The sequence below is a fragment of the Pseudarthrobacter sp. LMD1-1-1.1 genome (assembly GCF_040676255.1).
Classification (GTDB): domain Bacteria; phylum Actinomycetota; class Actinomycetes; order Actinomycetales; family Micrococcaceae; genus Arthrobacter.
Window position 1 is genome coordinate 107002 of sequence record NZ_JBEGHP010000025.1, and the last position, 219293, is coordinate 326294.

A 219293-nucleotide genomic window follows, 5' to 3' on the forward strand; every position below is an offset into this window, starting at 1 on the left:
CAGCAGGACTCGCTGATCGGCAACGTGTACCTGGGCAAGGTCCAGAACGTGCTGCCGTCCATGGAAGCCGCATTCGTGGACATCGGGCGTGGCCGCAACGCCGTCCTGTACGCGGGCGAGGTCAACTGGGAGGCCGTCAACCTGGAGGGCAAGCAGCGGCGCATCGAAAACGCGCTGAAGTCCGGTGACACCGTCCTGGTCCAGGTGACCAAGGACCCGGTGGGCCACAAGGGTGCCCGCCTCACCAGCCAGATCTCCCTGCCCGGCCGCTACCTGGTGTACGTACCCGGCGGTTCCATGACCGGCATCTCCCGCAAGCTGCCCGACGTCGAACGCAACCGGCTCAAGCGCATCCTCAAGGACCGCCTGCCGGAGCACGCCGGTGTGATTGTCCGTACCGCGGCCGAGGGCGCTTCCGAGGAAGAGCTGACGCACGACATCAACCGGCTTCGCGCCCAGTGGGAGGGCATCGAAAGCCAGTCCGCGTCCACCAAGATCCTGGCTCCCGAGCTGCTCTACGGCGAACCCGATCTGACCATCAAGGTGGTCCGCGACGTCTTCAACGAGGACTTCTCCAAGCTCATCGTTTCCGGTGAGGAAGCCTGGGACACCATCGAGGCCTACGTCACCTATGTGGCGCCGGACCTTGTGGGCCGCCTTGAGAAGTGGACCAAGGACCAGGACATCTTCGCCGCCTGGCGCATCGACGAGCAGATCCACAAGGCGCTTGAACGGAAGGTCTTCCTGCCCTCCGGCGGCTCCCTGGTGATCGACCGTACCGAGGCGATGACCGTGGTGGACGTCAACACGGGCAAGTTCACCGGCAGCGGCGGCAACCTTGAGGAGACCGTCACCAAGAACAACCTTGAGGCAGCCGAGGAAGTGGTGCGCCAGCTGAGGCTGCGCGATATCGGCGGCATCATCGTGATCGACTTCATCGACATGGTGCTCGAATCCAACCGCGACCTGGTCCTGCGCCGACTGGTGGAGTGCCTGGGCCGTGACCGGACCAAGCACCAGGTGGCCGAGGTCACCTCGCTTGGCCTGGTCCAGATGACCCGCAAGCGCATGGGCACCGGACTGCTGGAAGTCTTCGGCGAACAGTGCGAGGCCTGCGCCGGCCGTGGCGTTGTGACCCACGACGATCCCGTGGAGCACCGCCGCGCCAACATCGTTGCCGCCGAGCACCACGTCCAGCGCACCGACAACCGGCCCGAAGCCCGCGCGGAAGCCCGTCCGGAAGGGCAGCGGAACGACAATACCCAGCCCGGCGTGCGTACTGAACGCAAGCGGCGGCGCGGACGCGGCGGGCAGCAGCCCGAAGCGGCCCCGGCACCTGCCGTCCACGTGCACACGGTCCAGCCGGACCCGTCGGACGCCGAGCGGCACGCCAAGGCGGAGGCAACCAGGCTTGCCCTGGCGAACATTGCCGCTGCGGCCCACGCGGCCCACCTGCATGACGACGAGGTGGCGGCAGCCCGGCAGGTGCCTTCCGTGGAGCCTGCGCCGGCGCCCGTCGAGGAGAAGCACGACGCCGACGCCCCGGTACGTCCTGCAGCTGTCCTGACGTTCGGCGGCGAGGAAGTCCCGCTTCCGTTCGTGGAGCACGCTGAGGAACAGCATCCCCAGCCTGCCCTTACCCTGGACCGGCTCGCGGAAGCGTTCGCCCACCTCGGCCAGCCGGCGTCCCCTGTGGAGAACGCGCCTGCCAAGACCGCCGAAGCCGTGAAGGTGCCGGAAACTGTGGCGCCGGAACGGCAGCACGACGACGGGGGAGCGGAAGCGCGCTCCGCCGCAACGGAAGCTGCAGCCGGGAAGGACTACTCCGACCACACGCTGGAGCAGTCGCGGCAACGCAGGTCGCGGCGCCACCGTGCCGCCAGCCGTGCGCAGGGTGCCGCCAACGAGACCGCCGTCCAGCAGCACGAAAACGTCCAGGCGGCAGGCGCGGGCCATTCGCATGCAGCCAAGGCTCCTGAACCCGTGAAGCCCCAGCTGGCGCCGGCGGAACCGGGCAAGGCGCCTGAGGAGCCGATCATCCTCGGCGTGGGTGTGCCTGCCTCGGAGCTCTAGGTACAGGAGTTTCCGGTCAAACGGCCGGCCGCGCAGTAAGGAATCCCCGTCCTGCGGACGATTCCCCCGGGAAGTACCGGGGGAATCGTCCGTGTGGCGGGGATTTCTGCTGCCGGGAGGTTGTTTTTCCCTTGAACCGGGCGCTGTCATCCTTTTTCCTGATGCGGCCTACGGGCTAGGGTGGAAACCGACACGGGGTGCCGCGCAGAAGGCCGGCTGAGATCCAGACCCGTTGAACCTGTCCGGCTAGTACCGGCGAAGGGATGTCTCTTGTCTTCGACCCTTTCCGTGCCCCTGCCTGCTGCCTCCGGCGTTCCGACCGCGCTGCCCCTGGGCCGGGACGTCCCGCGGGTCCTCTCGATCGCGGGCTCCGACCCGTCCGGTGGCGCCGGCATCCAGGCCGACCTCAAAAGCATTGCTGCCCACGGCGGATATGGCATGGCTGCCATCACCGCCCTGACGGCACAGAATACCCGTGGCGTGCAGGCTGTCCACGTTCCTCCGGCCGCTTTCCTGGCCGAACAACTGGACGCGGTCAGCGACGATATTTCCATCGACGCGGTCAAGATCGGCATGCTGGGCGACGAGAGCGTCATCCGCACTGTCCGGCAATGGCTGGAGAAGGTCCGCCCCGCCGTCGTGGTCCTCGACCCGGTGATGGTGGCCACCAGTGGTGACCGGCTGCTGAAGGAATCCGCTGAGGCTGCCCTCCGCGAACTGCTGCCGCTGGCGCACCTCATCACTCCCAACCTCCCGGAGCTTGCCATGCTGGTGGGCGGGGAGCCTGCCGGGACCTGGACGGCGGCGCTGGACCAGGGGAGGCGCCTTGCCGATGCCACCGGGGCCACCGTGCTGGTCAAGGGTGGCCACCTCGCAGGTGCAGACTGCCCGGACGCGCTGGTCAACACGGCCGGCCTCATGTCGCAGGAAGTGGTGGAAGTGCACGGCAAACGAATTTCCACCCGCAACAGCCACGGCACCGGCTGCTCCCTGTCCTCCGCGATGGCCACCGTCCAGGCACGCCTTGGCGACTGGGAGGCTTCGCTCCTGACGGTCAAGCCATGGCTGGCCGGCGCCCTTGAGAACTCGGAGCAGCTCGAGGTGGGCCGGGGAAACGGCCCCGTGCACCATTTCCACCATGTGCGGCCGGCCCTCGCGGAAGGCGCCTTCGCTGCCCGGCTGTGGACGGAAGCGCAGCAGGACCTGACGGACATCTACGCCCTGGACTTCATCCGCGGCCTGGCCTCCGGAGACCTTGCCGAGAAGGACTTTGCCTACTACCTGGCGCAGGACGCCCTGTACCTGAACGGCTACTCCCGGGTCCTCGCCCGGGCGAGTGCCCTGGCCCCGTCCGAAGCGGAGCAGCTGTTCTGGGCGGGATCCTCGCAGCAGTGCCTGGAAGTGGAGTCGGAGCTGCACCGCTCATGGCTCAGCACCCGCCCTGCCCAGGGCGGACTTGGCCCCGTCACCAAGGCGTATGTTGACCACCTCACCGCAGCGTCGGCGTCGGGCAGTTACGCCGTCCTGGCCGCCGCAGTCCTGCCCTGTTTCTGGCTCTACGCCGAGGTCGGGGAAAAGCTGCACGCCCAGTTCCTTGCCTCGGGAGAGCCCGACGGCCACGCCTACGCGGCCTGGCTCCGGACCTACGCCGACGAGGGCTTCGCCGAAGCCACCCGGCGGGCCATCGCCATTGTGGACGCGGCGGGGCGGAAGGCCTCCGACCACGAACGGGCGGCGATGGTGACCGCGTTCAAGCAGTCCTGCCGCCTGGAAGTGGAATTCTTCGACGCGCCGAGGCTGCATTCCTGACCCCTTCGGGCAGCACCGCCGCTATTATGGAGGGGCATGGTTGCGGTGCAGCTTGTCGGGGTGTGGTTACTACCACAGCCGGGCCGCCGGAACCAGCCTCATTTGCGGCCGTAGATGGATTTAGCGTATTCTGGATCTTCGGTGCTTACGCCAACACTTGGGTTATGACCCCACGGCGTTGAGGCACAGCGAGAATCCTGGCTTTTCCGAGTCGGTTCCGCACGCAAATTTTGTAATAAACGTCGAGAGAAGTGAGTTCCCAAGTGGTGTACGCGATTGTCCGCGCAGGCGGCCGCCAAGAGAAGGTTTCCGTTGGAGACTTCGTTACCCTGAACCGCGTCGCCGGTGGAGCCGGCAGCACCATCGAGCTGCCCGCACTGCTCCTGGTTGATGGTGACAAGGTCACCTCCGCCGCCGCTGACCTGGCCAAGGTAACTGTTACGGCTGAAATCCTCCAGGACCTGCGTGGTCCTAAGATTGTCATCCAGAAGTTCAAGAACAAGACCGGCTACAAGAAGCGCCAGGGTCACCGCCAGGAACTGACCAAGGTCAAGATCACCGGCATCAAGTAACCACCGGTTACTGTTCAGGTATTTCAACAGATTCCCCAGAATTTAGAGGCAGGCATTTCAGATGGCACATAAAAAGGGCGCGAGCTCCACTCGCAACGGTCGCGATTCCAACGCTCAGTACCTCGGCGTCAAGCGCTTCGGCGGCCAGGTTGTTTCCGCAGGCGAGATCATCGTCCGCCAGCGTGGCACCCACTTCCACCCGGGCGCCGGCGTTGGCCGTGGCGGGGATGACACCCTGTTCGCACTGACCCCGGGCGCCGTTGAATTCGGCACCCGCCGCGGTCGTCGCGTGGTCAACATCGTTGCTGCTGCAGCTGCAGAGTAACAACCAGTTCTGAAGCGGTGGAGCGGGCCTGAGGGTCCGCTCCACTGTTCTTTTAACAGCATTACAATCGTTGTGGCGTCCTCGGGCGCCATATAAACAGCACCTGAGGAGATCCACGTGGCCAGCTTTGTAGACCGGGTAGTACTGCATGTATCCGGCGGAACCGGCGGCCATGGTTGCGTCTCCGTCCACCGCGAGAAGTTCAAGCCGCTCGGCGGGCCCGACGGCGGCAACGGCGGCAATGGCGGTGACGTGATCCTTCGCGTGGACCACCAGACCACCACCCTCCTCGATTACCACCACGCACCGCACCGGCACGCCAGCAACGGCGGTCCCGGCATGGGCGACTGGCGCGGCGGCAAGAACGGCGAGACGCTGGTCCTGCCCGTGCCGGACGGCACCGTGGTCAAGACCAAGGACGGCGAAGTCCTGGCAGACCTCGTTGGTGAAGGTACCGAATTCGTGGCAGCCGCCGGCGGCCTGGGTGGACTTGGCAACGCGGCCCTGTCCTCACAGAAGCGCCGCGCTCCCGGTTTCGCGTTGCTGGGCATCGAGGGCGACTCCCGGGACGTTGTCCTTGAACTGAAGTCCATTGCTGATATCGCGCTGGTGGGCTTCCCGTCCGCCGGCAAGTCCAGCCTCATCGCGGCCATGTCCGCTGCCCGGCCCAAGATCGCCGACTACCCGTTCACCACCCTGGTTCCCAACCTGGGCGTGGTGCAGGCCGGCGATGTGCGGTTCACCATTGCCGATGTTCCCGGCCTCATCGAAGGCGCCAGCGAAGGACGTGGCCTGGGCCACAACTTCCTGCGTCACGTTGAGCGCTGCGCGGCCCTGGTCCACGTCCTTGACTGCGGCACCCTGGAATCTGACCGTGACCCGCTCACGGACCTCGCCATCATCGAAGGTGAGCTGGAGAAGTACGCCGTCGACATGAGCTACGCGGGCCAGGACGGCGAAGTGGTTCCCCTGAACCACCGCCCGCGGCTGGTCGCGCTGAACAAGGTGGACCTGCCCGACGGCAAGGACATGGCCGAATTCGTGCGCCCTGAGCTCGAGTCGCGCGGCTACCGCGTCTTCGAAGTGTCCGCCACCAGCCACGAGGGCCTGCGCCAGCTCGGCTTCGCCATGGCGGAAATCGTCAAGGCCGCCCGCGACGCCATAGCGGCTGCCCCGCCCAAGGTGCAGCCTGCCGTGCTGCGCCCGCGCGCCGTCAATGAAGCCGGGTTCAAGATCCGGCGCGAGGAAAAGAACCTGGAGCCGCTGTTCCGCGTCCTGGGCGAAAAGCCCGAGCGCTGGGTCAAGCAGACCGACTTCACCAACGAAGAGGCCATCGGCTACCTGGCGGACCGGCTCGCCCGGCTCGGCGTGGAAACCGAACTGTTCAAGCAGGGCGCCAAGCCGGGTGACACGGTGGTTATCGGTGACGATGACGGCGTCGTCTTCGACTGGGAACCCACCATGATGGCAGGGGCTGAGCTGCTGGCCTCGCCGCGCGGCACCGACGTCCGGTTCGCCGATATCGGCGACCGCCCCACCCGCAGCCAGAAGCGCGAAGAGCAGCAGGAGCGCCGCGATGCCAAGGCTGCCGCCCGCGCCGAGCTTGAGGCGGAGCGCAAGGCCGGCATCTGGACCGAGTCCGTCAGTGGCCGCCGTGCCGCCCAACCCGTCAAGGAAAGCGGACTGGAAGCGGACGATGACCTCTAGGGGCATGACTGCAGTACCGGCCGGCCGTGCCGCGGACAGAAGCGCGCTGGCCGGCGCCCGCCGGATCGTGGTCAAGGTGGGCTCCTCTTCCCTGACCAGCATCAAGGGCGGCATCTCGGAGGAATCGCTGACTGCCCTGGCTGACGCGCTGGCAGCCAAGCGCAACGCAGGCGCCGAAATCATCCTGGTGTCCTCCGGTGCGATCGCTGCGGGGCTGGCTCCCCTCGGGCTGGCCAAGCGTCCCCGTGACCTGGCTACCCAGCAGGCCGCGGCCAGCGTGGGCCAGGGGCTCCTGATGGCGCGGTACACCCAGGCCTTCGGTGCACACGGCGTCACCGTGAGCCAGGTCCTGCTGACGGCCGAAGACCTGATGCGGCGCAGCCAGCACACCAATGCCCTCCGCGCCATGGACAGGCTGCTGAACCTCGGGGTGGTCCCCGTGGTCAATGAAAATGACACCGTGGCCACCCACGAGATCCGCTTTGGCGACAACGACCGGCTCGCAGCCCTGGTGGCGCACCTGGTGCGCGCCGATGCGCTCGTGCTGCTGTCCGACGTCGACTCCCTCTACGACGGTCCGCCCGCCCAGGGTGCCAAGCGCATCCCGCTGGTCACCGGCGCGCACGACCTCGAGGGCGTCTCCATCGGCAAAGCGGGCAAGGCCGGCGTGGGCACCGGGGGAATGATGACCAAAGTGGAAGCTGCCAGCATGGCGGCAGGATCGGGGATCCACGCCCTGGTGACCTCCACGCCCAATGCTGCCGCAGCCTTGAACGGCGAGGACGTGGGCACGTGGTTCTCCGTCAACGGCTCCCGCAAACCGGTCCGCCTCCTTTGGCTGGCACACGTTGCCTCGGTGCAGGGCCGGCTGGTTCTGGACGACGGTGCGGTCCGCGCCGTGCGGCACCACCGCACGTCCCTCCTGCCGGCGGGCATCTCCGCGGTGCACGGCGACTTTGAAGCGGGCGACGCCGTCGAGCTGGCCGGAGCCGACGGCACCGTCGTTGCGCGCGGGCTGGTGAATTACTCGTCGGAGGAACTGCCGCGGATGCTGGGGCGGTCCACGCACGAGCTGGGCGAGGCACTGGGCAGCGGCTATGACCGTGAAGTTGTTCATGTTGACGACCTGGTGCTGGTCTGAGCTGCCGCCTCGCCTAAACTTGGATCATGACTGAAGCCCTGATCCATACTGCTGAAAATTCCGGAACCACTGCTGCGCAGGCGCAGCCGGGTCCCTCAGCAGAACCGGCATCGGCTGAGGTGCCCGTTTCGGGTGCGGACGTGTCCGCCGCAGAAGTGGAGGCGGCTGTCCACGCCATCACCGACCGGTCCCGCCACGCCGCCCGCAGGATGGCCACCGCCAACCGGGCCTGGAAAGACCGCGCCCTCCGGGCCGTGGGCGCCGCCTTGCAGGAGAACGTCCCGGCCATTCTCGCCGCCAACGCGATGGACGTGCAGCGGGGCAAGGCCAACGGCACCTCCGCCGCCCTCCTGGACCGGCTTACCCTTACCGAAACGCGTGTAGCCGGGCTCGTGGCCGCCCTCGAGAACCTGGCCAACCTCCCGGACCCCGTGGGCAACGTGGTGCGCGGGCAGACGCTCCCCAACGGGCTGCGCCTCCGCCAGGTCAACGTTCCCATGGGCGTGGTGGCAGCCATCTACGAGGCACGGCCCAACGTCACCGTTGACATCGCAGGGCTGGCCCTCAAGAGCGGAAACGCCGTGATCCTCCGCGGCGGCAGCGCAGCAGAAGCCACCAACCAGGTGCTGGTCCGGATTCTGCGCGAAGCCCTGGAATCCGTTGGCCTGCCCGCTGACGCAGTCCAGACGGTGGACCAGTACGGCCGTGCGGGCGCCGCCGTCCTGATGAAGGCCCGGGGCAGGGTGGATGTCCTGATTCCCCGCGGCGGCCGGGACCTGATCCAGACCGTGGTCACCAACTCCGCCGTGCCGGTCATCGAAACGGGAGAGGGGAACGTCCACATCTTCATTGATGAGTCCGCCGACGAGAACATGGCCGTGGAGATCCTGCTCAACGCCAAAACGCAGCGGCCTAGTGTCTGCAATACCGTGGAGACACTGTTGGTCCACTCGGGCTCAACCGTCTTGCCCGCCGTCGCTGCAGCCCTGCGCAGCGCCGGTGTCCGGCTCCACGTGGACGGGCGCATCAGCGCCGCGCTGCCTCCCGCCATCGAAACCCAGCCGGCGACGGACGTGGACTGGGGAACCGAGTATATGGACCTGGACCTGGCTGTGGCCATGGTGGACAGCCTGGACGAAGCCGTCCAGCACATCCGGACCTGGTCCACCGGACACACGGAAGCGATCCTCACCAACAGCCTTGCCAACGCCGAGCGCTTCATCGCTGAGGTTGACTCCGCTGCCGTGATCGTCAACGCCTCCACCCGGTTTACCGACGGCGGGGAGCTGGGCCTGGGTGCCGAGGTGGGCATCTCCACGCAGAAGCTGCACGCCCGCGGCCCCATGGGCCTGACCGAGCTCACCACCACGAAGTGGATCGTCCAGGGCGAAGGCCAGGTCCGCGGGTAGCAACGCGGTAACATAGACCAGAACCCGGAAGGCAGTGGAAAGTTCCGCTGCCTCTAAATCCTTGAACAAAGGGAGAAAATGCTGCTCCAGCAGATTGCCACGTCCGTCGCCGCCGCCGGTGAATCAGGCCATGAGGAGCTTGCGCCGCTGTGGGCCGAGCCGTGGGTCTTTGGCGTATCCATGTTCGCCATCCTGGTCGTGCTGATGCTCATCGCCTGGTCCTACAACAACCTCGGCAACCGGCACGCCGCCACGGACGAGCACGCGGATCCGCACCGCCAGCACCCCAACAAGCACGATCGCGGGCAGGGCCACTAAGATTTCCCACAACCTGCAACGCAATGGGGCCCGGGGGAGGCTGCGGCTGGGCGTGATGGGCGGAACCTTCGATCCCATCCACCACGGCCACCTTGTGGCTGCCAGCGAAGTCGCGGCGGAGTTCGACCTCGACGAGGTGGTCTTCGTCCCCACCGGGCAACCATGGCAAAAGTCCCATAAACAGGTCAGCGAGCCCGAGCACCGGTATCTGATGACCGTCATCGCCACGGCGTCCAATCCGCGCTTCACCGTGAGCCGTGTCGATGTTGACCGCCCGGGTCCCACCTACACCATCGACACCCTCCGCGACCTGAGGGCCCAGCGCCCCGACGCCGACCTGTTCTTCATCACCGGCGCGGACGCCCTGGCGCAGATCCTGTCCTGGAAGGACATCGACGAACTGTGGTCGCTGGCGCACTTCGTAGGCGTCACCCGGCCCGGCCATGTCCTTGACGGCATGGGCCGTGACGATGTCAGCCTGCTCGAAGTGCCCGCCATGGCCATCTCGTCGACGGACTGCCGTGCCCGCGTGGCCGCGAACAACCCGGTCTGGTACCTGGTCCCGGACGGGGTAGTCCAGTACATCGCCAAGTACGGCCTGTATTCCGACGCACCCGCAGGCGCGGATGACCCAACTTCCGAAGCACGCGAACCAGCCAGTACTGAATGAGTTCTCAATGAGTCAGGAACAGCCCCCAATCCGCAGCCGCCGGGAACTCCGGAAGGCCAGGGACGCCCAACAGGCTGCCCTGCCGGCCACGGAGCAGCGCCCGCCTGCCGCGAACCGGCCGGCTGACAGCGCGCCCTCACGGGACGGCCAGGATCCGGCCGCCCGTCCCGGTCCCGCCGGGGGAGCCGCCCCTGCAGCGCGCCCGCAGGCAGCCCCGGACCCCACGGCTACGCAGCGCTCCTCCCAGATCCGGGCCCGCGACCGCGCCGCGCTGCGCACCATCAAGGAGCTTGAGGAAAAGGAAGGGCAGCTTGCTGCGGGCGGGCCGCCTACCCGGCGCCAGCTGCGGTTGCAGCAACTCAAAGAGCAGGCGCTGACTGCAGCCAATCCCATCGTTGCCCCCGCCGCTGCTCCGGCCCCGAAAGCCGCGGCTCCACGTGAAGGTGGCGCGGTGGGGAAGAAGACGGACGAGGTAAAGACTGCGCCAGGAACCGCCCCGGAGGGCATGACGGTGGAACAGGCCCTGGAGGCGCGCGCACTCATCGCCGCACAGGCCAGGAACCAGATCGCCAAGATGGAGCACATTGCCTCCCTGGATCCGGAAGTCGTGGATCCCGAAATCCTGGCGGAACAGATTGCGCTTGCCGAACGGGCCGCGGTTATGAACCGCCGCGCCATGGCGCGGCAGAAGCTTGCCGAACAGGCCGGCACCCCCACCGCCCCGGGCAGCCCCACCGCCCCCGGCAGCCCCGCTGCCCCGGGCAGGGATTCCGCACCCAAGGACAAGCCCGGTCCGTCCACCGCCAACAACCTGGCCATGGTGACGCCGTTGGAGTTCGTCCAGGTGCCCGGCGTCGAGCGGCCGGTCATGAAGCCGCCGGCCACCTCCCATGTCCCGGTCACCACCCGGCCCGGAACCAAGGTCCCCGGCGCCGGAAGACGGCGGCCTGCTCCCCGGCCCAAGGCACCCGCCCCGGACTCCGCGACCGGCCGCTCCCAAGTCATCGCGCGCGCCGAGGCAGCCGCCAAAGCCGCCAGCCGTCCCCAACCGGTATCGTCTCCGGAAGTCCAGTCGGAGGACCTCTTCGAGGACCTTCCCCGGGTTCCTGCCCGGTCCGCTTACGGACTGGATCCCCTGGATGCCGCCACCGCGGGCCTGAGCCGGGCCCGCCGAAACCGGATCCTCCAGTTCTGCATCCTCGCGTTCGGGATCCTGGCCCTCGTCGCCGGCATCATCCTGATCGTCAGCGGCATGTCCCGCTGACCCGCCGGCGGCATCAACACTTAACCCAAACAAGGAGTCCCGTGACTGCAACAGAATCGTCCATCGCCATAGCCCGTACGGCTGCCAAAGCTGCCGCGGACAAGATCGCCCAGGACATCGTCGCCATGGATGTGAGCGAACGCCTGGCCCTCGCTGATGTCTTCCTCATCGCCTCGGCGCCCAGCGAACGCCAGGTCAACGCCATCGTGGACGGCATCGAGGAAGAACTCGCCAAGCAGGACCTTCGCCCGGTCCGCCGCGAGGGCCGGTCCGGCGGCCGGTGGGTCCTGCTGGATTACGCCGACGTCGTGATCCATGTCCAGCACGAGGAAGACCGCGTCTTCTACGCCCTGGAACGCCTCTGGAAGGACTGCCCCGTGGTGGACCTGCAGCTCGGCGACGACTCCTCCGCCAAAGCCGCTGCGGTTTCCGACAGCGAGTAGCCTCCGCCCGGCAGTGAATATTCCCGATTTGGAATTTTCGGAATTGCTGTTCTAAGATATTTGAGTTGCTTCGGGGGAGACCCCGGGGAAAGCAGCACAGAGCAGCAACAATCCGGGGCTGTGGCGCAGCTGGTAGCGCACCTGCATGGCATGCAGGGGGTCAGGGGTTCGAGTCCCCTCAGCTCCACCGGTAAGTCCGCCGGAACCACTTTGGTTCCGGCGGACTTTTTTTGTGCCCACATTCCGGATGCCCGCATTGCACCTGCGCCCGGACTTTGCACCCCCGCGTTCCCCGGTGATTTGTCCACGAGCGGGTGCATTCAGGGCCTGGGCGGCGGCAGATGGCGGCCGATTGGCGTCCAGCGGAAAAGTGCATTACTCTGGTCAGGTTGCTCCGGGGAATTCGACGGAAAGCGGCAAGAGTACGGGGCTGTGGCGCAGCTGGTAGCGCACCTGCATGGCATGCAGGGGGTCAGGGGTTCGAGTCCCCTCAGCTCCACCGATACACCGGAAAAGGGAACCATCACCACGTGATGGTTCCCTTTTTTGTTGCCACCGGCAACCGATAGGGGGACTAACCCTTCCGGCGCAGGTCAAAGCGCGGTACAACTGTGATTGAGGGCACATCGTCCCGCCTCCGGACTGCTTTCATCCAAGGCGGCGGCCGCGGGACGGGCTGACGAGGAGGTCGCAGATGTCCCACGCAGACGGCTACAGGCCGGACGGCGAAGCCTTTCCCGGAGAATCCCGCCTGACGCGGGACACCGCCATCCGCGGACCGGCCAGGCCCGCTCCCTACATCGGCGCCGGCATCCTGCTGGCCGCCGCCATTCTCTTTCCCCTCATGCCGCAGCTCTACGCTTTTGATGCGCCACGGCTGGGCGGGATGCCGTTCTTCTACTGGTACCAGCTGCTGTGGGTGCCGGTCTCCGCGATCCTGACCGGCAGCGCGTATTGGCTGGTCACCAGGGAAGACCGACGACGGCGGGCCGAGGCCCGTGCAGGCGGCCCGCCCCAGGCAGGGGCTGCCTCCGCCGGGGCCGGCTTGGGAGGGGACCGGCCATGACCACCCGCGAGATCAACTGGACAGCCCTGATCATTGTGGTGCTGCTTTTCGTTATCGTGGCCGTGATGGGCTTCCTGGCCGCCAAGTGGCGCCGCAGCACGGACGTGGAAGGGCTGCACAGCCTGGATGAGTGGGGCCTGGGCGGGCGTGGCTTCGGCACCTGGATCACCTGGTTCCTGTTGGGCGGGGACCTCTACACCGCTTACACCTTTGTGGCAGTGCCGGCGGCAATGTGGGCCACCGGCGCAGTGAGCGGTTTCTTCGCCGTGCCGTACACGATCGTCCTGTATCCGATCATCTTCATCATCATGAGCCGGTTGTGGTCCGTCTCCCACCGCCATGGCTACGTGACCTCGGCGGACTTCGTGGGCGGCCGCTACGGCAGCCGCTGGCTGTCCCTGGCCGTCGCCGTCACCGGGATCGTGGCCACCATGCCCTACATCGCGCTGCAGCTGGTGGGCATCAAGGCGGTGCTGACCGTGCTCGGTTTGGGGAGCTCCGGCAACGTCCTGCTGACCGACCTGCCGCTGATCCTCGCCTTCGTGGTCCTGGCCGCATACACCTACACCTCGGGCCTGCGCGCCCCGGCGATGATCGCGGTCGTCAAGGACCTGCTGATCTACCTCGCCGTCATTGTGGCCGTCATCTACCTGCCCATCAAGTTCGGTGGCTGGGACACCATTTTTGGCGCAGCCCAGACCAAGCTCGGCGCGGTGAACCAGGCCACGGGCAAGCCGGCAGGGGTCTTTGTCCCGGGCGCGGCCAACTACTCCGCCTACTGGTCCCTGGCACTCGGCTCGGCCATGGCGCTGTTCATGTACCCGCACTCGGTGACGGCGGTGCTGGCCTCGAAGGCCCGCAACACCATCCGCCGCAACGCCGCCATCCTGCCGCTGTACTCGCTGATGCTCGGCTTCCTGGCACTGCTGGGTTTCGTGGCCATCAAGGCGGGTACCAAGCCGATCGACCTGGACGGATCAGTCAATCCGCAGCTGGTGGTTCCCCAGCTGTTCCTTGACCACTTCCCGGCCTGGTTTGCCGGGATCGCACTGGCCGCGATCGCCATCGGGGCCCTGGTGCCGGCAGCGATCATGTCCATTGCCGCGGCAAACATGTTCACCCGGAACATTTACCGCGACTTCATCCGGCCAGACGTCGATCCAAAGACCGAGGCGAAGGTGTCCAAGATTGTCTCCCTGGTGGTGAAGGTGGGCGCCCTGGTCTTCGTGATCGCCATGGACCAGTCGGCGGCCATCAACATGCAGCTGCTGGGCGGCATCTGGATCCTGCAGACCTTCCCCGCCGTGGTGGCCGGCCTCTACACCCGGTGGTTTGACCGCTGGGCCCTCCTGGTTGGCTGGGCGGTGGGCATCATCTTCGGAACCGTCTCCGCCTACAACGTGGTCAACCCGGTGACCAAGGCGCACTTTGGCGGGTCGGTGGCGCCGATCCCCGGCACCGACTTCAGCGTCTACATCGCGGTGTCGGCGTTCGCACTGAACCTGGTGGTTGCCGCCTTACTGACCCTGGTGATGCGGGCCCTCAAGGTCCGGACCGGCGAAGACCTCACCCGGCCCACGGACTACGCCGCCGACGAAACGGATCCTAAAGTGGTGCAGATCGAAAAGACCCAGCATTTCACCCAGCCTGGCGGACCTTCCCCGGTGGCCTAGCCGAACTGAGGCCTGACCCCGGGGTCATCGAGCCGCCCTCCTGCCGGGTTACGTCCCGGCAGGAGGGCGCTTTCGCCGCAGCGCTTTCGTCACAGCCAGGAAGTCCGGTGCAACGGCGGTTCCTCCCCTCCCGGCCGGCGGACCAGGACCTGGTTGACTCCGGTGAGTCCATTTTCGAATCCAATGGCGCTGGCTGCCATGTACAGCCGCCACACCCGTGCGCGCCCCTCCCCGGCCAGGCGTATCGCTTCCGCCCAGTTCTGCTCCAACCGCCTGACCCAGGCCCGGAGGGTCAGTGCGTAATGGGGCCGTAGCGCCTCAACGTCGAGGACTTCGAACCGGGCAGTTTCCAGGGCGGACACCATCTCGCCGAGGCTGATCATTTCACCGTCGGGGAACACGTAGCGGGGGATGAACGAGTCGGGATCGGGGGCGGTGGGGCCGGCGTTCCAGGAGATGGCGTGGTTCAGCAGCCGTCCACCGGGGCGCAGCAGCCCGAAGAGCGCGGCGGCGTACTCGGGGGTCTGGGCCCGTCCCACGTGCTCTGACATGCCGATGGAACTGATGGCGTCGTACGGCCCGTCCTGCACGTCGCGGTAATCCTGGACCCGGATTTCGATACTGCCCGTGAGGCCGGCGTCTGCTGCACGCTTACGCGCCAGCGTGGCCTGCTCCGTTGACAGCGTGACGCCCACCACCGTGGCGCCGTACCTGGCCGCAGCGTGGAGAGCGAAGCTGCCCCACCCGCATCCCACGTCGAGGACCCGCATTCCGGGCTGGAGGCCCAGCTTGCGGCAGACAAGGTCCAGCTTGGCCTCCTGCGCGGCGTCGAGGCCATCACTCAGGCCATCATCAGCCCCAGCCTCCGGTTCCAGACCCGACCCGGCAGCTGCTGCGCCCCCGGTGACAGGGCCGTCCGGCCACACAGCGCACGAGTAGACCATGGACGGTCCCAGCACCAGGGCGTAGAAGTCGTTGCCGACGTCGTAATGATGCGAGATGGCGGCCGAATCCCGGCCCCGGGAGTGCATCCGGCCCTTCTTCGCGACGCGCGCCTCCTCGGGTGGCGGAGCAGGGTTGGGTCCAATGGCGCCAAGCCGGGCTGCGGAGCGCAGCAGCAGCCAGAGCTCACCGGCGGACAGCGGGCGGAACGGACCGGGCTCCGCGAACTTGCCCGCCGAACTCAAGGCCGTAAAGGCTGCGAAGATGTCACCGGGGGCCTCGATGTCGCCTGCCACGTACGCCCGGCTCAGACCCAGCTGCCCCGGTGACCAGAGCATGCGCCGCAGTGCCTTGCGGGACTTGAACTCCAGCACCGGCGCGTCCGGCGGGCCGGCTTCCGAGCCGTCCCAGGCCCGCAACCGAAGGGGTATCTGTCCGGTCCCCAAAACCACTCGCAGGGCCTTTTCCAGCCGGGCGGCGTGCCCAGTGGTTCCGGTTCCCGCTGATGCTGCGTCAGTGTCCATGCGCCCACCCTACGGCCGGGCTGCCCTCCACGACTATCATGGGGGAGTGATTCCTGACCCAACCGATGTGGTGGTCATCGGGGCGGGCCAGGCAGGCCTGTCGGCCGCGTACCACCTGCAGCGCCGGGGGCTGGACTTTGCCGTGCTCGACGCCGAGGAAGGTCCCGGGGGCGCCTGGCGGCACCGCTGGAAGAGCCTGCGCATGGGCACCGTCAATGGGATCAGTGACCTGCCCGGCATCGCCAAACCCGACGTGGATCCTGCCGAACCCAGCTCCGAGTTCCTGACCCGCTATTTCGGGACCTATGAGGCCGAGGTGGGCCTTAACGTCCACCGCCCCGTCAAGGTCCGGGCCGTCAGGCGTGAAGACGGCGATCCGGCGGGGCGGCTGCGGATCGAAACGTCCGACGGCGACTGGAGCGCCAAAGCACTCATCAACGCCACGGGCACGTGGACCCGTCCGTTCTGGCCCATTTATCCGGGGCAGTCAACGTTCCGCGGCAGGCAGCTGCACGTGGCTGACTACGTCTCCGCGGAGGAGTTCCGCGGCCGGCATGTGATCGTGGTGGGCGGGGGCATCTCCGCCGTGGGTCTGCTGGAGGAGATATCACGCATCACCACCACCAGTTGGTTCACCCGCAGGGAACCGGTCTGGCGGGACGCTGGGTTTGATGCCAGGGCGGGCCACGACGCCGTGGCGCTCGTGGAGGAGCGGGTCCGCCAGGGGCTTCCGCCGCAAAGCGTTGTCTCGGTGACGGGCCTTATCTGGACGCCCGCCCTGCGCGCAGCCAGGGAGCGGGGCGCCCTGGACCGGCAGCCCATGTTCACCTCCATCGAACCCGGGGGTGTCCGCCGTGCCGACGGCAGCCTGCTGAAGGCCGACGTCATCCTCTGGGCCACCGGCTTCAGGGCCGAACTGGAACACCTGGCGCCGCTTCACCTGCGGGGGCCGGGCGGCGGGATCGCCATGGACGGAACCCAGGTGGCAGCCGAGCCGCGCGTCCACCTGGTGGGTTACGGCCCGTCGTCGTCCACCATTGGCGCCAACCGGGCGGGGCGCGCAGCAGTGGCTGCGATCCTGAAGCTGCCGGGCATTGCGGCGGCAGCGGAAACGGTAACGTTGGGGTGATGCCCCGGGTCCCGGGGCCGGCAAAAGCAACAGAAGGCGGCAGGACACCGGTGGCAGTAAACACCCTGGCGAACATCTTCGACGCACTGCGCCGGCGGCCCGATGTTGAGGCCCCCAACCTGCAGGCGTGGGACGCCACCGACAGGCTGCTGCTGGAGACCGCGGTGCAGCTTGGGCGGGCAGGCACTGCCGTGGCCGTCATCGGGGACCGCTACGGGGCGTTGACGCTCGGCGCCTCCGAACTGCTTGCCCCGGACTCGCTGCGCGTACACCAGGACCTGGTCACCGGGGAACGGGCGCTGCGGCTTAACGCTGCCGAACTGTCGGCCAGGCGCGAGGCTGCCGGGCTTCCGGCGGACAGCGCCGGGTCCGGTTTCGTGCAGCTGCCCCTGGGGCCCGAACTGCTGGCCGGAGCGGACACCGTCCTGCTGCAGCTCCCCAAGACACTGGCGGAGCTGGAGGAGATCGCTGCCGCCGTGGCCGGGCACGCCGCGCCGGATGTCCGCCTGCTGGCGGGTGGCCGGGTGAAGCACATGTCACTGGGCATGAACGCGGTCCTTGAACGGTACTTCGTTTCCGTGCAGCCCCAGCTCGCACGGCAAAAATCGCGGGTTCTCCTTGCTGCCGGCCCCAAAACCGCCACGGCCGCCCCGCGCTTTCCCGTGGTGGAGCACCTTGACGGGCTGGACCTGGACGTGGCCGCGCACGGCGCTGTTTTTGCCGGCGCCCGGCTGGACATCGGCACACGCTTCCTGCTGACGTTCCTGCCCGCCATGAAGCCGGCGCAGCACGCCGTCGACCTCGGCTGCGGCACCGGCATCCTCGCCGCGATGTATGCCAGGCAGTTCCCTTCCGCCGCCGTCACGGCAACGGACCAATCGGCGGCCGCCGTGCAGTCCGCGCTGGCCACCGCCCGCCTGAATGGACTTGCGGACCGGATCACGGTGCTGCAGGACGACGCGCTCAGCACCTTCCCTGACGGCTCGGTGGACGCCGTACTCCTGAACCCGCCGTTCCACGTTGGTGCCGGTGTGCACCCCGGTGCGGGGCTGAAAATGATCGAAGCGGCGGGACGGGTCCTGGCGCCCGGCGGCGAGCTGTGGACGGTCTACAACCGGCACCTGGCCTACCTCCCGGCCCTGGAGCGGCACGTAGGACCCACGGTGGTAGAGGGCCGGAACCCAAAGTTCACGGTCTCCCGCAGCACACGCAGCTCACGCTGAGCCAATCCCCGGCCTCACCGGCCAAAACATCCGCCGCGCCGCTGCCCGCGCATGTGGGCGCGGGCGCACGCTTGACGTACGATTCAAAGCATCACCACCGCCAGGTAGCCGAAGACGTTTAGGGGACACAGTGTCTGAGATCCGCCAATCCTCTCCGAGGCGCGGAACCAACTTGCCCAGGATGGGGGACTTCAACCTCACCGTCATCCTCGACGCAATCCGCAGGACGTCCGGGGGACTCAGCCGGGTGGAACTCGCCCAGATCGTCGGCCTGTCGCCCCAGACCATTTCGAACATTTCCCGCCGGCTGCTGGACCAGCACCTGATCGTCGAGGCAGGCAAGGAGGGCAGCGGCCCCGGCAAGCCGCGCACCATCCTCCGCCTCAACCCCGGTGGCATGTACGCCCTGGGGGTCCACCTGGACCCGGCCGTGACAACGTTCGTGGTGCTGGACCTCGTCGGAGCAGTGGTACGGCACTCACGGATCAAGACCCCCGGCGGAAACGATCCGGCCGCCGTCATTGCCACCATCGCCGCGGAGCTGGCCCAGCTCGTGGAGGATTCCGGCGTGGACCAGGGCCGCATCGCAGGACTCGGAGTGGCCGCTCCCGGCCCCATCGACCTGGACCACGGCACTGTGGTGGACCCGCCGCTTCTTCCCGGGTGGGACCGGGTGGAACTGCGGGACGCCCTGGCCAAGGCCACCGGCTACTCCGTGCTGGTGGACAAAGATGTGACCAGCGCTGCCGTGGCGGAAACGTGGGCCGGCGGCCCCAGCGGCGCCGGCAGTTTCGTGTTCATGTACATGGGTACCGGCATCGGCTGCGGGATCGTCCTCAACGATGAAGTGGTCCGGGGGACGTCCGGCAACGCCGGCGAAATCGGCCACATCATCGTGGACCCGGGCGGACCCCTTTGCGACTGCGGACAGCGCGGCTGCGTCAAATCCTCCGCCATTCCGCAGGTCCTGGTGGCGGAAGCGGTGGCCGCGGGAATCCTGGAGGGCGCGCAGGCCGGGAGCGCCGCCGAAATCCAGCAGAGCTTTTCCGAGCTGTGCGCCCGTGCGTACGCAGGGGACGAAGGTGCCGCCGCCATCCTGGACAAATCCGCCGTCCTGGTTGCCCGGGCGGTCTCGGTGGTCACCAACACCCTCGATGTTGAACGGGTGGTCTTCGGCGGCCCGTTCTGGACCTGCCTGTCGCAGCGCTATCTCGAACTGGTCCCGCCGCTGCTGGACGCCAACAGCGCCGCCCGCCTGATCCACCCCATCGAAGTTGTGGGCACCGGGGTGGGGGAGGACGTCGGCGCCATCGGCGCAGCCTCGCTGGTCCTTGAACATACGCTCGCGCCCCGCGCCCAACGGCTCCTGCTGGAAAGCTGACCGCGACATGTTTCGCCGGGCATCCAAGACATTATCCGTGGTGGCCGCCGCGGTCATGGTCCTCGCAGCGTGCACGCCTGCCGATCCGGCGGGCGGAAACAGGACCATCAAGGTGGCATACCAGAAGACAGACTCGTTCACCGCCCTGGACACCATGTTCCAGAACGCGAAGAAGGAGTTCGAAGCCGCAAACCAGGGCGTCACGATCGAACTGCAGCCCATCCAGGCCAATGACGACGACTACGGCACCAAGCTGGCCCTGGCGCTGCGGTCGCCCTCCACCGCCCCGGACGTCTTCTACGAGGACACGTTCAAGGTCCGCTCCGACGTGGACGCCGGCTACCTCCTGAACCTCGACAGCCGCCTGTCCGGGTGGGGGGACTGGAACACGTTTGACGCGGGCGCCAAGGAAGCAGGCAAAGCGGACGACGGCGGCACGTACGCGGTGCCGCTGGGCACCGACACGCGCGCCATCTGGTACAACAAGAAGGTTTTTGAGGCTGCCGGCATCGGCCTGCCGTGGCGTCCGTCCAGCTGGCAGGACATCCTGGACACCGCCAGGAAGATCAAAGCCTCCCAGCCGGATGTGATCCCCTTCAACATGTATGCCGGCAAGGGCACCGGTGAAGGAAGCGTGATGCAGGGTTTCTACGAGCTCCTGTACGGCACCGGCGCAAGCCTTTATGACCAGGATTCGAAAAAGTGGGTCGTTGGCTCGGCCGGCTTCAAGGATTCGCTGACCTTCCTCGAAACCCTCTATGGGGAAAAGCTCGCAGTGCCCCCGGCCCAGGCGCTGGACCCGAACATCTGGAAGAAGGTGTTCGGCGAATGGTTCCCCAAGGCAAAACTTGGCGCAACCGTGGAAGGCTCCTACGCGCCGTCGTTCTGGCAGGACGGCGGAAGCTATGCCTGGCCGGGCTACGGGCAGGACATGGCAGTGGCACCGTTCCCAACCCAGACCGGGGCCGCGCCCGGTGCAGTGAGCATGTCCGGAGGGTGGACGTTGGCCCTTGGCGCGGAAACCAAGCAGCCCGACCTCGCGTTCAATTTCCTGACCACCGCCCTGAACGCAAAGAACTCCCTGGCGTTCACGGTGGACAGCTCGCAGATCGCCGTCCGCACCGACGTCGCCGCCGACCCCGGCTACCAGTCGGCCAACCCGTTCGTGAAGGACGTGTCCAGCCTGGTCGCGGTCACCAAATACCGGCCCGCGACGTCCGACTATCCACGCATCTCCGCTGCCGTGCAGGAGGCCACCGAGGCCGTGATCACCGGCAGCAGGACGCCGGAGCAGGCGGCGGCGGATTATGACACGGCCGTGGCCGGCATTGTGGGCGGCGACAAAACCATCCGGAAGTAGCGGTGCCCGCCAGCCACCGCACACGGCAAGTGCTCCGCTACCTGCCGGTCCTGCCCGCCGTCGTGCTCCTGCTCGTGTTCCTCGCCGGCCCCGTGCTGTGGGCTTTCCACGCCTCGCTCACCAACGCCGGACTGACCGGCCGGCATGCCAGGAACCCCGAATGGGTGGGGCTGGACAACTACCAGCGGCTGCTGCAGGACCCGGTCCTTCCGCTTTCGCTGGCCCTGACCGTCCTGTTCGTCGCCGGTTCGGCGATCCTGGGCCAGAACGTACTGGGCCTCGCCCTTGCGGTCCTGATGCGGCGTGCACGGCCCGTGGTCTCCGCAACCGTTGGGACCGCCGTCGTGGCCGCCTGGGTCCTGCCGGAAATCGTGGCGGCGTTCGCGGCCTACGCCTTCTTCAGCCGCGACGGGACACTCAACCAACTCCTGGGCCGGCTGGGGGTGCCGGAAACCGACTGGCTCTATACGGTTCCCATGGCGGCCGTGATCCTGGCCAACGTGTGGCGCGGAACCGCCTTTTCCATGCTGGTGTACCGGTCCGCACTCAGCGGGGTCCCCGGCGAGCTGACGGAGGCCGCGCAGATGGACGGAGCCGGCGCCTGGCAGCGGCTGGCGTTCATCACACTGCCCGTGATCCGGGGCAGCATTGCCACCAACCTGATGCTGGTCACGCTGCAGACACTCGCCGTCTTCACCCTGATTTGGGTCATGACCGCCGGGGGCCCTGCCAACGGCAGCACCACGCTGCCCGTCATGGCCTACCAGGAAGCCTTCAAATTCGGCGACATCGGCTACGGCACTGCCGTCGCTACGGTCCCGATCCTCATCGGCGCCGTGTTCGGGGCAGCCTACCTCCGCCTCCTCAGGGAGCAGAGACCGTGACCGCCCGCAACGTACGTGCCCGCAGCACCTGGGCGGACGTGGCCCTGCTGCTGACCGGCGCCTGCTTCCTGCTGCCCCTGCTCTGGCTGGTCCTCGGTTCAGTGGACCCCTCCGCCGGACACGCGGTCAAGGTCCCCCAACAGCCCGGACTGGATAACTTCGCCGCCGTCCTCACTCCTGAACTGCTCTTCCGCCCGCTGTGGAACAGCCTCCTGCTGTCCGCGGGTACCGGGCTGGTGACGCTGGCGGCGGCCGTGCTTGCCGCCTACCCCCTGTCCCGCTACCGGTCACGCTTCACGACGCCCTTCATGTACGGCATCCTGTTCGGCACCTGCCTGCCCATCACGGCCATCATGGTGCCGGTCTACGGCCTGTTCGTGCAGCTCCGGCTGCTGGATTCCCTGCCGGCCACGGTGCTGTTCCTGGCCGCCACCAGCTTGCCCATGGCGATCTGGATGACCAGGAACTTCATGGACGCCGTACCGCTGGCGCTGGAGGAAGCAGCCTGGGTGGACGGCGCCTCCAGGCTGGCCGGGCTGCGTTCAATCGTGCTTCCCCTCATGGGCCCGGGCCTGGGCGTGGTGTTCATCTTCGTGTTCATCCAGGCCTGGGGAAACTTCTTCGTCCCGTTCGTGCTGCTGCTCTCCGGGGGAAGGCAGCCGGCAGCAGTATCGATCTTCAGCTTCTTCGGCCAGCACGGGGCAGTGGCGTACGGCCAGCTGGCCGCATTCTCAATCCTCTATTCGGTTCCGGTCCTGGCCCTTTACGCCATCGTGGCGCGCGGGACCGGCAACTCACTGGCCCTGTCGGGAGCTGTAAGAGGCTAATCGATGTCCTCGAGCACCACGCCGAACGGCAGGGTGTCGTCCAGGTGGGCCTGGTGGCCGTGATGGGTGTCCACCACGCGGACGCCGTGGAGTTTATCGGCAGCGGACTGCATCAGGACGGGCCTGACAGTGTCGATCACCATCTGGCTCTTGCCGGCGAGATATTCCTTGTAACTGGCTGGGAGCTCAATCATGGCAAAAGGATAGACCTGCCGGACCCGCATGGGGAGGGGTGCCCATTGCCGGACCCGGGCTGCCCGGCTTGGATAGGATGGCGGACGGGACACGGCCGGCCCGGACCCGCGCGCCCAAAACCGTCATCAGGGGGAAACCAGTGCTTTCGACCAGCGTGCCCGCAAGAATCCAGCCTGCGGAGCTGGCCAGGGCGCAGCAAGTGGCCGCCAACATCTCACGCAGTTTCGATGCGAAGGTTGTGGGGCAGTCCCGGCTGCGGGAATCGCTGCTGGTGGGCCTGCTGACCGGCGGCCACATCCTGCTGGAGAGCGTCCCGGGACTGGCCAAGACCACCGCCGCGCAGACCGTGGCCGACGCCGTCAGCGGTGAATTCCGCCGCATCCAGTGCACCCCGGACCTGCTGCCCAGCGACATCGTGGGAACCCAGATCTACGATGCCGCGAAGGGCAGCTTCCACACCCAGCTCGGCCCGGTCCACGCCAACATCGTGCTGCTGGATGAGATCAACCGCTCCAGCGCCAAGACCCAGAGCGCCATGCTGGAGGCGATGCAGGAACGCCAGACGTCCATCGGCGGCCAGGACTACCGGCTGCCCTCCCCGTTCCTGGTCCTGGCCACCCAGAACCCCATCGAGCAGGAGGGCACGTACCAGTTGCCTGAGGCGCAGATGGACCGCTTCATGCTCAAGGACGTCCTGGACTACCCCAGTCCTGCGGAAGAGGCCGAGATCATCCGCAGGATCGACGCCGGCGTCTACACCCCCGGACAGAAGCCCGCCGCAGCCGCCTCCCTGGATGCCGTCACCGAGATCCAGGAACTGGCCACCCGCATCTACATCGATCCGGCCGTCATCAACTACATCGTCGGACTGGTGTACGTGACCCGGAACGCGTCCCAGTACATCGACGCCAGGCTTGCCGGGTTCATCGAGTTCGGCGCCAGCCCCCGTGCCAGCATCGCCTTCAGCCGGGCAGCCCGTGCGGTGGCGCTGCTGAACGGCAGGGACCACGTCATCCCCGAGGACGTCAGGTCGCTGGCCCACAGGGTGCTGCGGCACCGGCTTATCCTGAACTTCGATGCGGTGGCCGAGCAGGTTCCCGTGGAATCGGTGATCGACGCCGTCGTGGCCGCCGTCCAGACTCCCTGACCCCGCATGGCCAGCCTCCTCCAGCGCGTGAAATCGAAGATGGCCATCTTCGCGCACCGCAAAGCCCGCGGCATGCTCGACGGCGAGTACGGCTCGGTGTTCAGGGGCCGCAGCCTGGACTTCGATGACCTGCGCGCCTACGTGCCCGGCGACGAGGTCCGCGATATCGACTGGAAAGCGTCGGCGCGCCACGGCTCACCCCTGATCCGGCGTTACGTGGCTGTCCGCCGCCAGACTGTCCTCCTCGTCACCGACACGGGGCGCAACATGGCCGCGGAGGCGCTGTCCGGGGAAGTGAAAAAGGACATCGCCGTGCTGTCCCTCGGCGTCCTGGGCTACCTGGCCCACCGGCACGGCGACCTGGTGGGGCTGGTGTGCGGTGACTCATCGGCCACCCGTTCATTCCCGGCAAAGAGCGGGGAGGCCCACCTGGAACGGCTGCTGCGGCACGTGGACTCCCGCACCGGCCTGGAAGCGGCAGCCAGCAGGATCCAGGACCAGCTCGACTACGTGGCGCGCAACATCAAGGGCCGCCACCTGCTCTTCGTCGTCGCTGACGAACTGGCCGCGGACGATGCCACCGGCCGGCTCCTGCGCCGGCTGCGCGCCCAGCACGAGATCCTCTGGCTGACGGTCAGGGACGCGGAACTGGCGCCCTCACCCGTGGCCGGGGCAAGCCCACACACCGGCGGGGACTCCTACAGCGTGGCCGATTCCTCCCTCCTGGCCTGGCAGCCGGCCACATCCGCGGCAGTGGCGGCCGCCTACGCCACAGCCGCCGAAGAACGCGGCGCGGGCCGTAAGGCCATGTTGCGCGCGGCCGGGATCACGGAGGGTGAAGTGGCCGGCAGCGGGGACGTCATCACCGGCCTGTTCGCCCTCCTGGAAAGGCACCGGCGTGCAGGCTGAGCCCGGCTTCTACGGCCCGTTGCAGTACAGCCCCGCCTGGATGTGGTGCGGCGCGGCACTCCTGGCCCTGGTGGCCGGGTGGTACGTCTTCGTGCTTGCCACCACCCGCCCGGCTGCCCGCTCCCAACCCGGCAGCGCCGGCTCCCGGTCCACCCTGACGGAACTGACTGCACTCAAGGCGGCGTACCTCGAGCGCATCCATGATGTGGACCGGGAAGCGGCGGCCGGAAACCTCGCCGAACGTGCCGCGCACCAGGAGATCAGCCTCCTGCTGCGCGGGTTTGTCCGGGACGCAACGGGTGTCGATGCCACCAGGATGACCCACCAGGACCTGGCCCGGCACCCCCTCCCGGCGGCCGCCGCTGTTATCGAAGCCCTTTACCCCGCCGAGTTCGGGCCCGGCCCGCTGCCATCTGTCACTGCGTCCGCGGCAAGGGCTTCCGAGGCGGTGCGGGCGTGGAACTGATCTTCTGGTGGCTGCTGCCGCCCGCCGCTGTTGCTGCCGGGGCTGCGGCATGGATCGCGTTGCGCAGGAACCGGCGCCCCAATGAACGACGACGGCCCGTGGCGCACGCCGACAGGCTCACGCGGCTCCCGGAATACCAGGCAGCCCTCAGGCGCCACCGCCGCCTGCTGGCCGCGGCCGGAACGGCCTGCGCGGTGCTGCTGGCCTCTGCGGCTGTTGCGGCAGCACGGCCGGCTGACGTGACCACCATCCGCCCGGAGCAGCACAACCGCGACATCATGCTGTGTCTGGATGCGTCCGGCTCCACGAGCAGTGCCGACGCCGCGGTAGTGGACGTCTTCGCCGGGCTGGCGAAAGACTTCGACGGCGAGCGGATCGGCCTGACCATTTTCGACAGCAGCGCCATCCAGGTCTTTCCGCTGACCGACGACTACGCCTACGCCCAGGAGCAGCTCCAGGGCGCCAAAGACGCCTTCAACGGCAGGCCCGGCAGTTCAGGATTCCTGGACGGCACCTGGAGCGGCAGGGGATCGTCACTGATTGGTGACGGCCTGGCATCCTGCCTCAACAGCTTCCCCGGCAGCACCGGCGGATCCTCCGCTGCTGCCGGGACCGCCGCAGGCGGGGACAGTACGCCCACGCGCTCGCGGTCGGTGGTGCTGGCCACGGACAACCTCCTTTCCGGCAAGCCGATCATGACCCTGGATCAGGCTGCACAGCTGGCCAAGGAGCGGTCCGTGCGCGTCTACGCCTTGAATCCGGGCGACCTGGACTACGGCGGCGGTTCCGACCAGCCCGGTGCCCAGCTGCGTGCTGCAGCGGAGTCCACCGGCGGTTCGTACTACGCCCTGGACAGTCCCGATGCTGTGCCGGGAATTGTCGCCGCCGTGGAGCAAACCGAAACGGCGGGAATCCAGGGGGCGCCACGCGCCGTGTTCTCGGAAGTTCCGGCCCTGCCGCTGGGTGTTGCGTTGTTGTCCGGGCTGGTCCTGTGCGCAATACTGTGGCGCCTGCAGCGGACACCGCTGCGCAGCAGGGCGTGGCTGCGGCGGGGGACCATTGTCCTGGTGCTCCTGGCAGCGGCCCTGCGGCCCAGCCTGCCCGGCGGCTCCGTGCAGGCTGCCACCGCCGACCTGAACGTGTTCTTCGTGGTGGACACCACCACCAGCATGGTGGCCGAGGACTATGGCAACGGGTTCCCGCGGCTGGACGGCGTCCGCAAGGACATCATGGCAATAGCCGAACGGCTGCCCGGCGCCCGTTTCTCCGTGATCACCTTCGACACCACGGCGCACGTCCGGATGCCGCTCAGCACCGACACGCTGGCGCTGGAGACCATCACGGACGTCATGGAACCCCAGGTGACCGCCTACGCCAGGGGCAGCAGCATCACCGCCGCCAGGCAGGTGCTCTCCGAGCGTCTGGCCGCTGCCCGGGACAGCCAGCCCGGGCGGCCCAGGCTGGTGTACTACCTGGGGGACGGCGAGCAAACCAGCGGCAAAGAGCCAGAGGCCATGAAGGTCGACGGCGGATTGGTGGCCGGGGGAGCGGTGCTGGGTTACGGGACGCCCGGCGGCGGACGGATGAAGGAGAACACCGGCCAGGCCTCCGACGGCGGGGGAACCGGGGGAGGGAACGTTCCGCGTTCGCCGGCGGAGTACGTGCAGGACACCCGGGCCGGCGGCGGAGGGGACGCACTGTCGGTCATCGACGAAGGCCGGCTGCGGACCATTGCCTCCCAGCTGGGCGTGCCCTACGTCCACCGTGCCGCCGGCGATCCGGCGGCCGCCATGCTGCAGCAGGCGCACCCCGGCAGGGCCGAACGGTCAGACCAGCACGGTTCGCTGGCCGCGGCCACTGAGCTTTATTGGATCTTCGCCGCCGGAGCCTTCCTGCTGGCCTTGCCGGAAGCGGTGGGCATCCTGCGGCAGCTTCGCGGGCTTCGGCCTTCTCGCGGCGAAAGGGGGGTACGGTGAACGCCACGGTCCGCAGGCGCCGGCTGCTGCTGTGGTCCGCCCTGCCGGCGCTCCTCATACTGTGCTTCGCCGCCAAGCTCCTCAGCCTGGGTATTCTCGCCCGTCAGGCCGCCGCCGGTTTCGAGGCCGGGAGCGCATCCACGGTGGGCACGGCGGCCGGCGGCCTCGGGATCGCCAACCTGGTGGAGCCGCACAAGGCGCCGTTCGCAGCGGGGGACGCTGCCGTGCTGGCAGGTGATGACGGGACCGCCAGAGCCCTGTTTGAACAGTCACTGCAGATGGTCCCGGCAGGCTCGGGCGACGAATGCCTGGTGCGGGTGAACCTGGTCCTGGTGATTGAACGCCTTGGTGACCAGCGCCTCCAGGTCGGCGACCCGGCGTCGGCCGTTCCCCTCTTCAAGCAGGCGCTGGACATTGGCGGGCAGGCGCCGGAAAGCTGCCGGTCCAACGACGCGGAGGACGGAGCGGGCAGCCGGTTGTCGGACGCTGAGGGGCGGCTGGAAGACAAACTGGGGGCTGCCGGACAAAAAGCGGCGCAGGACCCTCCGCAAGCCGGGGAGCCGTCTCCTGATCCATCCGGTGACACGCGGCAGAGCCAACTGGGCCAGCTTCAGGACAGTGCGCGGCAGGCCGAACGCGAGCGGAACAGCGGGCGCGAACGGGAGGAGTACCTGGACAGCAACGGCGGGACCGCGCCGGAGCGGCCCTGGTAGGAACGGCTGCCGGCGAAGAAAATTCTGTTGCCGGAAGAAACAACCTGTAAAACTGCGTCTTAATTCGGCGCCGACTTGTACCTCCTGAGCCGGCACCCCTAGAGTCTTATACAAGTTACCGCGGTAACGTGTCAGCGATCCTCCCTTCCGGAGGGTGTGGGTGCCCCCATGTGGGCCTGACATTTGCTCACGGACTACTTCATTCCAGGCGTAGCAGTCGCGGCTACGTCCTCGTGGAGTCCCTCCGTGTTCCCCAAACTCAAATTCATTGCCGGTTGTCCGCCTCCTCAGGCAGGCAGCCCCAATGGCCCAAAAGCCAAGGATGCAAATGTCACCACCAGGCCTTATTGACGCACATCCCCAACTATCCGAGACCGCCCCGGTGGCGCTCTCCTACGAGTTGTTCCCCCCGCGTTCGCCCGCGGCTGCGGAGACCCTCTGGACCACCATCCGTGAGCTGGAGACCACTGAGCCTGACTACGTCTCCGTGACGTACGGCGCCAGCGGATCAAACCGGGACACCGCCCTCGAGCTCATCAACCGGCTCCTGGTCGAAACCACGCTGCGGCCACTGGCCCACCTGACCTGCGTGGGCAACACCCCCCAGGAACTTGCTGCGGTCATTGGCGACCTGCTGGACATCGGGGTGCGTGGCATCCTCGCCCTGCGCGGCGACCTCCCCCAGGACGGCGCCCAGCCGGCGGCCGGGTCCCTGCGGTACGCCCAGAACCTGATCGACCTCATCCGCCGGGTGGAGCAGCGACGTTCGGCCTTGCTCTGTGCCGGGAAGATCGCTGTTGGCGTGGCCGCCTATCCCACCCGCCACCCGGAATCACCCAGCGAGGACCACGACGTCGAAGTGCTGCTCGCCAAGCAGCGTTCCGGCGCCGACTTCGCCATCACCCAGGTGTTCTTCGAAGCCGCACAGTACGAGAACCTGCTCACCCGTGCCCGCCGTGCCGGCGTGAGCATTCCCATCATCCCCGGCGTCATGCCGTTCACCAGCCTCCGCCGCCTTAACCGGCTGGGGGAACTGGCGGGAGTGGAACCGGCACCCAGGCTGATGGAACGCCTCGCGGCTGCGGACAACGACATTGATAGGCTCCACATCGGCGTAGACGCCACCGTCGACCTCGCCAATGCCGCCCTCGATGCCGGAGCTCCCGGTCTCCACCTCTACACCTTCAACGAGCACCAAAGCGCGCTGGAAGTCCTGGACAAGCTCGCCCTGCCACGCCACAACCGCAGCAGCCACGCCCGGGCTGCCGTTGCCCGGCCCCAGCTGGCCAGCTGAACGCCGGCCCGGCGCACCTCCATCGAGGCCGCCCGTTCCCGCATGGAGGTTGTCCACGACCTTGAGGCCACGCGGCTTTGGCCGCGGCGTCTACGACATCCACTCCCCGCGCGTTCCCGGCGAGCAGGAAGTCACTGAGCTGCTCAGCACCGCCGTCCGGCATGTACCGTCCCGCCAGCTCTGGGTCAACCCTGACTGCGGCCTGAAGACCCGCGGCCACGCCGAAACTGAGGAATCCCTGCGGAACCTGGTCAAGGCCACGCAAGCCGTCCGGGCAGGACTGCTGGAAACGGCACGCTGACCGAGACGGGCCGCACGCCGGCAGGTCACCCCATGTGGCCTGCCGGCGCCGCCTCTTTCATCCTCAGGGCGCTCACCAGCAGCCACACGGTCCATGCGAGGATCGCCACGATGCCCACCAAGGTGGGCAGCGTGTTCGCCGCGGAGAATCCCGAGGCCCCGATGATCCATCCCTGGACCAGATAGGCCAGACCAGACAGCGCCATGAGGTAGCCGATGATGCGGGAAACGTCGCGGGCCGCTGCGACAACAACACCCAGAAGCACCAGCGCGGTGCCCAGCAGGAAGTTCTGGTAGCTGCGCATTCCCCATTCCAGCCACCGGATGCCCTCTGCCGTGGCGAACCGTGCCGCTTTCTCCGGCTCGGGCGCGGCGGCCCAGGCATCCACCGCCTGCTTCAGTGCCACGCCGTCCACCGCCTGCAGGGCTGCATAGAGCGCCAGGGCGGCAGCTGCGGAGAGGACACCGAAGCGGGCAGTCCAGGACACGGCGTGCCGCTGGATGTCGACGGCGGGCCAGAGGGCAACCAGGCCGGCGCACACCAAGGCCATGCCTATGAACTGGCCCAGATGGACAGCGGTCCACACGCCGCTTTCGGCGTAGGCGGTGAATGAGGCAACGTGGTCGTTCGCGTCGTGGGATTCGGCGTGGAACACGCCGGCGATAATTGAAACGGCGACACCGGCGAGCAACAGTATGGCCGAAAGCCGCCAGGTCCGGGCTCTGGCATCCTTCATGGGTTCATGGTGGAACCGGGCCCGGGGAACGGCCAGTGCCAAAAGCCCCGTTCAGGACTCCCAGACGATTTCGTCGTCCACCACGCCGTCCTGGTCAGCGGATGCCACCAGGACCTCATCGGTGAAGTGCTCGCCGAGGGTGAAATCCAGGACGAAATAGCGTTCCGGCTGGCCCGGGTAGATGGCAACATGCCCGAGTTTCAGGGCTTTGAGGAACACCTCATTGGTGAGCTGGCTCCGGTCCTGGACGCCGAATACCTTGTGCAGCTGCTCGTCCTTGAGCGCGTTGCAGTGGAAGTGCAGGTATTCCTGTGGACTGGTGCCCTCCTGCTCCAGCTCCTCGGCGATCATTTCGCGGACCTCGTCCACCAGTTCGGGCAGGAAGCGGAGCCGGTATTCCACCTTGCGCAGTGCGGCTTCATCGAAGTGGTCGTGGGCGTTGATGTTCAGGTCGAGTTCCAGCGGATGGCCGCGCAGCTCATGTTTGGCGGCGAAGAGGTGATCCATGCCGTGGTTGAGCTCAATCTCCCCAAAGTGCTGGCTCGCTACCTTGTTCATATTCTCAACATAGACCCGAAGGGCAGACCATTCCAGCGTTCCGGGCTAATTCACCGCGGTGCGCATCCCCGCGAGCGTTTCGGCCAGCAGGTCAACGAAAAGCTGCACCCGGGCCGTTTTCCGGTCATTGATCAGCAGCGCAAAGACGTTCCGTGCCAGCCGGATTTCGGGGACGTCCAGCACCACCACGCCTGCGGGCTTGTTCCGCAGCGCCAGTTCCGGAACCAGGGCAGCGCCCAGGCCGGCAGCCGCCATCTCCAGGCTGGCATGGAAGTCATCGCTGTGCGCCACCACCCGCGGGTGCAGGTTGCAGCCGGCGAAGAGGCGCTCAATGACCATGGCGTCACTGGTGCCGGGATGGTGCATGATCCAGGGCATCTCGGAGAGGTGGTCGGCCGCGACCTTCGCATCGGCCCGGAAGCCCCAGCCGGCGGGAAGCACCACCCGGAAATCATCGTCGCCGATCCACTGCCGGTTGATCGTGTTGGGCCACGCGAAGCCGGTCTGGCCCACCTGGAACACCACGGCCAGGTCCAGGTCGCCTCCGGTGCGCAGCCCCTGGATGGTCTGGCCCGGTTCTGCGACGGATACCCGCAGGTCGATTCCCAGCTTCTTCCACGCGGGATTCTTGAGGATCCGCGGCAGGACGTACGTTGCCAGGCTGGGAAAGATCCCCAGCCGCAGTTCCTGGCTGCCGGTGTCCTGCGTCCGTGAGGCGGCGGCCATCAGTGCTTCGATGTCCGTGAGCACTTTGGCGGCGTGCCGTGTCATGACGACGGCGGCTTCCGTAGGGATCACGGCGCGCGCCGACCGCTGGAAGAGGGTGACTCCCGTTTCCCGCTCCAATGCTGACATCTGCTGCGAGACGGCGGAGGCCGTGTAGCCGAGTGTTGCGGCTGCCGCAGCGAACGATCCCAGCCGCGTGACCTCCAGTAAGGTCTTCAGGTGTACGGGGTTTACCACCAGTTCACAGTACTGCACCCATCCGCCGCCGCGACCGCGCCGAATAGCCGTCTGTATAACCAGCACAGCGGCAATGTTCAGCAGAGGAGCCTGAAGTGTCACTTGACCCAGCAGTAAGTGCAGGCGGCCGGCGGCGCGTAGCCGTGATCGGCAGCGGGGTGGCCGGATTGACCGCCGCCTACGTACTGAACAGGCAGGACGACGTCACCCTGTTTGAGGCCGATTCGCGGCTGGGCGGCCATGCCCACACCCACGACATGCCCCAGGCCGACGGAAGCGTCATCGGCGTGGACACCGGGTTCATCGTGCACAACGAACGGACCTATCCCACCCTGCTCCGGCTCTTCGCGGAACTTGGCGTCGAAACCCAGGACTCCGAGATGAGCATGTCCATCCGCTGCGACGGCTGCGGACTGGAATACGCCGGCGCCCGCGACGGCGCGCGCGGAATCATCGCCAAGCCCTCCAGCCTGCTGCGCGGCCGTTACCTGCTGATGCTGCTGGAGGTCACCCGCTTTTACCGGAAGGCGAGGGCACTGCTCAGGACGGCGCCGCCGTCGGCCGTCAGCGACGAAGTCGACGTGCCCGAACTGACGCTGGGGGAATTCCTGGCGCGGGAAAAGTTCAGCAGCTACTTCATTTCCCACTTCATGACCCCGGTGGTCAGCGCCGTCTGGTCCTGCGATCCCACCACCGCCCTGGCCTATCCGGCGCGGTACCTCTTCACGTTCCTTGGCCACCACGGCATGCTGGGCGTCAAGGGCTCGCCTCAGTGGCGCACCGTGACCGGCGGCTCGGCACGGTACGTCGAAAAGCTTGCCGCCACGCTCCCCGACGTGCGCCTCAACACTCCCGTGACCGCCATCCGGCGCCTGCCCGAGGGCGTGGAGCTGGCAACGGCCGGCGGGCTGGAAGGCTTTGACGCCGTCGTGATCGCCACCCATCCCGCCCAGGCACTCGGCTTCCTGGCCGACGCCACGCCGGAGGAAAAGGAGGCGCTCGCCGGCATGCCCTATTCCGTGAACCACACCGTGTTCCACCAGGACCCGGCGGTCCTGCCCGCGGCGGACAACGCCAAGGCGTCCTGGAACTACCGGCTCCCGGCCTGCGACGCCCGGCCGGACAAGGTGCTGGTGAGCTACGACCTCACCCGGCTGCAGCGGCTTGAGCCCGCGGACGGCCGCCCCTACCTGGTGAGCCTGGGCGAGTCGGAGCTGATCTCCGACGACGCCGTGCTGGAACGGATGGTGTACGAACACCCGCAGTACACTCCGGAATCCCTGAAAGCCCAGCAGGCCATCGCGGCGCTGGGCGACGGCAGGATCGCTTATGCCGGGGCGTACCTTGGCTGGGGCTTCCACGAGGACGGAGCCCTCTCCGGGGTACGCGCCGCGGAGAAGCTGGGCCGCACCTGGCCGGTGGCCCGGGCCGACGATTCCACGGACTCCACCGGCGAGGGGGAGCGGGAACTGCTGTCCGCAGAACCTGTATGACCATGGAGGCCTCGATCTACCGCACGTCCATTTCCCATGTGCGGCGCACCCCGTTGAAGAATGCTTTCACCTACCGGAGCTACAGCTGGTTCGTGGACGTCGACAACCTTCCCCGCCTGCCCGGGCTGCTCCGGCCACTCGCGGTGTTCCGCGCCGGAGACCACCTGGGCGATCCGGACGCGGACATCCGCTCCAACGTGGAGCGGTACCTGCGCACCCAGGGAATAGAGCCCGACGGCGGCGCTATCCACATGCTGACCAGTGCCAGGGTTTTTGGCTACGTCTTCAATCCGCTCACGCTGTTCTGGTGCTACCGCTCCACCGGGGAACTGCAGTGCGTGGTGGCCGAGGTCCACAACACCTATGGCGAGCGGCACTGCTATTTGCTGCACACCGATCCCGGCGGCCGCGGCTCGGTGCCGAAAGCCTTCTACGTTTCACCTTTCAACGACGTCGACGGGCAGTACCGGATGAAGCTCCCCGCGCCCGGGGACAGGCTTGCGTTGTCCATTGTGCTGGAGCGTGAAGGGCAGCGCCCCTTCGTGGCCACCATGGACGGCCGCCGCAGGCCAGCCACCAATTCCAACATCCTTGCGGCGGCTTTGACGGTGCCTGCCGCGCCGCTGCTGGTATCCGCCCTGATCCGGGTCCAGGGCATTAAACTCTGGGCAAGACGCCTGCCCGTCGTTGCCAGACCACATCACCCCTCACAGGAGGCAGTTCAATGACAATGACTGACGACAACGGAACTGCTTCAGCTTCCGTCCACAACAAGACCCACGGGCCGGCCGCCACCCACCCGCCCGCAGCCTGGACCGCCGGCGGGGTCCCCGCTGCGCCCGCCACCATCGATCCTGCCCTGTGGCCCGGTGTTGCCCAGCCGCCGTCGGGCCTCAAGGCCGATGTTGCAGGGAAGGCCGCGGGCCTGATGTTCAGGGGTGCAGTCAAGCGGCTTCCGCTGCGCGTTGAATACCCTGACGGTTCGGTCCTGGGGATGGGCGGACCGGACGCCCCCGTGATGACCATGCTGCGGCCCGCAGCATTCGAGGCGCGGATCGGCGACAACGGGCTGATCGGGCTGGGCGAATCCTTCATGGCCGGTGACTGGGAGGCATCCGACCTGGCCGCGGTGCTCGAAGTCTTCGCGGCCTCGGTGGACACGCTGATCCCCATGCCGCTGCAGAAGCTGCGCTCGCTGTACCTGCCGCGGACGCCGCGCCAGGAACGCAACGCCGAACAAAACACCCGCAGCAACATTTCGCGGCACTACGACCTGTCCAACGACCTGTTCTCCAACTTCCTGGACACCACCATGAGCTACTCGTCGGCGCTGTTTCCCGGCGGGGCCGGGCCGCTGTCCTCGGTGGCATGGGATTCCCTGGCGGAGGCCCAGCAGGCCAAGATCGACCGGCTGCTGGACAAGGCCGGCGTGGGCGAGGGTACCCGCTTGCTGGAAATCGGCACCGGCTGGGGTGAGCTTGCCCTGCGTGCCGCTGCCCGCGGCGCCACCGTCTACAGCGTCACGCTGTCCAGTGAGCAGCAGGCGCTGGCGCAGGAACGCATTGCGGAGGCCGGCTTCGCGGACCGCGTGACGGTGGCCCTGCAGGACTACCGCGCCGTGGAAGGGGAGTACGACGCCGTGGTGTCCGTCGAGATGATCGAGGCCGTGGGGTATGAGTACTGGCCCATTTATTTCCAGACGATCGACCGCGTCCTGGCCCCGGGTGGAAAGGTGGCCATCCAGGCGATCACCATGCCGCACGGGCGCATGCTGGCCACCCGCAACGCCTACACCTGGGTGCACAAGTACATCTTCCCCGGCGGCTTCCTGCCGTCCGTCCGGGCCATCGAGGGCGTGACGCAGCAGCACACCACCCTGCGGGTGCGGGAACGCATGGGCATGGGCGACCACTACGCCGCCACCCTGCGGCTGTGGGAGGAACGGTTCCTTGCCCGTTCCCGCGAGGTAGGGGAGCTGGGCTTCGACGCCGTGTTCCAGCGGATGTGGCTGTTCTACCTCTGCTACTCGCGCGCCGGGTTCCAGTCCGGATACCTGGATGTACAGCAGATTGTGCTGGACCGCCGGGAGGCACAGCTGTAGGTTTCACCGTGTGTACCCAGCGGGGACAGGAGGACGCATGAAACTGAAGACGCTCGCATGGACCACCGCGGCGACGGTGGCCACCGCCGCCGCGGGCGGTGTTGCGACGGACCCCCGGAGCAGTTGGTACCTGAAGCTGCGCAAGCCGGACTGGCAGCCGCCCGCGATTGCTTTTCCCGTGGTGTGGACGGCCCTGTATGCGGACCTTGCCGTGACGTCCGCCGCCGCACTCGACAATGCGGTGGAGCTGGACAGGGCTGCTGACACTCCGGGTCCGGTCAGGAAGGACCACAGCCGGGAACTGCGCGCCTACCGGGGTGCACTGGCCGCCAACCTGGTGCTCAACGCTTCATGGAGCTGGTTCTTCTGGCGCTCCCGCCGGCCGTGGCTGGCCGCTGCCGAGGCGGCGGTACTGGCGGCCAGCAGCGCAGACCTGGTGCGCAGGACGTACCGGCTGAACCGGGTTGCCGGAGCATCGCTGGCTCCGTATGCGGCATGGTGCGGCTTCGCCACTGTGTTGTCCACCGCCATCGCCCGGCTCAATCCAGCCAGGCCTTAGGCGGAAGGGCTGCCGGTTCAGCGTCCTTCGGGGGTGCTGCAGGTCCCAAGGGTCCCTGACCACTACATGTAGTGGTCAGGGACCTTTTTCCTTGTGGCCGGACGGCCGGGCGACACGCCGGGAATCACGACACGCGGACTGTGCATATGTGTTCAACCCCATCCACAGGGTGTGGACCCAGACCGCAAAAATCCCGGGATCCCGGGCATTTTTCCAGTCCCTGCCTGTGGATTAACGGTGCATTAAATGACATACTTGTAATACATCATCTTGGGGTTCCAAAGAGGCGTCTGCACTACATGTAGTATCTACATACAGCTGGACGGGGACACCGACCCAGCAGAAGAGTTCAACTAAGGGGACAGGGACAATGACCGTAACGGTTTACACGAAGCCTGCTTGTGTTCAGTGCAACGCCACTTACCGCGCGCTCGACAAGAAGGGCATCACCTACCAGAGCGTTGACATCTCCCAGGACGCCGAGGCACTCGAGCGCCTGAAGGCATTGGGCTACATGCAGGCTCCCGTTGTGGTCACCGACCAGGACCACTGGTCCGGCTTCCGCCCGGACAAGATCGAGGAACTCGCGCTGTCAGCCGTTTCCTCCGTGGCCTAGGAGCCACAGCTTTTCCTGCCGGCAACCATCAACCAGCTGAGGTGACTCCCATGGCAGCACCAACAGCACAGCGAAGCGCTTCGCAACACCACGCGGCTCAGCGCGTGGAGGTGTCCCCGCCGGCCACTTCGCACCACCAACCGGAGCAGGTCGTCACGGACAGCCCGCTCATCTACTTTTCCTCGGCATCCGAGAACACCAGCCGCTTCGTCGCGAAGCTTGGCCGGAAGGTGGCCCGGATCCCGTTGTATGCAAAGGACGCACCCCTCCTCGCCACCCGGCCGTTCGTGCTGGTTGTGCCAACCTACGGCGGCACCGGGGGAGAGGGGTCCGTTCCCAAGCAGGTCATCCGGTTCCTGAACAACCCGCAGAACAGGCAACTGCTCCGCGGCGTCATCGGCGCCGGCAACACAAACTTCGGGGAAAACTACTGCATGGCCGCGGACATCATTGCCTCCAAATGCCAGGTACCCCACCTTTATCGATTCGAACTTATGGGAACGCCGGAAGACGTCACCCGGGTCAACCAAGGATTGGACACGTTTTGGACACGACTGTCGCAGACACAGAAGTAACCAGGGCCCAGAAGCCTGAGATGCCCGCCGCCTACAAGGGCTTGGGTTACCACGAGCTGAACGCCATGCTGAACCTCTACGGCCCGAACGGCGAAATCCAGTTCGACGCCGACCGTGAGGCCGCCCACCAGTACTTCCTGCAGCACGTTAACAACAACACGGTGTTCTTCCACGACCTGGAAGAGAAACTCGACTACCTGGTGAAGAACCAGTACTACGAGCGCGAGACGCTGGACCAGTACACGATGAACTTCATCCGTGACCTGTTCAACCGTGCCTACAAGAAGAAGTTCCGCTTCGAGACCTTCCTGGGCGCCTTCAAGTTCTACACCTCCTACACGCTGAAGACGTTCGACGGCAAGCGCTTCCTGGAACGCTACGAAGACCGCGTCTGCATGGTGGCCCTGCACCTGGCGCGCGGCAACGAGCAGCTCGCCCTGCAGATGGTGGATGAGATCATCGACGGCCGCTTCCAGCCGGCCACCCCCACCTTCCTCAACGCAGGCAAGAAGCAGCGCGGCGAGCTGGTCTCCTGCTTCCTGCTCCGCATCGAAGACAACATGGAGTCGATCGGCCGCTCCATCAATTCCGCACTGCAGCTGTCCAAGCGCGGTGGCGGCGTGGCGTTCGCACTGACCAACATCCGCGAGGTGGGTGCGCCCATCAAGCAGATCGAGAACCAGTCCTCCGGCGTCATCCCCGTGATGAAGCTCCTCGAAGACAGCTTCTCCTACGCCAACCAGCTCGGTGCCCGCCAGGGTGCCGGCGCCGTGTACCTGCACGCGCACCACCCGGACATCTACCGCTTCCTGGACACCAAGCGCGAGAACGCGGACGAGAAGATCCGCATCAAGACCCTCTCGCTGGGCGTCGTCATCCCGGACATCACGTTCGAGCTGGCCAAGAAGGACGAGGACATGTACCTGTTCTCGCCCTACGACGTGGAGCGCGTCTACGGCATGCCCTTCTCCGACGTCTCGGTCACCGAGAAGTACTACGAGATGGTGGACGATTCCCGGATCAAGAAGACCAAGATCAAGGCGCGGGAGTTCTTCCAGACCCTCGCCGAGATCCAGTTCGAATCCGGCTACCCGTACATCATGTTCGAGGACACCGTGAACCGGGCCAACCCGATCGACGGCAAGATCATCATGTCCAACCTGTGCTCGGAAATCCTCCAGGTTTCCCAGCCCACCACGTACAACGATGACCTGTCCTACGACGAGACCGGCAAGGACATCTCCTGCAACCTGGGCTCGCTGAACATCGCCAAGACCATGGACTCGCCGGACTTCGGCCTGACCATCGAGACGGCCATCCGGTCCCTGTCCGCAGTGTCCGACATGTCCAACATCACCTCGGTGCCGTCCATCGCCAAGGGTAACGACCAGAGCCACGCCATTGGCCTGGGCCAGATGAACCTGCACGGCTACCTGGCCCGTGAGCGGGTCCACTACGGTTCCGAAGAGGGCCTGGACTTCACCAACATCTACTTCTACTCGGTGGTGTACCACGCCGTCCGCGCCTCCAACCTGCTGGCCATCGAAACCGGCCAGACGTTCGGCGGCTTCGAGAAGTCCAAGTACGCCTCCGGCGAGTTCTTCGACAAGTACACGGAGCAGGAGTGGGTGCCGCAGACCGCGAAGGTCCGCGAGCTCTTCAGGGACGTGCACATCCCCACGCAGGCGGACTGGCTGGCGCTGAAGGCCTCCGTCATGGAGCACGGCATCTACAACCAGAACCTGCAGGCTGTTCCGCCCACCGGTTCGATCTCCTACATCAACAACTCCACCTCCTCGATCCACCCGGTGGCGTCCAAGATCGAGATCCGCAAGGAAGGCAAGCTGGGCCGCGTTTACTACCCGGCACCGTACCTCACCAACGACAACCTGGAGTACTACCAGGACGCGTACGAAATCGGCTACGAGAAGGTCATCGACACCTACGCTGCCGCCACCCAGCACGTGGACCAGGGCCTGTCACTGACGCTGTTCTTCAAGGACACCGCCACCACGCGCGACATCAACAAGGCCCAGATCTACGCCTGGAAGAAGGGGATCAAGACCATCTACTACATCCGTCTCCGCCAGCTCGCGCTGGAAGGGACCGAGGTCGAGGGCTGCGTCTCCTGCATGCTGTAGCCCCGCTGGTCGAGCCTGGCGAGACCAAAGGTTGAGTACGACGGCGGGTGCCCGCCCGCCGTCGTAGGTAAGGTTTAAAAGCTATGAGGAGCCATGCTCGAACATGACTCCTCATATGTCCCGGAAAACGAGACGGCTCCAAAGTTGCACCTTGGACTGTTGAGTTTACATGAGTTTTGCACCGCCGCCAGGCGGTCCTCCTCCGGGGCGTAATTGCCTCGGAGGAGGTGATAATTATGGGTAGGACTGTAAACAGAAGCGCCGGTAGCGGCCGCTTCGTCAGTAATGCAGCAGCCGCTCGGTGGCCGTCGAAGACGACAACCGAGCGCGTAGGCAGCGGAACGTCTAATGCCAAGACCGTGAACCGGTCGGCGGCGTCGGGACAATTCGTCACCGATGCAGCGGCGAAGCGAAATCCTGGCGGGACGATAAGTCAGCGCGTGTAAGTGGGTTGGGGGCTGAGGCCTGCGGCCCGGCCCCCAACTCCAGGCCCAGGTGTACTGGTTCTGTCGGAAAATATAAGGCGAGGAAATGATGAGCGAAAAGGTCAAGCTGCTGAGCCACGTCGAGGCCATCAACTGGAACCGGATCCAGGACGACAAGGACGTGGATGTCTGGAACCGTCTGGTGAACAACTTCTGGCTGCCGGAGAAAGTGCCGCTGTCCAACGACGTCCAGTCGTGGAACACGCTGACCCCGGTCGAGCAGCAGCTCACCATGCGCGTGTTCACCGGGCTCACCCTGCTGGACACCATCCAGGGCACTGTGGGCGCCGTTTCCCTGATTCCGGATGCGCTGACCCCGCACGAAGAGGCCGTCTACACGAACATCGCGTTCATGGAGTCCGTCCACGCCAAGAGCTACTCCTCGATCTTCTCCACCCTCGCCTCCACCAAGGAGATCGACGAGGCGTTCCGCTGGTCCACCGAGAACGAGAACCTTCAGAAGAAGGCCCAGATCGTCATGGACTACTACCAGGGCGACGACCCCCTGAAGCGGAAGGTGGCCTCCACCCTGCTGGAGAGCTTCCTGTTCTACTCGGGCTTCTACCTGCCGATGTACTGGTCCTCGCGCGCCAAGCTCACGAACACGGCCGACCTGATCCGCCTGATCATCCGCGACGAAGCCGTGCACGGCTACTACATCGGCTACAAGTTCCAGCGCGCCCTGGAAACCGTGTCCGAGGAACGCCGCCAGGAAATCAAGGACTACACGTTCGAGCTGCTCTTCGAACTGTACGAGAACGAGGTCCAGTACACTCACGACCTGTACGACGGCGTGGGCCTGGCCGAGGACGTCAAGAAGTTCCTGCACTACAATGCCAACAAGGCCCTGATGAACCTGGGCTACGAGGCGATGTTCCCGGCATCCGTCACCGACGTGAACCCGGCCATCCTCTCGGCTCTGTCCCCGAACGCTGACGAGAACCACGACTTCTTCTCCGGCTCCGGCTCGTCCTACGTGATCGGCAAGGCCGTGAACACCGAAGACGAGGACTGGGACTTCTAACTGGTTATTTCGATACGCAGGCCGGCGGCACATTCTGTACTGTGACAGCCGGTTTCAATGGACCCCGCACGCTTTGCGCGGGGTCCATTGCGCTTCCCGGGCGGCACGAACCGACAGCACACGTTGAGCTCACCGCGCGGCGAGGTACGCAGCCAGGCAGTCCTCTCCGAGGGACCGCGGCAGGCGGAAGTAGTCCACTGTGCCTTTGCCCGCTGGCATCATTGAGTTGCTGCCTGGTTGAGCCAGGATGCCAGCGCGCGCCTGCGGCGGCGAAGGCAACTTCGGTGGCTCCCAGTCCTGGTGCTCACTCTTGTAATTGCGCCCGGAGGGCGAAACCCAGCCGGGCGGCACATTCTTTGACGCCGCCGTCGGCCGCCACCGGCTGGTGTGCCGCAACCGATGGTGCTTGGGACATGGCTGTCCCAGGTTGCTGATTCCAGTGGTCCCGCCCTGGTGCCAGGCGAGCAGATGATCTGCTTCGTTGTCCAAAGAACTGTTGTTGCAGCCGGGGAAGGGACACTTGCCGTCCCGCAAACGCAGCCACCGCCGCATGGCCTTGGTGAGCCGGTAGCTGGTGCGGCCTATTTCCAGCGGGGCGCCGTCCCGGGGATCCACAAGCACGCGGTAAAACGAAGCAGCTCCGTTGGCTACGAGATCCCGTGCCATGGCAGCCGGGATGGGGCCATAACCGTCCAGCATCGCTGGTTCGTCCGTGGCACCGAGGAGGGAAAATACCGGGACGGTGACCAGGACTTCGGCGCGGGGAACGGGGATGTCAGCAAGCCCCTTCGACGCGGTACCGGCGTCGTCAGTTCCCGCGGACCCGCCGCAGCAACCGGTGCAGCCGCTGCCCCCGCGGAGGGCCGTAGCGGCGAAAAGATCCGCGCGAAGTTGGGTGAGGGTGCGCTCCTCGTTGGGTCCCTGGAAGCCCCGGGCAATAGCGGTGTAGCGGTTCCAGATGGCCGTAGCCTTGTCTGCCGGCAGGTATGCGGACAAGCGTGCCATGCCGTCCTGCTCCGGAGCGAACTCGAGGCACCTCTCCGTCACGCTCTTTGCGTGCCGTATTTCGATGCTGTCCGGATGGTTGCGTTCGCGCCAGACCCGGGCCTTGCGCCGGAGGCGGTATGCGGGCATCTCCCCTGCGGGGCAACCGCGGGCAGCGTCCGGCGCGTCCGGGTCGAGGAAGTGGGCCTCCAACGCGGTCGCGGCGTCAGGGTTGAGGGTGGCGGCCTCCTCCACCATGACGCGGGCGTGCTGCCACGACATAGTTCCAGCCTTGAGTGCTTCCATAGTCCGGGGCAGCGAGGTCGTGAGCGCGTAGGACTGTGCCAGAAGTGCACCGGCGGCACGGTCGCCGATGGCCAGGAGGCAGCCTACCTCCGCGGCGATGGCCATTTCCTGCGCCTGCACCGGGATGTCCGGGGGAGCGATAGACCGCGCTGACTCCGCGAACGTGGCCACAGCCTCGGCCTTCAGTGCGGCGACACGGGCCTCGGTCCGAGCCAGTCCGGCCAGGATGTCCAGGCATTCGTCGGCGCCGGCGGCCAAGGGATCGTTGGCTGCGGGCGCTCCGCATGCGGCTTTGGCTACCTCGCCACGGACCACGGCAAGGGCGGCGTCGATCGCCTCAAATGCCTCTGCCACCGCGTCCCGTCCCATGTACTAATGATGAAGGGAGGGTCTGACAATTTGAGCGGGTAGTGGACTGCACCGGAAGTTTTCGCTACTACCCCCGGATAGTCGTTGCCCATAGGCTATGTGAGCAGATGAAAGGGGTGTCGCTCAGTAGCCCACGGCGTGTGGGTCCGTTCTGCTGCAAAGGCGACGCCGTTCAGCTACGGTCAGGAGCTGCGCTGCACTTCCACGACAGGGGACACATGAGCACAGTGGACATCAAAGGCAAGGCGACGCTGGAGTTGTCCGATGGAGTCCTTCGCTTGAGCTGGAAGCAGGGAACCTACGTAGGCATCGACGTGGCCAACGCCGCCCTCGCGGCCATCTCCTCCTTGGCCCAGGGCACCAGGTTGCCGATGCTGGTCGAAATCCACGGTGTGACCCACTCTGCGGCCGCTCGAAAAGTCTTTCCCGACGCAGCCAGCATTTCGCGTATGGCATTGCTGGGTTCCTCTCCCGTTGATCGCGTCATCGGCATGTTCCGCCTCCCCCTGGCACCGACGGGATTCCCGGTCAGGTATTTCACGTCTCGGGACAAGGCAATGGCGTGGCTGCTTGAAGACTCGGAGGAGGAAGCCACGGACGTGGACGACACTGACTGATCGCAGTTCCCATCCAGGCAACTCCCGCGGGGAACGCCTGCCGATCCGCAGCCATGGGCACGGGGCCGGCGGCGGATTGGGGGGGCTGCATCCGGTCTCGGGATGCTCCGGCCGCCGGCCCTGGCTCGATGTGCAGACCCTGCCCCAGCGGCAGGATCTTGACCTCAACGATAGGACCCGTCACTGAACGGCAACCCACGATGGGCACAAGGTTCGCTCAAGAGTGGCTCTGGCATTACCACTGGTTTTTGGATGACGGCGGTCAGATAGGATGCGAATTCCATCAACGATAGAAAGACCCCGTGAAGCAGAGTATTTTCGCCCGCGTTGCCCAGCTCGCCAAGGCCAACCTGAACACCCTCCTGGACTCAGCCGAAAACCCGCAGAAGATGTTGGACCAGATGATCCGGGATTACTCGGAGAACATCCGCGAAGCCGAGGCCGCCGCGGCGCAGACAATCGGCAACCTCCGGATGGCCGAAGACGACTACACCCGGGCAGTGAACGACGCGAACACCTGGGGCAGCAAGGCCGTAGCCGCCTCACGCAAGGCCGATGAGTTCCGTGCCGCCGGCAACAACGCGGACGCCGACAAGTTTGACGCCCTGGCCAGGCTCGCCCTCAGCCGGCAAATGACCGCCGAATCAATGGCCAAGTCCCAGGCGCCCACCTTGGCCGCGCAGAACCAGGCTGTCGACCAACTGAAGAACGGCCTGGACCTGATGCGGGCCAAGCTCCGGGAACTGACCGTAAAGCGCAACGAACTCGTTAACCGTGCCCGGGTCGCCGCCACCCAGTCCCAGGTCAACGACGCCCTCAAAGCCCTGGGCGGTGGAGACCCGACATCGGCGATCGGCCGTTACGAAGACAACGTCCGGCGCCAGGAAGCCACCGTCCGCGGCCAGCAGGAACTCGCATCCTCCTCCCTTGAGGCCCAGTTCGCATCACTGGAGGACCTCGGAGAGCAGACCGAAGTGGAAGCCCGGCTGGCGGCCCTCAAAGCGGGTGACCGGAAGGCCCCCGGCTCCCGGGATGGGTGAGGATGGAGCCGTAGCTGCTGGAAGATTCTGCCCCTAGGATGGCGCCATGAGGAAGTGGGGCGAGATGCATCCCGCGCTCCGTGCCGTTCTGGTTGGCGCACTCGCTTGTGCCGTCATTCTGGCAGCAGGACTTATCGCCGGGGGAAGCCCCGACGACGCCATCGCGAACGCCGTCTTCTACGCGCTGATGGTCGGTGGCGGCGTGTTCTTCCTGACGAAGCGGTTCCCGACCACGGCGGAGAAGCTTGATGAGCACGGCGACCTGGTCGTCTTCCTGCGATTCCCCGATTCATCGCCGGGCTCGTTGAGCAGCATCTGGCAGATGGGGATTGCCAGGCCGGGAGCCAGGCGGATCGATTTCCAGCCCATCGTCGACGACACGCTGATCCCCAGTGGCCGCAGCAAGGCTCTCACCGGGCTGGGGACATCAGGCGTTCCGGTGCGGAAAGTTAACCGTCACGACAATCAACAGGGCGTGCCGTTGGACTTCCGGATCCTCACCCTGGACTCAGACGGCGGCGTCATAGAAATCGCAGCCGGCCCGGCTAACCTCCAGAAACTCGAGCACGCCGTCGAGTCCGCGTCGCCGTAGCCTGTGGCTGGCAGATCGCCGGAATCATAGCTCAGGAGGAGTACAGGCATGCCCGTCGGCGTCGATCGGGTTTCCGCAGAGCGGGCAAAGGGGCCGCCCGGCGCCCACCACTTCACGTGTGCGCTTGGTGAAGGCGCGGGCTGTCCCTACTGGCATCCGCACCAACAGCATTTCGGGAGCCTCGGCCCCGTCCTCGCCAACGGACTCGTCGTCTGGATCAACATCGGCATCGGAGAGGGGATAGGCCTCAATCACCACCTGCGCCGTCGCTGGGTCCCAGCCCAGGCCCATGGCACCGGTCCGGAACTGCTCCTCAACAGCCTCAAGCGGATCGTTGTCGACCAGCTCAATGGGCGTGCCGGTGGGGACGCTGAACGGGTTCCCTTCGAGGGTGATGAGTTGGTCGAGAATTTCATCGATCTTCTCGGCGAGCAGGGCAGATTGCTGCTTCTCCATGGCGATGCTCACCAGCTGCGCCCCCGCGCGTACCTGCAAGTAGAACGTGCGCGCACCCGGAGCTCCGACGGTGCCGATGACGACCCGATCCGGCCAGGCAAACTCGTGAACAAGTGTAGGCATGTGAGTATTTTAGGGGAGATGGCGTGCGCGGCGGGTTTGCCCTGCCGCACGGGAGTTCACGGAGCGCGCAAGTGAGCCAGCACCAGCCCGATAGGTATGCTGACGGCGATCACCACCAGCAGGGCCCGGTATCCCCACGAAAACCAACCGGACGTTGGGCCCCGGCCCTGAACGGTCCGGAACATCAATGCCAGCGAAACAACCAGCAGCGCCCCGCCGGCATCAACAACCCACGGGTTGCCGGTCAATGTCCCGCCAATGACGGCCGCAGAGGCGCCGTTCCAGGCCACCAGCTCCGCAACTGCTTTCCACCCCACAAAGCGTTGCGGGGCCAGGAAGTACTGGGCAATGCCCAAAGCACCCTGTGCCACTCCTCCGACGAGCACCAGGTACGCAGCGGCCCACGACCCATGCTCAAGACGGAGCGGACCGGTGACTGCCGCAACCAACCCGCCCGCCACAACGCACAACAGCGCGACCGCGCCGAAAGCCACGGCCCCCTTCATAGTGCCTCCCGGCATCACACGTGACGAGTCGCTCATGCGCTCCAAGCTACTGCACTGCTTCAAAGGGCACGGCGCCGGCTACTCCATCAATGAATAGGTTGAGCCCGTGCGCGTGCGCTGCAAAAGGCCGAAGTCGACCAGGTAGCGGCGCAGCAGGACGACGTCGTCGGTATAGCTGAGCAGCCGCTCATTGACTTGCCGCTCCGTCAGCGTTTCGCCAGGTTCGACGATCTCGTTGGCGATCCTTGCCAGCAGGGCCCGCCGCTCGGCAACGTTCGCAGGGTATCGCTCGATCCGCCCCAGCCGCATGAACCTGTCCAGCCCAGTCCTCGGCTGCCGGCGCGGCTGCTGGGCCAGCAGGTCGCGGAAAATCGAGTCCACTGCCACCAGCCCACCCGATGCCTGCTGTTGCACCAGCCCCGACTCAGTCAGTGCTGCGAGCGCCCGCACCCGCCGCTGTTCCTTCACCCCAGGCAGGACGTCCTTGGCCGCCGCACCCAGCACAATCTGAGCGTAGGCAATCCTCGCATCGGCATTGCCCAGTGCTGCCAGCACCCGCCGCCAATGCGGGCCGTTCATTCCTGTGCCTCCCGCCACCTCGGTTTTCTCCTCTTCACGTACTCACACCCAGGCATTGGAGTGTGCCGCAAAATCCTAGCCCTGGTGCCGTGGTCCCGGGAAGCGGTGGTGAGGTGGATCTGTACCGATGCCCTGTCCGCAGGGTTCGCCCTGGCAGCACCGAAGGAGGCACCGGAGCGGGCATCCCGGAAGCGCGTTACGCGTCCCCGTCCTTGGCGTACAGGGCCAGGAGATCGCGGCTGAACTCGTGCGGGGATGTTTCGCACGGACTGTGCCCACCGCGGTACACCCCTATCCGCGCCCGGATTGCCTGGGCGAACAGCCGGTGCAGCCGGAGCGGCCACAGGTCATGTTCACCCACCGCCACGAACTTGGGAAGCGGCGCCTCCGCCAATGCGGCCCGAAGGTCCGGGACGTTCTGCATCAGGGTGTAGATATCGCGGACGGAGGCGCGGCGGGTGAAGCGGAAGCGGTAGTTGACGAACCGTTGCCGTCCCGGCGGTACATGGGCCACCCTGCCGCTCCGGATTCCCCAGATCAGCAGGGCAGCGCCGGCGCGACCGTTCACCCAGGTGCTGAACCGGCCAATACGGCTCACGCCCCGGAAGCTCTGGCCCGGTTCCGGCGGGCACCCCAGGAACGTGATGGACCGGAACAGTTCGGGCCGCTGCACGTAGGCAAGCTGGGCGATGATGCCCGCGAAGGAATAGGCCACGATGTGGGCCGGGGTGGTTGTGGTTTCCAGGACGGCCAGGAAGTCATCCACGAACAACCGGTAGTCGTAATGCTTCCGGGGCGGCACCAGGTTCTCGGGGCCGGCGCCGGCTGACTGGTATTGGCCCGCCAGGTCGTAGGTCAGCGCGTAGTAGCCGGCTTCGGTGAGGTCCGGCATCATGAGCGAGAAATCCTCTTTCGAGCCCGTGGCACCGGGTATTAGTACGACGGAGGGATCTTCCGGATTTCCCAAGGCCATGGCGGCCAGCTTTCCGCTGGGAACGTCGATCGTGAACTGCACGGCGCCCAGTGGCGGGACCGACCAATCGACGTCGCCCAACCCGGCATCCAGCAGTGCCGCTGCATCTACCTGGGCAGAACCGAACTCCTCGGGGTCAACCCCGTACTCTTTCCGGCCCGGCTCCGCCATGGTCCCAAGATAGTCCAGCAACGCTACATCTGGCCGCCCTCGAGGATCCGCCGCGCATCCTCCTGCGCCCGGAGTGCCACGTCCGTGACCACCTCACCCTTCACATGCCCGGCCGCGGAGATGATGCTCCGGAGTTCGGTTACGGTCAGGGGCGGACTGGTGCTGTGCGCCACGGCATGGCAGTTGTGGCAGAGCGGAACGAGGTCGGCAACGGGGTCAAGCTGATAAGGGCCGTCAAGCATGGATGGGGGAGCCAGGTGGTGGACGCCCATCACCCCCGTCCCCGCCCCGCTGTAGGCGGACTCGAAAGAGAAGCCGCAGGAGGCGCACGACGTGCCATGGAAGGCCAGGCAGGCCCGGCGCGCATCGGGGTCCCGCTCGTAGCGGCTCACCTGGATGGTGCTGACGGCCTCCGGCGGGAGGGTCCCGCCCGCCACCTCGGCAGGGTCCGCCGTGGATGGCCCGTGGTCCCGCCACAGCCGGCGCAGTACAGGCACGGACGACGGCGGCAGGGTCACCAGGGGCGGGCCCTTCACCCTGGCACGGAGGTCATTGGGAAGGGCCCCGCCCAGGATGCCGGGACGGATCTGCTCGCCGAGCGGCAGGAGTGAATCCAAAGCGAGCGCGAAGGACCAGCCATCGAGGACGGCATCCACACCGGCGGCAGCCTGATACGGCTCGGATGTCACGAACCCGTGGCCGATCAGGCCGCTCGCGGCGTCATTGCTGCCCTCCAGGAGGAGCCAGGCCTCGGTTCCCGGACTGACGTCAGGACGGAAGCCGGTGTGCCAGCGGTCCAGGAAGATTCCGGACCCGGATACCTGCGCGACGGCGGCACGGTAGTTCCAGCGGCGCAGTGTGTTGGCGTCGCAGCCGAGAATTACAGCAGCCACTGTCCACCAAACCCCGCCATGCGTCGTCGACCCCCACGCACTGAAGGCGGGTTAGATCGGTTCCTTGGCGAGTGCCTTGGTCTTTGCGGGCGTCTCGCGCCCCAGGCGTTCATCCAGGGTGACGCGCAGCCGTGCGGCGGCAACCTGGACACGGTGCTCGGCAGGGGAGGCCTTTTTCGTGGCGGGCTTGGCAGCGCTGTTCCGGGGAGCGTGGACAAACCGGTGTTCAGGCGACGTGGCGCTCATGGTCCAACCTCCTTGGTACTGTCTTCATCCGTCGTTCCATTCTCGCCTAAGTTGCCGCGGCCGTCCACGAACGCCGGTTCCTGCCCGGAGCCGGCGTCAGCCTCAGCCTCGTCGCCGTTGTCGTCGCCGTTTTCGTCTCCGGACACGCTCTTCCAAGCAATGTCGAACAGCTCGAGCTCCTCGTTGCGGGCCAGTTCGCTCCGGGCCAGGACTTCCAGCGTCGCCAGCCCCAGCGCCTTGGTCCCTTCATCGGGGTCGAGTGCCCGGTCCAGCGCCCACTGGGTCCGTCGCCACCACTCGGCCCGGCTGTCCGACTCGGTCTTCTGCTGAAGGGCGTTGGCGTCCGCCTCGCGCTTCTGCTCCAGCGCTGTTTTGTCGGCGGCCGTGCGCTGCTTCAGCGTGCGCCAGTTGATGTAAAAGGCCAGCAACGCGGCGATGAGGACTGCCAGGGGTCCGAGGCCGGCCAGGATGACCCACCAGTCCGCCGGGCCGGAATGGACCACGACATCCAACGGGCCGGGGGAGGGAACAGGGGTCACCCGACCAGCTTAGGCCGCACTGCGGCCGGCAGCCGGGTCGACACCCGCAGTCCGTTGCATCAGCCGCCGTGCCGTGAGACGAGGACAGGTCCGCGGGCGTGGTGCAAAACGGCGTGTGCGGTTGAACCGATGGTCTCCCTGAGGATGCCCCGGCCCTGGGACCCCACCACCACCATCCGCGCTTCCCCGGCGGCTTTGAGGATGGCGTGCGGGACCGACGTGTCCGCAAGTACTTCACCATCCACGCGCACGAGGGGCGCTTTGGCCGTTGCGCGGTTCAGTGCGGACGCCAGGACTTCCCGGGCTTCGGCGGCGTCCCGTCCTTCAGGCAGTTGATAGCCTGCGGGCTCGTGCCGGACGTGGACCACCTTGAGGGGTGCCTGCCATGCCGACGCCAGGGCGCATGCACCATCCAGTGCCGCCGGGGAACCCGAGGCATCGACGGCGGCGACGACCGGACCGTCCGGGTGGAGTTCCGGCCGGATCACGGCAACAGGGCAGGTGGCGGTGGCTGCCAGTTCCAGGCTCACGGAGCCCACCAGGAGGCCCAGGAAGCCGCCCAGGCCGCGGCTGCCCACCACGAGCATCCGTTCACCTGCGGAAATTTCGGCCAGAAGCTGCGCGGGCAATCCGTGCAGCAGGGTGCTCCTGACCTGAAGCCCGGGTACCTCCGCGGTGGCCACCGCCACGCCCTCCTCAAGGATGGACCTGGCCGACTGTTCCAGGCCGCTGCCCGACACGCCCGGGACCGGACCGAGGTGCCGGGTCAGCAGCGGCCACAGCGAACAGTGCACCACATGGAGGGAGGAGTCGGTGGCGTGTGCGCAGCGTGCCGCCCATCGGACGGCGGCGGCAGCCTCATCCGACCCGTCAAAGCCGGCCACAATGGACCCTGACTCCTGCGTCACGTCTCAGCGCTCCTGACCATCACGATCTTCACCGGCGGGACCTTCGGCCCTTTGGCGGGCCTGCTCGTTGGTTTCATCCTGATTCTAGGCAGTGGGGAGGGACATGGGCAGCATGGTGCGCCGGATCGTGTTGATGGTGCTCGCCCTGGCTGCCCTGCTGGTGGGGGCGGCCGCGCCAGCCACCGCTGTAGCGCCGGTGGCCGTCATTGTGGAGGACACGGCAGGGGTGCTCGACCAGAACACCCTGGTGCCCGCCGTCGAACGCATCCAGTTCTACGAGCCCACCCGCGTTGCCGTCTTCACCTACAACGGCAAGGCGGAGGACAACCTCAATGAAGAGGTCCTGAAATTTGCGCGGTCCAGGCATCCTGAGTGGATCAGCCCCGACGGCCAAAAATGGGCCGACGGACTGTTCATCTTCGCGCTCGACCCCGTGGGCCGGCATGTGGGAACGTACATGGGCGAGGACCGGAAGGTGTCGCTCGAGCAACGCAGTGACATCCAGGACGCCTCCAAGGAACTCTTCCGCGACGCCCAGTGGACGGACGGAACAGTGGCCGGCATCCGCCGCGGCGCAGAGCTCATCAACCAGCCCTGGTACCGCTCCGCGGCCTTTCTGGTCACCGCCTGGGTTACCGCGGGAACCGCGGCGCTGGGCGCAGCCGCATGGCTGATTGTCCGCGCCGTGACCAGGACCGGATGCCGAAAGCAGATAGAACGCGGGGACCGCAGCTACTCCAACGTGAGCACGGACCTGGACGTCACGGAACTGAATGCCGGAACCATACCCGAGTCATCCCGCTACGGCAGTCAGGTCCTGGAGAAACACCGCACGTTCCTTAGCCGCTATGCCACCGTTACGCAGCTTTCCAACCAGGTGCACGCACTGGGCAGGCGGGCCTTGAGCAGCCGGAAGAACCTCAAGCTTGCCCGGCAGTTCGCGGACAGCGCCGCCGAGCTGGATGCCCTGGATGACGTCATCGCGGACAGCAACGCCTTCCTGAACCGCGCCGACACTTGGCCAACGGCCTGGGACCGGCAGTTGGCCCCGTTCCGCAAGGACCTGGCCGGACTGGAGCAGCTCCTGGCCAAACGCCACGGGCAGGGGGACTCGGCAACGGCTGCCGCACTGCGGTCCTTCCGCGACGAAAGCCTGCGGGAGATCGAGCAGTGGACCGCCGAACTGGCCGACCGGCGGATTAGCCCGGAAGAGGCCCTGGACCGGCTCTATACGGCGCGTTCCCGGCTGTCCGAGCTGCTGGAGAACCATGCCGAAACGGTCATTCAGGGATTCGCCAGGAACGACCGCGAAGCACGCCTGATGCGCGAACAAATGGAGACGGCCCATGAGGGCACGGACCACCGCAGGCAGCGGACTTACGAACCGAGCATCCTTGGCACGGTGTACCCGTCCTACACGTTCTTCTCCGTGGCCACGTTCAACTCCGGCTTCAATACCGGGGTCAGCAGCGTCAATTCCGCCAGGGGCGGCGGCAGCACCACCGGTTATGGCAGCAGCGGTGGCAGCTTTTCCGGCTCCGGCAGCTCATCAGGCTTCTAGCGCAGCGGATACACAGCGCTGGCGGACACGCAGTAGTGGGGCCCGTCGTTGGACGTGCCCCCACTGCCTGAATGCCTGGCCTGACCGGCGGGTTCCGCCGTCGGCTCTCTACGGCCCGGATCTAGGCGGCGCCGAGGGAGTTGAGCCTGCGGGTCCCGCGGCGGACGGTGTAGCGCGGGTGCGGCGGGGTAGCGAGGAGAACGTTTGGCGGAGGTGGCGCTACGTCCTGGATCAGGCCGGTACCTGCACACTCCCGTACTTCCTCGATGGCGGCCGCCGCCGCATGCTTGTCCGTGAACTGTCCGGAAACCGCCAGCACATGTCCATCGGGCATCACAAGCCGGAACCGAATCTGTGAATCATCATCGACAAACAGTTCGAACGTACCTGCCATAAGCCTTGTTCTCCTCAATCGTCCTGCCTCCATTGGTGAGGCTGCATGCCATGCCGGCAACGGCACGGCAAAACCCAGGGCGCACTACCCCATCGTGGTGCGCCTTTCGACCTAAACCACCATCTCAGAGGCCACGCGCCGGCTTTTAGGGACCAAGGTCCCTGATCACAGGTGCCCCGGGAAGTCAGGCCGTCACCCGGGACAAACGGATCAAGGCAACTCCGGTGGCAATGAACCACGCCCACAACAAGATGCCGTACCCCCAATAGAAGCCTGGGACTGCGTGGCGAAGGACCTCGCTGGCCACCCCCAGGGCACCGGTGGCGATGCCCAGCCATGCCAGATATCGCGGGAAAGATGCCTTGCCGGGCGTAAGCATCGCCAGTCCCATCAGCAGGATCCCAAGGGCGGAGAGGACGCCAACGATGGCCGGGGTGTTGTTCTCGGCGATGATTGCTTCGGCGGCGGTGGCATAGGCCCTGCGTTCCTCCTCGGTCCCGGCGGCCACGAAGCGGTCGCTGAGATAGACCAGGTTGAGGGAGCCCCGGCTGCTGACCGGAACGGCAAGCAGCAGCGCCCACGGCAGTGCACCAAAGACCAGTGCTATCAAGGGCAGGCTTTTCCGGTAGGCCGAGAGGGCCACGTAGAGGGCTGCGAAAACAAGCACGGGGAAGATGTTGGGCAGGATCCACAGGATCTGCTCGGCCACATAGCTGGCCTTGTTCGACGCGATGAACTCAAGGGTGGCCGCTCCGCCGTAAACGGGCGGGGGAGTCATGAAATCAATCACCAGGGCAGTGATCAGCAGAAACACAAACAGGATCGACGACGCCCCCGCGACGAGGAAGAGGAGCTTCCAGCCCTGTCGGTGCCCAGCGTGGCCAGTGGCGGCGCTGGCGGGACCTGGCACTATCCCTCCACGGTTCCGGCGGATTCCGGTGCGACTAATCCGGGCCTCAGGCGACCGGCCAGACCACCCTGGTTTGCCAGGTGGCAGGATCCGGCTGCTGTTCCGGATCGGTCAAGTAGTACTCCCACATGGAGTCGGCGGGGGAGGCGCCGTCGGCTTCGATGCTCTTCCTGATCGCATCGTACGTGGTGCCCAGCGTGTCGTACGGGCCCGTGTGGATGGCTTCGAAGGCATCCGTATCGGGAAGCGTGCTGCTGGCCACCTCACCGGTGCCGTGGAAATTCCCGGCGACCGGGAACCCGGCTTCGACGTCCACCGTTTCGCCCGGCATGCCGTGATACAGCGCGAACGGCGGCCCGGCCGGGCTGGCGCCCTGCATCTGGACCGCGGCCATCACGGCACCGAAGGCCCGGCCAAAGAAACCGGTCAGTGCATCCATGGGAACACGTTCGCGGACCACGGCGACGGGTTGTTCGGTGATGTGGATCTTTTGCGGCTGCTGGCCATTCTCAGTCATGCCATCAGCCTTGCCATCCGCGCCGGGAAGTGACAGAGCCATAGGACCCTAGGGTGACGCCCCTGATCAGCCGGCTGCCTCGTACGCTTCAAGCATCCAGCCGCGGACCTCGGCATCGAGCTGCCTGCCGTCTGTGAGCTCCAGGTGGTGCATCCAGGTTCCGGGTGCCGGGTGGACGACCTGCTTGAAGCGCGGTGAGTCCAAGGCGCGGGGCAAGGCAAGGGACAGCACCAGTGGAACCGCGGATTTTACGTAGACCCCCGGCCGCCAGAGGTAGGCATACCCGCGGCGCCGGCGAAAAGAGACTTGGCTCTTGCTGACCCGGACCTCATGGGGACCCAGTTCCGCTGCCATCTGCTCCGCTGCCTGGTAAAGCGCCAGGGCCGCCGGGGCGCCGTCGAAAAACCGCTCCACCGTCCAGGGCACGGCATTCATGATGGGCTCCGGTTGTGCGTACGGATCAGGGCGCCTTCAACTCTCTCCCGGGACCCAGCGCCGGGGAAGTGCCAAAAGTCATGCCGCAGGGGTGGGCGGGGCCAAATGCCCTACCCCGGTTGACAGGATCAGGGTAGGTTCGCCTCTATGTGCGATGACCGTTTCCATCCCCTGCCGAAGTGTCGCGGATGAGGAAGCAGGCCGCCCCGCCTGCGGCAACCCGTGGGAGCGCCGGCAGCTTTGACGACGAGGGACCTGCCCGCTCGCCCGTCGAAAAGGCCAGGGGCTTCGTCCGGCGGTATCCCGTCGTCGCCCTCACCTGCCTGGTGCTCGCGGCCACCCTGGTGCTGCTGCCGTTCAACCTGGAACTCCAGGTCCGCGTGCTCGCGTCGGCCTACGCGGCCGTCATTGTGGTGGTACGGGCGGCCGGCATGGTCCGGTCGTTGCGGGAAGGACGTTGGGGGATCGACCTCCTGGCCCTGATGGCGATCGCCAGCACGGTAGTGGTGGGCGAGTATCTCGCCGCGCTGGTGGTCATCCTGATGCTCACGGGCGGCGAAGCGCTGGAAAACTTTGCCCAGGGACGGGCCGCGCGTGAACTGCGGTCCCTGCTGGACCGGGCCCCGCGTTTTGCCCACCGCGAGGGGTCGGGTGCCGTACTCGAGGAGACCCCGATCGGTGATGTGGCCCCGGGAGACGTCCTTGTGGTCCGGCCTTCCGAGCTGGTGCCCGTTGACGGTGAACTCCTGTCCGATTCAGCCAGCCTCGACGAATCATCGCTCACCGGCGAAAGCCTGCCCGTGGAACGCACCAGGGGGCAGGCACTGCTCAGCGGCGCGGTAAACGGAGTGGCCGCCATCCGCATGCGTGCATCGGCCAGCGCGGCCGACTCCCAATACAGCCGGATCATCGCCTTGGTCGAGGAAGCGTCCAACAGCCGCGCGCCGGTGGTCCGCCTGGCCGACCGCTATGCCGTTCCCTTCACCCTCCTGGCGCTGGCGATGGCCGGGACAGCCTGGTTCCTGTCCGGCGAGCCGCTCCGCTTCGCCCAGGTCCTGGTGGTGGCAACGCCCTGCCCGCTCCTCATTGCCGCCCCTGTGGCCTTTCTTGCCGGCACCAGCCAGGCCGCCCACAAAGGCATCATCATCAAGAACACGCGGACCCTCGAGCAACTTGCGAAGGCACAAACGGCGGTCTTCGACAAGACCGGAACGCTCACGTCAGGGCACCCCGTCCTGGACGACATCCAGCTGGTCCCGGGCTACGGCGAAGCCCTGGGGAGCCGAAGGATCCTGCAGCTGGCCGCCTCCGCTGAGCAGTACTCCTCGCACGTGCTGGCAGGCTCCGTGATTGAAGCCGCCAAGGCCGCCGGCCTTGGACTGCTGACGGTGCAACAGGCGACGGAGAGCGCCACCCACGGCGTGGACGCCGTTTGCGACGGGCAGCGGGTGGTGGTGGGGAAAGCAGGGCTGGTGCGGAGTTCATCAACCGGATTCCGGGAGGCAGCCGTGCGCAGCGGCCAGCTGGCTGTCCACGTGGCGGTGGACGGCCAGTACGCCGGCGCACTGATCATGAAGGACCCGTTGCGCCGCAACGCCGTGGACACCCTGGCCCGCCTGTACAGCCTGGGTGTCCGGAACACCATGCTCCTGACCGGTGATGCCCACGCCACGGCTGCGCACATCGCCGAGGAAGCGGGCATCGGCCGGGTCCAGGCCGAATGTCTTCCGGAGGACAAGGTCAACACGGTGGCCGGCATCCAGGAACGGCCCGTCCTGATGGTGGGCGACGGCGTCAACGATGCCCCCGTCCTGGCTGCGGCGGACGTGGGGATCGCCATGGGCGCCAAGGGGGCCACCGCCGCAAGTGAGTCCGCTGACGTGGTGGTCATGCTCGACGACGTCTCGAAAGTTGCGCAGGCCGTCGCCATTGGAAAGCGGACAGTGGCAGTGGCCCTGGTAAGCATCTGGACAGGAATCGGACTCAGCCTGGTACTGATGGCCATCGCCATGACGGGATACATTCCAGCCGTCGCCGGCGCCCTCCTGCAGGAGCTGGTGGATTTGGCAACCATCCTGAACGGCCTGCGGGCACTGCACGGTGCCGAGCCCAAGAGATAAGGCCAAACCTAAAAGACAACGCCGATCAGCGCGGCAGCATGCCCCCAGCGGTGCCGCCCGGCATGACCTTTGGCCCTTCCCACCGTAATTCCCAGCCGGGATCGTGGTGTCCATGAATGCAGAAACAGGGGCCAAGCCTGTCATTGTGGGTGTCGACGGTTCTGAATACTCCTCCGCTGCCCTTCGCTACGCGGGCATGCTGGCAGCCCGGCTCGGCACGAGGCTGGAAGTCATCTCATGCGTTGGGATGCCGGACTACCTGGTGATGTCGCGTCTTGAAGGGGCGGACCGGCAGTTCACCGCCAGGCTTGAGGATGCTGCAGGGCGCCTGGTCGAGGACGCCCTGGGCCGGGCCTTTACCGCGGAACGGCCGGAAAACATCGACGTCACCATCAAGTTCGAGCCGCCGGCAAAGGTGCTGGTGGAGGAGAGCCGGCGTGCGCAGATGCTGGTGGTTGGCAGGCACGGCGAGGGCGGACTGCTGAAATCGTCCATGGGCTCCGTCAGCAAGGCCTGCGCTGCCCACTCCAACTGCCCGGTGCTGCTGGTAGGGCAGGAGGCGGACGCTGTGTGAGGGCCGCGGAGGGCCTGAGCTCTGAACGGGCGGCGGAACTCCTGAGGCAGGCCGGCCCCAACCAGCTTCCGACGGAAAAACCGGTATCCCAGTGGCGGAAGCTCTGGGGGGAGATGACGCATTTCTTCGCCCTCATGCTCTGGTGCGCCGCCGGGCTGGCCTTTATTGCGGACATGCCCCAACTGGCGGTGGCGATTATCGTCGTCGTCATAGTCAATGGGGTGTTCGCCCACATCCAGCAGGAACGAGCCCAGCACGCCGCCGCAAAGCTGCGGGGACTGCTGCCCGCCGACGTGGTGGTCCGCCGGGACGGGAAAGCGCGCAAGGTCCACGCCAGTGAACTGGTGGTGGGGGATGTGGTGCTGCTGGCTGCCGGCGACCGTGTGCCGGCAGACATGGTCCTCCTGACCGCCTCGGCCTGCGCGGTGGACGAATCGATGCTGACCGGAGAAAGCGAGCCGGTACCGAAAGCCCCAGGCGGCCAGGCGTGGGGCGGCACCTTCCTGGTTAATGGCTACGGGGAGGCGACCGTTTCCGCGACTGGTGCCGGCACCAGGCTGGCAGGAATCGCCGCCCTCACCAGCGGAGCGGTTGCACCGCCCACACCGCTGTCCATGGAACTGCGGCGGATTGTCCGGGTGACGGCCGGCATGGCATTGGGCATCGCCGCTGTCTTCTTCCTGGCATCGCTGCTGGTGGGTTTCCAGTGGCGCGATTCGTTTCTGTTCTCCATTGGCGTTGCCGTAGCTCTGGTGCCGGAAGGACTCCTGCCCACCGTCACGCTGTCCCTGGCCATGGGCGCCCAACGCATGGCATCGCGCAAGGGACTGGTGCGCAACCTGGAGGCCGTGGAAACCCTGGGCTCGACCACTTTCATCTGCACCGACAAGACCGGGACCCTCACGCAGAACCGGATGAACGCCGTCGAGGTCTTCACACCGGAAGGGTCCATCCAGGTGACAGGCGAGGGGTATGCCCCGGAGGCGCAGATCGAGGGCCGGGGCGTGGAGAAGGCAGCCCAGGCTGCGCTCGCCGCCCGGACCGCCTCACAGGGCCGCGCTGAATTGCACGACGGGCAATGGCGTGCCCAGGGTGACCCGATGGAAGCGGCCATGGACGCCCTTGCCCGCAGGCTGACCGGTAGGGTGTCCGCTCCTGTACCGTCGCGGAGGCTGCCATTCGACCCGGTGCGGCGCAGGGAATCGGCAATCGTGGGTCCCGACCTGTACTGCAAAGGCGCCCCCGAAACCGTCCTTCCGGTGTGCGGATCCGTGCCCGGACCGGTCAAGGAACAGGTGGAGGTGATGGCGAGACGCGGCCTGCGGGTCATCGCGGTGGCCCGGCGGCGGCTTGGGGGAACCCCTGAAACATGGCACTCCGCGTCAGCAGCGGAGCTCGAAACGGGCATGGAACTCCTGGGCCTGATCGGGCTGCAGGACCCGCCGCGGCCGGACGTTGGGGACGTGATCCGCACCGCGCGGCAGGCAGGGCTGCGGGTAGCCATGATCACCGGCGACCATCCTGCCACCGCGGCGGCAATTGCCCGGCAGATCGGCCTGACCGGGACACCCGAATACGTTCTGGAAGGCGCAGACCTCCCGGACGACGACCAGGTGCTCGGAGCACTCCTGGACCGTGACGGAGTGGTGGTCAGCAGGGTCTCACCCGAGCAAAAGCTTCGCGTCGCCAAGGCCCTGCAGTCCCGCGGGCACGTGGTGGCCATGACCGGCGACGGCGTCAACGACGGCCCGGCACTGCGCGAAGCCGACATCGGGGTGGCCATGGGCCTGAGCGGAACCGACGTGGCCCGCGAAGCCGCGGACCTGGTCCTCCTCGATGACCACTTCGGCACCATTGTGGCCGCCATCGAACAAGGCCGGGCAACCTACGCCAACATCCACAGGTTCCTCACCTACCACCTCACCGACAACGTGGCCGAACTGACCCCCTTCGTCATCTGGGCGCTCTCCGGCGGCCACTTCCCGCTTGCCCTGGGCGTCCTTCAAATCCTTGCCCTGGACATCGGCACCGACCTCCTGCCTGCGCTGGCCCTGGGCGCTGAGCCGCCAGGCAGACGCGTGCTGGCCCGTCCGCCTGAACGCAGGCACCTGATGGACCGGCGCTTGATCATCCGGGTCTTCTGCATCCTGGGCCCGGTGGAAGCCGCCGTGGAAATGGCAGTGTTCTCAGCTGTCCTGGCCGGTGGCGGCTGGACCCGGGGGCAGGTACCTGCGGCGCCCCTGCTGATGGCCGCGTCCGGTGCCGCCTTCACCGCCGTCGTTCTGGGACAGCTCGCCAACGCCTTCGCGTGCCGGAGCGCTACGGTGCCCCCCTGGAAGCTGGGCTGGGGCACGAACAAGCTGCTGGTGTGGGCTGTGCTGGCTGAAGCGGCCATCCTTGCCGTGTGCCTGTACGTGCCTTCCCTCGCCGCATTGCTGGGCCAGGCCCCGCCACCCGCGGAAGGCCTCCTCCTTGCACTCCTCGCAGCCCCGGCGGTCCTGCTTGCGGACTGGAGCCATAAATCAGTCCGGGGGCGGCTGCGCCGCATCTAGGCGTTGCCGGCCGCCGCCGCCGGGACCAAAGCCTCTGACTGCCCCTGCTGCCCCGGGCAAGAATCAAGCCATGAGCGCCTCCGCAGAAACGTCCCTGGCCAACGTCAACGTGATGTGGATAGAAGACACCGGGATCGCGGACATCCCCTCGGTGGGAGGAAAGAACGCTTCCCTCGGGGAGCTCAGCCGGGCACTGAAGTCCGCCGGTGTCAGGGTTCCTGAAGGGTTCGCCACCACGGCCTCCGCCTACCGCGCGTTCCTCGCCGCCAACAACCTGGAACCCCGGATCCGGAAACACATCGAGGACCAGCGGGCCGGGCGGTCGACACTTCGCCAGGCCGGGGCGGCAATCCGCGAACTGTTCCTGCAGGCCACCTTCCCGGAGGACATCGCCGACGGCATCCAGGAACATTACCGGGCCCTGTGCCAACGCGCCGGACAGGCTGAGGCCGCTGTTGCGGTCCGCAGCAGCGCCACGGCCGAGGATCTGCCGGACGCCAGCTTCGCCGGCCAGCAGGAAACGTTCCTGAACGTGGCAGGGGAACGCGGCGTCCTGGAGGCATGCCGGCGCTGCTACGCCTCCCTGTTCACGGACCGGGCCATCAGCTACCGCGAAATGAAGGGCTATGACCACCTGGACGTTGCCCTGTCCGTGGGGGTCCAGCGGATGGTCCGCTCGGACCTCGGGGCGTCCGGGGTGATGTTCTCGATCGACACGGAATCTGGTTTTCCCGGCGTGGTGGTCATCAGCGCCGCCTGGGGGCTGGGGGAGACCGTGGTCCAGGGGACCATCAACCCGGACAAGTACCAGGTGTTCAAGCCGCTCCTGGCGGATCAGCGCTTCAGCCCGGTCATCGAGCGGGAACTGGGTGCAAAGGAACGCAAGATGGTTTACAGCCAGGGAGGGGATGCGCGGACCCGGACGGTCGAGACCACCGGGCGGGAACAGCGCTCGCTGGTGCTGGACGACCGGGAGATTGTCCTGCTGGCCCGCTGGGCGGTGGCGGTGGAGGACCACTACGGGCGTCCGATGGACATGGAATGGGCCAAGGACGGGATCACCGGCGAACTCTTCATGGTCCAGGCAAGGCCGGAAACGGTCCAGGCCCGCCGCAGCACCTCCACCTTCCGGACCTACCACCTGGACCGGGCCGGCCGGGTGCTGGTAACCGGTGCCGCGATCGGTGACTCCATTGCCCGCGGCCAGGCCTGCGTAGTCAGGGATGCGAAGGACATCGAATCCTTTGTGGACGGCTCAGTCCTGGTTACCCGCATGACTGACCCGGACTGGGTGCCCGTGATGAAGCGGGCCGCGGGGATCATCACCGACCATGGCGGCCCAACCAGCCACGCCGCGATCGTCAGCCGCGAACTGGGGGTACCCGCCGTCGTGGGGACGCGCAACGCCACCGAAGTACTTCCCGACGGCGCCCAGGTCACCTTGTCCTGCGCGGAAGGGGAGGAGGGCCACGTCTACGAGGGGCTGCTCGAATTTTCGGTGGAGGAAGTGGACATGCAGGCACTTCCCGCCACCCGCACGGCCGTGATGATCAACATCGCCAGCCCGGCTGCCGCGTTCAAATGGTGGCGCCTGCCCGCGGCCGGCGTGGGCCTGGCCCGGATGGAGTTCATCATCAACAACCTGATCCGGGTCCACCCCATGGCCCTGGTCCATCCGGAAAGGGTGGCGGACCCGGAAGAGGCGGCACTGATCCGGAAGCTCACCAGCGGCTACCAGGACCCCCAGGAGTACTTCATTGACGTCCTGGCCACGGGCATCGCCAAAATCGCCGCACCGTTCCATCCCAAGCCTGTGATTGTGCGGCTCAGCGACTTCAAGAGCAATGAGTACAGCCACCTGATCGGCGGCAGCGCGTTTGAGCGCCCGGAGGAAAACCCGATGCTGGGGTTCCGCGGGGCGTCCCGCTACTACAGCAGCCACTACCGGGAGGGGTTCGCCCTGGAGTGCAGGGCCATCAAACGGGTACGGGAACAGGCCGGGTTCAGCAACGTCATTGTCATGGTGCCCTTCTGCCGCACGGTGCGGGAAGCGGACCAGGTCATCCAGGCCATGGAAGAGCACGGTCTGGTGCGCGGCGTGGACGGGCTGCAGCTGTACATGATGTGCGAGATCCCTGCCAACGTGGTCCTGGCGGAGGAATTCGCCAAGCGCTTTGACGGCTTCTCCATCGGGTCCAACGACCTCACCCAGCTGGTGCTTGGCGTGGACCGCGACTCGGAGGAGCTTGCCGGACTGTTCGATGAGCGGGATCCGGCGGTGATGTCCATGATGGGCCAGGCGATCAGCAAGGCCCACGCCGCCGGCATCAAAATCGGCATCTGCGGGCAGGGGCCAAGCAACCATCCGGACCTGGCGGAGTTCCTGGTCAGCCAGGGGATCGATTCGGTGTCCCTGAACCCTGATACCTACGTAAAAACGTTGCCCGTCATTGCAGCGGCGGAGGCCGCCGCTGACAGGGTCCGGGCGGCTGGCCGGCCGTCGCCGTGAAAGTGCCCGGCTGAAAGTGCGAGGCTGAAGATGCCGGGCTGAGGTGCCTGGCACCTCAAGGGATGGTCCCCTCAGGGAGCCAGGCACCGGCGTCGTACCCTGGCTGTCCTCAACCCCTGCTGATGGGGATCTTCGACGCCGCGGCTGCCTGTCCCTGGTCCGGCATGGGCGCCCGGACTTCAAGGACGCCGTCCTTGTAGGAGGCGGTGACGTCACCCTGCTGGACGCCGCCGGGAAGGGGAATCCGCCGGACGAAGGACCCGTACCGGAACTCGGACCGGTAGCCGTCCTTGTCCTTTTGCTCCTTCTTCTCCTGCCGCTCCGCCTTGATGGACAGCACGCCGTCGGAAACCGTCACGTCGACGTCCTTTTCCGGATCGATGCCGGGCAGTTCAGCGCGCACCACGAGTGTGTTGCCGTCCACCATCTCCTCAACCCGGATGGCCGAAGAACCCACGTCGCCTTCGAAAAGCCTTTCGATGACATCCATCGGGGAACGGCGGCTTTCGAACCATTTCATCAGGTCAGTCATTGTTGCCTCCTGCTCATCTGGATACCGGACCATCGCGGTGCCCGGCATTTCCACCATCCGCTTCCCGGGATGCCGGTTCCAGAGTCAAAGGTCCCAGCCCCGGCCCATCGGCGGCGGCGGGCCGGCGGCGGGTCAGACGGCCGATGATTTCGATGGCCGCGCACCCTGCCGCGGCCACTGCAACCGCGGGCACCAGCAGCCCGGCTGGCGGCCAGTCCACGCGGAAGAACTCCTGCGTCAACGGCACGGTGAACAGCAGGACCAGGCCCGCGTACATCCCGGCGAGGATCAGGACCTTGGTCAGGTTGAGGGGACGGGATGCCATCACCAGGATCCACGCCGCCACCAGGCCCAGGGTCACGGTGGCCGCCGATTGCGCGGCTTCCTGGCTGTGGCCGCTCCAGATCTGGGCATAGCCGCTGACCGCGAGGACGCACAGGGCTCCGCAGATTCCTGCCGGTACGGCGAAGGCAAGCGAGCGCCGGAGGAATCCCGGTGCGTAACGCTGGCCGCCGGGCTGCAGGGCCAGGAAGAACGAAGGCAGGCCAATGGTCAGTCCGTCCAGCGCGGACAGTTGCCGGGGAAGGAACGGAAAGGCCAGCAACAGGATGCCGGTCACTATGGAGATGACCGTGGCGTAGACGGTCTTGCTCAGGAAGACCAGGGAGACACGCTCAATGTTGCTGATGGCCCGGCGCCCCTCATCCACCACCGCCGGCAGCCTTTCGAACCGCCCGTCCAGGAGCACAAGCCGGGCCACGGCTTTGGTCGCCGGGGAGGCCGAGTCCATGGCGATGCCCAGGTCCGCCTCCTTGAGGGCCAGGACGTCGTTCACCCCGTCCCCGGTCATGGCCACCGTGTGCCCCCGCCGTTTCAGGGCCTGGATCAGGTCCCGCTTCTGGGACGGCGTCACGCTTCCAAAGAGGTCGCAGGCTTCCACCGCCTCCTCCAGCTGGAGCCGGTCCCGGGGCAGTGTGCGGGCGTCATAGGCAGCACCGGAGCCAAAACCCACCGCACCTGCCAGGGCCGCCACTGTCCGGGGATCATCACCGGAGATGATCTTGACGGAAACCCCCTGGCGCCGGAAATAGTCGAGCGTCGCGGCGGCATCACGGCGGATGCTCTCGCGGAAGGTCAGGATCATGACGGGCACCAGGTCCGTGGGCAGGCCACTGTCCGCGGCGCCGGACGGCAAAGGCGCCGGAAGGTGGGCCAGGGCCAAAGTCCGGAGGCCGGTGGAGGCGAGGGCGGCGGCCTTGCCATGGGCCCGGGCGCTTCCGGCAGAACCGAGCACCGCATCCGGTGCTCCCAGGATCCAGGTGCCGGATGCGGCTGACTCCGGCCCGAACGTTGCCGAACTCCACTTCCGGGCTGACGAAAACGGAACGGAATCCTGCTCCTGCAGCGGTCGCTGGACGGGAAAGGCTGCCCCGATGGCAGCGGCGGTACTGCTGGCGTCCGCATTGGCGCCGAACCATTCCAGGGCTGCCCGCCAGCCGGCCGCCCGGGCTGTGCCGGCATCGTGGATGGCGTCGAACACGATGGAACCGGAGGACAACGTGCCTGTCTTATCGAGGCAGAGGACGTCCACCCTGGCCAGGACCTCCACCGCGGCAAGTTCCTGGATGAGGACCTTTTGGCGGGCCAGGCGCAGGCCGCCCACGGCAAACGCCACACTGGTCATCAGGAGCAGGCCCAGGGGAATCATGGCCATGATGCCTGCGATCGCCCCCACGGCGGCCGGTATCCACCGCCCCGACCCGAGCGCGCCAGCCCATCCGCCCTGGTCCTGCATCTGTGCGTTGGTGAGGAGCAGGGCCGTGGGCAGGAGCAACCAGGTGATGACGGTAAAGACTTTTTCCAGGCCCCTGCGGATCTCAGACGTGACCAGGGAAAACCGTCGTGCTTCGGCGGCCAGCCGGTAGGCGAACGTGTCCGGCCCTACCCGCAGCACCGTGGCCCGGCCGTTGCCTGCCAGGATCAGCGACCCGGACAGCAGCACCGCGCCGCCGGTTTTGGGGACGGGCTCCGACTCGCCGGTCAGCAGGGACTCGTCCACCTCAAGCGGGCTGTCGCCCAGAAGCAACAGGTCCGCCGCGACCTGGTCTCCGGCGTTGAGAACAACGAGGTCGTCCGGCACCAGATCTTCCGAGGAAATGCTTTCCCTGGTCCCGTTCCTGACCACCGTGCTCCGGGCAGCCTGCAGAATGGCCAGCTGGTCCAGCGACCGCTTGGCCCGGTACTCCTGGACGATGCCGATCAGCGAATTGCTGATGGCTGACAGGCCGAAGAGCGCATCACGCCACTGGCCAAGGAACAGGAGCAGGATGAAGCACCCGCCCACCACCCCGTTGAAGAGGGTGAACACGTTGGCCTGGACGATTTCACGGACGCTCCTGCTGGTTGCCGTGGGCACGCTGTTGATGCGGCCGGAAGCGGTCCGTTCGCGTACTTCGGCCGTGGAGAGCCCGTCCCGGGCATGGCGCAGGTCCATTCCCGGGACCGGCGTCCCGTTTTCCCCGGCGGGTGGCATGGTGCGGCCAGGCAGCAGGCCCGGTCAGCCGTTGTGCTTGTGCATGCGGGTGATCACGGTGGGGCACGGCGGCTGGGTCAGCACCGCGTGCGCCGTGGAACCCAGCACGAGTCTTTCGAAGCCGCCCTTTCCGCGGCTGCCCATGACCAGCAGCCGGGCGCCTGCGGCAGCCCGGAGCAGGGCGTCCGCCGGCTCCAGCACGGTTTCCATCACGGTGTGCACCACCAGGTCCGGATAGTCCTGCCGGAGTCCCGCCTCGGTTTCGGAGAGCACGATCTGCTCTTCCTCGACCACATGGGTGGCAAAGCTGCTCTGCGGGAGCCCGGCCGCGATCCACCGGTTGGGGCCGGTGAAAGCGTAGAGCACCGTCAGTTCCTCACCGAGCGCATCAGCTTCGGCGGCCGCGAACGCCACTGCCTGCGTTGACTCCCGCGACCCATCCACGCCAACCAGGATGCCGCGGCCCTCCGCCTGGCCCTCACCGATGACAGCAACGGGGCACTCAGCCGTGGCAGCCGCCTGCAGCGCGCGGTCCGTCAGCGCACCGCGGTTGTGCCCGCTGGTGCCCAGGACAAGCATGGAGGCGTTCCTGGAATAGTCACCCAGTGCCGCCCCCACTCCTCCTTCGAGGAGCTGGAGCGAAATCTGCAGGCCGGGTTCCGCGGCGACGGCTTTTTCGCCGGCCTCCTTCAGGAGGCCCAGGCCTGATTCACGCAGGACTTCGAGGTAGGGAAGCACTTCCGCCGCCATCCACCGGTCGTCCACAACGTTCACGACGGCGAGGGGACACTTGAGCCGGTTGGCCCGGGCTGCTGCCCACAACAGGGCGGCATTGGACGCCGCAGTGTCTGAGATGCCGACGGCGATTGGCTTGGCAGGTGCCATGGGAAACCATCCTTTGGGGGGGTTCTGGTGAGGGGTGTCAGGTCGGGCTGGGTGGCTAGTCTGCGGTGGGCTCCCGCGGCGGCCACCAATGGGTGGGAGCGGCGATCACGAACCTCCGGCCGGTGATCTCCTCCGGCGTGATCCGGATCAGGATATTTTTTCGACCCGGCTGCCAGGGGGACAGGCCCGCCTCCATGGCATCCCTGGTTTCCTCTTCATCGGACACCACCATGGCATGGCCCTTCAGGACGACGCTCCAGGCGATGGTGCCGTACTGGTTCATTCCGTCCGCCTCGACGGCGACCGCTTTCCGGTCCGTCAGGGAAGCAAGCTTTGTTCCTTCGCCGGTACGCATGAGCAACGTGCCGTTGGTGGGGACAAAATTCACCGGGTAGTTCTCCACGGTGCCGCCGTCGGTGAAGGCAATCCTGCAAAGGGACGTTGACCGGAGGTATCGCCAGCAATCGTGGACGCCGAGTTCCTTGATTTCCGGTTCTGCCGCTGCGCTGTTCATGGCCGTAGCCTAGGGCGGCCGGATCGCGAGGGATAGGGAAGAAGGTCCCGCACCCCGTATGCCCCCCATTACCAAGCTCACTGAGGGTATTTTCCCCCCGGCTCTCCTAGAATGGGAGGCGAAGCGTCTTCATGCCCAGGTGAAGGCGGCACTGGGGGCGGAGGCCGGCACTTCCGTTTCGTGCACTTAGACCGCGCCAAGGACCCGCAGCGCCGCAGGTTCATGCCGCAGGAGGTGGGACGTGAGCACTGAGCGGCCTTGGCACTCTCTAATGAGGGATCCGGTGGAAGACCTGCAGCGGGACTTCACCGTCCGGGGAGATGGCCTGCCGGACAACCAGGAGCGGATTAACGGCCTGTTGGCCGCGGTGGTGGCCCTCGCCGAGGACCTCAGCCTTGAAGCCGTCCTGGACCGCCTGGTGCGGTCCGCCTGCGCCCTGGTGGGCGCCAAGTATGGAGCCTTGGGTGTCATCGGCGAGGACCGCCGGTTGAGCCACTTCATCACTGTGGGCATCGACGAACAAGACATCCGTTCCATCGGCGAACTGCCCACGGGTAATGGCGTCCTGGGCCTGCTCATCCGTGACCCAAAGCCGTTGCGCCTACACGACCTCGGCCGGCATCCCATCACTTCAGGTTTTCCCCCGAACCACCCGCCCATGCGGACCTTCCTGGGCGTCCCCGTCCGCGTCCGGGATGAAGTGTTCGGAAACCTCTACCTGACCGAGAAACGGGGCGGGGAGGACTTCACCGTGGAGGATGAGGACCTTGCCGTTGCCCTGGCGGCCGCGGCCGGCGTGGCAATCCAGAATGCCCGCCTCTTTGAAAACAGCAGCCGCCGCCAGAAATGGCTGGAGGCAGGCATGGAGCTGAGCAGCCGCCTGATCATGACCTCGCAACCGGGGGACGCGGGCAGCCTGGACGCCGTTGCCGAGACGGCCTTGAAGGTGTCCGATTCGGCGCTTGCGGTGATTGCCGTGCCGGCGGGCGATGGTGCGCTGCGGTGCAGGGCCTGCCTTGGCGTGCAGGGCCTCCAGACAGGCCAGGAACTGATAGCCTCCGAGGCGGTCTCCGGCGTGATCCAGAACGGCGGGTCGTTCGTGGCACAGGACCCGCGGCAGGTTTTCGAAGACAAGATGGCAGAGAAGCTCGGCTCCGTCCTTGTGTTTTCGCTGGGGCACAGCGCCGGCGACAACGGGGTCCTCCTGCTGGCCCGCGCACATGGAGCGCCCGCATTCAACCAGGCTGAGGCGGAATCCAGTGCCATCTTCGGGAGCCGGATTGGGCTGGCGCTGGACCTGGCGCGGGTGAATGCCCTGCGTGAACAAAACCTCCTGTTCACCGACCGGGAGCGGATCGCCCGGGACCTCCACGACCTGGTGATCCAACGCTTGTTTGCTGCCGGACTCAGCATCCAGACCCTGCGCCGCTACACCCTGGACCCGGTGGCGCACGAACGGATTGCCGCCGTGACCACCGAACTCGATGACACCATCCGAAAGCTCAGGGACACCATCTACTCGCTCAGGACCGCGGATGAGGAACGCGAACCCCTGACGGGCCGTATCCTGCGCGTGGTCCGGGAAAGCTCACGCAGTTACGCCGTCACTCCCAAGGTCTCCTTGGACGGACCGGTCGATTCGATCGGGGAAGACGTGGCTGTCCATTTGTTGTCGGTGGCGTCAGAGGGCCTCAGTAACGCTTTGCGGCATTCCGGCGGAGACGAAATCCAGGTCTCGGTCGCCGTTGGCCAGGACCAGGTGGAGCTCCTCATCAGTGACAACGGCCACGGCTTCACCGAACCTGTCCAGGTAAGCGGCCTTGCAAACATGCGCAACCGCGCCGGGCAACTGAAGGGCAGCTGCGTCATCGAGAGTGTCCCCGGCGGGGGCACCTGCGTGAAATGGTCCGTGCCGCTGGCGTAAGTCCCGGCCAGGGTGCGGTTCAGGCAGAGTCCGTGGAGCTCTTGGTAACGTACACGGCGGCTTGTGTCCGGCGCTCGAAGCCCAGTTTGGCCAGGATGGACGACACGTAATTCTTGACGGTCTTCTCGGCCAGGAACAGGTCATCGCCGATCTGGCGGTTGGTCAACCCCTGGCCGATCAGGGCCAGCACCTTTTTCTCCTGCGCGCTCAGGCCGTCCAACCGGGGGTCGGTGGGCACCGTGGACAGCCCCGCAATGATCTGCTGTTCGACTCCCGGATCAAAAAGGGACTCGCCCGCAGCGGCCCGGCGGATACCCGCCAGGAGGTCATCACTCCTGATTTGCTTCAGGATGTACCCTGACGCGCCGGCCAGGACCGCCCCACGGAGGGCCTGTTCGTCGTCGTAGCTGGTGAGGATCAGGCAGCGCAGCCGGGGATCGAGTGAACGCACATCCCGGCAGACCTCGATCCCGGTGCCGTCCGGAAGCCGGCCGTCCAGTATGGCGATGTCAGGGTGCAGGGCGGGGATGCGCCGCGTGGCCTCGGCCGCCGATCCGCTCTCGCCGACCACAAGGAACCCTTCGCCTTCCAGCAGGTCCTTCAGCCCCTGCCGGACAAGTTCGTGGTCATCAAGGATGAACACGCGGACCTGCCCGGAAGATCCTGCCGCTTCATCAGCCCCAGTTTCATGCATCTGCACCGAACGCTCCCAAAATCTTCACCACCCCGTCCCGCCTGCGCGGGCCAGGCCCCGGAAGGGCCTGGGTCCCATTGTTCCCTGCCGGGCGTTGTGCCGGAAGGGACCAAAGTCCGCCGGGCACCCCATGTCGCTGCCGGTGCTGCGCATGGCACCATGGCACTGGTGCACCCGTGATGACCTTTGGCCCTGTTCGAGGCAGCGGTTCAGGGACACGCTGGGGTGGGACGGCGACAGGAGGCAACGTGGCAACAGCAGGGAACGGGGCAGCGGTGCCTGCTTCCGATCGGCCATCCGATCGGCGCCCCAGGATCATTGTGGGGGTGGACGGCTCCGAGGCATCCGTCGCCGCGCTCCGGGTGGCCAGCGCAATGGCGGAACCCATGTCCGCGCCGGTGGAGGCCTGGGCCTGCTGGGACGTTCCAGCCGGTTACGGCGTGTATTTGGCCGTAGGGATCGAGGGGTTCAAGTATGCCGCCCACCAGGTGCTGGAGCAGGCGCTGGCGGACGCTTTCGGGGAAGTGCCGGCATTTGTGCATCCACGCCTGGTGCGCGGCAAGCCCGGCCCCGCGCTGATCGACGCGAGCCGCAACGCCTCGCTGCTGATTGTCGGCAGGAGGGGGCATGGAAACTTCGTGCCCGGGTCCGTCAGTTCCGCGTGCGTGAGCCACGCGCACTGCCCTGTGCTGGTGGTGCACGCCCCGGAGGCTGGAGCCGGCGACAATGCTGCCCAGGCCCAGTCTGCTGTGCTGCCCTGACTGGTGCCTGGCGCTGCGGTGACCTGACGCCCACGGGCCCTGGCCCCGGGAGACGGGCCCTGGCTCCGGGAGCCGGCCCGCCGCCGTCGTCCGTGTGCCCGCGTGTCCGTGTGCCCGGTTGTCCTAGTGTCCGTGGTGGCCCTGCCCGTGGTGGTGGGCCGCACCTTCCCCCACCAGTTCGTGAAGTCCTTCGACCGCCTGGGCGAGTGACAGGCCAGGGGATGCGACGACGAAGGGCATCAGGAGCCGGTTCTCCTTGTCCAGGTGGAGGGCGAAGATCCGCTGGATGGCGCCGGCTGCCACCGCTGCAGCAACGCCATCGGCCGTCCTGAGTTCATCGACCAGGCCCACGATGACCTGATGCTCGGCCAGCATGCCGTCCACCAGCATGCCGTCCACCAGCAGCCGGGCCTCCGGCATGCCGTGCGGCCCACTGTAGAGGGGTCCTTCTTCTGCCAGCGCGTGCGGCACCAGCTCCTTGTCGCACCAGTCCAGCAGGGCGGCCTGCGTTTCCTGCCCGGCGCCGGGATCGCCCGCCTCCACGGCCTCCGTGAGCAGGCCCACCAGACCGTTCAGGTGCCACAGCATGTCGGCGTGGTGCGCCTCGACTGCCTGCAGCGCCTGGGCCTCGGCGGAGGCATCCTTTCCGTTCACCGCGTTCATTCGCTGTTGCCTTCCAGTTGGGTGACATGCCGGTTCGTGGTGCGCAGGGACCAGCGGAGGTCCTTGATTGCCCAATAGGCAGCCCCGTTCATCACCGCAAAACCTGCGATGCCCAGCAAGGGGACCCGGACCACCAGCCCAAGAAGCAGGAGGCAGGCGCCCACTGCGACAAGGACGAGCCCCCGCCGGAAGCGGGTACGGAGTGTCAGCGCAAAGGCATCCTTGTTGAGCAGGGCTGCCAGCTTGGGGTCTTCCGCTTCCAGACCGTGGCTGATCAGGTCGAGTTCGCGTTTTTCGAATTCAGAGAGCATCGCTGCACCCCACTGTCCATTGCCTGCGGGAGCCGCGGACTCAGGTACCCGGGTGGCCGCGCAGGACGGCCAGCCTGTTCTGGTACTCGGCAGCGTCGATCTCCCCGCGGGCGAAGCGCTCAGCCAGGACGTCTTCTGCCACCCGAGGGGGTTGAGGGTGGGCACCGTACGGGGAGGGTGCCCGCAGGGAACGGGCCAGCAGGACAATGCCGGTGATAATTGCTCCCCAGACCACCACCATGCTGATGCTCATCAGGACATAGCCCCACAGGCCCATGCCGTCGTTCCAGCCGTACACTTCCGCGACCTCCGGTCCACTGAAAGGCGGACGCCAGCCGTCTGCTTTCCGTTCCAGTATTGGGCTCCCGCAGGGGTCCGGGGGAGAGTCATTGGTCCTGTTTCGGCCCGCGGCTGCAGGGCTTTCCGGTGGGACCGGGTCCTAGAAGCCGCGGCGCCGGAGCCGCTTGTCCACGGCGACGGCCAGGGACGCGAGCAGGGCCAGCCCAAGGATCCGCAACCAGGCGTCGGCTCCGATGGGGGCCGTGTGGAAGAGCCCGTTCATCAGCGGTGTGTAGGTGAGGGCCAGTTGGCCGCCTGCCTGGACCAGGACGCCGACGAGGAGCCACCGGTTGCCGAATGGATGGATCCGCCAGGCCGGCCGGGTCAGGGACCGGCAACTGAAAAGGTAGAAAACTTCCACGGCCACGAACAGGTTCACGGCCGACGTGCGGGCCTGGGCAACAGAGGCGCCGGTGGCCACCTCGTGTTCAAAGAGCCACCACGTGCCGGCCACCAGGAGGGCTGAAACGAGCAGGACCCGCACTGTGAGCGCCCACGTCAGCAGGGGGCGGTCCGGTGGGCGCGGCGGGCGGGACATCAGTCCCGGTTCCTTCGGCTCGAAGGCGAGCATCAGGCCAAGGGCGACGGCGGTGGTCATGTTGATCCAGAGGATCTGGGTGGGCAGGATGGGCAGCGTCGCCCCCAGCAGGATGGCCACGAGGATCACCAGGCCTTCGGCCATGTTGGTGGGGAGGGTCCAGACGATGAATTTGGTCAGGTTGTCAAAGACGTTCCGGCCTTCTTCAACAGCCGCCTCGATGGTGGCAAAGTCATCGTCCGTCAGGACAATGTCCGATGCTTCCTTGGCCACTTCCGTTCCGCTGCGCCCCATGGAGATGCCCACGTTTGCCTGGCGAAGGGCGGGTGCATCGTTGACGCCGTCCCCGGTCATGGCGGCCACGTGTCCGCGGGACTGCAGGGCACCGATGAGCCGAAGCTTCTGTTCCGGTGAAACCCGGGCGAACACCGTGGCCCGCTCTACGGCCTCCGGCAGCCGGTCCGCCGGGATGGCATCGAGGTCCGCCCCGGTCAGGGCTGTCCCCGCGGCGCTGTCAGCAGCCAGCCCCACGGCCGCTGCCACCGTGACGGCGGTGCGCACGTGGTCCCCGGTGATCATCTTCACGCCCACGCCTGCGCGCTGGCACGCCTTCACCGAGGCTGCGGCTGCTTCCCGCGGTGGGTCGTGCATCGCGTGAAGCCCGGTCAGGGTCATCCGGCCCCGCAACTCCGTGGCGGAGAGGGGGCCCGAACCGGCGGGAAGGCTCATCATGGCCGTGGCAAGGACCCGGAGCCCGTCGTCCGCGAGCGCGTGGGCTGCACCGAGCACGGCGTGCCTGCGAACGGGCCTGCCGGCGCCCTGGCCGTCCATTTCGTGGGCGCAGAGCTCCAGGACACGTTCCACGGCGCCTTTCACGAACACTGTGCCGCCGTCCTCCGGGAGCGTGGATGCGTGGAGGGTGGCCATGAACTGCCGCTCGGACGTGAAGGGCAGCTCTGCCTGCCGCGGGTTGGCAGCCAGGAAGTCCTGCACCTTGATGCCGGCCTTTCCTGCCGCCACAAGCATCGCGGCCTCCGTGGGATCACCGCGCACCTGCCAGCCGGACCCCTCCCTGCGGATGCTGGCGTCATTGCAGGCTGCTCCGCCCAACAGCGACCACTGCAGCGCATCATCCTTGGGCAGCGCAGCATCCCCGGGGTGCGTGGCGCCGCCGGGCTGCGCGGCACCGCCGGGACGTGTCACACCGGCGGCCAGGTTCCGGCCGTCCGGGTGCTGTGGGGCGGGGTGCTGTCCGGCCGACGGGGTGATGTGTCCTTCCGGCCCGTAGCCGGAGCCTGTCACGTCGTACCACCCGGAGGGCGTCCACAGCGCACGGATTGTCATCTGGTTCTCGGTGAAGGTTCCCGTCTTGTCCGAGCAAATCACCGTGGTGCTGCCCAGCGTTTCCACCACGGGCAGCCGGCGCACCACGGCACGGCGCCGGGCCATGCGCCGCACGCCGATGGCAAGCGTGACCGTCACTGCGGCGGGAAGTCCCTCGGGGATGGCCCCCACGGCCAGGGCGACGGCGGCCGTGAACATCTGTCCCGGCCGTTCGCCATGTGCCAGTCCGGCGAGGAACGCCACGGCGGCGAGGGCCAGGATGGCGACGGTGAGGGTGGTGCTGAACCGTGCCAGTTTCAAGGTCAGCGGCGTGGCCACGGGCCGGACGGCACCCATGAGCCGGTGGATTTCGCCGAGTTCGGTTTCGCCGCCGATGGCCACCACGATTCCCGCACCGGTTCCCGCGGTCACCAGAGTGCCGCTGTACAGCATGTTCCGCCGGTCCGCCACGGGCGTGACCTGGGGCAGCACCACCTCGTCCTTGGCTACGGGATCGGATTCGCCCGTCAGTGCGGATTCGTCCACCCGCAGGGCGGACAGGCGTACCAGGCGGAGGTCGGCCGGTACCTTGTCGCCGGCTTCCAGCAGGACGAGGTCGCCGGGGACCAGGTCCTCGGACGGGACATGCTTCCGTTCGCCGCCGCGAATCACGGCCGCATGCGTGCGGACCAGTGAATGGAGGGCATCCAGGGCCGCCTCTGCCCGGACCTCCTGGACGAAGCCGATCAGCGTGTTGACCAGGACCACTGCAAGGATCACGGCGGAATCAAGGAATTCGCCCAGGAAGACGGTGACCACGGCAGCGGCCAACAGCACATAGACCAGCGGATTGTTGAATTGGCGTCCGAGTTTGCGCGCGATGCCTGCGCGCTGTGACCGCGGCAGCTCGTTGACGCCGAACTGGGCACGCCGGCGCGCCACCTCTTCCTGGTCAAGGCCCCTGGCGGCATCCGTCTCAAGCAGCAACACCACCTCGTGGACGGGCAATCCGTGGTGGGCCGTATCCCCGGCGTCTCCGGGTCCGGTGCCACTGCCGGACGGGTCCGGCTGCCGGGCCGTCACGTGGCTGTTCCGGGAGGGCCTGTGCTTCGCCACGGGTGCCGCCGCCCTGATCAGTGTCCCAGCATGGCGTCGAGGGTGGCGAAACCGTACCCCGCGGCCGTGATGCGGTCGATGACCTGGGGGAGGGCGTCGGCGTCCAGCGTCGTCCCGTCGTCGGGGTTGGACCCGATGTGCATGAGGACGATTTCGCCGGGCTGCAGCCCTGCCAGGACGCGGTCGGCCACCGTTTGGATGCTGGCGCCGCCGCTGGTGCCTTTCCAGCCGAGGGTGTCCACGGTCCACCTCACGGACACGTACCCCAGGGTGTTGACCGCCGCGATGGTGCGGGTGTCGCGTTCGCCGTAGGGGAACCGGAACAGCGGCCTGGGGTCGGCCCCGGCAGCCAGGATGGCCTCCTCGGCGCCGCGCACCTGCTGCGCGATCAGGTCATCTCCCAGGCTGGTGAACCCCGGATGGGTCATCGAATGGTTTGCCACACGGTGCCCGGCGGCCACGATCTGCGCCTCGGCCTGCGGGTTGTTCGCCGCCCAGTTGCCGGTCAGGAAGAAAGTCCCGGCAACGCCCCGGGCGGCAAGGGCCGACAGGATTTTCGGCAGCCCTGCCGCGTTGGCTCCTGCATCGAAGGTCAGGGCCACGACACGGCCTGCCCCGGGAATGACGGTCAGGTCCTGGCCGCGGAGGGATTCCGGAAACGGCGCCGGCCGGGCCGGTTCCGGAGGCTGGGCCGGCGCTTCAGGCGGCTCCGGTTCGGGAACCGGTGGCACTGGCACCGGCGGAACGGTCACAGGTGGCTCGACCGGAGCCTGGCCTGCTTCGGGGGTATCGGTTTCCTGCGGCTCCTCTGCCGGCGGGGAACTGCCCGGGGCCGGCGGACTTGTTGGTCCCGGCAGCGGCGATGGGAGCGCCGGTGATGGGGACGGGGAGGCCGACGGCGGCCCGGACGTGGGTGCCGGAGGGAACAGGGCCAGGATGATGGCGAGGACCGCCAGGGCGGCGGCGAGCGCTATGGCGGGCGCCCGTCGTCGTGCGTCACTGGCCGGCACCACCATCACCTGCCTTGGAAGTCAGCCGTCCCTGCCGCCGATGTTCCGTTCAGGAACCCTTGGAACCGTCGGCTTCGGTCTCCGGCGTGTGGACCACAAGGACGGGGCAATGGGCGTGCGCAACGATGGCGGAGCTGACCGAGCCAAGGAGCAGGCCGCCGAACCCGCCGTGTCCCCGGCGCCCCACCACGATCATGTCGGCGTCCCGGCTGGCATCGATCAGCGCTTCCCGGGGATGGCTGCGCACAAGGGTCGAGCTGACGTTGGCCGGTGTCTCGTCTCCGAAGGCCTGCGCCACAGCATCGTCCAGGACCTTCCGGGCCCCCTCCTCGAAGCCCTCGACGCCCATCATCACGTAACCGCTGTACATTTGCGGGTACTCCCAGCAGGCAATGGCCTGGACCTTGGCGCCAAGGGGAGTGGCCATCCGCTGGGCCTGCCGAAGCGCCTCCACGGACGCCTCCGACCCATCGACGCCTACAACGATCCTGGCTATTGGTGCCCCGGCAATGCTCATGTTTGCTCCCTCGTCGGACCCGCGGTGTCAGGCCCATCATGCCTGCAGGCGCGCGGCGGGGCTAGGGCCGAAGGTCATGGCGCACCCGCAGGCGGCACGCCCCCGGTGGGAACCACATCTCCGGGCCCCTCCGGTTCGGTGGCGCCCTGGTCCAGCCGGAACGGCGGATATTCGTCACGCATCAGCGCGGTGTACACCAGGACACGGTAAATCCAGCGGTTGATGCCCAGGATGAAGTCGAACAGCGGCCGCTGGTAGCGGCCGGTGAACAGCAGGATCACTGCCGCTATCAGCACCAGCAGCCCCAGCAGGGACGGCCCGGAGACCCGTTCGTAGGTGGCCCCAAGGACGTTGTCCTCCGACTGCCACCGCCAGACGCTTTCCGTGCTCCCTGCGAAAGCGGCCACCAGGAGCAGATGCGGGATGGACAGGAGCCACCATTTCACCAGGACCAGTCCGCGCGAGAGCCGCTGCGGGTACTCCACGTCAAAATCGGCCGGGTAATTGGCGCGCTTGAGCGTAAACGGCGGGTACAGGTCGGTGCCCACGGCGGCGTAGGCGTAGAAGGCCACGCGCCAGTTCCACCGCAGGACGCCCACGTTGAAGTCGAACAGTGCCCGCGGATAACGGCCGGTAAAGAGGATGGCGAACCCCGCCACGATGGTGGTGACGGCGAACGCGAACCAGAGGAAGAAGAGGAGGATGACATGCGGTATGGCCAGGAACCATTTGACCAGCCACATCCAGCGTGAAAGCCCGGGATCGAGCTCACCAAAGAGCCGCGCGGGGTAGCCGGGGCGGGCGGCAGCTGCCGGGCTGTACTGCTGGGGCGGTGGTGGCGGGACGGTTCCCGGCGTTACGGCCGCTCCCGGCTGGGTCCATGATGCCGGCGTTGTAGAAGGGTAGGGCGGTCCGGCCGCGGCCGGACCATTCATTGACGGTTCCCGATAAACCGGCCCACCCATGCCCGGACCACCCATGTCCGGACCACCCATGGGGCGCCCGCCGTCAGGGCGTGCGGCGTGCCGGCCCAGACCCGCGGCCCCGAAGATGATGAGGGGAACGCCGATCAGCAGGGCGATGATCCCGCCCACCAGCAGGCCCGTGGCTGCCGGCCGGATCAGGTCCGAGCGGAAGCCGGCCTGCGCCTGGACATCAACCCCGGGGGAGGCGTCGGCGTTCATCACCACCACTTCCCAAGCGCCCGGCGTGATGTTCCAGGTGAGCTCCTGCTGTCCCGTTCCCGACGCGGAGGCGGTCCAGAGGCGCTGGTCCGCGGGCGGTGATGCCGGGTTGCCGCCCGGTACATCGCGGTATTCGGCGCGGAACGGCCGCTGGCGGATGTTCAGCAGCTCCGAGTGGTGCACGCCTGAGAGGTACTGTTCGACGTCGGCCTGCCGGCCGATGCCAATGAACACCGGTTTGTCCGGGGTCACTGATTCAACGCGCAGCCGCAGGGTTCCGACGTCGAAGGGCAGCCTGCCGGGAACGTCGTCTCCAATGGCGTCTGCCCGCGGCGAGGTCAGGGCGAATGAACTCACGGAGAAACGCGATGAGCCGGACGTCAGATATCCGTCCCCCTGGATGGTTCCCACCGCCGACGCCACGGCCCCGCCCGCCAGCGCGGCAAGGCCCGGAAGCGTTATCAGGATCCCGAGGATCAGCATGATGATGGCTGCGGGCTTCTTCATGGGGTGAACCTTCCGCGTTAGGTATGCGGGCAGGGCGGTGGGAGGATCAGCGGGCGGTGCTGGGCGGTGCTGCCTAGATGGCGTTCGTTGCTGCCTGGGTCCGGGTGATGATGGTGGGGCAGGGCAGGTGCTTCAGAACCCCGTGGGCGGTGGAGCCCAGCAGGAGGCGTTTGAAGGCGCCCCGGCCGCGGCTGCCCACCACCAGGAGCCGGGCTCCTGCTGCGGCTTCGACGAGGGCGTCCACGGGGCCTTTGTCGGTTTCCAGCCGCTGGTGCACGGTGAGGTCGGGGTAGTCTTCCTTCAGCCCGGCGACGGTTTCGGAGAGGACAACCCGGTCCTCGTCCACGATGAGGTCCGCGAGGGCACCCGGCGTCAGACCTGCATCGATGATGGGATCGGGCACGCTGACGGCGTACACGACCGTGAGCTCGTCTCCCTCGCGGTCTGCTTCAGCGGCTGCGAAGGCAACGGCCTGGGTGGCCTCCGGTGACCCGTCAACGCCCACCACCACTCCCGACCTGCCCTCGAGGTCCTGGGTTCCGACGACGGCGACGGGGACCTTGGCAGCGGTGGCCACCTGGAGGGCGCGGTCGGCAAGGGCGCCGCCGAGGTGGCCGCTGCCGGACCCAATGACCATCATCGAAGTTTTCTTGGAGTACTTGGCCAGGGAGCCGCCCACGCTTCCGGTGAGCAGTTCCGTGGCGGGCGTGATGGGAACCGCTCCTTCCAGGCGCCTGGCGGCGGTCTTGAGGAGTTCCTCGCCCGCCTGCTGGAGGGTTCCGAACCACGGATAGGGTTCGGCAACCCAGCGGTCGTCCACCACATGGAGGACCACCAGTGGCAGGCCCGCCCGGTGGGCCCGGCGGGCTGCCCACAGGACCGCGGCCTGGCTTTGGGCTGAGTCGTTGGTGCCCGCAGCTATGGGTTTTTGCGATGTCATGGCCGCTCTTCCTGCTCGTCGTGAACTGGGGTTTCCTGCCTTTCAAGACTGGCCCCGGCCTTGGCGGCACTCTAGGGCCAAAAGTCACGGAAGCGCTGCTCAGGCGCTTCTACGCTCCCGGTTCTGCCGGAGCGACGGGCTCCGGGCCCGGAGTGTCCTTTTCCGCGAGGGTCTTGAAAATGGTCCAGCCGACGGCGGTGAGCGGCACTGCCAGCAGGGCCCCGATGACGCCGGCCAGGGTGGCCCCGGCGGCCAGGGCGAGGATGATCACCAGCCCGTGGATCCGCAGGACCCGGCCCATGAAAAGGGGCTGGAGGATATGGTGCTCGAACTGGTTGGCGGCCACCAGGATCACCAGGACAATGAGGGCGGTAACCGGCCCGTTTTCCACCAGGGCCACCAGCACCGCGAGGCTGCCGGCGGCGGTTGCTCCGATGATCGGAATGAAACCGCCCAGGAAGACCACCGCGGCCAGCGGCACTGCCAGGGGAACCCGCAGGACCAGGAGCCCGATCAGGACCATCAAGGCGTCAATGGCAGCGATGATGAGTGTCCCGCGGACGTAGCCGCCCAGCACCACGATGCTTCGCCCGGCCGCCAGATGTGCCTTGCCCTGGCGGGTTGCCGGGAGAAACCCGATCAGGAACGAGCGGATCTTCTCGCCGTCCTTGAGGAAGAAGAACAGGATGACTGCCGTCAGGACCGTACCGGCCGCAATCTCACCAGCCGTTCTCAGCCCTGTCAACGCGTCGGCCCCCAGGCTCCCGCCGGCAAGGAACTTCTGGAACTCCTCCCGCGCGGCATTGATCTGGTCGTTCGTCAGCGCCACGGGGCCGGTGGTAACGAACTGCTGAAGTTGGCCTATACCGGCTTCTGCCCGGGCTGCCAGGACGGAGGCCTGCTGCCTGACCAGTGTGATGATGCCTCCCACCACGCCGGCCGCCACTGCCAGGATCACCAGGAAGGAGGACAGGACGGCAAGGGCGCGGGGCCAGCCGCGGGCAGCAAGCCAGCGGACCGCGGGAGCCATGGCCGAGGCCAGGATCAAGGCCACCATCACCGGGATGGTGACCAGGGGAACCCTGGTCGCGGCCGTCACCACTGCCCAGGCGAGCGCCAGCAGGGAGAGCGTCTGGACTGCCCGTATGCTTGCCCGGCCCAGGCCGTCGGTCCACAGGAGGGACATCCGGCCGCTAAAAGACCGCGGACGGGAGCGATCTGCCGCGTCCCCGTCCAGGGGTTCATTGCCTTCCATGGGCTTTCTCCTTGCTGCCGGGTGCACCTGAGGTTCCATCAGCATTAGTTGGTCAGTATGCTTACTATTGTCTGCCCACCGCAACGAGAAAGGCACCATCATGACTGAACAGAACGTCCCGGACGATGAGCTGGAAGTCGTGGAGCAGGACGACGTGCTTCTCGACGAAACTCCCGGCGCGGCGTCGTCCCTGGAACTGGACCCCGTATCGGGGGAGCCTGACAGCTACCCGGGTGCTGCCGAAAACAACCCCGACCGCTGGCAGGAGGACCCCTTGCTGCAGGACGAGGCCCTCTCCGGTGAAGAGGAGGACTTCCTGAGCGACCAGGCGCTGCGGGATGAAAGCGCCCGGGCGCGGTACCGTTCGGGCGATGAGCAGGTATCGCCGGACACCCCCACCCTGGGGGAGGCCGCAGCGGATGTCGATTTTGGGGAAGCCCCCACCGGCCTCGAGGCTGACGGCAGCGACGACGAGGAGAATTTTGGCGGCTCGCCGCTCAGCGAGTTTGAGCCCGACGACCTGGAACGCTAGCAACCCCGCGGGCCGGGCCGGCGTGGCCCGGCCGGCAGGGGAGGGAGACCCATGCAATCCAAAGAACTGCTGCTGGAGTCCTTCGATCGGCTCCCGGGCCTGGTCCGGGAGGCCCTCGACGGGCTGGACGCGGCGCAGCTGCAGCGCCGGCCGGGTGGCAACGGCAATTCCATCGCGTGGCTGATCTGGCATACGGGCCGGGTGGAGGATGCGCAGGTAGCCTCCGCTGCGGGCCTGGAACAGGTGTGGACGGCTGAAGGTTTCGTTAAGCGTTTCGGCCTTCCGCTGGGGGAACGCGACACGGGCTACGGCCACTCCAGTGAACAGGTGGACGCCGTCAGGGCGCCGCGGGAGCTGTTGCAGGAGTACTACGAAGCCGTCCACCGGCAGACCGCCAAGGTCCTGGAAGACATTGCTGATCCGGACCTGGACCGCGTGGTTGACAGGCACTGGAATCCACCTGTGACCCTCGGAGTGCGGCTGGTCAGCATTCTGGGGGACTGCCTTCAGCACATCGGCCAGGCCGCCTACGCCAAGGGGCTGCATGGCGGAACGGCAGGCGCCGGCGGTGCGTGAACTGGTGGTATTGGGCACCGCTTCCCAGGTTCCCACCCGGACCCGGAACCACAACGGCTACTTCCTGCGCTGGGACGGCGAGGGGCTGCTTTTCGACCCCGGTGAGGGAACCCAGCGCCAGATGATCCACGCCGGCGTCGCGGCCGGCCACATCACCAGGATCTGCCTCACCCATGTGCACGGTGACCACTGCTACGGGTTGCCTGGGGTCCTGTCCCGGATGGCCCTTGACGGTGTGCCACACCCTGTCCACCTGCACTATCCGGCGTCGGGTGACCCGGTGGTGCAGGCCTTGGTGGCAGTGGGTTCGCCCGGCATCGACCTGCGGCTCCACCCGCATTCGGGCGCCGGGCCCGTGGCGGACTGCCTGGAGGTGCAGCCCCTGAGGCACCGCATCGAGACCTACGGTTACCAGCTAAGGGAGCCTGACGGACGCACGTTACTGCCGGAGCGGCTCCGGGCGGCAGGAATCGGAGGGCCGGATGTGGGCCGGCTGCAACGCGACGGCGTCCTTGGGGCAGTCAGGCTGGAGGATGTGAGCGTACCCAGGCCGGGCCAGCGCTTCGCCTTCATTATGGACACCGTGCCGTGCCCGGGCGCCGAGGACCTGGCGGACGGGGCTGACCTGCTGGTCACCGAGTCAACGTTCAGTGACGACGACGACGCCCTGGCACGGCAATACCTGCACCTCACTGCCGGGCAGGCCGGGGAGCTGGCGGCCTCCGGCAGGGCCCGCACCCTGGTGCTCACCCACTTCTCCGCACGGTACGGCGACGACGTTTCCGTGCTGGAACAACAGGCGCAGGCACGGGCTCCGGGGGTTACCGTGATCGCCGCCAACGACCTTGACCGCATCCCCGTCCCACGGCGGCGGCAACCAGCGGCAGAGGCTGCGGCCCCAACAACGGCGATAGGGTTGAACCATGACGGCAGCAGCTGAATCCACGGTCACTTTCGATGGCCGTTTCGCCCGGGAACTGGCGGAACTCGCCGTGCCCTGGCAGGCCGAGGAAGCGCCCAGCCCTGAGCTCCTCGTCCTGAACGAGAAACTGGCAACGGACCTGGGCCTCGACCCGCAGTACCTGCGCAGCCCCGAGGGTGTGCGGCTCCTTGTGGGAAACCATGTGCCGGCCGGTGCCACACCCGTGGCGCAGGCGTACGCCGGACACCAGTTTGGCGGGTATTCGCCCCTGCTCGGCGACGGACGGGCCCTGCTGCTGGGCGAGGTCACTGACCGGGCCGGCCGCCTCCTGGACGTCCATCTCAAAGGTTCGGGGCGAACGCCCTTCGCCCGCGCGGGGGACGGCCGTGCCGTGGTCGGGCCCATGCTGCGTGAGTACATAGTCAGTGAGGCCATGCACGCACTGCACATTCCCACCACCCGTTCACTCGCCGTCGTGGCCACCGGCCGGCAGGTCCGGCGCGATGACATGCTGCCCGGTGCCGTCCTGGCGCGGGTTGCGGGCAGCCATTTGCGCGTCGGCAGCTTCCAGTACGCCCGCGCCACCGAAAATATGGACCTCCTGAAGCGGCTGGCGGACCACGCCATCGGCAGGCACTACCCCCACGCGGCGGATGCCGACAACCCCTACCTTGCGCTGTTCGCGGCGGTCGTCTCCGCCCAGGCGGAGCTGGTGGCCCGGTGGATGCTCGTTGGCTTCGTACACGGGGTCATGAACACGGACAACATGACCATCTCCGGGGAAACCATCGACTACGGCCCGTGCGCGTTCATGGATGCCTTCAACCCGGCCGCCGTTTACAGTTCCATTGACGTCGGCGGACGCTATGCCTATGCCAACCAGCCTGTCCTGGCCGAATGGAACCTGGCCCGGCTCGCCGAGGCCATGCTGCCGCTGATTGACCAGGACCAGGAGAAGGCCGTGGCCCCGGCAGTGGAGGTCCTGGGCAGTTTCCGGGGCCACTACAGCCAGGCATGGACCCGCGGGATGACGGCCAAGCTGGGACTGGACAGCGTCGATGAAAACGGCGCCGGGGCCCTGGTGGATGATGTCCTCGACCTTCTTAAGGACGGACCCGTGGACTACACCCTGTTCTTCCGCAACCTGGGCAAAGCGGCCCGCGGGGACCTTCGTCCCGTGCGCGGCATGGTCCTCGACCTGGCCGCCCTCGATGCCTGGCTGGACCGGTGGCAGGCGCTGCAACCTGACCCGGAGCTGATGGACAGCGTGAACCCGGCCTACATTCCGCGGAACCACCTGGTGGAAGAGGCGCTGTCCGCTGCCACCGCCGGAAACCTGGCTCCACTGCAGCAACTGCTGAAGGCGGTCAGCGACCCCTTCACCGAGCGGCCCGGCCTGGAACGCTACCTGCAGGGGGCGCCCGACGACTTCGGCAGCTACATGACCTTCTGCGGCACCTGACCGCAGCGGGCCGCGGGGGCAAAACGACAGGAGGGTGGCAACCGGTATTCCCGGCTGCCACCCTCCTGCTTCGTCCGGGGCCGCCAAGGGCACCGGACAGTGCGAAGACTAGGCTACGCGCACAGCGGAGTAGCCGCCGAGCCAGCTGATGGAGTGCACCTGCGTGTCGAAGCCGTTGACGCCGCCGCTGACAACCTGGCCGTTGCCTGCGTAAACGCCCACGTGGCCGGAGGTGATGATCAGGTCGCCGGGGGCGGGAGCGCCTACAACGGTGCCGTACTGGAAGAACTGGGTGGGGGCCAGGTCGCCCACGGACTTGCCGACGGAACGCAGCGCCTTCTCGACCATGGCGGTGCAATCCTGCTTGACGCCCAGCTGGCCGTAGGCCGAGGCGAGGATCGCTGCGCCGGTGCCGGTGCCGGTGGTTGATGCCACGGGGGTTGCCGAGGCGTAAGACATGTTCATGCCGGTGTTCGCCGGAGCGGTGGCGGCTGCGGCCTGCACGGGTGCTGCTGCAGGGGCCGGCGCCGGGGCTGCGGTGTAGCCTGCGCCCGGAATCTGGATCTGGTCGCCCGGGTAGATGATCGAGGACAGTCCCAGGCCGTTGGCGGACAGCACGTCATTGAGGCTGACGCCGTAGGCTGAAGCGATGGCGCCAAGGGTGTCGCCGGAAACGACGGTGTGGACGTTGCCTGCTGCTGCAGCGGGGGCTGCGGCCGGGGCAGCGGGTGCCGAGGTGGCCTGGACGCCGGTCTGCTCAGTGGTGTCCGGGCCGGATACACCTGCATGGGCCGGGGCGCCGACTCCGAAGGCAATGCCGGACGCTGCAGCAACGGCGAGCGCCGGGCGGCCCAGCGAGCGGGCCTGGGATTTTGCTGTTACGGCGAGGCCCTCGAGCACAATGGAGCGGGCCGGAGTCGCGCGGTGACGGGCTGAAATGGAATTTTTTGACACGGTTGATCGCCTCTCCCATGCCTGCGGGGTGAGCTGTCGGGTTCGGGCTGGAGATACCCGGCCGAAAGCGGCTCCGCGGTAGGCGGAAGCGCATTCGACTTAACCCCTAGGCCACAATATGGCCGTGGAAACTTGGTTCCCCCGTCCCTGCCAACTGGAGCGGTTGGATCCCATGATCAGCGGCAGGGCTCGGCATGCTGACGGGAATGTCCCGTCTGAGAGGGACACCAGTCGACCATAACCCAGGTGCATCGCAATTGTCACATTTGGATAACATACGATGTTCTTCTCTCGCATTGCGCAAACGTCTGGACATTCCAGGGCGTTCCTGGGCGGACCTCTGCTGATACTTTTCCTGTTGAGCACGGTAACAATGTGGAAACAGCAGCCTGCGTTGCGCGGGAATCCGGCGGTAAGCTTCCGGACTATGCCCCTGTTCGTGACCATCGCGAGGCTCCCTTGGCAGGGAGGCCTCCTGGCCCTTGCCCTGGCCGCAGGCACCATGCTGCCGGCGGCGGCCGACGAGCCGCCACCGCCCGGCGGGTATCCCTCCTGGGCGGACGTGCAGGAGGCGAAATCGTCCGAAGCGGCAAAAGCCGCAGAAATCGCCACCATTAATGGACTCCTGACGGACCTTGAGGCGGATTCGGAGGCAGCAGGCGGGATGGCCGTGCGCTCGGCCGCCGACTACGCCGCCGCAGACGCCGCGCTGCAGGCAGCCACCTCCCGCCTGGATACCCTGTCCGCCCACGCCGCCCGTGCCAACGCGGAGCTGGCCCGGCACCGGAAGGACATCGGTGCCCTGGCCGTCCAGTCCTACAAGACCGGCGGTACCAATGCAGGATTCTTCGTCGCGCTGGACGCCCTGGAAACCAACAGCGTCCAGGGGCTCAACCTGGTCAAGCTCGTGGGCGACAAGACTGCCACCCTGGTCGCCAATGCTGCCGCCGCCGAAAAGACGGCCACCGCCCTCACCGAACAGGAAAAAGCCGCCAGGAGCGAGCGGGAACGCCTGTCCGGGGAAGCGAAAGCAAAACTGGACGCCGCACGTTCCGCCCAGGATTCGCTGGCCCGGCGCGTCGCAGAGGAGCAGTGGCACGGCAGCGAGCTGACCGCCCAGCTCGCCACCCTGAAAGGTACGACGGCGGCCATGGAGGGTGAGTACCGCCAGGGCCAGGCCGCACTGGCCGCCTACGAGGCGGCCCAGGCGGCCAAACGTGCCGCCGCTGAGGAGCAGGCCCGCGGGCAGGCGGAGGCTGCAGCCAGGGCGGCCGCAGTGGCAGCCCGGCAGCCAAAGGCGCCCGCACCCGCTGCCGACCCTGGCCAGGCCAATCCGGCACAACCCGGTCCAGCCCCCGGCGCCGTCAGCAATCCCGGCGTCAGCAACCCCGGCCCTCCCGCTCCGGAAGACCCGGCACCGGCCCCGCCAAGCCCTCCCGCCGTCGTCGTGCCTTCTGTTCCCGGCGGTGCGGTGAACGACCCCGCCGGGGCCAAAAGCTACGCGTCCGGACGCCTGCCCGCCTACGGGTGGGGCCAGGACCAGTTCCTGTGCCTGGCCCAGCTGTGGACCAAGGAGTCCAACTGGCTGACCACCGCCACCAATGCCTATTCCGGAGCCTATGGGATTCCGCAGGCCCTGCCCCCGGGGAAGTACGCCAGCGCCGGCGGTGACTGGCTCACCAGCTACCGCACCCAGATCGAATGGGGCCTGGGCTACATCCGCGACCGCTACGGTTCCCCGTGCGCGGCCTGGAACCACTCCGTATCCCTGAACTGGTACTGACTGACGCGTTAGGCTGTCACCATGCCAGATTTCGAACGGTTCCGTGCGCTGCTCGAAGAGGAGCGGGCGCGGCGCCTGGCACTGTTGCCGGCGCTGCGGGCGGACATCGAGGCAGCAAACTCGGCGCGCCAGGATTCCAATGTCGATGATGAGCACGATCCCGAGGGTGCCACCATCGCATTCGAACTCTCACAGGCCTCCGCGCTCCTGAAACAGAGTTCGGCGGGCCTGGACCAGATTGAGGCGGCCCTTGCCCGGCTGGCGGCGGGGACCTATGGAACCTGCGCCGTCTGCGGGGAGCCCATCGCCGAGGGCAGGCTTGAAGCCCGCCCCTGGACCCCGTACTGCATCCGGCACGCGGCGTCCGGGCGCGGGCGGTGACCGGTACGGCGGACGTTGTGTCCGCGGCGGCGGATTTCGTGGACCGGACCCTCCAGAACGAGGGCGCCTGGTACCGGGCGGACGACGTCGGGGCCCGGCTGGGCGGGGTACTGGCCTCTTATGGTTCGTCCGTGGGGGCCGTCCGCGGGACCGTGCGTGATGCGCTGCGGAAGTTCAAGGACCTGGACCATGACGGCACGGTCATGCTGGCGTCCGCCCTGTGGGGTCAGCCGCGGCCCGGTTCCCGGCCGGTGTTCGAGCGCCGGCTGGCAGCGGTGGTGCTGCTGCAGTCACGGGTGCGGCTGCTCCGTCACTCTGACCTGACCCGGCTGGAGGGCTTCCTTCGCTCCGCGCAGGCGGCCGACCTGACCGGGCCCCTTCTTACCGACGTCCTGGTCCCGTTGCTGGCGGGGCTGGGGGAGCGCGAGCGGCAGCGGGCAGGCGTTGTCCTGGCGCGGTGGCGGGAAGACCCCGACCCGCAGCTGCGGGCGGCGGCCGGCGCCCTTGAAAAACACTTGTCCATTTGAAACGTACCGAGGAGATCCACATGAATGAACCGTTTGACCTTGAGCGTTTTGTTGCCGCCCAAAACACCGGCGGAACCTATGAGCAGGCGCTGGGCGAGCTGCAGGTCGGCAGGAAGTCCGGGCACTGGATGTGGTTTGTCTTCCCGCAGATTGCCGGGCTGGGACAGAGCGACACGTCCCGCAAGTACGCCATTTCCTCGCTGGCGGAGGCCCGCGCCTACCTGGACCACGAGGTGCTGGGTCCGCGGCTCCTGGAGTGCGCGCTGGTCCTGGCAAACCACGCCGACCAGTCGGCCGAAGACATTTTCGGCGGAATCGACGCCAGGAAACTCCGCTCCAGCATGACACTGTTCCTCCGGGCGGCGCCCGGAGAAACAGTGTTCAAGACCGTCCTGGCCCAGTTCTTCAACGGGGAACCGGACCCGGCCACGGACGAGCTCCTGGCCGGCCAGGACGCGGCCGGCTGACCTCCGGCGGCTGTCCCGCTGCTGCGGGGAGCGCGGGGCGCGCTACGGTGTTGGGCTGCCGCCGTTGACGTTGAGCGTCTCACCCACCACATAGCTGGACTCGGGCGAGGCCAGGAAGACGTAGGCGGGGGCGAGCTCGGCGGGCTGGCCCGCGCGGCCCAGGGGAGTGGACTGGCCAAACTCGGGCAGTTCCTCCTTGGGCTGGCCGCTGCTGACCTGCAGGGGCGTCCAGATGGGCCCCGGGGCCACCGCGTTTACCCGGATTCCCTTGGGCGCCAGCTGCTGGGCCAAGCCCTTGGTGAAGTTGTTGATGCTGGCCTTGGTGGTGGCGTAGTCCACCAGCGTGGGGGACGGGTTGTAGGCCTGGATCGACGTGGTGTTGATGATGGTTGAGCCCGCGGGCATGTGCGGCACGGCGGCCTTGGTCACCCAGAACATGGCATAGACGTTGGTCTTCAGCGTGTGGTCGAACTGCTCGTCGCTGATGTCCTGCAGGTCCTCCTGCGCAACCTGCTTTCCGGCGTTGTTGACCAGGATGTCAACCCCGCCCAGCACGGCCACCGCCGTGTCCACCAGTTCCCGGCACACGGCGGAGTCCTTCAGGTCGCCGGGTACCTTGACGGCCTTGCGGCCGGCGGCCTCAATGAGTCCGGCAATGCGCGAGGCGTCCTCCTCTTCCTGCGGCAGGTAGGAAAGCACGACGTCGGCGCCCTCCCGTGCGAAAGCGATCGCCGTTGCTGCCCCGATGCCTGAGTCCGCGCCGGTCACGATGGCCCGGCGGCCTTCCAGCCGCCCGGTGCCCCGGTAGGTCTCTTCGCCGAGGTCGGCCTTGGGCGCCAGGTCCGCATCGAGCCCGGGCTCGGGCTGGTGCTGCTTGGGCGGGGAGATCTTTTCGTAGGCAGTCACGGGATTACGGAAGGTGTACTGGTCAGTCATGGTGGTACTCCTGTTCGTGCGGGACGCGGGCTGGTTCTTCGCCCGGATGGTGCAGCAGCCCCGGGCTGCCGGGGCAACCACTAAAAACTAAGCATGCTTACGGTTCCTACCCTAGGCAGAAATCCGCCGCCCTGCCAAGCTGCTCCGCGGGCTCAGCCGCGGCTGACCTCCACCAGCCTGACCTCCGCCAACCGCCCGCCGTCCACCACGGCCTCCATGAAGGTACATGCCGGCTGGCGGCGGCGGTCGGTGGGCGATCCTGGATTCAACAGCCGCAGCCCGTTCGGCGACACCGTATCCCAGGGGATGTGGCTGTGCCCGAACACCAGGACGTCGGCGTCGGGAAACAGCGCGTCGCATCGCTGTTCCCGGCCCTTTGCCTGGCCGGTCTCGTGGACCATGGCAAAACGGACACCATCCAGGACTGCGGTGGCGGTCGCGGGCAGCCGCCTCCGCAGCTCCGGGCCGTCATTGTTGCCAAAAACCCCCAGCAGGCGCCGGCTCCTGCGTTCGAACTCGTCCAGCAGTGCCGCCTCCACCCAGTCGCCGGCGTGGAAGACCGCATCGGCGCGGTCAACCGCGTCCCACACCTGCCCGGGCAGGCTCCTGGCCCGTTTGGGCACGTGGGTATCCGCGAGCAGGACAAGGTTCAATGGCATACCCGAATCCTGCCACGGTGCCCTGTTCCCGTACGGCCGGGAGTCGTAATCTGGGGGCTTGGAGGTGATTGCCATGGAGGCAGCCCAAGGCGACCGCATCGTTGTGCACGGGAGGACGGTGGGGTCTTCGGACCGGCACGGGGTGATTCTGGAGGTCCGCGGCGAGGGCGGCAGTCCGCCGTACGTCGTCCGCTTCGACGACGGGCACGAAACCGTCATGTATCCCGGCGGCGATTTCGCCGTCGAGCACGGACACAGCACCTGACGCTCCTGCAGGACTGCACCGGCGCCGCTTCACCTGTCAGACTGGAGCAATGGATCATTTTCCGTCCGCAGGCATGTCCTCCACCCCGCCGCAGCGCACCGGTCCCCGCGACCCGGGCGACGCCTGGGTGGAAGGGGACCGCGGCAGGTACTGGGGCCGCTTCGGCGCCGCGGGCGTCCTTGCCTGGGACCCCGCCAAAGGCGTGCTCCTGCAGCACCGTGCGGTCTGGAGCCACAACGGTGGAACCTGGGGGCTGCCCGGCGGTGCCCTGCACCAGGGCGAAGAACCCGTTGACGGTGCCCTCCGCGAGGCGTACGAGGAAGCCGCCGTCCCATCGGAGAGCGTGGAAGTGCTGTTCACGTCCGTGCTGGACCACGGCTACTGGTCCTACACCACGGTGGTAGTGAGGGTGCGGGAAGCCTTCGAGCCGGTGATCAGCGACCCCGAAAGCATCGCCCTGCTCTGGATCCCGGTGGCAGAGGTGGAAGCCCTGGACCTGCACCCCGGTTTCGCGGCGGCGTGGCCGGAACTGCTGGCGCAGCTGGACACCGGCGAACCCTGGTAGGCCGGCCCCGGACTCCTCCCCGGGAGCTTCCGGCTAGTAGCCTTCGCCGTACTCGGCGGTCACCAGGATGGGCAGGTGGTCTGAATTTCCGCGCGGGAGCGTCTCCACGCTGGCGATGTCCAGGCCCAGCGAGGTGGCGAAGTCGAAGTGGCCCTTGAACACCTTGTAGCGGGTGTACGTGCGCCGGTTGCTCAGGGAGAGGGCATACCCGGAGTTCTTCATGTGCATGTCCAGGTTCTTGGTGAAGAACGGGTAGTTGAAGTCACCCACCATCAGGGTCATCAGACCCTTGCCCATGCTGAGCAGTTCCGCGTGGGCTGCGTGGATCTGCTTGCGCCGCAGCGAGTTCGACGCCGTCAGCGGGGCTGCATGGAAGGAACCGATCACCAGCTCGTGCTGCGTTTCGGTGTCCATCACCCTGGTGCCGATGAGCCGTTCATGGGCCGGAGCCAGCACCCTGTCATGCATTGATTTCTTCAACGCGAAGGATTGCGTGTCCAGTGCGGTGAAGCGGCTCGTGCGGTAGTAGATGGCCAGGCCCAGCCGGTTGCCCTTGGTGGCATCCGCCAGGTGCAGCGGGCCGAGGGTCTCCGGGAGGTCGCTGGCGTCCACTTCCTGGAGGCACAGCGCATCGATGTCATGGTTGCGGGCCAGGGCGAGAAGTTCGCCGCTGGCCTTGTGCTTGCGGAGGTTGTAGCTGATGACGCGCATGAAACACCTCTTTTGAGGGTTGCTGACAGGACCAGTTCCTTACTCTAGTCCGATTGCCACCCGCACCCTCCAACATTTCGTTGCCCGCGCCGCCGCGCCGTGCGGTGTCCACGGGGGATAGAGTTAGTGGCAATTCACTGAATTTCCGTAAGGGGCCAGCCTTGACTGCAGACCTGCCTGAACTCGCCGAAGGCAATTTCTACTACCAGGACCTGGGCGGCGGGCGGTTCCGCTCCACCATCCACGCCCAGGGTGCCTGGAACGTCCACGAACAGCACATGGCCCCGGCGTCGGGCCTCATGGCAGATGCCCTGGAACGGCACCAGCCACGGGAAGACATGCGGATGGCCCGCCTCAGCTACGAGATCCTTGGACTGATCCCGGGCGGCGAGTTCCGGATCGAGACCACCACGCTGCGTCCCGGAAGGACCATCGAACTGGTGCAGGCGGAGCTGGTGGCCGGCGGCCGCACCGCCATCCGCGCCGCCGGGTGGCGCATGCTGACCAGCGACACCGCTGAAGTCGCCGCCGTCGAGGACGCAGGGATCCCCGGCCCCGACGAATGCAAGCCGTACGACGGCGCCGCCGTCTGGCCCGGCGGCTACATCCGCTCCCTCGAAATGAGGGTGGCCGAGGGCCACCGGCCCGGAGCGGGCAAGGTGTGGCTCCGCACCGACCACCCCCTGACCGACCGCGCCGACAGCGGCGACCTGGCCCGCCTCATGGGCATGGTGGACACGGCCAACGGCATCGCGGCCAGGGTTCCGCCGGGGAAAGGCAGCTACGCGTTCCCCAACCTGGACCTACAGATCCACATGTACCGCCGCCCCCGGGGGGAATGGCTCGGACTGGACAACGCGGTGTCGTTCGGCAGCGACGGAATCGGGCTGACATCCACCGTCCTGCACGACCGGCAGGGGCCGTTCGGGCGGGCTGAACAGATCCTGACCCTGCGCAAATCCTGATGATTCCCACTCCCTGACCTTGTGACTGGTCCTCGCCGTGCGCGGGTCCTGACCTATGGTGCGGGCATGTATCGCTGAGTATCGTTGTATATCGTTCACGATTGGCAAAGGAGTTCATGATGCGTGCTTCATACCCTGCGGGCGGATTCGGCGGGAACAATCTTGACGGTATGTGGCAGGCCGTCGAGGAACTGCGCTCCCGGTTCGAAAAGCGGGCCGGAACCCGCGCCGGGAAAGGTGAGGTCAGGACGGCGGTGCTGGCCCTGCTGGCCGAACGGCCCATGCACGGCTACCAGATCATCCGCGAGATCGAAGAACGCAGCGGGGGCAGCTGGAAACCGAGCGCGGGCTCCGTCTACCCCACCCTGCAGCTGCTGGCGGATGAAGGATCAATCACTGCCGAGGAATCCAACGGCCGCAAAATCTACTCATTGACCGAAGCCGGCCGCGAGGAAGTGGCGGCCCACCCCGGGGCTGCGCCCTGGGATCCGGCCGGCCCCCTGCCCGGCGGCGTTGCTTCCCTGCCCAAAGCCGGGATCGAGCTGGCCCAGGCCGCGGCGCAGGTTGGCCGTACCGGCACCCAGGAGCAGGTGCACCAGGCGGTGGCGGTGCTGGACGAGGCCCGCCGCCGCCTGTACGCGATCCTCGCCCAGGACTGACGGGGGTGGCGTCCACCGTCCAGGACAGGGCGAACCCCCAGCTGCCCCTGCGGGAACACCGCGGCCGCTACCGGCGGATTCTGCGCTTCGCTGCCTGGAACCTCGCCGCCACGTGGTGGTTCGAGCTGTTCCTGCCCCGGATTGGCCTCGGCCGGGTGGCCGCCAGGACGCGGTCACGGCGGATGCGGAGCTTTGCCCAGCGCTTCCATGACCTGGCCGTGGACCTCGGTGGCCTCATGATCAAGGTGGGCCAGTTCCTGTCCTCCCGGCTCGATGTCCTTCCGCCCGAGATCACCAAGGAGTTGGAGGGGCTGCAGGACGAGGTGCCGCCGGTCGACTTCCCGGCCATCTCCGCCCTGGCCGCCAGGGAATTGGGAACACCGCTGGAGCACGTTTTTGCCTCGGTGGACCCGGCACCGATCGCGGCTGCCTCCCTGGGCCAGGCCCACCGCGGCCGCTTGAATCCTGCCGACGCCGGGGACACCGGACTCGACGCCGTGGTCCTGAAAGTGCAGCGCCCGGGCATCGGCGCGATTGTCGACGTCGACCTTGCCGCCCTGCGCAAGGTTGCCGGCTGGCTCAGCCACATCCGGCTCGTTTCCCGCCGCGCCGACATGCCGGCGCTGGTGGAGGAATTCGCCCAGACCAGCCTGCTGGAAATCGACTACCTGCACGAGGCCGTCAACGCCGAGCGGTTCGCCGCGGATTTCGCCGGGGACGACCGCGTGGAAGTCCCGGGCGTGGTGTGGGAACGGACCACCCGCCGTGTGCTCACCCTGGAGGACGTCACAGCCATCAAGATCACGGACGTCCGGGCGCTCCGTGCCGCCGGCATCGATCCCGCCGCGGTTGCACCGGTATTCGCGTCCATCATGTTCGACCAGCTGTTCACCAACGGCTTCTTCCACGCCGACCCTCATCCGGGGAACATCTTCGTCACCCCGGTCCCCCCGGACGCAGGGGGACTTCCCTGGAAGCTGACGTTCATCGACTTCGGGATGATGGGCGAAGTCACGGCCTCCACGCGCAGCGGCCTGCGGAAGCTGCTGATCGCAGCCGCCGCCCGGGACGGCAAGGGGCTCGTGGCGGCCATCAATGACGTGGGCGTCCTGATGCCGTCAGCCGACAGCGTGGGCCTGGAACGCGCCATGACGCAGCTCTTCGCCCGCTTCGGCGGCATGGGATTCGCCGAACTGCGCGAGGTCGACCCGCGGGAGTTCCGTGACTTTGCCGTGGAGTTCGGCGACGTGGTCCGGTCGCTGCCGTTCCAGCTGCCGGAGAACTTCCTGCTGATCATCCGGGCCATGTCCCTGACCTCCGGGGTATGCAGTGCCCTGGATGAGCGTTTCAACCTCTGGGATTCGGTGGAGCCCTACGCCGCGCAGCTGCTGCGGAACGAACGGGGCAACGTGGTGCAGGACGTTGCCCGGCAGGCTGTCGACGCTGCCGGTGTTGCCCTCCGCCTCCCGGGCCGCCTGGATGCCCTGGCCGGGAGGCTGGAGGAAGGATCGCTGCAGGTTTCCGTCCCACGCCTGGAGCGCCAGGCTGCGCGGCTGGACCGGGCTGTGCGCCGCTCAGCCTCCGCCCTGGTCTTCGGGGCCCTGCTGCTCGCGGGAGCCATTGTCCGCCCCGACGACCTTGCGCTGGGCAATGTGCTGATGACCGCGTCGGCCCTTCCGCTGCTGCACGCGCTGTGGGTGGGGCGGCGGGGACGTTAAGGCGGCTGCCGCCGTCGGGCGTAACCTAGGGGTGGCCTGCCCGTCCGCGGGCCATGAACCGCCGCCACTGAAACCTGTCGACGTTGAAATTGTCGCCGCCACACCATGGGAGCTTCGCCACAATGCACCACACCGGTACCGGATCCAGCACGCTCACCGTGGTGCGGCAGGACGTGTCGCTCGGCGCGGGCCGGGACCTCGAATTCGGCCTGGAGCTGCTGGCAAGGGCACGGAGCGGCGCCATTGGTCCCACCCTGCGGCTGTACCGGCCGTCGCCCACCGTGGCGTTCGGGCAGCGGGATACCCGGCTGCCGGGATTCGACGCCGCAGCCCAGGCCTGCCGGGACAACGGCTTCGAACCCCTGGTCCGGAGGGCGGGCGGCCGCGCTGCCGCCTACCACCGGGGCACCCTGGTGGTGGACCACATTGAACCGGATACCGACGCCGTCGCCGGATCCAAAGCCCGGTTCGGCTACTTCGGGGACCTGTTTGCGGAGGCGCTGCGGAGCGTGGGCGTGCAGGCGGCCGTGGGTGAAATTCCCGGTGAATACTGTCCCGGCGAATTCAGTGTCCACGGTACCGACCCCGCAGACAGCTCCCGGAGGGTGAAACTGGTGGGCACCGCCCAGCGGGTTGTCTCCGGCGGCTGGCTCTTCAGCTCGGTGATTGTGGTGGAGGACTCCGCCCCGATCCGGAAGGTCCTTACCGACAGCTATGCCGCGCTCGGCCTGGACTGGGATCCCGCCACCGCCGGCGCCGCCAACGATCTGGTGCCAGGCCTGGACGTCGCCGCCGTCGAGCAGGCCATCCTTAACACGTATGCGGGCCATGCCACCCTGGAAACTGCTTCCTTCAGCAGCCTGGGGGCATGACCCGCAACAGTTCCGGCGCGGCGGCCGGTCAGGCGGCCAGGCGGCTCTTGACCTCCGCGGCGGACGGGTTGGTGGCCGCGGTGCCGTCCGGGAAGAGGACCGTGGGGACGGTGCGGTTGCCACCGTTCAGCTGCTCCACGAGTTCAGCCGTGCCGTCCACCTCTTCGATGTTGATTTCGGTGTAGCCGATGCCCTGTGCGTCCAGCTGCTTCTTCAGCCGGTTGCAGTAGCCGCACCAAGTGGTGGAAAACATGGTGATGGTGCCGGATTCGGGAGTGAAGTCCACAGGGATCTCCTATACGTCGCTTGAAAGGTTTCCTTACTGTCAACCGTAGCGTGGCCGGCGGTATTCCCCCGTGCCGGGTGGCCGCTGCGGTGCCTGGATGACAGTTTGTGGCGGGCGGTGGCAAGCTTGTGGCATGTGTGGACGCTACGTAATGGCACGCGCCGTGGGTGATCTCCTGGCCGAATTCGACGCCGGGCTGGAGGACGAGGTCACCATCCCGCCGTCCTGGAACGTGGCACCCACCGACGCGGTCCCCATCGTGCTGGAGCGGCTGGTGGATGGCGATGCCGAGCCCCGGCAGGTCCGCCAGCTGCATGTGGCGCGCTGGGGCCTGGTCCCGTCCTGGGCAAAGGATCCCGGGATCGGATCCCGCATGATCAATGCCCGGAGCGAATCCGTGCTGGAGAAGCCGGCCTTCCGGAAGGCTGTGCAGTCCCGCCGCTGCGCCGTCCCGGCGGACGGCTACTACGAATGGAAGCAGGGGCCCGGGAAATCGAAGCAGCCCTACTACGTGCACCCGGGCGGGGACCATGGGTTGGTTTTCGCCGGCCTCTACGAGTGGTGGAAGGACCCGTCCGTGCCGGAGGGGGAGCCCGGACGCTGGCTGCTGTCGACGTCGATCCTCACGGCCGACACGCCGCCGCCAGGGACGGAATCCACCATCTTCGGGAAACTGACCGAGCTGCATGACAGGGTGCCGCTGCCCATGGACAAGGCCACGATGGAGGCCTGGCTGGACCCGCAGGCGGACGATGCCGCTGCACTCGTTGACCTGGTGCGGTCAGGGGTTAAGGAGGCAGCCGCCGACTGGCAGGTGGACTCCGTGGGCAAGGAAGTGGGCAATGTCCGCAACAACGGCCCGGAACTGATCCGCCCGGTGGAAGCCCTGTTCTAGCAGCCCCGCCGGGGCCGCCGCCCGTCAGACGGTGACCGTGCCGGCGTCGTCCACTGCCCAGGTGGGGTTGTACGCCACTTCCCAGCGGAACCCGTCAGGGTCGGCAAAATATCCTGCGTAGCCGCCCCACGCCTTGGTGACGGGCTCGGCAACGATGGCAGCACCGGCCGCCGCAGCCTGTTCCATGACGCTGTCCACTTCCTGCGGGCTTCCCAGGTTGTGGCTGAGCGTGATGCCGGGGACGCCGGCGGGAGGACTGGTGCCGGCTTCGGCCTGCATCTGGGTGCTGACCCAGAGGGAGAGCACCAGCCCATGGTTCACCTGGATGAACAGGACTTCCCCGGCAACCTCGCGGTGGACGGGCTAGCCAAGGCCGTCCACGTAGAAGGCGCGCGAGGCCTCGACACTGCGGACACCGAGGGAGATAAAGTCGACTCTGGGCTCCATGCTTCGATACTGTCAGATGATGGCGACAATTCAAGGAAACGATAGGGATGCCCGGGCCGACAGGGAACAGCTCGCTGCCGTCCGGGTTGCTGTTGACGAGGTGGATGAGCAGATTGTCACCCTCATCGCCCGCCGCGAGCGGCTGATCAGGATCGCCGGTACGCTGAAGGGTGATGACGCCGAGGTGCGCGCCCCGGGCCGGGTGGAGCGGATCATTGAACACGTGCGGGCTGCTGCCGAGAAAAAGGACATTGACCCGGACATCGTGGAGTCAACCTACCGGGCCATGATCTCCGCGTTCATTGAACTTGAACTGCGGATCCATAAAGAAAACAGCTGAGGAAGCTTAGAGCGCTTCCTCCACCGGCACCCCGTGCTGGAACTCCCGTCCGTCCGCCTCACTGAAGGCGGACAGGACATGCCCCTGCCCGAGCCCGTTCAACGCCGTCAGGGGAAAGCTGCCGGTGATGCTGCTCTGTGAGTGGGTGACGCCGGACAGGTCGTAATCCTCTTCGATTCCCTGGTCCCGGTTGAACGCGTAGCAGGCGATGGCCTCCCCGTTCATGAACTCAATGCACAGCCGGCGCTGCGCCGAATAATCAGGTGAGGCTCCCATCAACCCCACCACGTAGGCGCCGGATACCGGTATGGTGCCGTCGATATCGAACGTGGCGACCAGGGTGGAGTCCTCGGTCTTGATGCTGGCCTGCTTCAGGAGCGCGTCATCGGTACTCATGCCAACATCCTGCTCCCTGCCGCACGCCCCGTCCACCCCCGCCTATGTTTTGATGCCATCCCGGCGTAGACTGGTTTTATTCGAATACATATTCGAATACCTGTTATGGGGAGAATCGTCCGGGAGGTGCGCATGGGCATGTTCAGCGAGTCTGTTGACGTGGTGTGCAACAAAGCCGGACAGCCGGAATCGTTGACCTGGGCCGGGGCTTCCTACACCGTCTGCGCCGAACCCCTCCGGTGGTACGAACGCCGGCAATGGTGGGCGGAGGACAGCAGGGCACCGCTGGGAAGCGGCCAGGGCGTGGTGGATCACGAAATCTGGCGCGTGCAGGTTCTGCCCTCCCGGGCAGCCTCCCGTTCCGCTGCGCCGGAAGAACCGGCCGGCGCAGAACCCCTCACCCTTGACCTGACCCGCCATCTCCGCAGCAACCGTTGGCGGCTGCTGCGGATCCATGACGCCCTCCGCCATAGAACAGCCTGACCAGTCCAGCATGAGCTTCACCCACCTTCACGTTTCCACGGCGTTCAGCGCCCATTACGGTGTTTCCTGGCCGGAGGAACTGGCCATGGCTGCCGCCGCCGACGGTGCCACAGCCCTCGCCTGTACAGACCGGGATGGCCTCTACGGAACCATCAAGCACCTCAAGGCCTGCATGGCCGCGGGCATCGACCCCATTGTGGGGGTGGACCTTGCAGTGTTTGACGACGACGGCGATCACCGAACGCAGGTGTCAGGCAGGGTGGTGGTGCTGGCCCGCGGCCAAAACAATGGTGCCGGATACCGTGCGCTGTGCCGCCTGGTTTCCGACGCCCACGCAAGGACCTCGGGGAAAGCCGGGGGAGCGGTGCCCGCTGCTGTCACCCGCGCCGAACTGGCCTCCCGCACCCTGGACCCCCAAACCCTTAAGCCGGTGCTCACCGTACTGCTCGGCCCTGATTCGGATGTGGGCCGGGCCATGGGCGGACGGCGCTACCTGCGGCCCCGGACCCTCTTCAAGCAGTGGCTCGACGCCATGCCCGCCGGAACCGTGGTGGCTGAAATCGTCTCCCAACTCAGCGCACCTGGTACCCCGATGAGCACGGCGCATGCTGTGCGCATGCTCAGGCTCGCCGAGGAACACCAGGTACCGGCGGTCCTGTCCAATGCCGTTAGGTACTGCGCTGCGGACGGAGCACCAACCGCTGACGTCCTGGATTCGGCCCGGACATTGAAGTCCCTGCCCGAACTGGCAGGGGAACCACTCCTGCAGCCCACCGGCCAGGGGTGGCTGAAAACCCCGGCGCAGATGCTGGGGCTGGGTAAGGAAATCATTTCCGCTGCCGGTTATGGTGCCGCCGACCTCAAGCAGCTGATGACACAGACGGAGGCGCTCGCCGATCTCTGCCGGATCGATCCCACCTCAGACATGGGATGGAAACAGCCCGTGGTTCCCGAAGCATCCGTTATTGGCATCAGCCAGGATCCGCACGCTGAACTCATCCAGCGTTGCCATGCAGGAATCGGCCGGAGGTTCCCGGGCACCACTGGCAACACGGAGAAGGAGATCCTGGCCCGCCTGGACCATGAGCTTGGGATCATCGACAACCTGGGCTTCTCCTCGTACTTCCTCACTGTTGCCGAGGTGTCCCGGATGATCCAGGACATGGGGGTCAGGGCGGCAGCAAGAGGATCGGGAGCATCCAGCCTGGTCAATTACCTGATCGACGTCAGCCATGTGAATCCCCTCCAGCACGACCTGATCTTTGAACGTTTCCTCTCCAACGACCGCGCCACCCTTCCGGACATCGACATCGACGTCGAAAGCGCTGAACGCCACAACGTCTACCACCGCATCTTCGAACGCTTCGGCTCTGAACGGGTAACCCTGATGAGCATGCAGAACGGATACCGCGCCCGTGGTGCCGTGCGCGACGCCGGCCTGGCGCTGGGCATGGACGACGACGAGGTGGGGGAGATCGCCAAGCAGCTGTGGCGGTTCTCTGCACGGAAATTCCGGGAAGCACTGCAGGAAAAACCGGAACTGCGAGAGTTTGCCGGCCGGGTGGAGCAACGCGACGCCCATGGCAACCAGCAACTGGACCTGCTGGTGGACCTGACCGAACGGCTCGACCGGCTGCCCCGCCACATATCCATGCACCCGTGCGGCGTCATCCTGGGTGATGCCACCCTCCTGGACCGCACCCCGGTCCAGCCCAGCGGTCTTGGACTGCCCATGAGCCAGTTCGATAAACATGACATGGACCCCATGGGCATGCTCAAACTCGATGTCCTGGGTGTCCGCATGCAAAGCGCCATGGCGTTTGCGGTCCGGGAGATCATCAGGATCCATCCCTCCAAGGAGGAAGTGGTCAAGGCGGGGAACCACCCTGCTGGCCCGGAAGGTTCCGGCCCCGACTACATTGCCTCCAACGGCCGGATAGACCTCAACGCCGTCCCCCTCGACGACGAAGCCACCTATGAGCTGATCAGGAGCACACATACCCTTGGCTGCTTCCAGATCGAATCACCCGGGCAGCGGGAACTGATCGGCAAAATGGCGCCGCGGGAGTTCAACGACCTCATCATCGATATTTCACTGTTCCGCCCGGGACCGATGAAATCGGACATGGTGCGGCCCTTCCTGGAACACCGGCACGGATTCGCCCCTGAGGTCTACCCGCACCCTGACCTCAAGCCGGTGCTGCAGGAAACCCACGGGGTCACCGTCTTCCATGAGCAGATCCTGAAAACCCTCCACGTCATGACCGGCTGCGGCCTGGCAAAAGCCGACGAATTCCGGCGGGCACTCAGCAGCGAGGCCGGAGAAGCGCGGGTGGAGGAGTACTTCCGGTGCCACGCCAAGGCCAGGGGGTACGCCCCCGAGGTGGTGGACAAAGTGTGGGGGACGTTGAAGTCCTTTGCCAGCTTCGGCTTCTGCAAAGCCCACGGGGCTGCTTTCGCTGTCCCCACCTACCAGTCCGCCTGGCTCAAGACACACCACCCGGAAGCCTTCCTTGCAGGATTATGGGAGCACGACCCCGGCATGTACCCCAAACGGCTGCTCGTGGCCGAAGCCCGCCGGCTGGGCATCCCCATCCTTCCCCTGGACATTAACCGCAGCAAAGCCGAATACCGGGTGGAGCGGATCGGGACAGGCACGGACGCCGGCAGGCTGGGAATCAGGCTAAGCCTGAACGGGATTTACGGCCTGTCTGCTGCAGAACTGAAGCGGATTGTCGCCGGCCAGCCATATGACTCACTGGCGGATCTCCGGGCGCGCTCGCGGCTCAGCAAGCCAAGCATTAGGCGCCTTGCGCAGCTGGGGGCCTTTGATTCCCTGCACCGCGAAGCCGGAGGCACCGCCAACCGCGCGGACCTGGTGCACCATTTGCAGCAGCTTCAATCAGCCAATGGCCAGCGGAAAGGCTTTGAGGTGCTGGAGGGGCAGTTGTCCCTTCCCCTGGGCGACGTCGAACTGCGTAACATCAAACCTGGACTTCCCGCCCCCACAATGGTGGACAACGTCAGGGCGGAATTGGATCTCATGGCCGTCGATGTCAGTTCCCACCTGATGGACAGCCACAGGCCCCTGCTGGAAAGGCTGGGCGTCACCACTGCCGACAAACTTCTCAGCCTGCGCAACGGGACCGAAGTGCTGGTGGCAGGGGTGCGGGTGGCCACCCAGACTCCTCCCATGCGCGGCGGCAGGCGGGTGGTGTTCATCAGCATCGACGACGGCACCGGCTGCGTGGATTCGGTCTTCTTCCACGAGGCCCAGGAAAACGCCGGTCCGCTTCTGTTTGGAACCCGCCTGCTGCTGATCCGCGGGACCACCCGAAGGACCGGTCCGCGGGGCATCAGCATCAGCGCGAGCATGGCCTGGGACCTGGGCAAAACGGACAGTTTGCCCTTGCCGGAGTCCATCGGCGGGTCCACCGGGGTGTCCGGCTCGGAAGCCTTCGGCGATGTGCCACATCCCCTCGATGGCATCAGCAGGACGCTGGCGATCACCGGGTTCAACGGGTAACCGCGGTTCCGCACCCCCCGTGTGCCGCGTTGGTCGGCCCATACCGGAACCGATAGCATTGACGGTGGCTGGCTGTGGTCCCCGTATGCCACAAGCTATGAAGCCTCAACTTTGAATAGGAGACACCCGTGTCAGATGCCCAGCAGATCACCCTTCTCGTCGATGGCGAAGAGACCAAGGTGACTACCGGGACAACCGGTGCGGAACTCTTCTTTGAGCGCCGTGACGTTGTTGTTGCCCGCGTCAACGGCGAGCTGAAGGACCTGGACCAGGAACTTCCTGAAGGCGCCGAGGTGGAAGGTGTCACCATTGATTCCGCCGACGGCCTGAACGTCCTGCGGCACTCCACCGCCCATGTCATGGCCCAGGCCGTGCAGCAGCTCCGTCCCGACGCCAAACTCGGCATCGGCCCCTACATCACCGACGGCTTCTACTTCGACTTCGACGTTGCCGAGCCGTTCACTCCCGAGGACCTCAAGACCCTCGAAAAGATGATGCAGAAGATCATCAACCAGAACCAAAAGTTCGTCCGCCGCGTGGTCAATGAGGACGAGGCCCGCGAAGCCATGAAGAACGAGCCCTACAAGCTCGAGCTCCTGGGCAAAAAGAACGAAGCCGCCGAAGCCGGGGAAGGCGTGAACGTCGAAGTCGGCGCCGGCGACATCACCATCTACGACAACGTGGAACGCAAGGAAGGCACCACCGTCTGGTGCGACCTCTGCCGCGGCCCCCACCTGCCCAACACCAAGCTCATCTCCAACGCCTTCGCCCTGACCCGTTCGTCGTCGGCCTACTGGCTGGGCAACCAGAAGAACCAGCAGCTGCAGCGCATCTACGGCACCGCCTGGCCCACCAAGGACGCCCTGAAGGCCTACCAGGAACGCATCGCCGAAGCCGAGCGCCGCGACCACCGCAAGCTCGGCTCCGAACTGGACCTGTTCTCCTTCCCGGACGAACTGGGCTCCGGCCTGCCCGTCTTCCACCCCAAGGGCGGCATCATCCGCAAGGAGATGGAGGACTACTCGCGGCAGCGGCACGTCGAGGCCGGCTACGAGTTCGTCTACACCCCGCACATCACCAAGGGCCACCTGTACGAGGTCTCGGGGCACCTGGACTGGTACAAGGACGGCATGTTCCCTGCCATGCACGTCGACGGTGAACTCAATGAGGACGGCACCGTGCGCAAGCCCGGCCAGGACTACTACCTGAAGCCGATGAACTGCCCCATGCACAACCTCATTTTCCGCTCCCGCGGCCGGTCCTACCGTGAGCTGCCCCTGCGGCTGTTCGAATTCGGCTCCGTGTACCGGTACGAGAAGTCCGGTGTGGTGCACGGCCTCACCCGTGTCCGGGGCATGACACAGGACGACGCCCACATCTACTGCACCCGCGAGCAGATGAAGGACGAACTCACCAAGACCCTTACCTTCGTCCTGGACCTGCTCAAGGACTACGGGCTGAACGACTTCTACCTCGAGCTGTCCACCAAGGACCCCGAGAAGTACGTCGGCGACGACGCCACCTGGGAGGAAGCCACCAGGACCCTCGCCGAGGTAGCCCAGGAGTCCGGGCTGGAGCTGGTGCCCGATCCAGGCGGAGCAGCCTTCTACGGTCCCAAGATTTCCGTGCAGGCCAAGGATGCCCTGGGCCGCACCTGGCAGATGTCCACCATCCAGCTGGACTTCAACCTGCCCGAACGGTTCGAGCTGGAATTCCAGGCCGCCGACGGCAGCCGCCAGCGTCCCGTCATGATCCACCGCGCGCTCTTCGGATCGGTGGAGCGCTTCATGGGCGTCCTCACCGAGCACTACGCCGGGGCGTTCCCCGCGTGGCTGGCTCCGGTCCAGGTGGTGGGCATCCCCGTGGCGGAGGCGTTCAACGATTACATGTTCGACGTCGTTGGCCAGCTCAAGGCGGCGGGTATCCGCGCCGAGGTGGATACGTCCTCGGACCGCTTCCCCAAGAAGATCCGCACCGCCAGCAAGGACAAGATCCCGTTCGTGCTGATCGCGGGCGGAGACGATGCAGAGGCGGGCGCTGTTTCGTTCCGCTTCCGGGACGGAAGCCAGGACAACGGCGTGCCCGTCGCGGAAGCGGTCAAGCGAATCACCGAAGCCGTCCGCAACCGGACCAGCTAGCCGAACGGAAGCAGCACAGTGCAGGAGAACACAGGCGCAGGATATCCAGGCGATGCCGGCGTTACCGACGACTTTGCCCTCGCCGGTGTCCCGGACGCCTTCCAGCGCCTGTGGACTCCGCACCGCATGGCCTACATCAAGGGCGGCCAGCACCAGTTCAAGAACGAGAACGACTGCCCGTTCTGCGTAGGCCCCGGCCGCACCGACGAAGAGGCGCTCATCGTCTACCGCGGACGGACCTGCTACGTGGTGCTGAACCTGTTCCCCTACAATCCGGGCCACCTGCTGGTCTGCCCCTACCGGCACATTCCGGACTACACGGACCTTACGGTTGAAGAAACAGCGGAGTTCGCCGAGCTGACCCAGACGGCCATGCGGGTCCTGCGGAAAGTGTCCAATCCCGGCGGCTTCAACCTGGGCATGAACCAGGGCGTGGTGGGCGGTGCAGGTATCTCCGCACACCTGCACCAGCACATTGTGCCGCGCTGGGGCGGGGACGGTAATTTCTTCCCCATCATCGCCCAGACCAAAGCCATCACCCAGACCCTTGATGAGGTCCGCCAACAAGTGGCTGAGGCCTGGCCCGGGGAGTCGGATGCTGAATAGGCATGCCCGCGGTTTCTTCACCGCGCTGTTTACCCCACTGGCCCGCTGGCTCCTGAAAATTGGCGTCTCCCCGGACGCGGTCACCATCCTCGGAACCGCGGGTGTTGCCGCGGGAGCCCTCATCTTCTACCCCCTGGGTCAACTCTTTTGGGGAACCGTCTTCATCACCGCGTTCATCTTTTCCGACGTCCTGGACGGCATCATGGCCCGGATGCAGGACGTCAAGAGCCGTTGGGGAAACTTCCTCGACTCCACGCTTGACCGGGTCGCTGATGGGGCCCTCTTCGCCGGCGTGTCCGTATGGTTCTTCACCGGTGGAAACAACACCGCCATCGCCGTCAGCGCGCTGCTGTGCCTGGTCCTGGGCATGGTTGTGTCCTACGCCAGGGCCAAGGCCGAGTCGCTGGGGTTCACCGCCAACGTCGGGATCGCAGAACGGGCCGAACGCCTGGTCTCCGTGCTGGTGGTCACCGGCCTGACCGGTTTGGGACTGCCACCGGCGGTGCTCCTGGCCACCCTGGTCCTCCTGGCCGCGGCGAGCCTCATCACCGTCGTACAGCGCGTCGTTTCCGTGCGCCGGCAGTCACTGGCGGAACCCACACCCGCTGATTAAGCATGATTAAGCCGGCCGTGCGGCGGGGGACTAGTATATAAGTGCCCGGTCAAGCGACCCGGCAATCCGTGCGTGCACCTCCGGCAGCTGCCGCCGCATGCCCGGCGAAGATCATCTGTCTACCCATAGGGGTTTTTGTGTCTACACCTGATGTAAGCAACGAGGCCGGTTCGTCCGCGAACAGCGTCACGGGCAGCAGCCGCGTGAAGCGTGGCATGGCCGAGATGCTCAAGGGCGGCGTCATCATGGACGTCGTCAACGTCGAGCAGGCCCGCATCGCCGAAGACGCCGGTGCCGTGGCAGTCATGGCGCTGGAGCGTGTTCCGGCCGATATCCGCGCCCAGGGCGGCGTGTCCCGCATGTCCGATCCCGACATGATCGACCAGATCATCGACGCCGTGTCCATCCCGGTGATGGCCAAGGCCCGCATCGGCCACTTCGTGGAAGCCCAGGTCCTGCAGTCCCTCGGTGTCGACTACATCGACGAGTCCGAGGTCCTGACCCCGGCCGACTACGTCAACCACATCGACAAGTGGAACTTCAAGGTTCCCTTCGTCTGCGGTGCCACCAACCTCGGTGAGGCCCTGCGCCGCATCAACGAGGGCGCGGCCATGATCCGCTCCAAGGGCGAGGCCGGCACCGGCGACGTCTCCAACGCCACCGGACACATGCGCAAGATCCGCTCGGAGATCGCCAAGCTCTCCTCGCTGCCCGAGGACGAGCTGTACGTCGCCGCCAAGGAACTCCAGGCCCCGTACGAACTGGTCAAGGAAGTTGCCGCTGCCGGCAAGCTCCCCGTCGTCCTGTTCACTGCAGGCGGCATCGCCACCCCCGCTGACGCTGCCATGATGATGCAGCTCGGCGCCGACGGCGTGTTCGTCGGCTCCGGCATCTTCAAGTCCGGCAACCCTGCCCAGCGCGCCGCCGCCGTCGTCAAGGCCACCACCTTCTTTGACGACCCCGACGTCATTGCCAAGGCCTCCCGCGGGCTCGGCGAAGCCATGGTGGGCATCAACGTCGACGAGATCCCCCAGCCGCACCGCCTCGCCGAGCGCGGCTGGTAATTTCCGCGTTCTGTGACGCGCCGGACGGCGCGATCCTCGGCGTGCTATTCCCCGCCTCCCGCTGCCGCCATATTGGTGGTGGTTGGGGGCGGGGGCCCTTTTACGCACGCTGCCGGACCGCACCGTCCGGCGCTTCGGTCGGCTTCACTGCCTTGACCACGACGCCGGTTCCCTCACCTTTTCTGGTGGGGGAACCGGCGTCGTCCGTTTTTAAGTCTTTTTCTTGAACCGTCGATTGCTCCGTACTTGTCGTTTTCGGGGCTCAAAACGACAAGTGCTCAGCAATCGATGGGGGTTACTCCAGGCCGCGGCGCTTGAGCAGCGGGTCCAGTCCTGCTTCGCGGCCCCTCAGGATCCGGAAGGACTCCAGGGGGTCCCGGCTGTTGCCGCGGCTGAGGAGTTCTTGCCGGAAGCGTTCGCCGTTTGCGCGGGACTGGCCGCCGTTCTCCTTGAACCAGTCCACGGTCTCCGCGTCCAGGACCTCGCTCCAGATGTAGGAGTAATAGCCTGCGGCGTAGCCGGCGCCGGCGAAGATGTGCTGGAAGTAGCCTGTGCAGTACCGGGGCGGGATCAGGGGGTGCGCAATCCCTGCCGCAGCCAGGGCCTTAGCCTCGAACTCCACGGCATCGTCCGGAACGTCGCCTGGCTCCAGCGTGTGCCAAGCCAGGTCCAGGAGGGCTGCGCCCAGGTACTCGGTGGTGGCAAACCCTTCGCCCCAGAGCCGGGATTCCTCCAGCCTGTCCACAACGTCCTGCGGAAGAGATTCGCCGGTGACGTGGTGGCGCGCATAATGGGACAGCACTTCCGGCCACATGATCCACATCTCGTTCACCTGCGACGGATACTCCACAAAGTCCCGGGGCACGGCAGTGCCGGAAAAGCGGGGATAGGTGACGTCGGAGAACAAGCCGTGCAGGGCGTGGCCGAACTCGTGGAAAAGGGTGCGCAGCTCGTCCAGGGTGAGGAGCGTCGGCTCACCCGCGGGCGGCTTGGAAATGTTGAGCGTATTGATCACCACCGGCCGGGTGCCCAGCAGACCCGACTGGTCCACGAGCGAGTTCATCCACGCACCGCCGCGCTTGGATTCACGCGCATAGTAGTCGCCCAGGAACAACCCCAGGCCGGTTCCGTCCCCGTTCCGGACCTCCCAGATGCGAACGTCCGGATGATAGGCGCGGAGGTCGTGCCGCTCGTGGAACGTGATCCCGTACAGCGCAGTGGCTGCAAAAAACACTCCATCCGTGATCACCCGGTCCAGCTCAAAATACGGACGCAGGGCCTGCTCATCAACGTCGTACTTCTCCCGCCGCACCTTTGCCGAATAGTAGGCCCAGTCCCAGGCCTCCAGCGGATGCCCGGCGGCGTCGGCCAGGGCTGCCGCCTCGGCGTCGGCATTGCGGACGGCCGCCGGCGCCATCCGGCCCAGCATCGTCCGGACGGCTTCGAAGTCCGGCGCCGTCTGCCGGTCGGCCACCAGTTCGGCGTAGTTGGCGAAACCCAGCAGTTGGGCCTTTTCCGCCCGCAGCCCGGCCATCTCCCGGGCCAGGTCCAGGACATCCAGGCTCCCGCCGCCACTGCCCCTGGCCACGGATGCTTCGAACAGACGACGGCGGACGTTCCGGTTCTCGAGCGAGGCCAGCGCCGGCTGGTTGCCGGGCTGGATCAGGGTAAGCAGGAATTGCCCGTCGTGCCCGGCGGCGCGTGCCGCTTCCGCGGCACTGGCGACGTCGTCCGCCGGCAGGCCCGTCAGGTCGCCGGCGTCCTCCAGCAGCAGCGCTGCGGACTTCATCCCCTCCTTGACCCGCTGTCCGAACTCCGTGCCCAACCGGGCCAGCTCAGCGTTGATGGCACGCAGCTGCTCCTGGCCGGGCGCATCGAGCTGGATCCCGGACTGGCGGAACTCCTTGAGGTACTCCTCCACCAGGCGGGCTGACTCGGGATCCAGGCTGCCCGTATCTATGCCGGCAAAGCGTCCATACAGTGCATTGTTGAGGAAAACTTCGTCCTGGTGGGCCTGGAATCGCGGCGAAAGCTCTGTTTCAAGTTTCCGGATTTCCGCGGACACATCCGCCGACACCAAGGTGAAAAATGCCGCAGCCGCCCTGTTGAGGAGCTGCCCCGAGCGTTCCATGGCCAGTGCCGTGTTTTCAAACGTGGACGGCTCAGTGTTGCTGCTGATGGCCTTGATCTCGGCCAGGTGCGCGGCCAGTCCTGCTTCGATCGCTTCGCCGTACTCAACCGCCGCAAGAGCGTCGAAAGGCGGAAGCCCGTACGGCAGGGGACTGGCGGTGAGGAGGGGGTTGGTCATGGGCTAAACCTTTCACAGCGGGGCGCGGTTCTCAATTGATGGAAATGGTGCTGCCTCCCAGGTCACATCCCTAGAATTGCCGCTATGGTGTCCGTTCCGGGCCCCATTCCGCACGTGCTGGAAGGCGTACACGGGTTTGGCTATACGAGGGGGCCACCGGTCCATGAGCAAAAGTGCCACGACGCAGGCGGCTGCATCCCTGGGCGTGCCCTTACGGTGGGTGGGTCCGGGCGCCGTCACGGTCCTGGCCCTGGCCTACGGCATCTTCTGGTACTTCGCGCGCCCGGAAGGTGAACCCGTACTCCGCCATGTGGGCCAGCTGTTTGGCGGCGAATCCGTGCTGCTGTACTCCATCGCCCTGGTCCTGGTCAGCACACTCCCGCACGTTGAGCCGGTGTTCGGCGGCATAGACCATGCCGCGATCTGGCACCGCAGGGCCGCCGTTACGGCTACTGTCCTGTTGCTGCCGCACATAGAACTTGCGTCCAACCCGGAGGCAACCAGCGTGGGAAAGACACTGGCCGTGGCGGCCATTTCCGGCCTTGTGGCACTGGTGGTGTGGGCGGTGCTGCCGCGTTGGCGGACCATGCTGCCGGCGCCCGTCCGCCGCGTGGTGCTCGCCGCACTGCAGACCAAGGGGGTCCGCCTGGTGGTGCGCCTGCTGGGTGGTTATGAGCGCTGGCGCGGCTTCCACCGCCTCACAGGCTTGTTTGTGGCTGCCGGATTCCTGCATGGACTGCTCGATGCCAGTGCGTTTGAAGCGGCGCCCGTTCTGCGGTGGAGCTATGTGGCCCTCGGCGGAACGGGGCTGGCGTTCTACGTCTACCGGGAGCTGCTGGCGCGCCGTTTCCTGCCCCATCACGACTACCAGGTCGCAGGGGTCCGCCCGGTCGCGGCCGATCTGGTGGAGGTGGCGCTCCGTCCCCTGGGCCGGCCCCTGGCGTTCAAACCCGGCCAGTTCGCCATGGTTTACCTCGAAACAGCGGATGGCTGGCAGCGGCACCCCTTTTCCATTTCCGGGCCCGCCCAGGAGGGCGGCATCAGCATCACGGTCAAGGCTCTGGGTGACCACACCACAAGGCTTCCCGACGTGGTCCAGCCTGGGATGCCGGCCGTGGTGGGCGGCCCCTACGGCCGCTTTGACCGGCACAAGGGCACTGCCCACCAGGTCTGGATCGCCGGCGGGGTGGGGATCACGCCCTTCCTGAGCTGGCTGCGGTCGCTGGACGCAGACCCGGGCGGCGGGCTGCAGGAAGATGTCGACTTCTTCGTTACCTCGGCGGGCCCGTCGCCTTTTGCCGAGGAAATCATCGCCATCGCCAGGAACCACCCGCGACTCAAGGTCCATGTGGTTGACACCGAAAGGGACGGGCGGCTGACCCCGGCCGCGGTCATGGCCGCGGTGGGCACCGAACCGCGCCTGCTGTCAGTTTTCATGGGTGGGCCCGACGCCATGCTCCGGCAGTTCCGCAAAGCCTTCCGGGCAGCGGGTGTCCGCAGGCTCAACATCCACCGGGAGTACTTCCAGTGGCGGTGATCCAGGCGGTCGCAGTTCAGCGGGGCCGGCGGGCGGCGTGCTCCCGTGCCAGGACCGCGTAGGCGTCGTCAGGGGTGCCGGGGGAGAAGCTGCCGAACTTGCGATCCGCGGCCGTGCGGATGAGGTAGTCGGCAATGGCAGGGTTCTTGGGAAGCAGCGAGCCGTGCAGGTAGCTGGCAACGATGTTTCGGTACCGCGTCCCCTCGTGGCCGTCGTTGCTGTTGTTCCCCGTTCCCTTGGCCACCGTCCCGAGCGGCCGCACCCCGCTGCCCAGGGTGGTTTGGCCGCTGTGGTTCTCGTAACCGAAGACTTCGCCGAACTCGGTGGTTGAGACCTTGACGTTGCCGATCAGGCGCTCGTCGGTACCGTGGGTTTCCACGTCCAGGACGCCGATGCCCGGGATGACAGTACCCGTCCGCGTCTTGAAGAAACGGCCAAAAAGCTGGTAGAGGCCGCAGATGACCAGCATGGGTGCGCCGTCCTCGGCCAACTCCTTCAGCTGGCCGGCCCGGGCCTGCAGGTCGTCCTGGATGACCAGCTGGCCGCTGTCCTGGCCGCCGCCGCCCACAATGATGTCCACGCCTTCGGGAAAGGGATCGCCCACGTTGTACTCAAGCAGTTCGGGGGTGTACCCGTGCCATTGGATGCGGCGCTGCAGGACCAGGGCATTGCCCCAGTCGCCATAGATGTTCATGTCCCGCGGGTACAGCTGGACCACGCGCAGCGTGCCCTTGGACTGGGCGCCAGCTTCTGCTGCTTCTGCCGGACTCACGAGACAACCTCCACGGTGGTGATTTTGGACAGCTCGCGGCGGATGGCAAGCATGGCGGTGTAGGTGCAGAAGATCCGTTTGGGTTTGCCCCGGCCTTCCCGGATGAAGGCGGCAAGGGCGGTGGGAATGTCGGTGTCCACGGCGCCAACGGGGACTTCGTCGTACTGCAGCCGCAGCGCCATGTCGTAGGCACGCGATCCGGTCAGCACCTCCACCCCGCCCTCACGAAGCGAATCGAATTCCACGTCCCACAGCCAGGACATGTCCCGGCCGTCGGCGTAGTTGTCGTTGATGGCGATCATCGTGGCGTAACCGGCAGCGGGGAAGGATTTCAGTCCCAGCCGGAACCCGCTGGGGTTCTTGACCAGAACCAGGTCCAGGGGCTGGCCGTCCACGGTCAGGCTTTCGCCGCGGCCGAAGGCCGGCGCCACCTGGGACAGCGCCTGCAGCAGGGTCTCGTGGTTCGCGGTGGCGGCCCCGCCGCCGCAAATGCTGCGGGCGAGGGTAAGAGCAGCAGCTGCATTGAAGATGTTGTACACGCCGCGCAGCTTCATCGCCGTGGTGACCGTGCCGCCGTCGTACTCGAATTCGGCGCTGTCTGCGCCCACCTTGCGGAGGACGACGTCGGCCTGCGGTTTGGCGGGCAGGCCCGCCGGGGCGGGGCTGCCGGGAGCGGCGCGCATATCGTCATCGTTCGGGAAGGTGCCCAGCAGGGAGTCGTCCAGGCCGAAGTACCTGACGTCCTGTCCCGTCAGCGTGTCGGCGATCCGGGCAACCCGCGGGTCCTCGCGGTTCAGGACCACTGTTCCCGTGGTTTTGGCGGCGATGTGCTGCAGGAGCTGTGCGGTCTTGTCGATTTCGCCGAAGCGGTCCAGCTGGTCGCGAAGCACGTTCAGCAGGAGGCAGTACCGGGGCGGAACGCTGTTCACGAAATGGACGGCGTGGGCTTCATCGAGTTCCAGGACGGCAACGTCCGCGTCCAGCCTGCCGCGCCAGTCCACCTCGCCCAGGAGGGCCGCTGCCACGCCCCGCGTGAAGTTGCTGCCGGTCCGGTTGGTGAAGACCTTCAGGCCCTGGCTTTCCAGGAGTTCGACCACCATTTTGGTGGTGGTGGTCTTTCCGTTGGTGCCGCTGACCACAGCCACGCCGTGGGGCAGGGTGGTGAGCGTCCGCCGCATGAAGCCGGGATCGATTTTCTCGACCACCAGGCCCGGAAGTGCGGACCCGCCGCCCCGCAGCCGGGATACCCTGCGGACCAGCTTGCCGAGCGGAACACTGAAGAAGACCATGTTTCGAATATATCCCAGCAGGGGCATGCAACCTTTGCCCGCCCCGGCCCGCCGCGCCGGGTGGAGGGTCGGGGCCGTATGCTGGAGGGATGACAAACACCCCTTCTGCTGATCCTGCGCGCGTGGGTTCAGGCCTGCGGATCGGTGTCCTGGCCCTCCAGGGAGACTTTCGCGAGCACCTGCGTGCCGCAGAGGCCACCGGCGCGCAGGGCGTTGCCGTCCGCCGCCCGGAGGAGCTCGATGGCCTGGACGGCCTCATTATTCCCGGCGGCGAATCCACCACGATCGATAAGCTGGCGCGGGCCTTCGACCTTGCCGACCCGCTGCGCAAGTACATCGCCGAGGGCCTGCCCGTCTACGGCTCTTGCGCGGGGATGATCCTGCTCGCGTCGGACATCGCCGACCCGGCAACCGACCTGTCCGGCGCTCCCCAGCAGACCTTCGGCGGCCTGGACATCACCGTCCGCCGCAATGCCTTCGGCCGGCAGCGCGAATCCTTCGAAACCGACCTGGACTTCAAGGGGCTGGACTTCAGTGCCACCGAATCGGGCGTGGAACCGGTGCACGCTGTCTTCATTCGCGGGCCCTGGGTGGAACGCGTGGGGCCGGACGTGGAGGTCCTGGCCCAGGTGGAACCGGCAGATCCCGGACAAGCCTCGCACGCCGTACCGCTGCCCGGGGCGGCTAGAATTGTCGCAGTGCGTTCCGGCCAGCTGCTGGCCACCTCCTTCCATCCGGAAGTGACCGGCGAGAAACGCGTACACGAACTTTTTATCCGCATGATCAGAGGAGAAGCGTAAAGCATGTCAGGCCACTCCAAATGGGCAACGACCAAGCACAAAAAGGCGATCATTGACAGCCGCCGCGCAAAGTCGTTTGCCAAGCTGATCAAGAACATCGAAGTTGCCGCCCGGATGGGCGGACCGGACCTCGCCGGCAACCCCGGCCTGGAACTTGCGGTGACCAAGGCCAAGAAGACCTCGGTTCCCAACGACAACATCGACCGCGCCATCAAGCGCGGCGCCGGCCTCACCGGCGAAGTGGTGGACTACACCGAGATCATGTACGAGGCCCGCGGACCCCAGGGCTCGGCCCTGCTGATCGAGTGCCTCACGGACAACAAGAACCGGGCAGCCTCCGAAGTCCGCCTGGCCATCTCCCGCAACGGCGGCACCATCGCCGACCCCGGTTCCGTGAGCTACCTCTTCACCCGCAAGGGCGTAGTGAACCTGCCTAAGAACGGCCTGAGCGAGGACGACGTCCTGATGGCCGTCCTGGATGCGGGCGCGGAGGAAGTTAAGGACAACGGCGAGACCTTCGAGATCCACTCGGAGCCGGGCGATCTCCAGGCCATCCGGGAGGCCCTGGCGGAAGCCGGCATTGAGTACGACACGGACGAAGTTGAATTCGTGCCGTCCATGCAGGTGGAACTCGACGTCGACGGCGCCCGCAAGTTCCTGAAGCTGGCGGACGCTCTTGAAGACCTCGACGACGTCCAGAACGTGTACAGCAATGCCGACCTCAGCGACGAAGTCCAGGCCGCCCTGGAATCCGAGTGACGTCCGGCCTTGCCAGCTAGACCGCAGCGGGAGCTCCAGTCGTCCCTGTCGCCCGCAGCGGGGCAGAAGTGACGCTCCGCGTCCTGGGCGTTGACCCCGGCCTGACCCGCTGCGGCATCGGCGTGGTGGATGTTGAACGCAACCGCCGGGCCAGCATGGTGGCGGTAGGGGTTGTCGGCACCTCGCCGGACGAGACCCTTGACCGCCGCCTGCTGGTGATCGCCACGGCCATCGACGAGTGGCTGGATCGTTACGAGCCCGAGGTCCTCGCCGTCGAACGCGTCTTCTCGCAGCTCAACGTCAGCACGGTGATGGGCGTCGCCCAGGCGTCCGGCGTGGTGATCGCGGCGGCGGCCCGCCGGGGAATCCCGGTGGCGCTGCATACGCCGTCGGAAGTTAAAGCCGCGGTGACCGGCAGTGGGTCCTCGAATAAGGACGCCGTGACCAAACTGGTCACCAAGATCCTCCGGCTTGACGCCCCGCCGCGGCCCGCCGACGCGGCCGATGCGCTGGCGCTGGCGATCACCCATGCGTGGCGGGCCGGGAGTGGCGCTGCCGTGGCCACCACCGGTCCCGGCAGCTCTTCCCTGACGCCGGCCCAGCGGGCATGGGCGGAAGCAGAGGCGAAAGCGCGCCGTGCACGATGATTGTCCCTGCCGCTTGCTAGGGTATTCGTAGATATGTTCGGATAGCCGGGCTCCCAGAGTGGAGGCCCGCAGTACAACGGGAGCCCGGCCTTGATCAGTTTCCTCCGCGGAACCGTAGCGCACGTTGGCCTGTCAACGGCCGTGATTGACCTCAACGGTGCCGGGATGAGCGTCAACGCCACCCCGCAGACCCTGAGCCGGCTGCGCGTGGGGGAAGAGGGCAAGCTGTTTACGTCCCTGATTGTCCGGGAGGATTCGCTCACCCTTTTTGGTTTTGCATCCGACGACGAACGTGAGGTTTTCGACGTCCTGCTGAGTGTCAGCGGGGTCGGTCCCCGTCTTGCCCTCGCAGTCCTGGCGGTCCACGACCCCGAAGCAATCAGGGTTGCGGCCCATACGGAGGACAGCAAGACCTTCACCAAGGTTCCCGGCATCGGGCCCAAGGTCGCGGGCCGGATCGTGCTGGAGCTGGCCGGAAAGCTGGTACCGCACGGAACGGCCGCACCCGCTGGCGCCGCCACTCCTGCCGAGGCCGCATGGAAGCCGCAGGTGGTGGCCGCCATGACCAGCTTGGGCTGGTCCGAGAAGGATGCCTCCGCCAGCATCGACAAAGCCCTGGCTGACGAGCCGGAAGTGTCCTTCCGCGGCAATGTGGCCGAAATCCTCCGTACCACCCTCCGGTGGCTGGGGCAGGACGGCGCGCGCGCCGGCAACCGCGTAGGCAGCCGTGGCTGAACCTTCATTGGTTGCCGCGGGGGAGGAACCGGAGGAGCGGGCCATCGAGGCGGCGCTCCGGCCGAAGAACCTCGACGATTTCGTGGGCCAGCACCGGGTGCGCAAGCAGCTTTCGCTCGTGCTCCAGGCCTCCCGGATGCGCGGGCGCACAGCGGACCACGTGCTGTTCTCCGGGCCGCCGGGCCTCGGCAAAACCACCCTCGCCATGATCGTGGCCGCGGAAATGAACGCTCCGCTGCGCCTTAGCAGCGGGCCCGCCATCCAGCACGCGGGTGACCTTGCGGCCATCCTGTCCTCGCTGTCCGAGGGCGAGGTCCTGTTCCTCGACGAGATCCACCGCATGTCCCGGCCCGCCGAGGAAATGCTGTACATGGCCATGGAGGACTTCCGCGTCGACATCGTGGTGGGCAAGGGCGCCGGTGCCACCGCCATTCCACTGGAATTGCCGCCGTTCACCCTGGTGGGCGCCACCACCCGCGCCGGGCTGCTTCCGGGCCCGCTGCGCGACCGGTTCGGCTTCACTGGGCACCTCGAGTTCTATTCCGTTCCGGAACTGGAACTGGTCCTGCGCCGGTCAGCCGGGCTGCTGGACCTGAAGGTCAACTCCGCCGGATTCGCTGAAATCGCCGGCCGTTCACGCGGGACCCCCCGTATCGCCAACCGCCTGTTGCGCCGGGTCCGGGACTGGGCGCTGGTGCATGGTGTCGAACAAATCGATGCCAGGGCTGCGTCCGCCGCCCTGGACATGTACGAAGTGGACAAGAAAGGCCTTGACCGGCTGGACCGTGCTGTCCTCGATGCCCTCATCACCAAATTCGGCGGAGGCCCCGTCGGCCTGTCAACCCTGGCCATCGCCGTTGGCGAGGAAACCGAAACAGTGGAAACCGTGGCGGAACCCTTCCTGGTCCGGGAAGGGCTGCTGGGCCGGACGCCCCGCGGAAGGATTGCCATGGCGCCGGCGTGGGCGCACCTCGGATACGCCATTCCATCCGGGGTCTTCGCCCAGGAGCAGTTGGACCTTTTCGAGCCCGGCGGGGACGCCCCCGCGGCGGGGGACTGGGCCCCGGAGAGCCAATAGCAGGCTCCGTTCAGCTTTTCCCTTTAGACTGGTATGACGCCCGGCACGTTCGGGTCTTTGTTTCGCGGGTGGCCCTGACGCCCCCGTCGCTTGGGGAAGGAAATGTCAGGCGTTCTGCCTGTGCCACCAACCGCCCCGGCTGAAGCGAAGCCGACGTCGCTGGAAAACCAGCAGCACCACGCAAAAGAACGGAATTCCCCCTTGGATCCAATGTCAATTCTCCTGTTCGTCATGCTCGGCGTGTTCATCTTCATGATGTTCCGCCGCAACAAGAAGACGCAGCAGCAGCAGGCAGAGCTCCAGTCGAAGTTCGCCCCGGGCGTGGAGGTCATGACCAGCTTTGGCCTTTTCGGCCGGATCGTGGACATCGACGACGCCGACAACAAGGTCACCCTTGAACTTTCCCCCGGCAACCTGGCCACCGTGCACCGCCAGGCGGTCACCAAGGTTGTCGAGCCTGCCGCGGAAGCCACGGTCGAGCCCGCCGCTGCCTCACCCGTGGTGCCGGATGACGCATCCTCACTGACCACGCCGGAAGCCGGAAGCACTGCAACGGGCACCGAGACTCCGGAAGAAACCCTGAAGCGCCTCAACGACGAGGGCAAGAAGGACAGCTAGGCCCGCTGGCCCCTTTCCTCCCTCTACCGCTGCGGACCACCGCCGGCGCAGGTAACAACCCGCGCCGGCGGTTCTTCCGCGAATAAGAGAAAGATCGACAATGGCACGAACTGGCCGCAAGAAACCAGGGCTCCGCGTCCTGGTCTGGCTTGGCGTACTCCTGGCAGCGCTGACAGCCGTCCTGGCCGGCGGCACCGTCGCCGGGCAGGCCAGCTGGGCACCCAAACTGGCCCTGGACCTCGAGGGCGGCACCCAGATGATCCTGGCGCCGAAGGTGGAGGGCGGTTCGGACATCAACGAACAGCAGCTCAACCAGGCCGTGGCGATCATCCGGCAGCGCGTTGACGGCTCCGGCGTCTCCGAAGCGGAAATCAGCACCCAGTCCGGGCGCAACGTGGTGGTCAGCCTTCCCGGCACCCCCTCCGCCGAAACCCGGAACCTCATCCAGGCTTCCGCGGACATGAACTTCCGCCCCGTCCTCCTCAACGGCGATGGCGCCCCCGTGCCGCCGGAGTCGCAGACCCCGGAGGACCAGCTGCCCAAACCCACAGCTGAGCCGGCCAACAGCAGTGACACCAACTGGATCACCCCGGAGATCTACAAGCAGTTCGAGGCGCTGGACTGCAACAGCCCCGCAGCCGAGAAATCCAAGCGGTCAGATCCCACCAAGCCGCTGGTGACGTGCGAGCCTGCCACCGACAAGTCTCCTGCCATCAAGTACATCCTGGGTCCCGTGGAGGTGAAGGGCAGCAACATCGTCACCTCGTCCTTCCAGCTGCAGCAGGGTGCGCAGGGTGCGGTGACCAACGACTGGGCCGTCAACATCCAGTTCGACGCCGACGGCACGGCCAAGTTCAAATCCGTCACCGAACGCCTCAACCAGTTCTACGTGGCCGCCGGCGGCGAGTCCGGCACCGACCCCAAGTCCCAGTTCGCCATTGTGCTGGATGACCAGGTCATCTCCGCCCCGCGGTCGCTGGCTGTCATCACCGACGGACGTCCGCAGATCACCGGCGGCTTCACCGAGAAGACCGCCAAGGCGCTGTCCGACCAGTTGAAGTTCGGTGCCCTCCCCATCAGCTTCGACATCCAGAGCGAGCAGCAGATCTCCGCCACGCTTGGTGGCGAACAGCTGCGCATGGGCCTGCTGGCGGGCCTGATCGGGCTCCTGCTCGTGGTGGTCTACTCCCTGTTCCAGTACCGCGCCCTGGGCTTCGTCACGATCGCCTCGCTGGTGGTGGCCGGTGCCCTGACGTACCTGGCCATCGCGATCCTGGGCTGGACGGAGAACTACCGGCTGTCCCTTGCAGGTGTTGCAGGCATCATCGTGGCCATCGGCCAGACTGCCGACTCCTTCATCGTCTACTTCGAACGCATCCGCGACGAACTGCGCGAAGGGCGCGGCCTGGTGTCCGCCGTGGAAAACGGCTGGAAGCGGGCCAAGCGCACGGTTCTTGCCTCCAAGGCCGTCAACCTCCTGGCCGCCCTGGTCCTGTACTTCGTGGCCGTGGGCAACGTCCGTGGCTTTGCGTTCACGCTGGGCCTGACGGCCATCGCCGACCTCATCGTGGTGTTCATGTTCACCCACCCCACGCTGCAGCTGCTGGCCCGTACCCGGTTCTTCGGTGAAGGCCACAAGTTCTCCGGCCTGGACCCCGAACGTCTGGGCGCCGTGCCGCTGTACCGCGGTGCCGGCCGGGTCCGCACTCCCGAGGACAAGCCCGCGGTGGTCCGTACCAAGAACACCGGCGCAGCGGCCGAGGCCGAACGCCGCATGACCATCGCTGAACGGCGCCTGGCAGAGAAGCAGGAACAGCTGGCCGGCTCGTCCAAGACCTCCGCGAAGGAGAACAAGTAATGTCAGGCTTCGCTACGTTCGGCAACGAGCTCTACACCGGAAAGCGTTCCTACGACTTTGTAGGGGCCAAGAAGATATGGTTCATCATCGCCGCGGTGGGAGTGGCGCTGTCCATCATCATCCCGGCGGCCAAGGGTGGCTTCAACCTCGGCATCGAATTCCGTGGGGGCTCCGAATTCACGGTCTCGAACGTCAAGACCACGGACGCCACCATCGGCGAAAAGGCCGTGACTGACGTGGTTGCGGGCAGTGTTCCGCGCGTTGCGAACGTGGCCGGCAACACCATGCGCATCCAGACGGACAAGCTGACCGACGACGAGACCCTTCGGATCAAGCAGGGCCTCACCGGCGCCTACGGTGTCACCGACAACGAGGTGACCTCCACGTTCGTTGGCCCCACCTGGGGCGCTGACGTGACCAAGCAGGCGCTGATCGGCCTGGTGGTGTTCGTGCTGCTGGCGGCCCTGCTGATGGCCCTCTATTTCCGGACCTGGAAGATGTCCCTGTCGGCGCTTGCCGGCATGGCCGTGACCATGTTCATCACGGCCGGTGTGTATGCGCTCAGTGATTTTGAGGTCACACCGTCGGCCATCATCGGATTCCTGACCGTCCTGAGCTACTCCCTCTACGACACCGTGGTGGTCTTCGACAAAATCCGGGAAAACACCACCGGAATCGATGCTTCCACACGCCGGACGTTCGGTGAGGAAGTCAACCTCGCCGTCAACCAGACCCTGGTGCGTTCCATCAACACCATGATGGTGGCGATCCTCCCCGTGGGCGCCATCCTGTTCATCGGTGCAGGGCTCCTGGGTGCCGGAACGCTGCGCGACCTGTCCCTGGCCCTGTTCGTCGGGATCCTCATCGGCACCGCCGCGACCATCTTCGTCGCAGCTCCGATGTACGCCTGGCTCCGGCAGGGTGAACCGGACCTGGTCAAGCAGGCGCGGCGCGTCCAGCAGCGGCGGGCCGCGTCAACCGAACGGGCAGTTCCGGCATCGCCGGCTAAAGCCTGACCTGCCAGCTACAGGCACCCGCCATTCCCTCAAAGGCCGGGCAACGCACACCGTGCGCTGCCCGGCCTTTGGCTGTCCGCGCCCGGTTATAAAAGTGGCTGCCCGGGGGAATAGACTGGAGTAATTAAACGGTGGTGAGGGGTGCTTCATTGGAAGAACGTTCGGCGTCGGTGCCAACGGCAGAGGAAGAAAAAAGTCCTGCCGGTGTACAAGCCGGTGCGGCATCCTCTGCGCGCCCAGGGTCCTTGGTTCCTGTTGACAATTCGGGATCACGGGCAACGTTTCCCGGCCGAAGGGAGCGCACCCGGTCGCGCCTTGCCCGCCTGACCGGTCGTGGAGCAGCCACCTATTCGCCCATCCTTGAGCCGCTGCTGCGCACTGTCCGGGCCAACAATCCCAAAGAGGACTTCGACCTCATCCAGCGCGCCTTCGACGTAGCTGAGCGGAGCCACCGCGGACAGAAGCGCAAGAGCGGGGACCCGTACATTACCCATCCGGTGGCTGTGGCCACCATCCTCGCCGAGCTTGGCCTCAGCGGCACAACCCTGGCGGCGGCCCTGCTGCACGACACCGTCGAGGACACCCCGTACACCCTCGCGGACCTGAAGCGGGACTTCGGGCCGGAAGTGGCCATGCTGGTGGACGGCGTGACCAAACTGGACAAGGTCAGTTTCGGCGAGGCCGCCCAGTCGGAAACGGTCCGCAAGATGGTTGTGGCCATGGCCAAGGACATCCGCGTCCTCATGATCAAGCTGGCCGACCGGCTCCACAACGCCCGTACCTGGCGCTTCGTATCAGCCGAATCGTCCGCCCGCAAAGCCCGTGAAACCCTCGAAATCTTCGCCCCGCTGGCGCACCGGCTGGGCATGAACACCATCAAGTGGGAGCTCGAGGACCTGTCCTTCGCGGCCCTCTACCCCAAGGTGTACGAGGAAATCGTCAGGATGGTGGGGGACCGGACCCCCGAGCGGGAAAAGAGCCTGGGCGTGATCCGGGACCAGATCACCGAGGACCTGCGCGCGGCCAAGATCAAAGCAACTATTACCGGCCGGCCCAAGCACTACTACTCCATCTACCAAAAGATGATTGTCCGCGACAAGGACTTCGACGACATCAACGACCTCATGGGTGTTCGTGTCCTGGTGGACTCTGTCCGGGACTGCTACGCCGCCCTGGGCACCATGCATTCGCGCTGGAACCCCCTGCCCGGCAGGTTCAAGGACTACATCGCGATGCCCAAATTCAACATGTACCAGTCCCTGCACACCACCGTGATCGGCCCCGGCGGCAAACCGGTGGAGATCCAGATCCGCACGCACGAGATGCACCGCCGCGCCGAGTACGGCGTGGCGGCCCACTGGAAGTACAAGGACCAGCCCAACCGCACCGCGGTGGGCCCCGGAAGCCCCCGCGACGGCGATATGGGATGGCTGCGCTCCCTGGTGGACTGGCAGCAGGAAACCTCGGATCCCGGCGAGTTCCTGGACTCGTTGCGCTTTGAAATCAACGCCCGCGAAGTGTTCGTCTTTACGCCCAAGGGCGAAGTCATGGCGCTGCCGGCAGGATCAACGCCCGTGGACTTTGCCTACGCCGTGCACACGGAGGTAGGCCACCGCACCATTGGCGCCCGGGTCAACGGCAAGCTGGTCCCGCTTAACAGCGAGCTGAACCACGGCGACTGGGTGGAAATCTTTACCTCCAAAGCCGAGGGGGCCGGACCCAGCCAGGACTGGCAGCACTTCGTCAAGAGTGCCAGGGCACGCAACAAGATCCGCCAGTGGTTTAGCAAGGAACGCCGCGAAGAGGCCATTGACCGCGGCAAGGAGCTGTTGACCCGTGCCATGCGGAAACAGAACCTGCCACTGCAGCGGCTGATGACGCACGAGGCCCTGGCCGCCGTGGCCGAGGAATTCAAATACACGGACATCTCCGGCCTCTACGCCGGCGTGGGCGACGGGCACACATCTGCCCAGTCGGTCATGGAAAAGCTGATCGAAAGCCTGGGCGGCAACGAGAGTGCCGATGATGACGTCGAAGAGGTCAGCATCCCCACCCAGGTCAGCAAGGCCCGCTTCTCCGACTCCGGTGTTGTGGTCCGCGGCGTGGGCGACGTCTGGGTGAAGCTGGCCCGCTGCTGCACGCCCGTTCCACCGGACCCGATCCTGGGCTTTGTGACCAGGGGATCCGGCGTCTCCGTGCACCGCACCGACTGCACCAACATCTCGGACCTGAAGGACCAGCCGGACCGGATCGTGGACGTGGACTGGGCGCCAACCCAGTCGAGCGTTTTCCTGGTGGAGATCCAGGTGGAGGCCCTGGACCGCAAATCACTGCTGTCTGACGTGACGCGGGTCCTTTCCGACAACCACGTCAATATCCTCGCGGCCAGCGTCCACACCTCCACGGACCGGGTAGCCATCTCAAAGTTCGCGTTCGAGATGGGCGACCCCAAGTACCTCAGCCACGTCCTCAGCGCCGTGCGCAGGATCGACGGGGTCTTCGACGTCTACCGCACCACCGGCAACAAACGCCGGAGCTAAAAGGGCGAGCTTTTCCAAAGCAGCCCGCTTGTGCGGCACCCTGGGTGTTGCTTCGATGGCGCGCACCAGCAGCCGCAACCGCACGTCCTGCTGCGGGCGGGCCAGCAAGCCGGCGAGGGCCGGTACGGCACGTTCCGGTTCCACGTGCAGGGCGATGTCAAGGGCGGTCCGCAAGGGGCTGGAAACCATGAGGCCGCCCAGGCTGATCACGTCGAACGGCCCCAGCCTCACCTCGTGGAGCGTGCAGCCGCGGGTATTCCGCAGGCTGGATACCCGCCGCTTGGCATCAACCAGGAGTGCCAGCCTGTCCGGTTCCGCCGCGCAGCCGTAGATCCACGCCGCAGTCATCCGCCCCGCGACGACCCGCTGCCGGATGGCCGCGGGCACAGCACCCGCGGCCGCCCTTGCCCGCAGCTGCGGGGACGCCGGCAACCCCGGAAGCGTGTAACCGTGTTGGTGGAAGCGGGCCAGCAGTCCGTCGGCGGCCAGGGACTGGAGTTCCGGACCGGCGAAGGGGACCCCGGGTGCGTACAGTTCGGGAAAGCGTGGCGCCGCCGCCGCCTCTGCTGCGCCTGCAGGGCACCCCGGCCCCGGTGGGGAAGCGGAGGGGTCCCTGCCCGGTCCGGCGTCGGAGGATGCTGATGGTGTGGCCATACCCCCATCCTGCCCGGACCGTGGTTAACGGGCACAGGCCCGGTCCGGGTTATGTGGATAACCGGAACCGGGCCTGTGACTTCCAGCCCAAGCCAGAGAAGCTCAGCGCGAGAAGCCTAGGACAGCTCGCTGGCGGAGCGCTGGATCTGGTCAAGCCAGGCCTGGCGCGCTTCGAGGGCCTCCCGGGCAGCCTTGATCTTGCGCTGGTCACCGCTCTTTTCGGCCTTGGCGAGGTCTTCCTGGAGCCCGGCAATGGCGGATTCCAGCTGCGAGAGTGCACTGTTGGTGCGTGCCTTGCGTTCGGGGTTGGATCGCTGCCACTGCTCTTCCTCGGCGTGGCGGACGGCGTCTTCAACCTTCCGGAGCCCGGCTTCGATCCGGCCCATGTCGGCCCGGGGTACCTTGCCGGCCTCTTCCCAACGGTCACGGACGGACTGGAGCGCCTTCTTGGCGGCTGCCAGGTCCTTCACCGGAAGGATGCCGTTGGCCTCGGCCAGCAACGCCTCCTTCACCGTAAGGTTCGCCGCGTACTCCTGGTCGATTTCGTCGTTGGCCGCCTGGCGGGAGGTGAAGAAGACGTCCTGGGCGGCGCGGAACCGTGCCCACAAGGCGTCGTCATCCTTCCGGCTGGCGCGCGGTGATGCCTTCCACTGGTCCATCAGCCGGCGGTATTCGCCCGCGGCATAGCCCCAGTCGGTTGACGTGGATAGGGCTTCGGCCTCGGCGATCAGCTTCTCCTTGGCAGCCTTGGCTGCGGAATTGTTGCTGTCCAGCTGGGAGAAATAGGCCCGGCGGTGGCGGTCGAAGACGGTGCGGGCGGCGCGGAAGCGCTTCCAGAGGGCGTCCTCGTTGCTGCGGCCCAGCCGCACGCCGCTCTTCTGGGCTGCCTTCCAGTTCTCGAACAGCTCGTTCATCCGGGCGCTGGAGGTCTTCCACTGCGTCTGGGCGGGATCCTGGCCGGAAATCTGCTCCGCCTCGGTGACGATGGCCTCACGCGCTGCAAGCTCGGATGCACGCACGGCATCGTGCTCGGCCTTCTCGGCCTTCTCCAGCTCCGTGATTTCGACGGCGAGCTTGTCCAGTCGCGCTTCGGCTGCCCGCAGGTCGCCCACCATGTTCCGTTCGGCGAGCTGTTCACGCAGGTGCGTCACCGTCTTTTGCATGTCCGTGCTGGGAGCCTTGGAGCTGACACGCTGTTCGAGGAGGACGATCTGCGCCACGACGTCGTCGTACTTCCGCGCAAAGTAGATCAGCGCCTCGTCACCGCTCACGCCGGGGTACTGTCCCACGGGGTGCTCGCCGCCGTCGATATTCAGGTAGACGTGGCCGTCCCCTTCCACTCGGCCCCACTTGGAGGCCTCGGCGACAGACGTGCTGGGCGCAGCGGGCACCGGTGCGGCAGCGGGAGCGGCGGCAGCGGGCTTGGGACGCGATGCGAAGGCAGCAGGCGACGGTGCTGACGGCCGGGGGCCGGGTGCGGCAGCAGGCACGGACGGCTCCGCGGCAGTGGCTACCCCGGACTGGCCCTCTGCATCCTGCCCACTGGCCGCGTCAACACTGGCTGCGTCAGCAGTGTCCTCGTCAACAGGGCTTTCTTCAGCAGTGCCCTCCTCTGAAGCGGTTGCTTCGGGGGCCGCAGGTGCGTGCCCGGCCTGTGCAGCAGTATCGGCAGCGTCCTCGGCCGGAGCCGTTGGTTCGGTTACGCCTGTTGCTGTTTCGTCGGATTTCTGACTGTCTGTCACCGCTAAAAGTCTTTCGCTTGGAGGGAAATACTCACGTACTGCACCGCGGCCTTGCCGGCCCGGCTCCTACTTCAGAGAAAACGAGTCTATCGTGACTGGTTGTTTTGGTGCGCCGTCCGTGTCGCTGGCACCTGGCGTGATACCGGCGGCAGCAATATTGGACACCACATCAAGCCCCGAGGTCACCTTTCCCACCACGGTATAGCCCCCCGCTGCGTCTGCCGGAATCGCGGTGTCCTTATAGACAATGAAGAACTGTGTCCCATTGCCGTAGGCGTTGTTGCCGGTACGGGCCACGGCGATGGTGCCGGCGGGGTACATGTTGTCCGCCGGGGTGTTCTCCAGCGGACCCCACGTGTAGTTGGGGTCTCCCTGGCCGTCGCCCGTGGGCGAACCGCACTGCAGCACGCCGAACTGGTCTGCGGTGGTGAGCCGGTGGCACGTCTTGCCGTTGAAATAGCCTTCGTCGCTGAGGGACTTGAAGACCGCCGCGGCCTGGGGAGCCTTGGTTCCGTCCATCTCCACGCCCAGAGGACTGCCGTTCAGCAGCAGTTGGCCCGTGAAAGTCTTGCCGGCCGCCGAGTCTGCGGCCGGGATGTTCGGCCCGTTGGTTGCAGCAGCGGATGGAGTGGGGGAGGCGCTGGCCGAGGCAGATGGCTCGGTCAGGCCTGCCTGCGCGGCAGCATACTCGTCCTCGGTCGGGTTTCCGGCGAACGCCGTGAGCTGGAGGACGACGGCGAGCACTACGGCGGCGGTTCCCGCGCCGGCGGCCACGAGGTTGTCGCGCTTGCGCCGCCTTTCCTGGTCGCGCCGGAGGTCACGCTTGGCTTCCATTTGCTGGATGCGCCGTTTCGTTTCGCGGGCACTGCGTGAACTGGCCGGCAAGGGTCCTCCTCATCGTCGGGCTGCTGGTGTGCCGCGGTTGGCCGCGGCGCGAAGAATTCAGCGGCCAGTCCGTGCCGTCCGCCGTATTAGAGATGCACACGGATGAACGCATAAACTGGCTGCCGCACATAGTTTATGCATGGCCGGCTGTGCTGCCGCCGTACGCCGTCCCTGAACGGTGTGGCCGGCAGTGCGCCGCGCCTTCCATCCCTAAGGAGAACCTTCCCCATGGCACGCACCGCCTCCCTGTCCGGATTCCCCGAGTGGCTTCCCGAAGAGCGGCTGGTGGAGCTGCATGTGCTCGATACCCTGCGCAGGGTCTTTGAGCTGCATGGTTTTGCCTCGATCGAAACCCGGGCTGTGGAGACTGTGGGCCAGCTGCTCCGCAAGGGCGAGATCGACAAGGAAGTGTATGGACTCAGCCGGCTCCAGGAGGATGAGAGCGACAACCCGGTAAAGGGCGGCAAAGCGGATCCCCACGCGCTGGCCCTGCATTTTGACCTGACGGTGCCGTTTGCCCGCTACGTCGTCGAAAACGCCGGCTACCTCGCCTTCCCGTTCCGCCGCTACCAGATCCAGAAGGTGTGGCGCGGCGAGCGGCCCCAGGAAGGCCGGGCCCGCGAGTTCACCCAGGCGGACATCGATGTGGTGGGCGACGGCGAGCTTCCGTTCCGTTACGACGTCGAGATTGCGCTGGTCATCGCCGAGGCCCTCAGCGCCCTGCCCATCCCCGACTTCCGCCTCCGGATCAACAACCGCAAGCTCGCCGAAGGCTTCTACCGCGGCATCGGCCTCGATGACACCGCAGGCGTGCTGCGCAGCATCGACAAGCTTGAAAAGATCGGTCCCGCCAAGGTGGCTGAGCTGCTGAAGTCCGAGCTGGGCGCTTCCGATGACCAGGCCGCCAAGGCGCTGCAGCTGGCAGCAATCCGCACGGACGACACATCCTTCGTGGCGCAGGTCCGTGCCCTCGGCGTCACCAACGAGCTCCTGGATGAAGGCCTCGACGAACTGGAGCAGGTTATCGATGCCGCCGTGCAGCGGGCTCCCGGCAAGGTGCTGGCCGACCTCAGCATCGCCCGCGGCCTGGACTACTACACCGGCACCGTGGTGGAAACCGTGCTGGTGGGCCACGAGCAGCTCGGGTCCATCTGCTCCGGCGGCCGCTACGACGCCCTGGCGTCCAAGGGAAACCGGAAGTTCCCGGGCGTCGGGCTGTCCATCGGCGTGACCCGGTTGGTCTCCCGGATCCTGAGCCAGGACCTGGCCAAGGCCTCCCGTTCGGTTCCCACGGCGGTGCTGGTGGCCCTGAACCACGACGACAGCTGGGGCGGTGCGCAGGACGTCGCCGCGCTCCTGCGCAGCAGGGGTATCCCCACGGAAGTGGCGGCCAAGGCAGAAAAGTTCGGCAAGCAGATCAAGTTTGCGGACCGGCGCGGCATCCCGTTCGTCTGGTTCACCGACGAGGACGGCACCCACCAGGTCAAGGACATCCGTACTGGCGAACAGGTGCTGGCCGCGCCCGAAACCTGGATGCCGCCGCTGGAGGACCTGACGGTTCAGGTTGAAACCACCGCCCCCGCAGCAGCCTCCGTGTAGCCCGGCAACTCAGCGCTTGGGCTGGTGCTGCCGGAGGCGCAGCACCAGCCAGCGACCGGTAACCCCGGCAGCGAGGACCGCGGCCATGGTCAGGACGGGCGCCGGCGGCAGGGTGAAGGCGAGGACGACGCAGCCCAGGAATCCCACGGCGTTCAGCCAGCGGGGGGCATAGCCGGGATGGGCCGTGAGGGTGAAGGCCGACGCGTTCGCCACGGCGTAATACACCAGTACGCCGAAGCTTGAGAAGCCCACCACCGTCATCGCGTTGGTGGTCAGCAGGAGCAGGATCACGACGGCGGCCACAGCCAGTTCCGCCACGAACGGGACGGTGTGGGTGCCGCCCACCTTTGCCAGCGGACCCGGCAGATCGCGTTCCCGTGCCATGGCCAGGGTGGTCCGCCCCACGCCGGTGATGAGGGCGAGGAGGGCACCCAGGCACGCAGCGGCAGCGCCCGCCTGCACCAGCGGCGCGGCAGGGGCAAGGCGGGAATCCAATACTGCGTCCAGCAGGGGAGTTCCGGACGCGGCAAGCCGCTCTCCGAGATGGTTCAGCAGGAGCAGTGCCAGCAGCAGGTAGATGGCGAAAGCGGCTGCCAGGGCCGCCAGGATGGCCCGCGGGATGGCCCGTGCGGGGTCCTTGACCTCTTCGCCCAGCGTGGCGATCCGGGCGTAGCCGGCGAAAGCGAAAAACATGAGCCCTGCTGCCGGCAGGACTCCCGCCGGGTTGCCCGACGGCGGCCCGGCCAGTTCAGCCGCGACGTGCGGGCCCAGCCACGCGGCCACGGCGACGAACACCAGCGTCGCCAGGACCATGCACAGCAGGATGCGTGTCAGCAGGGCGGTCCGGGTAATGCCGAGCAGGTTGACTCCGGTGAGCGCCACGACGGCGGCCACAGCAACCGGGACCGCATAATCCCGCGCCACGTAGCTGCCGAACGTCAACGCCATGGCCGCGCACGACGCCGTCTTGCCTGTCACGAAACCCCAGCCGGCCAGGAAACCCGGCCACTCGCCGAGCTGGTTCCGCCCGTACACGTAAGTACCGCCGCTGGTGGGGTATTTGGCGGCGAGGGCGGCAGAGGCCACAGCGTTGCAGTACGCCACCACTCCTGCGATGAGCACCGACAGGACCAAGAGATTCCCTGCCAGCGCGGCGGCCGGAGCGAACACCACAAACACGCCGGCACCCAGCATGGAACCCAGTCCGATCGCGGTGGCGTCAAAGGTCCCGAGCCTGCGCTGCAGCTGCTGCGGTTCGCTCATGCGGCGGCATTCCCTTTCCAGCGGGTAAACTCGGACGGGATCGTTCCCGCAACGATCATATTGAAACTTCCCACTGTTTTCCCGCAGAAAGGCGTGCTGTGCTGCGCACACATGACCTCGGATCCCTTCGTTCCGAGCACATTGGACAAACCGTAACCCTGGCCGGCTGGGTGGGCCGCCGTCGTGATCACGGTGGTGTGGCATTCGTTGACCTTCGCGACGCTTCCGGCGTGGCCCAGGTGGTGGTCCGCGAGGAAGAAGTGTTCCACGGACTGCGCAACGAGTACGTCCTGCAGGTCACGGGCACCGTGTCCAAGCGTCCGGAGGGGAACGAGAATCCCGCCCTCGCCACCGGAGAGATCGAGGTCATCGCCGAGGACGTCACCATCCTCAACACCTCCGACCCCCTGCCGTTCCAAATTGACGAACACGTGGAAGTCGGCGAGGAAGCCCGCCTCAAGCACCGCTACCTGGACCTTCGCCGCCCCGGCCCCAGCCGCAACCTGCGCCTGCGCTCCGAGGCCAACCGGGTGGCGCGCGACCTGCTCCACCAGGAGGGCTTCGTGGAGATTGAGACGCCCACGCTGACGCGTTCGACGCCGGAAGGCGCCCGTGACTTCCTGGTTCCGGCACGCCTGGCCCCGGGTTCCTGGTACGCCCTTCCGCAGTCCCCGCAGCTTTTCAAGCAGCTCCTGCAGGTGGGCGGGTTCGAGAAGTACTACCAGATTGCGCGCTGCTACCGCGATGAGGACTTCCGTGCCGACAGGCAGCCGGAATTCACCCAGCTGGACATCGAGGCCAGCTTCGTTGACCAGGACGACATCATCCGGCTGGGCGAAAACATCGTCAAGGCAGTGTGGCAGCTCATCGGGGCGGACATCCCCACGCCCATCCAGCGCATCACCTACGCCGACGCCATGGCCAGGTACGGCTCCGACAAGCCGGACCTCCGCTTCGGGCTGGAACTGACCGAGCTTACCGAATTCTTCAAGGACACCAACTTCGGCGTTTTCAAGGCTCCCTACGTGGGTGCCGTGGTTATGCCCGGCGGTGCTTCGCAGGCACGCCGCGCCCTGGACGCGTGGCAGGAATGGGCCAAGCAGCGCGGCGCCAAGGGCCTTGCCTACGTCCTGTACAAGGAGGACGGCGAGCTCGCGGGACCGGTGGCGAAAAACCTCACCGAGTTCGAGCGTGCCGGCCTGGCCGACGCCGTGGGCGCGAAGCCCGGCGACTGCATCTTCTTCGCCGCAGGTGAGAAGACCCCCTCGCGCGCCCTGCTGGGTGCCGCACGCGTGGAAATCGGCCACCGCACCGGCCTGATCGACCCCACGGACTGGGCTTTCTGCTGGGTTGTGGACGCGCCCATGTTTGAGCCCGCCGCCGCTGCCGTTGCCTCCGGCGATGTTGCTGTCGGCGGAGGCCAGTGGACTGCCGTGCACCACGCCTTCACCTCACCCAAGCCGGAATTCCTTGACACGTTCGACAAGGATCCCGAGTCGGCGCTCTCCTACGCCTACGACATCGTCTGCAACGGCAACGAAATTGGTGGCGGCTCCATCCGTATCCACCAGCGCGACGTGCAGGAGCGCGTCTTCGAACTGATGGGCCTGGACAAGGAGGACGCCCAGACCAAGTTCGGGTTCCTGCTGGAGGGCTTCAAGTACGGCGCGCCTCCGCACGGCGGCATCGCCTTCGGCTGGGACCGCGTGGTCTCGCTGCTGGCAGGAGTCGAGTCCATCCGCGACGTCATCGCCTTCCCGAAGTCCGGCGGTGGACACGATCCCCTCACCGAGGCCCCGGCCCCCATCACGCCGCAGCAGCGCAAGGAAGCAGGCGTGGACTTCAAGCCCGAGGCCAAAAAGCCCGAAGTGAAGAAGCCCGAAGACAAGCAGTAGTGCACGGTTAGTGGCTCCAGGCCGCAATCATTGGAGGTTCCCCGGTTCGCCCGGGGGACCTCCTGCCGTTAAGGAAGGAACAGCCCCGTGACCACACCGAGCCCGGTCCAACCCGCACCCCCGGGCCTTGAAGCCGCCATGGACGCAGCATGGCCAGCACCGGACCGCCACGAGGCCGGCAGCTGGACGCTTCGTGCGGCCGCAGGCGTCACCCAACGGGCCAACTCCATCTGGCCACGCAGTGAAGAGTACGGTGGCGACCGGTGCAGCGACGACCTCCCGGGCCTGCTCAGGGAGGCCAGGGCCTGGTACCGCAGCCGCCGCTTGCCGGTCATCTTCCAAGTCTTCGACACCCCGGCAGCGTCCGGTCTCCATGAGCTGCTGGACGCGGAGGGCTTCACCCGCCAGTCCGAGACCCTGGTCATGACCCGCAGCGCCATGGACGCCCGGATTCCCGCAGGCGTCACGCCGGCGGTGGAACTCGCCACGGAGCCGTCAGGGGAGTGGCTGCGGGTCTGGTGGGAGGTGGACGGCCGCGGCGGGGAGGACTCCCTGGCCGTCGCGGAAACCATCCTCAGGGGCTGTCCGTCCGTGTATGCCCTGGTGCGGGACCGTGGTGGCAGGGCTTCCGCCGTCGGGCGCCTTGCCCTCCCGCGCGGCAGCGGGCAGGGCGGCCTGTACTGCATGGCTACCCTTCCGGACGCGCGCCGCCAGGGCTTCGCGGCCGCCATCCTGCAGGCCCTGCTGCAGGCCGGTAGCGAGCGGGGCGTGGATGGCTTCTGGCTGCTGGTCACGGCAGCGAACCGTGGCGCGCAGGAGCTCTACGCTCACGCAGGGTTCCGTGAGGCCGGCCGCTACCTGTACCGGCAGGAACGCCCGCGGCGAGCCCTGACCGGCTGCTGACAACCAGGGACGGCCGGCTAACCCGCCGGATCCGTTACCGTAACCCGCACCGAGCACGCATCAGCCGCAGCCTTCTTCAACACGGCGGCCCTGGGCTCGGCAACGTCCTGGTAGGGCAGGCGCGGCAGGCGCGCGTAATCACGCAGGGCGGGGTCCTGGAGGACCAGGTCAGCCAGGGCCCGGTCGCCGCCGGGCACCACATATTCGAAGGCGGCCGCGCGGAACACCTCCGCCGCCTGCTGCGCCACGGCCGCCACCAGGGCATCCGCCTGGTTGGAACGGCGGTGGGCAAACCGTTGCTGGGACTGGCCGCCAGCCGCCGTTCGGGCCTGGACGTACCGGGTGCCGGCTTTGGACGCGAGCAAGGTGCCTTCGCTTGCCACCCCGATGCCGTATCCGCCCCGCCGCACCAGCAGCAATCCCAGGCGGCGTGGCTGTGACGCAAGCGCAGCCAGCCGCTCCAGCGGGCCGGCGCCGCGTCCCGGACGCCCATCAGCCGGCCACGGCGCCTGCAGGAGTGCCTCCGTGCCGTCGGCCGCCACAAAGAGCAGGCCGTCGTCGCCATCCTGCAGCCGGTAACCGCCGTGGGAGGTGCCGAAGCGCTCCGCCCAGCCCGCCAGCCGCGGACCGGACACGAATGCTGTCCTCACGGACGGCGGAGCACCGGTTGGACCTGGGGCGGGCATGGCGGTTCCTTGGGTTTGGGGGAGGGGGAAAAGCAGGTGCTGGACTGGAAGTAGCCTATCTATGTGGATGATCTCTTCGGGAACGGGCCAGAAAACGACGACGACGACCGTCCCGTCGCGGGGGAAAGCGCAGGTTCCCGGGGACAGGGTTCGCGCGGCAAGGGTTCGCCGCGGAGTCCGCTGGCCGTGCGCATGCGGCCCCGCACCCTGGACGAAGTGGTGGGCCAGCAGCACCTGCTTGGCCAGGGGTCGCCGCTGCGCCAGCTGGCAGCCGGGGCGGGCGCGGATGCCGCCGGTCCGGCCGGACCCAGCTCCCTGATCCTCTGGGGCCCTCCCGGTACCGGCAAGACCACCCTGGCGCATGTGATTGCGCGCGGACCCGGCCGCAAGTTCGTGGAGCTGTCCGCCATCACCGCAGGCGTCAAGGACGTCCGACGTGTCATGGACGACGCCCTGACGGCCCGCGACCTGTACAAGACCACCACGGTGCTGTTCCTCGATGAGATCCACCGCTTCAACAAAGCCCAGCAGGACGCCCTGCTGCCCGGGGTCGAAAACCGCTGGGTTGTCCTGGTGGCTGCCACCACGGAGAACCCCTCCTTCTCGGTGGTCTCGCCCCTGCTCTCCCGCTCCCTGCTCCTGACGCTCAGGCCCCTGACCGATGCGGACATCGAGGGCCTCCTGGTCCGGGCCGTGGAGGATCCGCGGGGGCTGGGCGGCAAGGTCCGGCTCAGCGATGAAGCGCTGGAACACCTGGTCCGGCTGTCCGGCGGTGACGCCCGCCGCGCCCTTACCGCCCTGGAGGCCGCGGCCGGCGTCGCGTTCGGTGACGCGGACGACGTCGAACGTTCCGTGGGGGAGGAAGGCGCACCTTCCGCGCCTGCCGACGAAGAGCCGGTCACCGTGGAGCTGCGCCACACCGAGCGCGCCCTGGATGCGGCCGCCGTCCGGTATGACCGCGCCGGCGACCAGCACTACGACGTAGCCAGCGCCTTCATCAAATCCATCAGGGGGTCCGACGTGGACGCGGCCCTGCACTACCTCGCCCGGATGCTCGAGGCGGGGGAGGACCCCCGGTTCGTCGCCCGGCGGATTGTCATCTCCGCGGCGGAGGACGTGGGCATGGCAGACCCCACCGCGTTGCAGACCGCCGTGGCAGCAGCACAGGCGGTCCAGCTGATCGGTATGCCCGAGGGCCGGATCATCCTGGCCGAGGCCGTGGTCCACCTCGCCACCGCACCAAAGTCGAACGCCGCCTACATGGGCATCAACAAAGCGATCGCGGACGTCCGGGCGGGCCTCGGCGTCGGAATTCCCGCGCACCTGCGCGATGCCCACTATCCGGGCTCGAAGCAGCTGGGCCACGGCGTTGGCTACAAATACGCCCACGATGCGCCGCACGCAGTGGCCACCCAGCAGTACCCGCCGGATGACCTGGTGGGCCGCGACTACTACCAGCCCACCGGCAACGGTGCCGAACGGGATATCGCCCAACGGCTGGAACGCCTGCGGAGGATTGTCCGGGGCACGTAATGCCGTGGTAAGCTGAATCTTTGTCTGGCAAGGCGCGGACGCACAATCTCCCCAATTCAGGTTGGCAAGGTTATGCCCTGCGCCCAGTAGCAAAAGGCAGCGGTTGGCCGATGCTCTCCATCGTGGAGGCCAGTAACACTGACACACCGCAGATATTGGAAGGACACAAGTGGCTAACAACACTCGTGCTCGCCGTCAGGCCCGCCTCTCGCGGTCCCTCGGCATTGCTCTGACCCCCAAGGCCGCCAAGTACATGGAGCGCCGCCCGTACGGCCCCGGTGAGCATGGCCGTGCCCGCAAGAAGCAGGACTCCGACTACGCCGTACGTCTGCGCGAAAAGCAGCGCCTGCGCGCCCAGTACGGCATCCGCGAAGCACAGATGACCCGTGCCTTCGAAGAAGCCCGCCGCACCAAGGGCCTGACCGGTGAGAACCTCATCGAACTGCTCGAAATGCGCCTTGACGCCCTGGTCCTGCGTGCCGGCTTCGCCCGCACCATCGCCCAGGCCCGCCAGCTGGTTGTGCACCGCCACATCATGGTTGACGGCGTCCGCGTTGACCGCCCGTCGTTCCGCGTCGGCGAGGGCCAGCTGGTCCACGTCCACAGCCGCAGCGAAACCATGGTTCCGCTCCAGGTTGCCGCTGCCGGTGCCCACCGCGACGTCCTGCCTGCCGTTCCGGCCTACCTGGACGTCAAGCTGGAAGCCCTCCAGGCCCGCCTGGTGCGCCGCCCCAAGCGTTCCGAAATCCCGGTGACCTGCGAAGAGCAGCTCGTCGTCGAATTCTACGCACGCTAAATCCCAGCAGCGTACCCAAAGAAGCCCGTGGCAAGCGCCGCGGGCTTCTTTGTATGTAAGGTACTTGGGGGACATCTGCGCGGCGCCCCCTCCGGGCGCCTGCAGGATGGGACCCACCCACGGAATTTCGAGGAGATGAACGTCTATGTCTGGTGGCGATATTGCCGGCCTGATCGCTGCCGGGGTGTTCGCGCTCCTGGTCCTGCTGCTTGCGGTGCCCATCCTGAAGCTGGGAAAAGTCTTCGATGAGGTGCGGACCACCATCAGGTCCCTCAGCGACGGCGCCACCCCTTTGATGGACGAGGTCACGGCCACCGTTTCCACCACCAACCAGCAGCTGAAGAAGGTTGACGGTATCTCGTCGAACGTCTCGGATGCGTCCGCCAACATCTCAGCGCTGTCCTCGCTGGTGGCCGCAACGGTTGGTTCCCCGCTCATCAAGGTTGCCGCCTTCAGCTACGGCGTCCGCAGCGCCTTCGCCAACCGCCGGAAGCCCGCCGCCGGGCGCCGCAGCCGCTAGATTCGAAAAGAACAAACATGAAAAGAATTGTCTGGATGGGAATCGGCGTGGCCATTGGCGTCATTGCCTTCCGAAAAGTGAGCCAGGCCCAGTCCAGCCTCGGGCCGGAGGGCCTCAACCGCACCGTGGGACGGCTGGCCGACGGAGTTTACGACTTCGCCGACGCCGTCCGCGCAGGGATGCATGAACGGGAAACCGACCTGAGGACCGCCCTGGGCATCGAGTCCGCTGAAGTGGTCCGCCGCTAAGGCCCTCAGGGGCTTCCAGCAGGCAGCCAGCCAACAACCGGCAGGTCCCCGTTGAGGGAACCGCCACTTGAACGAAATACCCGTGCCACCCCTCGGCGCGGACCAAGAAGGGTAAGAAAACAGCTCATGAAGTCGCAGGAGATCACAAAGCGCTGGGTGGACTTTTTTGTCAGCAAGGGGCACACCGCGGTTCCCTCCGCGTCGCTGGTCTCCAGCGACCCCTCGCTGCTGTTCACGGTGGCCGGCATGGTCCCGTTCATTCCCTACCTCACCGCCCGCGAGGAAGCGCCCTACTCCCGCGCCACCAGCGTCCAGAAGTGCATCCGCACCGGCGACATCGAGGAAGTGGGCAAGACTGCCCGCCACGGCACGTTCTTCCAGATGTGCGGCAATTTCTCCTTCGGCGACTACTTCAAGGAAGACGCCATCAAGTTCGCCTGGGAGCTGCTCACCAAGAGCGTTGACGACGGCGGGTACGGACTTCCGCCCGAGAAGCTGTGGGTGACGGTCTACGAGGAGGACGACGAAGCCGAGGAGTTGTGGCTGAAAAACACCGGCGTGCCCGCTGAGCGCATCCAGCGCATGGGCAAGTCGGACAACTACTGGTCGACGGGCCAGCCCGGGCCGGCCGGTCCCTGCTCCGAGATCTACTATGACCGCGGACCGGCCTACGGCATCGAAGGCGGACCGCTGGCTGACGAGACGCGCTACATCGAGATCTGGAACCTCGTGTTCATGCAGTACCAGATCGAAAACGTCCGCTCCAAGGTCGACTTCGACATCGTCGGTGAGCTGCCCAAGAAGAACATCGATACCGGCCTGGGCATGGAACGCCTCGCGATGATCCTGCAGGGCGTCGAGAACATGTACGAGACCGACCAGGTCCGTCCGGTGATCGACAAAGCCGCGGAACTCTCCGGCAAGGAGTACACCTCCGCCGAGTCCGAGGACGATCCCCACCACACGGACGACGTCCGCATGCGCGTCGTAGCGGACCACGTCCGGTCGGCCCTGATGCTGATCTCCGACGGCGTGACCCCCTCCAACGAGGGCCGCGGCTACGTCCTGCGCCGCCTGATCCGCCGGGCCGTCCGCTCCATGCGCCTGCTCGGCGTCGAACAGGCCTGCCTGCCTGACCTGCTGCCCGCCTCACGCGACGCCATGAAGGGCGTGTACCCCGTGGTGGCCACCGACTTTGACCGGATCAGCCGCATCGCTTATGCCGAGGAGAAGGCCTTCCTGCGCACCATCGCCTCCGGCACGGCCCGGCTCGAGGACGCCGTCAAGGAATCCAAGGCAGCCAACAAGCCGCTGTCCGGCGAGGACGCCTTCGCGCTGCACGACACCTACGGCTTCCCCATCGACCTCACCCTCGAAATGGCCGAAGAAGCCGGGCTGAAAGTGGATGAGGCGGCTTTCCGCAGCCTGATGCAGGAACAGCGCCAGCGCGCCCAGGCCGATGCCAAGGGCAAGAAGGGCGGCCACGCGGACGTCAGCGTCTTCCAGGAACTCCTGGGCCAAGGCGAGACCGTCTTCACCGGCTACACCGAGCTCGAAGGCGAGTCGCGCGTCCGCGGCCTGCTCAGCGCCGGCCGCCAGGTGCAGCAGGCAGCCACCGGAGACGAGATTGAACTCGTCCTCGCGGAAACCCCGTTCTACGCCGAGGCCGGCGGCCAGGCCGCGGACACGGGCTTGATCACCGGCGACGGCTTCGTCGTCGAGGTCCTCGACGTCCAGCGCCCCATCAAGGGCCTGAGCGTGCACAAGGCGATTGTCCGCGAGGGCGAAATCGGCGCCGACTCGCTGGTACGCGCCGCCGTCGACCGTGAACGCCGCCATGCCGCCGAGCAGGCCCACACCGGAACGCACATCGTCCACGCCGCCCTGCACCAGATCCTTGGCCCGGAAGCTACCCAGCGCGGTTCCTTCAACAAGGCCGGCTACCTGCGCTTCGACTTTGCCTGGGGCGAGGGCCTGAGCACAGCCACACGGTCCGAGATCGAAGAGGTTTCCAACCTCGCGATCCGCAACAACTACTCCGTGGAAACGAAGATCATGGGCCTGGCCGAAGCCAAGGCCATGGGCGCCATGGCCCTCTTCGGCGAGAACTACGGCAGCGAAGTGCGCGTCGTGGAAATCGACGGCGCCTGGTCCCGCGAACTGTGCGGCGGCACCCACGTCGCCAACACCTCGCTGATCGGCAGCCTGTCCCTCCTGGGCGAACAGTCCGTGGGTTCAGGCAACCGGCGCGTGGAAGCCTTTGTCGGCATGGAAGCGTTCCGCCACCTCGCGGCGGAGCGTGCGCTGGTCACCGAGCTGACGGACCTGCTGAAGGTGCCCTCCGGCCAGCTCGCCGACAGGATCTCCGCCACCCTTGCCAAGCTGAAGGCTACCGAGAAGGAACTAGACCGGCTCCGCAAGGAACAACTGACCGCTGTTGCCGCGCAGCTGGTTGACACCGCCAAGGATGCCGCCGGCGTCCGGGTGGTGGCCCACGATGCGGGAACCGTCAGCGGTGCCGACGACCTCCGCGGCCTGGCCCTTGACCTGCGCAACCGCCTCGGCTCCACGGCTGCCGCGGTTGCCGTGGCAGGCGTCGCCAACGACCGCCCGCTGATCCTGGTCGCCACCAACGAAGCGGCCAGGGAGGCCGGCGTCAAGGCCGGTGCCCTGGTGCGCGTCGCTGCCGGCGTGCTCGGCGGCGGAGGCGGCGGCAAGGACGATGTTGCCCAGGGTGGCGGTACCGATGCCGGTAAGGTCGGCGCTGCCCTGACCGCCGTCGTCGACGCCATTGCGGGGCGATAACCCAGCCATGACGGATGCTGTTGCTGCCGGCGGCTACCCCCAGGGCGTGAAACTGGGGGTGGACGTCGGCACCGTCCGCGTAGGGGTGGCCATCTGCGACCGGGACTCCATCCTGGCCACGCCCTACAAAACCCTCGACCGGAATGCCAGGAAAAACTCCGACGTACGCGTCATCGCCAAACTGGCGGAGGAGTTGGGAGCCGTGCAGGTCATCGTTGGCCTGCCGCGGACCATGAAGGGCGAGGAACACTCCTCGGCGAGGATGGCCACGGACTACGCCCTGCTCCTGGCGGCCGAGCTCGCCGCCCGCGGCCTGGCAGTCCCGGTCAACCTGGTGGACGAACGCCTCAGCAGTGTCTCGGCCCACCGCAACCTGCACGAAGCTGGCATGAGCAGCAGGGACCACCGTAAAGTAGTTGATCAGGTCGCGGCGGCGGGGATTCTCCAGCACGCCATCGACATGCAGAAAGCCAGGGGAGCGGATGTCGGCTCACGCGTGACAGCGCCATCCCCGTCCGTGGACCTGGGGGCCGGTGGGGCGGACCAGCCCGTCCGCGCCATGCCCGCAGACACGGCCCAATCTTCACATAATGGAAGGCAACAGTGAGCCCTGCCAACATTGACGACACCTCCGGTCCGCTGGACCCCGGGGCCGCGAGGCCGCTGACCCGCAAGGAACTGCGGGCCCGGGAGAAGAGCCTCAACACCGGAGGCCACGACGCCGTACCCGAGCAGGCCTACGAAACCGGTGACGTCCCGCCGCCGCCCGCAGCTCCTCCCGCGGCCGCGTCTCCCGCGGCCGAATCCACCTTCGCTCCGCTCCCCGCCGCCGGAGACGTTCCGGCTGTTCCGGAGACACCGCCGTCCATCCAGGAAGACCAGCCTGCGCCCGGTTCCTTCGGCAACGATGCCGGCCCCGGTGTGCCGGCCCCTCTCCAGCACCACGACGCCGTCCCCGGGCACGAGGACGCTGCGCACCACGCCGCCCCGGACGCCGTCGGGTACCATCCGGACGACGTCCACCATGCCGGGGCGGACTTCGAGGACCCCGCGCACCGCGACGACGTTTCGCACCCACTGGACAACCACCACTTCGACGCGCACGAGGCGGACCTGCACCACGAGGCCGTCGTGCACGGCCACCAGGAAGGCGTGCACGACGACCATGCGTACCACTCCGCCGGATACCACGAGGACCCCCACGCGGACGTCCCGCACCAGGACGCAGGCCACGAACTGCTGCCAGGCTCATCGGCCGCCCAGGTAGTGCGGCCGTCCAAAAAGGTCCGGCGCCGCCGCAGGCTGCTGGCCCTGTTCCTGACCCTCGCTGTCTTCGTAACGGCGGTCGCCGTGGGCGCCCAGTTCCTCAAACCCCTCCTGGGCAGCGGCAAGCCCTCGGATTTCCCCGGCCCCGGATCGGGTGAGGTCCAGGTGACCGTCGCCAGCGGTGAAGGGACTCGCTCTGTCGCCACCGAGCTGGAAAACCAGCGCGTGGTCGCCAACGCGGATACATTCATGCAGGCGTTCCACGCCTCCGGCGGGACCCTGTCACCGGGGGACTACACCTTCAAGACCGAGATGAAAAACGCGGACGCCGTCAATGTGCTGCTCGGCAAGGACAAGACCAAAGTCATCTACTTCGCCCTGAGCGCGGGCCTGCGGGTCAACGAGTCCCTGCAGGCAATTTCGGAGGGCTCCGGAGTGTCAATGCAAACGCTGCAGGCGCTCAGCAACCAACCAGCTCAGTTCGGCCTGCCCGCCAACGCCAAGAACCTTGAAGGCTACCTGGCCCCCGGCGAGTACCGCTTCCCGCTGGGCACGCAAGCCAAGGACATCCTGCAGGCCTTGGTCAAGGCCACCACCGACGAACTGGTATCGCAGGGCATCACGGACCCTGCCAAGCAGTATGAGGCCGTCATTGTGGCAAGCATCGTCCAGGCCGAGGGTGGGCAGGCCGACTACGGCGACGTGGCCGGCGCCATCTACAACCGCCTCAAGCCCAACGACCAGACCGGCGGCTTCCTGCAGGTTGACTCTGCCGTCACGTATGGCCTTGGTACCCGAAGCTTCAACTTCACGGATGAGCAGCGGCAGGACAAGTCCAACCCGTACAACACCTACGCGAATCCCGGATTGCCGCCAGGACCCATCGGCTCACCCGGCAAGACCGCCATTGATGCGGCCGCCCGGCCGAAGGCGAATGACTACCTGTACTGGGTGACCATCAACCTGGACACCAAGGAGACGAAGTTCGCCAAGACACTGGCCGAACACAACGCCTACGTGGAGCAGTACAACGCGTGGTGCCAGGCCAACGCGGGCCGCTGCACATGAGCCTGCGGGCTGCCGTCCTGGGCCACCCGATCAGCCACTCGAAGTCCCCGGCGCTGCACCTGTCCGCCTATGAGCGGCTGGGTGCGGGCATCAGCTACACGGCCATCGACGTCACGGAGGCCTTGCTGCCGTCCTTCATGCGCCAGATCCGGAACCAGCCGGGCTGGCGCGGGCTCTCGGTGACCATGCCGCTGAAGACGGCCATGCTCGGCGAGGTGGACGAAGTGCGGGGCGTGGCACGCACCCTCGGAGTGGTGAACACTGTCACTTTCGAGGAATCCGCCGGCGGAGTGAAGACTGTGGGCTCCAATACGGACGTGACCGGCATCGTCAACGCCCTGCGCCACGCCGGTACCCGGGCAGCACCGTCCGCCGTCATCCTGGGCGGCGGCGGAACAGCGGCATCCGCGGTCGCGGCCCTGAAGGAACTGGGCACCGGCAGCGTGCAGGTCTTTGTCCGTGATGCGTCGCGGACAGCAGACGTCCGCTCCGCGGCGGACAGCCTGGGCGTGGCCCTTGAGGTGCGCCCGATGGTGGGTGCGGCCCGCCCCACGGCGGATGCCGACGTCGTCATTTCCACCCTGCCGCCCCGCGCCGCAGATGGACTCGCCGCCGAAATTGCGGCGCTGAAGACCAGGACGCCCGGCGTCCTGCTGGACGTTGCCTACGATCCGTGGCCCAGCCTCATCGCCTCGGTGTGGCAGGCCGGCGGGGGCGCCGTAGTGCCAGGCCTGGAGATGCTGCTGTACCAGGCCGTGGAACAGGTGCGGCTCTTCACCCGCCGCGGGGAAGACGTTAACGCACCTGTCATAGATGTGATGTGTGACGCAGTCGGCCTTGCCCGACGGGCGTTGTGACCGCCCTACGTGGCAGGATGGAAATTATGCGTTGGTTGACTGCCGGTGAATCCCATGGCCCGGCTCTGATGGGAATTATTGAAGGCGTCCCCGCCGGTGTTGAAATCACCGGCGGACACATCGCAGACTCCCTGGCCCGCCGCCGGCTTGGCTACGGACGCGGCGCTCGGATGAAGTTCGAACAGGACGTGGTCACTATCCTTGGCGGCGTCCGCCACGGCCTGACCCAGGGCGGTCCCGTCGCCATCCAGGTGGCGAACACCGAATGGCCCAAGTGGGAGCAGATCATGTCCGCCGACCCCGTGGACCCCGAACTCCTCGCCGACCAGGCACGCAACGCACCCCTGACACGCCCCCGCCCGGGCCATGCCGATTTCACGGGCATGCAGAAATACGGCTTCGATGAGGCCCGTCCCGTGCTGGAGCGTGCAAGCGCCCGCGAAACCGCCACCCGCGTGGCGCTGGGCACGGTGGCCGCGCAGTTCCTCAAGCACCTCGGCATCGAACTTGTCAGCCACACCGTGTCCATTGCCAGCGTGACGGTGCCCGAAGGCCGCCCGCTGCCCGTGCCCGGCGACGTCATTGCCCTGGACACAGACCCCTTGCGCTGCTTCGACCGCGAAACCTCCGACGCCATGGTGGCCGAGGTGGACGCTGCGCACAAGGAAGGCGAAACCCTAGGCGGCGTAGTGGAGGTCCTGGCATACGGACTCCCGCCCGGACTGGGCAGCTACGTGCACTGGGACCGCCGGCTCGACGCCAGGCTGGCCGCGGCACTCATGGGCATCCAGGCCATCAAGGGCGTGGAGGTCGGTGACGGCTTCCTGACCGCTGCCCGCCGCGGCTCCGCCGCCCACGACGAAATCGTCCGCGACGGTGACGGCCGGATTGTCCGCGCCAGCAACCGTGCCGGCGGCATCGAAGGCGGCATGAGCATCGGTGATGTCCTCCGCGTCCGCGCAGCCATGAAGCCCATCGCCACGGTTCCGCGCGCCCTGCGGACCATCGACGTCAGCACCGGCGAACCGGCCAAGGCACACCACCAGCGTTCGGACGTCTGTGCAGTACCGGCCGCCGGCGTGGTGGCCGAGGCCATGGTGGCCCTGGTCCTCGCCGAGGCCGTCATCGAAAAGTTCGGCGGTGACTCAGTGGCGGAAACCGCGCGCAACATCAAGGGTTACCTGGACAACATCCCGGCATCCCTGGACTCGATCGGCCAGTAGTGCTCCACCGCAGCAGTCCCGCACCCCTCGGCGGCCGGCCGATAGTGCTCATCGGCCCCATGGCGGTAGGCAAATCGGCCATCGGCCAGCAGCTCGCGCAGCAGCTGGGGGCCCGGTTCATTGACACTGACGCGGTCATCGTCGCCGGCCACGGCTCCATCGCCGATATCTTCGCGGGGCGCGGCGAGCACGCGTTCCGGGAGATCGAAGCCCGCACCGTCGCTGACGCCGTGGAGGAAGCCGAAGGGACCCTGACCGTCATTTCGCTGGGCGGCGGTGCGGTGCTCGACTCGGGCACGCAGCAGCTGATCAGCCGCTGCACGGTTGTCTACCTGGAGTGCGACGCCGATACCGTGGCGGACAGGATCGCCCGGAACTCCGGCCGCCCGCTCCTCGCCGGCGACGCCATGGGCCGCTGGACAGCAATGTTCGCCACCCGCAGGCCGGTCTACGAGAGGCTGGCCGACATCACCCTGGACGTCCGCCACGGCTCGGTACCCGAGCTTGGCGGCCGGCTGGAAGCAGCACTGCGGAACCACGCAGCTGCCAAACAGGAAGTTGAAAAGTGAACACGCAATCAACAGTCATCAACGTCACCGGCGAAGGTGCCGGCAACAACTACGGCGTCGTCGTCGGGCGCGGCCTGCTTGGTGACCTTCCCGGGCTGCTCGGAGAGCGGGTCCGCCGGGTCCTGGTGATCCACCCCCGCGCCCTGCGCCTCACCGGTGACACCGTCCGCGACGAACTCGCAGCCGCCGGCTTCACGTCCCTCACCGCCGAAATCCCGGACGCTGAAGAAGGCAAGCACATCCAGGTGGCCGCCTTCTGCTGGCAGGTCCTTGGCCAGAACGATTTCACCCGTTCGGATGCCATTGTCGCCGTGGGCGGGGGAGCAGTGACCGATCTCGCAGGCTTCGTCGCCGCCACCTGGCTGCGCGGAGTCAAGGTCATCCACATGCCCACCAGCCTGCTGGGCATGGTGGACGCCTCCGTGGGCGGCAAGACCGGCATCAACACCGCCGAAGGAAAGAACCTCGTAGGCTCCTTCCACCCGCCCGCCGCCGTCCTGGCGGACCTGGACACCCTGGACACCCTGCCGAAGAACGAAATCATTTCAGGCCTGGCCGAGGTCATCAAGTGCGGTTTCATCGCCGATCCCGCCATCCTTGACCTGGTGGAAAAGGACCCCGTCGCAGTGGTGGACCCCCGCTCCGACGCGCTCCGCGAGCTGATCGAGCGGGCTATCGCCGTCAAAGCCAAAGTGGTCTCCGAGGACCTCAAAGAGTCCGGGCTGCGGGAAATCCTGAACTACGGCCACACCCTGGGCCACGCCATCGAACTGGTGGAACGCTACTCCTGGCGGCACGGGGCCGCGGTCTCCGTGGGCATGATGTTCGCGGCGGAACTTGCCCGCAGCGTGGGGCGGCTCAGCGATACCGACGCCGACCGGCACCGGAGCATCCTGGACGGGCTTGGGCTTCCGGTCACCTACCGGCGGGACCGGTGGCAGGGCCTGCTGGACGGGATGCGCCGCGACAAGAAGTCCCGTGGGGACCTGCTGCGCTTCGTTGTCCTGGACGGCATCGCCAAGCCGGGAATCCTCGACGTCCCGGACACGTCGCTGCTGTTTGCGGCCTACCAGGAAATTGCTTCCTGATGAAGGGCGACATGAGCGGCACCGGAGACTGGCCCGAGGCAGGGTTCCCGGGTATCCGGATCAACCCGGACACCCTGCGGCCGCAGATCGTGAATGAGGACGCTGTCCGCGACGCCTTGGCCGCCTCCACCGATCCCGCAGACCCGATTTTCGTGCTGCTGGTTGAGGGCCACGCGTCCGACGCCGCCGAACTGCTGGCCGAAGCCCGCTTCAAGGACCCGGAATCGTTCCGGCTGCGCGTTTTCGAGGCCGAGGTGCTGAGCGTCTCCCACCGGATGGACCGCGCCATCGAACTGTTCCGCCAGCTTGTGGCGGAGGTGCATGGCACCTCCCGGGAAGCGCTGGCCCTGCAATACCTGGGACGGACGCAGTATGCGGCCGGGCACACCTCCGCGGCCGTTGAATCCTTCTCCAAGGCACTTGACCTGCGGGTGGCGCAGTCCGCCGATGCCGCCCAGATCTACTCCTCCACGGTGGCCCTGCAGCGCGCCCGGGACGTCCTGGACCTGGCCTGCTGATCCGGGGCCCGGTGGCCGCGGAAAGGCTGCCCGGGATTTACCGGTAGAATGGTTGTGGAATTTTTGCATCCACGCGATTTTTGACAAACACGTGCAGGCGGGCCGTTGTGGCGTGCCCGCCCGGCATACAGCATCTGACCACGCGGCCAGACAAAGAAACCAGAGGAAACCAGTGGCAACCACTAACGACATTAAGAACGGAACGGTCCTGAAGCTCGAGGGCCAGCTCTGGAACGTCATCGAATTCCAGCACGTCAAGCCCGGCAAGGGCGGCGCCTTTGTCCGGACCAAGATGCGCAACGTGATGTCCGGCAAGGTTGTCGACAAGACGTTCAACGCCGGGCTCAAGATCGAAACGGCAACCGTTGACCGCCGCGATTACCAGTACCTGTACCAGGACGGCGCAGACTTCGTCTTCATGGACACCTCGGACTACGACCAGATCACCGTGTCCGGCGCCACCGTTGGTGACGCCACCAACTTCATGCTCGAGAACCAGATGGTCAACATCGCCATCCACGACGGCAACCCCCTCTACATCGAACTGCCGCCGAGCGTTGTCCTGGAAATCACCTACACGGAGCCGGGCCTGCAGGGCGACCGCTCCTCCGCAGGCACCAAGCCCGCCACCCTGGAGACCGGTTACGAAATCCAGGTCCCGCTGTTCATCGAGAACAACACCAAGGTCAAGGTGGACACCCGCGACGGCAGCTACCTGGGCCGGGTTTCTGAGTAGTGAGCGCCCGCGGTAAAGCCCGCAGCAGGGCACTGGATGTTCTTTTCGAAGCGGAGCAGCGCTCTGTTTCGGCGTTCGACGTGCTTCGCGCACGCCGGGAAAAGACCGACCAGGTGGTCAACCCCTACACCTTGGAAATTGTCGAAGGGGTAGTGTCCCAGCAGGCCGCCATCGATGAGTTCCTGGAGACGTACTCGCAGGGCTGGACCCTGGAGCGCATGCCGTCCGTGGACCGCATCATCCTGCGCATCGGCACCTGGGAGCTCCTGTACAACGACGACGTCCCCGATGGCGTGGCGGTCAGCGAGGCTGTTGCGCTGGCCAAGACACTGTCAACGGACGAGTCTCCGCAGTTCATCAATGGCCTTTTGGGCCGGCTGCAGCAGCTGAAGCCTTCGCTGCTCGCCTAGCCTCCCCGCAGGACAACGCGAAAGGGCCCCGCCACAGGCGGGGCCCTTTCGCGTTCCCACGGGTGCAGGTTCAGCCGGCCACGGCCGCGCGCAGGGCGAGGATCCGCTGCAGCTGCTGCCGCTCCTCGGCCTGGTGGAGCGGCACGTCCCGCCCGCTGAGGATGCGCTGCCGGGTATTGGCAAGCTGGGTGGCGGCTTTCATGAACTGCTTCATCTGCGGCTTCCGGCCGGAGTTCGCAGCCCAGGCCAGGGCAGTCCGCCGGCCGCCCAACGTGGCCAGCAACTGGACCTCGGCCGGGGTGAACCAGCCCGCCGCCGAGTACTCCATCAGCCGCTGGCGCGTCAGCCTCTTTTCGGCCACCCGCAGGAAGATGATGCCGCCCACGGCCAGGACGAAGATCGGCACCTGGACCACGATGTAGTCCAGCAGGAAGCCCTGGCCCATGCTGTTCCACCTGTTGTGCAGGAACATGGCCGGCAGCAGTCCCACGAAGAAGGCGCCAATGGACGCGCCGGTTTGCCAGCGCCGTGCGGCGAAGCCCATGACAAGTCCGGTGGTGCCGGTGAAGATGGCATGCGCGAACGGGGACATGACTCCGCGGAGGAAGAAGACCTGCGCAAAGTCACTGGCCGGTGACGCCGACTCCGCAATGGCCCGGCCGAAATAGAGGATGTTCTCGGTGAACGCGAACCCGCCGGCGATGGTGAAGGCAAACACCACGCCGTCCACGGGGCCGTCGAAATGCCGCCGCGCCGCGAGCAGGAGGATCAGCAGGCCAAGGGACTTGGCGAATTCCTCCACGATGGGCGCCTGCACCGTTGCCATATAGGTCTGCAGGTCAGGCTGGTCGGTGAACTGGAATGCGATGACGAAAAACGGCTGGATCAGCAGGGTGACCGCCACGGACACCGCCGCGCCCCACGTAAAGGCGAAGAACAGCAGGCGTTTCGGCTCCGGCTCCCACCTGTCGATGATGTGGACCGCCGTCAGGACCACAGCCAGCGGAACCAGGGACGCCAGGAAACCGATCAGGAATCCGGCGGCGCCCGTGTTGGACAAAAGGAACGGCACCACCAGGAAAAGGCTCAGGAAAGCGAGCACGCCGCCGGCAACCGACAACCCCACCAGCCCTCCACGGGCCCGCGTCGCATGCAGCACCGTCCCCTGGGCCTGGGCCGGCACCATCACGGCCAGCGGCTGGCCCTGGTGGCCCGGGGCAGCCCGGTAGTGTTCCGGCTGCACATGGCCCATCCAGCTGGGGTTGGCCTGCTGGGGCAGCGGACGGTAGCCGCCGCGGTAGTGGTCGTCGGGGAGGCCGGAAGGAGGCTGCTGCGGGTACGTCGGCATACCCGAAAGCCTAAGCGGGTGCTGCCGCACCACAAAGGACCCGGCCTCCAGGGCCGCTGGAATGTGATCAGCGCCGCGTTGTCCGGGCGCCGGCCCGGCAGAGACCGTGTGGTAATTTTGAACAGCAAACATTCCTTTTTTAATTCCGTCCTGTGAGGCGGGGAAAGGGGAGACGAGCGTTGACATCTGTCACCAGCGCACCGGTTCCAGCCAGGGTTGTCCTCAGCCAGGCGGACATTGACCGGGCCCTCACTCGTATCGCCCACGAGATCCTCGAAGCCAACAAGGGATCCCGGGACTTGGTCCTGTTGGGCATTCCCCGCCGCGGTTACCCGCTGGCTGTCCGGCTGGCCGAAAAGATCGCCGCCGCGGACAACACCGTTGACGCCGCTGCCATTGTGGGCCAGCTGGACGTCACCATGTTCCGTGACGACCTGTCCCACCAAGGGACCCGGCCGCCGTACCCCACCAGGCTGCCCCGCACCGGCATCGACAACAAAGTAGTGGTGCTGATCGACGACGTCCTGTACTCGGGCCGCACCATCCGCGCCGCCCTTGACGCCCTCGTCGACCTCGGCCGCCCCCGTATTGTCCGGCTCGCGGTCCTGATTGACCGGGGCCACCGCGAACTTCCCATACGCGCAGACCATGTAGGCAAGAACCTGCCCACCTCCTCAGCCGAGAAGGTCCGGGTCCGGCTGGAGGAAACGGACACGTCCGACGCCGGAGCGCCCGTCAACGAAGTCGTGATTGAGGGTGGCGCATGAAACACCTCCTGTCCACCGGGGACCTCAGCCTTTCGAACGCCATCCGCATCCTGGACACCGCCGAGGAAATGTCGGCCGTGGGGGAGCGGGAAGTGAAAAAGCTTCCGGCATTGCGCGGCCGCACGGTCGTCAACCTCTTCTTCGAGGACTCCACCCGCACCCGCATCTCCTTCGAAGCCGCGGCCAAGCGGCTGTCGGCGGACGTCATCAACTTCGCCGCCAAGGGATCGTCCGTTTCCAAGGGCGAGTCCCTCAAGGACACTGCCCAGACCCTGTCCGCCATGGGGGCGGACGCCGTCGTCATCAGGCACTGGGCTTCCGGCGCGCCGCACCGGCTGGCTGCCACCGACTGGATCGACGCCGCCGTCATCAACGCCGGCGACGGCACCCATGAGCACCCCACCCAGGCCCTCCTCGATGCCTTCACCATGCGCCGGCACTGGGCCCGCCTGGCCGGGACCGATTCCCAGGGTACGGACCTCAAAGGCATGCGGGTCGCCATCGCAGGCGATGTCCTGCACTCCCGCGTGGCGCGTTCGAACGTGTGGCTGCTCCGTACCCTTGGCGCGGAGGTCACACTGGTGGCGCCCCCCACCCTGCTGCCGGTCGGCGTCGACAAATGGCCCTGCAGCGTCAGCTACGACCTGGACCAAACCCTCGCAAACGGCGTTGACGCCGTCATGATGCTCCGGGTCCAGGGCGAACGCATGAATGCATCGTTCTTCCCGAGCACCCGAGAATACTCGCGCCGCTGGGGCTTCGACGACAACCGGCTCCGGGCCCTCGATGACCTCGGCATGACGGACACCATCATCATGCACCCGGGCCCCATGAACCGTGGCCTGGAGATCAGCGCAGCCGCCGCGGATTCACCCCGCTCCACCGTCCTTGCCCAGGTCCGCAATGGCGTGTCCGTGCGGATGGCTGCACTGTACCTGCTGCTCTCCGGGGACACCCGGGAACCAGCCGCAACCCGGGCGCCGGCCTACGCCGCCGCCCTGTCCACCAAGGAGAGCAACTGATGGCAGGCAACACCGGAACGTACCTCATCCAGGGCGCCGCCATCCTGGGCGGCGACCCCACGGACCTGCTGGTCCGCGACGGCATCATCGCCGAGATCGGCCACGGGCTCTCCGCTGACGGTGCCACCGTCATCGACGCCGCCGGCCTGGTGGCCCTGCCCGGCATGGTTGACGTCCACACGCACCTCCGCGAACCCGGCCGTGAAGATGCCGAAACCGTGGAAACCGGAACGCGTGCCGCGGCGCTGGGCGGTTACACCGCGGTCCACGCGATGGCCAACAGCACGCCCGTCGCCGACACCGCGGGTGTGGTGGAACAGGTCTACACGCTGGGCCGCGCCGCCGGATGGGTGGACGTGCGCCCGGTGGGCGCCGTCACCGTTGGCCTGGCGGGGGAGCAGCTGGCTGAGCTGGGCGCCATGGCCGATTCCCGCGCCCGGGTGCGCATGTTCTCCGACGACGGCATCTGCGTCCACGACCCCGTGCTGATGCGCCGCGCGCTGGAATACGTCAAAGCGTTCGACGGCGTGGTGGCCCAGCACGCGCAGGAACCCCGCCTGACCGCCGGGGCCCAGATGAACGAGGGCGACGTCTCCGCCGTCCTCGGCCTCACCGGCTGGCCAGCCGTGGCCGAGGAAAGCATCATCGCCCGCGACGTCCTCCTGGCCCAGCACGTCGGCTCCCGCCTGCACGTGTGCCACGTGTCCACGGCCGGTTCGGTGGAAATCATCCGCTGGGCCAAGGAACGCGGCATCGACGTCACGGCCGAAGTCACGCCGCACCACCTGCTGCTGACCGACGACCTCGTGCGCAGCTACGACCCCGTCTTCAAGGTCAACCCGCCCCTGCGCACCGACGCCGATGTCCAGGCATTGCGCGCAGGCCTGGCAGACGGCACGATCGACGTTGTGGGCACCGACCACGCACCCCACCCCAGCGAGCACAAGGAATGCGAGTGGGCGCAGGCTGCCATGGGCATGACCGGGCTGGAAACGGCTCTGTCCGTGGTCCAGCACGCCATGATCGAGACCGGCCTGATGACCTGGGCGGACTTCGCCAGGGTCACCTCCACCGCAGCCGCAAAGATCGGCCGCCTGGCTGACCAGGGCCGCCCTATCGAGGCAGGCGAACCCGCCAACCTGATCCTGGTGGACCCGGAGGCGCGGTGGACGGTTGATCCCTTCACCATGGCCACCATGGGCCGCAACTCGCCCTTCAAGGGCCGCGAACTGCCCGGCAAGGTGGTGGCCACCTTCTTCAGGGGACACCCCACCGTCCTGGACGGCGCCCTCAACAGCCCGCACCCGGATGCCGCCGCAACACCGGCAGGCGTTGCCTGATGGACAAGATCCTTCCCGGACTTGCCATGCTGGCGGTGGCCGGCGTCGTGTTTGTCCTCATCGCCGTGGGGTGGCGCAACCGCCTGAGGCGCCAGTCCGACGTCGAACAGCTTCCCCAGGTGCCCACAGCCCCCGGCGAGCCGACAGCCGCCGCCGAGGGGCAGTACGTGGCCACCACGACGGCCGGTGACTGGCTGGACCGGATCGCGGTGCACGGGCTGGGCATCCGCACCAACTCGACCCTAGCGGTCTACCCCCACGGCGTCCTCTATGAACGCTCCGGCGCTCCTGCCCTGTATATCCCGGCGGCGTCCCTCACCGGCGTCCGGCAGGACAGCGGCATGGCAGGGAAGTTCGTGGAAAAGGACGGCCTGCTGGTGATCGCGTGGACGCACGGCAAGCATGAACTGGACACCGGCTTCCGGACCCGCCGCGCCGCGGACAAGGACGTGCTGTACCAGGCCCTTCAGGAATTGATTTCGTCAGCCCCAGCGGCTGGTGCCACCAGTGGAAAGTAAGACAGTGAAAGCGAATACATTGACAGCAACCACCTCCGCTCCTGTGTCAGCCCCGGCTGCGCTGGTTCTCGAAGACGGGCGCATTTTCCGCGGCACCAGCTACGGCGCCACCGGCACCGCCCTGGGCGAGGCCGTCTTCGCCACCGGCATGACCGGCTACCAGGAAACCATCACCGACCCGTCCTACGCCCGGCAGCTGGTGGTCCAGACCGCCCCGCACATCGGCAACACCGGCGTGAATGATGACGACGCCGAGTCCCGGCGCATCTGGGTGGCCGGCTACATTGTCCGCGACGCAGCGCGCCGGCCCTCCAACTGGCGTTCCGAGCGGTCGCTGGATGAGGAACTGGTGGCCCAGGGCATCGTCGGCATCCAGGGTGTGGACACCCGCGCCATCACCCGGCACCTGCGTGAGCACAAGACCATGCGCGCCGGCATCTTCTCCGGCGAGGCGGCGCAGGGCACCGACAAGGAGCTGCTCGACGCCGTCCTGGCCAGCGCCCCCATGGAGGGTTCGCGCCTGGCCGAGGAAGTCAGCGTCGACGAAGCCTACGTGGTGGAACCGAAGGACCACGGCTGGGAGGGCGAACCCCGCTTCAGCATCGCGGCGATCGACCTCGGCATCAAGGCCATGACCCCGGTACGGTTCGCCGAGCGCGGCGTCCGCGTCCACGTACTGCCTGCCACCGCCACCCTGGAGGATGTCAATGCCGTCAACCCGGACGGCTTCTTCATGTCCAACGGCCCGGGCGACCCCGCCACGGCCGACGCCCAGGTGAAGCTCCTGCGCTCCGTCCTGGATGAGAAGCTGCCCTACTTCGGCATCTGCTTCGGCAACCAGATCCTGGGCCGGGCCCTGGGCTTCGGCACCTACAAGCTCCGCTACGGCCACCGCGGCATCAACCAGCCCGTGATGGACCGCCGCACCGGCAAGGTGGAAATAACCTCCCAGAACCACGGCTTCGCCGTGGACGCCCCGCTCGACGGCGCCACCCAGGCTCCGGAGGCACGCTACGGCCGGGTGGAAGTCAGCCACATCAGCCTGAACGACGACGTCGTGGAAGGCCTCGCCTGCCTGGACATCCCGGCCTTCTCCGTCCAGTACCACCCCGAGGCTGCGGCCGGCCCCCACGACGCCGCCTACCTGTTCGACCGGTTCATCGACCTCATGGGCGACGCCAAGAACGCTGACACCAAGACCGCCACCGACAACAAGACTGAGGACAAGAAGTAATGCCGAAACGTACAGATCTCAAAAGCGTCCTCGTCATTGGTTCCGGCCCGATCGTCATCGGCCAGGCCGCCGAGTTCGACTACTCCGGCACCCAGGCACTGCGGGTCCTCAAGGAGGAAGGCCTCCGCGTCATCCTCGTGAACTCCAACCCGGCCACCATCATGACCGACCCCGAGTTCGCCGACGCCACCTACGTTGAGCCCATCACCCCCGAGGTGGTGGAGAAGATCATCGCCAAGGAACGTCCCGACGCCGTGCTGCCCACCCTGGGCGGTCAGACCGCGCTGAACACCGCCATCGCCCTGGACAAGAACGGTGTGCTGGAGAAGTACAACGTGGAACTGATCGGCGCCAACATCGCCGCGATCGAGCTCGGCGAGGACCGCGAGAAGTTCAAGGGCGTCGTGGAGCGCTGCGGCGCCGAATCCGCCCGAAGCCACATCATCCACAGCATGGACGAGGCCCTCACGGCGGCCGTGGACCTGGGCTACCCCATGGTGGTGCGCCCGTCCTTCACCATGGGCGGCCTGGGCTCCGGCTTGGCCTACAACGAGGATGACCTGCGCCGCATCGTCGGCCAGGGCCTGCAGTACAGCCCCACCAGCGAGGTGCTGCTCGAAGAGAGCATCCTGGGCTGGAAGGAATACGAGCTCGAAATGATGCGGGACAAGAACGACAACGTGGTTGTCGTCTGCTCCATCGAGAACTTCGACCCCGTGGGTGTGCACACCGGTGACTCCATCACCGTGGCCCCGGCACTGACCCTCACCGACCGTGAGTACCAGAAGCTGCGCGACGTTGCCATCGCCGTCATCCGCGAGGTGGGTGTCGACACCGGCGGCTGCAACATCCAGTTCGCCATCGACCCGGCCACCGGCCGCGTGGTGGTCATCGAGATGAACCCGCGCGTCTCCCGTTCTTCGGCACTGGCGTCAAAGGCCACCGGCTTCGCCATCGCCAAGATTGCCACCAAGCTCTCGCTCGGCTACACCCTGGACGAGATCCCCAACGACATCACGCAGAAGACCCCTGCGTCCTTCGAACCCACCCTGGACTACGTGGTGGTCAAGGTCCCGCGGTTTGCCTTCGAGAAGTTCCCGGCGGCGGACAACACCCTCACCACCACCATGAAGTCCGTCGGCGAAGCCATGGCCATGGGCCGCAACTTCACCGAGGCCCTGCAGAAGGCCCTGCGCTCCCTGGAGCAGAAGGGTTCGCAGCTGGACTTCAGCAGCGTCCCGGAATGGGAAGTCGCCGAACTCATCGAGAAGGCGAAGCGCCCCACTACGGAGCGCCTCCACCAGGTCCAGCGCGCCCTCCTGGGCGGCGCCACCGTGGAACAGCTTTTCGAAGCCACCAAGATCGACCCCTGGTTCCTGGACCAGCTCCAGCTGCTCAATGAGATCTCCCACGAAATCCGCCAGGCCGGCGCCTTGACCGCCGACATGCTTAAGCGCGCCAAGCGCCACGGCTTCTCGGATGAGCAGATCGGCGCCCTGACGCACAACTCCGAGGCAGTGGTCCGCGGGGTCCGCCAGGCGCTGGGCATCCGCCCCGTCTACAAGACCGTGGACACCTGCGCCGCGGAGTTCGCCGCCTACACGCCGTACCACTACTCGGCCTACGACGAGGAGGACGAGGTCGCGCTGCACTCCAAGCCGTCCATCATCATCCTCGGCTCCGGCCCCAACCGCATCGGCCAGGGCATCGAGTTCGACTACTCCTGCGTCCACGCCTCCATGGCGCTGCGCAAGGCCGGCTACGAGACCGTCATGGTCAACTGCAACCCGGAAACCGTCTCCACCGACTACGACGTCTCCACCCGCCTGTACTTCGAGCCGCTGACGCTCGAGGACGTGCTGGAGGTCATCGCGGCCGAGGAACGCACCGGCGGCGTCATGGGTGTCTTCGTCCAGCTCGGCGGCCAGACCCCGCTGAAGCTCGCGCAGCAGCTCGCCGATGCCGGAGTGCCGATCCTGGGCACCTCACCGGAGGCCATCGACCTCGCCGAGCACCGCGGCGCGTTCTCCCGCGTCCTGGACAAGGCCGGCCTGGTGTCGCCCAAGAACGGCACCGCCGTCTCCTTCGAGGACGCCAAGAAGATCGCCGACGAGATCGGCTACCCCGTCCTGGTCCGCCCGTCCTACGTGCTGGGGGGCCGCGGCATGGAAATCGTCTACGACGAGCCCAACCTCTCCCGCTACATCGCCAACGCCACCGAGATCACCCCGGACCACCCGGTGCTGATCGACCGGTTCCTGGAGGACGCCGTCGAGATCGACGTCGACGCCCTCTACGACGGCACGGACATGTACCTGGGCGGCATCATGGAGCACATCGAGGAAGCCGGCATCCACTCCGGCGACTCCGCCTGCGTCCTGCCGCCCATCACGCTGGGCAGCAATGTCATCGAGCGCGTCCGGGTGGCAACCCGTGCCATCGCCGAGGGCGTGGGCGTGCGCGGGCTGATCAACATCCAGTTCGCGCTGGCCTCGGACGTGCTGTACGTCCTGGAAGCCAACCCCCGCGCCTCGCGCACCGTGCCGTTCGTGTCCAAGGCCACCGGCGTCCAGATGGCCAAGGCCGCTGCCCTCATCGGCACCGGCGTGACCATCAACCAGCTCCGCAGCGCCTACAAGATGCTGCCGGAAACCGGTGACGGCTCGACCCTGCCGCTCGACGCCCCCGTGGCCGTCAAGGAAGCAGTGCTGCCGTTCAGCCGGTTCCGCACCCTTGAAGGCAAGGTGGTGGACTCCCTGCTCGGCCCGGAAATGCGCTCCACCGGCGAAGTCATGGGCATCGACAAGCACTTCGACACCGCCTTCGCCAAGAGCCAGGCCGGCGCCAACAACGCCCTGCCCACCGAAGGCAAGGTGTTCGTCTCCGTGGCCAACCGCGACAAGCGTTCCGTGATCATGGGCGTCAAGCGGCTCTCCGACCTCGGCTTCGAGATCGTCTCCACCGGCGGGACCGCCGACGTCCTGCGCCGCAACGGCATCCAGGCCACCCCGGTGCGCAAGGTTGCCGAGGGCAGCAGCGCCGAGGGGGAGGGCACCATTGCCGACCTCATCGTGGCCGGCGAGATCGACATGGTCTTCAACACGCCCTCCGGCGGCGAAGCCCGCAGCGACGGCTACGAGCTCCGCGCCGCGGCAACGTCCATCGGCATTCCGTGCATCACCACGGTGGCCGAGTTCAACGCCGCCGTCCAGGCCATCGAAGCCATGCGCACCTACGAGTGGTCTGTCACCAGCCTGCAGGAGCACGCTGCAGCGCTGGCCGATTCGCAGAAGGCGGCCCTGCAGCATGCCTGAGCAGGCAGCCACTGCCGGCCGGGAGTCCTTTGGCTCCCGGCTCGGCGCGGCCATGGCCGCCCGTGGTCCCCTTTGCGTTGGCATTGATCCCCACCCGGCGCTGCTGAAGAGCTGGGGACTGGACGACGACGCCGCGGGGCTTCGGCGGTTCTCGCTGACGGTCCTGGAGGCAGTGGCTTCGCTCGCTGCCGCCGTGAAGCCCCAGGTGGCACTTTACGAACGCCACGGTTCTGCCGGCATGGCGGTGCTGGAGGAGGTCCTGGCCACGGCCCGGGACGAATCCGTGCTCAGCATCGCCGACGCCAAGCGCGGCGACATCGGATCCACCATGGCCGCCTATGCGGACGCGTGGCTGCGCGACGAGTCTCCGCTCGCGGCGGACTCCGTCACGCTGAGCCCCTATCTCGGCTTCGAGTCCCTTCGCCCCGCGCTGGACCTCGCGGCGGAAACCGGGCGGGGTGTGTTCGTGCTGGCATTGACGTCCAACCCCGAGGGCGCCTCCGTCCAGCACGTCGGCGGAAGGGATTCCGTGGCCCGCAGGATCACGGAGTCCGCGGCAGCGGAGAACTCCCGGTATCCCGGAAGCCTCGGTTCCGTTGGCCTGGTGGTCGGCGCTACGGTCGGCGGCGCCCTGGAAGACCTGGGACTGGACCTTGCTGCGGTCCGCGGCCCCATCCTGGCGCCTGGCCTCGGGGCCCAGGGGGCAACACCGGCTGACCTGCGGGCCACCTTCGGCGCTGCATACCCGCTGGTCCTGGGAACGTCCAGCCGCGACATCCTGTCGGCGGGACCGGAAACCCGGGGCCTGCGCGAGGCCGCGCTGCGGACGCTGGACGGACTGCGGGGCGAATAGGCCTGCAATTGTCCGGATGCATTGATTCAGGCTGCACCAGAGGGTAGTTTCAGGACAGGTCCAAGGGCGGCCGCCCTTGGATGAATCCGCCGACTTCGGGGGTGTCCGTGATGGTCCTGCGACCTCTATCTGCGTCTGAACGGGCCGACGCCCTGGGCAAGGCGGCAGCAGCCAGGGCAACCCGTGCCGCCGCCAAGGAAAGCCTCCGGAATGGCGACAGGTCGGCGGCGGACATCATCAGCTCCGCGCTGGAGGACGACGCCCTGGCCCGCATGCGGGTTTCTGAACTGCTCGAAGCGCTGCCCGGCATCGGAAAGGTGCGTGCCGCAGCCATCATGCAGCAGCTGGGGATCGCAGCGTCCCGCAGGGTCCGGGGCCTGGGCGTCCACCAGCGCCGGGCGCTGGTAGATTTTATAGACGAGCACTGAGGCAGGCGGCGCCTGCCCTTCCCCAACCGTGGCAAAAGGAATACGTGAGCAAGAAACCTGGACTGACAGTCCTCGCAGGTCCGACGGCTGTTGGCAAAGGCACCGTGTCCACCTATATCCGGGACAATTATCCGGAGGTTTGGCTTTCCGTCTCAGCCACCACCCGGGCGCCCCGGCCGGGCGAGGTGGACGGTGTCCACTACTTCTTCAAGAGCAAGGAGGAGTTCGAGCAGCTCATTGCCGAGGGTGAACTCCTGGAGTGGGCTGTTGTGCACGGCCAGAACACTTACGGCACGCTGAAGAGCACCGTGAATGCGGCCATCGCGGAAGGCCGGTCCGTGCTGCTGGAGATCGATCTGCAGGGTGCACGCCAGGTCAAGGCAGCCGTTCCGGACGCCCAGTTCGTCTTCCTGGCCCCGCCCACCTGGGACGAGATGGTGCGCCGGCTGGTGGGCCGTGGCACCGAAACTCCCGAAGAACAGCAGCGGCGCCTGGAAACCGCTAAACTGGAACTTGCTGCTGAACCGGAGTTCGACCATACCGTCATCAATGACGACGTCCGCCGGGCAGCGGACGAGCTTGTTTCACTCATGGGGCTGACACCGCATCCACACCTGCCGGAACCGTCAGCCCGCTAGGAATTTGGAGAATTCGTGTCCACGAACCTTGAAGGCATCATCAACCCGCCGATCGACGATCTGCTGAAGGTAGCTGATTCCAAGTACGGCCTGGTGATCTTCGGTGCTAAGCGCGCTCGTCAGATCAACGCTTATTACGCCCAGCTGCACGAGGGCCTGTTCGAATACGTCGGCCCCCTGGTCGACACCAAGTTGAACGAAAAGTCGCTCTCGATCGCACTGCGCGAGATCAACGAAGGCAAGCTGGTTTCCACGCCGATCGAAGCCGCAGAGTAATCCTGCCGCTGAACTGACTTGCTGTTGACGGAGGTCACGTGCGCATAGTCCTCGGAGTCGGGGGAGGGATTGCCGCCTATAAGGTGGCATCGCTCCTCCGGCTTTTTACTGAAGCCGGCCATGACGTCACCGTGATTCCCACGGAGGCGTCCACCCGCTTCATCGGCACCGCCACCTGGGAGGCGCTGTCCGGAAACCCGGTCAGCAACAGCGTTTTCGATGACGTGCACCTGGTCAACCATGTCCGCCTGGGCCATGAGGCAGACCTGGTGGTTGTGGCACCGGCCACGGCGGACCTCCTGGCAAAAGCTGCCACCGGCCAGGCAGGGGACCTGCTGACCAACACGCTGCTGATGGCGCACGGGCCCGTGCTGTTCGCACCCGCGATGCACACCGAAATGTGGCAGCACGCGGCAACCCGCGCCAACGTCGAAACGCTCCGCAGCCGCGGCGCCGCCGTCCTGGAGCCGGCCTCCGGCAGGTTGACCGGCGCAGACTCGGGCCCGGGCAGGCTCCCGGAACCGCAGGTGATCTTCGACGCAGCCATGGCGCTGGTCCAGGGACAGTCCGATTACCAGCTGCCGCTTGCGGGCCGCACCGTAACCATCAGCGCCGGCGGCACCCGCGAACCGCTGGACCCCGTACGATTCCTGGGCAACCGCTCTTCCGGCAAGCAGGGCGTGGCCCTGGCGGTCGCTGCCCGGAACGCCGGCGCCACCGTGCGGTTGCTGGCCGCCCACATGGACGTTGCGCCCCCGGCCGGGGTGGAGGTGGTCCGCGTGGAGACCGCCCTGCAGCTCCGGGAAGCTGCGCTGGACGCCGCTGCGGACTCCGACGTCGTCATTATGTCCGCCGCCGTGGCCGACTTCCGCCCGGCCGATGTCTCGGACACCAAGATCAAAAAGCGGGACGATACCGCAGATCCCATCATCACCCTTCTCCGCAACCCGGACATCCTGCAGGAGCTCGTGGAACAGCGCAATGCCGCTGCGTCGGCAGCCGGGCAACTCATCGTCGGCTTCGCCGCGGAAACCGGGGACAGCGAGGGCGACGTCCTGGAGTATGCGGAGGCAAAACTGCAGCGGAAGGGCTGCGACCTGCTGGTGGTCAACCACGTGGGGACGGACAAGGTCTTCGGGCAGGACTCGAACTCCGTGGTCATCCTCTCCCGCTCCGGCTCCGAACCACAGGAAGCGTCGGGAACCAAGACTGAGGTTGCCGAGGCCATCATTACCCGCATCAGCTTTGAACTGAACCGGGTTTCACCCCGGACCTGAGTGTTCCGCACCACGTTTGCTTCGCGGGAAGACATCTCCCGCAGGGCCGGCGTGCTCCAACCAGTAAGGTAGTTGAGTGACTTTACCGCTGCACCTTCCCCAGTCCCATGGGGCCACGCCCTCCGCGCTCCGGCTCTTCACGTCCGAGTCGGTCACCGAAGGCCACCCGGACAAGATCTGTGACCAGATCAGCGACGCCATTCTGGACGCGCTCCTGGCCGCCGACCCCGAATCCCGTGTTGCCGTGGAAACCATGGCGACCACCGGCCTGGTGCACGTGGCGGGCGAAGTCACCACCGACGCCTACGTCGAAATCCCGCAGATCGTCCGCGAGACCATCCTCGGCATCGGCTACGACTCTTCAGCCAACGGTTTTGACGGTGCCCGCTGCGGCGTGTCCGTATCCATCGGCCAACAGTCGAATGACATCGCCGGCGGCGTTTTCAACTCTCTGGAAGCCCGCGAAGGCCGCCAGGAAGACGATTATGACCTCCAGGGTGCGGGCGACCAGGGCCTGATGTTCGGGTACGCCAGCGACGAGACCCCTTCCTACATGCCCACGCCCATCTGGTTGGCCCACCGGCTCTCCGAACGCCTCACCGACGTCCGGAAGACGGGTCAACTGGCCTACCTCCGCCCGGATGGCAAGACCCAGGTCACCGTGGGCTACGACAAAGACGTTCCGGTATCCGTTGAAACCGTGGTGATCTCCAGCCAGCACGCCGAGGGTGCGAGCCTTGAGCAGCTGCGCGCCGACCTCGCCGCCATCGTCATTGAGCCGGTCCTCGCCGCCGCCAACCTGGACATTTCCCGCACCGCGAACATCCTCAACCCTGCGGGTGAGTTCGTTATCGGCGGCCCCGTGGGAGACGCCGGCCTCACCGGCCGCAAGATCATCGTCGACACGTACGGCGGCATGGCCCGCCACGGCGGCGGCGCCTTCTCCGGCAAGGACCCGTCCAAGGTGGACCGCTCCGCTGCATACGCCATGCGCTGGGTCGCCAAGAACGTGGTGGCCGCAGGACTGGCGAAGCGTGCCGAGATCCAGATCGCCTACGCCATCGGCCAGGCCCGGCCCGTGGGAACCTACGTGGAGACGTTCGGCACCGAGACCGTGGACCCGGCCCGCATCAGCGAAGCCATCGCGGAAATCTTCGATCTCCGTCCGAGGGCGATCATCGACGCCCTCGACCTGAAGCGGCCCATCTACGCCAAGACGGCTGCCCACGGGCACTTCGGCCGCGACGAACCCGACTTCACGTGGGAACGCCTTGACCGGGTGGATGATTTAAAGGCTTTCTTCAACGCCTAGCCGCGCTGCAGCTGCAGTCCCACGGCGCAGGCAGGAATCCCATTGGGGCAGGCTGGAAGCCCACTGTCAGTGCCCCGTGTTTTGCTGTCCCTGTCCAACCCGGCAGCTGAACGGAGGTAACCGCAGTGGTTGCTGACAGTTCCGTGCAGCCGTCCCTGCTGCAGGGCTTCCCGGCACGCACCCTGCCCACTGGCGTTGCCGTGGCAGGGCACCTTCCCGTGGCCCGGGTCCTTGTTGAGTCTTCGCTGCCCCATCTGGACCGGCCTTTTGACTATGCGGTCCCGGCTGCGCTGGACCAGGCAGCCCAGCCAGGTGTCAGGGTCAAGGTCAAGTTCAACGGCCAGGACCTCAACGGATTCCTCCTTGAACGGGTCGCTGAGTCCGACGCCGGACACACCCTGGTGCCGCTGGCAAAAGTGGTGTCGCCGGTTCCGGTCCTCACGCCTGCCGTCAAGGACCTCGCTGCTGCCGTTGCTGCACGGTATGCCGGCACCGTCAGCGACGTCCTCCGCCTTGCGGTGCCGCCCCGGGTTGCCAGGCTGGAGAAGGACTACCCTGCGTCCCTGGACACCGGGGAAGCGGAAGGCGTCCCCGCCCTGCCAGGTGCCCCGGGTGTTTCATCGTGGGCACCGTACCGCACCGGCGCTGCCTTCCTCAGGCACCTGGCCGCAGGGGGCGCCCCCCGCGCCGTTATCAATCCGCTGCACGGGTACGGGCCCACCGGTTGGCCGGACCTGCTGGCGCAGGCCGCAGCTGCCGCTTATGCCTCAGGCCGGGGCGCGCTCCTGGTGGTGCCCGACTACCGGGACCTGGACCGCCTCGAGGATGCCCTGAAGGGCGTGGTGCCGGAGGAGGCCGTGGCCAGGCTAACGGCCGACGACGGTCCCACGCCGCGCTACCGGAACTTCCTGCGCCTGCTGGCCGGCCGGGCCAAAATTGCGATCGGAACGCGGTCGGCGGCCTTCGCCCCGGTGCAGGACCTGGGGCTGGTTGCCTGCTGGGACGACGGCGACGACCTCCACATCGAGCAGCGCGCACCGTATGCCCATGCCCGGGAGGTCCTGCTCCTGCGGGCAGAACAGGAGGGTACGTCCTGCCTCCTTGCCGGACACGCCCGCAGCACCGAAGTCCAGCGCCTGGTGGAGGCCGGCTGGGCCGTCCCCGTGGAGGCCGGGCGGTCCACTGTCCGTGCGTCGGTTCCGCGCGTCGTCAGCACTGCCGACAGCTTCGAGCAGGGCCGGGACCCGTTGGCCACCATCGCCCGCCTGCCGCATGCCGCGTGGCAGGCGGCCAAGGAGGGGCTGGAGCGTGGTCCCGTCCTGGTCCAGGTCGCCAGGGCGGGCTATGCACCTTCCCTTGTGTGTGAGACGTGCCGTGAACCCGCCCGGTGCGCGCACTGCCAGGGGCCCCTGGCTTTGGCCGGCACCTCCGTTTTGCCCCAATGCCGCTGGTGTTCCACCCCCGCCCCGGACTGGAAGTGCTCGCACTGCGGTGGCAGGCGGCTGCGAAAAGGGGCCACCGGCGTCCTGCGAACCGCCGAAGAGCTTGGCCGCGCGTTTCCCGGGACGACGGTCATCACGTCCTCGGGGGACCAGGTGAAGGCCACAGTGGGTGCCGGCAAGGCCCTGGTGGTGGCCACGGTGGGGGCCGAACCTGTGGCAGACGGCGGGTACGCTGCCGCGCTGCTGCTGGACGGCGATTCCCTGTTGCGCCGCGAAACCCTCCGCGCGGGCGAGGACACCGTGCGCCGCTGGTTCAACGCAGCCGCCCTGGTACGTCCCGCCCCGGACAAAGGACTGGTGGTGGTGACGGCTACGGACACCGCTGCCACGGGGGCGCTGCTGCGGTGGGATCCGGCCGGCTACGCCCACCGTGAACTGTCCCTGCGGATGGAACTGCAGCTTCCACCGGCGGTGCGCATCGCATCGGTGACAGGGCCGCGGGCCGCCGTCGAACACTACACGGGTGCGGTGGAAGCGGACCTGGCTGGTTCGGGCATCGCGGTGCGTACGGCTGGCCCCGCGCCGCTGCTGCTCACCGCACCGCCCTCCGGCAGGCGCACGGCCGAGGACGTCCGGACCCTGTTGTTCTTCCCGTACGGCCAGGCTGCCGCCGTCGTCCGAGTCCTGCGGGTTACCCGGGCAGCCGTGGCTGCAAAGCGGACCTTGGACCCCGTGCAGCTGCGGCTCGATGGCGTGGACGTCCTCTAGGCCCGGCGCCTTTTCGCCACGACCTCATGCGCGGCATCCACCAGCTGGCGCGCCGACTCGTCCCAGCTGAACTCCGCCGCGCGCGCAATCGAACGCCGGGACATGTCCTGCCAGTGCACGTCGTCCTGGAGCTGACCCACAGCGTCCGCGAACTGCCCGGGGGACTCCGGATCCACGTACAGCGCGGCGTCCGCCCCGACTTCGCGGAAGATGGGAATGTCGCTGGCGATCACGGGCGTACCCACCGCCATCGCCTCCACCAGCGGAAGGCCGTACCCCTCCGCTTTGGACAGGCTCACCAGGGCAGTGGCCCGTCGCAGGAGCCCGTCATACTCAGCATCGGTCACACCGTTATGGAACATCACCGAGGCGCCCGCAGGCACGATGGCTTCGAGTTCAGCCCGGCGTTGCGGCGTGATCCGGCTGAGGAGGTGAAGGGTGTAGCCGGGCAGCCCGGCCATGCCGGCCACCATGGTTTCCACGTTCTTGTACGGCATGAACGACCCCATGTAGATGATCGTTTTGTCCGCGCCGGCGGCGGGGTCGCGGGGTTCCTGCGCCGGCTGCGGTGCGTTGGCGATGATGCGCACGGGCCTGCGCGTCAGCCGGTATTTGGCCATCAGCGCCGCCGTGGTCTGGCTGATCGTTGCCACGGTATCGGCCCGGTTGAGGAGCACGCGCTGGGGCCAGAAAGCCTTGTGGTAGAGGCGCCACAGCAGCCGGACCGGGGCCGGCAAGAACCCCGGGGGGGCGGGGTGCTCGTAATAGATGAGGTCGTGCAGGGTCAGGATCAGCCCGTATTTCCGGCCCCAGGTGCCCATGGTCTGCATGGGGCAGACCACCACGTCCGCTCCTGTGGCGTTGACTTGCCGGGCAACGAACAGTTCCAGCGGCGAGAGCGGGCTGCTGATGAGCGTGTAGGGAACGTCCGGCAGCAGGGCAAGCTGCCGCTCGTCGGACACCAGCATGGAGACGTCCGCGATCTTTGCCGTGGCAGCAATCAGGCTGGCTCCATAGCGGCTGATGCCGTCGTGGTGGTCGGTACGGGTGAACCGTGCATCAATGACGATCTTCACGCGGGATGGTCCTTCAGGAAGCTGCGGATGTAACGGGCGGCCGGCTCAGGCGTCTCGTAGTGGATCAGGTGCCCGACGCCGGGAATCACCTTCAGCTCCCCGTCGGGAAGCAGCTCCAGGAGGCGGTGCTGGTTGGGGAGGGTGGCGATTTCATCCTTTTCGCCGGCGACCAGCAGCACGGGCAGGTCCAGCTGGCCGGCCACCTCCGCCACATGGCTGCTGACGGAGGCGGTGAAGGACTCCAGGAGGCTGTCCCGGTCGGCAAAGGAACTGAAGTAGGCGTGGTGCTGGCCGTGGATGAAGGCCCGCAGCTCCCGGTCGCGGGTCTTGGCCATGGTCTCGCTCATGACCCGGACGATCAGCGGATTGCGCAGCAGAGCCAGTCCCGGGCCGCGGGGAAGCCGTGCCGCGAGCTGGTAGTACAGCACGGCCAGGCGGGTCATCACACCCTTTGGACCCTCCAAAGCCGGAGCTGCGATGGGGTTGATCAGGATCAGGGGACGCACGGCCTGCGGGTTGTTGGCCACGAAGTGCGACGCCACGATGGACCCAAACGAGTGTCCCAGCAGCACGGTGTCCGGCCCCAGGCCCTGGCTGGCCATGAAGCCGCTGATGAACTGTCCGTAGCGCTCCACGGAGTGGGGGCCCCGGGCAAATGCGTCCGAACTGCCGAAGCCAGGAAGGTCCGGCATGATGATGCGCATGTCCGGAAGCTGGTCGGCCACGCGAAGGAGTCCGTGGTGGTCGCCGCGGAATCCGTGGACCACCAGGATGGTCCGGATTTCCGGGGTCTCCTCGACGGGCTCATAGGTCCAAAAAGCCACTGTGCTGCCGTCAAGGCTCACGGTGGACGCGGAGGTGCGGGCGGCAAGGCCGGCACTCAGATACGCAGGCGCAGGGGAAGGCCCCGGGTTCACGGTATCCATAGCGGAGGCCTAGTTGACGTTGTCCGGATGCGACCCGGTCCGCTGCCCGCGGTCCAGCGCCTTGATGGCCACCAGGTCGCGCCCGGAGAGCTCGAAACCGAAGACGTCGAGGTTCTCCCGGATCCGGGCTTCAGAGCTGGCCTTGGGGATGGCAACATGTCCCAGCTGCATGTGCCAGCGGAGGATCACCTGCGCAGGGGTCCGGCCGTGCTCGGCGGCGCAGGCCTGGATGACGGGATCGGCCAGCACCTGGCCGCGGCCCAGCGGGCTCCACGCTTCGGTCCGGATGCCCAGTTCCGCATGCTTGCTGCGCAGTTCCTCCTGCTGCAGCCATGGGTGGAGTTCGATCTGGTTGACGGCGGGGACCACCTCGGCGCTTTGCAGCAGGCGGTCAAGGTGGGCGGGCTGGAAATTGCTGACGCCGATGGCGCGGACCCTGCCCTCCCGGTAGAGCGTCTCCAGGGCGCGGTAGGTTTCGGGGAACAGGCCCCGCCGGGGGCACGGCCAGTGGATGAGGTACATGTCCACATAATCCAGGCCAAGGTTGACCATGGAATCGTCGAAGGCGCGCAGCGTCGCATCGTAGCCGTGGTGGTCATTCCACACCTTTGTGGTGATGAACACGTCTTCGCGGGTCAGGGACGGAAAGAGTTCGCCTGAGCCGCCGCTGCCGGTCCCCGCGTCCAGCTGGGAACTGATGCCGCGCGCCACGCCGGTTTCGTTGCCATACATGGCGGCGGTATCGAAGTGCCGGTAGCCGGCGGCGAGCGCGGTGGCCACCAGCCCTTCCGCGTCTGCTGCCGGCACCTTGTACAGCCCAAAGCCGAGCTGGTCTATCAGCACGCCGTTGTTCAGGCTGAGCCGGGGTGAGGTTCTCATGGCAACGACTCTACCCACTTCAGCTGGTGAGGCCCTCGTAATCCACCAGGCGGCGTGCGGTGGCTTCGTCGAGGATCAGGTCCGTGGCGAGCCGTGCTGCCAGTGCCCCGCGCAGGCCGTTGATCTTCGAGACCCCTGACACCACGCAGATCCTCCGGCGCACCTCCCGGAGCTGGGCGAGGGACGGGCCGGTGGACCGTTCGTTCAGGACGATCCCGTCAGAGGACCCATCGGCCCGGAAGAACACTGTGGCAACGTCGCCCACCACGTCTGAGTTGGCCAGGGCATTGAGGTCGTCTTCGTCGAGGTACCCGCCGGCGTACACGTGGCTGGGATAGTCGGCGTGCACGGATCCGACGCCGAATATGGCGATGCTCATCTTTGCCTGCAGTTCCAGGACGCGCTGCACGCTGCGCTCGTTCCACATGGCTGTCTTGGTGGCGGCATGGTCGAAGAACGCCGGGACGGGGAACTGCTCCACCCGTGCCCCGTAGGCGCTGCCGAACCGGCGCATGATGTCGCTTGCGTAGGTAATGCCTGTGGTGTGCATGTTCCCGGCCCCGTTGAGCTGGACGATCACACTGTCGTGGGTGATCTTCCGGGTGAGGTGCCGGCTCACCGCGCTGAGCGTCGATCCCCAGGCCACGCCGATGATGGCGTTGGAGTCCACCAGGGGTCCGATGGTCCGCGCAGCCTGCATGGCCACCCGGTCCAGGGTCTCCGCCTCATTGAGTGTTCCGAGAATGGGAACCACGTGGACATCCAGGTTGTACCGGCGCCGGATCATGCCCTCCAGCTCGGGTCCGGTGTCCAGCGGGTTGCGGATCTGGATCTGCACCAGTCCCGACTCCCGTGCCGAGGACAGAAGCCGGGAAACGGTAGACCGGGACGTCCGCAGCTCGCGGGCGATCGCATCCATGGTGAGGTCCTGCAGGTAATACATTTGTGCAGCTCGGAGGGCATCCTGGTCTCGGGAAAGTGCCATCTCACTTCCGTTCTGCACGTTTGTGCATAGTGCTTGACTCCATTTTCCATTTCTCCAAACAATAGAGCAGAACGGCGGCGCCACCCAGCGGTGACCGCATCGCACAAAGCCCCAAGGGAGTCGTTTTGGGACCCAAGGATTCAACTGTCCAACCATCTGCCAGTGCGCCCCGGCCAGGAGCCGAACGCGCATCGGTCCACAGCCTGCGGCGCCGGCCGCACGCAAAAGTCCTGGTGGTTGGCGGCGGCATCAACGGAGTGGGCACGTTCCGTGACCTGGCACTGCAGGGCGTCGATGTGGCGCTCGTGGAGCGCGGTGACTACTGCCAGGGCGCAAGCGGCGCGTCCTCACACATGATCCACGGTGGCATCCGCTACCTCGAAAACGGGGAGTTCCGCCTGGTGCGGGAATCCGTGGTGGAGCGTAACCGCCTGCTGAAGATCGCCCCGCACTACGTCAAGCCGCTGCAGACCACCATCCCGATCTTCAGCACCTTCTCCGGCATCCTCTCCGCGCCGCTGCGCTTCCTCACTCACAAGCAACAGGGCAAGCCCAAGGAGCGCGGCGCGTTCCTCATCAAGGCGGGCCTCAGCCTCTACGATTCGTTTTCCCGCGACGGCGGCACGGTGCCCCGGCACCAGTTCCGCACCCACAAGGCAGCCCTTCAGGAACTGCCCGCCCTCCGGCCCGACGTCAAGTACACCGCCACCTACTTCGACGCCTCGGTGCACAACCCTGAGCGGCTGACCCTCGACGTCCTGCAGGATGGCGAGAAGGCGGGCCGGGCAGGCAACGCGCAGGGAACCAGCACGCAGGGTGACACGGCCCGTGCCAGCAACTACCTCTCGCTGCAGTCCATGTCTTCCACCCCGAACCCGGGCACCGGCCGGGGGAGCACTGTCCGGCTCCGCGACGAACTCACCGGGGAAGAGTTCGATTTCACGGCGGACATCATCGTGAACACCACCGGGGCGTGGGTGGACCTGACCAATGGGGCCATGGGCGCAGCCTCCGCCTTCATGGGCGGAACCAAGGGCTCCCACATCGTGCTGGACCACCCGGGCCTGCTCGCCGCCTGCCGGGGCCGGGAAATCTTCTTCGAACACACCGACGGCCGGATTGTCCTCATCTACCCCATGGGTGACCGGGTGCTTGTGGGCACCACGGACGTCGACGCGGACATGTCAGAGGACGCCATCTGCACGGACGAGGAAATCGAATACTTCTTCGACCTCATCGGCCACGTCTTCCCGTCCATCGACGTGACCCCTGACGACATCGTCTATACGTTCTCGGGCGTCCGCCCCCTGCCGAGCCATGACGCCACCCAGCCGGGCTTTGTCTCCCGGGACTACCGCATCGAACGCCGCGCGTCCGGAACAAACGGAACCGGCGCCGTCGTGCTGAGCCTGGTGGGCGGCAAGTGGACCACCTTCCGCGCCCTCGCAGAACACCTGACCAACGATGTCCTCTCCGAACTCGGCGTGCAGCGCAGGCTTTCGACCGCGCAGCTTCCCATCGGCGGCGGTGCGGGCTTCCCTGCCGACGAAGCAGGCGTTCAGAAGTGGATCAAGGCCCACATGGCCGCCGGCCGCGACGCACACCGCACGGCCGGGCTGCTGACGCGTTACGGGACCCGGGCCGAAGCCGTCATCGAATACCTTGATGCCGAGCCTGACCAGGCCCTGCGGTCCACACGGGAACTCAGCGTCCGCGAACTGGAATTCATGGCGGCAAACGAGCAGGTGGGGCACCTGGTGGATGTCCTCGTCCGGCGCACCTCCCTTGCATTCCGGGGGCTCGTGACCGGAGAGCTGCTCAACGAAGTGGCGGAGGTGCTGTCCGTCCCGCTCAAGTGGGACAGCGCAACCCGCGCCGCTGAGATCAAGCACGCCCAGGACGTGCTGCAGCGTTTCCACCGCGTGGAAACGCACAGCCTGGTCTCCTAAGGCCAGGCGGCCGGCCGGGGCGTGCCAGCGTCCCGGCCCCACGGTCCTTCACCCGCGGAGGACCGACAACTAAACAAAGAAGGAGTCAAAGATGTCTCTAGGAATAGTCTTCCTCTCCGAAGTCTTTGGCACGGGCATGCTGACCCTGTTGGGTTGCGGCGTCGTTGCCAACGTGGCTTTGCGGGGGACAAAAGGCAACAACGGCGGTTTCCTGATGGTCACATGGGGGTGGGGAATCGCCGTCTTCGCGGGTGTCTTCGTCGCCGCCAAGTCGGGCGCGCACCTCAACCCTGCCGTCACCCTCGGCCTGCTGCTCAACGGCAAGCCGGAATACGCTCCGGGAGTCGCCGTCGACTTCGCCTCCACCCTGACCTACTTCGGGGGCGAGCTTCTGGGCGCCTTCCTCGGCGCCGTGGTCTGCTGGCTGGCCTACAAGCAGCACTTCGATGACGAGCCGGAGCCTGCCGGCAAGCTCGGGACCTTTTCCACCGGCCCGGCCATCCGGTCCACCCCCTGGAACCTGATCACCGAGATCATCGGCACTTTTGTCCTGGTCTTCGTCATCCTCACCCTCGGTGGCACCCCCTCGGGGCTCGGCCCGCTGGCCGTTGCACTGCTCGTGGTTGGCATCGGTGTATCCCTCGGCGGCCCCACCGGCTACGCCATCAACCCCGCCCGTGACCTCGGACCCCGCATTGCCCACGCAGTGCTTCCCATCAAGGGCAAGGGCTCCAGTGACTGGAGCTACTCCTGGATTCCGGTGGTGGGGCCGCTTGTCGGCGGCGCCCTGGCCGGAGTTGTTGCCCGGATCGCCCCGATCATCGTCACCGCCGCTTCCTAAACCCCCGGCACCCAGTTCGAACAACAAGACAAGGACGTCATTATGAACCAGTACGTAATCGCCATTGACCAGGGCACCACCAGCACCCGCGCCATCATCTTCGACCACAGCGGCGCGATCGTCTCTTCCGGCCAGATGGAACACGAGCAGATCTTCCCGCAGGCCGGCTGGGTGGAGCACGATGCCGCGGAGATTTGGAACAACACCCGTGAGGTCATCGGTTCGGCCCTCTCAAAGGCGAACCTGACGCGGCACGATATTGCCGCCGTCGGCATCACCAACCAGCGCGAAACCGCCGTGGTGTGGGACAAGACCACGGGCAAGCCGGTCTACAACGCCATCGTGTGGCAGGACACCCGCACCCAGGACATCGTGGACCAGCTGGCCAAGGACGGCGGGGCAGACCGCTTTAAACAGAAGGTGGGCCTGCCCCTGGCCACCTACTTCTCCGGCACCAAGATCAAGTGGATCCTGGACAACGTTGACGGCGCCAGGGAAAAGGCAGAGGCCGGGGACCTGGTCTTCGGCAACACCGACGCCTGGGTCCTGTGGAACCTGACCGGCGGTGTCGACGGCGGCGTCCACGTCACCGACGTCACCAACGCGTCCCGCACCCTGTTCATGGATCTGGAATCCCTGCAGTGGGACGACGAGATCCTCGGCATCTTTGGCGTACCGCGCAGCATGATGCCGGAAATCAAGTCCTCCTCCGAGGTGTACGGCACCGTGCACAGCTCCCAGCTGCTCCGCGAGACGCCGGTTGCGGGCATCCTGGGCGACCAGCAGGCCGCAACCTTCGGCCAGGCCGCTTTTGACGCCGGCGAAGCGAAGAACACCTACGGCACGGGCTGCTTCCTGATCTTCAACACGGGCGAGGAAATCGTCCACTCGAAGAACGGGCTCCTCACCACGGTGGGCTACAAGCTGGGCGACGCCAAACCGCACTATGCCCTGGAAGGGTCCATCGCCGTCACCGGTTCACTGGTCCAGTGGCTGCGTGACAACCTGGGCATGATCAGCAGCGCCCCCGAGGTGGAAACCCTTGCCGCGTCGGTCAAGGACAACGGCGGCGTGTACATCGTCCCGGCGTTCTCCGGCCTGTTCGCCCCGTACTGGCGCTCCGACGCCCGCGGTGCGATCGTGGGCCTGACCCGGTTCGTCAACAAGAACCACATCGCCCGCGCGGCGCTGGAGGCCACCGCGTTCCAGACCCGCGAGGTGCTGGACGCGGTCAACGCGGACTCCGGCGTGCCGCTGAGCGAGCTGAAGGTCGACGGCGGCATGGTTGCCAATGACGCCCTGATGCAGTTCCAGGCGGACATCCTTGGCGTCCCGGTCATCCGTCCCAAGGTCATTGAGACCACGGCGCTGGGAGCTGCCTACGCGGCAGGCCTGGCCGTCGGGTTCTGGAAGGACCTGGGGGAGTGCTCGGCCAACTGGTCCGAGGACAAGCGCTGGGAGCCGCAGATGGACAAGGCCGAACAGGAACGCCAGATGCGTCTCTGGAAGAAGGCCGTCACCAAGTCCATGGAGTGGGTGGACGAGGACGTCAGGTAACGTCCTTCACACCTCGGGGCCGCCCTGCCTGGAAAGGCAGGGCGGCCCCTGCCGTGTCCGGCGGACCTTTCCGGGATTTGTGCCAGGCCGGGTTCGGCCGGCAGCGTGCGGGCACGTCACGGCGCAGGGCGCCCCGGCAGGTCCTCGGTGGCCGGCCCCTGGATGACTTTGCCGTCCACATCGAAGCGGGAGCCATGGCAGGGGCAGTCCCATGTGCGGTCTTCCCGGTTGAATCCGACAGTGCAGCCAAGATGGGTGCAGGTCGCGGACACCGCGTGGACCTGTCCTGCAGGATCCCGGTAGCACGCGGTGCTGGCCCCGTCCGTTTCAATGACAGTGCCGTCGCCGGGAGCAAGGTCCGCTGTCCGGCGTGCGGCCTTTTGCCGGGGAACGGTGTCCCCGGGCGCTGCTGGTGGCCCTGGGGCCGTGGCGGCCCGCGACGTCGCACGGTTGGTGTCAAACAGGGCCGCCCACTCATTGGGCGTGCCGTTGAGCAGATCCGCCAGCATCAGCGCCGCGGCCGTACCGTTGGTCAGGCCCCACTTACGCAGGCCCGTGATGACGAACGCGTGCCGGCTGTCCGGGTTCAGGGGCCCGGCGTAGGGCACGCCGTCGAGGGGCAGCGCGTCCTGGGTGGACCAACGGTAGGCCACGCCGCCGGCCCCGAACTGGACGCGCGCATAACGGGCCAGGCTCGCCTGGCGCGGTGCCGGGTCTACCTGCGTGCCCGCGGGATGGCCCTCGCCGCCCGTCAGCAGGTACGTCACCCCGTTGAGGCGGACCGTCAGCAGCGAACGCATGGGCTCATCCGCGCTGATGAAGGTGGCGTCCAGGGGAGGGGTATCGATCGGCGCGGCGACGATGTAGGAGCGGTGCGGCCGGCAGAGTGCTTCGAATCGGCCGTGGTCGGCGAAGGGAACATTCGTGGCCACAATCGCATCCCGGGCGAGCACGGTGCCGTCGGCGGCGGCCACCGTGACGGGACGGCCCTCGCGCAGCTCCAGTGCACGGGTGCGTTCGAAGACGAAGCTGCCGTTTCCGTCCACCCGTCCGGCGAGCCCCTGGAGGTACTGGACGGCATGGATCTGGGCCTGGCCGTCAAACCGTACGGCACCGGCTACGGGAAACGGCAGGGGAACGTCGGCGGTGAACGTTGACGGAAGGCCGAGGTCCGCCGCAAGCCCGGCTTCGGCCCGCACCTGTGGCAGCGCGTCAGGGCCTGCGGCAAAGGTGTAGTTGGCGACCCGGCGGAAACCGCAGGAAATGTTCTCAGCGTCCACCACCGCACCGATGTACTCCACGGCCGCCTGGTTCGCCAATCCATAGCTCCTGGCCGCTGCAACGCCGTGACTGCGCTGCAGGTCCGTGTAGGCGAGGCGGTGCAGTGAGGTCACCTTGCCGGTGGTGTGGCCAGTGACGCCCGTGCCGATCCGGCCGGCCTCCAGGACTGCCACCGAGTGTCCCGAACGTTTCAGGGCCAGTGCTGCGGTCAGCCCGGCGATGCCTCCGCCGATGACTGCCACGTCCACTTCCACGGTGCCATGAAGTTGCGGGAAATCGGTGGCGCCGGCGGTTGCCAGCCACAGGGAGAGGGGCTGTCCTTCAGCAGGCCCGGCGGTGGTTTCCTCTGACATGGTGTGCCGCCTCCCAACGTTGTGGGACGATCATGCGCGATTGCCCCGGCCAATGCAAAGGGCCGTTCGGCCTGGCTGAGGCGGGGGACGTGCCGGTGCGCTAAAGTAGATCCATGCGTGCGATCCTTCTGCTTAGTTAGCCGCCGGCTCCGATTATCGGACAGCTGAGCGGCAGCCCCTCCATGGAGAGGGGCTTTTGTGTGTCCGGGGCATGGCGCCGGGCCGGCAGCAGGAGGATCAGGCCGTTATGGCAGCACAGATGCCGTAACAGAACAGAAGAGGGCAGCAGTGGGCGTTCAGCCGGAGACAGAGACCGGAACAGCAACAACAGTATCGGCGGAGCCTGAAGAGGGCACCTACAGTTTCGCCGCCATGGAGGCCAAATGGCCCCAGGTATGGGACGACCTCAAGGTCTTCACCCCGGTGGACGACGGGTCGCGGGAGCGCCGCTACGTGCTTGACATGTTCCCGTACCCGTCCGGCGACCTGCACATGGGCCATGCCGAGGCGTTCGCCATGGGTGACGTGGTAGCCCGCTACCTGCGGCAGAAGGGCTACGACGTCCTGCATCCCATCGGCTGGGACTCCTTTGGCCTGCCTGCGGAGAACGCCGCCATCAAGCGCAACGCCCACCCCAGCGAGTGGACGTACGCCAACATCGACACCCAGGCGGCCTCCTTCAAGCGGTACGCCATCTCCGCCGACTGGTCGCGCCGCCTGCACACTTCCGATCCCGAGTACTACCGCTGGACGCAGTGGCTGTTCAAGCGCTTCTACGAGCGTGGCCTGGCATACCGGAAGAACTCCCCGGTCAACTGGTGCCCCAAGGACCAGACCGTCCTGGCCAACGAGCAGGTTGTCAACGGCGCCTGCGAGCGCTGCGGCACCACTGTGACCAAGAAGTCCCTGAACCAGTGGTACTTCAAGATCACCGACTACGCGGACCGCCTGCTGGATGACATGGACGAGCTCCGCGGCCATTGGCCCGAACGCGTCCTGGCCATGCAGAAGAACTGGATCGGCCGCTCCGAGGGTGCGCACGTGAACTTCGTGATCGAGGCCGACGGCGGCAGGCCCGCCAAGGACGTCACGGTCTTCACCACCCGCCCGGACACCCTGTACGGGGCAACGTTCTTCGTGGTCGCTGCGGACGCGCCGCTCGCCGTCGAACTTGTCACGGACGAACACGCCGCGGCCCTGGACGAATACCGTGAACGGGTCAAGGCACTCTCGGAAATCGAACGCCAGTCGACGGAGCGCGAGAAGACCGGCGTCTTCACCGGCCGCTACGCCATCAACCCGCTGAACGGAGAGAAGCTGCCCGTGTGGGCCGCCGACTACGTCCTGGCGGACTACGGTACGGGCGCCATCATGGCCGTCCCGGCCCACGACCAGCGCGACCTCGACTTCGCCAAGACCTTCGACCTGCCGGTCCGCGCTGTCCTGGACACCGGCGAAGAAGACCCGGCCGTCTCCGGCACCGCGACAGCGGGCGAGGGCACCCTGATCAACTCCGGCGCGCTGGACGGCCTGCCCAAGGCTGAGGCCATTCCTGCCGCCATTGCCATGCTGGAACAGCAGGGTACCGGCGAGAAGTTCGTGAACTTCCGGCTCCGCGACTGGCTGCTGAGCCGCCAGCGCTTCTGGGGCACCCCCATCCCCATCATCCACTGCCCGTCCTGCGGTGAAGTCCCCGTGCCCGATGAGCAGCTGCCCGTTACCCTGCCCGCGGACCTCCGTGGTGAGGACCTTGCACCGAAGGGCACCTCGCCGCTGGCTGCGGCGGAGTCCTGGGTCAATGTGGAATGCCCCACCTGCCACGGGCCCGCCAAGCGGGACACCGACACCATGGACACGTTCGTGGACTCGTCCTGGTACTTCCTGCGCTTCGTCTCCCCGCATTACACCGAGGGGCCCTTCGATCCGCAGAAGATCAATGACTGGATGCCGGTGGGCCAGTACGTGGGCGGCGTGGAGCACGCCATCCTCCACCTGCTCTACGCACGCTTCTTCACCAAGGTCATCCACGACCTCGGCATGATCGATGCCGACGAACCGTTCAGTGCGCTGCTGAACCAGGGCCAGGTGCTCAACGGCGGCAAGGCCATGAGCAAATCCCTGGGCAACGGCGTTGACCTCGGCGAGCAGTTGGACAAATACGGCGTGGACGCTGTCCGCCTGACCATGGTGTTCGCGTCCCCGCCCGAGGACGACGTGGACTGGGCTGACGTGTCGCCGTCCGGTTCCGCCAAGTTCCTGGCCAGGGCCTGGCGCCTGGCACAGGACGTCACCAGTGAACCTGGAGTGGATGCCGCCGCCGGAGACCGCGGGCTGCGTTCGGTAACGCACCGCACCATCGCCGATGCCGCCGAACTGCTGGACGCCAACAAGTTCAACGTGGTGGTGGCCAAGCTCATGGAGCTGGTCAACGCCACCCGCAAGGCGATCGACTCCGGTGCGGGCGCAGCGGATCCCGCAGTCCGCGAGGCCGCGGAGGCGGTTGCAGTAATCCTCAGCCTGTTCGCGCCGTACACCGCAGAGGACATGTGGAACCTGCTGGGCCACCCTGCATCGGTTGCCAACGCCGGCTGGCCGTCCCACGACCCCGCCCTGCTGGTCCAGGACACGGTCACCGCCGTCGTCCAGGTCCAGGGCAAGGTCCGCGACCGGCTGGAGGTGTCCCCGGACGTCTCCGAAGACCAGCTGCGCGAACTGGCCTTGGCGTCGGAGAACGTCCAGCGCGCCATGGATGGCCGGGGCATCCGCACGGTGATCGTCCGGGCGCCTAAGCTGGTCAACATCGTTCCGGCCTAGTTGCTGCACCCGCAGTGATGCACCGGCCGCCGGAAACTTTCCGGCGGCCGGTGCCGGTTGAGCCGGACAGCGTCTCCAGGAGGCCCCTTGCCCGACAGTAACGCCGCCGCCTGGCCTTGGGTCCGTGCCCGGCTGTCGGGCCTCCGTCCTGCGGCCCGGCCGGGAACACGGCGTCCGGGTGGCAGCCCTGTCGCCCGCACCGCCGTCGTCACGGACTCTGCTGCTGCCCTGCCCGCGGACTACGTTGCCGGACTGCCGCGGGACGGGATCCTGACGGTGACTCCGATGCCCGTCATGGTCGGCGCTGAAATCTACGGTGAGGGCGAAGACGACATCCTGGAGACCATCGCGGTGGCCCTGGCCGCGGGGACGCCGGTCAAGACGTCCAGGCCGTCACCGGGGCAGTTTGAGCAGGCCTACCGGGCCGCTGAACTCCGGGGATACGAAGGGATCGTTTCGGTCCACCTCTCGGGCGGACTTTCCGGCACCGCGGACGCCGCGCGCCTGGCTGCGGCCAGGGTGGGGATTCCTGTGGACGTGGTGGACACGGGAACCGTGGGCATGGCGCAGGGCATGGCCGTACAGGCAGCGGTGGAAGCAGCGTCAGCCGGCGGTGACCGGTCCGCGGTGGCCGCGGCGGCAACGGCCCAGGCAGCACGCACCAAGGTCTTCTTCTACGTGCCCACCCTTGAGCAGTTGCGCCGCGGCGGGCGGATCGGGGCGGCGGCGTCGCTCCTGGGGACCATGCTCGCCATCAAACCAATTCTGGCGGTCGACGGCGGCAGGATAGTTCCGCTGGAAAAGGTGCGCTCGGGTGCCAGGGCTGTGGCCCGGCTTGAGGAAATCGTCGTGGCGGAGGCGGAGGCGCATCCCGGCGACTCCGTGGTCCTGGCCGTCCACCACTTCGGCAATCCTGAGGAAGCGGAGAGCCTGGCGGTGCGGCTGGAGGCGGCCCTTCCACAGTGCCCTCCGGCCCAGATCAGCTCCCTTCCTGCCGTCCTGGCAGCGCACGCCGGCCTTGGGGTCCTTGCGGTGATTGTTGGCAGGACCACCGGCCTCCACGCAGGCTGAGCGCCCGCAGGTCTTTCGCCGGGTCTTTGGCCTCTGGTGGGAGTTCACCGGGATCCGTAGCGTTCGCATCAGCGCGGTTCCGGTTCGGGACGGCAGTTTGAGGGCCGGAGGACCAGCATGCGTGTTCACGGAATTCGCACTTTCCGGGCCGTCCTTGCGCTCCCGGTTCTACTGGCTCTCGTCCTGGCCGGGTGCGGACAGGAAAGCCGCCAGCCATCGCCCACCCAAGCCCCGTCAAGCGGATCGCCGAACCCGGCCTGCGACCTGATCACTCCTGCCATCGCTGCCAAGGTCGATCCCGGCCTGGTCCAGATGGGGCAAAACGGGAAACCGGCGGGAAGTCCGGCTTATCTGTGCAGCTACATGAGCAAGTACGAGAAGGTCCTTGCGCTCTCCGTCTCGCTCATCTCGCCCGCATCGGCCGCCGACATCACCGACGCGAAAAAGGCCCCCGACTGCTCTGTGGTGGATGGCATTGGGGACTTCGCCTGCATGCAGTGGACGGGATGGTTCCGCGGCGAGCCCGGCGGGGCCTCGGCGAACACAGTGCTCAAGGCCGTCAAGGGCAAGGAATCCCTTGACCTCCGCATCGTGGCCATGCCGCCCATCGCAGCAGGAACCCCGGTACCGGACGGCAACGTGTCCGCACACGCCCTGGCGCAGGCAGCTGTCGAGGCCGGGTGGGGCAACGGTACTGAACTTCGGGTTCCGCCGGCGCCATCTGCCGGTCCGCAGACGTCCACAAACAGCCCCGTATGCGCCCTGGTCAGTGCTGATGCCCTCAAGCAGGCCTTTGGTACCACCACCCAGGCGCAAGTTTTCCCGGGGGAGGGCAGCTGCCGGTACCGCTTTGGCGCATTGGGCACACCCGGTCCAGACTCGCTCGTGTTCGCCCTCGAACTGCATCAGGGAGGTGCTGCTGCGCTCTCAGGGCCGTTGCCGCCGGATGGCCACAACATCCAGGGCGTTGGCGACAAAGCAACTCTCATCATCCGTTCGGAACCAGGCGGACCGAAGTCCCTGAGGCCCCCGAGCGATGTTCCGGTCACCATCTTGTCCCTCATGGTCGCCCGGGGGCAGAACATGGCAATCTTCACCGCACAGCTCCTGATTTCGCCGCAGGGGCCCACCGAAGAGCAGGTCAAGGAACAGTTCGTCACGCTGGTCAAGGGCATCGACTTCTAAACCAGCCTGTGCCTGTTGCGCCAACAAACTCCAGGGCGGTACACGTAGGAGGGGATCCGGATGGCCAGGGAAGCCAGCTCCGTGTAATAGCCCACGTGCGCCGGTCGGTTCCGAAGCGTTGGAGTGCTAACCGCTGCGCTGTTGATCCTCACCGCATGCGGGTCCGGCCAGCCAGCTGACATGGCCGTGGCACGCAAGTCCTACGCGTTGATGACCCAGCCACCTGCGTCCGGGTCGTCCCCTCTGGGTCCCACCGAACCAGCAGAATGCAACGTATTCCACAGGTCGTGGCAGCACGAGGCACAGCTGGACCTCTCCATGGGCTTTGCGCTGGGGGAAGTGTCCAACCTTGGCGATCATGGAGTCGGCATGATCCTCTTCGATGTGCGAAGCGCGCCCCGGGACACCCTCGCCAAAGCCGACTTTGATTACAGCGAGGAGCTGATGGCTCGCTGCGCCACGTTCGACCAGACAGTGACCGGCGCCAGCGGACCCCAGAAGCTCACCATTCAACTTCTTCCCGGTCCGGACATCGGCGAGAAGTCCTACGCGACCAGGCAATCCTCTAACGGCAACATCACCGGCGTCGGGCTCCGCGTCCTTGCCGGAACAGTGTAGCTCGACATGGGATCCAACACCGGGATGGCGATAAGCGAGGAAGAGGCCCTTAGCGTGATGACGCAGATTGCGAAGGAGTTTATCGACGCGGCAAGGAACCAGTAGCCGCCACTGCCGGACTTGTACGGCGTGCGCAGCTTTCCACATAGCGGCCTTGAGTGTGTCGCGCAGCGGGGGAGGTTCCTAGGGTGGAGCTATGTCACGCCGGGATGCTGGAGCAGCACGTCAGCAGGCCCGGCATGCGAGGGACCGGCTGCAGGCCACCCTGGGGGACGCGACCCCCGGGTTCCTGGAGGACGGGCCCGGCCCCGGCGGTTTCGAGTACAGCGGCCCCCGCGAAACAGGCACGGTAGCGGGCGGACCCGAAACCGGCAGCCGCCCTGAGGGCGGATCCGGGAGCTGTTCCGGCGGTGTGCCGTCGCTCCGGTGGCGGGTGGGACTGCGGGTTGCCGTGCTGCTGGGTGTCCTGGCAGTGGCTGCGGGAGCCTGGTTCTGGTGGCAGGCCGGGGCGGCATCCCCGGAGGTCCTGCCCCTGAGCGGCGCCAGTTCCGGCGGCAAGGCCACGGGCAGCGGTGGAGCCGCCGCGGACAGCACTACGCCGGTGGATCAAGACGGCGGGGGACCTGGCGGCGGGGAATCCGGGCGCGGCCCGGGGCAGCCCGCGTCCGGCGGCCTTGTAGTGGTGCACGTGGCCGGGGCTGTAGCCGCGCCCGGCGTCATCAGGCTCCAGCAGGGCAGCCGGGTTGATGACGCCATTGCTGCCGCGGGCGGGGCTGCCCCGGACGCGGACGTGAACCGACTCAACCTTGCCCTGGCGGTGGAGGACGGGCAGAAGATCTACGTCCCGCGGCAAGGGGAGCCGGCGTCCTCCGCAGCCGAATCCTCCGGTTCCGGGGGAACGGGCCCGGGTGGCATGGACCCGGGCGGCGTTGGGTCCACCGGCACCGGCCAGGCAGGAGGCGCAGCCGGCGGGAAGATCAACCTCAATACCGCCGGCGCCGCGGAACTGGATACGCTGCCAAAGGTCGGGCCGGTACTCGCTCAGCGGATCGTGGATTGGCGAAAAGACCATGGACCTTTCAAAAGCGTCGAGGAACTGGACGCGGTGCATTGCGTCGGACCGAAGATGCTCGAGGCCCTGCTGCCCCTGGTGACGGTCTAAGGCATCCCGGATGGCGACGGAAAGGGGCAGGCCAGGCAGGGCCGACGGCCCGCAAAGGCGGGAAGGCCCCGCCGGGGGAGAGGGAGCCACGAGCCCTTGGAGCCGGTTCGTGGAATCCGCGGTTCAGGGGCCCGGCCGAAGGCCAAACAGCGGGGCTCCCGCACGGACGGTGCACCCATCGACAACGCAACCGTCCGGATCCTGTTCGCGTCCCGGAGCAGTCCCACCGTCCCTGGGACGGGCACGCCTGCAACCGCCAGGTCTGCCCGGCCGCCGTTGCGGCGCCCTGAAACGCCTGACCCCGAAACGCCTGGCCCCAAAAGGCCGAACCCCGAAGGGCCGCGCCCTGAAAGCCGGGGCTCTGACCTGCCGGGCGCTGACCTTTGGGGACATGAAAGGGTATTGGGCGCAGTGTCTGGGCCGCGTTCGCCAGCGGCTGGTTGAAAGCGGCCGCGAGCGGGAGGAAAGCGACTCCGGCTCAGTAGGACCGGGACGCCGCACGGACCTCCGGCTTGCCCTCCCCGCAGTTTCGGTGTGGGCTGCCTCGGTGGCAGGGCTCTGGCTGCCGCCCCCGTGGCTGGCTACTGTGTGCTGCGCGCTGACGGTGCTTGGAGGCCTTTTCCTGGCCCGTGCCGCGAAGGGAGGACGGAGGGGAAGCCTGCGTGCCGCCGCCCGCGCCTCGGGTCCGGGACGGAGACATGGTGCCCGGGGCCGAAGCTTCCGGGCAGCACTGGGCGTCTCCCTGATGCTGGCCGGCGCGGCGGCAGCCCATTCCGCGACCTCCTCAAGCCAGCGGTCCGAGGGGCCGCTCGCTGAGGCCATCGCGGGCGGAAAGTCGGCCGTCGTCATTGTCGAGGTAGCCGGAAACCCGCGGGCCCTGGCCGGACCCGGAGGGGCGGCGGAGAGGTGGTCGGTCCCGGTGTGGACGCAGGAAGTGACAGCGGGTGGCATCCTGGTTCGCACCCGCGCCCGGCTCGTGGTGATGGGCGGGCAGGGGTGGGGCGGCGTGGTGCCGGGGCAGACGCTGCGCGCTGCCGGCAAGCTGCGGCCGGCAGACCCCGGTGGGCAGGAGGCGGGAAACCTGGCCGCATCGACGGCTCCAGGCAAGCCCTCGGGTGGCTCACTGCTGGAAGAGTCAGCCAGGGAGCTCCGCGGGCGATTCGTTTCCGCCTCGGCCTTCCTCGAACCGGATGCCCGCGGGCTCCTCCCCGGGATGGTCACCGGTGACACCAGTGCGCTGGATGAGGGGTTGAACAACGCCATGAAGGCCGTTGGCATGACGCACCTGACGGCAGTCAGCGGGGCAAACTGCAGCCTGGTGCTGGGGGCGTTGCTGATGCTGTGCCGGTGGTTCCGGATGCCGCGTGCCCCGGCCGCAGCTGCGGCCCTTGGCGGCCTGGCTCTGTTCGTGGTCCTGGTGGGGCCTGATGCCAGCGTTCTGCGGGCAGCGCTGATGGGAGCCATCGGCATCGCCTCGCTGGCGGGTGGACGTTCAGGGCGTGGACTGAGCTTCCTTTGCCTGGCTGTCCTGGGGCTGCTGTTGGCGGATCCAGGCCTTGGCACGAGTTTTGGCTTCCTGCTTTCTGTCCTGGCCACACTGGGAATCGTTCTTATAGGCCGACGGATCATCAGCTGGATTCCCGCGGCGGTCCCACGGTGGCTCGCTGCCGCGGTAGCGGTTCCGTTGTCCGCCCAGCTGTTGTGCGGGCCCGTCATCGTGCTTCTGCAGCCCCGGTTTTCAACCTATTCCCTGGCAGCCAATGTCGTCGCCTCGCCCCTGGTGGCTCCCGTGACCCTGCTGGGAACAGCAGCGGTGCCCCTGGTGGTCGTCCTGCCGTGGGCTGCCGCAGCACTGATAGCCGTTGCCGGGACTTTCAGCGGGGGCGTCGCGGCTGCGGCAAGGATCGCGGCCCAGCTGCCGGGGTCCGCGCTCCCATGGCCGGAAGGGGTGCCCGGGATGCTGTCCATGGTGCTGCTGTCGGTCCTGTCGCTGGCTGGCGTCGGGGCGGCGGCAAGGCCGCTCCGCCTCATCCGCTGGGTCCGGTCGGCGCACGCAGGAACTGTCGTATTCCTGGAGTTGCTGGAGTCGCGCCTGCATCGCTTCCGCGGTGTCCGCAGCTTGGACCCCGGGCACAGACGTGGCAGGCTGGGATCCTGCAATAAAACCTCCGGAAGGAACTGTCGATGGCCGCTGCGCAAAAGCGAGCACCCCGCTCCCCGGCGTCGAACACAGCCTCCTGGCGGGACGTAACCCCGGCCCGGGTCGTCCTGGTGAGCGGTCCCGAAGAGTACCTGGGTATCAGGGCGATGGACAGGATCCGGTCCCAGGTCAGGGCTGCCGAACCTGACGTGGAGGTCAGCCGCATCAACGCGGCGGCATATGAGGCCGGCACCCTGACCATGCAGGTGAGTCCATCCCTCTTTGGCGAGAGCAAGCTGATCGAGGTGGAGGCTGTGGAAGGGATGAATGACGCCTTCCTTGCCGATGCCCTCGGCTACCTGCAGCACCCGGAGGAAGACGCCGTCGTCGTGCTGCGCCACGCAGGCGGGGTTCGCGGCAAAAAGCTCCTCGACGCCGTCAGGAAAGGGGGCTGGCCGGTAGTGGAGTGCCAGCCGCTGAAGAAGGACGCGGACAAGGTCCAGTTCGTCGCCGCGGAATTCAAGGCGGCCGGACGCCGGATCAACCAGGACGCCGTGCAGGCCCTGGTGAATGCCGTGGGAGCAGATCTGTCAGAGCTCGCTGCCGCCTGCTCCCAGCTGATCGCCGATGCAGGGGGCACGGTCACCACTGACACCGTCGACAAGTATTACGGCGGACGGGTCGAAGCCACCGCGTTCAAGGTGGCCGACGCCGCCATGGCCGGAAACGCCCCTCTTGCACTGTCGACGCTGCGCCATGCTCTCGCCACCGGTGCTGATCCGGTACCGCTGGTGGCTGCACTTGCCTCCAAGCTGCGGACGGTGGCGCGGGTGGCGGGCGCCTCCGGGCCGTCCGCGCAGATCGCTGCGGAATTGGGCATGCAGCCGTGGCTGGTGGAGCAGGCGCAGCGCGACGTGCGGCGCTGGACCCCTGAAGGCTTGGTGCGGTCCATCCAAGCCACGGCGGAAGCCGACGCGCAGGTCAAAGGCTTGTCCCGGGATCCGGTGTACGCCGTGGAGCACGCCGTCACCGTGATTGCCATGTCCGTCCAGGGCAGATAGCCCCCCGCAGCGCCCAAGAGGCCCGGACGCTCTTGGCGTCGAGCTGCCGCGGCTCGCGGACTGGCGGCTTAAAAGCGTGTGGCCGGTACCCGAGGGTACCGGCCACACCATCAGTTCGTGGGAACTGGAAACCTTAGAGTGCGTTGACCTTCTTGGAGATCGCCGACTTACGGTTCGCTGCGTTGTTCTTGTGCAGAACACCCTTGCTGACAGCCTTGTCCAGCTTACGGCTGGCAGAAACGAGCGCAGTAGTAGCAGCTTCCTTGTCAGCGGACTCAACAGCGGTGTTGACGGCGCGGATGGCCGTCTTCAGCTCGGACTTGACTGCGTTGTTGCGCAGGCGGGCCTTCTCGTTGGTCAGGATGCGCTTCTTCTGGGACTTGATATTCGCCACGTGTGAACTCTCTTTGTAATGCGGAAATGGTCTAGAGGGCTTTCAGGCTGGCCTTGACTGAGCGGCGTGGGGATACCTATGGCGGCCAACCATCAGTGACCGTCGACCTGCACGGACACACAGCAATAAAGACTAGCAGGTCAGCGGCGGCTCTGGCCATTTCAGCGGGTCAGGCCCAGCCGTGTCGCCGCCGAAGCCCGGAAGCCACCTTTTCGAACCGCGCCTTGTCCAATACCGCGCCTTCGCGCCGGATGCTGTCCGGGCGGATCTGCAGGATTCGGTCCAGCCGCACCTCGCTTGCCCTGCCCTGCTTGTCCCAACCCCCGGAGCCGAGATCCACGTAGTCCCCGGACGACGTCCCGGCAGGAACCCTGTCCCTGCTGGTCAGCATCAGCCCCAGGAGGAAGGGGCCGTTGTGCCCCACCAGCAGCACCGGCCGGTCCTTCCCCTTGCCGTGATCCTCCTCATAGGGCACCCAGGCCCACACCACCTCGCCCGGATCGGGGTCGCCGTCGGGCTGCGGGGCGTAGCGGACAGAGGCGCGGCCACGGTAATCGCCGGGATAGGCCGCCGCTTCGCCGGGAACACCTTGGCCGTCGGCGCGCCGATTGCCGCCGGGGCGCTGGTCCTGGACCGGCCGCGGGGCCACGGACCGTTTCTGCAGCATGCGCAGGCCGCGGCGGACGGCGTTTCCCAGGGAGCGGAGATCTATGGCCATCCCGACAGCCTATCGGCGGGGCTGCCGTTGAAACAGCGTGCCTGGGCCAGCCAGGATGCGGTGGCGGGGTCGCGGACGTGGGACACTGGACGTTAAAGATGTGCGGCTGGACCGCAGGCGCCTTTCGCGCGCCTGGCGGATGGCTGCAGAAAAGCCAACAGTAAGGACCCTGCGTGTCTCCCATGGCCCGCACCGCACCGGTGCCCGCCGCGACAGATCCGGCAATTATTCGGAACTTTTGCATCATCGCGCATATCGACCACGGCAAGTCCACCCTGGCTGACCGTATGCTGCAGTCCACCGGGGTGGTCCAGGCGCGTGACATGAAGGCCCAGTACCTGGACCGCATGGACATCGAGCGCGAACGCGGCATCACCATCAAGTCCCAGGCCGTCCGCATGCCGTGGGAGGTGGACGGTGTCAGTTACGCGCTGAACATGATCGACACCCCGGGGCACGTGGACTTTACTTATGAGGTCTCCAGGTCACTGGCTGCCTGCGAGGGCGCAATCCTGCTGGTGGACGCAGCCCAGGGCATTGAGGCCCAGACGCTCGCGAACCTGTACCTGGCGATGGAGAACAACCTCGCCATCATCCCGGTCCTGAACAAAATCGACCTGCCGGCGGCGCAGCCCGAAAAGTACGCCGCCGAGCTCGCCAGCCTGATCGGCGGCGATCCCGAGGATGTCCTGCGGGTGTCCGGCAAGACCGGCGTTGGCGTGGAAGCCCTCCTGGACAAGATCGTCCGTGACCTCCCGGCGCCAAAGGGCGACCCCGATGCGCCGGCCCGTGCCATGATCTTCGACTCGGTCTACGACACCTACCGCGGCGTGGTGACCTATGTGCGCGTGGTGGACGGGATGCTCCACCCGCGTGAACGCATCCAGATGATGTCCACCAGGGCCTCGCACGAACTCCTGGAAATCGGCGTCAGCTCCCCGGAACCCACACCCTCCAAGGGCCTCGGTGTTGGCGAAGTGGGCTACCTGATCACCGGTGTGAAGGACGTCCGCCAGTCCAAGGTGGGCGACACCGTCACCAACCTGGCCAAGCCGGCCGCCGAGTCCCTGCCCGGCTACGCCGATGCCAAACCCATGGTGTTCTCGGGCCTGTATCCGCTGGACGGCGCTGACTACCCGGTGCTGCGCGACGCCCTCGAAAAGCTCATGCTCAACGACGCCGCACTGGTGTACGAACCGGAGACCTCCGCTGCGCTGGGCTTCGGCTTCCGTGTGGGTTTCCTGGGCCTGCTGCACCTTGAGATCACCCGCGAACGCCTGGAACGCGAATACAACCTGGACCTCATCTCCACGGCACCCAATGTGGAATACGAGGTGACCCTGGAGGACAAGAAGGTGGTCCGCGTGACCAACCCCAGCGAGTACCCCACGGGCAAAATCGCCGAGGTACGCGAACCCATGGTTTCGGCCACCATCCTGGCCCCCAACGAATTCGTTGGCGCCATCATGGAACTGTGCCAGTCCCGCCGCGGCGTCATGGGCGGCATGGACTACCTCTCCGAGGACCGGGTGGAAATCCGCTACCGGCTGCCGCTGGCGGAAATCGTCTTCGACTTCTTCGACATCCTGAAGTCAAAGACCCGTGGCTACGGCTCCCTGGACTGGAAGGCCGACGGCGAGCAGGCTGCCGACCTGGTGAAGGTGGACATCATGCTCCAGGGCGAACAAGTGGACGCCTTCAGCGCCATCACCCACCGGGACAAGGCCTACGCCTACGGCGTGATGATGACCGGAAAGCTCCGCGAACTCATCCCGCGGCAACAGTTCGAGGTGCCCATCCAGGCGGCCATCGGATCCAGGATCATCGCCCGCGAAAGCATCCGGGCCATCCGCAAGGACGTGCTGGCCAAGTGCTACGGCGGTGACATCTCACGAAAGCGCAAGCTGCTGGAAAAGCAAAAAGAAGGCAAGAAGCGCATGAAGATGGTGGGAACGGTCGAGGTGCCGCAGGAAGCATTCATCGCGGCCCTCACCACCGACGAATCAAAGGACAAGGCCAAGAAGAAGTGACCACTGCGCAGCAGGGGACCCGCTGATGCCCAGCGTTCTTCCCCTCGGCGACCCGGCGGCGTCGGACGGTCTGCTGCCTGCACAGGCATTGGACGGTGCGGCGGCCCGGGCCTTTGGCCTGTACGTCCACATCCCGTTCTGCGCCGTGCGCTGCGGGTACTGCGACTTCAACACCTACACCGCCACGGAACTGGGCGGCGGCGCGTCACAGGATGCCTACGCCCAAACCGCGGTGTCGGAAGTGTCCCTGGCCGGCGCCGTGATGGCACGGTCCGGGCTGCCGGAGCGGAAGCTCGGCACTGTCTTTTTCGGCGGCGGCACGCCCACCCTGCTGCCGGCTGATGACCTCGCCCTGATCCTTCGCGCTGCCATTGACCAGTGGGGCATCGAGGACGGAGCCGAGGTCACCACCGAAGCCAACCCCGATTCGGTCACCCCCGAATCCCTCGCCGTCCTCAAGGAGGCGGGCTTCACCAGGGTTTCCTTCGGCATGCAGTCCGCCGTCCCGCACGTTCTCAAGGTCCTGGACCGCACCCACACGCCCAGCCGCGTTCCGCAGGTGGTGCAGTGGGCGCGGGAGGCCGGGCTGGATGTCAGCCTGGACCTGATTTACGGCACGCCGGGGGAGTCGCTGGCGGACTGGCGCCACTCCCTGGAGACGGCACTCTCCTACCAGCCGGACCACATCAGCGCCTACGCCCTGATTGTCGAGGACGGGACCAAGCTGGCCGCGCAGATGCGCCGCGGCGAGGTGCCGGGAATTGACGACGACGACCACGCCGACAAGTACGAACTCGCCAACCAGCTCATCACCGAAGCCGGGCTCGGCTGGTATGAGGTCAGCAACTGGGCGCGGAGTCCGGAGCACGCGTGCCGCCACAACCTGGCCTACTGGCGTGGCGACGACTGGTGGGGCATCGGCCCCGGCGCGCACTCTCACGTGGGCGGGGTGCGCTGGTGGAACGTGAAGCACCCATCCGCTTATGCGAACCGCCTGTCCCAGGGCCTGTCGCCTGCGGCGGGCAGGGAGACCCTGGATGCCGACACCAGGAACCTGGAGCGGGTGATGCTGGAGGCGCGCCTGCAGTCAGGGCTTGAAGTCTCCACTCTTAGCGCAGCCGGACGGCATCAAGTGGCCGGCCTGATCGCGGACGGCCTGGTGGAACCTGCCGCTGCCTTCCAGGGCCGCCTGGTCCTCACGCTCAAGGGCAGGCTCCTGGCGGACGCGGTAGTCCGCCGTATCCTGCCCGACTGACTGGGCCCACGCCCGTCGGGTCCTCCCCGCGGGGCCGGTGGACCCGCGGGGAGGCGCGGCTACTTAATCCAGCGCAGGTTGTACTGGTAGCGGTGCGGCTGGCCCTTGTTGACGTGGATCCCTGCTGCCACGGAGAAGCAGGTGAGCGCCACCCAGATCAGGGTGGCGATGACCGCGAAGATGTTTCCCACATAAGGGATGAACACCAGGATGTTGGCCAGCACGGCGGCGATGGTGGGCGGCAGGCTGAAGTTCAGCGCTTCTTTGGATTCCTGCGCGGTGAACGGGCCGCGGTCACGGAAGATCAGGTAGATCAGCAGCGAGGGGACGCACCCCAGTATCCCGCCGAAATGCGCGAGCGTGGCCCATTGGCGGTCTTCGCTGGCCGTGAGCGGCAGCGCATTGGCGGGGACGCCATGGTACTCGGAACGGCCCTGGCCGTCCCTGTGATCACGTGCGTTTTCTGCCACAGTCTGTTCCTTCGGAGGTGCAAGTGGTGCTGACTTCATGTACGGGCGCGGTGTGCAGCGGCCTTCGGAAAAGGCGCTGCACTACCAAGAATACTGGCTCCCGGGCCGGGGCCCGGCCTTCAGGGGACGGTGAGGAAGTCGATGACTTCCTCAACCCGCCCCAGCAGCGACGCTTCCAGGTCCGCATAGGTACGGACCGCGCCCAGCAGTTTCTGCCACCCCAGCCCGATGTCCTCCTTGGTGGCGTGCGGCCAGCCAAAGGCCTTCAGGATTCCGGTCTTCCAATCCTGTCCGCGCGGCACGGCAGGCCATTTGTCGATCCCGAGGACCGCAGGCCGGATTGCCTGCCAGACGTCCACATAGGGATGGCCCACGATCAGGACATTTCCGGCCGCGCCGGGGGATGCCATGACGGCGTCGGCTATCCGGGACTCTTTGGAGTCGGGGACGAGGTGGTCAACGAGCACGCCGAGGCGCCGGCCCGGCCCAGGTTTGAAGGCGGCAACTGCAGCGGTGAGGTCGTCAATGCCGTGCAGGGGTTCGACGACGATGCCTTCAACCCGAAGGTCGTCTCCCCAGACCTTTTCCACCAGTTCGGCGTCGTGCTTGCCTTCCACCCAGATTCGGCTTGCCTTGGCGACCTGGGCCCGCTGGCCGGCGACCCGGACGGAGCCTGAGGCTGTCCTGCCGGCGGCGGGGCCGGAGGCTGCCGGCCGGGCGGCGGGAGGCATCAGCCGGATGGGGCGGCCCTCAAGGAGGAAACCGAAGCCGAGCTTGAAGGACCGGGACTTCCCTCGGCGGTCCTCCAGCGCCACGACGTGCATGCCGCCGGACTTTTCCACCCGGGTGACGGCGCCCACCCAGCCCGACTGGAAATCCTCGAGCACCATGCCCCGCTCCACCGGCACCTCGGGCAATTCCGCCTTGGCCGGGGCGGAAACGCCGCGGGGCCCCCAGTTTTGGTAATCCATGGATTCAATCCGCCTAGCGCTAGGTCCTCCGCACCGGAATTTCGCCCGGAGCGGTACCAATGCTAACAACGGGCCGAGGCATAATAGACTGTTAGCACTTAGGCATGTCGAGTGCTAACACTGGTGGCACCTGGCGGTGTATGCGCCCCGGACCATGGATGGAGGTGGAGAGTGAGCGAGCCACGCAAACTGGAAGTGCTGCGGGCCATCGTGGAGGACTACGTCCACTCCCGCGAACCGGTCGGGTCAAAGGCATTGGTCGAACGGCATCATCTTGGCGTTTCCAGCGCAACCATCCGCAATGACATGGCGGCCCTTGAAGACGAGGGATTGATCACGGCCCCGCACACCAGTGCAGGCCGGATTCCCACGGACAAGGGCTACCGGCTCTTTGTCGACCAGATCTCGGCAGTCAAGCCCCTGTCGGCAGCGGAGCGCCGGGCCATCCAGTCCCTCCTGGAAGGCGCAGACGACCTCGACGACGTCCTGGACCGCACCGTCCGACTGCTGTCGCAGCTGACCAACCAGGTGGCTGTGGTCCAGTATCCGCACCTCAGCAAGGCACTGGTGCGCCACATCGAGTTCGTGCTCCTGGCCCCCCGCAAGGTGCTGGTGGTGCTGATTGCGAACAGCGGCAAGGTGGAGCAGCGGGTCATCGACGTCGGCCAGGACCTTGGCGACGACGCCCTGGCCGCGCTCCGCACCCGCTTCCTTGCCGCACTGGCCGGAACTCCGCTCAGCCAGCTGGCCAAGGCGCTCCCCGCCGTCGTGGCCGGCACCGCGCACGGCCAGCGCCAGGCCGCGCACGCCCTGGCACTTGGCCTCGAGGGGCTGGCGCAAAACACCAGGGAGGACCGGATGGTCATGGCCGGAACGGCGAACCTGGCCAGGTCCAACGTGGATTTCCCCCTCAGCATCGGCCCCGTGCTCGAGGCACTGGAGGAACAGGTGGTGATGCTGCGGCTGTTGAGCGAAATGGCCCAGGACCACCGGGGAGTGGCTGTCAGTATCGGAAGGGAAAACCCTTATGACGGCCTTGCCGAAGCCTCCGTGGTGGCCACCGGCTACGGCCCGGACAGCGCCGCGAAGGTAGGGATCCTCGGCCCAACCAGGATGGACTATCCCACCACCATGGCCGCCGTCAGGGCTGTGGCCCGCTACCTTTCCAGGATTTTGGGGCCCTGACTCTTCGCCGCCGGAGCCTTTTCCGGACCGGAACACAGAGCGGGGCCGCCCAAACTGAACGCAGTACAACAAGGAAGAGATACGAACTTTGAGCAGCCACTATGACGTCCTTGGAGTCTCACCCGAAGCTACGGGCGAAGAGATCAAAAAGGCCTACCGCAAACTGGCCCGCACCCTTCACCCGGATGTAAACCCCGGTGCGGACGCTTCAGAACGCTTCAAGGCAGTAACTCACGCCTACGAGGTCCTTTCCGACCCCCAAAAGCGGAGGATCTACGACACCACAGGCAACGAGAACGGCACGGACAACGGCTTCGGCGGTGCCGGTTACGCGGGCCAGGGCTTCGCTTTCCAGGACATCTTCGACACCTTCTTCGGCGCCGGTGGCACCTCCGGCCCGGCTTCCCGCGTCCGCCGCGGCCAGGACGCCCTCATCAGCGTCCGGGTCGACCTTCGCGACGCCGTGTTCGGCGTGAACAAGAAGCTCGAAGTGGATACTGCCGTGGTCTGCCCCACCTGTGACGGATCCTGCTGCCGGCCCGGCACCCACCCCGAGCGCTGCGACATCTGCGGCGGCAGCGGCCAGGTCCAGCGGGCCGTGCGTTCCATCCTGGGCCAGGTCATGACGGCCGCCCCCTGCGGCACCTGCGAAGGTTTCGGCACGGTCATCAAGGATCCATGCAACGAGTGCAGCGGCCAGGGCCGTATCCGCAGCCGGCGGTCGCTGACCATCAAGGTTCCCGCTGGTGTGGCCACCGGAACCCGGATCCAGCTCGCCGGGCAGGGCGAAGCGGGACCTGCAGGCGGACCGACCGGTGACCTGTACGTGGAAATCCGCGTCAACAATGACGCCACCTACGTGCGGGAAGGCGATGACCTCCACGCCACCCTGCACATCCCCATGACGGCGGCTGCACTGGGCACGGACGTCAGCCTGGAAACGTTCGACGGTACCCAGGACATCGACGTCAAGCCCGGAACACAGTCCGGCGAGATCATCACCCTGCGTGGCCTGGGTGTCACGCACCTGCGGGGATACGGCCGCGGGGACCTGAAGGTCCACCTCCAGGTGGACACTCCGGCCAAGCTCGACCCGGCACAGGAGGACCTCCTCCGGCAGCTCGCCAAGCTCCGCGGCGAACAGATCACCGAGGGCAAGCTCGCCGCCAGCGGCGGCATGTTCGCCAAGCTCCGGGACCGGCTCGGTAACCTGTAGCGGTGAGCAACCCCGTCTTCTTCACCTCCGCCGGTTCACTGGCGGGCATGGTGCCCGGCCAGCTCTTTGTCCTCGAAGGGGCGGAGGCCCGGCATGCAGTCACCGTCAAACGCCTGTCTCCGGGCGAGGCCGTGGACATTGTCGACGGCGCCGGCGCGCGCATGAGCGGCAAGGTCGCCTCCGCCGCGCCCACGGGACTTGAAGTGGAGTGCGGCGCACTGGCAATGGAAGACAGGCCGGACGTCCGTCTGGTGCTGGTTCAGGCCCTGGCCAAGGGCGACCGCGACGAACTGGCCATTGAAACGGCCACCGAGCTGGGCATCGATGCCGTCATACCCTGGCAGTCGGAGCGGTCCATCGTGCGCTGGAAAGGTGACAGGGCCGCCCGCGCCCACGCCAAGTGGGAGTCCACCGTGGCCGCCGCCGCCAAGCAGGCGCGGCGCGCCTGGATCCCCGAGGTCCGGGCCGCCGTCGATACTGCCGGGCTTTCCGCCGCCGTGGAGGGTGCAGACCTGGCCGTCATCCTCCACGAAGATGCCGTGCGTCCGCTACGGACCGTCCTGGAAGCGTGGCAGGGGAGTGGGCACGACGGAATCCGGGAAGTCCTGCTGATCGTCGGCCCGGAAGGCGGAATCAGCCAGCGGGAAGTAACGAAACTCTGCGACAAAGGCGCTGTGACCGCCCTGTTGGGGCACCACGTCCTGCGGTCCTCCACGGCCGGGCCTGCCGCCGTCGTGCTTGCAAGCGACATCCTTGGCCGGTGGACGGCTACCTGACCTTGAAGGACCTGGTGTCCTCGTTGCGGTCCGGCTCCCCGCCGGACCCTGCCTGCGCCACCCGGAGCTCATAGCCGCCGGCCGGCAAGGTCAGTGCCAGCGTAAAGACGCCCGCCTGCCCCTGCCCGGCGCCGGCCGTGGTTTCACCGGTCAGGAACGGGGCCTTGCTGCCGCCGTCCCCGGACTGCAGGATCTGCCAGCGGAGCTTTGCTCCCGGCGACGTGCTGCGGCCGGTGATCTTTACGCTGCCGGCAGGCACCTCGGTGCTTTCCTGCGGATCTATGATCCACACCGGCGCCACCAGCCCGGCTGCCCGGGTCATCAGTGCGCCCAGCTGGACTTTTCCGAACGCGACATAGTCCGTGTGGCCGTCCACGAGGATCCGCACCCGGACCTGCTGCCCTGTGTCGATCAGGCCCGAACTGGCAGCGGCGGCGGTCGCCGTGTAGATCAGCTGTTGGATGGCGCGGGCGGCCATGTCGGCGTCGAGGTTGCTGTTGAAGGCGTCGGCCGAGACGTCGACCGTGATGATGTCCTTGCCCGAGATGGAGGTGGCAAGTTTGTCCGGGTTCTGCCAGGGCGTAAAGAAGTCGGGGTCCAGCGGCTTCTCCGACATCATGGCGCGCAGTGCCCGCGTCACCGGGTTCTCCTGTTCCGGAACGTCCCGGAACTCACGGTAGAGGAAGATGTTCCCTCCGCTGCGGCCAATCCAGTACACCGGGGCCTTATTGGAGGACTGGGTGGTTTCCAGTGGGGCGCTGGTGGCCGGCGCGTCCGGCATGGTGCCGCCTGTGGCCGGGACTGAGGCGGAGGTGGCGGAGGGCGTTGGTCCGTTCTCGGCGGTGCAGGCTGCAAGGGCGGGAACGAGCACCAGGATTCCTGCGAGGACGGCAGGGCGCACTCGGCCCATCGGTCGTCCTGCCCGTTCGGGCACAGAGGTTTCCGGCACTGTCCTGCCTAGTCCTTTCCTGGCGTGGCGGGCCGATCCCCCTGGCGGCCTGGCGTTCCAGCAGACGCTGGATTTCCAGCATTGCACAGGGGAGGGTGCCTCCAGCCGCTCTTTGGCCTCCCCGGCCGCAACTGCAACGGGAACGATATGAGGCCGATATGAAGTTGATACCTAACGCTGCATTCTTACCCGTTTGCGGGTCCACTTCCCTGGCTGAGGGGCCGGTGCCGCGGGCAGTGGGGTGACCCGCCTGGTCTGCGTTCCAGTGCCCAGTCGGGGCGGGTGCTGGCGTAAGATAAAGGGATCGCTGGGCAAGGAGCACCGTGCAAGGGGCGCCGGCATCAGCCGAAGCAAACAAATGATGTCGATCTTCGAGGGGACCACGGGCCTGCGGGCCAGCACCATGACTGAATCAGCAAATGGTAAGCGCCGGCTCAACACGGGCGACGGCAGTCCGGGGGAATTCCCGCACTCCCTGCCTGGCATCCGGACCGAAGTAGTCCTCTTTGAGAACTCCGACCAAATGGTTCAGTCGCTCGGCAGCCATGACGAGGCGCTGCGGTTCATCGAAGAGCAGTTCCCGGACGTCAACTTCCATGCCCGTGGCAACGAACTGTCCATCAGCGGTCCCGTCAGTGACGTTCCCCGCATCATGCGGCTCCTCCAGGAAGTCCGTGGCCTGGTGGCCCGGGGCACGGTCATCACGCCCGCGGTGCTGCAGCAGCTGGTTGCCCTCCTGCGCACCCAGTCACTCCAGAATCCCGTGGATGTGCTCACCCACGACATCCTCTCCAGCCGCGGCAGGACCATCAGGCCCAAGACGCTGAACCAAAAGAACTACGTTGACGCCATCGATGCCAACACGGTCATCTTCGGCATCGGCCCGGCCGGCACTGGCAAGACCTATCTCGCCATGGCGAAAGCCGTCCAGGCACTGCAGCAGAAAGAGGTCAGCCGGATCATCCTGACACGCCCTGCGGTGGAGGCGGGGGAGCGGCTCGGGTTCCTGCCCGGTACGCTCAGCGACAAGATCGATCCCTACCTGCGCCCGCTCTACGACGCCCTGCACGACATGATGGACCCGGAATCCATCCCGCGGCTCATGGCGGCCGGCACCATCGAGGTCGCGCCCCTTGCCTACATGCGCGGCCGCACCCTCAACGACGCCTTCATCATTCTTGACGAGGCCCAGAACACCACGCCGGAACAGATGAAGATGTTCCTCACCCGGCTCGGTTTCGGATCCAGGATGGTGGTCACCGGAGACGTCACCCAGGTGGACCTGCCCTTCGGAACGCGTTCCGGGCTGCGGATCGTCGAAGAAATCCTGCAGGGCATCGAGGGCATCAACTTTTCTGTCCTGGATGCCGCCGACGTTGTGCGGCACAGGCTTGTTGGCGACATCGTCAACGCCTACAGCATCTGGGATGAAGCCCAGCGGAACCGCGTCAAACATTCAGCAAGCCGCGAAAAACGGGGGGAACACGCGTGAGCATCGAGGTGAACAACGAGTCCGGCGTCCAGGTGGACGAGTCCGGGCTCGTGGCCCTGTCGCGGTACATTTTTGAGCAGCTCTACATCCATCCGCAGGCTGAACTCTCCATCCTCCTGGTGGATGAACCGGCCATGGAGAAGCTGCACATCGAGCTGATGGACGAACCGGGAGCCACGGACGTGCTCTCGGTTCCCATGGACGAGCTGACTCCAGGGACTCCTGACCGGCCCACGCCCCAGGGCATGCTGGGCGATATCGCCATTTGCCCGCAGGTGGCCACGGTGCAGGCCCGGAACGCGGGCCACTCGCTGCAGGACGAGATGCTGCTGCTCACCACGCATGGAATCCTTCACCTGCTGGGCTACGACCATGCCGAACCGGAAGAGAAGGCGGAGATGTTCGGGCTCCAGCGGGAACTCCTGTCCGGCTTCACCGGCAAAGAAGCACCTGCCGAGACGACCCAGTGACGCAACTGCTCCTGGTCGCGGTGGCACTGGTTTTCCTTGCCGTCGCGGCCCTGCTGACAGCGGCCGAGGCCGCCTTCAGTTTCCTTCCCCGGCACGACGCTGAACAGGCGCTCCACAGAAGCCGCGGCACCGCCATGCGCCGCATCCTTGCAGAACCGGTTGCCCACACCCGGGCCCTCCGCTTCTGGCGCGTCTGGTTCGAGATGGCCTCGGCCGTTGCCGTCGCCGTCCTGATCGCCAGCCTGCTGGACAACGTCTGGGTCGCCGGCCTGGTGGCCACCGGCATCATGGCCCTCCTGGGGTTCGTGATCGTGGGTGTTTCACCCAGGCAGCTCGGCAGGCTGCACTCCACCGCGGTGGTCCGCTTCACCGCACCGATGGTCCGGTTCCTCACCAGCGTGCTGGGGCCCATTCCAGGGTGGCTCGTGGCCCTGGGGAGCTCCGCGGCTCCCGGTGCGCCCGGCGGTGACGACGCGTTCTTCAGCGAACAGGAGTTCCGGGAACTCGTGGACCGGGCCAGTGAGTCCGACATGATCGAGGACACCGAAGCCGAAATGATCCAGTCGGTCTTCGACTTTGGGGACACCCTGGTGCGAGCCGTCATGGTTCCCAGGACGGACATCGTCAGCATCGACGCCGGCTCAAGCCTCCACCAGGCCATGTCCCTGTTCCTGCGCTCGGGATACTCGCGGATCCCGGTCATCAACGAGAACACCGACCACATCCTCGGCATCGTCTACCTCAAGGACGTTGCGGCCGTCATCCACCAGCTGGGAGCGGACCAGGCGCCGCCCCTGGTGGAGTCGCTGGCCCGCGAGGTCCGCTACGTGCCGGAGTCGAAACCCGTCAGCGACCTCCTGCGCGAACTGCAAAAGGAGTCCACGCACGTAGCCATCGTGATCGACGAGTACGGCGGCACTGCCGGCCTGGTGACCCTCGAAGACCTGATCGAGGAGATCGTGGGCGAGATCGTGGACGAATACGATACCGAGAGCGCCGAAGCCGTGGCCCTGGGAGACGGCTCCTACCGGGTCAGCGCCCGGATGGGCATCGACGACCTGGGCGAGCTGTTCGACCTGGAGATCGACGACGACGAGGTGGACACCGTGGGTGGCCTCCTCGCCAAGGCGCTGGGCCGCGTTCCCATCGTGGGCAGCAGCGTGGACGTGCAGGGCGTATCGCTGCGGGCGGACCGGCTGGAAGGCCGGCGGAACCGGGTCAGCTACATCATTGCGGCACCCGTACCAAGAGTAGAGACTGACCTTGAAGGCCTCCTGGAAGAGGCCGAAGCAACCCAGCAGGGAGTTCCACGTGAGCAAGAAAAATAAGGCTGCCGAACCGGACGACTTTGGCGGTTTCCGCGCCGGTTTTTCCGTCCTGGTCGGCAGGCCCAACGCGGGCAAGTCCACCCTGACCAACGCACTGGTGGGCAAGAAGGTGGCCATCACCTCGGCCAAACCGCAGACCACGCGGCACACCATCCGCGGCATCGTCCACCGCGACGACGCCCAGCTGATCCTGGTGGACACACCGGGCCTGCACCGTCCCCGGACCCTGCTCGGCAAGCGCCTGAACGACCTCGTGGCAGACACCCTCGCCGAGGTGGACGCCATCGGATTCTGCCTGCCTGCCAACGAAAAAATCGGACCCGGCGACAAATTCATCGCCGCCCAGCTTGCCGCCGTCGGCCGCAAACCTGTGATCGCCATCGTCACCAAGGCTGACCTGGTGGACAAGCAGGCGCTCACCGAACAGCTCCTTGCCGTGGCGGCGCTCGGCCGCGAGGTGATGGGCGAGGATGGCTGGAAGGACATCGTTCCCGTTTCCGCTGCCGACGGTTTCCAGGTGGAAACGGTTGCCGACGTGCTGATCAGCCACATGCCGCCGTCGCCTCCCCTGTATCCGGACGGGGAACTGACCGACGAACCCGAAGCCGTAATGGTGGCTGAACTGATCCGCGAAGCAGCCCTGGAAGGGGTCCGGGACGAGCTCCCGCACTCCCTCGCCGTCGTGGTGGAGGAAATTGTCCCCCGGGAGGACCGGCCGGACGACAACCCCCTCCTGGACGTGCGCGTCAACCTCTACGTCGAGCGTCCCTCCCAGAAAGCCATCATCATTGGCAAGGGCGGGGCCCGGCTGCGGGAAGTCGGCACCAACGCCCGCAAGGGCATCGAAGCCCTCCTGGGTACGCGCATCTACCTGGACCTCCACGTCAAGGTGGCAAAGGACTGGCAGCGCGACCCGAAACAGCTGGTCAAACTGGGTTTCTGACCCGTACAAACGCCCCGCCCAGGGGCGTTCCCGGCATGTTCTCCAGACTGGACCACTAAAATGGACCGGATTTCGTTTTTAGAGGAAGGTTCACCACGTGGGTCGAGGCCGCGATAACCGCGACAACGAGGCTGACTTGTCAGCCGGACCGGGACCGGCGTCCCGTCACGCGGACAGCCATGACGTCGGTGCCGCACGGCACCTTGGCCCCCTGCGCAGCATGCCCCTGTGGCTGAAGGCCGTCACAGGCGTGGTGGCCCTGGTCCTGGTGGCGGCTGCCGCATTCGCCGGGTTCTGGTTCTTCCGGCTCCAAAACAACATCTCCAAGGCCCCGCTGAACGCCGGCGGCGAAAGCACCGAGTCCCCGGGGAACGATGCCACCGGACGCCTGCAGATCCTGATCCTCGGCTCGGACACCCGGGACGGGAAGAACTCAGAGTACGGAACCGCCGACGATTCCACCGGCTACGGCAAGTCGGACGTCATGATGCTGATGGACATCTCCGAGGACAACAAGCGGGTCAACGTCATCAGCTTTCCCCGGGACCTCCTGGTGGACATTCCGGACTGCAAGGACCGGAAGACCAACAAGGACTACCCTGCCCGCACCGGCGTGATGATCAATGAGGCCATGAGCGAGGCCGGCATCGGCTGCGCCGTGGACACGGTCAACAAGCTCACCGGCATGCAGGTGGACCACTTCATGATGGCCGACTTCAACGCCGTGAAGGAACTGTCCAACGCCGTGGGCGGGGTGGATGTGTGCATCAGCGACGCGGTGTACGATCCAGACTCCCGGCTGCGGCTGCCTGCCGGAACGTCGTCCGTGCAGGGCGAAATGGCACTTGCCTACCTGCGCACCCGTCATGCCTTTGCCGACGGCGGCGACCTGGGCCGCATCAAGGCGCAGCAGGGCTTCCTCTCATCGTTGACCCGCAAGATCAAGGACGACGGGACCCTCTCCGACCCCGCGAAAATGCTGAAGATCGCCGACGTCGTGACCCAGAACCTGACAGTGGACAACGGTCTTGCGTCCGTTCCCACGCTGCTGACCATCGGCAATCGGCTCAAGGACATCGACATCAGCAAGGTGGCGTTTGTCGCGGTGCCCACCACACCGGCGCCCGTGGACCCCAACAGGCTGGTCATCGCAGAACCCGCAGGTGCGCAGCTCTTTTCGGCAATGCGCAAGAATGTGGACCTGACGGATCCCACCGCGCCCACCACACCGTCGCCCAGCGAAACGGCAGCACCTCCTGCCCCCACTGAGACGGCGACGCCCGTGCCGCCCTACAACAAAGCGATCCAGCCCGTGACCGTCGCCAACGGAAGTGGCATCAACGGCCGTGCCCAGGAGCTTGTCCAGGTGCTGGTTGCAGGCGGCTTCGCCCAGACCGGCCAGTTCCTCGCGCAGCCGGTGGCCAAGACCGCGGTGTATTACGGCAATGGCTTTGCCGACGTTGCTGCCGATGTGGCGGCGCTGCTGGGAATTCCGGCCACCCTCATGATCCCTGCTCCGGGCGTGGCAGGCGTGCAGGTGTACGTCGGCAGCGACTTCACCACCGGCACTGCCTTTGGGGCAGGAGGCGGAGCCGCCGCGGCTTTGCCCCAGGACATTGTGAACCAGACGGCAGGGGACAAGGTGTGCCAGCAGGCGAATCCTGACCTGATCGTGCGGCAGTAACAGCCGGTCTTCCCTGCACGGACAAATCTGTTCCGCAACAAAATGGGCCCCGCCAATGGCGGGGCCCATTTTTGCTGTTCAGCTACCAGATGCTCACGCGCTCAGCGGGGGGCATCCACATTCCGTCGTCCTCGGTAACATCGAATGCCTCGTGGAACGGGTCGAGGTTTTTCGCGATGGCGTTGGTCCGGAATTCGTTGGGGGAGTGGGGATCGGTGGCAAGCCGCCGGATGGCCTCCTCCTGCCGGATGACCTGCCGCCATCCAGCTGCCCAGGACGCGAAAAAGCGCTGTTCCCCGGTCAGGCCGTCAAGAACCTCCGGCTCCTTGCCGTCCAGGCTGATCCGGTATGCCTTGTAGGCGATGGTCAGCCCTGCCAGGTCGCCGATGTTCTCGCCGAGCGTGAGCCGGCCGTTGACGTGGTGCCCGGGCGCGGCCGTGGGGGAGAGCGCATCGAACTGTGCCACCAGGCGGGCCGTCAGCGCCTCGAAGGCCCGGCGGTCCTGCTCCGTCCACCAGTTGCGAAGGGCCCCGCCGCCGTCGAACTGTGAACCCTGGTCATCAAAGCCGTGTCCGATCTCGTGGCCGATCACGGCCCCAATCCCACCGTAGTTCACGGCGTCGTCGGCGTCGGCGGTGAAGAACGGCGGCTGCAGGATGGCCGCGGGGAACACAATTTCATTCATCATGGGGTGGTAATAGGCGTTGACCGTCTGCGGCGTCATCAGCCACTTGTTCCGGTCCACCGGCTTGCCCACCTCATCAAGGTGACGGTCGACGTCGGCATTGTGCGCGCGCTCCACATTGCCCAGCAGGTCGTCGGGGTCGATCTCCACGGCCGAGTAATCGATCCACTCGTCCGGGTAGCCGATCTTCGCGCGGAACGCCTCCAGCTTGCGCAGGGCCTCGGCTTTGGTGTCCTGGCCCATCCAGCTGACGTCATTGATGCTGCGGCGGTACGCCTCGATGAGGTTCGCCACCAGGGTCTGCATCCGTGCCTTGTGGGACTCGGGGAAGTGCCGGGCCACGTAGATCTGGCCGACGGCCTCCCCGAGTCCGGCCTCGACGACGGCCACTCCGCGCTTCCACCGGTCCTTGTTGCGGGGCGTGCCGCTGATGGTGGTGCCGTAGAACGCGAAGTTGGCATCCACGAATCCGGAGGACAGGTACGGCGCCGCCGCGCTGACGACGCGCATGGCCAGCCACTCCTGCCAGATGGCCACCGGGACTTCGTCCAGGAGACCGGCGGCGCCGGCAAAGAAGTCGGGGGTGCTGACGACGATTTCCGTACGCTTGCCAGCGTCGATTCCCGCAGCCTCGAACCAGGTGGCGAAGAGGGGGAAGAGTGCGGTGGCTTCGTCCGCCGTCTTCAGGTTGTAGGTCTTCTGCGGATCCCGGAGGGTGACGTTGTCCCAGTGGTGGGATGCCAGCTTTGTCTCCAGCCCGACGACGCGGTCCGCGGCACCCTTCGGATCCGCCAGTCCGGCCAGTTCAAACATTTTCTCCACGTGCGCTGTGTAGGCGGCGACGATCGGGGCGAACTTCTCTTCCCGGTAGTAGGACTCGTCGGGCAGGCCCAGGCCGCCCTGCCCTGTGTACAGCAGGACCCGGTCGGGGTTGCCCGCATCAGGGGCGGGATAGATGTAGAACAAGCCGCCCACGTCCGCGCGGAACAACCGGCCCGCCAGGGCAATGAGCTCCGGGACCGAGGCCGTGGCGAAAACCTCCGCGAGCCGCCCGCGGATGGGCTCCATGCCCTTGCCCTCAACGGTGGCTTCGTCCATGAAGCTGTTGTACAGCCCGCCGATCTTCCGCTCGATCCCCGTGGCGTCGTCGCCTCTGGCCGCCGCTTCCTCGATGATGTCCCGGACGGCGATCTCGGACCCGTCACGCAGGGCGGTGAAGGTGCCCTCCAGGGGCCGGTCATCTGGAATCTCGGTGGCCTTCAGCCACGCGCCGTTGACGTGCTGGTAGAGGTCATCCTGCGGCCGGACTGTGTGATCAATGGTGGAAAGATCGATCCCCGAAATGGGCACTGCAACTCCTTTGCTGGGACGCTGCTGCCGGGCGGAACACCGGAAGGCGTCTGCATGCTGGACTTTACGGACGGTAGTGCCCTTTCATCTTACGCACCCGTGTTACCCTCAAAGTGTGCGTGCAGAGCTCCTTCTCCTTAGCTGCCGCGGCGAGGCCACAGACGCTATCTAGCGCACGGCCCACCCTCGCTGCGGAGTTTGTGTTGCCCGGCCACCCTTTCACTGAAGATCGATAGAAAAGGCCACGAACATCATGCGAAACGCACAGAAGCCCTCAGGAATGCCCGCCCACCGGTACACGCCGTTCCAGGACCAGATCAAAGTTGAGCTGCCGGACCGCACCTGGCCGGACAAGGTGATCACCAAGGCCCCGCGCTGGTGTGCCGTTGACCTGCGCGACGGCAACCAGGCGCTGATCGACCCCATGAGCCCCGCCCGCAAGATGAAGATGTTCGACCTCCTGGTCCGCATGGGCTACAAGGAGATCGAGGTCGGGTTCCCGTCGGCATCGCAGACGGACTTCGACTTTGTCCGCCAGCTCATCGAGGGCAACCACATCCCGGATGACGTCACCATCCAGGTCCTGACCCAGGCCCGGGAACACCTGATCGAGCGGACCTACGAGTCCCTCGTCGGCGCCAAGCAGGCCATCGTCCACCTCTACAACTCGACGTCCGTGCTGCAGCGGCGCGTCGTGTTCAACCAGGACGAAGACGGCATCCTGGACATCGCCCTGCAGGGTGCCCGCCTGTGCAAGAAGTATGAGGAAACGCTCGCGGACACCCACGTGACCTACGAGTACTCGCCGGAGTCCTTTACCGGTACCGAACTCGAGTACGCCGTCCGGGTCTGCAACGCGGTGGCCGATGTGTTCGAAGCCTCCGCCGACCGCCAGGTGATCATCAACCTGCCGGCCACAGTGGAAATGGCCACCCCCAACGTCTACGCCGATTCCATCGAGTGGATGAGCCGGCACCTGCACCCGCGCGAAGGCATCATCCTCTCGCTGCACCCGCACAACGACCGCGGAACCGGGGTGGCTGCCGCCGAGCTGGGCTACATGGCCGGCGCCGACCGCATTGAAGGCTGCCTGTTCGGAAACGGTGAACGGACCGGAAACGTGGACCTGGTCACCCTGGGCCTGAACATGTTCGTCCAGGGCATCGATCCCATGATCGACTTCTCCAACATCGACGACGTCCGCCGGACCGTTGAGTACTGCAACCAGCTGCCGGTACCGGAGCGTTCGCCGTACGGTGGCGACCTGGTATTCACCGCATTCTCGGGTTCCCACCAGGATGCGATCAAGAAGGGCTTCGAAGCCCTGGAGCGCGACGCCGCCGCTGCAGGCAAGGCCGTGGACGACTTCACTTGGCAGGTTCCGTACCTGCCGGTTGACCCCAAGGACCTGGGCCGCAGCTATGAGGCCGTCATCCGCGTGAACTCGCAGTCCGGCAAGGGCGGTGTGGCCTACCTGCTCAAGAACGAGCACAGCCTGGACCTGCCGCGCCGCGCACAAATCGAGTTCTCCGGCGTTATCCAGCGCCGCACCGACACCGTGGGCGGCGAGGTCAGCGGAGCACAGCTGTGGCAGATCTTCCAGGACGAATACCTGCCGTCCGGCCAGTCCGAAGGGCAGTGGGGACGCTACTCCCTGGGCGGGGTCAAGACGGAAACGGACGCCGACGGCGGCATGACGCTTCACGCCGCACTCACCATCGACGGTGCCCAGGTCAGCCGTACCGGCACGGGCAACGGTCCCATCGCCGCACTGCTGAACATCCTCCACGAGGACGGCTTGGACGTGCGGGTGCTGGACTACAGCGAGCACGCGCTGTCTGAAGGCGGCAACGCCGCGGCGGCTGCTTATGTCGAATGCGCCGTGGGGGAGCGGGTCCTGTGGGGTGTCGGCATCGACGCGAACACCAGCATGTCGTCCCTCAAGGCCGTCATCTCGGCGGTCAACCGTGCCATCCGGGATGCCCGGGCCTGATACCTGCAGGTGGTGCCGCCGGGACCAACCGGCGGCACCCCCGTGGCGTGGCAGCGCGCCGCCGGGCAGGATGGGAAGATAGAACGTGGTCCAACAGTCTTTTGCCTCCCGGGCCTACCGGGACGACGCCGTGGTGCTCCGTACCCACAAGCTGGGCGAGGCGGACAGGATCATCACCCTCCTGACGAAGCACCATGGACAGGTCCGCGCCGTCGCCAAGGGTGTGCGCCGCACCAGCAGCCGCTTCGGTGCCCGGCTTGAACCCTTCATGGTGGCAGACCTGCAACTGGTCTCCGGCCGCACGCTGGACATCGTCACGCAGGCCGTCGCCAAAGGCGCCTACGGCGGAAGCATCGCCGCGGATTACGGCAGGTACACGGTTGCCGCCGCCATGACGGAGACCGCCGAGAAACTGACGGACGTGGACGGCGAGGCCGGCACCGCGCAGTACAACCTGCTGGTGGGAGCCCTCGCTGCGCTGAGCCGTGACGAGCATGCGGCGGGCCTCATTCTGGACTCCTACCTGCTGCGCGCCCTGGCCACCGGCGGCTGGGCCCCCAGCTTCACCGACTGCTCCCGCTGCGGCATGCCGGGCCCGCACACGGCGTTCTCCGCGCCCCTGGGCGGCATGGTCTGTGCACAGTGCCGGCCGCCCGGGTCACCGGCCCCCGCAGCCGAAACCGTGGTCCTGCTGGCGGCCCTGCTGACCGGGGACTGGAGCACCGCGGACGCGTCCTTGCCGCAGCACCGCAAGGAGGCCGCCGGCCTGGTGGCCGCTTACCTGCAGTGGCATCTGGAACGAGTATTGAAGTCCCTCAAACATGTGGAGCGTAGCTGACAGTGGCCCTGGGAAAAAAGAACAACGCCCCCCGGAAGCGTACCCACCCCGTGGTGGCCCCTTACCCGCATCCTTCCGGTGCGGTGGCACCGTCCATCCCGGCTGAGTTCATCCCCCGGCATGTGGCAATCGTCATGGACGGCAACGGCCGCTGGGCCAACCAGCGCGGGCTGCCGCGGATCGAGGGGCACAAGGCGGGGGAGCCCGCGCTGCTCGATGTCATGGCAGGAGCCATCGAACTGGGCATCGAATATGTCAGCGTCTATGCGTTCTCCACGGAAAACTGGCGGCGTTCACCGGAGGAGGTGCGCTTCCTGATGGGATTTAACAAGGACGTGCTTCGAAGGCAGCGGAACCAGCTGGACGACTGGGGTGTCCGGGTTCGCTGGGCCGGTCGCCGGCCGCGCCTCTGGGGTTCAGTCATCCGGGAGCTGGAGGAGGCCGAGCAGTTCACGGTGGCAAATACCACCTGTAATTTGACCATGTGTGTTAATTACGGCGGCCGGGCCGAGATCACCGACGCCGTGTCCGCGATTGCCGAAGACGTGGCGGCCGGCAGGCTGAAGCCGGGCGCCATCACCGAGCGGACCATCCAGAAGTACCTGGATGAGCCCGATCTTCCCGACGTCGACCTTTTCCTGCGCAGTTCGGGGGAGCAGAGGCTGTCCAACTTCCTGCTCTGGCAGTCCGCGTATGCGGAGTTCGTCTTCATGGACACGCTGTGGCCGGATGTTGACCGGCGGACCCTCTGGGCCGCCGTCGAAGAATATGCCAGGCGGGACCGCCGGTATGGCGGTGCCGTTGATGCAGCCGCTGCACCGGCGGATCCCCAGGCGGGTTAGCCCTGCCCATAGGCCCGCAGCCACCGGGCCAGCCGCGAATAGGCATCGGTGCGGATCGGCTCCGGCGAGAGGAAGACGTCGTGCAGGGCACCGTCAATCCGCTCGATGGTCACCGTGCGGCCCAGCGTGAGTGCGCGGGTACCGATGATATTCACATCCAGGACGGCATCGGTGCGGCGCATTTCCTCGGACCAGAGCAGGCCGTTCGCGCTTCCCTTGGAGAGCAGGACCAGAATCGGCGCCTCGATTTCCAGGCCGCGGGCCACCCGGGCATGCCCGGCGAGTACCGCCCGCAGCCAGCCTGCGCGCACCGGGAATGCCATGCGGGGCCGGTACCGCTCATCAACCGGCCACTCGCCGTCGGCCGCGCTGCTGATGGTGCGCCAGTAGTGGCCTCGCTCCGGGAGCCGGAGAACCGCCTGCGGGCGGAAGCGGGCCACGGGACGGACCATGCTGGACGCGGCGCGCCGCACCAGCGAACTCCCGTGCATCTCCAGCCAGGGGCTGTTCAGGATCAGCAGTGAAACGGCTTCCGGATGCCCGCTGCTCCACAGGGCCGCCACCAGCCCGCCGGTGGAATGGCCCATCAGCGCCAAAGGTCCGGGCACGCCCTCCAGGCGGATGATGCGGGCTGCTTCTTCGATTTCGGCGTCGTAGGCGGCGAGGTCCGCCACATAACCGCCCGGAGCCTCCGGGCGCAGGCTCCGTCCGTGGTTGTGCATGTCCAGTGCGTAGAAGTCGTAACCGGCCGAGGCCCAAAACCGCGCCAGGTCCACGTTGAAGAAATAATCGCTCCAGCCGTGCAGGAAAAGCACGGCACGGCGGTGGCCGTCGGCGACGCGGCTGTCCGGATCCGGCCGGAGCCGGACCAGGGTTGCCGTCCGTGCCACCCCGTCGGGGCCGGCGGCCGCGAAGGTGTGGGACTCGAAATCCGCGCCCAGGATGTCCTGCTGCCACTGCATGACCTCATGCTAGACCGGCGCGCCGGGGCACGCCGCCCGTGGGGCAGCTTCTCCGTTTTGGTGTGGCGCCCCCGGAGACGGGAAACTGGAGGCATGCGCGTTTATCCCACTTTCTTCAGGCTGGCCTTTTCATGGATGGACGCCGAGCGCGCCCACAAGATCGGATTCAAGGGCATCCGTCTCGCGCATGCGTCGGGCGCCGGACGGGTCCTGCAGAAGCTGACCGCCCCTGCTCCGTCCCTGCAGACCACCGCTTTTGGCGTCACTTTCCCGTCGCCGTTCGGGTTGGCTGCCGGCTTTGACAAGGAAGGGCACGGTATCGAGGCGCTCACCGATCTTGGATTCGGGCACATTGAAGTGGGCACCATCACCGGGCAGGCACAGCCGGGCAATGAAAAGCCGCGGCTGTTCCGCCTGGTCCAGGACCGGGCCGTCATCAACCGGATGGGCTTCAATAACGACGGCGCGTCGGCCGTTGCGCCCAGGCTTAAGGCCGCGCGGGCCGCGCTTCAGCGCCGCTACCCGGCGGTGCGTCCGGTCATCGGCGTCAACATCGGCAAAACCAAGGTGGTGGAACTTGCCGACGCCGTGGACGACTACCTGGTGAGCGCCCGCAGCCTGGCGCCTGCCGCCGACTACCTGGTGGTCAACGTCAGTTCTCCCAACACCCCGGGACTGCGGTTGCTCCAGGACGTGGAAACGCTCCGTCCGCTGCTGACCGCCGTTGGACAGGAAGCTGACCGCGCCGCCGGACGCCACGTACCGCTGCTGGTAAAGATCGCACCCGACCTCAGCGACGAGGACATCGACGACGTGGCGCGCCTTGCCCTGGACCTGAAACTGGACGGCATCATTGCCACCAACACCACGATCGCCCGCGCAGGACTGTCCTCGCCGGCCGAAGAGGTGGAGAAATGCGGCGCAGGCGGCTTGTCCGGCGCTCCCCTGAAGGAGCGTTCCCTCGAGGTGCTGAAGCGGCTCAAGCACGCCACCGGCGACGCCCTGGCCCTCGTGTCGGTGGGCGGCGTGGAGTCGGCCCGGGATGTCCAGGACAGGCTCGACGCCGGCGCGACCCTGGTGCAGGGTTACACCGCTTTCCTCTACGAGGGCCCGTTCTGGGCAGCCCGGATCAACAAGCAGCTTGCGCGGACGTGGCGGTCCTGACGCGCCCTGCCGGATGCCTCCCGTGACGGGGAAGGCGCTTTAAACCAGACACCCCGGCGGTATTTCCGCCGGGGTGTCTGTTGTTTAATTTTGTGGGGTCAGGCCGGGTACTGTCCGCGCTGGACCTGGGGCTTGGGCAGCCGCAGCTTCCGGAACTGCAGGGACCGCATGGAACCGTACCAGACGGTGCCGCCCTCCACCTGCCCGAACTTTTCCGCCAGGCGCTTGCGGAGCTTGCGGGACAGAATGAAGACGTCCACGAAGACCGCCAGGAACATGACCCAGAAAGCGCCAAGGACGTAGATCATCATGTCGCTGGAAGCCGGGACCACCAGGGACACCAGCACGAACACCAACGCACCGAACATCAGGTATTCCCCGAGATTGAAACGCGCGTCCACGAAGTCGCGGGCGAAGCGTTTCTGGGGCCCCTTGTCGCGCAGCGGCAGGAACTTCTCGTCACCGGTGTCCAGGGCCCGGCGCATCTTAAGGCGCTGGTCCTGCACGGCCTGGCGTTCGGCGGCCTTGGAGGCCTTGCGGTCCTCGGGCACCAGCGGCCGCTTGCGGGCGGCCTCCTGGGCCTTCCGCGTGGGGGTCGGGGCGCCCTTGCCCGCCACACTGTTCTGCCGCGCCGCTGCCTCCGCTGCCTGCTGGTCTATGGTTTCCTGCGCCGAGGGCGCTTCTTTTCTACGTCCGAACACCTGACCAGAATACCTTGCAGCGGCGTGCCCGCTGCTTGCTTCCGCGCCTGCCCCGGCCGGCACCCGAATGTGACGGGGGTAATGTTTTGGCCATGACTCCATCACCCGCGGCAACCCCGCACAGCACCACCACCACCACGGCAGGACCAGGCCCTGAAGCTACCGGAAGGACGGAAGATCTTCGTTCAGCGGTAGACCGTTCCTTCGACCAGACACTTGCACGGCTCAAGGAGCTCGTTGCCATCCCCGGGATTGCCTGGCCCAGCTTTGAGCGCACCCCCCTGGAGCGAAGCGCCGAGGCCGTCGCGGAACTCCTTCGGGGTGCCGGGATCGGAGAGGTCCAGGTGCTGACCGTGGACAAAGCCGACGGTACGCCCGGTGGGCCGGCCGTCGTCGCCCGCCGTCCTGCCGCCGAAGGAAAACCCACCGTCCTGCTGTACGCCCATCATGACGTCCAGCCGGTGGGCGACGAATCCCTGTGGGAAACGGAGCCCTTCACCGCCGTCGAAAAAGACGGACGCCTTTACGGCCGGGGCGCCGCGGACGACAAGGCCGGGATCATGGCCCACGTCGCCGCCTACGCCGCCGTTGCCGAGGTCGTCGCCGGCTCGTTGGGGCTGGGCGTGACGTTCTTCATCGAAGGCGAGGAAGAAGCGGGGTCACCCACATTCCGGACGTTCCTGGAGGCGAACCGTGAACTGCTGCGGGCCGACGTCATTGTGGTGGCTGACTCCAGCAACTGGAAAGTCGGGATACCGGCCCTGACCACCAGCCTTCGCGGCCTGGTGGACGGCACCATCGAGGTGCAGGTACTTGACCATGCGGTGCACTCCGGCATGTACGGTGGGCCGGTCCTGGACGCGCCCACCCTGCTGTCCCGCCTGATTGCCACACTTCACGACGCCGACGGAAACGTTGCCATCGAAGGGCTGGTGGCCACCGACACGGCTGCCGTCGAGATGCCGGAGGCGGACTACCGGGCCGACGCGTCCGTACTCGACGGCGTCCGCCTTGCCGGAACGGGAAGCATCGCCTCGCGGCTGTGGACCAAGCCGGCGCTGTCAATCATCGGCTTCGATGCCCCCGCCGTGGACGTGGCATCCAACACACTGCTTCCACGTGCGCGGGCAAAGTTCAGCCTGCGGCTGGCGCCGGGCCAGGTTCCCGCCGAGGCCATGGAAGCGGTGCGCAGGCACGTCGAGGCCAACGCGCCCTTCGGTGCAAAGGTGGTCTTCACGCCGGGGGAGGCGGGCAACCCCTTCCAGACCGATACGTCATCCGCCGCGGCAACGGTGGCCATGTGGGCACTGGGGGAGGCCTGGGGGGTTCCGGCCGTGGAAACCGGCATTGGCGGGTCCATCCCCTTCATTGCCGACCTCACCGACCTGTATCCCAACGCGCAGATCCTGGTTACAGGCGTGGAGGACCCGGACTCGCGGGCCCACAGTGCCAATGAGTCGCTGCACATCGGTGACTTCCGCAATGCCATTCTGGCGGAGGCGCTCATGCTGGCCCGGTTGAACAGCGAGGGCCTCACCGCAGGGGAGTGAGCAGCTTTCGGCGTGCGGGCGGCCGCCCTGCTTCCAGGGAACAACCGGCGTGCTTTGACGGTTACGCCAGGAGTTAGAGCTACAGGACTGCCGCGCGTAGCATGTAGCTATAGCCCATACCGTATTTGTAGGGGCAGGCGCCGTTACGGCGACGCCGCCAGACCGTCCTAAGAAGGTAGGCCAATGAGCACCTCAACCAACGAAAACAGCACCGCCACCACCGTGGCCAGCGACGAACTGCCCGTTCACGAGGTCAACCTGACCGACGTCGCCGCCGGCAAGGTCCGCAGCCTCCTCGAGCAGGAAGGCCGCACGGACCTGCGCCTGCGCGTGGCCGTGCAGCCCGGCGGATGCTCAGGGTTGATCTACCAGCTCTACTTCGACGAGCGGCTCCTTGACGGAGACGCCGTCCGCGACTTTGACGGAGTCGAGGTCGTCGTCGACAAAATGAGCGTGCCGTACCTGAGCGGCGCAAGCATCGACTTCGAGGACACCATCTCGAAGCAGGGCTTCACCATCGACAATCCGAACGCCGGCGGCTCGTGCGCCTGCGGCGATTCATTCCACTAGGCCGGTTATTTCGCCTGATGTCGGCGCCGGGCTTCCTGCCGCATAAAACGGCACGGGGGCTCGGCGCCGACATGTGGGCGAAACGCCCGGGGGAGCGGTAAGCTCTACACCGAGTAGTAAAACTTTTTTGTGCCCGGAGCGCCGATGGCTGCCCGGACAACAGTAACAAGTAGGAAGGGCCGTCTGTGAGTTCGCAGAACCGAACCGGCAGCCGACGCAAAACGATCACCACGATCTCAAGCTTGGCTATAGCCGGCGCGTTGGTTTTGACCGGATGTTCGCCAGAGGTAGAGAAAGGGTGGATGCCCACTGAACGTGGCACCACCAGCAACACCGACCGCATCATGGACCTCTGGGTCAACTCATGGATTGCTGCGCTCGTGGTCGGCGCCATCACGTGGGGCCTGATCATCTGGTGCGTGGTCGCTTACCGGCGTCGCAAGGGAACCGTGGGCTTCCCGCGGCAGACCAGCTTCAACCTTCCGCTGGAAGTCTTCTACCTCACCATCCCGATCTTCATGGTCCTGGTGTTCTTCTACTTCACGGACCGTGACCAGCAGGCCATCGATGACCGCTCACAGCCTGCCGACGTCGTCGTGGACGTCCGCGGCAAGCAGTGGGCCTGGGACTTCAACTACAAGTCCGGCGATGTCATCCAGGAAGACCTCCACGAGGCCGGCGTCCAGGCGCACCTCACCGGCAACACCATCGACAAGGAACAGCTCCCCACGCTGTACCTGCCGGTGAACAAGTCCGTTGACCTCGAGCTCAACGCCCGCGATGTCATCCACTCCTTCTGGGTTCCCGCCTTCCTGCAGAAGCGCGACATGATTCCCGGCAAGACCAACTACATCCGGTTCACCCCCACTAAAGAGGGCACCTACGACGGTAAGTGTGCCGAACTCTGCGGCGAGTACCACTCCGAAATGCTGTTCCGCGTCAAGGTGGTGTCGGAATCTGAATTCCAGGCCCACATGGACCAGCTCAAGGCTGAAGGCAACACCGGCCTGCTCGGCGTGGAGTACGACCGCAACCCGAACCTGAACGAAACCAAGTAAGGGGAGCGACGTGGCTACGTACACCCAATCCGCACCCACGGGGGTCCTGTCGGCTCCCGTGGTACCCAAATCCAAGGGGCGCATCGTCGTCAACTGGATCACCTCCACTGACCACAAGACCATCGGGTACATGTACCTGATCGCGTCCTTCGTGTTCTTCTGCCTCGGCGGCGTCATGGCCCTGCTGATCCGTGCGGAACTCTTCGAGCCCGGCATGCAGATCCTGCAGACCAAGGAACAGTACAACCAGCTGTTCACCATGCACGGCACCGTCATGCTGCTGATGTTCGCTACCCCGCTGTTCGCCGGCTTCGCCAACGTGATCATGCCGCTGCAGATCGGCGCGCCCGACGTCGCGTTCCCGCGTCTGAACGCACTGGCCTTCTGGTTCTTCCTGTTCGGCTCCACCATCGCCGTCTCCGGCTTCATCACCCCGCAGGGTGCTGCATCCTTCGGCTGGTTCGCCTACGCGCCGCTGTCCAACACCACGTTCACCCCGGGCATTGGTGGCGATCTGTGGGTCTTCGGCCTGGCATTGTCCGGCTTCGGCACCATCCTCGGTGCGGTCAACTTCATCACCACCATCATCTGCATGCGCGCTCCGGGCATGACCATGTGGCGTATGCCCATCTTCACCTGGAACACCCTGATCACCGCGATCCTGGTCCTGATGGCGTTCCCGCCGCTGGCCGCCGCCCTGTTCGCCCTCGGCGCGGACCGCAAGTTCGGTGCCCACATCTTCGATCCTGAGAACGGCGGTGCCGTCCTCTGGCAGCACCTGTTCTGGTTCTTCGGACACCCCGAGGTGTACATCATCGCGCTGCCGTTCTTCGGCATCGTCTCGGAGATCTTCCCGGTGTTCAGCCGCAAGCCGATTTTTGGCTACAAGGGTCTGGTCTACGCCACCATCGCCATCGCGGCCCTCTCGGTCACCGTCTGGGCCCACCACATGTACGTCACCGGCGCCGTCCTGCTGCCGTTCTTCTCGTTCATGACCATGCTCATCGCAGTGCCCACCGGCGTGAAGTTCTTCAACTGGATCGGCACCATGTGGCGCGGGTCGCTGACCTTCGAGACGCCCATGCTCTGGAGCCTCGGCTTCATGATCACCTTCCTCTTCGGTGGTCTTACCGGCATCATCCTGGCCTCGCCGCCGCTTGACTTCCACGTTTCGGACTCCTACTTCGTGGTGGCGCACTTCCACTACGTGGTGTTCGGCACCGTGGTGTTCGCCATGTTCGCCGGGTTCTACTTCTGGTGGCCCAAGTGGACCGGCAAGATGCTCAACGAGCGCCTGGGCAAGATCCACTTCTGGCTGCTGTTCCTGGGCTTCCACGGCACCTTCCTGATCCAGCACTGGCTGGGCGTCGAGGGCATGCCGCGCCGGTACGCGGACTACCTCGTGGAGGACAACTTCACGTGGATGAACCAGTTCTCCACCGTGGCATCCTTCGTGCTGGGCGCGTCCCTCATCCCGTTCTTCTGGAACGTCTACATCACCTGGCGCAAGGCCGAAAAGGTCCAGGTCGATGATCCGTGGGGCTTCGGTGCTTCGCTCGAGTGGGCCACGTCCTGCCCGCCGCCGCGCCACAACTTCACGTCCCTGCCCCGGATCCGTTCCGAACGTCCCGCCCTGGACCTGCACCACCCGGAACTCCGCCAAGTCCACACCGTTGACTCGCCGGCTCCCGCAGCGGCAGTACTCGGCAACGCCGACCAGAAGGACACCGCACAGTGAAAATCGAATCCTGGATCTTTGGCTCCGGAGTCTTCTTTTTCGTTCCCGTCTCGCTGGTCTACGGATTCCTGACCAACTGGAGCGAATGGGTGGGCATCCTGGGCATCCTGCTCGTGGCCGGCCTGGCCGGCATGATCGGCGCCTACCTGGGCTTCACCGGCAAGCGCGTAGGCCTTCGTCCCGAGGACCGCAGCGATGCGGAAATCCACGAGGGCGCCGGCGAACAGGGGCACTTCAGCCCTTGGAGCTGGTGGCCCCTGGTCCTGGGTATCGCCTGCGCCACTGGCTTCCTGGGCCTGGCAGTTGGCGCCTGGGTCATCTTCATCGCCGGCGGGATCGCCATCGTAGCCCTCGTCGGCTGGGTGTACGAATACAGCCGCGGAGACCACGCACACTAGGCAAGCAATAAGAATAACGACGTCGGGCCCCACCAATATGGTGGGGCCCGACGTCGTTAAGGGGTTTTTACGGCCCTCAGCCGGCCCCCTGGGACTCCAAAAGTACGCGAAGGTCCCGAAGGGCCGCCTCCACGGTTTCACGTCCCAGGTCGTCCTCGAGCGCGGCTTCGCTGACGGACAGCTCCACCTCACACCCCTGTGCAAAGTCGGCGGCCATCACCTGGAGCAGGGACCGGGCGTCCACCTTCGCCGCGCCCGCCTTGCTGATGGTGACCGGAAGCCCTGTATCGGTGACAGCCCGGACAAATACCGCGGCGGAACGTGCATGCAGGCCTACCGGCGCTGCCACCACGGCCTTCTGTGTTGGCAAAGGGACTCCTTATACGAAAGACGGCCCCATCCGTCTGCTGGCAAAATTTCCAGACCAAATATAGCGGCCGCCATGCCTGCCGCGCGAAAGAGCGTCCGCGTCCCGGGACTGGTCTAGACCGTCCTAAAATTGAGGGGAAACCAACGGCAGGAGAAGATCATGGCAGCTGGCGCCACGGCAATCACGGGTGAAATAGACCGCACCAGCGGTACGGCCATCTACGTGCAACTTCGGGAGATCCTGCGGAGCTACATCGCACAGTCGTGCCCGCCCGGATCGGCGCTGCCATCAGAACGTGACCTTGCCGAACGGTTTGGACTGGCAAGGATGACGGTCCGGCAGGCCATCGACGCCCTGGTGGGGGAGGAGGTCATCGAGCGCGTAGTGGGCCTGGGAACTTTTGTCCGGCGCCCGAAACTCGACCTGCAGGTGAAGCTCACGTCCTACAGCGAAGAGATGCAGAGGCGCGGCATGGTGCCTGCTGCCAAGGTGCTGAGCTTTGAGCAGATCGGCGCCAGCGCGTTCCTGGCCCGCGAACTCCAGCTGGACGAGGGCACACCCCTGGTCCGGTTCCGCAGGCTCCTGCTGGCCGACGGGGAACCGATGAGCGTGGACGAGAACTTCATCCCGGCACACCGCGTCCCGGGCCTGCTCGACGGCGAGCCACCCACGTCGCTCTACAACGTCCTGAGCGAACAGTTTGGCCTGGTGATGGAGTGGGGCGAGGACATGATTGAGGCGACCGCCGCCTCCCCGTCCACGGCACGCCTGCTCAACGTGGAGGTGGGTGCGCCCCTGCTGAAGATCCAGCGGCACGCCTTTGTGGCACGGGCGATGGTTGACTATTCCGTGTCGTACTACAGGGCCGACCGGTACAAGCTGTGGGTGCCACTGCAGCGGCCGGGAGCGCGCCGCGCCCGCAGCCACTGACAGCACGCCGGGAGGCCACAGCCATGGGCCGTTGGTGGCGCACGCAGGAGAACTCTTAAAGCAGGAAGGGCCCGATCCATAGGATCGGGCCCTTCCTGTATCAATCGTCGCTTAGTGCGTCAGGCTCTTGGAACCTTCTGCTGCTTCAACTGCCTCGTGGCCGTGGCCGTGGGCTGCTTCAAGCTCTGCAGGGGTAGCAGGAGCAACGCGGTCCTCGAAGAACCAGCGGGAGAGGAACGCGCGGCGCTTCTCCTTGCGGGTCACGACACCGTGCTCGTTGGGCAGGGCCGGGATGACCTCGGGTGATTCAAAGCCAACCAGCTTGTAGCGCTTGTACTCATCCAGCGGGGCGTGCACCTCGATGAATTCGCCGTGCGGGAGCCTGACGATACGGCCAGTCTCGCGGCCGTGCAGGGCGATTTCCCGGTCCTTGCGCTGCAGTGCAAGGGCAACACGCTTGGCAACGATGAAGCCGATGATCGGTCCGACGAAGAACAGGGCCCGGAGCCAGTACGTGACGTCGTTCAGGGACACGTGGAAGTGGGTGGCAATGAGGTCGGAACCTGCAGCTGCCCACATCACGCAGTACCAGATGAATCCGGCAACACCGATGCCCGTACGGGTCGGGGCGTTGCGCGGGCGGTCCAGGACGTGGTGCTCGCGGTCATCCTTGGTGATCCAGCGCTCGATCCACGGGTAGGTGAACATCACGGTGAACAGGATGCCAGCGGGGACCAGGGCCGGGAGGAGCACGTTGAACGTGAACACGTGACCGAAGAAGATCTGTTCCACGTGCCAGTTGCCGAGTGTGCCGGGCATGAGTCGCAGGGCACCGTCGACGAAACCGATGTACCAGTCAGGCTGGGTTCCGGCCGACACCGGGGAGGGGTCGTACGGACCGTAGTTCCAGATGGGGTTGATGGTGAAGAATGCCGCCATCAGGGCGATCACGCCGAAGACGATGAAGAAGAATCCACCGGCCTTCGCTGCGTAAACAGGACCCAGGGGGTAACCGACAACATTGTTGTCGTTGCGACCGGGACCGGGGTACTGCGTGTGCTTGTGCACCACGACCATGAACAGGTGCAGGACGATCATCAGCAGGATCAACGCCGGCACCAGCAGGATGTGCAGCATGTAGAGGCGGCTGATGATGGCCGTGCCGGGGAATTCCCCGCCGAACAGGAAGAACGAGATGTACGTTCCGATGACCGGGATGGACTTGATGACGCCGTCGATGATGCGCAGGCCGTTGCCGGACAGCAGGTCATCGGGAAGCGAGTACCCGGTGAAGCCTGCAGCCATGGCCAGGATCAGCAGGACGCTGCCCACCACCCAGTTCATTTCACGCGGGCGGCGGAATGCGCCGGTGAAGAAGACCCTCAGCATGTGGACTGCGATGGATGCCACGAACAGCAGGGCAGCCCAGTGGTGCACCTGGCGCATGAACAATCCGCCGCGGATGTCGAAGGAGATGTTCAGCGAGGAGCTGTACGCTACCGACATTTCCACTCCCTTAAGGGGAATGTAGCCGCCGTCGTAGTGGGTCTCCGCCATGGACGGATCAAAGAAGAACGTCAGGAACGTTCCGGACAGCAGCAGGATGACGAAGGAGTACAGCGCCACTTCACCGAACATGAATGACCAGTGGTCGGGGAAGACCTTGCGGCCGAACTCGCGGAGGATCCCGGAGCCGCCAACTCGTGAGTCGACAAAGTCGGTGATCCGGCCTGCCTTGGTTTTGGCGACGAATGCCGGCTCAGCTGTTGATGCTGCGCTCATGCGAATCACGCTCCCAGTAACTTGGTCCTACGGGTTCATGGAAGTCGCTGGTAGCGACGAGGTAGCCCTCGTCATCAACTGCGATGGGCAGCTGGGGGAGAGGACGGCTGGCGGGCCCGAAGATCACCTTGCACTCTTGCGTGAGGTCGAAGGTGGACTGGTGGCACGGGCACAGCAGGTGGTGCGTCTGCTGCTCGTACAGAGCAACGGGGCAGCCAACGTGGGTGCAGATCTTGGAGTAGGCAACGATTCCGTTGTAACCCCATTCTTCGCGGCCCTTGGAGGGGTTCAGCGACGCGGGATCGAGGCGCATGAGGAGCACAACGGACTTTGCCTTCTCGTTGAGCTTGCCCTCCTGCAGTTCGTTCAGGCCCTCGGGAATGACGTGGAAGGCGGAACCGATGGTGACGTCCGAGGCCTTGATGGGGGTTCCATCGGGGTCGCGGGTAAGGCGCTTGCGCTTTCCGTCCTGGGGAGCCCACATGGTGTGCGCGAGCTTGTCGTCAGGGCGGGGTCCGAGGTCACCGAAGATGGCGACGGCGGGAAGCGGGGCAAGTGCGACCGCACCCAGGAGGGTGTTGCGGATCAGCGGGCGGCGCTTGATGCCGGTCTCTTCCACGATGTCGTCAACGATGCGCACCGCAGCCTGGCGGTCCTCTTCGTAACGGATGGCGTGGCGTTCCTCGGAGACTTCGTGGTCGGGCATCAGGGCCTTGGCCCAGTGCACGATACCGGTACCGATACCCAGCATTGCGAAGGCAGTGCCAACGCCGAGCAGGGCGTTCTGGAGCCGGATGGTGGCGATGCTGGAGTCATCACCCAGATCAATGGCGAAGTACGCCACCAGGAAGATCAGGGTTCCAACAACAGAAATGCCAAATAGTAAGGCGACCTGCCGTTCTGCCCGCTTTGCGGCCTTCGGGTCCGTGTCAGCCAGGCGCAAACGATGCGGGGGAATTCCAGGATCCTGGAACTTCTCCACCTCATTCTGACCAGCCGTAGCTACGGTGCCCGAGTGGTTCGGACTGCCGTCACTATGGTTGCCCATAATTCGCCTCATCCTTCTCTCGTCCCGGCAGTTGCCGGGTTAGTTTCTAATTTCAAGCTGCTGACAGGGCAGCAGAAGTTGTGTGTTCCTGCGGAACGTCAGGACGTCCTGGAGGTGAGCCAGATGGTGAAGGCGATGATGACGCCAAGACCGGCAACCCAAACGAACAGGCCTTCAGCAACCGGACCCAGCGAGCCGAGGTCGGCACCGCCCGGTGAACCGGTGGTCTCGATCTGCTTCAGGAAGGTGATGATGTCCTTCTTGCCTTCAGGAGTGATGTTCGCGTCGTTGAAGACCGGCATGTTCTGCGGGCCCGTGACCATGGCCTCGTAGATGTGCTTTCCGGATACATCGGCAAGGGCGGGTGCGAACTTGCCGCGGGTCAGCGCGCCACCGGCAGCGGCGGCGTTGTGGCACATGGCGCAGTTGGTCCGGAAGAGCTCACCGCCGGCAGCTGCATCGCCGCCGCCGTTTGTCAGGTCTTCTGCAGGAACTGCCGGGCCGGCTCCCAGGGAGGCTACGTAGGCTGCAAGCTGGTGGGTCTGCTCGTCATTGAACTGGACGGGCTTCTTCATGGCCTGGGGGCCGTTCATCTGCATCGGCATGCGGCCGGTGCCCACCTGGAAATCAACAGCGGCTGCACCGACACCCACCAGCGAGGGGCCATCCTTGGAACCACTGGCGCCCATGCCGTGGCAGGTGGCGCAGTTGGCGGCGAAGAGCTTGCCGCCCTCCTCTGTGTCGCTTGCGCTGAACGTGGTGGTCGAAGCCTTGGCCTGGTTGACGGTGGTTGCCACGGCGTACAGCCCACCCGTGATGAGGAGCCCCATCAGAAGCAGCGCTATTGCTGCAAGTGGGTGACGCCGCTTTTGTGAGAGTGCCTTCACGTGGTGGTTCCTTTATTCGATCCTGCGCCGGCTCCGGGAGCCGCTACCTGAAATTCTGCCTCTTGTAGAAAAAGAATCAAAGCTGGCTACTTGAGTACGTAGATGACCAGGAAGAGGCCAATCCACACGACGTCAACGAAGTGCCAGTAGTAAGAGGTGACGATCGCGGACGTTGCTTCGAAATGCCCGAACTTCTTCGCCGCGAAGGACCGGCCCATGATGAGCAGGAAGGCAATCAGGCCGCCGATGACGTGGAGGCCGTGGAAGCCGGTGGTCATGTAGAAGGCCGAGCCATAAGCGTTGGAGGAGAGCGAGACGTGCTCGGAAACCAGCATTGCGTACTCGGTGGTCTGGCCGGCAACGAAGAACGCGCCCATGAGGAACGTCAGGGTGAACCATTCGTTCATTCCCCAGCGGGCGAACTGCAGTGCACCTCCGGCGCGCCGCGGCTGCAGCCGCTCTGCGGCGAAGACGCCCATCTGGCAAGTAAAGGAACTGGCCACGAGGACGATCGTGTTTACGAGCGCAAAGGGGAAGTTGAGCTTGGCTGTCTCTTCCGCCCACATCTGCCCACTGGTGGAGCGCAGAGTGAAGTACATGGCGAAGAGACCGGCGAAGAACATCAACTCGCTGGACAGCCACACAACGGTTCCAACAGAAACCATATTGGGGCGGTTCAGCGTGGGGTGCGCCGGGGTACTGGGGGCATGGGTCGCAGATGTCACATAGACATTATGTCTGTAAAAGTCCGTGCTGCCCAACGCAAACCGCCTTTTCGGGGGACTTTTTCTACAAAGACGCGAAATCGCCGGGAAAAGTTCCCGCAACCGTTCACATTGGTCAGTGGCCGCCGTCGGTCGATAGCATCAGCAAGTGACTTCTCAGGCAACTACAGCGTCCGGCAACACCTGGCCCCGGTTGATCTCGGCCCTGATCAAGGGCAATGACCTCACTGCGGAGAACACCTCCTGGGCCATGGACACCATCATGTCCGGTGAAGCCACGCCTGCACAGATTGCCGGATTCCTTGTGGCCCTCAGCGCCAAAGGCGAGACGGTGGACGAGCTTTCCGGCCTGGTTGAGGCAATGCTCGCCCACGCCAACCCCGTGACAATCACCGGGGAAAAACTGGACATCGTCGGCACGGGTGGTGACCAACTTAACACCATCAACATCTCCACCATGGCCGCCCTGGTCGCTGCCGGGGCCGGCGCGAAGGTGGTTAAGCACGGCAATCGGGCGTCGTCGTCGTCGTCCGGGTCTGCTGACGTTCTTGAAGCGCTCGGTGTCCGGCTTGACCTGCCTATCGCCCGGGTGGCCCGGAACGCTGAAGAGGCGGGAATCACGTTCTGCTTCGCGCAGGTGTTCCACCCGTCATTCCGCCACACCGCCGTGCCCCGGCGGGAGCTGGCAGTGCCCACTGCGTTCAATTTCCTGGGACCGCTGACCAATCCCGCCAATGTCCAGGCTTCGGCGGTGGGCGTTGCGAACGCGCGGATGGCGCCGCTGGTGGCGGGCGTCCTGGCCCGCCGAGGGAGCAGGGGACTGGTCTTCCGTGGCAACGACGGCCTGGACGAGCTGACCACCACTGGCCCATCAACCGTGTGGGAAATCCGGCACGGAGCCGTCAATGAACTGCACTTCTCGCCGCAGGACCTCGGCATCAGCCTGGCTACTGTTGAACAGCTTCGCGGCGGCAATGCGGCGGCCAACGCGGGAGTGGTCCGCGACGTCCTTGCCGGCAGCCAGGGTCCCGCTCGGGATGCGGTCCTGCTGAACGCCGCGGCCGGCCTTGTTGCGTTCGACCTCGAAGCACAGGGCCCGTTCCTGACACGGATGCAGGAGGCTTTCGCGCGTGCCGCGCATTCGATCGACTCCGGTGCTGCCGCTGCCGTCCTGGACCGTTGGGTGTCCCTCTCCCGCGCCTAACGGCCGGGTTGCCGGATTACTGTTCGAAACCCAGCGAAAAGGCGGCGTCGAGGTCGTGCTGTGAGTACGCCCGGAAGGCGATGTGGGTGGTGGTGTGGACCACGGCGGGAACTTTCGAGAGCCTGTCCGCAATGACGTCCGCGAGGTCTTCATGCCTGCGGACCCTGGCTACCGCAATGAGGTCCCATTCGCCGGTGACGGAATACACTTCGCTGATGCCTTCGATGGCCGAAATTTCTTCCGCCGTCTCCGGAATGCGGGCGGCGTCGGTCTTGATCAGAACAAATGCGGTAACCACGTCTGTACCCCTTCAATCGGTGCCGCCGCACTGGGGAACGGCAGGCTTTTCTCTCCAGCCAGCCTATTACACGGGTGCCGTTTCCCCTGCCGCCACCCTGCCGCCCAACTTCTGGTGCCCGCTACCTGCCCGGCCTGCGGCGGAGGCGTGAGGCGCCTGCCAGCAGGAGGCGGTAGCCCACAAGGAACACCGCCAGGGCAATCGTGGCAACGATGATGAAGGGCAGGACAACTGTCTGCCCGGTCAATGCCCGCAGGAGCATGCCGCCCACCAGGCTTCCGAGCCAGACTGGAACCCCTGCCCGGGTGATGGAGAAGGGGCTCCGCCATACGCGGGCGATCATCCATCCGGCGGCCGCGCCGGCGAGGAACGGCCAGGCAGTCAACAGCACACCGAGGATGGGCTCCTCACGGTGGTGTGCATCGCGGCCAATCGCGGCGAAAACGAGGATCAGCACCATATCCACCGCTGCCGCCACCACTGCTGCCCGTGCCGGTGATGTCTGTGCAGGCTTGGTTTTCAACGAACTCATGGTTTCGAGCTTAGCCGCCGACGGGAGGTGGGCGTGTGCGGATGTCCCGTAGCCGGGGGCGGGGGAGCGGGCGGTCAGACTGCTTCCTGGAGGCGGCGGTCTTTGTGTGCTGCCTGCACCCGGTGGACAAGCCAGCTTGCCTCCCACCGCAGGTGGTAATCCATGTCCGCGTCCCACTCAATGAGGACATCGGTCACGGTGTAGGCCAAGGCGTTTGCCGGCAGGGAACGCACCGTGACGGGTGCGGGGCGCAGCAGAATAATTGGTCTGCCGGGAGCCTGCCGCAGGGCTTCGTCGCGCATCTCGGAACGGCAAGCCGGGCAGGTGGCCGTGGAATGCGGGCAGGTGTGGGGGCGGGGGAGTTCGCGCATGGGGGCGTCCTGGGGAGTAAAAGGAGTACCGGGCGCCGCCGCCGTCTGCATGACCAAAGGAGGATCCAGGGACCGCCCCATCGCGCGCCTGCGGCGGGCCGGGTGGGCCTGCCGCCATGTCCAAAAGGTTAGGACGCCCAAGGCCGTTGGCGCATGGGTGGGAGCTACCCAATTTCGATGCGGATCTCCCCGTTTTTAGGCACGTACCGGATAGGGATGAAGTAAGGTCGCTGCAGTAGTTGAGCCCACCCGCCCATAACGGAGAGATCGTGAACAAAGCCCTATGGATTTGCAGCCTGGTGGGCGCAGCCTTGGGAATCAGCCTGGGGCTGGCGATTTTCCACACACCATTCTGGGGCTTTGCGCTGGGGCTCGGAATCGGAGCTGTGGTCGGAGCCTCGATGCAAAGGCGTCATTGACCACCACTGCGGGGGACCACGCCGGAATGGCTTCTACCAGCAGCGCTCGAGACATTGATGGCGAAGTACGTTATCCGTTTTCTTGCCATGCGCGGGCGTTAGGGACGCTGATTCTTCTTGAAGACGATGTAGTCAGACATTCGGGTGGCTGCGCGGGCTGCGTGCTGTGTGATGACCGCGG

204 protein-coding genes, 2 tRNA genes, 2 pseudogenes and 2 riboswitches (1 of these 210 running past the window's edge) are annotated in these 219293 nt (G+C 66.6%); of the genes and pseudogenes, 139 read left to right on the forward strand and 69 right to left on the reverse strand.

Translation table 11 applies throughout. The features are described 5' to 3' along the window. The 15 genes from MRBLMD1_RS19195 to mctP form a co-directional block, all read left to right on the forward strand. Positions 1-2073, forward strand: the 3' portion of a protein-coding gene (locus tag MRBLMD1_RS19195; RefSeq protein WP_364402652.1) for an Rne/Rng family ribonuclease. The gene continues 1323 nt to the left of window position 1, outside the view; 2073 of the gene's 3396 nt are visible here — the last part of the coding sequence; its start codon lies beyond the left edge, outside the window; it ends in the stop codon at positions 2071-2073. Between the two features lie 183 nt (positions 2074-2256). After that, positions 2257-2354: riboswitch (TPP riboswitch) on the forward strand. A 7-nt stretch (positions 2355-2361) separates the two neighbouring features. Continuing rightward, positions 2362-3882, forward strand: a complete 1521-nt coding sequence (gene thiD, locus MRBLMD1_RS19200; RefSeq protein WP_364402957.1) for a bifunctional hydroxymethylpyrimidine kinase/phosphomethylpyrimidine kinase — start codon at positions 2362-2364, stop codon at positions 3880-3882. Between the two features lie 263 nt (positions 3883-4145). After that, a complete protein-coding gene (rplU, locus tag MRBLMD1_RS19205) occupies positions 4146-4454 on the forward strand; it encodes a 50S ribosomal protein L21 (RefSeq protein ID WP_003803420.1) in 309 nt (102 codons plus the stop codon). 61 nt (positions 4455-4515) lie between these two features. Next, positions 4516-4779: a 50S ribosomal protein L27 gene (rpmA, locus tag MRBLMD1_RS19210; RefSeq protein WP_009372867.1), complete on the forward strand. Its 264-nt coding sequence runs from the start codon at positions 4516-4518 to the stop codon at positions 4777-4779. 117 nt (positions 4780-4896) lie between these two features. Next, positions 4897-6486, forward strand: coding sequence for a GTPase ObgE (gene obgE, locus MRBLMD1_RS19215; protein ID WP_364402655.1), 1590 nt, complete (start codon positions 4897-4899; stop codon positions 6484-6486). A gap of 4 nt (positions 6487-6490) precedes the next feature. Next, positions 6491-7627, forward strand: coding sequence for a glutamate 5-kinase (gene proB, locus MRBLMD1_RS19220; protein ID WP_275180246.1), 1137 nt, complete (start codon positions 6491-6493; stop codon positions 7625-7627). 26 nt (positions 7628-7653) lie between these two features. Continuing rightward, complete coding sequence (locus MRBLMD1_RS19225) at positions 7654-9036, forward strand: glutamate-5-semialdehyde dehydrogenase (protein WP_364402658.1); 1383 nt, start codon at positions 7654-7656, stop codon at positions 9034-9036. A gap of 78 nt (positions 9037-9114) precedes the next feature. After that, positions 9115-9354 carry a hypothetical protein gene (locus MRBLMD1_RS19230; protein ID WP_159631808.1) on the forward strand — a complete coding sequence of 80 codons (240 nt, stop codon included), beginning with the start codon at positions 9115-9117 and terminating at the stop codon, positions 9352-9354. Position 9355: 1 nt separating this feature from the next. Beyond that, complete coding sequence (gene nadD, locus MRBLMD1_RS19235) at positions 9356-10024, forward strand: nicotinate-nucleotide adenylyltransferase (RefSeq protein ID WP_370871783.1); 669 nt, start codon at positions 9356-9358, stop codon at positions 10022-10024. Between the two features lie 7 nt (positions 10025-10031). Beyond that, the gene (locus MRBLMD1_RS19240; protein WP_364402661.1) at positions 10032-11288 is read left to right on the forward strand and encodes a hypothetical protein; all 1257 of its coding nucleotides are present in this window, start codon (positions 10032-10034) and stop codon (positions 11286-11288) included. Positions 11289-11329: 41 nt separating this feature from the next. After that, positions 11330-11731, forward strand: a complete 402-nt coding sequence (gene rsfS / locus MRBLMD1_RS19245) for a ribosome silencing factor (RefSeq protein WP_224026297.1) — start codon at positions 11330-11332, stop codon at positions 11729-11731. A gap of 114 nt (positions 11732-11845) precedes the next feature. Then, a tRNA-Ala gene (locus tag MRBLMD1_RS19250) sits at positions 11846-11918 on the forward strand. Between the two features lie 239 nt (positions 11919-12157). Further along, positions 12158-12230: transfer RNA gene (locus MRBLMD1_RS19255), tRNA-Ala, on the forward strand. Between the two features lie 195 nt (positions 12231-12425). Further along, on the forward strand, positions 12426-12797 hold the full coding sequence (locus MRBLMD1_RS19260) for a DUF3311 domain-containing protein (protein WP_364402665.1): 372 nt from the start codon (positions 12426-12428) through the stop codon (positions 12795-12797). Continuing rightward, positions 12794-14470, forward strand: coding sequence for a monocarboxylate uptake permease MctP (gene mctP, locus MRBLMD1_RS19265; RefSeq protein ID WP_364402667.1), 1677 nt, complete (start codon positions 12794-12796; stop codon positions 14468-14470). Before MRBLMD1_RS19260 ends, mctP begins: the two co-directional genes overlap by 4 nt. A gap of 89 nt (positions 14471-14559) precedes the next feature. On the opposite strand, the gene MRBLMD1_RS19270 is transcribed toward mctP, so the two are convergent. Next, entirely contained in the window at positions 14560-15936 is a 1377-nt protein-coding gene (locus tag MRBLMD1_RS19270) for a cyclopropane-fatty-acyl-phospholipid synthase family protein (RefSeq protein ID WP_364402670.1), read from the reverse strand. A 46-nt stretch (positions 15937-15982) separates the two neighbouring features. Here MRBLMD1_RS19270 and MRBLMD1_RS19275 point away from each other — a divergent pair, with 46 nt between their 5' ends. The 6 genes from MRBLMD1_RS19275 to MRBLMD1_RS19300 all read left to right on the forward strand — a co-directional run bounded on the left by MRBLMD1_RS19275 (position 15983) and on the right by MRBLMD1_RS19300 (position 22740). Next, positions 15983-17065 (forward strand): FAD-dependent oxidoreductase, encoded by a 1083-nt coding sequence (locus MRBLMD1_RS19275; RefSeq protein WP_364402673.1) that lies wholly within the window; start codon positions 15983-15985, stop codon positions 17063-17065. A gap of 50 nt (positions 17066-17115) precedes the next feature. After that, positions 17116-18288, forward strand: a complete 1173-nt coding sequence (locus tag MRBLMD1_RS19280) for a class I SAM-dependent methyltransferase (protein WP_364402676.1) — start codon at positions 17116-17118, stop codon at positions 18286-18288. Between the two features lie 181 nt (positions 18289-18469). Beyond that, positions 18470-19669 carry an ROK family transcriptional regulator gene (locus tag MRBLMD1_RS19285; protein WP_159631815.1) on the forward strand — a complete coding sequence of 400 codons (1200 nt, stop codon included), beginning with the start codon at positions 18470-18472 and terminating at the stop codon, positions 19667-19669. 7 nt (positions 19670-19676) lie between these two features. Next, complete coding sequence (locus MRBLMD1_RS19290) at positions 19677-21029, forward strand: extracellular solute-binding protein (RefSeq protein ID WP_364402679.1); 1353 nt, start codon at positions 19677-19679, stop codon at positions 21027-21029. Positions 21030-21031: 2 nt separating this feature from the next. Beyond that, positions 21032-21913 carry a carbohydrate ABC transporter permease gene (locus MRBLMD1_RS19295; RefSeq protein WP_364402682.1) on the forward strand — a complete coding sequence of 294 codons (882 nt, stop codon included), beginning with the start codon at positions 21032-21034 and terminating at the stop codon, positions 21911-21913. After that, on the forward strand, positions 21910-22740 hold the full coding sequence (locus MRBLMD1_RS19300; protein ID WP_364402685.1) for a carbohydrate ABC transporter permease: 831 nt from the start codon (positions 21910-21912) through the stop codon (positions 22738-22740). Before MRBLMD1_RS19295 ends, MRBLMD1_RS19300 begins: the two co-directional genes overlap by 4 nt. On the opposite strand, the gene MRBLMD1_RS19305 is transcribed toward MRBLMD1_RS19300, so the two are convergent. Continuing rightward, positions 22737-22964, reverse strand: a complete 228-nt coding sequence (locus tag MRBLMD1_RS19305; RefSeq protein WP_275180237.1) for a hypothetical protein — start codon at positions 22962-22964, stop codon at positions 22737-22739. The genes MRBLMD1_RS19300 and MRBLMD1_RS19305 overlap by 4 nt on opposite strands. 110 nt (positions 22965-23074) lie before the next feature. On the opposite strand from MRBLMD1_RS19305, the gene MRBLMD1_RS19310 reads away from it, so the two are divergent. The 7 genes and pseudogenes from MRBLMD1_RS19310 to MRBLMD1_RS19340 form a co-directional block, all read left to right on the forward strand. Continuing rightward, positions 23075-24082, forward strand: a complete 1008-nt coding sequence (locus MRBLMD1_RS19310) for an AAA family ATPase (RefSeq protein WP_364402688.1) — start codon at positions 23075-23077, stop codon at positions 24080-24082. Between the two features lie 6 nt (positions 24083-24088). Beyond that, the gene (locus tag MRBLMD1_RS19315) at positions 24089-24991 is read left to right on the forward strand and encodes a DUF58 domain-containing protein (RefSeq protein ID WP_364402690.1); all 903 of its coding nucleotides are present in this window, start codon (positions 24089-24091) and stop codon (positions 24989-24991) included. Beyond that, positions 24981-25457, forward strand: coding sequence for a hypothetical protein (locus tag MRBLMD1_RS19320; RefSeq protein ID WP_364402693.1), 477 nt, complete (start codon positions 24981-24983; stop codon positions 25455-25457). Before MRBLMD1_RS19315 ends, MRBLMD1_RS19320 begins: the two co-directional genes overlap by 11 nt. Further along, complete coding sequence (locus tag MRBLMD1_RS19325) at positions 25448-27433, forward strand: vWA domain-containing protein (RefSeq protein WP_364402696.1); 1986 nt, start codon at positions 25448-25450, stop codon at positions 27431-27433. Before MRBLMD1_RS19320 ends, MRBLMD1_RS19325 begins: the two co-directional genes overlap by 10 nt. After that, positions 27430-28146 carry a hypothetical protein gene (locus MRBLMD1_RS19330; RefSeq protein ID WP_159631823.1) on the forward strand — a complete coding sequence of 239 codons (717 nt, stop codon included), beginning with the start codon at positions 27430-27432 and terminating at the stop codon, positions 28144-28146. Before MRBLMD1_RS19325 ends, MRBLMD1_RS19330 begins: the two co-directional genes overlap by 4 nt. A 328-nt stretch (positions 28147-28474) precedes the next feature. Next, positions 28475-29440 carry a methylenetetrahydrofolate reductase gene (locus MRBLMD1_RS19335; RefSeq protein ID WP_159631824.1) on the forward strand — a complete coding sequence of 322 codons (966 nt, stop codon included), beginning with the start codon at positions 28475-28477 and terminating at the stop codon, positions 29438-29440. Positions 29441-29455: 15 nt separating this feature from the next. Beyond that, positions 29456-29741, forward strand: a pseudogene (locus MRBLMD1_RS19340) (5-methyltetrahydropteroyltriglutamate--homocysteine S-methyltransferase); the annotation flags it as partial. Positions 29742-29766: 25 nt separating this feature from the next. Here MRBLMD1_RS19340 and MRBLMD1_RS19345 read toward each other — a convergent pair. From MRBLMD1_RS19345 to MRBLMD1_RS19355, 3 genes are read right to left on the reverse strand one after another with little or no spacing between them, the layout of a single operon-like run. Next, entirely contained in the window at positions 29767-30477 is a 711-nt protein-coding gene (locus MRBLMD1_RS19345; protein ID WP_364402700.1) for a DUF4386 family protein, read from the reverse strand. 51 nt (positions 30478-30528) lie between these two features. Continuing rightward, positions 30529-31035 (reverse strand): DUF2004 domain-containing protein, encoded by a 507-nt coding sequence (locus MRBLMD1_RS19350; RefSeq protein WP_159631825.1) that lies wholly within the window; start codon positions 31033-31035, stop codon positions 30529-30531. A 45-nt stretch (positions 31036-31080) separates the two neighbouring features. Then, positions 31081-31998, reverse strand: a complete 918-nt coding sequence (locus tag MRBLMD1_RS19355; protein WP_224026280.1) for a LysR family transcriptional regulator — start codon at positions 31996-31998, stop codon at positions 31081-31083. Positions 31999-32093: 95 nt separating this feature from the next. Between MRBLMD1_RS19355 and MRBLMD1_RS19360 the strand changes: the two genes are divergently transcribed. The 8 genes from MRBLMD1_RS19360 to nrdF all read left to right on the forward strand — a co-directional run bounded on the left by MRBLMD1_RS19360 (position 32094) and on the right by nrdF (position 40992). Next, a complete protein-coding gene (locus MRBLMD1_RS19360) occupies positions 32094-33491 on the forward strand; it encodes an NAD(P)/FAD-dependent oxidoreductase (RefSeq protein ID WP_224026279.1) in 1398 nt (465 codons plus the stop codon). Then, positions 33488-34219: a DUF1365 domain-containing protein gene (locus MRBLMD1_RS19365; RefSeq protein WP_364402705.1), complete on the forward strand. Its 732-nt coding sequence runs from the start codon at positions 33488-33490 to the stop codon at positions 34217-34219. The genes MRBLMD1_RS19360 and MRBLMD1_RS19365 overlap by 4 nt, the downstream gene beginning before the upstream one ends. Further along, positions 34216-35592 carry a class I SAM-dependent methyltransferase gene (locus MRBLMD1_RS19370; RefSeq protein ID WP_364402707.1) on the forward strand — a complete coding sequence of 459 codons (1377 nt, stop codon included), beginning with the start codon at positions 34216-34218 and terminating at the stop codon, positions 35590-35592. The genes MRBLMD1_RS19365 and MRBLMD1_RS19370 overlap by 4 nt, the downstream gene beginning before the upstream one ends. Before the next feature lie 37 nt (positions 35593-35629). Then, on the forward strand, positions 35630-36151 hold the full coding sequence (locus MRBLMD1_RS19375; protein WP_224026276.1) for a TspO/MBR family protein: 522 nt from the start codon (positions 35630-35632) through the stop codon (positions 36149-36151). 370 nt (positions 36152-36521) lie between these two features. Beyond that, positions 36522-36767 (forward strand): glutaredoxin-like protein NrdH, encoded by a 246-nt coding sequence (gene nrdH / locus MRBLMD1_RS19380; protein WP_013601222.1) that lies wholly within the window; start codon positions 36522-36524, stop codon positions 36765-36767. A 104-nt stretch (positions 36768-36871) separates the two neighbouring features. After that, the gene (nrdI, locus tag MRBLMD1_RS19385; RefSeq protein ID WP_364402962.1) at positions 36872-37342 is read left to right on the forward strand and encodes a class Ib ribonucleoside-diphosphate reductase assembly flavoprotein NrdI; all 471 of its coding nucleotides are present in this window, start codon (positions 36872-36874) and stop codon (positions 37340-37342) included. A 20-nt stretch (positions 37343-37362) separates the two neighbouring features. Next, positions 37363-39483 (forward strand): class 1b ribonucleoside-diphosphate reductase subunit alpha, encoded by a 2121-nt coding sequence (nrdE, locus tag MRBLMD1_RS19390; protein WP_364402965.1) that lies wholly within the window; start codon positions 37363-37365, stop codon positions 39481-39483. Positions 39484-40017: 534 nt separating this feature from the next. Then, complete coding sequence (gene nrdF, locus MRBLMD1_RS19395) at positions 40018-40992, forward strand: class 1b ribonucleoside-diphosphate reductase subunit beta (RefSeq protein ID WP_159635439.1); 975 nt, start codon at positions 40018-40020, stop codon at positions 40990-40992. A gap of 129 nt (positions 40993-41121) precedes the next feature. Here the strand turns inward: nrdF and MRBLMD1_RS19400 are convergent, their stop codons facing one another. Beyond that, a complete protein-coding gene (locus MRBLMD1_RS19400) occupies positions 41122-42651 on the reverse strand; it encodes an HNH endonuclease signature motif containing protein (RefSeq protein ID WP_159631831.1) in 1530 nt (509 codons plus the stop codon). Positions 42652-42869: 218 nt separating this feature from the next. Here MRBLMD1_RS19400 and MRBLMD1_RS19405 point away from each other — a divergent pair, with 218 nt between their 5' ends. The 3 genes from MRBLMD1_RS19405 (at position 42870) to MRBLMD1_RS19415 (ending at position 44900) form a co-directional block, all read left to right on the forward strand. Further along, positions 42870-43268, forward strand: coding sequence for an STAS/SEC14 domain-containing protein (locus tag MRBLMD1_RS19405; protein ID WP_364402712.1), 399 nt, complete (start codon positions 42870-42872; stop codon positions 43266-43268). Positions 43269-43570: 302 nt separating this feature from the next. Then, the gene (locus MRBLMD1_RS19410; RefSeq protein WP_159631833.1) at positions 43571-44308 is read left to right on the forward strand and encodes a PspA/IM30 family protein; all 738 of its coding nucleotides are present in this window, start codon (positions 43571-43573) and stop codon (positions 44306-44308) included. Positions 44309-44354: 46 nt separating this feature from the next. After that, the gene (locus tag MRBLMD1_RS19415; RefSeq protein ID WP_364402715.1) at positions 44355-44900 is read left to right on the forward strand and encodes a hypothetical protein; all 546 of its coding nucleotides are present in this window, start codon (positions 44355-44357) and stop codon (positions 44898-44900) included. Between the two features lie 24 nt (positions 44901-44924). Here the strand turns inward: MRBLMD1_RS19415 and MRBLMD1_RS19420 are convergent, their stop codons facing one another. The 8 genes from MRBLMD1_RS19420 to MRBLMD1_RS19455 all read right to left on the reverse strand — a co-directional run bounded on the left by MRBLMD1_RS19420 (position 44925) and on the right by MRBLMD1_RS19455 (position 50294). Then, the gene (locus MRBLMD1_RS19420; protein ID WP_159631835.1) at positions 44925-45479 is read right to left on the reverse strand and encodes a DUF3090 domain-containing protein; all 555 of its coding nucleotides are present in this window, start codon (positions 45477-45479) and stop codon (positions 44925-44927) included. A gap of 56 nt (positions 45480-45535) precedes the next feature. Continuing rightward, positions 45536-46021, reverse strand: a complete 486-nt coding sequence (locus MRBLMD1_RS19425) for a hypothetical protein (RefSeq protein WP_224026214.1) — start codon at positions 46019-46021, stop codon at positions 45536-45538. Between the two features lie 42 nt (positions 46022-46063). After that, entirely contained in the window at positions 46064-46564 is a 501-nt protein-coding gene (locus MRBLMD1_RS19430) for a DUF2087 domain-containing protein (RefSeq protein WP_364402718.1), read from the reverse strand. A 196-nt stretch (positions 46565-46760) separates the two neighbouring features. Then, the gene (locus MRBLMD1_RS19435; RefSeq protein WP_159631837.1) at positions 46761-47708 is read right to left on the reverse strand and encodes an alpha/beta fold hydrolase; all 948 of its coding nucleotides are present in this window, start codon (positions 47706-47708) and stop codon (positions 46761-46763) included. 23 nt (positions 47709-47731) lie between these two features. After that, a complete protein-coding gene (locus MRBLMD1_RS19440; protein WP_364402721.1) occupies positions 47732-48601 on the reverse strand; it encodes an HNH endonuclease in 870 nt (289 codons plus the stop codon). A gap of 51 nt (positions 48602-48652) precedes the next feature. Next, complete coding sequence (locus tag MRBLMD1_RS19445) at positions 48653-48847, reverse strand: hypothetical protein (protein ID WP_159631839.1); 195 nt, start codon at positions 48845-48847, stop codon at positions 48653-48655. Further along, positions 48844-49386, reverse strand: a complete 543-nt coding sequence (locus MRBLMD1_RS19450; protein WP_275180222.1) for a hypothetical protein — start codon at positions 49384-49386, stop codon at positions 48844-48846. Before MRBLMD1_RS19450 ends, MRBLMD1_RS19445 begins: the two co-directional genes overlap by 4 nt. Positions 49387-49445: 59 nt before the next feature. Beyond that, the gene (locus MRBLMD1_RS19455; protein ID WP_364402725.1) at positions 49446-50294 is read right to left on the reverse strand and encodes a universal stress protein; all 849 of its coding nucleotides are present in this window, start codon (positions 50292-50294) and stop codon (positions 49446-49448) included. 103 nt (positions 50295-50397) lie between these two features. Here MRBLMD1_RS19455 and MRBLMD1_RS19460 point away from each other — a divergent pair, with 103 nt between their 5' ends. Next, the gene (locus tag MRBLMD1_RS19460) at positions 50398-51855 is read left to right on the forward strand and encodes a DUF5129 domain-containing protein (RefSeq protein ID WP_364402728.1); all 1458 of its coding nucleotides are present in this window, start codon (positions 50398-50400) and stop codon (positions 51853-51855) included. Positions 51856-51976: 121 nt separating this feature from the next. Here the strand turns inward: MRBLMD1_RS19460 and MRBLMD1_RS19465 are convergent, their stop codons facing one another. From MRBLMD1_RS19465 to MRBLMD1_RS19480, 4 genes are all read right to left on the reverse strand, one after another. Then, positions 51977-52249 (reverse strand): YegP family protein, encoded by a 273-nt coding sequence (locus MRBLMD1_RS19465; protein ID WP_159631842.1) that lies wholly within the window; start codon positions 52247-52249, stop codon positions 51977-51979. Positions 52250-52433: 184 nt separating this feature from the next. Continuing rightward, entirely contained in the window at positions 52434-53159 is a 726-nt protein-coding gene (locus MRBLMD1_RS19470) for a DUF4386 family protein (protein WP_159631843.1), read from the reverse strand. A gap of 46 nt (positions 53160-53205) precedes the next feature. Continuing rightward, on the reverse strand, positions 53206-53676 hold the full coding sequence (locus MRBLMD1_RS19475; protein ID WP_159631844.1) for a GyrI-like domain-containing protein: 471 nt from the start codon (positions 53674-53676) through the stop codon (positions 53206-53208). Between the two features lie 66 nt (positions 53677-53742). After that, positions 53743-54111, reverse strand: coding sequence for a DUF5655 domain-containing protein (locus MRBLMD1_RS19480; RefSeq protein WP_159631845.1), 369 nt, complete (start codon positions 54109-54111; stop codon positions 53743-53745). Between the two features lie 188 nt (positions 54112-54299). On the opposite strand from MRBLMD1_RS19480, the gene MRBLMD1_RS19485 reads away from it, so the two are divergent. From MRBLMD1_RS19485 to ppsA, 4 genes are all read left to right on the forward strand, one after another. Then, positions 54300-56231: a heavy metal translocating P-type ATPase gene (locus MRBLMD1_RS19485; protein WP_364402734.1), complete on the forward strand. Its 1932-nt coding sequence runs from the start codon at positions 54300-54302 to the stop codon at positions 56229-56231. A gap of 112 nt (positions 56232-56343) precedes the next feature. After that, entirely contained in the window at positions 56344-56805 is a 462-nt protein-coding gene (locus tag MRBLMD1_RS19490; RefSeq protein ID WP_364402737.1) for a universal stress protein, read from the forward strand. Beyond that, positions 56802-59357, forward strand: a complete 2556-nt coding sequence (locus MRBLMD1_RS19495) for a cation-translocating P-type ATPase (RefSeq protein ID WP_364402740.1) — start codon at positions 56802-56804, stop codon at positions 59355-59357. Before MRBLMD1_RS19490 ends, MRBLMD1_RS19495 begins: the two co-directional genes overlap by 4 nt. 70 nt (positions 59358-59427) lie before the next feature. Beyond that, on the forward strand, positions 59428-61866 hold the full coding sequence (gene ppsA / locus MRBLMD1_RS19500; RefSeq protein ID WP_364402742.1) for a phosphoenolpyruvate synthase: 2439 nt from the start codon (positions 59428-59430) through the stop codon (positions 61864-61866). 109 nt (positions 61867-61975) lie between these two features. Here ppsA and MRBLMD1_RS19505 read toward each other — a convergent pair whose 3' ends face one another. From MRBLMD1_RS19505 to MRBLMD1_RS19520, 4 genes are read right to left on the reverse strand one after another with little or no spacing between them, the layout of a single operon-like run. Beyond that, positions 61976-62398 carry an Hsp20/alpha crystallin family protein gene (locus MRBLMD1_RS19505; protein WP_159631850.1) on the reverse strand — a complete coding sequence of 141 codons (423 nt, stop codon included), beginning with the start codon at positions 62396-62398 and terminating at the stop codon, positions 61976-61978. 13 nt (positions 62399-62411) lie between these two features. Next, positions 62412-64931 carry an HAD-IC family P-type ATPase gene (locus MRBLMD1_RS19510; protein WP_364402745.1) on the reverse strand — a complete coding sequence of 840 codons (2520 nt, stop codon included), beginning with the start codon at positions 64929-64931 and terminating at the stop codon, positions 62412-62414. A 24-nt stretch (positions 64932-64955) separates the two neighbouring features. Further along, positions 64956-65816: a universal stress protein gene (locus tag MRBLMD1_RS19515; protein WP_364402748.1), complete on the reverse strand. Its 861-nt coding sequence runs from the start codon at positions 65814-65816 to the stop codon at positions 64956-64958. Between the two features lie 55 nt (positions 65817-65871). After that, positions 65872-66330 carry a pyridoxamine 5'-phosphate oxidase family protein gene (locus tag MRBLMD1_RS19520; protein ID WP_159631853.1) on the reverse strand — a complete coding sequence of 153 codons (459 nt, stop codon included), beginning with the start codon at positions 66328-66330 and terminating at the stop codon, positions 65872-65874. A 271-nt stretch (positions 66331-66601) separates the two neighbouring features. On the opposite strand from MRBLMD1_RS19520, the gene MRBLMD1_RS19525 reads away from it, so the two are divergent. Continuing rightward, on the forward strand, positions 66602-68254 hold the full coding sequence (locus MRBLMD1_RS19525; RefSeq protein ID WP_364402752.1) for a GAF domain-containing sensor histidine kinase: 1653 nt from the start codon (positions 66602-66604) through the stop codon (positions 68252-68254). A 19-nt stretch (positions 68255-68273) separates the two neighbouring features. On the opposite strand, the gene MRBLMD1_RS19530 is transcribed toward MRBLMD1_RS19525, so the two are convergent. Then, positions 68274-68948, reverse strand: coding sequence for a response regulator (locus MRBLMD1_RS19530; protein WP_159631855.1), 675 nt, complete (start codon positions 68946-68948; stop codon positions 68274-68276). 248 nt (positions 68949-69196) lie between these two features. On the opposite strand from MRBLMD1_RS19530, the gene MRBLMD1_RS19535 reads away from it, so the two are divergent. Further along, positions 69197-69709, forward strand: a complete 513-nt coding sequence (locus tag MRBLMD1_RS19535; RefSeq protein WP_224026198.1) for a universal stress protein — start codon at positions 69197-69199, stop codon at positions 69707-69709. Between the two features lie 123 nt (positions 69710-69832). Here the strand turns inward: MRBLMD1_RS19535 and MRBLMD1_RS19540 are convergent, their stop codons facing one another. From MRBLMD1_RS19540 to MRBLMD1_RS19580, 9 genes are all read right to left on the reverse strand, one after another. Next, a complete protein-coding gene (locus MRBLMD1_RS19540; protein ID WP_364402756.1) occupies positions 69833-70372 on the reverse strand; it encodes a hemerythrin domain-containing protein in 540 nt (179 codons plus the stop codon). Then, positions 70369-70683 (reverse strand): DUF3040 domain-containing protein, encoded by a 315-nt coding sequence (locus MRBLMD1_RS19545; RefSeq protein ID WP_159635445.1) that lies wholly within the window; start codon positions 70681-70683, stop codon positions 70369-70371. The genes MRBLMD1_RS19540 and MRBLMD1_RS19545 overlap by 4 nt, the downstream gene beginning before the upstream one ends. 40 nt (positions 70684-70723) lie before the next feature. Further along, positions 70724-70981, reverse strand: coding sequence for an SHOCT domain-containing protein (locus MRBLMD1_RS19550; protein ID WP_275180210.1), 258 nt, complete (start codon positions 70979-70981; stop codon positions 70724-70726). Positions 70982-71122: 141 nt separating this feature from the next. After that, positions 71123-73999, reverse strand: coding sequence for a cation-translocating P-type ATPase (locus MRBLMD1_RS19555; protein ID WP_364402759.1), 2877 nt, complete (start codon positions 73997-73999; stop codon positions 71123-71125). Between the two features lie 17 nt (positions 74000-74016). Next, positions 74017-75015, reverse strand: a complete 999-nt coding sequence (locus tag MRBLMD1_RS19560; protein ID WP_364402762.1) for a polysaccharide deacetylase family protein — start codon at positions 75013-75015, stop codon at positions 74017-74019. Between the two features lie 43 nt (positions 75016-75058). Further along, positions 75059-75526, reverse strand: coding sequence for a universal stress protein (locus MRBLMD1_RS19565; protein ID WP_159631859.1), 468 nt, complete (start codon positions 75524-75526; stop codon positions 75059-75061). Between the two features lie 74 nt (positions 75527-75600). Beyond that, complete coding sequence (locus MRBLMD1_RS19570) at positions 75601-77217, reverse strand: DUF4389 domain-containing protein (protein WP_364402765.1); 1617 nt, start codon at positions 77215-77217, stop codon at positions 75601-75603. Positions 77218-77290: 73 nt separating this feature from the next. Continuing rightward, positions 77291-78157 carry a universal stress protein gene (locus MRBLMD1_RS19575; protein ID WP_159631861.1) on the reverse strand — a complete coding sequence of 289 codons (867 nt, stop codon included), beginning with the start codon at positions 78155-78157 and terminating at the stop codon, positions 77291-77293. Positions 78158-78266: 109 nt separating this feature from the next. Beyond that, positions 78267-79412 carry an AI-2E family transporter gene (locus MRBLMD1_RS19580; protein WP_236560779.1) on the reverse strand — a complete coding sequence of 382 codons (1146 nt, stop codon included), beginning with the start codon at positions 79410-79412 and terminating at the stop codon, positions 78267-78269. A gap of 100 nt (positions 79413-79512) precedes the next feature. On the opposite strand from MRBLMD1_RS19580, the gene MRBLMD1_RS19585 reads away from it, so the two are divergent. The 4 genes from MRBLMD1_RS19585 to MRBLMD1_RS19600 are packed head-to-tail and all read left to right on the forward strand — an operon-like array spanning position 79513 to position 82904. Further along, entirely contained in the window at positions 79513-79944 is a 432-nt protein-coding gene (locus MRBLMD1_RS19585) for a hypothetical protein (protein ID WP_224026189.1), read from the forward strand. A gap of 51 nt (positions 79945-79995) precedes the next feature. Then, positions 79996-80520: a mycothiol transferase gene (locus MRBLMD1_RS19590; RefSeq protein WP_159631863.1), complete on the forward strand. Its 525-nt coding sequence runs from the start codon at positions 79996-79998 to the stop codon at positions 80518-80520. Then, on the forward strand, positions 80513-81460 hold the full coding sequence (locus MRBLMD1_RS19595; RefSeq protein WP_364402968.1) for a ribonuclease Z: 948 nt from the start codon (positions 80513-80515) through the stop codon (positions 81458-81460). Before MRBLMD1_RS19590 ends, MRBLMD1_RS19595 begins: the two co-directional genes overlap by 8 nt. Further along, positions 81444-82904 carry a protein adenylyltransferase SelO gene (locus tag MRBLMD1_RS19600; RefSeq protein WP_364402771.1) on the forward strand — a complete coding sequence of 487 codons (1461 nt, stop codon included), beginning with the start codon at positions 81444-81446 and terminating at the stop codon, positions 82902-82904. The genes MRBLMD1_RS19595 and MRBLMD1_RS19600 overlap by 17 nt, the downstream gene beginning before the upstream one ends. 108 nt (positions 82905-83012) lie before the next feature. Here MRBLMD1_RS19600 and MRBLMD1_RS19605 read toward each other — a convergent pair whose 3' ends face one another. After that, the gene (locus MRBLMD1_RS19605) at positions 83013-83858 is read right to left on the reverse strand and encodes a C40 family peptidase (protein WP_364402773.1); all 846 of its coding nucleotides are present in this window, start codon (positions 83856-83858) and stop codon (positions 83013-83015) included. Between the two features lie 3 nt (positions 83859-83861). Continuing rightward, a riboswitch (cyclic di-AMP (ydaO/yuaA leader) is annotated at positions 83862-84033 on the reverse strand. A 252-nt stretch (positions 84034-84285) separates the two neighbouring features. Between MRBLMD1_RS19605 and MRBLMD1_RS19610 the strand changes: the two genes are divergently transcribed. The 4 genes from MRBLMD1_RS19610 to MRBLMD1_RS19625 are packed head-to-tail and all read left to right on the forward strand — an operon-like array spanning position 84286 to position 87016. Then, positions 84286-85641, forward strand: coding sequence for a coiled-coil domain-containing protein (locus MRBLMD1_RS19610; RefSeq protein ID WP_364402776.1), 1356 nt, complete (start codon positions 84286-84288; stop codon positions 85639-85641). Between the two features lie 21 nt (positions 85642-85662). After that, positions 85663-86022, forward strand: coding sequence for a TraR/DksA family transcriptional regulator (locus tag MRBLMD1_RS19615; protein WP_275180204.1), 360 nt, complete (start codon positions 85663-85665; stop codon positions 86020-86022). Further along, positions 86019-86549 carry a DNA alkylation repair protein gene (locus tag MRBLMD1_RS19620; protein WP_364402779.1) on the forward strand — a complete coding sequence of 177 codons (531 nt, stop codon included), beginning with the start codon at positions 86019-86021 and terminating at the stop codon, positions 86547-86549. Before MRBLMD1_RS19615 ends, MRBLMD1_RS19620 begins: the two co-directional genes overlap by 4 nt. A gap of 20 nt (positions 86550-86569) precedes the next feature. Next, positions 86570-87016: a DUF1810 domain-containing protein gene (locus tag MRBLMD1_RS19625; RefSeq protein ID WP_224026184.1), complete on the forward strand. Its 447-nt coding sequence runs from the start codon at positions 86570-86572 to the stop codon at positions 87014-87016. A 42-nt stretch (positions 87017-87058) separates the two neighbouring features. On the opposite strand, the gene MRBLMD1_RS19630 is transcribed toward MRBLMD1_RS19625, so the two are convergent. Further along, positions 87059-87952, reverse strand: a complete 894-nt coding sequence (locus MRBLMD1_RS19630) for a glucose 1-dehydrogenase (protein WP_224026183.1) — start codon at positions 87950-87952, stop codon at positions 87059-87061. A 152-nt stretch (positions 87953-88104) separates the two neighbouring features. Further along, positions 88105-88611: a metallophosphoesterase family protein gene (locus MRBLMD1_RS19635; protein WP_364402784.1), complete on the reverse strand. Its 507-nt coding sequence runs from the start codon at positions 88609-88611 to the stop codon at positions 88105-88107. 73 nt (positions 88612-88684) lie between these two features. Here MRBLMD1_RS19635 and MRBLMD1_RS19640 point away from each other — a divergent pair, with 73 nt between their 5' ends. Beyond that, positions 88685-88876, forward strand: coding sequence for a DUF1918 domain-containing protein (locus tag MRBLMD1_RS19640; protein ID WP_275180200.1), 192 nt, complete (start codon positions 88685-88687; stop codon positions 88874-88876). A gap of 49 nt (positions 88877-88925) precedes the next feature. After that, on the forward strand, positions 88926-89441 hold the full coding sequence (locus MRBLMD1_RS19645) for an NUDIX hydrolase (protein ID WP_364402787.1): 516 nt from the start codon (positions 88926-88928) through the stop codon (positions 89439-89441). A 33-nt stretch (positions 89442-89474) separates the two neighbouring features. Here the strand turns inward: MRBLMD1_RS19645 and MRBLMD1_RS19650 are convergent, their stop codons facing one another. Further along, a complete protein-coding gene (locus tag MRBLMD1_RS19650) occupies positions 89475-90152 on the reverse strand; it encodes an endonuclease/exonuclease/phosphatase family protein (RefSeq protein ID WP_224026180.1) in 678 nt (225 codons plus the stop codon). A 161-nt stretch (positions 90153-90313) separates the two neighbouring features. Between MRBLMD1_RS19650 and MRBLMD1_RS19655 the strand changes: the two genes are divergently transcribed. The 4 genes from MRBLMD1_RS19655 (at position 90314) to MRBLMD1_RS19670 (ending at position 94366) form a co-directional block, all read left to right on the forward strand. After that, complete coding sequence (locus tag MRBLMD1_RS19655; protein ID WP_224026179.1) at positions 90314-91117, forward strand: thioesterase family protein; 804 nt, start codon at positions 90314-90316, stop codon at positions 91115-91117. Positions 91118-91236: 119 nt separating this feature from the next. Then, positions 91237-91776 (forward strand): PadR family transcriptional regulator, encoded by a 540-nt coding sequence (locus tag MRBLMD1_RS19660; RefSeq protein ID WP_159635460.1) that lies wholly within the window; start codon positions 91237-91239, stop codon positions 91774-91776. Between the two features lie 5 nt (positions 91777-91781). After that, positions 91782-93494: an ABC1 kinase family protein gene (locus MRBLMD1_RS19665; RefSeq protein ID WP_159631873.1), complete on the forward strand. Its 1713-nt coding sequence runs from the start codon at positions 91782-91784 to the stop codon at positions 93492-93494. A gap of 122 nt (positions 93495-93616) precedes the next feature. Next, the gene (locus tag MRBLMD1_RS19670) at positions 93617-94366 is read left to right on the forward strand and encodes a lipoate--protein ligase family protein (RefSeq protein WP_224026177.1); all 750 of its coding nucleotides are present in this window, start codon (positions 93617-93619) and stop codon (positions 94364-94366) included. Positions 94367-94394: 28 nt separating this feature from the next. Here MRBLMD1_RS19670 and MRBLMD1_RS19675 read toward each other — a convergent pair whose 3' ends face one another. After that, positions 94395-94652, reverse strand: coding sequence for a mycoredoxin (locus MRBLMD1_RS19675; protein ID WP_141941622.1), 258 nt, complete (start codon positions 94650-94652; stop codon positions 94395-94397). Positions 94653-94785: 133 nt separating this feature from the next. On the opposite strand from MRBLMD1_RS19675, the gene MRBLMD1_RS19680 reads away from it, so the two are divergent. Further along, the gene (locus MRBLMD1_RS19680) at positions 94786-95547 is read left to right on the forward strand and encodes an SOS response-associated peptidase (RefSeq protein ID WP_159631875.1); all 762 of its coding nucleotides are present in this window, start codon (positions 94786-94788) and stop codon (positions 95545-95547) included. 24 nt (positions 95548-95571) lie between these two features. On the opposite strand, the pseudogene MRBLMD1_RS19685 reads toward MRBLMD1_RS19680, so the two are convergent. Further along, positions 95572-95994 (reverse strand): annotated as a pseudogene (locus tag MRBLMD1_RS19685) (VOC family protein). 16 nt (positions 95995-96010) lie between these two features. Here MRBLMD1_RS19685 and MRBLMD1_RS19690 point away from each other — a divergent pair. After that, the gene (locus MRBLMD1_RS19690; protein ID WP_159631877.1) at positions 96011-96334 is read left to right on the forward strand and encodes a chorismate mutase; all 324 of its coding nucleotides are present in this window, start codon (positions 96011-96013) and stop codon (positions 96332-96334) included. Between the two features lie 6 nt (positions 96335-96340). On the opposite strand, the gene MRBLMD1_RS19695 is transcribed toward MRBLMD1_RS19690, so the two are convergent. Next, positions 96341-96730, reverse strand: a complete 390-nt coding sequence (locus MRBLMD1_RS19695) for a hypothetical protein (RefSeq protein ID WP_159631878.1) — start codon at positions 96728-96730, stop codon at positions 96341-96343. 132 nt (positions 96731-96862) lie between these two features. On the opposite strand from MRBLMD1_RS19695, the gene MRBLMD1_RS19700 reads away from it, so the two are divergent. The 6 genes from MRBLMD1_RS19700 (at position 96863) to pdxS (ending at position 105160) form a co-directional block, all read left to right on the forward strand. Further along, positions 96863-97213 (forward strand): DUF6504 family protein, encoded by a 351-nt coding sequence (locus MRBLMD1_RS19700; RefSeq protein ID WP_159635463.1) that lies wholly within the window; start codon positions 96863-96865, stop codon positions 97211-97213. Between the two features lie 10 nt (positions 97214-97223). Next, positions 97224-100739: a DNA polymerase III subunit alpha gene (locus MRBLMD1_RS19705; protein WP_364402795.1), complete on the forward strand. Its 3516-nt coding sequence runs from the start codon at positions 97224-97226 to the stop codon at positions 100737-100739. A gap of 128 nt (positions 100740-100867) precedes the next feature. After that, positions 100868-102877 (forward strand): threonine--tRNA ligase, encoded by a 2010-nt coding sequence (thrS, locus tag MRBLMD1_RS19710; RefSeq protein ID WP_364402798.1) that lies wholly within the window; start codon positions 100868-100870, stop codon positions 102875-102877. Positions 102878-102895: 18 nt separating this feature from the next. Next, the gene (locus MRBLMD1_RS19715; protein WP_159631881.1) at positions 102896-103483 is read left to right on the forward strand and encodes an HIT family protein; all 588 of its coding nucleotides are present in this window, start codon (positions 102896-102898) and stop codon (positions 103481-103483) included. After that, positions 103473-104096 carry a phosphatidylinositol phosphate synthase gene (gene pgsA / locus MRBLMD1_RS19720; RefSeq protein ID WP_364402801.1) on the forward strand — a complete coding sequence of 208 codons (624 nt, stop codon included), beginning with the start codon at positions 103473-103475 and terminating at the stop codon, positions 104094-104096. Before MRBLMD1_RS19715 ends, pgsA begins: the two co-directional genes overlap by 11 nt. 137 nt (positions 104097-104233) lie before the next feature. Then, positions 104234-105160: a pyridoxal 5'-phosphate synthase lyase subunit PdxS gene (gene pdxS, locus MRBLMD1_RS19725; RefSeq protein ID WP_159631883.1), complete on the forward strand. Its 927-nt coding sequence runs from the start codon at positions 104234-104236 to the stop codon at positions 105158-105160. 295 nt (positions 105161-105455) lie between these two features. On the opposite strand, the gene MRBLMD1_RS19730 is transcribed toward pdxS, so the two are convergent. After that, complete coding sequence (locus MRBLMD1_RS19730; protein WP_364402804.1) at positions 105456-107468, reverse strand: M3 family metallopeptidase; 2013 nt, start codon at positions 107466-107468, stop codon at positions 105456-105458. Positions 107469-107631: 163 nt separating this feature from the next. Between MRBLMD1_RS19730 and MRBLMD1_RS19735 the strand changes: the two genes are divergently transcribed. After that, the gene (locus MRBLMD1_RS19735; RefSeq protein WP_364402806.1) at positions 107632-109005 is read left to right on the forward strand and encodes a ferredoxin reductase family protein; all 1374 of its coding nucleotides are present in this window, start codon (positions 107632-107634) and stop codon (positions 109003-109005) included. Between the two features lie 16 nt (positions 109006-109021). Here the strand turns inward: MRBLMD1_RS19735 and MRBLMD1_RS19740 are convergent, their stop codons facing one another. Both MRBLMD1_RS19740 and MRBLMD1_RS19745 read right to left on the reverse strand, forming a co-directional pair. After that, on the reverse strand, positions 109022-109777 hold the full coding sequence (locus MRBLMD1_RS19740) for a type 1 glutamine amidotransferase (RefSeq protein WP_364402809.1): 756 nt from the start codon (positions 109775-109777) through the stop codon (positions 109022-109024). Further along, entirely contained in the window at positions 109774-111066 is a 1293-nt protein-coding gene (locus MRBLMD1_RS19745; RefSeq protein WP_364402811.1) for a MurT ligase domain-containing protein, read from the reverse strand. Before MRBLMD1_RS19745 ends, MRBLMD1_RS19740 begins: the two co-directional genes overlap by 4 nt. Positions 111067-111155: 89 nt before the next feature. Between MRBLMD1_RS19745 and pdxT the strand changes: the two genes are divergently transcribed. The 9 genes from pdxT to MRBLMD1_RS19790 all read left to right on the forward strand — a co-directional run bounded on the left by pdxT (position 111156) and on the right by MRBLMD1_RS19790 (position 121117). Continuing rightward, complete coding sequence (gene pdxT, locus MRBLMD1_RS19750) at positions 111156-111866, forward strand: pyridoxal 5'-phosphate synthase glutaminase subunit PdxT (RefSeq protein WP_364402814.1); 711 nt, start codon at positions 111156-111158, stop codon at positions 111864-111866. Between the two features lie 3 nt (positions 111867-111869). Next, a complete protein-coding gene (locus MRBLMD1_RS19755; protein ID WP_159631889.1) occupies positions 111870-112625 on the forward strand; it encodes a YebC/PmpR family DNA-binding transcriptional regulator in 756 nt (251 codons plus the stop codon). Positions 112626-112693: 68 nt separating this feature from the next. Beyond that, a complete protein-coding gene (gene ruvC / locus MRBLMD1_RS19760; RefSeq protein WP_159631890.1) occupies positions 112694-113272 on the forward strand; it encodes a crossover junction endodeoxyribonuclease RuvC in 579 nt (192 codons plus the stop codon). Positions 113273-113362: 90 nt separating this feature from the next. Continuing rightward, a complete protein-coding gene (ruvA, locus tag MRBLMD1_RS19765; RefSeq protein ID WP_159631891.1) occupies positions 113363-114007 on the forward strand; it encodes a Holliday junction branch migration protein RuvA in 645 nt (214 codons plus the stop codon). Further along, positions 114000-115085 (forward strand): Holliday junction branch migration DNA helicase RuvB, encoded by a 1086-nt coding sequence (gene ruvB / locus MRBLMD1_RS19770; RefSeq protein ID WP_364402819.1) that lies wholly within the window; start codon positions 114000-114002, stop codon positions 115083-115085. Before ruvA ends, ruvB begins: the two co-directional genes overlap by 8 nt. Positions 115086-115295: 210 nt before the next feature. Further along, the gene (yajC, locus tag MRBLMD1_RS19775) at positions 115296-115703 is read left to right on the forward strand and encodes a preprotein translocase subunit YajC (RefSeq protein ID WP_159631893.1); all 408 of its coding nucleotides are present in this window, start codon (positions 115296-115298) and stop codon (positions 115701-115703) included. A gap of 100 nt (positions 115704-115803) precedes the next feature. Beyond that, positions 115804-117561, forward strand: coding sequence for a protein translocase subunit SecD (gene secD, locus MRBLMD1_RS19780; RefSeq protein WP_159631894.1), 1758 nt, complete (start codon positions 115804-115806; stop codon positions 117559-117561). Further along, positions 117561-118577, forward strand: a complete 1017-nt coding sequence (gene secF / locus MRBLMD1_RS19785; RefSeq protein WP_364402823.1) for a protein translocase subunit SecF — start codon at positions 117561-117563, stop codon at positions 118575-118577. Before secD ends, secF begins: the two co-directional genes overlap by 1 nt. 149 nt (positions 118578-118726) lie before the next feature. Beyond that, entirely contained in the window at positions 118727-121117 is a 2391-nt protein-coding gene (locus MRBLMD1_RS19790) for a RelA/SpoT family protein (protein WP_224026167.1), read from the forward strand. Here the strand turns inward: MRBLMD1_RS19790 and MRBLMD1_RS19795 are convergent. From MRBLMD1_RS19795 to MRBLMD1_RS19805, 3 genes are all read right to left on the reverse strand, one after another. After that, entirely contained in the window at positions 120998-121771 is a 774-nt protein-coding gene (locus MRBLMD1_RS19795; protein ID WP_364402826.1) for a hypothetical protein, read from the reverse strand. The genes MRBLMD1_RS19790 and MRBLMD1_RS19795 overlap by 120 nt on opposite strands. 116 nt (positions 121772-121887) lie before the next feature. Next, positions 121888-123513, reverse strand: coding sequence for a DUF349 domain-containing protein (locus tag MRBLMD1_RS19800; RefSeq protein ID WP_364402829.1), 1626 nt, complete (start codon positions 123511-123513; stop codon positions 121888-121890). Positions 123514-123579: 66 nt separating this feature from the next. Beyond that, positions 123580-124398: a peptidylprolyl isomerase gene (locus MRBLMD1_RS19805; protein ID WP_364402832.1), complete on the reverse strand. Its 819-nt coding sequence runs from the start codon at positions 124396-124398 to the stop codon at positions 123580-123582. A gap of 228 nt (positions 124399-124626) precedes the next feature. Here MRBLMD1_RS19805 and hisS point away from each other — a divergent pair, with 228 nt between their 5' ends. After that, positions 124627-125997, forward strand: coding sequence for a histidine--tRNA ligase (gene hisS, locus MRBLMD1_RS19810; RefSeq protein WP_159631900.1), 1371 nt, complete (start codon positions 124627-124629; stop codon positions 125995-125997). Positions 125998-126006: 9 nt separating this feature from the next. Here hisS and MRBLMD1_RS19815 read toward each other — a convergent pair whose 3' ends face one another. Next, complete coding sequence (locus MRBLMD1_RS19815) at positions 126007-127260, reverse strand: APC family permease (protein WP_364402835.1); 1254 nt, start codon at positions 127258-127260, stop codon at positions 126007-126009. A 98-nt stretch (positions 127261-127358) separates the two neighbouring features. Between MRBLMD1_RS19815 and aspS the strand changes: the two genes are divergently transcribed. Continuing rightward, entirely contained in the window at positions 127359-129155 is a 1797-nt protein-coding gene (aspS, locus tag MRBLMD1_RS19820) for an aspartate--tRNA ligase (protein WP_201302421.1), read from the forward strand. A 138-nt stretch (positions 129156-129293) separates the two neighbouring features. Beyond that, a complete protein-coding gene (locus tag MRBLMD1_RS19825) occupies positions 129294-130058 on the forward strand; it encodes a GNAT family N-acetyltransferase (RefSeq protein WP_364402971.1) in 765 nt (254 codons plus the stop codon). A 17-nt stretch (positions 130059-130075) separates the two neighbouring features. On the opposite strand, the gene MRBLMD1_RS19830 is transcribed toward MRBLMD1_RS19825, so the two are convergent. Beyond that, a complete protein-coding gene (locus MRBLMD1_RS19830; RefSeq protein WP_364402838.1) occupies positions 130076-130744 on the reverse strand; it encodes an acVLRF1 family peptidyl-tRNA hydrolase in 669 nt (222 codons plus the stop codon). 63 nt (positions 130745-130807) lie between these two features. Between MRBLMD1_RS19830 and MRBLMD1_RS19835 the strand changes: the two genes are divergently transcribed. From MRBLMD1_RS19835 to nusB, 14 genes are all read left to right on the forward strand, one after another. Further along, positions 130808-132277, forward strand: a complete 1470-nt coding sequence (locus tag MRBLMD1_RS19835) for a replication-associated recombination protein A (protein WP_364402841.1) — start codon at positions 130808-130810, stop codon at positions 132275-132277. A gap of 169 nt (positions 132278-132446) precedes the next feature. Next, positions 132447-133073 carry a 30S ribosomal protein S4 gene (rpsD, locus tag MRBLMD1_RS19840; protein ID WP_009357431.1) on the forward strand — a complete coding sequence of 209 codons (627 nt, stop codon included), beginning with the start codon at positions 132447-132449 and terminating at the stop codon, positions 133071-133073. Between the two features lie 145 nt (positions 133074-133218). After that, entirely contained in the window at positions 133219-133593 is a 375-nt protein-coding gene (locus MRBLMD1_RS19845) for a DUF948 domain-containing protein (RefSeq protein ID WP_141160339.1), read from the forward strand. A gap of 17 nt (positions 133594-133610) precedes the next feature. Continuing rightward, on the forward strand, positions 133611-133841 hold the full coding sequence (locus tag MRBLMD1_RS19850; protein WP_224026156.1) for a DUF6167 family protein: 231 nt from the start codon (positions 133611-133613) through the stop codon (positions 133839-133841). A 126-nt stretch (positions 133842-133967) separates the two neighbouring features. Further along, positions 133968-136646 carry an alanine--tRNA ligase gene (gene alaS / locus MRBLMD1_RS19855; protein ID WP_159631907.1) on the forward strand — a complete coding sequence of 893 codons (2679 nt, stop codon included), beginning with the start codon at positions 133968-133970 and terminating at the stop codon, positions 136644-136646. A 7-nt stretch (positions 136647-136653) separates the two neighbouring features. Beyond that, positions 136654-137253, forward strand: a complete 600-nt coding sequence (gene ruvX / locus MRBLMD1_RS19860; protein ID WP_159631908.1) for a Holliday junction resolvase RuvX — start codon at positions 136654-136656, stop codon at positions 137251-137253. After that, the gene (gene mltG / locus MRBLMD1_RS19865) at positions 137250-138980 is read left to right on the forward strand and encodes an endolytic transglycosylase MltG (protein ID WP_364402848.1); all 1731 of its coding nucleotides are present in this window, start codon (positions 137250-137252) and stop codon (positions 138978-138980) included. The genes ruvX and mltG overlap by 4 nt, the downstream gene beginning before the upstream one ends. Continuing rightward, positions 138977-139837 (forward strand): shikimate dehydrogenase, encoded by an 861-nt coding sequence (locus MRBLMD1_RS19870; RefSeq protein WP_224026154.1) that lies wholly within the window; start codon positions 138977-138979, stop codon positions 139835-139837. The genes mltG and MRBLMD1_RS19870 overlap by 4 nt, the downstream gene beginning before the upstream one ends. Positions 139838-139860: 23 nt before the next feature. Beyond that, positions 139861-141060 carry a chorismate synthase gene (aroC, locus tag MRBLMD1_RS19875; RefSeq protein WP_224027151.1) on the forward strand — a complete coding sequence of 400 codons (1200 nt, stop codon included), beginning with the start codon at positions 139861-139863 and terminating at the stop codon, positions 141058-141060. Beyond that, entirely contained in the window at positions 141060-141629 is a 570-nt protein-coding gene (locus tag MRBLMD1_RS19880) for a shikimate kinase (RefSeq protein WP_159631911.1), read from the forward strand. Before aroC ends, MRBLMD1_RS19880 begins: the two co-directional genes overlap by 1 nt. Beyond that, positions 141626-142717, forward strand: coding sequence for a 3-dehydroquinate synthase (gene aroB / locus MRBLMD1_RS19885; RefSeq protein WP_364402852.1), 1092 nt, complete (start codon positions 141626-141628; stop codon positions 142715-142717). The genes MRBLMD1_RS19880 and aroB overlap by 4 nt, the downstream gene beginning before the upstream one ends. After that, positions 142717-143235 (forward strand): tetratricopeptide repeat protein, encoded by a 519-nt coding sequence (locus MRBLMD1_RS19890; protein WP_159631913.1) that lies wholly within the window; start codon positions 142717-142719, stop codon positions 143233-143235. The genes aroB and MRBLMD1_RS19890 overlap by 1 nt, the downstream gene beginning before the upstream one ends. A 172-nt stretch (positions 143236-143407) precedes the next feature. After that, positions 143408-143971 (forward strand): elongation factor P, encoded by a 564-nt coding sequence (gene efp, locus MRBLMD1_RS19895; protein ID WP_141160347.1) that lies wholly within the window; start codon positions 143408-143410, stop codon positions 143969-143971. Then, the gene (gene nusB, locus MRBLMD1_RS19900) at positions 143971-144381 is read left to right on the forward strand and encodes a transcription antitermination factor NusB (protein WP_141160348.1); all 411 of its coding nucleotides are present in this window, start codon (positions 143971-143973) and stop codon (positions 144379-144381) included. Before efp ends, nusB begins: the two co-directional genes overlap by 1 nt. 70 nt (positions 144382-144451) lie before the next feature. Here nusB and MRBLMD1_RS19905 read toward each other — a convergent pair whose 3' ends face one another. After that, positions 144452-145729, reverse strand: coding sequence for a PrsW family intramembrane metalloprotease (locus MRBLMD1_RS19905; protein ID WP_364402857.1), 1278 nt, complete (start codon positions 145727-145729; stop codon positions 144452-144454). Between the two features lie 179 nt (positions 145730-145908). Here MRBLMD1_RS19905 and pyrR point away from each other — a divergent pair, with 179 nt between their 5' ends. The 13 genes from pyrR to MRBLMD1_RS19970 all read left to right on the forward strand — a co-directional run bounded on the left by pyrR (position 145909) and on the right by MRBLMD1_RS19970 (position 160918). Beyond that, positions 145909-146496 carry a bifunctional pyr operon transcriptional regulator/uracil phosphoribosyltransferase PyrR gene (gene pyrR / locus MRBLMD1_RS19910; protein WP_141160350.1) on the forward strand — a complete coding sequence of 196 codons (588 nt, stop codon included), beginning with the start codon at positions 145909-145911 and terminating at the stop codon, positions 146494-146496. Then, positions 146493-147518, forward strand: a complete 1026-nt coding sequence (locus tag MRBLMD1_RS19915; RefSeq protein ID WP_159631915.1) for an aspartate carbamoyltransferase catalytic subunit — start codon at positions 146493-146495, stop codon at positions 147516-147518. The genes pyrR and MRBLMD1_RS19915 overlap by 4 nt, the downstream gene beginning before the upstream one ends. After that, on the forward strand, positions 147518-148858 hold the full coding sequence (locus tag MRBLMD1_RS19920; RefSeq protein WP_364402860.1) for a dihydroorotase: 1341 nt from the start codon (positions 147518-147520) through the stop codon (positions 148856-148858). Before MRBLMD1_RS19915 ends, MRBLMD1_RS19920 begins: the two co-directional genes overlap by 1 nt. Further along, on the forward strand, positions 148858-149376 hold the full coding sequence (locus MRBLMD1_RS19925; RefSeq protein WP_364402863.1) for a hypothetical protein: 519 nt from the start codon (positions 148858-148860) through the stop codon (positions 149374-149376). Before MRBLMD1_RS19920 ends, MRBLMD1_RS19925 begins: the two co-directional genes overlap by 1 nt. Then, the gene (gene carA / locus MRBLMD1_RS19930; protein ID WP_307490609.1) at positions 149357-150610 is read left to right on the forward strand and encodes a glutamine-hydrolyzing carbamoyl-phosphate synthase small subunit; all 1254 of its coding nucleotides are present in this window, start codon (positions 149357-149359) and stop codon (positions 150608-150610) included. Before MRBLMD1_RS19925 ends, carA begins: the two co-directional genes overlap by 20 nt. Then, positions 150610-153924, forward strand: a complete 3315-nt coding sequence (carB, locus tag MRBLMD1_RS19935) for a carbamoyl-phosphate synthase large subunit (RefSeq protein WP_364402867.1) — start codon at positions 150610-150612, stop codon at positions 153922-153924. The genes carA and carB overlap by 1 nt, the downstream gene beginning before the upstream one ends. Next, positions 153917-154777, forward strand: a complete 861-nt coding sequence (pyrF, locus tag MRBLMD1_RS19940; RefSeq protein ID WP_364402870.1) for an orotidine-5'-phosphate decarboxylase — start codon at positions 153917-153919, stop codon at positions 154775-154777. Before carB ends, pyrF begins: the two co-directional genes overlap by 8 nt. Before the next feature lie 110 nt (positions 154778-154887). Then, positions 154888-155205 carry an integration host factor, actinobacterial type gene (gene mihF / locus MRBLMD1_RS19945; protein WP_201302514.1) on the forward strand — a complete coding sequence of 106 codons (318 nt, stop codon included), beginning with the start codon at positions 154888-154890 and terminating at the stop codon, positions 155203-155205. Between the two features lie 44 nt (positions 155206-155249). Further along, positions 155250-155843: a guanylate kinase gene (gmk, locus tag MRBLMD1_RS19950; RefSeq protein ID WP_159631921.1), complete on the forward strand. Its 594-nt coding sequence runs from the start codon at positions 155250-155252 to the stop codon at positions 155841-155843. Positions 155844-155858: 15 nt separating this feature from the next. Then, a complete protein-coding gene (gene rpoZ / locus MRBLMD1_RS19955; protein ID WP_026264487.1) occupies positions 155859-156119 on the forward strand; it encodes a DNA-directed RNA polymerase subunit omega in 261 nt (86 codons plus the stop codon). A 38-nt stretch (positions 156120-156157) separates the two neighbouring features. After that, complete coding sequence (gene coaBC, locus MRBLMD1_RS19960) at positions 156158-157396, forward strand: bifunctional phosphopantothenoylcysteine decarboxylase/phosphopantothenate--cysteine ligase CoaBC (RefSeq protein ID WP_159631922.1); 1239 nt, start codon at positions 156158-156160, stop codon at positions 157394-157396. Positions 157397-157472: 76 nt separating this feature from the next. After that, positions 157473-158708, forward strand: a complete 1236-nt coding sequence (gene metK, locus MRBLMD1_RS19965) for a methionine adenosyltransferase (protein ID WP_159631923.1) — start codon at positions 157473-157475, stop codon at positions 158706-158708. Positions 158709-158833: 125 nt separating this feature from the next. Then, on the forward strand, positions 158834-160918 hold the full coding sequence (locus tag MRBLMD1_RS19970; RefSeq protein ID WP_364402876.1) for a primosomal protein N': 2085 nt from the start codon (positions 158834-158836) through the stop codon (positions 160916-160918). Here MRBLMD1_RS19970 and MRBLMD1_RS19975 read toward each other — a convergent pair. The 4 genes from MRBLMD1_RS19975 to MRBLMD1_RS19990 are packed head-to-tail and all read right to left on the reverse strand — an operon-like array spanning position 160915 to position 164784. Beyond that, positions 160915-161994, reverse strand: a complete 1080-nt coding sequence (locus tag MRBLMD1_RS19975; RefSeq protein WP_307490619.1) for a glycosyltransferase family 4 protein — start codon at positions 161992-161994, stop codon at positions 160915-160917. The genes MRBLMD1_RS19970 and MRBLMD1_RS19975 overlap by 4 nt on opposite strands. After that, a complete protein-coding gene (locus tag MRBLMD1_RS19980; RefSeq protein WP_364402880.1) occupies positions 161991-162920 on the reverse strand; it encodes an alpha/beta fold hydrolase in 930 nt (309 codons plus the stop codon). Before MRBLMD1_RS19980 ends, MRBLMD1_RS19975 begins: the two co-directional genes overlap by 4 nt. A gap of 9 nt (positions 162921-162929) precedes the next feature. Continuing rightward, positions 162930-163799 (reverse strand): aldo/keto reductase, encoded by an 870-nt coding sequence (locus MRBLMD1_RS19985; RefSeq protein ID WP_364402883.1) that lies wholly within the window; start codon positions 163797-163799, stop codon positions 162930-162932. 19 nt (positions 163800-163818) lie between these two features. Next, positions 163819-164784, reverse strand: coding sequence for a sugar-binding transcriptional regulator (locus MRBLMD1_RS19990; protein ID WP_159631928.1), 966 nt, complete (start codon positions 164782-164784; stop codon positions 163819-163821). A 125-nt stretch (positions 164785-164909) separates the two neighbouring features. Here MRBLMD1_RS19990 and MRBLMD1_RS19995 point away from each other — a divergent pair, with 125 nt between their 5' ends. From MRBLMD1_RS19995 to glpK, 3 genes are all read left to right on the forward strand, one after another. Then, positions 164910-166733 carry a glycerol-3-phosphate dehydrogenase/oxidase gene (locus MRBLMD1_RS19995; RefSeq protein ID WP_364402886.1) on the forward strand — a complete coding sequence of 608 codons (1824 nt, stop codon included), beginning with the start codon at positions 164910-164912 and terminating at the stop codon, positions 166731-166733. Positions 166734-166824: 91 nt separating this feature from the next. Beyond that, the gene (locus tag MRBLMD1_RS20000) at positions 166825-167574 is read left to right on the forward strand and encodes an MIP/aquaporin family protein (RefSeq protein ID WP_159631930.1); all 750 of its coding nucleotides are present in this window, start codon (positions 166825-166827) and stop codon (positions 167572-167574) included. Between the two features lie 42 nt (positions 167575-167616). Beyond that, complete coding sequence (gene glpK, locus MRBLMD1_RS20005) at positions 167617-169131, forward strand: glycerol kinase GlpK (protein WP_307490630.1); 1515 nt, start codon at positions 167617-167619, stop codon at positions 169129-169131. Between the two features lie 116 nt (positions 169132-169247). Here the strand turns inward: glpK and MRBLMD1_RS20010 are convergent, their stop codons facing one another. Next, the gene (locus tag MRBLMD1_RS20010) at positions 169248-170765 is read right to left on the reverse strand and encodes an FAD-dependent oxidoreductase (protein ID WP_364402889.1); all 1518 of its coding nucleotides are present in this window, start codon (positions 170763-170765) and stop codon (positions 169248-169250) included. A gap of 288 nt (positions 170766-171053) precedes the next feature. On the opposite strand from MRBLMD1_RS20010, the gene leuS reads away from it, so the two are divergent. The 7 genes from leuS (at position 171054) to holA (ending at position 180816) form a co-directional block, all read left to right on the forward strand. Next, positions 171054-173579 carry a leucine--tRNA ligase gene (leuS, locus tag MRBLMD1_RS20015; protein WP_364402892.1) on the forward strand — a complete coding sequence of 842 codons (2526 nt, stop codon included), beginning with the start codon at positions 171054-171056 and terminating at the stop codon, positions 173577-173579. A gap of 87 nt (positions 173580-173666) precedes the next feature. Beyond that, positions 173667-174650: a DegV family protein gene (locus MRBLMD1_RS20020; RefSeq protein WP_364402894.1), complete on the forward strand. Its 984-nt coding sequence runs from the start codon at positions 173667-173669 to the stop codon at positions 174648-174650. 363 nt (positions 174651-175013) lie between these two features. Continuing rightward, positions 175014-175835, forward strand: coding sequence for a hypothetical protein (locus MRBLMD1_RS20025; RefSeq protein WP_364402896.1), 822 nt, complete (start codon positions 175014-175016; stop codon positions 175833-175835). Positions 175836-176015: 180 nt separating this feature from the next. Continuing rightward, positions 176016-176453 carry a hypothetical protein gene (locus tag MRBLMD1_RS20030; protein WP_364402898.1) on the forward strand — a complete coding sequence of 146 codons (438 nt, stop codon included), beginning with the start codon at positions 176016-176018 and terminating at the stop codon, positions 176451-176453. Between the two features lie 196 nt (positions 176454-176649). Further along, positions 176650-177615: a ComEA family DNA-binding protein gene (locus MRBLMD1_RS20035; RefSeq protein WP_364402900.1), complete on the forward strand. Its 966-nt coding sequence runs from the start codon at positions 176650-176652 to the stop codon at positions 177613-177615. A gap of 391 nt (positions 177616-178006) precedes the next feature. Next, positions 178007-179866, forward strand: a complete 1860-nt coding sequence (locus MRBLMD1_RS20040; RefSeq protein ID WP_364402902.1) for a ComEC/Rec2 family competence protein — start codon at positions 178007-178009, stop codon at positions 179864-179866. Further along, entirely contained in the window at positions 179800-180816 is a 1017-nt protein-coding gene (gene holA, locus MRBLMD1_RS20045; RefSeq protein ID WP_364402905.1) for a DNA polymerase III subunit delta, read from the forward strand. The genes MRBLMD1_RS20040 and holA overlap by 67 nt, the downstream gene beginning before the upstream one ends. A 133-nt stretch (positions 180817-180949) precedes the next feature. Here holA and rpsT read toward each other — a convergent pair whose 3' ends face one another. Together rpsT and MRBLMD1_RS20055 are read right to left on the reverse strand one after the other, a co-directional pair. Continuing rightward, positions 180950-181210 (reverse strand): 30S ribosomal protein S20, encoded by a 261-nt coding sequence (rpsT, locus tag MRBLMD1_RS20050; protein WP_018761400.1) that lies wholly within the window; start codon positions 181208-181210, stop codon positions 180950-180952. A 169-nt stretch (positions 181211-181379) separates the two neighbouring features. Continuing rightward, positions 181380-181928 (reverse strand): type II toxin-antitoxin system PemK/MazF family toxin, encoded by a 549-nt coding sequence (locus MRBLMD1_RS20055; protein WP_364402907.1) that lies wholly within the window; start codon positions 181926-181928, stop codon positions 181380-181382. A gap of 173 nt (positions 181929-182101) precedes the next feature. On the opposite strand from MRBLMD1_RS20055, the gene lepA reads away from it, so the two are divergent. Both lepA and hemW read left to right on the forward strand, forming a co-directional pair. Beyond that, positions 182102-183958 (forward strand): translation elongation factor 4, encoded by a 1857-nt coding sequence (gene lepA / locus MRBLMD1_RS20060; protein WP_364402910.1) that lies wholly within the window; start codon positions 182102-182104, stop codon positions 183956-183958. Positions 183959-183983: 25 nt separating this feature from the next. Beyond that, on the forward strand, positions 183984-185213 hold the full coding sequence (gene hemW / locus MRBLMD1_RS20065; RefSeq protein ID WP_364402912.1) for a radical SAM family heme chaperone HemW: 1230 nt from the start codon (positions 183984-183986) through the stop codon (positions 185211-185213). Between the two features lie 59 nt (positions 185214-185272). Here hemW and MRBLMD1_RS20070 read toward each other — a convergent pair whose 3' ends face one another. Further along, positions 185273-185683: a DUF4870 domain-containing protein gene (locus MRBLMD1_RS20070; protein WP_141941485.1), complete on the reverse strand. Its 411-nt coding sequence runs from the start codon at positions 185681-185683 to the stop codon at positions 185273-185275. A 119-nt stretch (positions 185684-185802) separates the two neighbouring features. After that, the gene (locus MRBLMD1_RS20075) at positions 185803-186654 is read right to left on the reverse strand and encodes a DUF3097 domain-containing protein (protein WP_364402915.1); all 852 of its coding nucleotides are present in this window, start codon (positions 186652-186654) and stop codon (positions 185803-185805) included. Between the two features lie 171 nt (positions 186655-186825). On the opposite strand from MRBLMD1_RS20075, the gene hrcA reads away from it, so the two are divergent. From hrcA to MRBLMD1_RS20090, 3 genes are all read left to right on the forward strand, one after another. After that, positions 186826-187839, forward strand: coding sequence for a heat-inducible transcriptional repressor HrcA (hrcA, locus tag MRBLMD1_RS20080; protein ID WP_159631940.1), 1014 nt, complete (start codon positions 186826-186828; stop codon positions 187837-187839). An 88-nt stretch (positions 187840-187927) separates the two neighbouring features. Continuing rightward, a complete protein-coding gene (dnaJ, locus tag MRBLMD1_RS20085) occupies positions 187928-189055 on the forward strand; it encodes a molecular chaperone DnaJ (RefSeq protein ID WP_364402918.1) in 1128 nt (375 codons plus the stop codon). 2 nt (positions 189056-189057) lie between these two features. Continuing rightward, the gene (locus tag MRBLMD1_RS20090; RefSeq protein WP_364402920.1) at positions 189058-189831 is read left to right on the forward strand and encodes a 16S rRNA (uracil(1498)-N(3))-methyltransferase; all 774 of its coding nucleotides are present in this window, start codon (positions 189058-189060) and stop codon (positions 189829-189831) included. Here the strand turns inward: MRBLMD1_RS20090 and MRBLMD1_RS20095 are convergent. After that, the gene (locus MRBLMD1_RS20095; protein ID WP_364402923.1) at positions 189824-190741 is read right to left on the reverse strand and encodes a GerMN domain-containing protein; all 918 of its coding nucleotides are present in this window, start codon (positions 190739-190741) and stop codon (positions 189824-189826) included. The genes MRBLMD1_RS20090 and MRBLMD1_RS20095 overlap by 8 nt on opposite strands. Positions 190742-191183: 442 nt before the next feature. On the opposite strand from MRBLMD1_RS20095, the gene MRBLMD1_RS20100 reads away from it, so the two are divergent. The 5 genes from MRBLMD1_RS20100 to MRBLMD1_RS20120 all read left to right on the forward strand — a co-directional run bounded on the left by MRBLMD1_RS20100 (position 191184) and on the right by MRBLMD1_RS20120 (position 196697). Then, a complete protein-coding gene (locus tag MRBLMD1_RS20100; RefSeq protein ID WP_364402975.1) occupies positions 191184-192272 on the forward strand; it encodes a PhoH family protein in 1089 nt (362 codons plus the stop codon). Next, complete coding sequence (gene ybeY, locus MRBLMD1_RS20105; RefSeq protein ID WP_159631944.1) at positions 192269-192742, forward strand: rRNA maturation RNase YbeY; 474 nt, start codon at positions 192269-192271, stop codon at positions 192740-192742. Before MRBLMD1_RS20100 ends, ybeY begins: the two co-directional genes overlap by 4 nt. Beyond that, the gene (locus tag MRBLMD1_RS20110) at positions 192739-194070 is read left to right on the forward strand and encodes a hemolysin family protein (protein WP_364402926.1); all 1332 of its coding nucleotides are present in this window, start codon (positions 192739-192741) and stop codon (positions 194068-194070) included. Before ybeY ends, MRBLMD1_RS20110 begins: the two co-directional genes overlap by 4 nt. After that, entirely contained in the window at positions 194054-195013 is a 960-nt protein-coding gene (era, locus tag MRBLMD1_RS20115) for a GTPase Era (RefSeq protein ID WP_159631946.1), read from the forward strand. Before MRBLMD1_RS20110 ends, era begins: the two co-directional genes overlap by 17 nt. Positions 195014-195110: 97 nt before the next feature. Further along, positions 195111-196697, forward strand: coding sequence for an LCP family protein (locus MRBLMD1_RS20120; protein WP_364402929.1), 1587 nt, complete (start codon positions 195111-195113; stop codon positions 196695-196697). A gap of 82 nt (positions 196698-196779) precedes the next feature. On the opposite strand, the gene MRBLMD1_RS20125 is transcribed toward MRBLMD1_RS20120, so the two are convergent. Beyond that, complete coding sequence (locus tag MRBLMD1_RS20125; RefSeq protein ID WP_364402931.1) at positions 196780-198732, reverse strand: M13 family metallopeptidase; 1953 nt, start codon at positions 198730-198732, stop codon at positions 196780-196782. A 253-nt stretch (positions 198733-198985) separates the two neighbouring features. Between MRBLMD1_RS20125 and leuA the strand changes: the two genes are divergently transcribed. The 3 genes from leuA to MRBLMD1_RS20140 all read left to right on the forward strand — a co-directional run bounded on the left by leuA (position 198986) and on the right by MRBLMD1_RS20140 (position 202405). Continuing rightward, complete coding sequence (leuA, locus tag MRBLMD1_RS20130; RefSeq protein WP_364402934.1) at positions 198986-200725, forward strand: 2-isopropylmalate synthase; 1740 nt, start codon at positions 198986-198988, stop codon at positions 200723-200725. An 85-nt stretch (positions 200726-200810) separates the two neighbouring features. Then, positions 200811-201563, forward strand: a complete 753-nt coding sequence (gene recO / locus MRBLMD1_RS20135) for a DNA repair protein RecO (protein WP_159631950.1) — start codon at positions 200811-200813, stop codon at positions 201561-201563. Positions 201564-201565: 2 nt separating this feature from the next. Then, complete coding sequence (locus MRBLMD1_RS20140) at positions 201566-202405, forward strand: isoprenyl transferase (RefSeq protein WP_275180145.1); 840 nt, start codon at positions 201566-201568, stop codon at positions 202403-202405. Here MRBLMD1_RS20140 and MRBLMD1_RS20145 read toward each other — a convergent pair. Continuing rightward, positions 202402-203367 carry an alpha/beta hydrolase gene (locus tag MRBLMD1_RS20145; RefSeq protein WP_364402938.1) on the reverse strand — a complete coding sequence of 322 codons (966 nt, stop codon included), beginning with the start codon at positions 203365-203367 and terminating at the stop codon, positions 202402-202404. The two genes, MRBLMD1_RS20140 and MRBLMD1_RS20145, sit on opposite strands and share 4 nt — an antisense overlap. Positions 203368-203460: 93 nt before the next feature. Here MRBLMD1_RS20145 and MRBLMD1_RS20150 point away from each other — a divergent pair, with 93 nt between their 5' ends. Next, a complete protein-coding gene (locus MRBLMD1_RS20150; RefSeq protein WP_275180143.1) occupies positions 203461-204531 on the forward strand; it encodes a quinone-dependent dihydroorotate dehydrogenase in 1071 nt (356 codons plus the stop codon). A gap of 98 nt (positions 204532-204629) precedes the next feature. Here the strand turns inward: MRBLMD1_RS20150 and MRBLMD1_RS20155 are convergent, their stop codons facing one another. After that, positions 204630-205232: a DUF3043 domain-containing protein gene (locus MRBLMD1_RS20155; protein ID WP_159631954.1), complete on the reverse strand. Its 603-nt coding sequence runs from the start codon at positions 205230-205232 to the stop codon at positions 204630-204632. A gap of 92 nt (positions 205233-205324) precedes the next feature. Here MRBLMD1_RS20155 and MRBLMD1_RS20160 point away from each other — a divergent pair, with 92 nt between their 5' ends. The 5 genes from MRBLMD1_RS20160 (at position 205325) to MRBLMD1_RS20180 (ending at position 210546) form a co-directional block, all read left to right on the forward strand. Further along, positions 205325-206782, forward strand: a complete 1458-nt coding sequence (locus tag MRBLMD1_RS20160; protein ID WP_275180142.1) for a dipeptidase — start codon at positions 205325-205327, stop codon at positions 206780-206782. A 183-nt stretch (positions 206783-206965) separates the two neighbouring features. Next, positions 206966-207352: a HesB/IscA family protein gene (locus MRBLMD1_RS20165; RefSeq protein WP_159631956.1), complete on the forward strand. Its 387-nt coding sequence runs from the start codon at positions 206966-206968 to the stop codon at positions 207350-207352. 185 nt (positions 207353-207537) lie between these two features. Next, positions 207538-208410: a cytochrome c oxidase subunit II gene (gene coxB / locus MRBLMD1_RS20170; RefSeq protein WP_159631957.1), complete on the forward strand. Its 873-nt coding sequence runs from the start codon at positions 207538-207540 to the stop codon at positions 208408-208410. A 10-nt stretch (positions 208411-208420) separates the two neighbouring features. Continuing rightward, complete coding sequence (gene ctaD / locus MRBLMD1_RS20175) at positions 208421-210148, forward strand: cytochrome c oxidase subunit I (protein WP_159631958.1); 1728 nt, start codon at positions 208421-208423, stop codon at positions 210146-210148. After that, entirely contained in the window at positions 210145-210546 is a 402-nt protein-coding gene (locus tag MRBLMD1_RS20180; protein WP_159631959.1) for a cytochrome c oxidase subunit 4, read from the forward strand. Before ctaD ends, MRBLMD1_RS20180 begins: the two co-directional genes overlap by 4 nt. 76 nt (positions 210547-210622) lie before the next feature. On the opposite strand, the gene MRBLMD1_RS20185 is transcribed toward MRBLMD1_RS20180, so the two are convergent. Next, positions 210623-210916, reverse strand: a complete 294-nt coding sequence (locus tag MRBLMD1_RS20185) for an HPr family phosphocarrier protein (protein ID WP_159631960.1) — start codon at positions 210914-210916, stop codon at positions 210623-210625. A 159-nt stretch (positions 210917-211075) separates the two neighbouring features. On the opposite strand from MRBLMD1_RS20185, the gene MRBLMD1_RS20190 reads away from it, so the two are divergent. Then, positions 211076-211846, forward strand: coding sequence for a GntR family transcriptional regulator (locus MRBLMD1_RS20190; RefSeq protein ID WP_364402943.1), 771 nt, complete (start codon positions 211076-211078; stop codon positions 211844-211846). 111 nt (positions 211847-211957) lie between these two features. Here the strand turns inward: MRBLMD1_RS20190 and MRBLMD1_RS20195 are convergent, their stop codons facing one another. The 4 genes from MRBLMD1_RS20195 to MRBLMD1_RS20210 all read right to left on the reverse strand — a co-directional run bounded on the left by MRBLMD1_RS20195 (position 211958) and on the right by MRBLMD1_RS20210 (position 216324). Beyond that, a complete protein-coding gene (locus tag MRBLMD1_RS20195; RefSeq protein WP_364402946.1) occupies positions 211958-213628 on the reverse strand; it encodes a cytochrome b in 1671 nt (556 codons plus the stop codon). After that, on the reverse strand, positions 213606-214676 hold the full coding sequence (locus tag MRBLMD1_RS20200; RefSeq protein ID WP_159631963.1) for a ubiquinol-cytochrome c reductase iron-sulfur subunit: 1071 nt from the start codon (positions 214674-214676) through the stop codon (positions 213606-213608). The genes MRBLMD1_RS20195 and MRBLMD1_RS20200 overlap by 23 nt, the downstream gene beginning before the upstream one ends. A gap of 98 nt (positions 214677-214774) precedes the next feature. Next, positions 214775-215563: a c-type cytochrome gene (locus MRBLMD1_RS20205; RefSeq protein WP_224026114.1), complete on the reverse strand. Its 789-nt coding sequence runs from the start codon at positions 215561-215563 to the stop codon at positions 214775-214777. Positions 215564-215649: 86 nt separating this feature from the next. Further along, the gene (locus MRBLMD1_RS20210; RefSeq protein WP_286397109.1) at positions 215650-216324 is read right to left on the reverse strand and encodes a cytochrome c oxidase subunit 3; all 675 of its coding nucleotides are present in this window, start codon (positions 216322-216324) and stop codon (positions 215650-215652) included. Between the two features lie 112 nt (positions 216325-216436). Between MRBLMD1_RS20210 and trpD the strand changes: the two genes are divergently transcribed. Beyond that, positions 216437-217492, forward strand: a complete 1056-nt coding sequence (trpD, locus tag MRBLMD1_RS20215) for an anthranilate phosphoribosyltransferase (protein ID WP_159631965.1) — start codon at positions 216437-216439, stop codon at positions 217490-217492. Positions 217493-217508: 16 nt separating this feature from the next. Here trpD and MRBLMD1_RS20220 read toward each other — a convergent pair whose 3' ends face one another. The 3 genes from MRBLMD1_RS20220 to MRBLMD1_RS20230 form a co-directional block, all read right to left on the reverse strand. Next, positions 217509-217790: an Lrp/AsnC family transcriptional regulator gene (locus MRBLMD1_RS20220; protein WP_141160402.1), complete on the reverse strand. Its 282-nt coding sequence runs from the start codon at positions 217788-217790 to the stop codon at positions 217509-217511. Positions 217791-217911: 121 nt separating this feature from the next. Beyond that, positions 217912-218322 (reverse strand): DUF3054 domain-containing protein, encoded by a 411-nt coding sequence (locus MRBLMD1_RS20225; protein ID WP_307490692.1) that lies wholly within the window; start codon positions 218320-218322, stop codon positions 217912-217914. A 74-nt stretch (positions 218323-218396) separates the two neighbouring features. Further along, complete coding sequence (locus MRBLMD1_RS20230; RefSeq protein ID WP_307490695.1) at positions 218397-218693, reverse strand: hypothetical protein; 297 nt, start codon at positions 218691-218693, stop codon at positions 218397-218399. Between the last annotated feature and the right edge of the window lie 600 nt (positions 218694-219293).

Excerpts from the sequence above, each read along its gene's own strand:
- MRBLMD1_RS19815 (WP_364402835.1), bottom strand. The coding sequence starts at position 127,260 with ATGAGCGAACCGCAGCAGCTGCAGCGCAGGCTCGGGACCTTTGACGCC.
- MRBLMD1_RS19670 (WP_224026177.1), top strand. The coding sequence starts at position 93,617 with ATGCACCACACCGGTACCGGATCCAGCACGCTCACCGTGGTGCGGCAG.
- MRBLMD1_RS19795 (WP_364402826.1), bottom strand. The coding sequence starts at position 121,771 with ATGGCCACACCATCAGCATCCTCCGACGCCGGACCGGGCAGGGACCCC.
- MRBLMD1_RS19825 (WP_364402971.1), top strand. The coding sequence starts at position 129,294 with ATGGACGCAGCATGGCCAGCACCGGACCGCCACGAGGCCGGCAGCTGG.
- MRBLMD1_RS19420 (WP_159631835.1), bottom strand. The coding sequence starts at position 45,479 with ATGCCTACACTTGTTCACGAGTTTGCCTGGCCGGATCGGGTCGTCATC.
- nrdF (WP_159635439.1), top strand. The coding sequence starts at position 40,018 with ATGAGCGAAAAGGTCAAGCTGCTGAGCCACGTCGAGGCCATCAACTGG.
- MRBLMD1_RS20160 (WP_275180142.1), top strand. The coding sequence starts at position 205,325 with ATGACTCCATCACCCGCGGCAACCCCGCACAGCACCACCACCACCACG.
- MRBLMD1_RS19920 (WP_364402860.1), top strand. The coding sequence starts at position 147,518 with ATGGCAGGCAACACCGGAACGTACCTCATCCAGGGCGCCGCCATCCTG.
- MRBLMD1_RS20010 (WP_364402889.1), bottom strand. The coding sequence starts at position 170,765 with ATGTCAGAGGAAACCACCGCCGGGCCTGCTGAAGGACAGCCCCTCTCC.
- MRBLMD1_RS20145 (WP_364402938.1), bottom strand. The coding sequence starts at position 203,367 with ATGCAGTGGCAGCAGGACATCCTGGGCGCGGATTTCGAGTCCCACACC.
- MRBLMD1_RS19335 (WP_159631824.1), top strand. The coding sequence starts at position 28,475 with ATGTCACCACCAGGCCTTATTGACGCACATCCCCAACTATCCGAGACC.
- MRBLMD1_RS19695 (WP_159631878.1), bottom strand. The coding sequence starts at position 96,730 with ATGAGTACCGATGACGCGCTCCTGAAGCAGGCCAGCATCAAGACCGAG.
- MRBLMD1_RS19305 (WP_275180237.1), bottom strand. The coding sequence starts at position 22,964 with ATGCGGGTCCGGCAGGTCTATCCTTTTGCCATGATTGAGCTCCCAGCC.
- MRBLMD1_RS19565 (WP_159631859.1), bottom strand. The coding sequence starts at position 75,526 with ATGAGCATTGCCGGGGCACCAATAGCCAGGATCGTTGTAGGCGTCGAT.
- MRBLMD1_RS19870 (WP_224026154.1), top strand. The coding sequence starts at position 138,977 with ATGAGCCTGCGGGCTGCCGTCCTGGGCCACCCGATCAGCCACTCGAAG.
- nrdH (WP_013601222.1), top strand. The coding sequence starts at position 36,522 with ATGACCGTAACGGTTTACACGAAGCCTGCTTGTGTTCAGTGCAACGCC.
- MRBLMD1_RS19460 (WP_364402728.1), top strand. The coding sequence starts at position 50,398 with ATGGGCAGCATGGTGCGCCGGATCGTGTTGATGGTGCTCGCCCTGGCT.
- MRBLMD1_RS19365 (WP_364402705.1), top strand. The coding sequence starts at position 33,488 with ATGACCATGGAGGCCTCGATCTACCGCACGTCCATTTCCCATGTGCGG.
- MRBLMD1_RS19850 (WP_224026156.1), top strand. The coding sequence starts at position 133,611 with ATGAAAAGAATTGTCTGGATGGGAATCGGCGTGGCCATTGGCGTCATT.
- MRBLMD1_RS19690 (WP_159631877.1), top strand. The coding sequence starts at position 96,011 with ATGATGGCGACAATTCAAGGAAACGATAGGGATGCCCGGGCCGACAGG.
- MRBLMD1_RS19370 (WP_364402707.1), top strand. The coding sequence starts at position 34,216 with ATGACAATGACTGACGACAACGGAACTGCTTCAGCTTCCGTCCACAAC.
- MRBLMD1_RS20040 (WP_364402902.1), top strand. The coding sequence starts at position 178,007 with ATGAAAGGGTATTGGGCGCAGTGTCTGGGCCGCGTTCGCCAGCGGCTG.
- MRBLMD1_RS19915 (WP_159631915.1), top strand. The coding sequence starts at position 146,493 with ATGAAACACCTCCTGTCCACCGGGGACCTCAGCCTTTCGAACGCCATC.
- MRBLMD1_RS20195 (WP_364402946.1), bottom strand. The coding sequence starts at position 213,628 with ATGAGCGCAGCATCAACAGCTGAGCCGGCATTCGTCGCCAAAACCAAG.
- MRBLMD1_RS20055 (WP_364402907.1), bottom strand. The coding sequence starts at position 181,928 with ATGGCCATAGATCTCCGCTCCCTGGGAAACGCCGTCCGCCGCGGCCTG.
- MRBLMD1_RS19525 (WP_364402752.1), top strand. The coding sequence starts at position 66,602 with ATGAGGGATCCGGTGGAAGACCTGCAGCGGGACTTCACCGTCCGGGGA.
- secD (WP_159631894.1), top strand. The coding sequence starts at position 115,804 with ATGGCACGAACTGGCCGCAAGAAACCAGGGCTCCGCGTCCTGGTCTGG.
- MRBLMD1_RS20100 (WP_364402975.1), top strand. The coding sequence starts at position 191,184 with ATGACTGAATCAGCAAATGGTAAGCGCCGGCTCAACACGGGCGACGGC.
- MRBLMD1_RS19590 (WP_159631863.1), top strand. The coding sequence starts at position 79,996 with ATGCAATCCAAAGAACTGCTGCTGGAGTCCTTCGATCGGCTCCCGGGC.
- alaS (WP_159631907.1), top strand. The coding sequence starts at position 133,968 with ATGAAGTCGCAGGAGATCACAAAGCGCTGGGTGGACTTTTTTGTCAGC.
- MRBLMD1_RS19400 (WP_159631831.1), bottom strand. The coding sequence starts at position 42,651 with ATGGGACGGGACGCGGTGGCAGAGGCATTTGAGGCGATCGACGCCGCC.
- MRBLMD1_RS20095 (WP_364402923.1), bottom strand. The coding sequence starts at position 190,741 with ATGGGCCGAGTGCGCCCTGCCGTCCTCGCAGGAATCCTGGTGCTCGTT.
- MRBLMD1_RS19505 (WP_159631850.1), bottom strand. The coding sequence starts at position 62,398 with ATGACTGACCTGATGAAATGGTTCGAAAGCCGCCGTTCCCCGATGGAT.
- MRBLMD1_RS19315 (WP_364402690.1), top strand. The coding sequence starts at position 24,089 with ATGGCCAGCCTCCTCCAGCGCGTGAAATCGAAGATGGCCATCTTCGCG.
- MRBLMD1_RS19985 (WP_364402883.1), bottom strand. The coding sequence starts at position 163,799 with ATGAGAACCTCACCCCGGCTCAGCCTGAACAACGGCGTGCTGATAGAC.
- MRBLMD1_RS19615 (WP_275180204.1), top strand. The coding sequence starts at position 85,663 with ATGCCAGATTTCGAACGGTTCCGTGCGCTGCTCGAAGAGGAGCGGGCG.
- MRBLMD1_RS20030 (WP_364402898.1), top strand. The coding sequence starts at position 176,016 with ATGGCCGTGGCACGCAAGTCCTACGCGTTGATGACCCAGCCACCTGCG.
- leuA (WP_364402934.1), top strand. The coding sequence starts at position 198,986 with ATGCGAAACGCACAGAAGCCCTCAGGAATGCCCGCCCACCGGTACACG.
- MRBLMD1_RS19905 (WP_364402857.1), bottom strand. The coding sequence starts at position 145,729 with ATGCCGACGTACCCGCAGCAGCCTCCTTCCGGCCTCCCCGACGACCAC.
- MRBLMD1_RS19680 (WP_159631875.1), top strand. The coding sequence starts at position 94,786 with ATGTGTGGACGCTACGTAATGGCACGCGCCGTGGGTGATCTCCTGGCC.
- MRBLMD1_RS19260 (WP_364402665.1), top strand. The coding sequence starts at position 12,426 with ATGTCCCACGCAGACGGCTACAGGCCGGACGGCGAAGCCTTTCCCGGA.
- hisS (WP_159631900.1), top strand. The coding sequence starts at position 124,627 with ATGGCACGCACCGCCTCCCTGTCCGGATTCCCCGAGTGGCTTCCCGAA.
- MRBLMD1_RS19530 (WP_159631855.1), bottom strand. The coding sequence starts at position 68,948 with ATGCATGAAACTGGGGCTGATGAAGCGGCAGGATCTTCCGGGCAGGTC.
- MRBLMD1_RS19415 (WP_364402715.1), top strand. The coding sequence starts at position 44,355 with ATGAGGAAGTGGGGCGAGATGCATCCCGCGCTCCGTGCCGTTCTGGTT.
- MRBLMD1_RS19830 (WP_364402838.1), bottom strand. The coding sequence starts at position 130,744 with ATGCCCGCCCCAGGTCCAACCGGTGCTCCGCCGTCCGTGAGGACAGCA.
- MRBLMD1_RS20075 (WP_364402915.1), bottom strand. The coding sequence starts at position 186,654 with ATGGATTACCAAAACTGGGGGCCCCGCGGCGTTTCCGCCCCGGCCAAG.
- MRBLMD1_RS19480 (WP_159631845.1), bottom strand. The coding sequence starts at position 54,111 with ATGAATGCCGTGCCCTGGACGGTGGAGCGGTTTTTCGACGGCGCCCCG.
- MRBLMD1_RS19475 (WP_159631844.1), bottom strand. The coding sequence starts at position 53,676 with ATGACTGAGAATGGCCAGCAGCCGCAAAAGATCCACATCACCGAACAA.
- holA (WP_364402905.1), top strand. The coding sequence starts at position 179,800 with ATGGCCGCTGCGCAAAAGCGAGCACCCCGCTCCCCGGCGTCGAACACA.
- MRBLMD1_RS19270 (WP_364402670.1), bottom strand. The coding sequence starts at position 15,936 with ATGGACACTGACGCAGCATCAGCGGGAACCGGAACCACTGGGCACGCC.
- pgsA (WP_364402801.1), top strand. The coding sequence starts at position 103,473 with ATGCTGAATAGGCATGCCCGCGGTTTCTTCACCGCGCTGTTTACCCCA.
- MRBLMD1_RS19285 (WP_159631815.1), top strand. The coding sequence starts at position 18,470 with ATGGGGGACTTCAACCTCACCGTCATCCTCGACGCAATCCGCAGGACG.
- rpmA (WP_009372867.1), top strand. The coding sequence starts at position 4,516 with ATGGCACATAAAAAGGGCGCGAGCTCCACTCGCAACGGTCGCGATTCC.
- MRBLMD1_RS19345 (WP_364402700.1), bottom strand. The coding sequence starts at position 30,477 with ATGAAGGATGCCAGAGCCCGGACCTGGCGGCTTTCGGCCATACTGTTG.
- MRBLMD1_RS19230 (WP_159631808.1), top strand. The coding sequence starts at position 9,115 with ATGCTGCTCCAGCAGATTGCCACGTCCGTCGCCGCCGCCGGTGAATCA.
- yajC (WP_159631893.1), top strand. The coding sequence starts at position 115,296 with ATGTCAATTCTCCTGTTCGTCATGCTCGGCGTGTTCATCTTCATGATG.
- pdxT (WP_364402814.1), top strand. The coding sequence starts at position 111,156 with ATGACAAACACCCCTTCTGCTGATCCTGCGCGCGTGGGTTCAGGCCTG.
- MRBLMD1_RS19585 (WP_224026189.1), top strand. The coding sequence starts at position 79,513 with ATGACTGAACAGAACGTCCCGGACGATGAGCTGGAAGTCGTGGAGCAG.
- MRBLMD1_RS19570 (WP_364402765.1), bottom strand. The coding sequence starts at position 77,217 with ATGAAGAAGCCCGCAGCCATCATCATGCTGATCCTCGGGATCCTGATA.
- MRBLMD1_RS19625 (WP_224026184.1), top strand. The coding sequence starts at position 86,570 with ATGAATGAACCGTTTGACCTTGAGCGTTTTGTTGCCGCCCAAAACACC.
- hemW (WP_364402912.1), top strand. The coding sequence starts at position 183,984 with ATGCCCAGCGTTCTTCCCCTCGGCGACCCGGCGGCGTCGGACGGTCTG.
- MRBLMD1_RS19635 (WP_364402784.1), bottom strand. The coding sequence starts at position 88,611 with ATGCCATTGAACCTTGTCCTGCTCGCGGATACCCACGTGCCCAAACGG.
- MRBLMD1_RS19545 (WP_159635445.1), bottom strand. The coding sequence starts at position 70,683 with ATGCTCTCTGAATTCGAAAAACGCGAACTCGACCTGATCAGCCACGGT.
- MRBLMD1_RS19980 (WP_364402880.1), bottom strand. The coding sequence starts at position 162,920 with ATGGATACCGTGAACCCGGGGCCTTCCCCTGCGCCTGCGTATCTGAGT.
- MRBLMD1_RS19560 (WP_364402762.1), bottom strand. The coding sequence starts at position 75,015 with ATGGTGGTGCCGGCCAGTGACGCACGACGACGGGCGCCCGCCATAGCG.
- MRBLMD1_RS20200 (WP_159631963.1), bottom strand. The coding sequence starts at position 214,676 with ATGGGCAACCATAGTGACGGCAGTCCGAACCACTCGGGCACCGTAGCT.
- MRBLMD1_RS19520 (WP_159631853.1), bottom strand. The coding sequence starts at position 66,330 with ATGAACAGCGCAGCGGCAGAACCGGAAATCAAGGAACTCGGCGTCCAC.
- ruvX (WP_159631908.1), top strand. The coding sequence starts at position 136,654 with ATGACGGATGCTGTTGCTGCCGGCGGCTACCCCCAGGGCGTGAAACTG.
- proB (WP_275180246.1), top strand. The coding sequence starts at position 6,491 with ATGACTGCAGTACCGGCCGGCCGTGCCGCGGACAGAAGCGCGCTGGCC.
- MRBLMD1_RS19510 (WP_364402745.1), bottom strand. The coding sequence starts at position 64,931 with ATGCCACCCGCCGGGGAAAACGGGACGCCGGTCCCGGGAATGGACCTG.
- MRBLMD1_RS19485 (WP_364402734.1), top strand. The coding sequence starts at position 54,300 with ATGAGGAAGCAGGCCGCCCCGCCTGCGGCAACCCGTGGGAGCGCCGGC.
- secF (WP_364402823.1), top strand. The coding sequence starts at position 117,561 with ATGTCAGGCTTCGCTACGTTCGGCAACGAGCTCTACACCGGAAAGCGT.
- MRBLMD1_RS20225 (WP_307490692.1), bottom strand. The coding sequence starts at position 218,322 with ATGAGTTCGTTGAAAACCAAGCCTGCACAGACATCACCGGCACGGGCA.
- MRBLMD1_RS19430 (WP_364402718.1), bottom strand. The coding sequence starts at position 46,564 with ATGAACGGCCCGCATTGGCGGCGGGTGCTGGCAGCACTGGGCAATGCC.
- MRBLMD1_RS19350 (WP_159631825.1), bottom strand. The coding sequence starts at position 31,035 with ATGAACAAGGTAGCGAGCCAGCACTTTGGGGAGATTGAGCTCAACCAC.
- nrdE (WP_364402965.1), top strand. The coding sequence starts at position 37,363 with ATGCCCGCCGCCTACAAGGGCTTGGGTTACCACGAGCTGAACGCCATG.
- pyrF (WP_364402870.1), top strand. The coding sequence starts at position 153,917 with ATGCCTGAGCAGGCAGCCACTGCCGGCCGGGAGTCCTTTGGCTCCCGG.
- MRBLMD1_RS19705 (WP_364402795.1), top strand. The coding sequence starts at position 97,224 with ATGAGCTTCACCCACCTTCACGTTTCCACGGCGTTCAGCGCCCATTAC.
- MRBLMD1_RS19845 (WP_141160339.1), top strand. The coding sequence starts at position 133,219 with ATGTCTGGTGGCGATATTGCCGGCCTGATCGCTGCCGGGGTGTTCGCG.
- MRBLMD1_RS19405 (WP_364402712.1), top strand. The coding sequence starts at position 42,870 with ATGAGCACAGTGGACATCAAAGGCAAGGCGACGCTGGAGTTGTCCGAT.
- MRBLMD1_RS20035 (WP_364402900.1), top strand. The coding sequence starts at position 176,650 with ATGTCACGCCGGGATGCTGGAGCAGCACGTCAGCAGGCCCGGCATGCG.
- MRBLMD1_RS19990 (WP_159631928.1), bottom strand. The coding sequence starts at position 164,784 with ATGGCACTTTCCCGAGACCAGGATGCCCTCCGAGCTGCACAAATGTAT.
- MRBLMD1_RS19445 (WP_159631839.1), bottom strand. The coding sequence starts at position 48,847 with ATGAGCGCCACGTCGCCTGAACACCGGTTTGTCCACGCTCCCCGGAAC.
- MRBLMD1_RS20230 (WP_307490695.1), bottom strand. The coding sequence starts at position 218,693 with ATGCGCGAACTCCCCCGCCCCCACACCTGCCCGCATTCCACGGCCACC.
- MRBLMD1_RS19700 (WP_159635463.1), top strand. The coding sequence starts at position 96,863 with ATGGGCATGTTCAGCGAGTCTGTTGACGTGGTGTGCAACAAAGCCGGA.
- MRBLMD1_RS19225 (WP_364402658.1), top strand. The coding sequence starts at position 7,654 with ATGACTGAAGCCCTGATCCATACTGCTGAAAATTCCGGAACCACTGCT.
- MRBLMD1_RS19755 (WP_159631889.1), top strand. The coding sequence starts at position 111,870 with ATGTCAGGCCACTCCAAATGGGCAACGACCAAGCACAAAAAGGCGATC.
- MRBLMD1_RS20165 (WP_159631956.1), top strand. The coding sequence starts at position 206,966 with ATGAGCACCTCAACCAACGAAAACAGCACCGCCACCACCGTGGCCAGC.
- mihF (WP_201302514.1), top strand. The coding sequence starts at position 154,888 with ATGGTCCTGCGACCTCTATCTGCGTCTGAACGGGCCGACGCCCTGGGC.
- glpK (WP_307490630.1), top strand. The coding sequence starts at position 167,617 with ATGAACCAGTACGTAATCGCCATTGACCAGGGCACCACCAGCACCCGC.
- MRBLMD1_RS19610 (WP_364402776.1), top strand. The coding sequence starts at position 84,286 with ATGCCCCTGTTCGTGACCATCGCGAGGCTCCCTTGGCAGGGAGGCCTC.
- MRBLMD1_RS19745 (WP_364402811.1), bottom strand. The coding sequence starts at position 111,066 with ATGGTCTTCTTCAGTGTTCCGCTCGGCAAGCTGGTCCGCAGGGTATCC.
- MRBLMD1_RS19660 (WP_159635460.1), top strand. The coding sequence starts at position 91,237 with ATGCGTGCTTCATACCCTGCGGGCGGATTCGGCGGGAACAATCTTGAC.
- MRBLMD1_RS19575 (WP_159631861.1), bottom strand. The coding sequence starts at position 78,157 with ATGACATCGCAAAAACCCATAGCTGCGGGCACCAACGACTCAGCCCAA.
- MRBLMD1_RS19630 (WP_224026183.1), bottom strand. The coding sequence starts at position 87,952 with ATGACTGACCAGTACACCTTCCGTAATCCCGTGACTGCCTACGAAAAG.
- carB (WP_364402867.1), top strand. The coding sequence starts at position 150,610 with ATGCCGAAACGTACAGATCTCAAAAGCGTCCTCGTCATTGGTTCCGGC.
- MRBLMD1_RS20190 (WP_364402943.1), top strand. The coding sequence starts at position 211,076 with ATGGCAGCTGGCGCCACGGCAATCACGGGTGAAATAGACCGCACCAGC.
- MRBLMD1_RS19540 (WP_364402756.1), bottom strand. The coding sequence starts at position 70,372 with ATGAACGCGGTGAACGGAAAGGATGCCTCCGCCGAGGCCCAGGCGCTG.
- ppsA (WP_364402742.1), top strand. The coding sequence starts at position 59,428 with ATGAGCGCCTCCGCAGAAACGTCCCTGGCCAACGTCAACGTGATGTGG.
- MRBLMD1_RS19730 (WP_364402804.1), bottom strand. The coding sequence starts at position 107,468 with ATGACCAACCCCCTCCTCACCGCCAGTCCCCTGCCGTACGGGCTTCCG.
- MRBLMD1_RS19645 (WP_364402787.1), top strand. The coding sequence starts at position 88,926 with ATGGATCATTTTCCGTCCGCAGGCATGTCCTCCACCCCGCCGCAGCGC.
- MRBLMD1_RS19425 (WP_224026214.1), bottom strand. The coding sequence starts at position 46,021 with ATGAGCGACTCGTCACGTGTGATGCCGGGAGGCACTATGAAGGGGGCC.
- MRBLMD1_RS19490 (WP_364402737.1), top strand. The coding sequence starts at position 56,344 with ATGAATGCAGAAACAGGGGCCAAGCCTGTCATTGTGGGTGTCGACGGT.
- MRBLMD1_RS19580 (WP_236560779.1), bottom strand. The coding sequence starts at position 79,412 with ATGGAAGGCAATGAACCCCTGGACGGGGACGCGGCAGATCGCTCCCGT.
- MRBLMD1_RS19465 (WP_159631842.1), bottom strand. The coding sequence starts at position 52,249 with ATGGCAGGTACGTTCGAACTGTTTGTCGATGATGATTCACAGATTCGG.
- MRBLMD1_RS19515 (WP_364402748.1), bottom strand. The coding sequence starts at position 65,816 with ATGGCACCTGCCAAGCCAATCGCCGTCGGCATCTCAGACACTGCGGCG.
- MRBLMD1_RS19375 (WP_224026276.1), top strand. The coding sequence starts at position 35,630 with ATGAAACTGAAGACGCTCGCATGGACCACCGCGGCGACGGTGGCCACC.
- MRBLMD1_RS19925 (WP_364402863.1), top strand. The coding sequence starts at position 148,858 with ATGGACAAGATCCTTCCCGGACTTGCCATGCTGGCGGTGGCCGGCGTC.
- MRBLMD1_RS19435 (WP_159631837.1), bottom strand. The coding sequence starts at position 47,708 with ATGGCGGAGCCGGGCCGGAAAGAGTACGGGGTTGACCCCGAGGAGTTC.
- MRBLMD1_RS19890 (WP_159631913.1), top strand. The coding sequence starts at position 142,717 with ATGAAGGGCGACATGAGCGGCACCGGAGACTGGCCCGAGGCAGGGTTC.
- MRBLMD1_RS19290 (WP_364402679.1), top strand. The coding sequence starts at position 19,677 with ATGTTTCGCCGGGCATCCAAGACATTATCCGTGGTGGCCGCCGCGGTC.
- mctP (WP_364402667.1), top strand. The coding sequence starts at position 12,794 with ATGACCACCCGCGAGATCAACTGGACAGCCCTGATCATTGTGGTGCTG.
- MRBLMD1_RS20025 (WP_364402896.1), top strand. The coding sequence starts at position 175,014 with ATGAGCAAGTACGAGAAGGTCCTTGCGCTCTCCGTCTCGCTCATCTCG.
- MRBLMD1_RS19640 (WP_275180200.1), top strand. The coding sequence starts at position 88,685 with ATGGAGGCAGCCCAAGGCGACCGCATCGTTGTGCACGGGAGGACGGTG.
- MRBLMD1_RS20150 (WP_275180143.1), top strand. The coding sequence starts at position 203,461 with ATGCGCGTTTATCCCACTTTCTTCAGGCTGGCCTTTTCATGGATGGAC.
- MRBLMD1_RS19650 (WP_224026180.1), bottom strand. The coding sequence starts at position 90,152 with ATGCGCGTCATCAGCTACAACCTCCGCAAGCACAAGGCCAGCGGCGAA.
- MRBLMD1_RS20000 (WP_159631930.1), top strand. The coding sequence starts at position 166,825 with ATGTCTCTAGGAATAGTCTTCCTCTCCGAAGTCTTTGGCACGGGCATG.
- MRBLMD1_RS19240 (WP_364402661.1), top strand. The coding sequence starts at position 10,032 with ATGAGTCAGGAACAGCCCCCAATCCGCAGCCGCCGGGAACTCCGGAAG.
- MRBLMD1_RS19735 (WP_364402806.1), top strand. The coding sequence starts at position 107,632 with ATGAGCAAAAGTGCCACGACGCAGGCGGCTGCATCCCTGGGCGTGCCC.
- MRBLMD1_RS19600 (WP_364402771.1), top strand. The coding sequence starts at position 81,444 with ATGACGGCAGCAGCTGAATCCACGGTCACTTTCGATGGCCGTTTCGCC.